This window comes from Sphingomonas sp., from assembly GCF_019635515.1.
Lineage (GTDB): Bacteria > Pseudomonadota > Alphaproteobacteria > Sphingomonadales > Sphingomonadaceae > Sphingomonas.
On sequence record NZ_JAHBZI010000001.1, the window covers coordinates 2,143,582 to 2,372,786 of the forward strand.

Sequence of the window (229,205 nt, forward strand, 5' to 3'; positions counted from 1 at the left end):
ATACCCTTACGGCCATCAAAAAAACTTGCAGGGGGTTCTCCAGTGCAGCCCGATGGGACGCTCGAAGTCGAAAATGCCGTCCGCGCGGTGCTCCGCGACGTGCTGGGCCTGAGCGCCGAGCGCGCCGCCGCGTTTCGCGAGGATACGCCGCTGTTCGGCGCCTTGCCCGAGCTCGATTCGCTCGCCGTCGCCGGCGTCCTCACCGAACTGGAAGACCGGCTCGGCATCCTGATCGAGGATGACGAGGTCGATGGCGAGATGCTCGAGACCTTCGGCGCGCTCAGCCGCTTCGCGGTGGCCAAGGCGCTCGGGTGATCGGTCACTACGACTGGGCAGGCGGCCGCGAAGCGATGCTCCGCTTCGGCACTGCCACCGACCCGGTCGTCGTCGCCGCGCTGCCGCTGTTCGAGGAAGCCAACCGGACGCGGACCTTTGTGGTGACGCTGCTCCGCGCGCTGGCGGAGCGCGGCATTGCCAGCGCTCTCCCCGATCTGCCAGGCCAAGGCGAAAGCCTGGTGCCAACCGAAGCGGCGACGATCGCCGACATGCGAGCCGCCTTCGCCGCGGTCCCCGGGGACTACACCCTAGCGATCCGCAGCGGCGCATTGCTCGACGCCGGAGACCGCAAGAGCCGCTGGCACTTGGCCCCCCAGCAAGGCGCCGAACTGCTTCGCGAACTCAACCGCCTGCGCCAGACGAGCGGTTCGGAGGATTTCGGCGGCAATCGCCTGAGTGACATCTTGCTCGCCGAACTCGAAGCCGCGGCAACCTCCCACGCGCGAACCGTCCGCCACGAAACTGACGTCAAGGCGGCGGATCTCAAGGTTCCGGGCGCTCCGCTATGGCGCCGCGCCGAGCCGGACAACGATACCGCCCTCGCCGAACTGCTCGCCGACGATATCGCCGCCTGGGTCCGCGCATGCGAAGGCTGATCGCATTCCCCTGCGCCGGCGAAACGCTGGTCGGCTCGCTCGACGAAGCGCCGGGCACCACCGGCCTCCTGATCGTCTCCGGCGGCAACGAGATCCGCTGCGGCGCGCATCGCGGCATGGCGCTGCTCGCCGCTCGCGTCGCCGAAGCCGGCCACCCGGTGCTCCGCTTCGACCGCCGCGGCATCGGCGATTCCACGGGTGAAAATGGCGGATTCAAGACCAGCGTCGAGGACATCGCCGCAGCGGTCGCAAGCTTTCGCGCTGCCGGCGTGAGCCGCATCATCGGCTATGGCAATTGTGACGCAGCCACTTCCCTGGCCTTTTTCTGGAAAAGGGCCGGCGTCGATGCCCTGCTCCTCGCCAACCCCTGGACGATAGAGGCGACCGACGAGTTGCCGCCTGCCGCGGCGATTCGCTCGCATTATGCGCAGAAGTTGCGCGACCCCAAAGAGTGGCTGAGATTGCTGCGCGGTGGTGTCGACATATCCAAGATTCTCAAGGGGTTGAGGAAGTCAGCACAGAAGCCATCTCAGGAATCCGGCAGCATCGCCTCCGATCTCGCCCTCGCGCTGGCTTACGCCCCCCCTGCCACCACGATCCTGCTCGCCAGGGGCGACAATACCGCGATCGCCTTTGCCGACGTTTTCAAAGGCCCAGCCTTTAATGCCGCCCGCGCACGTGTGCGCATCGAGACGCTCGACAGCGACAGCCACAGCTTCGCATCCGCCGCCGACAAGGACTGGCTGTTCGACAGGGTGATGGCAGCCTTAGCCTAACCGCCCGCGAAACTCGACGCGCTCGATGCTGATCACCGATCCGCCCGGCGCGGTTCCGGCATCGACGCGAACGAAGGTCACCCCCAGTTCCTCGGGATCGCGGTCGCCGGCGAGCTTGCGCACGATATCGGCGGCGGGCAGCTCGATCCGGGCGCGTCCGTCCTCGGCATGGGTGAGCGCCGCCGCGATCTGGAACGGCCCCACCGTGCCCAGCAGCCGGTCCTCGCCCGGAATCTGATCGTAATCGAGATCGTCGAGATCGAGATACAGCTTGTAGAAATAGCCCCCGCCCTCGCCGGCCTGCGTCAACGTCACCGCATCGAGCACGACCTGCAGTTCGTCGCTCGCGTCGTGGTGATGGCTCGGCATGCCCCGCATGTCGGCGGTGCGACGCAGCGGCATCCGGATCGAGCGCGTCTCGCGGCCCAGCCAGATCCCGCGAAACGGGATCGGTGCCGCCGCGGCGGGCGCCGGAGCGGCGGCGGGCGGCGGTGCCGCCGCTGCGGCGGGTGGCGGCGCCCCCACCATCGGCCGTGGTGGAGCGGCCTTGGCATCGCGGTCCTCGCGCTCGCCTGCGGTCACGGTCGGCAGTTTCACCGCCGCGCCGCCATTGGCGGTCACCTCCACCGTGCGAACCGCGTTGACATCGGGCATCCTGAGATCGGCATAGCGATAGCCGAGCGTCTCGGTAGAGATCGCGTCGGCGCGCCTGACGCTCATGCCCGTTTCGTACTCGAGCTGCCCGCCCCAATAGGGCATGTCCGCCGCCGGCATCTGCCGTCCCTGCCCGGCCAGCGTCCACGCCGCCCAGAGCCGGTCGATATTGGCGTGGTGCATCCAGAAGACGATGTCCTGCGGCGATTGCATCGTCGCCATCCGTCCGCCGATCAGATTATGGACATTATTGTGGAACGCCTCGACCCCGGCCTCGAAGCAGTTTTTGACCACCCCACGCTCGAACGCCGTGATATCCTTGCCGAACGCGGCATAGACCAGCGCCTTGTCCACCTGCGTGCCCTTGCGGGTTTCGAACAGGGGATTGGTCGCGGCATTGCCCCTCGTCAGCTCCTCCGGAACGTTCGCGTCGGCGAAATAGTCCCAATAGGGCAGCCGCAGCGTCTCCGACTTGCCCGCCTTGCGCAGCTGCCGCTCGAACAGCGACAGATAGCCGCGGTGCCAGGCGAGGAAATAATCCTTGCCGTGCGGGCAATGGCTCTGGTGGATATTGGCCCAGAACAGCCAGCTATCGGGGCTGGCGGCGTTGCCGTTCGCCTTCATCGCGCGCACCGCGTTGACCAGCTTGGGGAAGTCGCCCGTCTTGCGGAACTTGCTCCACGGCAGCCGCTCCTGCACGGGCCCGGCCGCGCGCCATGCCAAAGCCGGCCCGCCCGCGCCGATAGCCGCGAGCATCGCCAGTATCTCGCGCCGTTTGAGTGCCGCCATGAAATCGCCCTCGATTCGTTTCGGGGGCATCATGACGGCTGGCGCTGCGGATGGAAGTGGACTTCGAAGCTGGTAGCGGAGGAGGGACTTGAACCCCCGACCCCAGGATTATGATTCCCGTGCTCTAACCAACTGAGCTACTCCGCCATGCGGTGCTTCAGCTTCGAAGAGCGGGCGACATAGGTTGGGCTTTACGCCCGGTCAAGCGAACATGTGCCGCGAAAGCGGCTCCCATGGCCCGCCGCGATAAAGCCAGGTCGCCAGCCCGGCGATCTCCGTCTCGCGCGGTACGAAATCCTTCGAGAGCTGGGTCAGCACGAACTTGGCGGGAACCGGCGTCACCTTGTTCTGGATCGTCACATGCGGGCGCCAGCGCGTTGCATCCTGCGGGGTCAGCAGTGTCGAAAACGCCGCGCACAATCCGCCGCGTATCGCCTCAAGCTCCGGTGCCTCGATCCGGTAGGCGACCCCACGCCCGAGATGCATCAGCCCGGTCACCTTGGCCTTGGGCGCGCGCACCCCGCGCGTCTCCCGCGTCAGCCGGTGCTTGAGCTCGTCGGTCGCCGAAGGCGGCAAATGGTGGAACAGCGTCAGATGCGCGTCGATGACGTTCCGCTCGGGCGGGTAATGCGCGCGCCGCAGCGCGTTGAACCACGCCTGATCCTGCCGCCCGAACAATGCCGTGACGATGATCGGCGCGGGCCTGTCCCGGACTTGATCCGGGATCAAATCTCGACCTGGCTACCCAGCTCGACCACGCGATTGGTCGGCAGGCGGAAGAATTCCATCGCGCTTTCCGCGTTCCTGAGCATCCACGCGAACAGCTTTTCGCGCCAGATCATCATCCCAGGCTTGGCCGAGGGCAACAGCGTCTGCCGCGCGAGGAAGAAGCTGGTGTCCATCATCTTGAACTGCGCGCCACAGGCCGAAACCTGCTTGAGCGCGGACGGCACATCGGCGTCCTGCATGAAGCCGTATTTGATCACCATCCGATGGAACCCCTTGCCGAGATCCTCGACCTTCATCCGGTTATCGTCTTCGATATAGGGCTCGTCGGCGATCTTGACGGTGAGCAGGATCACCCGCTCGTGCAGCACCTTGTTGTGCTTGAGGTTGTGGAGCAGCGCGTGCGGCACGCCATCGGGCGTCGAGGTCATGAACACCGCGGTGCCGGGCACGCGGCTCGCCGAGCTGGCGGCCGATTCGATGAAGATCCTGATCGGCATCGCGCTCTCGCGCAGCCGCGCGATCATCAGCTGGCGGCCCTTGGCCCAGGTCGTCAGCAGCGTGAAGGCGACCAGCCCGACGAGCAGCGGGAACCAGCCGCCATCGGGAATCTTGGTGACGTTCGACGCGAAATAGGCGCCGTCGAATAGCGCGAAGACCAGCACCACGCCCACCGAAACGATCCGCGGCCAATGCCATACGCGGCGCACGAGCACGAGCAGCATGCAGGTGGTGATGAACATCGTGCCGGTCACCGCGATGCCATAGGCCGCGGCGAGGTTCGATGATTCACCAAAGGTGAAGACGAGCAGCAGCACCATCACCATCAGCGCCCAATTGACCGAGGGAAGATAGATCTGCCCCAGCGCCGAGGCCGAAGTATGGTTGATGCGCAGGCGCGGCATCAGCCCGAGCTGCACCGCCTGCTGGCAGACCGAGAACGCCCCGGTGATCACCGCCTGGCTGGCGATGATCGTCGCCAGCGTCGCGAGGATCACCAGCGGCAGCCGCCAGCCTTCGCTCGCAAGCATGAAGAACGGATTGTTCGCCGCGGTTGGGTCGCGCAGCATCAGCGCGCCCTGCCCCAGATAGTTGAGCATCAATGCCGGCAGGATCAGCGCCACCCAGGCGAGTTGGATCGGCTTGCGCCCGAAATGCCCCATGTCGGCATAGAGCGCCTCCGCGCCGGTCAACGCCAGCACCACCGAGCCGAGCGCCAGGAACGCGAGCCGCGGATCGAGTTCGAAGAATCGCACGCCCCACAATGGGTTGAACGCCTGGAGCACATCGGGCCGCTGGAGGATCGAATTGAGCCCCAGCACCGCCAGCGTCAGGAAATAAACCAGCATCACCGGGCCGAAGAACTTGCCGAGGATATCGGTGCCCCGCGCCTGGATGAGGAACAGCCCGATCAGGATAGCCGCCGCGATCGGCAGCACATAGGGCGCGAATCCCGCCTGCACCACGACAAGCCCTTCCACCGCCGACAGCACCGAGATCGCCGGGGTGATCATGCAATCGCCGAAGAACAATGCCGTCGCCAGCACCCCCAGCATCACCAGTCCATGGCTCCACCGGCCTGGCCCAGCGCCGGTCTTGCGCTGGATCAGCGCCAGCAGCGCCAGGCTGCCGCCCTCGCCCTTGTTGTCGGCGCGCATCGTCAGGAAGATATATTTGCCGGTGACGATGATCAGCAGCGACCAGAACATCAGGCTGACCACGCCATAGATATGGACGAGATCGACCGCGAGCTTGTGATGCCCGACAAAGGTTTCCTTCATCGCGTAGAGCGGCGAGGTGCCGATATCGCCGTAAACGACCCCGATCGCGCCGAGCGCGAGTGCATGAATCGACCCCTTCGGATGATGGCCAGGGCCAGCATCGTCGTGGTGAACCGCGGCATCCTGGCCTGGTTCGGTGGTGGCGGCTGTCACTGGGGCTGTCGCGCTGCGGAGATATATGTGGTCATAGCGACCTGGAGTTCTCGACTGGCTCTGGAACGCGCGCAGCTAGCATGTGCAGCAAACCCTCGCAACGCGGATCGTTGCGGAGGTAGAATGGCGAGCGCGGCAGGAAGGTTCCCTGCCGGCAGGATGGTGGCCCACCTTGTCATCCCAGCCTTGTGCGGGGTCCAACGAGCGGCGAAAGCTGTCGATTGAGGCGCAAAGACATTGTCCGGGGCACCTTGGACCTCGGCAAGGTCGGGGTGACAGATAAGGCAGCAAGGCGTTTCGCCTCACCGCGCCGCGAACAGCGCATCGGCTTCGCTGCGGGTCGGCACGGCGCGTAGCACGAAGCTGGAGTTGATCGTCACCACGCCCGGCAGTCTCCCGAGATGCTCGCGATGGAGCCGCTCATAATCATCTAGATCGCGCGCCAGAATCTTGAGCCGGTAATCCTGCCGGCCCGAGACCAGCGCGCATTCCACCACCCCCTCGATCGCCGACACCGCCGCTTCGAAGCGGGCGAGATCCTCCTCCACCTGCGTACCGAGGGTGATGTCAACCAGGGCGGTGATATGAAACCCCAGCCGCCGGTGCTCCAGCCGCGCGCTGTAGCTGCGGATATGCCCCGATGCCTCGAGCGCCTGGATGCGCCGCGTGCACGCCGATTGCGACAGCCCGATCTCGCTGGCGATGGCGCTCACCGGGGCGCGGGCATCGGCGGCGAGCTGCTTGAGGATTGCCGCGTCAATTCTGTCCATGTTGCATGTTTAGCCCGAATATTTCCAATATCACACATAATTATGCAAACTCGTCGCCCAAGCCGCACCGACTTTGCAGGGATTCGCGTTCTGCCTTCTGGTAATTGTGCGCCACAATTTTTCAGGAGAGATCCCATGCGCGTCGGCGTTCCCAAGGAAATCAAGAATCACGAATATCGCGTCGGCCTGACCCCGGCGTCGGTGGCGGAGCTGGTCCATGCCGGCCATGAAGTGCTGGTCGAGACCAAGGCCGGCACCGGCATCGATTTCGACGACGAGGCTTATACCAAGGTCGGCGCGAAGATCGCTCCGAACGCCGCGGCCGTTTTCGCGGGCAGCGACATGATCGTGAAGGTCAAGGAGCCGCAGGCGAGCGAGATCGCGATGCTCGAGCCGCGCCACCTGCTGTTCACCTATCTGCACCTCGCCGCTGACAAGCCGCAGGCCGAGGGCCTGATGAAGTCGGGCGCGACTTGCATCGCCTATGAGACGGTCACCTCGAACTCGGGCGCGCTGCCGCTGCTCAAGCCGATGAGCGAAGTCGCCGGCCGCATGTCGATCCAGGTCGCGTCGCACTATCTCGAAAAGGAGCAGGGCGGCCGCGGCGAGCTGCTCGGCGGCGTTCCCGGCGTCGCCCCCTGCAAGGTCGCGATCCTCGGCGGCGGCGTCTCCGGCATCAACGCCGCGCAGATGGCGACCGGCCAGCGCGCCGACGTGACCATCTACGACATCAGCAACGAGCGCCTTGCCGAGCTCGACATGCATTTCGGCAGCCAGATCAAGACCGCCTATGCCAGCAAGGCCGCGATCGCCGAGGCGGTGAAGACCTCGCAGGTCGTGATCGGCGCGGTCCTCGTCCCCGGCGCGGCGGCTCCCAAGCTGGTCACCAAAGACATGCTCAAGACGATGATGCGCGGCTCGGTGCTGGTCGATATCGCCATCGATCAGGGCGGCTGCTTCGAGACCAGCCACGCGACCACGCACGACGATCCCGTCTACGAGGTCGATGGCGTGATCCATTACTGCGTCGCCAACATGCCCGGCGCGGTTGCCCGCACCTCGGCCTTCGCGCTCAACAACGCGACGCTGCCGTTCGTGCTCAAGCTGGCGAACCTGGGCGCGGAAGCGGCGATGAAGGCCGACAAGCACCTCGCCAACGGCCTCAACGTCTATAAGGGCAAGATCGCGTTCAAGGCGGTCGCCGACGATCTCGACCTGCCGTACCAGGCTTGGGCCTGACGCGGGCTGCGGGGCGGTGCATCGGCATCGCCCCGCAGCCCGCGCACCGCATCAGCAGCTCGCGACCGCCTCGCGCAACGCCTTGGCCGCCTGCGCGCACGAGACCGGAAACGGCAATTTGAGGACCTCGATCTCGAGCCACTCGCGCTGCGGATCGTAATTCCAGCGCGCCCTGCCCCCATGCGATGCCACTTCGCCGGAATTGCCCTCGATGGCCACGCCATATTCCCGCGCCCTAGCGACGAGACACATCCACACGAGCGTATCGATCTTGTCGAAGGTCTGAATCGGGCAACCGGGCAATGCGCGCTCCTATGGTTGGGTTGCCTGGCCTTGCCCCTGCGCCGCCAGATAGCGATCGAGCAGGAACAGCCGCACGCGCAGGTCGTCGCGATAGCTGATCTTCTCTGGCGCCAGTTCCACGGCTTTCGCCCACCATGGCCGCGCCTCGGCGAACCGCCCGGCACGCACCAGCGCCAGCCCCAGGAAGAAGGGCGGACCGGGATGGTTCGGATGCAACGCCAACGCCTTGTTGAACGCCAGTTGCGCCGCCGGCGAAAGCTGGTTGCCGTCCTGCTCGGCCAGCGCCAGCCCCAGCCCGGTCCACAGGCTGTAATCCTCGGGATATTTGTTGACCGCGCCCAGCCACACCCGCGCCGCCAGATCGGGGCGGCCGATACGGACCATCGATTCCGCCGCGGTCGCGTAGGAATAGACCGCCGTTCCATACTTGCCGAAGATCGCCTCGCGCAGCGCGACCAGCGCGGGATCGACCTCGCCCTTTCGTTCCTCGATCGAAACCGGATGCCCCTCCAGCGCCGGACTGCCCTGCCAGGCATAGCCGGCAGCCCCCAGCATCACGCCGGTCGCCGCGATCGTCCACAAGCGCCTGGGAAAGCGTGTGACCGCCAGCACGATCATCGCCGCCAGCGCCACCACGCCGAACATCGCCCAACCCATCATCGCCTGCTCCTCCGGAACACGCGGGCGCTGAGCAGCGCTCCCAATCCGAGCAGCACCAGCGGCGCGATCCACAGCGGCGCGGTCACCCAGCTCAGCGGCGGATCGTAGCTGACATAGTCGCCATAGCGCTGGATCAGCCATTTCTGGACCTGATCGGGCTTCTCCCCCGCCTGGATCCGCTGGCGCACCATCGCCCGCATATCGCCCGCCATCTCGGCATCGCTATCCGCGATCGACTGGCCCTGACAGACCAGGCAGCGCAATTTCTCCATCAGCGCCTTGGCCTGCGCTTCCTTGGCGGGGTCTGCCAGTTGCGTGTAGGCCAGCGTCGGCGGCGGCAGGTTCGAATCCGCAAACGCCGGCGCCACGACGAGCGACAAGAGGATGAGCGACCGCCTCACTTCGCCGCCTCCAGCGCCGCGAGAATCTCGGGCACATCGTCCTCGCGAACATCGCCGATATGCTGTTTGACGATCCGGCCCCGCGCATCGACGACGAAGGTCTCGGGCACGCCCGCCGAACCCAGCGAGAACTGCACCTTGCGGTTCCGGTCGTCGCCGATCCGCGCATAGGGATCGCCATTTTGCGCCAGGAACGCCTGCATCGCCTCGGTGGTGTCGGCGGTCGCCACCCCGTCGATCTGCACGCCCATCGCCTTGAGCCGCATCAATTGCCTCGCTTCGGCGATGCACGGCAGGCACCAGCTGGCGAAAACGTTGATCAGCCGCGGCTTGCCGCCGAACCCGCCCTTGATCCCGTCCTTGCTCGCCAGCAGCGGCGGCAGGTCGATCGCCGGCAGCGGCTTGTCGATCATCGCCGAATGCACCGTCCGGTCGGCGGGCTTGATCAGCCCGCTCGCGACCAGCGCCAGCACCGCGGCGAACAGCGCGAAGGGCAACCAGATCAGCACCCGCCTCATGCGTATTCTTCCGCCTCCGCGGCGCGGCGCTCACGCCGCACCCGGCCGATCAGCGCCAGCAGCCCGCCCAACGCGATCAGCGCCCCGCCGAGCCAGATCAAGGTCACGAACGGCTTCCACCACAGCCGCAGCTGCCACCGCCCCTCCGCGTCTCCCGCGCCAAGCACGGTATAGAGCTGCCCGTCGAGCATCGTCGTGATCGCCGCCTCGCTGGTATTGGTCGGCGGCGTGCTGAAGAAGCGCTGCTGCGGACGAAGCTCGAACGCGGTCCCGCCCTCGCGCGTCACCGTCAGCCGCGCCTCGACCGCGGACCAGTTCGGCCCCAGCGCCGGCCGCACGTCGCTGAGCACGATGCGGAACGGCCCGACCGTGGCGCTCTGTCCCACTTCGATCGCGGTCAGCCGCTCGGCCTTGAACGCGGCGTCCGCGCCCATCCCGCCGATGCTGACCGCCACGCCCAGATGCGCGATCACCATCCCCCAGATATGCAGCGGCGTGCGGCGCAGCTTGCGGCGCACCAGCGGCAGCACGCTCGCCACGCCCAGGAAGATCGCGAAGCCGATCCCGAGCAGCGGCAGCATCGGCGCGGTCGGGTTCATCATGAACAGCAGCGCGAAGCCCATGCCCCCCAGCGCCACCGGCACCAGCAGCTTGCCGAGCAGAGTGTTGAGCACATCCCGCCGCCAGTTGAGCAGCGGCCCCGCCGCGGTCGCCAGCACCAGCACCAGCGCGATCGGCGCGATCGTCTTGTCGAAGAACGGCGCGCCGATCGACAATTGCACGCCCATGGCCTGCGCCACCAGCGGATAGAGCGTGCCGATGAAGACGAGGCCGAGGATCACGGTCAGCAGCAGATTGTTGAGCACCAGCGCGCCCTCGCGGCTGACGATGCGGAAGGTCGCTCCCTGCGTCACCGTCCCGACTCGTGCGCCGAACAAGGCCAGCGCGCCGCCGATATAGATGCCGAGCAAGGCGAGGATGAACGTCCCGCGCGTCGGATCGACCGCGAAAGCATGCACGCTGACGAGGATGCCCGAACGCACCAGAAACGTCCCGATCATCGACATGGCGAACGCCACCAGCGCCAGCATCAGCGTCCAGGCGCGCAGCCCGTCGCGCGTCGCCAGCACCGTCACCGAATGCAGCAAGGCGGTCGCCGCCAGCCACGGCATCAGCGAGGCGTTCTCGACCGGATCCCAGAACCACCAGCCGCCCCAGCCCAGCTCGTAATAGGCCCAATAGGAGCCCGCGGTGATGCCGATGGTCAGGAAAATCCATGCCGCCAGCACCCAAGGGCGCATCGCCCGCGCGAAAGCCGGCCCGACGTCACGCATCAGCAGCGCGCCCACGGCAAAACTGAACGCGACCGAAAGCCCGACATAGCCGAAATAGAGCGTCGGCGGGTGGAAGGCCAGGCCGGGATCCTGAAGCAGCGGGTTGAGCCCCTGCCCGTCGCGCGCCGGCGGATTGAGCCGCGTGAACGGGTTCGATGCGAAGGCGAGGAAGGCGTAGAAGCCGAGGCCGATGAACGCCTGCGCGCCCAAGGTCGCGGCCAGCGTCTTGCCCGCCAGCCGCCGCTCGAACAGCGCCACCCCCGCCCCGGCCACCGCCAGCACGGTCACCCATAGCAGCATCGAGCCTTCATGGTTTCCCCATGCGCCCGCGATCTTGTACAGCAGCGGCTTGGCCGAATGGCTGTTGGTCGCGACCAGCAGCACCGACATGTCGGAATTCACGAACAGCGCGATCAGCAGCCCGAACGCCGCCATCGCCAGCAGTCCCTGCACCAGCGTGATCCGGCGGAGCGCCAGCATCAGCTCCTCCGAGCCGCCGCGCGCCACGCCAATGCCCAGCGCCAGCTGGATCAGCGCGAACGCCGCCGCGAGCCACAGCGCGGCCAGTCCCGCTTCGGCGATCACGGCTCCAGCGACTTCGAGACGTGCTGATTGCCGCTCAGCTGCGGCGGCATGTAGCGCTCGTCATGCTTGGCGAGCAGATTGTCGGCGACGAAGCTGCCGTCGGGCTGGAACCGACCCTCGGCGACTACCCCCGAATTCTCCTTGAACAGGTCCGGCGTCACGCCGCGGAACGAGACCGGCACGGTTGCGATGCCATCGCCCACCACGAAACGGATCGAGACCCCATCGGCCTCGCGCTGGATCGATCCGCCCTGCACCATTCCGCCAAGGCGCACATGCTTGCCCGCCGGCACCGGCTTGCCGACCAGATCCCCCGGCGCATAGAAGAACGCCGCCTGATCCTTGAGCGCGGACAGCGCCAGCCCCGCCGCGCCCAGCACCGCGACAAGCGCCAGAGCCGCCAGAATCAGCCGTTGATGCTTGGGCTTCATCGCCATCAAAATCCTCCCCCAGAGGGGGAGGTGGCAGTCCCGGACTTGTTCCGGGGCTGACGGAGGGCGCTCGCCGCGAGCGGGCCGCCTGTGGCGAACCTCCTCCACCGCTTCGCGGTCCCCCTCCCCCTCTGGGGGAGGATTGCTTCAACCGCGATCTTCACTTCCTAGCCTTCATCGCGTCCGCAGCCGCCTCGGCCTTGCGCATCGCCAGATAGCTGGCAACCGCCAGCCCGCCCGCGCCAAGCAGCGTCACGCCATATGCGGCGATCACGAACGCCCAGTGATTCATGCCGCCATCCGCCGCATCCGCGCTTCCACCTTCTGCGCCGCGAGCATCGCCCGCATCCGCATCAGCACGATCCCGCCGAACATCAGGGTGAAGCCGCCCAGCGTGAAGAAAAGCGGCCAGATCATGCTCTTGTCGATCGACGACGAAGTCAGCCCGATGCTCTGCCCCTGATGCAGCGTGTTCCACCACACCACCGAATAGCGAATGATCGGCAGCAGCACGCTGCCCGCCACCCCGAACAGCGCCGGCACCCGCCCGTCGCCGCCGCGTTCGGCATCGGCCCGCGCCAGCGCGATATAGGCGATATAGACGAAGAACAGCAGCAGCATGCTGGTCAGCCGCCCGTCCCATTCCCACCAGGTTCCCCAGGTCGGCCGCCCCCAGATCGAGCCGGTGATCAGGCACAAAGCCGTGAACACCGCGCCCGCCGGCGCGATCGCCCGCGCCGCGAGGTTCGCCAGCGGGTGCTTCCAGACCAGATACATCAGGCTCGCCGCCGCGAGGCCGGTCCAGCCCCCCATCCCCAGCCACGCGCTCGGGGCATGGATATAAAGGATCCGCACCGTCTCCTTCTGGAGGTAATCGGGCGGTGTCAGCCTCAGCCCGGCAAACGCCCCGAACAGCGCCAGCGCCGCGCCCAGCCAGAACAGCACCGGCGTCAGCGGCTTGGCGATCTTCAGGAAACGCGCGGGATTGGCGAAGGCGTGAAGGGCGGGCACGGGCCGGGGTTAGCGGGGTTTGCTGGCGGAATCTACGTCGCTTTGCATCCTATGGCGCGGTGAAATCCAAGCCCGTCGGCCGCGCCGGCCGCTCTCGCCGAGCTTGCGGGCGGCGGCGGTGCGCCCAGGCAATTGGCGCAGCCATTGACCTGCGAAGCGCGGATCTTGACCAGTTCCTGCAGGCTCTTCTCCAGCGTCGGCGCGGTCTGCTCGCTCATCGCCAGCCATACCTTCATAGCGGCGGGGCAGTCTTGAGCGGATCGGTACGGCTATTCATTTCTGCTTCCCTCTCAGTTGACGGAAGCATGACGAGATGGCGCGCGCGATTGTGACATTGCTCACGAAATTATTTTTCGGAAGAGCCATCCGTCAGCGCCGCACGGTGCTGCCGCCATGCGATCGCGGTCAGCACCAGCAGCACCCCGCCCGAGACCATCGTCACCGGTGCGGGGACCAGCGAGATCGCGAACACCCAGATTCCGAAGGCAAGGAGTGCCAAGCCGGTGACAGCGGCACCGGTAAAAGCGATCCGATCGATCAGGCGCACTTCAAGAATACTCCATGATGTAAAGTTGGTCGCCGGTCAGCAAGATAAGGCTCCCCCGCTGCTCGCCCGACTCCTCGAACAGCACGCAACCCTCATGACCGAGCGACACGGCGCGTCTTCCGCAACGCGCCTGAAGCGCGCGCACCTGCTCGGGGCGCAATTGATAGGTGTATTCGAAGGTCACGTCCTGAAACCCGGAAGCGGCATAGCGGCGCAGGGTCACGGGCGTGCCATATTGTCCGCCCAGATGCTCCGCTTGGAATTGCGCTGGCCAGAGGATAATCTCGGCCAGCGCCGACTGCGCGAACGCCGCGCCGATCATCGTCATCCAGATGATCCCGTAGACGATCGCCGAATGGACGCCCGCCGGATAGAGTTTGAACCGCCGCAGCAACCACAGGATCGGCAGGGCAATCAGCGCCAGCAACGGTCCGATTATGATCAGCGCGAGCAATTCCACCGATCACCCCTCTCCGCGCTGTCCTACAGCCGCAAAGGCATGATAAAGCTCGCGAACGCTCTTTGAAAACGTGGAAAGCTCAAAACCTGCGCACGAAAGTTCATTACGCCGGCGCGCAACGAAATTGCACAACCACCGTGAAAAGCGTGAAGCTAAGCCGCGATTCTCCAACAGCGGCCCGGCGAATCAGCGCCCGATCAGGCGCTGCGCGATGCGGTCGGCGACTTCGCTCTGCGGGTCGCCGCTGCGCTCAGCCTCATCCCACACCTCGATCAGCCGCAACGGGATCTTGTCGACGCGGCTCTGCACCTCGGCCATGTTGCCCTGGCCCAGATATTCGAGGCCGACATTGATGATGCCGCCGGCGTTGATCACGTAATCGGGGGCGTAGAGGATACCCGCATCCTGGAGGCGCTTGCCATCGGCGCGCGTCGCCAGCTGGTTGTTCGCCCCGCCGGCGACGACCTTGGCTTTCAGCGTCGGGATCGATTGCTCGGTCAGGATCGCGCCCAGCGCGTTGGGGCTGAACAGGTCGGCGTCGTGGCTGAGGATCGCGTCGGCGTCGATCGCATCGGCGCCCAGTTCGGCCGCCAGCGCCTTGGCGCGCCCGGCATTGACGTCGGCCAGCGTCAGCGTGGCGCCGTCCGCCGCCAGCAGCCGGGCGACTCCGCCGCCAACCGAGCCGACACCCTGGATCGCGACGCGCACGCCGCGCATATCGTCCGCACCCAGCCCGCGCCTGGCCGCCGCCTTGACGCCCAGATAGACGCCGCGTGCCGTCACCGGCCCCGGATCGCCGCCCGCGCCGCCTTCCGCCACCGGCAGGCCCGAGACATGCCGGGTCTGGGTCGCGACGGTCTTCATCCGCTCTTCGGACATGCCGACATCCTCGGCGGTCACATAGCGGCCGCCCAGCGATTCGACCGCGCGGCCAAATGCTTCGAGCTGGGCGGTGGTGACAGTCGCGCCCGGCTTGTCGGCCAGGATCACGCCCTTGCCTCCGCCCAGCGGCAGGCTGGCCATCGCGTTCTTGTAGCTCATCCCGCGCGACAGGCGCAGCGCGTCGGTGATCGCGGCGCGGTGGTCGGCATAATGCCAGAAGCGCACACCGCCTGCGGCCGGTCCCAATTTCGTCGAGTGCACCGCGATGATCGCGCTCAGTCCGGAGTCGCGGTCGCTGAACAGGTGGACGCCTTCATGGTCGTCGAAATCGGGGAAGCCCCAGTCAGTGATCATGGGAAAATCCGGCCTGTGAAAAACTGGGGCGACCGACGGGACTTGAACCCGCAACTTCCGGCATCACAAGCCGGCGCTCTAACCAATTGAACTACGGTCGCCGTGGAGGTTGGGCGCTTAGCGGCCACAACCGGACAGCGCAAGATAGTTGCGCCGTTCTTCCGACACTATGGCATCGGCGGCGCGCATTTGGCAATGAATGGCGCATGCAAAACGTCACTGTCAGCTTTGGCGCCGCCACGGTCACCGGCCCCAGCCCCGTCGCCGCACACATCATGCGCCAGCCCGGCGTGCAGCGCGTGCCGAGCCCCAAGGTCGAGATGTTCATCGTCAAGAACTTCTTCGAGCCCGAGCTCTGCCAGCTGCTGATGATGAAGATCGACGCCGAACGCCGTCCCTCGACCATCGCCGATGCCAATGGCGACTATGCCTTCCGCACCAGCGAGACCTGCGACCTGTCATCCTATGATTCGCTGGTGGTCGAATTGAAGCGCCGTATCCTCGTTCTCACCGGCCTGCCCGCGATCAATGGCGAGCCGATGCAGGGCCAGCGCTACGATGTCGGCCAGGAGTTCAAGGCGCATACCGATTATTTCGAACCCTCGGGCGAGGATTTCGCCAAATATTGCAGCGTCGCCGGCCAGCGCACCTGGACCGCGATGCTCTATCTCAACGAAGTCGAAGCCGGCGGCGCGACCCGGTTCAAGGCGATCGACAAGATCGTCCAGCCCGAGACCGGTAAGCTGCTCGTATGGAACAATATGCGCGTCAACGGCACGCCCAACCCATCGACGCTGCACCACGCGATGAAGGTCCGCGCGGGGCTGAAATACGTCATCACCCAGTGGTTCCGCGAACGGCCCTGGGGCTAGAAAATTCATGCCCGATCACGGCGAGGGGCCGTGATCGGGCATGAACCTTTGAACGGGCGCCGAGACCGGCGCCCTATCCTTAGAACTTCACCGTCGCTTCGGCGCCGAAGGTGCGCGGCGCGTTGAAGTTGCCGTAATCGCCCAGCACGTTGGCGATGCTGCCCGACAGCACGTTGGTGGTCGGCGCACCCGGCAGACTGTTCGACGGATCGCGGCGGTACACATATTGCTCGTCGAACAGGTTGCGGCCCCAGATGCCGATCGTGAACTTCTGCCCGCCGTCGCCGAGCGAGATATCAGTCAGCGAGATGCGGCCGTTGAAGATCAGCGACGAGTCGGCCTTCGTGGCGAACTGGTCGAACGCTTGGGTGGCCTGCGAGTAATTGCCGTCGAAGTGGAACTGCAGCTTGGTGTCGCTGTGGCCGATCGGCAGCGCGTAATCGATCGCGCCGCTGGCGGCGTTGCGCGGCGTGAACACGATGTAGAAATTCTGCAGCGTGCTCGTGCTGGTCGCGCCCACCGTGTTGGTGATCAGCACCGGCGGGATGCGGGTGTAGGTATAGGCGTACGACGCGTTGAGCGTCAGCCCGTCGACCGGACGCAGCGTCAGATCGGCCTCGATCCCGCGGATCTTGGTGTTACCCGGCGCATTGATCGTGACGAGGTTGTTGAAGCTCCCCGTCGCGGTCAGCTGAATCGAGCTGATATCGACCTGGCTGTCCTTGCGGTCCATGATGTAGGCGGCAAGGTTGAAGCGCGCGCGGTGATCCCAGAAGTCCGCTTTCAGACCGGCTTCGTAAGACTTCACGTCTTCCGGATTGAACGCCTGATAGTTGGACGTGCGCGAGCTGGCGCCGCCGGCACGGTAGCCGGTCGCGTACTTGGCATAGACGTGGACGCTGTCGGTCACGTCATAGGCGATCGTCGCCATCGGGTTGAAGCGGTTCCAGGTCTTGACCAGAGGGCGATAGCCGTTGGTCGTGACGATCGCGGCATTGGCCGGCAGGTCGTAGTTGATGTTGCGCGAGAAGTGCAGCACGCCGCGCTTCTTGTCCTGCGTGTAGCGGCCACCGACGGTGATATGCAGCGCGTCGGTGGCGTTCCAGGTCAGCTGGCCGTACGCGGCATAGCTCTTCGACCAGACTTCCGAAGCGCGGTCGGTCTGGCGGCAACCGCGCTGCCAGCCCGCCGGATTGGCGGCGGTGCCGCCGCCGATGCAGGGATCGAGCGTAGTGATCACGCCGGTGGCCTGGTTGTACTGCTGCGAGCTCGGCGTCGCCGCGTCGTCGCTGACATGCTCGTTGAAATAATAGAGGCCGGCCACGTAATCGACTGGGCCGAGCGAGCCTACCGCCTGGATTTCCTGGCTGAACTGACGCTGGCGCAGGCCGGCGAGGCTGTAGCGGCTGAAGTTGCAGGTCGTGCCCGTGCAGTTGAGCAGCGGCACGCGGTGCGCGCCACCGGCATTGTCCCACTGCTCGACATCGACGCCGCGCCATGCGGTGATCGAGCGCAACTCCAGCTCGGGGCCGAAGTTCCACTTGAAGCTGTTGGTGAAGCCATGCGTCTTGTCGATGCTGGGCTGCTGGACCACGCCGATATCGGCGACCTTCATGCGCGTCGTGCCGTTGATCACCGTGTTCGGCAGCACCGGCCGGACCACGCCGGTCAGCGCGGTATAGGCGGTGCCGGGAAGGACGCAGCGCGGCGATGCCGATTGCGCGCCGGCGACGCAGGCATTCGGGTTGAAGTTCAGCAACTGGCTGTAGAACGGCGTGTTGGCATCATAGCCATTGTCGTAAGAGAAATCGTTGGTGATGCCCTCGACACCCTGCCAGCGCACCGCGGCGCGCATGCCGCGGCGATCGAACTGGCCCCAGCCGGCTTGACCAGCCAGCGGATTCTTGGTCACCGCATCCTGATATTGGACGACGCCATCGAGCTTCACCGCGAAGCCGGCGAATTCGGGCAGGTCGAGGTGCAGCGCACCGTTATAGCCACCGAGATTGGCGATACCGGCGGTGACACGGCCTTCGAACTGGCCGCTCGGCGCGCGCGAGACGAGGCTCAGCGCGCCGCCTTCGGTGTTACGGCCAAACAAGGTACCTTGCGGGCCCTTGAGCACTTCGACACGCTCAAGGTCAAACAGCGCGGCGTTAAGGCCGTGCTGGCGGCCAAGATAAACACCATCGACATAGATACCGACGCCCTGCTCGCGTGCCGGCTGGTTGGCATCGAGCGGCACGATACCGCGCACACCGATCGTCAGCGCGCTCTGGCGCGCCTCGAAGGTCGCGACGCGCAGGCTGGGCACGCCGCCATCGGCGAGATCGTAAAGGCTCTGGACGTGGCGATCCTTGAGCGCCTCGGCGCTGACCACCGCGATCGCGATCGGCGTGCTCTGCAGGCTGGTCTCGCGCTTCAGCGCGGTCACGACGATCTCGTCGAGACCGTTGGGGTTGGTTTCGGTCGCCGACTGTTCGGAAGCCGCCGCCAGCGTCTCCTGCGCAAAGGCCGGGGTGGCCGTCACCAATGCCGCCCCCGCGCAGCTTGTCAGAAGGATCAGGCGGTTGAAGCTAAGCATTTTGGATCTCCGTTCCGGCTGGCGCCGGCTAGCGAGTGAATTCGTTGCGGGATCGACTCGACTTGTCCCCCGTCGACCGCAGCGCCCGGCTAGGGGGGTTGCGTGACTCGTCCGTGGAAGTTCGGAGAAACTTCGAAGACTCATTCGTGACTAGATTGTTACGGCTGTGGACAAGTCGGCCATCCGTCGCAGGTCCGCCGCCCCCCGCCGCAAGCGCTTTGCACGGTCGCGGGCATTCAATAAGGTTTTCACGCTGGCGGGAATGGAGACATGCGATGACGTCATTGGCCCTATCTGCTCCCAACCCCTTCGCCATTGTCACGACCGGCTCGGGCACCCGCCCACCATGGAAAGCGCTGCTCAACTGGCCGCGCTATGGAGACACCCATGTCGATTTCACCACCGGTACGACGCAGCGGCGCAATCTGTGGGCGGCGCGGCTCGACGAGGTGGTGCGCCGCGCCAGCAAGCCGGTGCTGCTGATCGCGAGCGGTGAAAGCTGCTCAGCTGCCGCCTGGTGGGCGCGGCTGTCACCCGCCGATTATGTGGCGAAGGTCGCGGGCGCCCTGCTGTTCGTGCCCCGCGGCGCCGAAGCCGAGCTGTTCGCCTCGCCGCGCACGCCGTTGCCCTTCCCTTCGGCGGTGGTTGAACGCCATGCCACCCGCCGCACGCTGGCACTGGCGGAAAGCTGGGGTAGCGGGTTGCTCGAAGACGGCTGGCGCACGGAGGGCGACAGCGCATGGCAACAGGCTCAGGCGGCGGTGATGCGCCTCACCGCCCGCGTCGTGGAGCGCGAGATGCGCGTGGCGCCAGCGTTCGATATCGTCGTTTAAGGATAGCCATCGCCAACCGCTTCGCGGCGAAGGCCTGAGAGCCCTGGTTCAAAAACCAAAAAAGCCCGCCGGTCTCTCGACCAACGGGCTTGAAATGGTGGGCGCGACAGGGATTGAACCTGTGACCCCACCCGTGTGAAGGGTGTGCTCTACCGCTGAGCTACGCGCCCGAACGCCTGTCGGCGAATTCGGAAGCGGGCCTCTAGCCTCAGCGGGTTGCGCTGTCCAGAGGCACGCCGGAACTTAAGATCATTTGAGATTGAACGAATTTGCAGATCAAAGACCCTCCCTCCTGATCGGGGAGGGTTTGTGGCGAGCCCCGCCCTCTCCCCTCAGGGGAGAGGGAACCATAGAATCAGTTGACCGAGTCCTTGAGGCCCTTGCCGGCCTTGAACTTGGGCTGGTTCGAAGCCTTGATCGTCATTTCCTCGCCGGTGCGCGGATTGCGGCCGGTCGAGGCCTTGCGCTTGCTGACCGAGAAGGTGCCGAAGCCCACCAGGCGCACTTCGTCGCCCTTCTTCAGGCTGGCCGAAATCGCGTCGAACACGGCTTCCACGGCCTTGCTCGCATCGCCCTTCGCCAGGCCCGACGTATCGGCAACCTGGCTGATCAGTTCCTGCTTGTTCATGGTTCGGAGCTTCCCCTTTGACTGCATGTCTCAGCAATTGAATTGAGTCGCGACACGCGCGGAACCTCAGTCAGCACGCGACCGCCACCGCTGTCAAAGGCTTTCCGGCTTAAACCCGAGTAAAATCAAGGTTCCCGAAGGATGAAGGACTGCAGCTGCGCCGATCAAATCCCTTGTCACCCCGGGGGGCCTGTGCCGGGGTGACAGTGCGTGGTCGTGTTCCTACGCGAGGGAGCAGGCGAGCATCAGTGGTGCACCGCATCGCCCGCCGGCGGGATCCCCGCAGGCGGCAGCACCGCGAGTTCGTCGGCATCGGTCCAGTCGATCGCGGTCAGCCCCTTGGTCAGCGCCCGCTTGAGCACTTCGTCGACATGTTTGACGGGGATGATCTCCAGCCCTTCGCGAATGTTCGCGGGGATTTCCGCCAGGTCCTTCTCATTCTCGTCGGGGATCAGCACCGTCTTGATGCCGCCGCGTAGCGCCGCGAGCAGCTTTTCCTTCAGGCCGCCGATCGGCAGCACCCGGCCGCGCAGCGTCACCTCGCCGGTCATGGCGATGTCGCGGCGCACCGGGATGCCGGTCATCGTCGAGACGATCGCGGTCACCAGTCCGATACCCGCCGACGGCCCGTCCTTGGGCACCGCGCCTTCGGGCAGATGGACGTGCACATCCTTGCGCTGGAACAGGCTCGGCTTGATGCCATAGCTCGGCGCGCGGGCCCGGACGAAGCTGAACGCGGTTTCCACGCTCTCCTTCATCACGTCGCCCAATTTGCCGGTGGTCTTGATCACGCCCTTGCCCTGCACGGTCACGCTCTCGATCGTCAGCAATTCGCCGCCGACCTCGGTCCAGGCCAGCCCGGTGACCGCACCAATCTGATCCTCTTCCTCCGAAAGCCCGTGACGATATTTCTGCACGCCGGCGAACTCGTGGAGGTTCTCGGGCGTGATGACGACCCTCTCGGCCTTCTTCTCGAGGATCTGGCGTAGCGCCTTGCGGGCGAGCTTGGCGATCTCGCGCTCGAGCGTGCGGACCCCGGCCTCGCGGGTATATTGCTGGATCAGCTTGCGCAGGCCCTCGGTGGTGAGCGTAAACTCGCCCGCCTTCAGCCCATGCGCCTCGATCTGCTTGTCGATCAGGTGCCGTTCGGCGATCTCGACCTTCTCGTCCTCGGTATAGCCCTCGAGCCGGATGATCTCCATGCGGTCGAGCAACGGCTGCGGCAGGTTGAGCGAGTTGGCCGTGGTCACGAACATCACGTCCGAGAGATCAATGTCGATCTCCAGATAATGATCGTTGAACTTGTTGTTCTGCTCGGGGTCTAGCACTTCCAGCAGCGCAGATGCCGGATCGCCACGGAAATCCTGACCGAGCTTGTCGATCTCGTCGAGCAGGAACAGTGGATTGCTCGCGCCCGCCTTTTTCAGGTTCGAGACGATCTTGCCCGGCAGCGAGCCGATATAGGTGCGGCGATGGCCGCGGATCTCGGCCTCGTCGCGGACGCCGCCCAGTGACTGGCGGATGAATTCGCGCCCCGTCGCCTTGGCGATGCTCTTGCCAAGCGAGGTCTTGCCGACGCCCGGCGGGCCCACGAGGCACAGGATCGGACCCTTCAATTTATTGGTCCGCGCCTGCACCGCGAGATACTCGACGATGCGGTCCTTGACCTTCTCCAGCGCGTAATGATCCTCGTCGAGGATCGCCTGCGCTGCGGCGATGTCCTTCTTGATCTTGCTCTTCTTGCCCCAGGGCAGGCCGAGCAGTACGTCGAGATAGTTGCGCACGACGGTGGCCTCGGCGCTCATCGGCGCCATGGTCTTGAGCTTCTTTAGCTCAGCCGTAGCCTTGGTCCGCGCTTCCTTCGACAGCTTGAGCGTGGCGATCTTCTGCGTCAGCTCGGCGATCTCGTCGCCATCGCCTTCCTCGCCCTCATTGCCCAGCTCGCGCTGGATCGCCTTGAGCTGCTCGTTGAGGTAATATTCGCGCTGGGTCTTCTCCATCTGGCGCTTGACGCGCGAGCGAATCTTCTTCTCGACCTGCAGCACGCCCAGCTCGCCCTCCATGAAGGCGAACACCATCTCCAGACGCTTCTGAGGATCCTTCTCGATCAGCAACGCCTGCTTGTCCGCCACCTTGACGGCGATATTCGCGGCGACCGCATCGGCAAGGCGCGACGGATCGTCGAGCTCGGCCAACTGCACCGCGGTCTCGGCGGGCAGCTTGCGGTTGAGCTTGGCGTAATTCTCGAACTGCTCGACCACCGAGCGCATCAGCGCCTTCAGATCGGGGCTGAAATCGTCGGGCGTGAGCTTTTCCACGCGCTCGCCAAGCTCGGTGCCGGCCTCTTCGAGCCGCATATCCCCTTCCTCAACCGGGCTGATCGAGGCGGTCAGAAACGCGCCGCTCTCATCGAGCGACTCCAATTGCCCGCGCTCCTTGCCGCCGACCAGCACGCGCACGGTGCCGTCGGGCAGCTTGAGCAGCTGCAGCACTTCGGCGGTGACGCCGGTGTCGTACAGGTCCTCGCGGCCGGGGTCGTCCTCGGCGGGATCGAGCTGCGAGACAAGGAAAATCTCCTTGTCGTCAGCCATCGCCGCTTCGAGCGCGGCGACGGACTTGTCGCGGCCGACGAACAGCGGCACGATCATGTGCGGAAAGACGACGATGTCGCGAAGCGGCAGTACGGGATAGGATTGCTTCATGAAAACTCCGGCAAGCCTCAAACGGGCCTATTTGCCCACTATATGGGGAGCAAAGCGTTTCCATCAATCGCCCGTGCGCGGAGTAACCATCAAAGCTGTGGGCGCGCTGCTTCTGGGCAGCGCCGTCGCCTCCCCCGCCTTCGCGCAGGGCATGAAGCCGGGCGAGCCACCGATCACCGCGACCACGCAGGAATCGGGCGGGCCGGTCGCGCCCGAACGGGCCGCGCTCCACCTCGAACATGCCGATCTCGCTTTCGAGCTGCTGCCGGCCAGCTATCAGCTCAAGGGCACCGCTACGCTGACGCTGCGTACCGCCGCGCCGCTTTCCCAACTGCTGATCGATCTCGACAAAAACTATCTCGTCAGCGCCATCACGCTCGACGGCCGTCCGCTCCGCCCCTCCGAGTGGAGCAATCCCCAGGGTCGCCTTACCATCAAGCTTCCGCGTCCGCTGCGCGCTGGCCAACGCGCCATCGTCCAGATCACCTATGGCGGCACGCCGCATGTCGCGGTCCGCGCGCCGTGGGACGACGGCATCGTCTGGGCCAAGACCCCGGACGGCAAGCCGTGGATCGCCACCACTTCCGAAGGCTATGGCTGCGATCTCGTCTGGCCCTGCCTCGATTTCCCGCGCGGCGAGCCCGATACCGTCGATCTTCACATCACCGTCCCCGCTGGGCTCAAGGCGCCGGGCCCCGGCACATTGGTCGGCATGGACACGCTCGCCGATGGCCGCACCACCTGGCACTGGAAGGCGCGCAGTCCCAATCCCTATTCGATCGCGCTGCAGGTGGCACCTTATGAGACGCTGACAGGCATCTATCAGAGCCGCTTCGGCAACAAGATTCCGATGGGCTATTGGTACATCCCCGGCCGCGCCAAAAAGGCCGCCGGGCTGTTCGCCGAATTCGCCCCGACGATGGATTTCTACGAGGAAGTGATCGGCCCCTATCCCTGGTATGACGAGAAGGTCGCCGTCGCCGAGACGCCCCATCTCGGCATGGAGCACCAGACGATCAACGCCTATGGCAACAATTACAAAAAGACCCCCTCGGGCTTCGACGAGATCTTCCAGCACGAGCTCGGCCATGAATGGTTCGGCAACCAGATGTCGGCCGGCAATTGGGACGATTACTGGCTGCACGAAGGCTATGCCCAATACATGCAGCCCCTCTACGGCCGCTGGCGCGAGGGCGAGGCCCGCTACGCGACGATGATGGACGAGTTCCGGATGCAGATCCAGAATCTCGCGCCGATCGTCTCGGGCCGGATCATGACCGAGGAAGAGGTCTATGAGGAGAGCAAGGGCGGCCCGGGCCAGGACATTTACGTCAAGGGCGCATGGGTGCTGCACACGCTGCGCAACCTGATCGGCGACGCCAAATTCTTCGATGCCACCCGCCTGCTCGTCTATGGCCGCACCGATCCCAAGCCGGGCAATTTCCAGCCGCGCTTCGCCTCGACCGGCGACTATATCGGCTACGTCAATCAGGTGACCGGCAAGGACATGAACTGGTTCTTCGACGTCTATCTGAAGCAGGCGGCGCTACCGGCGCTGACGCTCTCGGCAAAGGGCAATAGCCTGACGCTGCGCTGGGTGGTGCCGGGCGACAAGCCGTTCCCGATGCCGCTCGAAGTGTCGATCGACGGCAAGGTCCAACTGGTCCAGATGCCCGGCGGCACCGCGACGATCCAGGTGCCCGATGGCGCCCATGTCATCGCCGATCCCGCTTCACGCATCCTCAAGCGCTCCAAGCAGGTCGAGGACTATCAGAACTATCAATTCCGGAGGAACTGATGCTCGCGCTCGTCCACCCCGAACCCACCAGCCTGCTCGCGCTCGGCGCGATGGCCGCGGCCTTCATCATCTCCCTGATGGCCCTCGCGATCACCCGCAGCCGCAGCGGAAAGGCGCCGTCGGTCGCTGAGAAGAAGTCGCGCGGCTCGATGCTGGGCGTGTTCGTTCAGATGATCGGCTTCGCCGCAGTCGGCTTCGGCCCCATCGTCGCTTCGCTCGATCCGCACAGTACCCTCGCGATAAGCGAAGCCGGCGTGGTGGCTGTGCTGATGGCGTTCACCATCCTGCTGTTCTTCTCGGCCAGCCGCGCGATGGGCAAGAACTGGAGCATCGTCGCGCGCACCCGCGAAGACCACCAGCTCGTCACCTGGGGCCCGTTCGCGGCGATCCGCCATCCGATCTATACTGGCCTGTTCGCCTTCATGCTGGCGATGGCGGTGGCGTTCGGCCATTGGCGCGGACTGATCCTGGGCGTGCCGCTCTATTGGATCGGCACCTGGATGCGCGTCAGCATCGAGGAACGTATGCTGCGCGGTCAGTTCGGCGCGGCCTATGACGCTTATGCGGCCCGGGTGAAGCGCTTCGTGCCGGGCGTGATCTGACAAGGAAACGGCGGCTCATGGCGCGACGCGTGGAGTGGTGCCGAGGGTAGTGCCCTGTCGTCATGTGCAGGCGGCATCCACGTGGATGCCGCCCGGCATTCGCGCACTTCCCCGTCGCGCATTCCCGGCATAGTCTCCCACCAAACCGGCAAAGGGGGGCCTTGCCATGCATGACGATACGCTGTGGAATCCCGATCTCGCGCCCACCGGGCCCGATCAGCGAAGCTGGGCCTGGTATCATTATGCGGCGCTGTGGATCGGGATGATCGTCGCGGTGCCGGCATGGATGCTGGCGGCGGGGCTGATCGAACAGGGCATGTCGGCAGACCAGGCGGCGATGACCGTGCTGCTTGGCAACGCCATCGTCCTCGTGCCGATGCTGCTGATCGGCCATGCCGGCGCCAAGCACGGCATTCCCTATGCGGTGCTCGCCCGCGCCTCGTTCGGCACCACCGGCGCGCGCATTCCCGCCCTCGCCCGCGCGCTGGTCGCCTGCGGCTGGTACGGCATCCAGACCTGGATCGGCGGCGAGGCCCTGCTTACCCTGCTCGGTATCCTTGCGGGCGCGGACCTGCGCGGGCAGCCGCTTCCGGTCCTGGATATCGGCCTCGGCCAGCTCGCCGCTTTCCTCGCGTTCTGGGCGATCCAACTCTTCTTCGTCCGCAAGGGGCTGATGACGATCCGCCGGCTCGAGACCTGGACAGCACCGGTCAAGATCCTCGTCTGCGTGGCGCTGGTCTGGTGGGCGGTGGACGCCGCGGGCGGTCTCGGTCCGATCTTCGCCGCGCCCTCGGCCTTCGTGCCGGGCGGCGCGAAGGAAGGTCAGTTCTGGCTGGTCTTCTGGCCCGCGCTCACCGCGATGATCGGCTATTGGGCGACGCTGGCGCTCAACATCCCCGATTTCACCCGCTTCGCCCGCAGCCAGCGTGATCAGGCGATCGGCCAGACCATCGGCCTGCCGCCGATGATGGGGCTGATCGCGCTCGCCAGCGTCATCACCACCAGCGCGACGGTGGTCATCTATGGCGAGGCGATCTGGGATCCGGTCGCCCTCTCCGGCCGCTTCGCCGGGCCCCTGGTGCTGCTCGGACTGGTGGTGATCAGCATCGACACCGTCTCGTGCAACATCGCCGCCAACCTCGTCTCCTCGGCTTATGACTTCTCGTCGCTGAAGCCGGGCAGGATCAGCTACCGCACCGGCGGCATGATCACCGCGGTGATCGCGATCCTGATCATGCCGTGGAAGCTCCTTGCCTCCACCGGCGGCTATATCTTCGTCTGGCTCGCGGGCTATTCGGCGTTGCTCGGCCCGATCGCCGGCATATTGATCGCAGATTACTGGCTGATCCGCCGCACCGAGCTCGACACCACCGATCTCTACCGCGCTGATGGCCGTTTCGGCGCATGGAACGCTGCCGCGCTGATCGCCTTCGCCGCGGGCGTGCTTCCCAACCTCCCCGGCTTCCTCGCCACCGCCGCGCCATCGCTGGTCAGCGTGGGGGGCTTCTGGATGGGCATTTACACCTGGGCGTGGTTCGTCGGGCTCGGCATCGCCCTGATCGTCTATACCGCTTTGATGAAGCTCAAGCCCGCTGCCTGAGCCGCATCAGCCATGCCGCGAAGAACGCGAACGCGGCCTGCCACGGCAGATGCACGCTGAGGAACCAGAAGACGAAGCGCGAGGGCTTGAGCGGCAACGTCATCGCGTCGGTCATTATCAACCCATAGGCCATGCCCAGCGCGCCGAGAACGGTCAGCACCGCGACGCCGAGCATTGCGATCGCCCGCGTCGCCGGTGTCAGCGGGGCGAGCCGGGTCCAGATCAGCAGCACGAAGGCCAATACGCTGCCGGCAAATCCGCCGACCGCTCCGGTAGCGAGGAAGCCGAGATAGTCGCTGCTACTGGGCTCGAGCGGGAAATTGGCGACGCCATACCCCCAGGCGAGATCGTTGGCGACGATGTGCGAGAAGCTCAGCAGCAGCGTGAAATATCCCACCCGCCTGAACCAGCCGCGCTGCCGCGCGCTGACCAGCAGATAGGGCAGCCCGAACAAAGGCGTCAGATACAGGCTGGGGCCGACCACCGGCGCCAGCGCGTCCTTGGCATCGGGATAGAGCAGCAGGGCAAGCGCCAGCGCGACCGCGTAGACGACCGCGCCGATCAGCAACCAGATGAAGGCATGCCAGAAGCGGACATTGCGCCGCCTTGCGTGCGCCTCGCCAAGGGGGTCGAGCGTGGTCACTTCCCACCCTCGTCATTCCCGCGAAAGCGGGAACCCAGGATCACAAGCGATGCGGCAGAACCATTCTGAATCCCCGCTTTCGCGGGGATGACGGAATTAGGATTCGAACCGGGCTGCCTCAGCCCGCCTTTTCCTTCTTGGCATAGACGCGCACCGGCTCCTTGCGCCCGTCGACCACATCCTTGTCGACCACGACCTCATCGACCCCGTCCATGCTGGGCAGGTCGAACATCGTGTCGAGCAGGATGCCCTCAAGGATCGAGCGGAGCCCGCGCGCGCCGGTCTTGCGTTCGATCGCCCGCTTGGAGATCGCGACTAGCGCGTCGTCGTTGAAGCCGAGCTTTACCGTCTCCATGTCGAACAGCTTCTGATATTGCTTGACCAGCGCGTTCTTCGGCTCGGTCAGAATCTTGATCAGCGCCTCGACGTCGAGATCTTCCAGCGTCGCGATGACCGGCAGACGGCCGACGAATTCGGGGATCAGGCCGAATTTGAGCAGATCCTCCGGCTCGGTCTGACGAAGCAGTTCGCCGGTGCGGCGCTCGTCCGGCCCGGCGACATGCGCGCCGAAGCCGATCGACTTGCCCTGTAGGCGGTCGCCGATAATCTTCTCGAGGCCCGAGAAAGCACCGCCGCAGATGAACAGGATATTGGTGGTATCGACCTGCAGGAACTCCTGCTGCGGATGCTTGCGCCCGCCCTGCGGCGGAACGCTGGCCGTGGTGCCTTCCATCAGCTTGAGCAGCGCCTGCTGGACGCCCTCACCTGATACGTCGCGGGTGATCGAGGGATTCTCGGCCTTGCGCGAAATCTTGTCGATCTCGTCGATATAGACGATCCCGCGCTGCGCCCGCTCGACATTGTAGTCGGATGCCTGGAGCAGCTTGAGGATGATGTTCTCGACATCCTCGCCGACATAACCGGCCTCGGTCAGCGTCGTCGCATCGGCCATCGTGAACGGCACGTCGAGGATGCGCGCCAGAGTCTGGGCGAGCAAGGTCTTGCCGCAGCCGGTCGGGCCGACGAGCAGGATGTTCGACTTGGCGAGTTCGACGTCCGCACCCTTGGCGCCGTGGTTGAGCCGCTTGTAGTGGTTATGGACCGCGACCGAGAGCACGCGCTTGGCCTGCTTCTGGCCGATCACATAATCGTCGAGAACGTCGCAGATCTCCTGCGGCGTCGGCACGCCGCCGTCCTTCTTCGAGACAAGCGCCGACTTGGTCTCCTCGCGAATGATGTCGTTGCACAGTTCGACGCACTCGTCGCAGATGAACACGGTCGGGCCGGCGATGAGCTTGCGCACCTCGTGCTGCGACTTGCCGCAGAACGAGCAATAAAGCGTGCTCTTGGAATCGCCGCCGCTGAGCTTCGTCATTCAATTCTCTCCCGTGCGCTGCGTGCGCACGTTACGCCACCCGCCAAGATACACGCGGGCAAATCTCGGGCAATCCGGAATCGGATATAGCCCAGCTTGGTTAAGCAGTGGCTGACGAACCGTCTTCCGACGGCGTCGGCCGCTTTTCGAACACCTCGTCGACCAGCCCGAACGCCTTGGCCTCTTCCGCTTCGAGGAACGTGTCGCGGTCCATCGCCCGTTCGATTTCCTCGAGCGGCTTGCCGGTATACTTCACATATAGCGCGTTCATCCGGTCCTTGATGCGCTGGATTTCCTTGGCCTGGATCTGGATGTCCGAGGCCATACCCTGCGCACCGCCCGAGGGCTGGTGGATCATGATCCGCGAATTGGTCAGCGCCACGCGCATCCCCGGCTCGCCGGCCGCGAGCAGAAAACTGCCCATCGACGCCGCCTGGCCGATACAGACCGTGCCTACCTTTGGGCGGATATACTGCATGGTGTCGTGGATCGCCATGCCCGCGGTGACCACGCCACCCGGCGAATTGATGTACATCCAGATATCCTTCTTCGGGTTCTCGGACTCGAGGAAGAGCAGCTGCGCGGTGATCAGCGATGCCATGCCATCCTCGACCCCGCCGGTGACGAAGATGATGCGCTCACGGAGCAGCCGCGAGAAGATGTCGAAGCTGCGCTCGCCGCGGCTCGATTGTTCGATGACGATCGGAACGAGACCGCCGGTGATGGGGTCAATGGTCATCTTGCCTTCAAGCGGATGCATAAGGGGAAATCTCTTTGGTTGTGTTTTGCCCGGCAACTACATCGGCGCTTGGTTAGCGCCGCGCAAGGGGTGAACGCGGTGAAAGGGCAGGCTTAACGGGCACTCTTGTCGAAGTCTGCACGAAAGCGCACATCGTTACGCATGAGCAAGGTTCTCGTCACCGGCGGTTCGGGCTTCGTCGGAAGCCATGTCATCCTCCAACTCCTCGCCGCAGGCCACCTCGTCCGCACCACCGTTCGCAGCCTGTCGCGTGAGAATGAAGTCCGCGCGATGCTCGAACGCGCCGGCGCCGACACCTACCGGCTGGGCTTCGCCGCCGCCGATCTGGAGCGGGACGCCGGCTGGGCCGAGGCGGCGGCCGACTGCGACTATGTCCAGCACGTCGCCTCGCCCTTCCCGATCAGCCAGCCCAAGGATGAGCAGGAACTGATCCGTCCGGCGGTGGACGGCACGCTCAGGGTGTTGCGCGCCGCGCGCGATGCCGGCGTCAAACGCGTGGTGTTGACCTCATCCTTCGCCGCGATCGGCTATGGTCATGGCCAGCGCTCCACCGCCTACACCGAGGAGGACTGGACGGACGTCAACGGCCCCTCGGTCCAGCCTTATATGAAGTCCAAGACATTGGCGGAACGCGCCGCATGGAATTTCATCGCCACCGAAGGTGGCGGCATGGAACTGGCGGTGGTCAATCCGGTCGGCATCTTCGGGCCCGCGCTGGGCAAGTATCTATCGACCTCAGTCGAGCTGGTGCGGCGGATGATGACGGGCAAGTTGCCCGGCACCCCCGATCTGTGGCTGGGCGTGATCGACGTCCGCGACGTCGCCAGCCTGCAGGTCCAGGCGATGACCGATCCGGCCGCAGCGGGTGAGCGCTTCCTCGCGGTGGCGGGCGAACCGGTCTCGTTCCACCAGATGGCGCTGATCCTCCACGATCATTTCGGCAGCAAGGTGCCGCGCCAGATGCCCGACTGGGCGATCCGCGCGCTGGCGCTGATCAACCCGATGGCGCGCGAGGCCGTCCCCCGCCTGGGCATTCGTGGCCGCGCGAGCAATGACAAGGCGCGCGCTTTGGGCTGGACGCCACGGAGCAACGAGGAAGCGATCGCCGCGACCGCCAGGTCGCTGCGGGAATTGAAGCTGGTCTAGCCGCGCAGCGGCCCCGGCACACCCAGATAGGCCAGCCGGCGCACTTCGCGCCGACCGCGCACAACCGTATCCAGGATCAGCCCGGTAAACAGGTTGAGGAAGGCGAGGATCATCAGCCCGGTCGAAAGGATCGCGGTCGGGAAGCGTGGCACGGTGTGGGTGTCAAGAAACGTCAGCACAAGCGGCACACTGAGCCCGATCGCCGCCAACGCGAACGCCGCCGCGATCAGCCCGAAAAACAGCATCGGCCGCTCGATCCGGTAGAGCGTCAGGATCGTCCGGGCGATGCGGAAGCCGTCCGAATAGGTGCTGAGCTTGGAGACCGAACCATCGGGCCGGGCGAAATAGCGCGTTTCCACCTCGCCGACCGGCATCTTGAGCTCCAGTGCATGGACGCTGATCTCGGTCTCGATCTCGAAGCCCGACGACAGCACCGGAAAGCTCTTCACGAAGCGGCGCGAAAACACCCGGTAGCCCGAGAAGATATCGGTGAAGCTGCGCCCGAACAGCCGCGCCAGCAGCCCGGTCATCATCCGATTGCCGAGGACGTGCCCGCGCCGATAGGCCTCCGCTGCTTCGTGGACGCGGGTGCCGACGATCATGTCGAGGCCTTCCTCCTGCGCCCGAGCGACCATCGCCGCCGCGGAATCAGGATCGTAGGTCGCATCGCCATCGGCCATCACATAGATATCGGCGTCGATATCGGCGAACATCCGCCGGACGACATTGCCCTTGCCCTGCATCCGCTCGCTGCGGACCACGGCGCCGGCGGCCCGCGCCACCTCGATGGTGCGATCGCGGCTGTTATTGTCGTAGACGTAGATTGTCGCGGTTGGCAGCGCCGCGCGGAAACCGGCGACCGTCTGCGCGATCGCCGCTTCCTCGTTATAGCAGGGCAGCAGCACTGCGATGCGCGGTTCGGTCACCCCATACCCCCAAATCGTCACCCCGGCCTTGTGCCGGGGTCCACCGGGAGGCCAGGTGAGACGCTAGAGCCTCTTGCCGCATAGCTAGCGGCACCGTGGACCCCGGCACAAGGCCGAGGCGACGGGTTGGCTTACTTCTTCTTCGCCGGCGCCTTCTTCGCGGCCGGCTTTTCGTCGGCAGCCTTTTCCACCTTCGGCTCGGCGGCCTTCTTGGTCGCGGCCTTCTTCACCGGCTCGGCGACGACGGCCTCTTCCTTCGGCGCCTTGGCCGGCTTGTCAGCCTTGGACGGCGCGGCCTTGGTCGCGTCCTTTTTGGCCGGCTCTTCCGCCTTGGCCTTCTCGGCCTTGGGCTTGGCGGCCGCCTTCTTGCCCTTGGGCTTGTGGTTGTCGTGATCGTGGTGATGCGTGCCGGTGTCGAAACCGTCTTCGCTCTCGATCGCGGCTTCCAGCGCCTCGCGGGTCACTTCGCGGTCGGTGATCTCGGCCTTGTCGAACAGGAAGTCGACGACCTTGTCCTCGAACAAGGGCGCGCGCAGCTGGGCGGCCGCCATCGGCTCGTTGCGGACATATTCGAAGAAGCGCTGGCGCTGGTCGGCCGGATATTGCTGCGCGGCCTGCGCGATCAGCTGGTTCATCTCGTTGGCGTTGACCTCGACGCCATTGGCGTTGCCGATCTCGGACAGCAGCAGACCCAGACGGACGCGGCGCTCGGCGATGGCGACATATTCGTCGCGCTCGGTCTCGAGCTCGGCCTTGGCGGCGGCGACATCTTCCTCATGCTCCGCTTCGTGCTGGAGCTGGTGCCAGATCTGCTGGAACTCGGCATCGACCATCGACGGCGGCACCGGGAAATCATGGCCCGCGGCGAGCTGATCGAGCAGCTTGCGCTTCATATGCGTGCGGGTCAGGCCATTGAGCTGCTGCTCGATCTGGCCCTTGAGGAGACCGGTGAGCTGCTCGAGGCTCTGCAGGCCAAGCTGCTTGGCGAAGTCATCGTCGATCTTGGCTTCGCCGGCGGTCTTCACCGCGGTGATCTTGAGATCGAAGGTCGCGGGCTTGCCGGCGAGATCCTTCGAGCCATAATCCTCGGGGAAGGTCACCGAAATCTGCTTCTCGTCGCCGGCCTTCACGCCGACGAGCTGATCCTCGAAACCGGGGATCAGGCGGCCCGAGCCGATCTCGACGGCCATGTCGGTGCCGGTGCCGCCGTCGAACGCGACGCCGTCAGCGGTCTTGCCGACGAAATCCATCGTAACCTGGTCGCCGGTCGCGGCCTTGTGCTTGGGGCCGGCATCGCTCCACGACTTCTGCTGGCCGGCGAGCTGCTCGAGCTGCGCGGTCACCGCGGCGTCATCGGCCGGCACCGTCAGGCGCTCGAGCTTGAGCCCCTCGATCGACGGCGTCGGCACATCGGGAAGCACTTCGAGCTCGACCTTGACTTCGGCGTCGCCACCGGCGGCATATTCGCCTTCCAGGCTCACCGACGGCTGCATCGCCGGACGCAGCTTCTTGTCGGCGATCAGCTGCTGCACGCCTTCCTGGATCGAGCTGTTGAGCGCTTCCTGCGCCAGCGATTCGCCGTGCATCTTGCGGATCAGGTTGGCCGGCACCTTGCCGGGACGGAAACCGGGCATGCGGATCGTCGGAGCGACGCGCTTCACTTCGGCATCGACCTTCGAATCGATATCCTTGGCAGTGATCTTCAGCGTGAAGGCGCGCTTGAGGCCCTCGTTCAACGTCTCGACAGTCTGCATCAGTTCGAACTTCCAAAAAGAATGAGATCGCGGCGCCGAAACGCTGATCAGAGAGCGGCGGTGCTGGTGCGGGCGAAGGGACTCGAACCCCCACACCTTTCGATACCAGAACCTAAATCTGGCGCGTCTACCAGTTCCGCCACGCCCGCAGGGGCACCGCCGGTCGGGCGGCTCTATAGCAATCAGGCGAGCGGGGGCAAGGGCACAAGCAACTTGCGCGTCGGCGCGGCGTTGAGAGGAGCAAAAGGAGTGCCTTCGATGCCAGTAGAACCGCCGATCAAGCCGACTACCCCTCCCGACGAAACCCCCGCCGCGCCGCAGCCGGGACAGCCGGAGACGCCACCGCCCGAATATGCCCCACCGGCCCCAGACATCGACGTACCGGCGCCCAACCCCGGCGGCGATCCCCCGGCAACCCCGATGCAGCCCACTGCCTGAGGAGGAAATCATGTCCGATACCGATCACACCGATACCCGCTCCGATCTCGAACGGGCCGTGCAGTCGCGCGCCGACGAAGCCAATGGCGGTGGCGACACCTCGGCGCTGAAACCCACCGGCGTGAAGGACGGCATCGGCGGCACCGCCGGCGAGGACAAGAATCAGGGCCGGGACCAGCAATAGCACCGTGAGCCCCGAGATGATCGACGTCTATTTGCGCAAGCTGCGCGCCCGCCACCGCATCAGCGCGCTGGAGGAGGCGGCGATCGTCGATTCGGTTTCCGAAATCACCCAATATCCCGCCGATCGGGTCCTGATCCGCGCCGGGCAAATGCTCACCTGTTCGACGCTGCTCACCGACGGGCTGATGTGCCGCTACAAGGATCTGAGCGATGGCCAGCGCCAGATCACCGCACTCCACGTACCCGGCGATTTCGCCGATCTGCACAGCTTCACGCTCAAATATCTCGATCATAACGTCATGACGCTGACACCATGCACCATCGCGATATCGCCGCACGAGCGCATTCAACAGGTCTGCGAGCAATTTCCCCGCCTCGCCCGCATCTTCTGGTTCTCGACCAACCTCGACGCCTGCATCCACCGCGAATGGGAGGTCTCGCTCGGCCGCCGCAACGCGCTGGAGCGGACCGCGCATCTGCTGTGCGAGCTATATGTCCGGCTCGGGCTGGTCGGGCGCGCTGGTCCCTTCGATTACGCGCTGCCGATCACCCAGACCGAGCTGGCTGAGTGCCTGGGCCTGACCTCGGTCCATGTGAACCGGGTGCTTCGCGACTTGCGCGAGGCCGGGCTGGTCGAATTCCGCAGCGGCCGCGTTACGATCAACAATTTCGATGACCTCAAGCGCGCCGCCGAATTCGATTCGGACTATCTGTATCTCAACCCGTCGGAGCTGTAGCTCCGGTCAGTCCGACACGAAGAAATCATAGACGCGATAAATGTCCTTTTCGGCGCGGAGCACGAAGCCATATTGGCCCGGCGGCAGCGGCGCGAGTGGCGTGACCGCAAAGATGCCGTCCCCGATCTCCTTGATCGAAAACTGGAGCGCGTCCTTGGGATCGATCCCGACAGTGGCACCAAACACCTTCCGCTTGCCCACGACCATCTCGCGCTGACCACCCCTCTCCTCAAAGCGGACGAGGTTGAATTCTGAGGGAGATTGCGCCGTCACGGTCGAAGCCGTTCCGAAATCGCCAACTTTTGGATCGTCGGTCTCGAAGTAGAAATAGAAGCTGGGGAGGTGCGACGCCGCCGCGGTCTGCGCCGAGGCGCGCGGAATCGCCAGTTTGAGGCGATATGGAAACAGGAGACTGCCATTCCCGGTCGCGCGCCCGCCACTGGCATTGATCGGGCGCAGTAAAGCCAGGCGATGCGCCGCATCGTTGCCCAGATCGAGATACAGACCGGGCGTCCGCCGGATCGCCGGGCTGGACGTCGCCGCCACGGCCCCCTGCGCGCTCGCTGCGCCGGTGCATCGCGATACCATGGCCGCGATGACGCGGTCGGAAATGCCGGCTTCCTTGAGCGCGACAATCGCAGCCGTCGAAACGTCATACGCGCATGGCAGGCTGTCGATCTTGGCGAGCATTACCTCATTGCCAACGCCCGCCCGCGCCAGGGCGATGATGCTATGGTTGCCGAAGGCCTCCTGGGCGACAGCCGCGCCGACGAAAAGCAGCGGCGTCGCCGCCAGCGAATATCCGATGCCCGTCACCATTCGCCCCCGCATGCTGCAGAAGCCTAGCTAGTCGCTGCTCCGCGACAAGGCGGGATTAGGTCCGATTTATGCGGTAATCCGTCGCACCGTCAGCACCTTGACCGGCTTGGCAGGCACCTCGCCCTTGAAGCTCCCGCCGCGCAGCGTCGCGGTCGGCGAATTGGGCGCGTCGAAGACCTTGAGGACCACATCCAGCCCGTCGACCACGCGCGCGAAGGCGGCGAAGCCGAGATTGTCGCCGGGGTTCTCGGGGTTTGCATCGAATGAAGGCTGGTCCCCAAGGCTGATTGTAAACTCGCCCTGCGCGCTGCCGGGCTTGAGGCGCGGCATCGAAAGCGTTCCGTCGAGGTGCTTGATCCCGGTCTGCGTCGTCGGCTCGTGCCTGATCGGCGGAAACACGCGCTTGGGATCGTTCTGCAGCCCCAGTTGCACGAAGCCGAAATGGTCCTGCACCTTAACGACGCGGTAGAAGGTGATGCCGTCGAGCCGCTTCGCATCGACATAGCGCAGGAAATTGGCGGCGGTGACAGGCGCCTTGTCGGCATAGACCTCGACCACGAAGCGCCCGGCCTCGGTCTCGAACGCGACGCGCGGATTGGCGGCTGGCGGCGCGGTGGTCTGCGCGGCAACGGGTGCCGCGAACAGAGCGAGCAACGCGATCAACAACGCACGGATCATTCCTTGTCCTCCGCTTCCTTCCCCGCCGCCAGCTTCGCGCTCTCCGCCTTGAGCGGACGCGACACCGGACAGACTTCCTGCAAATAACCGTTGAGCGAGTTCGCCAGATGCTCGGTCACCAGCTTGTAGTGCACATATTGCCCGCGCTTCTCGCTCGTCACCAGCCCGGCATTCTCCAGCACCGAAAGATGCTGCGATACGGCCGGCTTGGAGATCGAGAAACGCGCCGCGATCTCCCCTGCCGTCAGCTCCGCATGGCTGAGATAGGCAAGGATCTTGCGACGGGTGGTGGAGGATAGGGCTTCGAAAACGCGCTGCATGGGAAAGCATTTAAGCGATTACTTCATTGCCTTCCAGCCCAAAGACAGTATTTAGGTAATTGCTTAATTACCTGCGAGTCGCGGCCATGCACGATCCGAATGCGGTAAACAGCCTGATCGAAACGCCGGGAGCCAGCCCCGTGGCGGGCCGGGTGCGCTGGAGTCCCATGGTGTCGCTGTGGAACGGCGGGATGCTGGGGAGCGCACTGATCCTCGGTCCCCTCACCTTTTCGCCCGGCGCGTTCGCGATCTTCATCGCCACCACCGGCGCGACCTTGCTGCTCGGACATTCGGTCGGCTTTCACCGCCGCCTGATCCACCGGAGCTTCGCCTGCCCGCTCTGGCTGGAGCGCGTGCTGGTCTGGTTCGGCACGATCGTCGGCATGAGCGGTCCGCACGGCATCATCCGCACGCACGACCTGCGCGACTGGGCGCAGCGCCAACCACACTGTCACCCCTATCTCAGCCACCGCAGTCCGATGCTGAAGGATGCGTGGTGGCAACTCCATTGCCGCCTCGAACTCACCCACCCGCCCCGCTTCGACCTCGGCCGCGCTGGGCGGGACCGCTTTTACCGCTTCCTCGAAGCCAGCTGGATGGCGCAGCAACTCCCCATCGCTGCGTTGCTCTGGTGGGCCGGCGGCTGGGGCTTCGTCATCTGGGGCGTCTGCGCCCGCGTCGCCATCTCGGCGCACGGCCATTGGTTCGTCGGGCATCTCGCGCACACGCGAGGCCCGCAGAGCCTGTTGGTCGAAGGCGCGGGTGTGCAGGCGCATAACGTGCCCTGGGCCGGTTTCGTCACGATGGGCGAGGCCTGGCACAACAACCACCACGCCTTCCCCGGCTCTGCACGGATCGGGCTGCATCCGGGGCAAAGCGACCTGGGCTATGCTTTCATCCGCCTGCTGGAGCGCGTGGGCATGGCTTGGGACATCCAGACGCCCGATGCGATGTCCGGACGTCTGGCTCGCCTACACCCGGCGGAGGCGCAGCCATGAGCGAAGCGTTTCCGCCAAGCGACGGCTGCCTGGCCATGCTGGTATCTGTTACGATATCTGCGCTCGTCTTGAGCGCAGCGATGTTTACGCCCGCAGATGTGCCGAGCTTTTACTTTGCCGTGTTACTCGTGGTCGCCGTGGTGGTTGGGGCCATTGCGATACCCCAATATTTGCTCGTCCTGCACTCTGGCCGGCAGAGCATCTGGACCGCAATCGCCGTCGGCGCGATCACAGGTGCGATCCTCCCGCTAACGGTCGCGCTCTCGGGAATGGCGCGAGCATGGGCGACGACATTCGCTTTCGCGCTGGTCGGCGCAATCGGCGGCGTCATCTTTTATCTCACCGCTACCGTGGCAAGGAATCCCGCGCGGAAGATAGCGATCGTGCTGACGCTTACTGGGGTGTCCGTCACGCTGGCGCCCATTGTCGGGGCCTGGCTTAGCCCAGCGCCTTCTTAAGCAGTTCGTTGACCACCGCCGGATTGGCCTTGCCCTGCATCGCCTTCATCGTCTGGCCGACGAAGAAGCCGAACAGCGCTTCCTTGCCGCCGCGATACTGCTCCAGCTGGTTGGGATTGGCCGCCAGCACGCCGGCGATCACCGCCTCGATCGCGCCGGTGTCGCTGGTCTGCTTGAGGCCGCGCTCCTCGACGATCTTGGGTGCACTGTCGCCGGTCTCCAGCATGATTTCGAACACCTGCTTGGCGAGCGGACCCGAGAGCGTGCCGTCGGCGGCGAGCGCCAGCAGTTCGGCGCCCTGCACCGGGCTGACCGGCGATTCATCCAGATCCTTGCCCAGCTTGTTGAGCGCGCCGAACAGATCGGAGATCAGCCAGTTCGCTGCCGGACGCGCCAGCTCAGTCTCGCTCTTGCCCGCCACCCGCGCGCTTTCCGCGAGCAACGCCTCGAACCAGCGCGCCGTATCGGCATCGGCGGTAAGCACCGCGGCGTTGTACGCGCTCAGCCCCAGCTCGCTTTCATAGCGGCCGCGCTTGGCGTCAGGCAGCTCGGGCAGGCTCGCCTTGCATTCGTCAAGAAACGCATCGTCGAGTTCGAGCGGCAGCAGATCGGGATCGGGGAAGTAGCGATAGTCATGCGCGTCTTCCTTTGAGCGCATCGAGCGCGTCTCGCCACGATCGGGATCGAACAAGCGCGTTTCCTGGACGATGCGCCCGCCCGCCTCGATCACCTCGACCTGGCGCTTGGCCTCGATCTCCACCACCTGCATGACGAAGCGAACCGAATTGACGTTCTTGGTTTCGGTGCGCGTGCCGAATTCCTCGCCCGGACGGCGCACCGAGACATTGACATCGGCGCGCATCGAACCCTGGTCCATATTGCCGTCGCACGAGCCGACATAGCGGACGATCGAGCGCAGCTTGGCGAGATAGGCGCCCGCTTCCTGCGGCGAGCGCATGTCCGGCCGCGAGACGATCTCCATCAGCGCCACGCCCGCGCGGTTGAGATCGACGTAAGAGCGCGTCGGATGCTGATCATGCATCAGCTTGCCAGCGTCCTGCTCGACATGGATACGCTCGATGCCGATCGTCTTGGTGACGGCGTTCGGGTCTTTCTCGTCGAGGCTGACCTCGATCGCGCCCTCGCCCACCAGCGGATGGTAGAGCTGGCTGATCTGATAGCCCTGCGGCAGATCGGCGTAGAAGTAATTCTTGCGATCGAAGCGCGACCATTTGTTGATCACCGCACCCAGCGCCATGCCGGTGCGCACCGCCTGGCGGATGCACTCGCCGTTCACCGTCGGCAGCATGCCGGGCATCGCCGCGTCGATCAGGCTGACCTGGCTATTCGGTTCGGCGCCGAACGCAGTCGCGGCGCCCGACATCAGCTTGGCGTTGGACGTGACCTGGGCATGGACCTCCAGGCCGATCACGACCTCCCATTCGCCGGTTTCGCCGTGGATGCGGTAAGAAGATTCAGTCATTTCAACTTTCCTAGCGCTCCTGCGGAAGCAGGAGCCCAGCGCCAAGCAATCCTAGGCTCCTGCTTTCGCAGGAGCGCTAATACCATCACCACCACGCATCCGGCCGCGCGACGAACCCCGCGCGCTGCTCGATCGCGAGGCCCGCGTTCAGCACACCCTGCTCATCGAGCGGCTTGCCGATGATCTGAAGGCCCAGCGGCAGCCCGTCCTTGTCGAGCCCGCCCGGCACGCTCATCGCCGGCAGGCCCGCCAGCGACGAGGGCACCGTGAACACGTCGTTCAAATACATCGCCAGCGGATCGGCGGACTTGTCGCCCAGCGCGAACGCCGCGCTCGGCGCGGTCGGGGTCAGCAGATAGTCGCAGACCGCCCATGCATTCTCGAAATCGCGCGCGATCAGCGTGCGGACCTTCGATGCCTGGGTGAAATAGGCGTCGTAGAAGCCTGCCGACAGCACATAGGTGCCGATCAGGATGCGGCGCTTCACTTCCTCGCCAAAGCCCGCCGCGCGGGTCGCCGCGTACATTTCCTGCAGGTTCGCGCCCTCGGCCAGTTCGCGCAGGCCATAGCGGACGCCGTCATAGCGAGCGAGGTTCGACGAAGCCTCGGCCGGCGCGATGATGTAATAGGCCGGCAGCGCATATTTGGTGTGCGGCAGCGAGACTTCGACGATCTCGGCGCCAGCGTCCTTGAGCCACTCGATCCCGGTTTCCCATAGCTGGACGATCTCGGGCGGCGAACCGTCGATCAGATATTCCGCCGGAATGCCGATCTTCTTGCCGCGCAGATCGCTGTTCAGCCCTTCTTCCCATTTGGGCACCGGCAGGTTCAGCGAGGTCGAATCCTTGGCGTCGAAGCCCGACATCGCCTCCAGCAGGATCGCGCAATCCTTGACGTCGCGCGCCATCGGCCCGGCCTGATCGAGCGAAGAGGCGAAGGCGATCGTGCCCCAGCGCGAGCAGCGGCCGTAAGTCGGCTTGATGCCGCTGATGCCGACGAACGCCGCGGGCTGGCGGATCGATCCGCCGGTATCGGTGCCGGTCGCACCCGGGCACAGCCGCGCCGCGACCGCCGCCGAGCTGCCGCCCGAAGAGCCGCCCGGCGCGAGTGGGGCCTTGTCCCCGCCGCCGCGCCGCCAAGGCGAGATGACGTTGCCGAAATACGACGTCTCGTTGGACGAGCCCATCGCGAACTGATCCATGTTGAGCTTACCGAGCATGCCCGCGCCCGCATCCCACAGATTCTGCGAGACGGTCGATTCATAGACCGGCTTGAAGCCTTCGAGGATGTGGCTGGCTGCGGTGGTCTGCACGCCCTTGGTGCAGAACAGATCCTTCATGCCGATCGGCACGCCGGCGAGCGGCTTGAGCGCCTCACCCTTCGCCACAGCTTCGTCCGCAGCGCGCGCCGCCGCCATCGCATGGTCAGGCGTCTCGACGATGAACGCGTTCAGCGCCTTGGCCTTGCTCACCTTGACGATGAACTGGTCCGCCACTTCGCGCGCCGAGAATTTGCTCGTGCGGATGCCGTCGCGCAACGCGGCTACGCCGAGTTCGGTAAGATCGGTCATTCGACCACCTTCGGCACGGTGAAGAAGCCATGCTCGCCCTGCGGCGCGTTCGCGAGAATCGCATCGCGCTGGCCGCCCTCGGTCACCACATCGGCACGCAGGCGCAGCGTGTTGGGGATGACGGCGGTCATCGGCTCGACGCCGGAGGTATCGACCTCACCCAGCTGCTCGATCCAGCCAAGGATATTGTTGAGCTCGGGCGCGAGACGCTCGGCATCGCTATCGCTGATCGCGATGCGCGCGAGGCTCGCCACCTTCTTCACGGTTGCGGTATCTACAGACATGCAAGAGCGCCTAACAGAGCGCCTTGCCGCAGTGCAACCTATTCGAAGACGCTCCCCACCGGCTTTCCGCCAATGAAGAGCTGACGTCGCTCGACTTTGCGTACTTGGACCTGCCCGGCGTCATAGGCTCTCTTCTGCGCCTGCGCCTCGGCCTTGGCGGTGTCTTTGGAGGCCGGCATCATGGGCGCCCGATTGTCTTCGGTCCACTTGCCGGCAGCCAGCAGGAACGTTTCACCACCGTTGCAGGGCCAGTTGCGGTCAGCCCTGAAGCAGTTGTCGCGCAGCAATACGAAGGTCGCCGGATCGACGACCAGCACCGTGCAACCGCCCTCCTCTTCCATACCGCAGCGCTGGCTAACCAGTGCATCGAGTGCTCCTGCCGGAAGCGTCGCACCCGCCGGCAGCACGCGTAAATGCTTCGCGACGTCGACCTGGCTCTGCTGGGTCTCAGGCACATCCCAGCGATTCTCGGCCTTGCCCGCCGCCAGCGCCCGCTCGCGGATCGCGGCATTGGCGGACATCTTCAACTTGGCGAGCGCTTTCCTGCCCGGCTCGCCAAACTCGAACGCCAGCGCCCGCCAGTCGAACTTCTCCGGGCTGAGCTTGCCCGATTCGAGCCGCGCGACCTGATCGTGTGTGGCTATCGCATTGAAACTCACCAGCGGCGTCGCCAGCAGCAGCGCGATCGCGCAGGTGCCGAAGGCGAGGTTGAGGTTGGCTGGCCGCACTTTCGCCGCCCAATCAAGCCGCCCGCGCAGCAGCGAAACCAGATAGGCCACGCCATAAGCGCAAGCGAGGATCACGAAGGTCAGCGCCCAGAGCCGCTCGGGCGTGAAGCCATATTGGCCGATGCGCAGCCCGATCGCGATCGCCGCGATCACGGCCAGCGGCAACATCACCAGCCCGAGCCCCATCGCGCCGTAGCGCAGCGCCGGAAAGCGCCGCTCTTCCTCGGGCGCGTTGCCGATCACCGAATTGGCGAGGATCAGCGATCCGACGATGCAGGCGAGCAGGATGCCCGTCGCGCTTCCCGCCTCCCACAGCGGCGCGAGGCCCGTGAACGGCAGCGCCAGCACGAACACGATCAGCCCCGCCGCCAGCACCGGCGCCAGCACCGAAAGCACGGTCAGCACGACGCGCTGGAGTGTCCGCACCACCACATCATGCTCGCGCAGGATGCCCAGCCCGCCGCCAAAAGCGGTGCCGATCAGCACCCGCCAGAACCAGTCCTTCTCCAGCAGGTCCTTGAGGAAATCGAGCTTGATCAGGTGGAAGAGCTGCGAAAGCAGGAAGGCCAGCGCGATGGTGACCCCGACAAACGCCCAGCTCGCGCCCCACAGTACGATGTTGGTCCAGGCATGGTCGTGCACCGAGATATAGGGAAAGCGCACCCGACCCTCGTCGCGCGCAGCCTGAAACAGGGGCGCTGCGATCGCGATCGCCAGCAATAGCGACACCCCGCGCCAGCCATCACCGCCGCTCCACTGATCGGGGGCACCGTTCCACCACACCACTGCCGCGGCGATCGCGCCCGCCACGACGCTGAAGATCACCGCAACCGGCCACGAGCGCCGCTCGACGGTGAAGCCGATCAGCCCGGCGCTGACCGTGATGAAGGTCAGCTCGGCCATCAGCAGCGGGGTGAATTTGAAATCGGGAAGATCGCCGACAAGCAGATGCACCGCCAGCCCGGTGGCGAACCCCAGCACCGCCAGCAGCAATGGCCGCAGCGGCCAGACCGGCGAGCGATCCTCGGCCTCGGATGCGCCCACCGTCTCATGCGAATCGCTCATGATCATCCCCTTCCCGCGCGAACGCGGTTTCTCATGACTATCCCGCCAGCCTCTGCGATTGCCGCGCGCCGGTAAAGCAATATTGCCGTAAGGGCGGCGCCCGGCTCCGGTCCGCGCGCCCCGATCGCGGTTGCATCGTGCGCATCCATGCCTCAGGGAACCGCGATTGCCGCGCGCCGGTCTGTGCGGCACTGCCAATTGGAGTGGTCGGTTTGGCCCGCAAGTTCCTCTATGCGATTGTTGTCCTGCTCGTGCTCGTAGCCGCCGCCGCCTTTGCCTATCGTTTCTGGGGAGCGCAGTTGCTCCGCCAGGCACTCATCCCCAGTGCCGATATCGTCGCGCTGGCGCCTCCGGGCAGCTACGAACGCGCCGATATGTGGTTCGCCCGGCCAGACAAGCCCGGCAACCCGGCGCTGTGGGTGCCCGAAGGCTATAAGCCCGCCGACAAGCCCAGAGCCGCCGTCTTCTTCGTCCACCCGACCTCTTTCCTCGATCGCAGCGCGTGGAACGCTCCGCTCGACAATGCCGAGGCCAATGGCCGCGCCGAGCTGTTCCTGCGCGGACAGGCCAGCGCCTTCAATTCGGTCGGCGAGGTCTGGGCACCACGCTACCGTCAGGCGACCTTCGGCGCCTTCCTGACCTCGCAGGCCAAGGCGCAACAGGCGCTCGACTTCGCCTATCGCGATGTCGCCGCCGCGTTCGACCAATTCCTCAAACAGACCGGCGGCCGCCCGATCGTCCTCGCCGGGCACAGCCAGGGCTCGCTCCACCTCACCCGCCTGCTCGCCGAACGCATCGCCGGCACGCCGCTCGCGAAGCGCATCGTCGCGGCCTATGTCGTCGGCTGGCCGGTCTCGATCACCGCTGATCTGCCGAAACTGGGACTTCCGGCCTGCGCCGCCGCCGATCAGACGGGCTGCATCCTCAGTTGGCAAAGCTTCGGCGAGCCCGCCGATCCGTCGCTGATCCTCGACACGTTCGATGCCAGCAACGGCTTCACCGGCCTGCCCCGCGCCAAGACGCCGATGATCTGCACCAACCCGATCACCGGCAAGCCGAACGACAACGCACCGGCCGAAGCCAATCTCGGCGCGCTGATCCAGGACAAGGATTTACGAAACGCTAGAATCGTCAAGGGCGGCGTACCCGCGCGCTGCGACGGGCGCGGCGTGTTGCTGATCGGCGGCAACCCGCCCGATCTCGGCCCGTATGTGTTGCCGGGCAACAATTACCACGTATTCGATTACAGCCTGTTCTGGGCCAATGTCCGTGCCGATGCCGAACGGCGGTTGGCGGCGTTCAAGGGGTGATCACGCTCGAGGCTTCCGATTTCCGCGCGGTTTTGCCCGCCGGAGGCCGCCTGCTCGGGCTCGATGTCGGCACCAGGACGATCGGCACCGCCTTGTGCGACGCCGGCTGGAGCTTCGCCTCGCCCGCCCAGCTCATTCGGCGCTCCAAGTTCACCAGGGACAAGGCCGCCCTCGCCGAACTGATCTCCACGCAGGCGGTGAAGGGCCTGGTCATCGGCCTTCCGCTCAATCTCGACGGCACCGATAGCCCGCGCACCCAAAGCACCCGCGCCTTCGCCCGCAATCTCGACGATATCGGCCTGCCGATCCTGATGTGGGATGAGCGCTGGTCGACCGTCGCCGTCGAGCGCACGCTGATCGAGCAGGACTTCAGCCGCGCCCGCCGCGCCGAGATGATCGATAATATGGCGGCGGCGCATATCCTCCAGGCCGCAATCGACAGACTGGTCAACGCCTGACCGGAACACCTCAGGCAAAGGTGGGCCTGAAGACGATCCATAACGATGACGACAAGAGCAAGACGAAGAACGTGATCCTCTACGCGTTCAGCCCATCTTATGGGTGCCATTGCTTTTACCATCCGCCCAAACCGCGATTTAGGGTTTCCGACGCAGCCTCCAGATCGGCAAGGGGATTGCGGAGCGTGAACAAGGTCCAGCGGCGCGCCATTCTGAAGCGACGGGCTGAGGAGCAGGGCTGGCGGTGCTGCTATTGCAAGCGCCCCTTCACCATGGGCGGCAAGACGCGCGCGACCATCGAGCATGTCCAGGCGCGCATGGATGGCGGGCGAGACGATGTCGCCAATCTCAAGGCCGCGTGCCTGCATTGCAATCAGCATCGCGGTACCCAGATGAACCAGGCGCGCCAGAGAGCCCGCGCGCTGCTTGCCATGGCTGCCCGCCCCGTCTAACCCGCCCTTTTAATGCAAGCCTCAGATCATCGCCCCGCTGCCCAGCTTTCCGGCAGCGCCGCTTTCCCGCACCGGCATCTCACCGGCATCGCCGGTCTTCAGCCGCATGAGATCATGTTTCTGCTCGACGAGGCCGAGCAATGGGTCGAGGCCAATCGCAGCCGTGCCAAGAATGATCACCGGCTCGATGGCATCACCCAGATCAACGCCTTTTTCGAGAACAGCACCCGCACGCTCCTGTCGTTCGAGATCGCCGGCAAGCGGCTGGGCGCGGACGTGGTCAACATGCATGTCGGCCAGAGTTCGGTGAAGAAGGGTGAAACGCTGATCGACACCGCGGTGACCCTCAACGCGATGCGCGCCGACGTCATCGTCATCCGCCATGGCAGTTCGGGCGCGGTCGATCTGATCGCACAGAAGGTCGATTGCCCGGTGCTCAACGCTGGCGACGGCTGGCACGAGCACCCTACCCAGGCGCTGCTCGACGCCCTCACCATCCGCCGCCGCCGGGGCGGCGTTGCCGGGCAACGCGTGGTGATCTGTGGCGACATCCTCCACAGCCGCGTCGCCCGCTCGAATATGCTGGCGCTGACCGCATTGGCCGCCGAGGTCCGGGTCGTCGCGCCGTCGACGCTGATGCCCGCCGGCATCGAGCGCATGTACGTCACGCCCTTCACCGATTTCGATGCCGCGCTGGAGGGCGCCGATGTCGTGATGATGCTTCGTGTCCAGAATGAGCGAATGGCGGGCGGCTTCATCCCCTCAAGCCGCGAATTTCATATGCGCTACGGCCTCACCCCCGAGCGGCTGGCGCTGGCCAGGCCCGACGCGCTGGTGATGCATCCGGGGCCGATGAACCGCGGGGTCGAGATCGACAGCTCGGTCGCCGATGATCCGCGGCGCAGCGCGATCACCGAACAGGTTGAAATGGGCGTCGCCGTCCGTATGGCCTGCCTCGACGTGCTGACCAGGCGCGCACGCGGCGTGGAGGGCTGGGCATGACCCTCGCTTTCACCAACGCCACGCTCGTCTGCCCGGCCGGCGGTGTCAGCAAGGGCGGACTGCTCGTCGAAAACGGCGTGATCGCCGCTGCTGGCGAGATCGCCATCCCGCCGGACGCGGAAACCATTGATCTCGCGCGCAAGACTCTCGCGCCCGCCCTCATCGATCTCGGCGTGTTCGACGTCGATCGCGCCGCCTGCCGCTTCGGCGGGATCGCCCGCGTCGGGCTGATGCCTGATCAATCGCCGGTACTCGACGATCCCGGCATCGTCCGCCGCGCCGCGACCTCGGGGAAGCCCGATCTCTGGGTCCATCCCATCGCCGCCGCCACGCGCGCGCTGGCGGGCGAGGATATCGGTGAGATGGCGATCAACATGTCCGCAGGCGCCAGGGCCGTCGCCACCGGACGCGGCTGGATCGCCGATGCCGGAGTAATGCGCAAGGTGCTGGCCTATGCCCGCGACTGCGGCCTCGCCGTGGTCGCCCATGCCGAAGATGGCGGCCTGACGGACGGCGTTGCGGCGACCGAAGGCGAGACCGCGACCCGGCTTGGCCTTCCCGCCGCCCCCGCCATCGCCGAAGCGCTCGCCATCGCCCGCGACCTGATGCTCGCCGAGGAAACGCAAGCGCACATCCATTTCCGCCAGGTCACCACCGCCGCCGGCTTCGATCTGATCCGCACCGCCAAACGCCGCGGCGTTGCGGTGACATGTGGAATCACCCCCGCGCATCTGCTGCTCTCCGACATCGCGATGAGCGACTTCCGTACCTTCGCCCGCCTCTCGCCGCCGCTCCGCGACGAGGGCGACCGGCAGGCGGCGCTGGCGGCGATCAAGGATGGCACCATCGATGTCATCGCATCGGGCCACGATCCGCGCGGCCCCGAAGCCAAGCGCCTCCCCTTCGCCGATGCCGAGCCCGGCATGTCGGGCGCGGAAACGCTGCTGGCGCTGTCGCTGGGCCTGGTTCGCGACGGATTGCTGCCGATCGAGCGCCTGTTCGCCTTGCTCGCCAGCAATCCCGCCAGGGTGCTCGGCATCCACGCCGGCACGCTCGAATCCGGCATGCCCGCCGACCTGATTGTCCTCGATCCCGAAACGCCTTGGGTGATCGACGCCGATCGCATGACGGCGCGCGCCGGCAACACGCCGTTCGACAAGCTTCCCGTTCAGGGCAAGGCGCTGCGCCTGTTCAAGGGCGGCAGCGAGGTCTGACAACGAAAAAGGCCGGGCGTTGGCCCGGCCTTTTCCTGCCCCGATGAGAGGGAAAGTCTAACGCGACGCGAGCTGTGCGTCGCGGCCGGGCCGGGCCCAGCTTGCCAGCGCATCGCCGGCCTGCACCCGCACGAAGCAGGTTCCGCCGGTCGAGCGTACCTGACGGCACAGGGTGTCGGCATGGTTGCGGGCGAAGCCGCCAACCGAGAGGCGATAGAAATTGCCGGCGCGGGTCGAGATATTGGCGCCCTGCGGCATGCTCGATGCCAGGCCCGGCACGCGGCGCGTATGCTTGGTCCACGCGTCGCGGGCGACGGCGGCGTTGGTATAAGCACCGAGCTGGACATAATATTTGCCGCCGCTCGCGCCCGACGAAACCGGGGCCCGAACCTCGGCAAGCCGCACCGCCGCCGAAGCGCGCGCGGGTGGCGAGACATCACGGCGGGAGGCGGGAATCGCCTGCACGATTTCCGCGCGCGGCCCGAACACGACATTGGCGACTTGCTGTGAAACAGGTGCTTCGGCGTTGACCGAATCCACTTCGGCGACGCGAACATCGCTCTCGGCGTTCGCTGGCGCGCCCGGCATATATTGATCGACCGGATCGACCGTCGGCGCTGCCGGAGCCACCGCCGCGAGCATCACACCCGGCTGTTGCGCGAGCGCAAGGCGCACCGGCTGGCCGCCGTCCTGCACCGCATTGACGCCGAGCAGCGATGCCACTTGGTCATACGCATTGGTCGGGCGCGAGAATTTCGCCCATTCCATGATCCGCGCGTCGACCTGATCGGGAGCCACGTCGATTTCGACGAACTTCTTGGCTTCGGCCCAGCGGCCGGCGAGCGCCAGGCTCAGCGCCAGATTCTGGCGGGTCTTCGCCGTGGCATCGGCGGCGCGCGCCGCCGGCATCAGGATGTCGATGGCAGTCACCGGATCGCCCGCCAACGCCAGCGCCAGCCCGCGATCGCTTGCCGGGATATGATCGGCATGCGTCTCAAGCGTCGAGCGCGCGCCGGCCCAGTCGCCGCCAGCGATCTTTGCGAGCGCGAGGTTGAGCGCGACGCGGCCATCCTCGGGGTTGAGCGTCAGCGCGTCGTTCAGCGCCTGCATGGCCGAAGTGAAGCGGCCCGAAAGCAGATAGGCTTGCCCCAGCAGCGCGCGATACTCGGCGTTCTGCGGATCGTTGGCGACCGCCAGCTCGGCGTGCTGCACGGCCTGCGCAGCCTTGCGCTTGGCGATCGCCTTGCGCGCCGCCGCCGCTTCCGACGCCGCCTTTTTGGCGTTGGGCGCGTCGGTCGCGAAGGCCGGGAGCGCGAAACCCTGGGTCCACGCGCCGCCCGCGAGCGTCCCGCCGAGTGCGAGTGCCGAAAGGCCGAACAGAAGTTTGCTACGGGTATTCATGGTCCCTGATCCCTCACCCATGATCCTTGCCCGGGCCAATCTGGCGCGCGAGCGCTTCGACCTCGGGTTGCGAATTCAGAAAGGCGTCGAGCGCCTCGGTCACAATCTGTTGCGCCGAACGATTGGTCACCGCCGATGCGAGGCGCAGCCGCAAATGACGGTCGGTATCAAGCCGCAGCGTGAAGGCGGCCTTGTTGCCCTTGGCGGCGGCCTCGCGCGCCACGCGCACCGCGGCGGCGGGCGCCAGCGGCTTGGCTGCGGGCGCCGGGGTAGGCGCTGGCGGAACCGGCTGCGAAATCTGTTCCGCGATCGCTTCGATCTGGCGAAGCACTACGGGTTTCTCCGGCGCCTTCCCGGCCGGCTGATTGTGCACCGGCTGGGTCACCGCCACGGGTTCGTCGCCCATGTCGTTCCAGCCGAGGTCGTCATAGGAAGCGTTCGGCGACAGGCCGACAAAGCCCTGCGGGCGCATCGCCGGCTTGGCCTGTCCCTTGCGCGCCAACAGCCCCGACGAGAGCGACGCCATCGGTTTGGAGTTCCCCATCATCAGCTCACCACCCGGCGGCCGAACCCGCCTGCGGGGCGCGCCGCGCCAAAGTGACTATGGACCGCCGCCGGAGCCGCGAACACGGTGCGGCGGAAATTCTTCTCGAGCCGGTCGGCGATGTATGTCCACAGCGCGGTCACCTCACCCGACGAGCGGCTGTTGGGATCGATCTCCATCACGGTGCGCCCGTCGATCATCGACGAGGCGAAATCGGTGCGATGGTGAATGGTGACCGGGGCGACGGTGCCGTGCTGCGACAACGCGACCGCGGCGTCGGAAGTGATTCGCGCCTTGGGCGTCGCGGCGTTGACGACGAAGATCAGCGGCTTGCCGGCGCGGTCGCACAGATCGACGGTGGCGCCGACGGCGCGGAGATCGTGCGGTGACGGGCGCGTCGGGATGACGATCAGTTCGGCAACCTGGATCACGCTCTGGATCGCCATGGTGATGGCGGGCGGCGTATCGATCACGGCGAGCTTGAAGCCCTGCTGACGCAGAACTTCCAGATCGGCGGCGAGCCGCGCGACGGTGGTCTGGGCAAAGGCCGGCAACTCGGTCTCGCGCTCGTTCCACCAATCCGAGAGCGACCCCTGCGGGTCGATGTCGATGAGCACGACCGGGCCGCAGCCCGCCCGCTCCGCCTGCACGGCGAGGTGACCGGACAAGGTCGTCTTGCCGGACCCACCTTTCTGCGATGCCATCGCCAGAACGCGCATGTACCCCCTCGAACTTCACTCGAAACCAGTGCCGGGAATGCCACGCGGTCTCTCAAGAAGAAGTTAACGCGTACCGCTGCGGGACGAACGCGGTCCGAACGGGAAGTAAGGGTTTCTTTCCCTTTCGATGGTTAACTGGCACTTAGTGTTGTTTGAAGAACACGAACCCGGGGGCGGGAGTTTGGATCGGATGAAGTCTCTTTGGTTGGCTGCGGCGGCCCTTGCCGCGCTGCTCGCAACCCCCGCGCTGGCGCAGGACGCAAGCGTGAAAGCCGGCGTCGATGCCTGGGACAAGGGTGATTACAAGGGCGCCGTCGATCTGTGGCGCGCCTCGGCGAACAAGGGCAATGCCGACGCCCAGTTCAATCTCGGCCAGGCGTACAAGCTCGGTCGCGGCGTCCCCGCCGATCTCAAACAGGCTGAAGTCTGGTACGGCAAGGCCGCATGGCAGGGTCATGAGCAGGCCGAGGCGAGCTACGGCCTCGCCCTCTTCGCCAATGGCAAGCGCAGCGAGGCACTGACCTGGCTGCAGCGCGCCGTCCAGCGCGGCGATCCGCGGGCGCAATATGTGCTGGGCACGATGTATTTCAACGGCGATGTCGTCGCGAAGGATTGGGTACGCGCCTATGCGCTGGTCACCCGCTCGTCGCAGACCGGCCTCAACGAAGCCTCCAGCGCGCTCGCGCAGATGGACAAATATATGTCTCTGGCCGAGCGCCAGCAGGGCCTGACCTTAGCGCGCAAGTATGAGGAAGAGTTCAACCGCGCGCCCAATATCGATCTGCCGCCGCCACAAATGGCGTCTAACGATCCGCCAGTGACCGCCGCACCCCGGCCTGCGCCCCGCCCGACCCCGGTTGCGGTCACCAGGCCGCCGGTGGCCAAACCGCCGGTTACGACTGTGGCCGTCGCCACACCGGCGCGCGATGGCGGCTGGCGCCTCCAGCTCGGCGCGTTCGGCGATCCCAACAACGCCCGCAAGCTATGGGGGCAAGTCGGCAGCCGATTCCCGGGCCGCCAGGTCTATTACGTCAAGCAAGGCAACCTGACCCGCGTGCTGGTCGGCCCGTTCGCCAGCCGCGGCGAAGCAGCGGGCTCGTGCGGCGGCGTCAGCCCCTGCGTGCCGGTCTCTAAATAAGGAAACGCCACCGCAACGAAAGCGGTGGCGCTTCGTTCGCTCGCGATGATCCGGACATTTCTCACGGCGGTGCTGCTGTGCGCCTTCGCCATCCCCGCCGCGGCGCAGACCGAAACCTCCGAAAAGGAACCCCGCCGCGTTCGCGTCGGTCTCGGCCCGCAGCTGGCGCCAAGCTTCCCCGGCTCGCGCGATCATTCGGTGCGGCCCTATTGGGACCTGTCGATCGCGCGCGGCGACACTCCCTTCGACTATGAGGCGCCCGACGAGACCTTCGGGCTCCCGTTGCTCAAGACCGGCGACTTCGAGTTTGGCCCCGCGCTCAATCTCGAAAACGCCCGCCGTCGCAAGCGCGTTGGCGCGCCGGTCGATGAAGTCGGCACGACCCTCGAAGCCGGCGGCTTTACCCAAGTCTGGCTCACGCCGGCGCTGCGCATCCGCGCCGAAGCCCGCCAAGGGGTGAACGGCCATCGCAGCCTCGTCGGCGCGGTCGGCGCCGACTATGTCATACGCGAAGGCGATAAATGGCTGCTCTCCCTAGGCCCACGCGTCAGCCTGTCGGATCGCGGCTATCAGACCGCCTATTTCGGCGTGAACGTCCGCGAAGCCACCGCCAGCGGCTTACCGCTCTATCGGCCCAGAGCGGGCGTCCACGCAGCCGGCGCGATCGCCGGCATGCATTACGCGCTCGGCGATCGCTGGGGGATCATGGCCTTCGCCAAATATGACCGGCTGGTGGGCGATGCCGGCCGCTCGCCGCTGATCCGAACCTTCGGCAAGCGCGACCAGCTGTCGGGCGGATTGGGACTGACCTACACCTTCGGGCGCCGTTGATCACAGGCCTTAGGTGATCCAGCTTGGTCCGCATCGCGCTGTCCAACCAGCCTCCGCCCACCGTACAACGCACAGCGAGCCGTAGCCGAAGCCGCCCGTTTTGTGCTCGAAAGAAATCTCGACCAGCGCGAGGCGGTGATTGGACGAATATATCGGGCTTGTGAACGAGATAAATTCTTCGTGCCCATCGGCGTCCGCCTTCGAAGACGGCGTCGCTGTGAACGGACAGGCAGGTCGGTATTTCTCGAACTGATAGGCCGGTTCGTTGGCGATCAAGTCGCGAACCTCGCCCGCCGTTAACGCGTGCGTTGTTGGATACGGAGATTTGAACTTGCTCGGCAGCAGTGTGCGCCATGCGGGCCGGATGTCACGAGGAAAAGCCGGAACTGCGCTGCCGATCGCGGCGGTATAGGCGGCTTCAAGCACTTTGCAGGTCGGAAGCGCCTTATCGTCCACGGGATGTGCCGCCACGGCAAAGGGCATCATGCAAGTCAGTGCAAGGCTATACTTTGCGACCCGGGTCATCCCGTAATATCTTCGTCATTGCTCTACCTTTGGCAAGCTCATCGATCAGCTTGTCGAGATAGCGGATCTCGCGCATCAGCGGCTCCGCGATCTCCTCGATACGAACCCCGCAGATCGTGCCGGTGATCAGTTCCCGCGCCGGATTGAGCCGCGCCTGCGCAAAGAAATCCGCGAAACTGGTCCCGCCCGCCAGATGCGCGTCCAGCGCCGCCTGATCATACCCGGTCAGCCAGCGGATAATCTCGTCGACTTCCGCTCGTGTCCGCCCCTTCCTCTCGGCCTTGGCGACATAGTGAACGTATACGCTGGCGACGCTCATCGCGTAGATACGATGGGTCATGCGGCCACCCATTCGCTGCGGAGAATGCCCTGCGCATAGAGCAAGGTGGTTAGATCGGTATGGTCGATCCGGGCACCGGCAGCCGCCGCGACGATCGGCTTGGCGCGATAGGCGACGCCGAGCCCGGCCTGCCGGATCATCGCCAGATCGTTGGCGCCGTCGCCCACCGCCAGCGTCTGCGCGGGAGCAAGGCCGAGTTCCTCGCGGACCGCCAATAGGGTGGTCTCCTTAGTCGCGCTGTCGACGATCGGCTTGGTGACAGTACCCGTCAGTCGCGCCTCGGCGATCTCCAGCACATTGGCGATCACCCGCTGGAAGCCCAGCCGCTCCCCCACCGGCCCGGCAAAGCGCGTGAACCCGCCCGACACCAGCACCGTCGTGCTCCCACGCGCCGCCATCGTCTTGACCAGCGTCGCGGCACCGCTGGTGTCGCGCACCCGCTCGGCAAGGCAGCGGTCGATCGCGCTTTCCTCAAGATCCTTGAGCAATGCCACCCGCGCATCGAGCGCTTCGGCGAAATCGAGTTCGCCACGCATCGCCCGCTCGGTTACCTCGGCGATCTGCCCCTTGATCCCGGCATAGTCGGCCAGCTCGTCAATGCACTCGACGGTAATCATCGTCGAATCCATGTCGGCGACGAGCAGCTTCTTTTCGCGATGCGCGGCGGGCTGGACGATTACGTCAGTCGCGGCAAATGCGCCTTCCAGCGTCGCCCGCGCCTGATCGGGATTGCTGTCGAACGCGATATCCGCCGCTCGGCCCTCGTCCAGCCATTGCCGTGGCCCCGGCGCGCAACCTGAAGACGCCAGACGGTCGCTCGCGTCGGAAAGCTGCCCGCCGGCCAAACCGTCTGCTACAAGCGTGGCGATGAACATGGCTTCCCCTGACCTCCCGAAGGTCGCGCTAATCGCAGGGCCGACCGCGAGCGGCAAGTCCGCGCTCGCGCTGGCGCTGGCGGAAAAGCACAACGGCATGGTCATCAATGCGGATTCGATGCAGGTCTATGCCGATCTCCGCATCCTCAGCGCCCGCCCCAGCGCCGAGGACGAATCCCGTGTCCCACACCGGCTGTTCGGCCATATCGACGGCGCCGATACCTGTTCGGCCGCGCGCTGGGCGGCCGAGGCGCGTGCCGCGATCCACGCCGCGCATGCCGAAGGCCGCTTGCCGATTCTCGTCGGCGGCACCGGTCTCTACATGCGCACCTTGCTCGACGGGATCGCCCCCGTCCCCGAGATCGACCCGCTGATCCGCGCAGAGGTCCGCGCCACGCCCGTTGCCGACGCCCATGCCCAGCTCGCCCATCTCGATCCCCATGGCGCCGCGCGCCTGCGCCCGACCGACAGCGCTCGCGTCGCCCGCGCGTTGGAAGTCGTCCGCGCCACTGGCCGTGCGCTCCACGAGTGGCAGTCCGAGCGGATCGGCGGGATCGGCGGCGAGATCGATCTCACCGCGGTGATCCTCCTCCCCGAGCGCGCCTGGCTTGGCGAGCGCATCGATCGCCGCTTCGCGCAGATGGTCGATAGCGGCCGCGCCGAAGTCGCGGCATTGCTTGCCCGCACCGATATTCCCCATGATGCGCCGGTGCTCCGGGCGATAGGCGTCGCCGAGATTGGCCAGGTGCTGCGCGGCGAGATCGATACCGACCAGGCCACCGCCGCGGGCGCGCTCGCCACCCGCCAATACGCTAAACGCCAATATACATGGTTCCGCCGCCAGCCTCCGGCCACGTGGCACCGCAGCGAAGCGACAGAAACTGATACTATGCTCGAATATTTTGAAACTAAATATCATAGATAAGCCTTGACGCAACATAATCGTGCGACTAGCAGCGCCGTTCGGACAATGCTATTTCGCATGTGCGAGCAAGGAGGCGAACGTGGCGGAGAAAAGCGGAGCGGACATCCTGATCGAGGCGTTATGCGACCTCGGTGTGGAGGTCGTGTTCGGCTATCCCGGCGGCGCCGTACTTCCCATCTACGATGCGCTGTTCAAGCAGGACCGCATCAAGCACATCCTCGTCCGACACGAGCAGGCCGCGACCCACGCGGCCGAGGGTTATGCCCGCTCGACCGGCAAACCCGGCGTCGTCCTCGTCACTTCGGGGCCCGGCGCGACCAACGCCGTCACCGGGATCACCGACGCGCTGATGGATTCGATTCCGATGGTCGTCATCACCGGCCAGGTCCCCACCGGCCTGATCGGCACCGACGCCTTTCAGGAGGCCGATACCGTCGGCATCACGCGGCACTGCACCAAGCATAATTATCTGGTGAAGGACCCGGCGCGGCTCGGCGCGACGATCCACGAGGCGTTTCACATCGCAACCTCGGGCCGCCCCGGCCCCGTCGTGATCGATATCCCCAAGGACGTTCAGGTCGCCACCGCCGCCTATCAGGCCCCGGCGGGAATCGCTCACAAGACCTATCGCCCCCAGACCGAGCCGGACACGGCGCGGATCGAGCGCGCGGTGGATATGCTCGCCGCCGCCGAGCGCCCGATCTTCTATACCGGCGGCGGCATCATCAATTCCGGCCCCGAAGCATCACGCCTGCTGCGGCAACTGGCCGAGATCACCGGCGCTCCGGTCACCTCGACGCTGATGGGCCTCGGCGCCTTTCCGGCGTCGTCAGATCAGTGGCTTGGCATGCTTGGCATGCACGGCACCTATGAGGCCAATTGGGCGATGAACCAGGCCGATCTCATCGTCTGCCTCGGTGCCCGCTTCGACGACCGCGTCACCGGCCGCCTCGACGCCTTCTCGCCCAACAGCGCCAAGATCCATATCGATATCGATCGGTCGAGCGTGAACAAGAATGTCCGCGTCGATCTCCCGATCATCGCCGATGTCGGCAATGCGCTGGCGGCGATGATCGAAAGCTGGAAGACGCGGAAGCATCCGAAGCCCGATCTCACCGAATGGTTCAGCCGGATCAAGGGCTGGCGCCAGGTCGGCTGCCTCGATTTCGAGGACAAGGCCGATGTTATCATGCCGCAACAGGCGATCCGCTCGCTCTATGAGGCCACAAAGCACCGCGCCCCGATCATCACCACCGAAGTCGGCCAGCACCAGATGTGGGCGGCCCAGCATTTCGGCTTCGAAGCGCCCAACAAGTGGCTGACTTCGGGCGGTCTCGGCACCATGGGCTACGGGTTGCCCGCGGCGATCGGCGCCCAGCTCGGCAACCCCGATGCGCTGGTCATCGACGTCGCCGGCGAAGCCTCGATCCAGATGAACATCCAGGAGCTGGCGACCGCGACGCAATATCGCCTGCCGGTCAAGATCTTCATCCTCAACAATGAATATATGGGGATGGTCCGCCAGTGGCAGGAACTGACCTATCAGTCGCGCTATTCGGAGAGCTACAGCGACGCCCTGCCCGATTTCGTCAAGCTCGCAGAGGCGTATGGCTGGAAGGGCATCCGCATCGAGGCGCGCAGCGAGCTCGATGACGGGATCCAGGCGATGCTCGATCATGAAGGCCCGGTGATCGTCGATTGCCGCGTGGCGAAGCTCGCCAATTGCTTCCCGATGATCCCATCGGGCGCCGCCCACACCGAAATGCTCCTCCAGGCCGCCGAAGTCTCCGGCGAAATGGACGACGAAGCCAAGGCGCTGGTGTGATGGCGCGGGAGAAGCAGCTGCCCTTGGCGTTGGCACAACTGGCCGAGCGCAATACTTGGTTCTCGGGCGCAGACGCCATGCGCATTCTCGATTGGCTCGAAGCCGAAAAGCTTCCGTTGCAAGGCTTTGAGGTCGCTCGCAAACTTTCCGACGGAAACTGGATGCTTCTGCTCGATCCCATGATCGATTTCCCAGACGGTACGCCGGTACCCGAAATCATTGATGCCGGCAGAACCTTTCTGCACGAGTATGCGGCCACCGACCTGATGTTCGAGCCACGTTGGGCGGGATATTAACATGCATATAAAGGAAGAAGCCAAACAGCGGCATACGCTGGCGGTGATCGTCGACAACGAACCGGGCATCCTCGCCCGGATCGCCGGCCTGTTCACCGCGCGCGGCTATAATATCGAGAGCCTGACGGTGAGCGAGATCACCCAGGACAAGACGGTCAGCCGCATCACGATCGTCACCTCCGCGTCCGATCACGTGATGGAGCAGATCCATTCGCAGCTCGAGCGGCTGGTGCCGGTGCACAAGGTCACCGATCTCACCGTGCTCGGCCCGCATGTCGAGCGCGAGCTGGCGCTGGTGAAGGTCGCCGGCACCGGCGATCACCGGATCGAAGCGCTGCGGCTGGCCGAAGTCTACCGCGCCCGCGTGGTCGATGCGACCACCGCCAGCTTCGTGTTCGAAGTGACCGGTGGCTCTGAAAAGATCGACAAGTTCGTCGAGCTGATGCGCGAACTCGGCCTGGTCGAAGTCGCGCGCACCGGCGTGGTCGCGATTTCGCGGGGGGCTGAAGCGGCCTGAGTTTTTATCCGTCACCCCGGCGAACGCCGGGCCCCAGGGTTACGGGCGGCACGCTGCTTGGCTCTGGGTCCCGGCTTTCGCCGGGATGACGAAAAGGAAAAAGGGAAGAGAACTACCATGCGTGTCTATTACGATCGCGACGCCGATCTGAACCTGATCTCGAACAAGAAGATCGCGATTCTCGGCTATGGCTCGCAGGGCCACGCCCATGCCCAGAACCTCCGCGATTCGGGCGTCAAGGAAGTCGCCATCGCGCTACGCGAAGGCTCGGCCACCGCGAAGAAGGCCGAGGGCGCCGGCTTCAAGGTGCTGTCGAACCAGGAAGCGGCCAAATGGGCCGACATCCTGATGATCCTCGCCCCCGACGAGCATCAGGCGGCGATCTATGCCAACGATATCCACGCCAATCTCAAGCCCGGCGCCACCATCGCCTTCGCCCATGGCCTGAACGTCCATTTCGGACTGATTGAGCCACGCGCCGATATCGACGTGATCATGATCGCTCCCAAGGGCCCCGGCCACACCGTGCGCAGCGAATATGTGAAGGGCGGCGGCGTCCCCTGCCTCGTCGCCATCCATCAGGACGTGTCGGGCAACGCTCATGACGTCGCGCTCGCCTACGCATCTGGCGTCGGCGGCGGCCGTTCGGGCATCATCGAGACCAATTTCCGCGAGGAATGCGAGACCGATCTGTTCGGCGAGCAGGCCGTGCTGTGCGGCGGCATCACCCATTTGATCCAGGCCGGGTTCGAGACGCTGGTCGAGGCCGGCTACGCCCCGGAAATGGCCTATTTCGAGTGCCTCCACGAGACCAAGCTGATCGTCGATCTGCTCTACGAGGGCGGCATCGCCAATATGCGCTACTCGATCTCGAACACCGCCGAATATGGTGACATCAAGACCGGCCCGCGCATCATCACCGACGAGACCAAGGCCGAGATGAAGCGCGTCCTCGCCGACATCCAGTCGGGCCGCTTCGTCAAGGATTTCGTCCTCGACAACCGCGCCGGCCAGCCCGAGCTCAAGGCCTCGCGCAAGCAGGCCGCGGCGCATCCGATCGAGCAGGTCGGTACCGAGCTGCGCGCGATGATGCCGTGGATCGGCGCCAACAAGCTGGTCGACAAGGCGAAGAACTAGAACCGCAAAGGTTCGGGAGAGGAGAAGGCCGCGGGCGCGCGCTCGCGGCCTTTTTCGTGTCTTGGCGCCTCAGCGGCACTGATTGGCGAGCTGCGCCACCAGCGGATCATATTCGAGCTCGGGCGAGGCCTGCGACAGTGCATACAGCGTCGAAACGCGCGAGCGGCGGGTGTGGGCAAGCAAGTGACGAAGCAATCGCATGGGGAACCCTCCCTAATGATGCCGTCACCATAATCACCGCGTATTTACGGGAGATTACACTCGGCGATTTTTTTCGCCGCATCTGGCGCTTGCCCTAAAGCCCGCTCGACCGGCGGTTCGTGCTCTGAAACAAAAAGGGCGCCCCCTAAGGGACGCCCCGATTGCTCGCTGCCCGTCGCCGGGCGGCGGATCAGAAGTTGAAGCGGCCGGTCACGCCATAAGTGCGCGGCATGCTCGGATAGCCCGAGATGCTCCCCGCCTGTGCCACCGACGAGAAGATCGTCGAGAGGTAGCGGTCGTTGGTCACGTTGCGGCCCCAGACCGAAAGCTCGAGGCCGTTGGTCATGCGGATGCCCGCCGACAAATTGACCAGGTTGATCTCGCGCTCCAGCCCGACCGCGCCCTCTGCGATCCGCACCGAGCTGCTGTGGTCGTAGTCGGCGTGCATCAGCAGCGTGATGTCGTCGCTGAGCGGCTGGGTGAAGTTCACGCCCGCCGAGATCGCGAATTCCGGGATGCCCGCTGGGCGCGTGCCGGTCAGGTTGGTCGGGATCACAGTCAGACCGCCGCCTGCCGTTGCCGGGCCGATCGCACCGCCATTGGCGAACGAGTCATACTTCGGATCAAGGTACGTGAGAGCGAAGGTGAAGTTCAGTGCTTTCACCGGCGTGATGCTGGTGTCGAACTCGATACCGGTCACCGATTCCTTCGGAGCGTTGAGGAGCGAGAATCCGGTGCCGGTGAAAACGTTGCTCTGGAAGCCGAGGATGTACTGCTTGAACCCGGCGATGTTGAACGCGAAGCTATCGAACGAGCCCTTGACGCCGACTTCATAGACGCTGGCCTTTTCCGGGCCCGCGAAACGCGAGCCCGAACCGAGGTTGACGACTGCCAGGCCTGCAGTGCGAAGACGGGCGAGGTCCGCAGCGCTAGGGCGGCTATCGCGTGAAAGGTTGACCGAGCTTGCCTTGAAACCCGTCGCGTAGGTCACGTAGGCGTTCAGGTTCCTGTTGAACTTGTACGCAGCGCGCAGCGTGTACGACAGATTGTCGTCTTGCGTACGGCCGGGTTCGACGGAATTGGGCAGGTTCATGAAGGGCGGCAGGAACTGCAGCGCGCGCAGACCGGCGAGCGGATTGGCGGCCGGATTGTTCTGATTTGCCGTCGCGAATGCCTGCACGCCCGCTGCAACCGCGGCGTAGCCCGCAGGGTTGGCGCCGGCGAACGCACCGATCTCGGCAGCGGTGGCCGAGCGGCCGAGGCCGAGCAGCGTACCGACCTGCTGGGCGAGACCGCCCTGAAACAGCAGCGTGTTACGGAACGGCGCGTATTGCGGCGCATCGAGATTGATGCCCGAAAACACGTCGGTGCTGATCACGTTGGTGGAGAAGTTCTTGCGGTCGTCGGTGTAGTTGAGGCCGCCGGTTAACGTGAACTTGTCGGTGACTTCAAAGTCGATGGTGCCGAACAGCGAGAACGAGCGATCGTGCAGACGATAATTCTCGTTGAGCCCCTGGCCCCGGCCGAAGAACGTGTTCTGGTAGCGGGTCGGAGCACCTTCGAGCGCGCCGAAGGTGTTCTCAAGCGTCACGGCGTTGAGCGCGCCGCCGCTTGCAGCGCGGATCAGCTGGTCGGCATAAGGGCGGCCGGCCGTGCCATATTGGATGGCATTCGCCTGGCGGATGCGCTCGTCGAAGAAGAAGCCGCCGGCCAGGAAGTTGATCGGGCCGTCGAAATCGGACGCGACACGGAATTCCTGCGTGAACGTGCCGATGTTGAGGTTCTGCGAATTCCGCTGAAGGATATCGAGGCTGGTGAAGTCCGAGTCCTGATCGGTCAGCGCCTTCACCTTGCGGTAGGACGTGATCGAGGTGAGGCTCAGCCCGTCGCTGAGGTTGTAGTTGATCTCGCCCGACCCGCCGTAATTGTCGATCTTGTTGCTCGACAGCACGTTATTGTAAACGCGGTAAGAGAACGGATTGGCGCGATCGAGATTGCCGCCCAGCGCACCGATGATGGCGCCGGTCGGTCCGTTGATCACGTTGACCACGGCGCAGCAATTCTCGTCGATCCGGTCATAATCGCCGATCAGGCGGATGCTGAAGTCCGAGCTCGGTTCGAACAGCAATTGGCCGCGAACGCCGTAGCGGTTGCGGTTGTTGACGTCCTTGTTGAGCGCCACGTCGCGAACATAGCCGTCGCGGGTGTTGTAGTTGCCGCCGAGGCTGAAAGCGACCGTGTCGCTGAGCGGGCCGGTGACGTTACCCTTGACGACGATGGCGTTGTAATTGCCGTACGAGGCTTCGATGTTGCCGCCGAACTCGAACTTGGGACGGGCGGTGACGATGCTGATGATACCGGCCGACGCGTTCTTGCCGAACAGGGTCGATTGCGGGCCGCGCAGCACTTCGACGCGCTCCAGATTGGGAAGATCGGCGATCTGGGCCGCCGAGCGCGAGCGGTAGACGCCGTCGATGAACACGCCGACCGAAGGCTCGATACCGGCGTTGTTGGCGCCGTTGCCGAAGCCGCGGATGATGAAGTTGGTGTTGGCCGAAGACTGGAGCTGCGACACGCGGAGCGAAGGCACCACCGTCTGCAGGTCGATCAGGTCGCGGATCTGCGCGCGCTGAATCGTCTCGCTGTTGGTCACGCTCACCGCGATCGGCGTATCGAGCAGCGTCGTCTCGCGCTTGGTGGCGGTGACGACGATTTCGTCGCTGTCCTGCGCGATCTGGGTATCCTGAGCCGCCGGCGCGTCCTGCGCCATCACTGGCGTCGCCAGGAGCAATGTGAACGCGCTGGCCGCGAGCAATTCGAACTTCTTCATGGGATGAGTCCCCCTCCTCCGGTCCGTCCCCATCTATATCAGGGACGGAGTTGCTTTTGTTACCGGCGCAACTAACGCTGCATTTTTATACCCGTCAACGGGAATGAATGGCGGAACTCCGTGGTTTTCCGCCGTTTTTCCCGGGGCGGTACAGATTGGCAACACCTCGAAAATCGGAAAATCGCAGTTGCCGTAGCGTAAACCTGGATCAAGGCGGGAAGGACGGAAAGGAATGACGGAAATGCATGCGGAGCCCGAAGATGGCGATCTGGTTGCTCCCGCGGGCAAGATTCCGGTGCCGCCGCACGTATCGGCCGCCATCCGCACGCTGATCGAATGGACCGGCGACGATCCCACCCGCGAGGGTCTGCTTGACACGCCCGAGCGCGTCGCCCGTGCCTGGAAGGAATATTGTGCGGGCTATGGCGAGGATCCGGCCCATCACCTCAGCCGCGTGTTCGAAGAAGTCGGCGGCTATGACGAGATCGTCATGCTCAAGGAAATCCCCTTCCAGTCGCATTGCGAGCATCACATGGCGCCGATCATCGGCACCGCCTGCATCGCCTATCTGCCGCGCGACCATGTCGTCGGCATCTCGAAGCTGGCGCGCGTGCTCCACGCCTTTGCCCGCCGCCTTCAGGTACAGGAACGGCTGACCGCCGAGGTCGCCGATTGCATCTGGCAGAATTTGCGGCCGCTGGGTGTCGCGGTCGTGATCCGCGCGACCCATGCCTGCATGACCGCACGCGGCGTGCGCACCCCCGGCGTGACGATGGCCACAAGCCGGATGATGGGCGTATTCCGCGACGATGAGCGCAGCCGCAAGGAAGTGCTCGCGCTGATGGGCTTCTGATGCGGATATTGGTCACCGGCGGCGCGCGGCGGATCGGCGCGGGCATCTCCCGTCGCCTCGCGCTGCGCGGGCATAGGATCGCGATCCACCATCACCATTCGCCCGAGGATGCCGAAGCGCTGCGGGGCCAGATCATAGCGGCCGGTGGAACCGCCTGCATCGTGTCCGGTGAACTCGAAGAAGCCGCGACCGCCATCGCGCTGATCGACGCGGCGCGGACGGGACTTGACGGTCCGATCGACGGACTGGTCAACAACGCCTCGCTGTTCGCCTTTGACGCGCTTCCGCTCACCGATTTCGCGCTGCTCGACAAGCATATGCGGATCAATCTCGGCGCGCCGGTCGCCCTCGCCTCGGCGCTGGCCGCGCAGGACGACCTCGGCCATGGCGCGGTGGTCAATCTGCTTGATCAGAAGCTCGCCAATCTCAATCCCGATTTCCTCACCTACACCTGCAGCAAGGCCGCGCTGGCCGCCGCGACCGAGATGATGGCGCAGGCGCTCAGCCCCCGCATCCGCGTCAACGCGGTATCGCCCGGCCTGACGCTACCGAGCCTGGACCAGTCGCCCGAGGAGTTCGCCGAACACTCGCGCGAGAACCTCCTTCAGCAACCGGTCGCGCTCGACGACATTGCCGCGACGGTCGAGCATCTGCTCACCTGCCCGAGCATCACCGGGCAGAATATATTCATCGATTGCGGCCAGCGCTTCCTCAAGCGTGACGGCGATGTGATGTTCTCAGGCCGCGAGCGCCCGCATGGCTGAGTACAACATCCTGCTCGAAGACCTGACCGTCACCATGGGCCTCGGTATCCACGCCGCCGAGCGCGCCGCGCCGCAGCGGGTGGTGCTGAGCGTCGCGATGACCTGCCGCTACGATGCGGCACCGGAAGACCGCATCGACGCGGTGGTCGATTATGATTTCCTCCGCGAACAGATCCGCGGCCTCGCCGCCTCGCGCCATTTCGAGCTTCAGGAAGTGTTCTGCGATCAGGTCGCGGCGCTCGCGCTCGCCGACCGCCGTGTCGTCCGCGTCCGCGTCCGGTCGATGAAACCCGATATCTATCCCGATGCCCGCATCGGCTGCGAGATCGAACGAACGAGATAATGGAGGGGAATATGGCCGACACACTGACCAGTCTGGAGCTGCGCACGCGCATTTCAGCCGGCGAACTCACGCTGAGCCTCGAGCCGGTCGAGATTTCCCCGCCCGGTCCCGACGAGGTGATCGTCCGCGTCGAGGCCGCGCCGATCAACCCGTCCGATCTCGGCCTGCTGCTCGGCCCCGCCGACATGAGCACGCTCCGCGCCGGCGGCACCGCGGATCGCCCGACCCTTACCGCCAGTATCCCCGAAGCGCGGATGCCCGCGATGCGGCCCCGGCTCGATCAGTCGCTGGCCGTCGGCAATGAAGGCGCGGGCACCGTGATCCAGGCCGGCACGAACGTGCAGCACCTGATCGGCAGGAAGGTCGGAATGATCGGCGGCGCGATGTACGCGCAGTACCGGAAAATCCACGCCCAAAGCTGCATCCCGCTTCCCGAAGGCGCCAGCGCCGCAGATGGCGCCTCGATGTTCGTCAATCCGCTGACCTCGCTGGCGATGGTCGAAACGCTGCGGAGCGAGGGGCACAAGGCGCTGGTCCACACCGCCGCCGCCTCGAACCTCGGCCAGATGCTCAACCGCATCTGTATCGCCGACGGCGTGCCGCTGGTGAACATCGTCCGCAGCGACGCCCAGGCGCAAATCCTCCGCGAGATCGGCGCGAAATACATTATCGACAGCAGCACCCCCGATTTCCGCGAAAAGCTGACCGACGCCATCGCCGAAACCGGCGCCACCCTCGCCTTCGACGCGATCGGCGGCGGCCGGCTGGTCAACACCATCCTCCACGCGATGGAGGCGGCGATCAACCGCACCGCTACCGAATATAGCCGCTACGGCTCGGCGACCTGGAAGCAGGTCTATGTCTACGGCATGCTCGATACCGGCATCATGGAGCTCGATCGCGGCTATGGCCTCGCCTGGGGCGTCAGCGGCTTCCTGCTCACCCCGTTCCTGATGAAGGCCGGCATGGAAACCAACATGCGCCTGCGCGCCCGCGTCGCCGCCGAGCTCAAGACGACCTTCGCCAGCCACTATAGCCGCACGATCAGCCTTGCCGATGTTCTCGATCCAGCGATTGCGGCGGAATATAACAAGAAGGCCACCGGCGAGAAGTTCCTGATCGATCCGACGCTGTAGTGTCATGTATGAGGACAGGGAAAGCTGTTGCGGAGCCTATCTACTTGCGGGAATAAGATCGTCTCCAGGGCAACTCCTGAGGGCAGAATGCGATTCGCGATTGTTATCCTTCACTTGATTGCAACAATTTTGTTCGTGTCACCGGCCCGGGCGGAATGGATACAGGTCAAGACGGACCATTTCATCCTGACCATCAACGACAGCGAAGCATCCGCGCGCGACTTCGCCGTGCGGCTCGAGACGTTCGACTATGCGCTGCGAACGATCTATGGGGTTTCGGATACCGAGGACCGACTGTCACGGCCGATCAAAGTGTTCGCGTTGAACAACCAACTCTTCGCCGAAACCTGCCGCTGCCCCTTCACCTTGGCCTATTACAGTCCGCGCACCCAGGGCTCGTTCATCCTCACCCAGCACCTTCCCAAGACCGATGCCAAAGCCAAGACCGGAGGCTGGAGTTCGCAGACACTGCTGCTCCACGAATATAGCCATCACTTCATGTATTCGAATTTCCCGGTGGCTTATCCCTTCTGGTATTCGGAGGGTTTTGCCGAGTTCAACGCCAATGTCTCTTTCGAGACCGACGGCTCGCTGATTCTCGGCTATCCCGCGAACTACCGGGCCGATGGCATCATCAACGGTGACGTCAGCATCAAGCAGCTGATCGATCCCAACCAGTTTGGCTTCCCGGCCAACATGGATGCACTGTACGGCCGCGGGTGGCTGCTCACCCATTATCTGATGCTCGCGCCACAGCGCAAAGGGCAACTGGCAGCGTATCTTGCCGTCATGAACAAGGGGCTGCGCAGCTATGCCGCCGCGCAACAGACGTTTGGGGATCTTAATGCGCTCAACAACGAGCTGGTCGCCTATCGCCGCGGCAAGCTCGCCGCGCCGCTGCGCATCCCGCCACCGCCCAAGCCGCCTGCCATGATCCTTACCAAGCTGTCTGCCGGCGAAGCCGAAATACTGCCGCTGCACCTGCTGTTCGCCGATGGCATCGACCAGCGCTACCGCCAGGGCCCAGCGATCCGCGCCGCCAGGATCGCCGCCAAATATCCCGGCGATATCACCGTGCAGGAGCAATATGCCGCGATCGAGATTCTTGCCGGCCGGCTCGACAAGGCCGATGCCGCAGCGGATCTGGCGCTGCAGCGAAATCCGGCGTCGGTGGTCGCACTGACGCGCAAGGGACAGGTCGCGATGCAGCGCCTGCGCGACGCCAAGAATGTCGATCCCGCCGCCTGGACCCTGGCCCGTGCCTGGTTTCTCAAGGCAAATAAGGGCGATCCCAATGCGGTGATGCCGCTATATTATTTTTACACCAGCTTCGTCGCGGCCAAGGCCAAGCCGAGCACTGCGGCGATCACCGCGCTGATGCGCGCCGCTGTGCTGGCGCCGGAAAGCAAAGCAGTGCGGCTGGCGTTGGCGCGGCAGATGCTGCTCGACCGCGACGCCGCAACGGCGCGCACGCTGCTCGAGCCAATCGCCTTCGCTCCGCACCGCAGCAAGAACCGCAACATCCCGCGCGAGATCATCGAGGCGATCGACGCAGGCGATGTCGACAAGGCCATCGCCCTCGCCACCGAGAATGACGGCAAGGACGATAAGGACAATTAGCGTTGTATTCCAACTTGGCTGGATCGGCCCGGCATCGGTCCTCACCCATTACGTCGATCGAATCTAGCCCGCCCGGTTCGCCGCGCTGAGCACGGCACGAACGCTTGCCGTCGCGATGTCCGCGTCGATACCCACCCCGAACACCGTCCGCCCATCCCGCGTGCGGCATTCGAGATACGCCGCCGCCTGCGCGTCCGAACCATGGCCGATCGCGTGCTCGTTATAGTCCGCCACGTCGATCTCGATGCCACAGGCTTCGCGGAGTGCATCGATCACGGATGAAATAAGTCCGTTCCCACGGCCACTTACCGATCGCTCCTCGCCATCGATGGCAATAGTGCCGACGAAAGTCCGCGCACCTGCGGCACCGCTCTCGTGGTAATCGACCAGCGTGATTCGGCCATCCGGTTTCGGCAGGTACACCGCTTCGAACAGCCCGCCGATATCCGCCGCGTTGAGCTCGCGGCTGGTCTCGTCGGCGAGGGCCTGGACATGGCGGCTGAAATCCGCCTGCATCCGCTTGGGCAGCTTCAGCCCGCGATCCTGCTCGAGCACCCAGGCGACGCCACCCTTGCCGCTCTGCGAATTGACGCGGATAACCGCCTCGTAATCGCGGCCGAGATCGGCGGGATCGATCGGCAGATAGGGCACGTCCCAGATCTGATCGTTGCGCGCCGCCTGCGCCGCGAAGCCCTTCTTGATCGCATCCTGATGGCTGCCCGAAAAGGCGGTGAACACCAGCTCGCCGGCATAGGGATGGCGTGGGTGGACGGGCAGCTGGTTGCAATATTCAACCGTCTGGATCACCTCATCGATGTTCGAGAAATCCAGCTTCGGATCAACACCTTGGGTATACATGTTGAGCCCGACTGTCACGAGGTCGACGTTGCCGGTCCGCTCGCCATTGCCGAATAGGCAACCCTCGACCCTATCCGCCCCCGCCAGCAGCCCCAATTCCGTCGCCGCCACGCCGGTGCCGCGATCATTATGCGTGTGCAGGCTGATCACGACGCTGTCGCGGTTGCGAATGTTGCGCCCGAACCATTCGATCTGGTCGGCGTAGACATTAGGCGTCGCGCACTCGACCGTCGCCGGCAAGTTGAGGATCAGCGGCCGCTCCGGGGTCGGGCGCAGGATATCCATCACCGCCTCGCAGACCTCGACCGAGAAATCGAGCTCGGCGGTCGAGAAGGTCTCGGGCGAATATTCGAAATGCCATTCGGTATCGGGCTGCTTCGCCGCCTCGTCGCGCAGCACCTTGGCGCCGGCAACCGCGATCGCGCGCACTTCGTCGCGGCTCATCCCGAACACGATCCGCCGCCATGCCGGCGACACCGCGTTGTAGAGATGGACGATCGCCTTCTTCGCACCCTTCAGCGACTGGAAGCTGGTCTCGATCAGATCCTGCCGCGACTGGGTCAGCACCTGGACGGTCACATCGTCCGGTATCTTGCCCTCGCGCACCAGTCCCGAGATGAAGTCGAACTCGGTCGCGCCCGCGCTCGGGAAGCCGACCTCGATCTCCTTGATCCCGACCTTGCACAGCAATTCGAAGAAGCGCGTCTTCTTCTCCCCGTCCATCGGGTCGATCAGCGCCTGATTGCCGTCGCGCATGTCGGTCGAAAGCCAGCGCGGCGCCCGGGTGATGGTGCGGCCCGGCCATTGGCGGTCGGGCAAGTCGATCTGCGGAAACGGTCGGTATTTGACGCTGGGGTCGCGCAACATGGCTGTAAACTCTCGGAAAACGGTAAGGTCGAAAAGGCCCTTAAGAGACGCGCGCGCAGCGACACAGCCCCTTAAGGGCGGATAAGTCGCAGTCCGAGAAGCGCGGCGGCCATCATGATGCGGCCCCTCATGCCGCGCTCCGCGCCGCTTGTCCACAGCGCGCGCGAGCAGGAAATCTTAATATCTGCCCAATAGCGGCTTTAGTCGGGGGAAAGCGCAAGGAATTTGAATATGTTACAGCTGGTATATGTGAGCAGCGCCAATCGCCGCGAAGCCCCTGACCCGGTCCGCATTCTTGCCACGTCCCGGCGGAACAACCATCGCGACAGTATCACCGGCCTGCTCTATTCGGACGGAACGCGCTTTCTCCAGGTGCTCGAAGGTCCCGAAACCAAGGTGGCCGAGGCCTTTGCCCGCATCGAGGCGGACCCGCGTCACCGCGCGCTGGTGGTGCTGTCACGCCGCACGATCGAAGCACGCGAATTCGGCAATTGGGACATGGCGCACCACGCACCCGGCGCCGATGCCGACGCCATTATCGAACGCGTCGCGGCGTTGTCCGCCAATGCGTCCAGCGACGTGCGCGCGACGTTCGACGGGTTCGCGAAGGTCCGCCGCGCCGCCTAGAGCGCGTTTCCGGCGGCGCCGCTTTCCGAGGGGGGCGTATCGCTCTCGGGTGCCGGCGTCTCGCTCGGCCGCGGGCTGGGCGTGGCGACGATCGTCGCGACCGGCGGCGCGTCCGAATAGTTGGTGCCCGTGGTCCCGCCACCGCCGCATGCCGACAGCATCGCCAGTCCGCCCAATCCAGTCATCGTCCGGCCGATCAACGTCCGCATGCCCGCTCTCCCTGTCCGCAAGACCACGATAGCACGCCCCGCGCGCCGGTCCACCCGCGCAACCGCGGCCCTCTCTGGCGCGCTGGGAGGCCAAGGAGACGGACATGGCCAGAATATCGCAAAAAGGCGACGAGGTGCGCTGGAAATCGCATGGAGGCACCGCCCACGGCAAAGTGGTGTCTAGACAGACACGGGATACCAAGATCAAAGGGCATCAGGTGCGTGCATCGGAGCACGAACCGCAGTACATCGTCATGAGCGACAACGGTGGGAAAGCCTCCCACAAGCCGAGCGCTCTGACGAAGGAATAGCCCGGTCACGGGCACGAACAGGAGATGAGAATATGGCCGAGACCAAAGCACGCGGCGGCATTGCCAAGCCCGTCACCCCCTCGCCCGAGCTGGCGAAGATCACCGGTTCGGCAGCGCTCCCGCGCAGCGAAGTGGTGAGCAAAATGTGGGCATACATCAAGAAGAACAACCTCCAAAATCCTGCAAATAAACGGGAAATTATCGCTGACGCTACGCTGAAGCCGATCTTCGGCGTCGACAAGTGCACCATGTTCGAAATGAACAAGCTGCTCTCGAAGCACATGAAGTAAGCCGCTGGGCCGGCATCCGCCGGTCCGCGCTGAATCAGGACGGGGCGGCCCTCCCTGCGAGGGCCGCCCCGTTCTCGTTTGACCAGGGCTGACGCCGTAGCGGCACCCCGAATCAGCGATCGGCAGCGATCTCGATGCGCAGGATTCGTCCGACATGGGCGCGGTCAGCACCCGTCTCCACGAGCGAGAATCGCAAGCCCGAGCCGCTCACGACCGCCCTCGGCACGTCAGCGGGCGGCTTTTCCACAGCAATTTTGCTATCGGGCAGGCATGCGGCGATCCGGCTCGCCATCCCGTCGCGGGTGATTTCGGGCGGCAACATGCTCTGCTGGCAGAAATAGCTGACCCCGCCGGGGAAGCAGCCACGGCCCAGCAGCATCGGCCTGAAATCGGCATCGCGCAGCGTCTGGAACGGAATCGGCTCGCGCCCGCCCTCGACCAGCTTGGCGATATCGTCGCAAAACGGATTGGTGAGCGTGCTGAGCGCGAACAGGGCGGCGGCAAAATGCATATCGGTTCCTTATCTCTATCCAATCCCTAGCGCGGCTGGCATTGCCGGGCACTGAACGGAGACAACGCATGGCCGAGAAATTCGAGCGCCACCGCCAGCCCTGGCGCGCCGACGAGATCCAGAAGCTGCACACCCTCGCTAGGAAGGGCATGGCGCTGAAGGCGATCGCCAAGGCCCTGACCCGCAGCGAGGAATCGGTCAAGGAGCGCGCCAAGCTCGACGGGCTGAGCATCGCGAAATTGCATTGAGCCCAGCCCCGCACGTCTTCTTTGTCACCCCGGACTTGTTCGGTGCTTATCCCTTTGCGCCAAGTATTGGCTGTTCCCCTGCGAAGGCGGGGGTCCAGAGTTACAAGCGATGCCGCTCGGGGCTCTTGGACTCCTGCTTTCGCAGGAGAACGCGTTCACGCGCGCGCCCTCCTTGTCCAAGGGGGATAAGTACCGACTTGTTCCGGGGTCAAACCCTCCGCGCGCTAGGCGCAAGCGGCTCTATCGGCATCGATCGGGGCACGTTGGCCGCCGGATCAAGCCGGTATTTGTCCCTTTGGAGCCTGCATCGTTCTCCTGCGAAAGCAGGAGTCCAGGTGACTGGACGCGGCGCTTATAACCCTGGACCCCCGCCTTCGCAGGAGAACAGCCAAAACCGGACTACAGGTTCGAGCGGGATACGCACCGGACAAATCCGGGGTGACAGATAGAGTTTGATGCCCGCGCCCCAAACCTACGACGCCATCATCCTCGGCGCCGGCGCCGCCGGCCTGATGTGCGCCCTCACCGCCGGCCAGCGCGGCCGCCGCGTGCTGCTCGTCGATCACGCCGATCAGGTCGGCAAGAAGATCCTGATCTCCGGCGGCGGGCGCTGCAATTTCACCAATCTCGGCGTCGCGCCGGATCGCTACCTCTCGCAGAACCCGCATTTCGCCAAGTCCGCGCTGGGCCGCTACACCGCGCAGGATTTCATCGATCTCGTCGAGCGCCATGGCATCGCCTGGCACGAAAAGACGCTCGGCCAGCTGTTCTGCGATGGCTCGGCGCGGCAGATCGTCGACATGCTGCTCGCCGAATGCGCGACCGGCGGGGTCGAAATCTGGCTAGGCCAGCCCGCCGCCGTCGAGCATGGCGATGCCCGCTATCGCATCGCCTGCGGCACCCGCACCGCCGAAGCTCCGGCTTTGGTCATCGCCACCGGCGGGCCTTCCATCCCCAAAATGGGCGCGACCGGCTACGCCTATGATCTCGCCCGAAGGTTCGGTCTGAAAATTGTCGAGCCCCGCCCCGCCCTCGTGCCCTTCACGCTCAGCGGCGAACAAGCGCTGTTCAAGGAGCTATCGGGAGTGTCCGCCAACGTGGTCGCCAGCGCCGGCAAGGCGCGCTTCCGCGAGGCGGCGCTGTTCACCCATCGCGGCCTCTCCGGCCCCGCGATCCTGCAGATCTCCTCCTATTGGCGCCACAGCGAGAGCATCGGGATCGACTTCCTTCCCGACGCGAAACCCGGCTGGCTCGCCGAAGCCAAGCGCGCGCGCCCGCGCACCACGCTGCGCAAGCTTCTCGCCGACCACCTGCCCGATCGCCTCGCCGTGGAACTGGCCGAGCAACTCGCCCTCGCCGGCGAGCTCCAGAACCACAACGATCGCGCCCTCGCCGCCGCCGAACAGCGCCTCGCCGCCTGGCCTTTCACCCCCAACGGTACCGAGGGCTATGCGAAGGCCGAAGTCACCGTCGGCGGCATCTCCACCGCCGAACTCTCCTCGCAAACGATGGAAGCCCGCAAGGTTCCCGGCCTCTACGCGATCGGCGAGTCGGTCGACGTCACCGGCTGGCTGGGCGGCTATAATTTCCAATGGGCCTGGGCCAGCGGCTGGGCGGCGGGCCAGGCGGTTTGAGCCGGCGATCGCGCTAGCGCCCCGTTGCCAGGAGCGACGGATAGCCTTAATTATTCAGTGATCGAAACGAGAGGGGATGCGGAAATGATCGCATTTGCAGTGGCCGCATTGCTGGCGAACGCCGATGCCGGAATTCCATCGGCCTTTACGGGCGTGTTCGGCGTCTCCGCGCTCACATTCGATCACAAATGCCCGTCGGGAAACACGTTGTTCGTCACCCCGGATTCCATTCGCGACGCTCTCGATTCCTACGCGGTAAGGTCCGCCGTCGTGTCGGGGAATATGCTCACCGTCGATGCCGTGAGCGAGGATGAAGAGAATGTGGCGATCACGCTGACCAGGACCGGCGCCGACACCATCGATGTATCGATCAGGATCGAGGGTGAGGCCGCATCTGGATCGACCGCATATCAGGCCTGTACTAACTGAGTCTCGCCTGTATCCGGCAAGTTTCCCTTGCCCTTTGCCCCCCTCGCGCCCATCTGCACGGCTCCATGCCATTTTCGACCCTTCCCCCGCTTCTCGCCGAAGCGCTCGCCGCGCGTGGTTACGCCGCGCCCACGCCCGTCCAGGCGCAAGTCATCGAGCCGCAGGCCCATGGCCGCGATCTGATCGTTTCCGCGCAGACCGGCTCCGGCAAGACCGTCGCCTTCGGCCTCGCCATGGCGGGCGAGATGCTCGGCGAAGACGGCCGCATCCTCCCCAGCCGCGAGCCGCTGGCGCTGATCATCGCCCCCACCCGCGAACTCGCGCTGCAGGTCAGCCGCGAATTGATGTGGCTCTATGGCCAGGCCGGCGCGCGCATCGCCACCTGCGTCGGCGGCATGGATGCTTCCAAGGAGCGACGCCAGCTCAATTACGGCGCGCATATCGTCGTCGGCACCCCCGGGCGTCTCCGCGACCACCTCGAACGTGGCGCGCTCGATCTCTCGGCGCTCCGCGTCGCCGTGCTCGACGAAGCGGATGAGATGCTCGACATGGGCTTTCGCGACGATCTGGAGGCAATCCTCGACGCCGCCCCCGCCGAGCGCCGCACGCTCCTTTTCTCGGCGACGATGCCCAAGCCGATCGTCCAGCTCGCCAAGCGATACCAGCGCGACGCGCTACGCATCTCGACCGTGGGTGAGGATCGTGGCCATGGCGATATCCAGTATCAGTGCGTCACCGTCAGCCCCTCGGAAATCGAGCATGCGGTGATCAACCTGCTGCGCTTCCATGAAGCGGAGACGGCGATCCTGTTCTGCGCCACCCGCGACAATGTCCGCCATTTGCACGCCACCCTCGTCGAGCGCGGCTTCTCCGCCGTGGCGCTGTCGGGCGAGCATAGCCAGAACGAGCGCAACGCCGCGCTCCAGGCGCTGCGCGACCGCCGTGCCCGGGTCTGCGTCGCCACCGATGTCGCCGCGCGCGGCATCGATCTGCCCAGCGTCACCCTCGTCATCCATGTCGAGCTGCCGCGCGACGCCGAGGCGCTTCAGCACCGCTCGGGCCGCACCGGCCGCGCCGGCAAGAAGGGCACCGCCGTGCTCATCGTCCCCTTCCCGCGCCGCCGCCGCGTCGAATCGATGCTGCGCGGCGCCCGCATCAATGCCGAATGGATCGATCCGCCCAGCGCCGAGGCGATCCGCGCCAATGATCGCGAGCGCCTGCTCGCCGCCCTGCTCGAGCCGGTTGAGATCGAGGACGACGACCGCGATATCGCCGCGCGCCTGCTCGCCGAGAAGAGCCCCGAGGATATCGCCGCGCTGCTCGTCCGCGCCCATCGCGCGGCGATGCCGCAGCCCGAGGAACTGATCCAGCAGACGCCCGAGGCGCGCCGTCAGGCCCAGCAGGACAGGCATCGCCCGGGGTTCGAGGACATCGTCTGGTTCCGCATGGATATCGGCCGCCGCCAGAATGCCGATGCCCGCTGGATCCTGCCGCTGATCTGCCGGCGCGGCCATGTCACCAAGAATGAGATTGGCGCGATCCGCATCGGCCAGAGCGAGACCGCGTTCCAGATCCCCCGGGCCATCGCCGCCAAGTTCCAGTCGGCCATCGCCCGCACCGCCGAGGGTGACGACGATGTCCGCATCGAGCCGTCCGACGGCCCGCCCACCGGCGGTCCATCACAGCGCTCCGGCCCCGCCCCGCGTCCGACGCTTCGCGCCGCGCCGTCCGAAGGCGGCTTCAGCGTCGATGGCCCGCGCCCCGTCAAGACCAGGCCGCCGCGCACCGGCAATGCCCGTGGCAATGACGGCCGCCCGGCGCCGCGCCACCACGCCAAGCCCTTTGGCAAGGGTCCGAAAGGTCCGCGCCCCCGTTGAGCCGCCTTCTTCCCTGCTTGCTTGGTGCTCCTGCGAAAGCAGGAGCCCAGGGTGATCAAGGGCAGCGCTTGCGGCTCTGGGCTCCTGCTTTCGCAGGAGCACAAGGTAGCAGCCAATGACACCGCGCATCCTCGTCGATGCCGACGCCTGCCCGGTGAAGGACGAGATTTACAAGGTCGCGTGGCGGCATGAAGTGCCGGTGGTCATCGTCAGCAATTCGTGGCTGCGCGTTCCCCAGCACCCACTGATCACCCGCCAGGTGGTCAGCGACGGCTTCGACGCGGCGGACGACTGGATCGCGGAAGCCGCCGACGCGCGATCGGTGGTGATCACCGCCGATATCCTGCTCGCCGATCGTGCGCTAAAGGCTGGTGCGACGGTGCTGTCCCCCACCGGCAAGCCCTTCACCACCAGCTCGATCGGCGGCGCTATCGCCACCCGCGCGATCATGGCCGATCTGCGCGCCGGCGGTGAGCAGTTGGGCGGCCCCGCCCCCTTCGCCCCCAGCGACCGCTCGCGCTTCCTGCAGGCGCTCGACACCGCTCTCGTCGCACTCCGGAAACGATCCCTTACGCAATCTTAGGATTAACGCGGCACAGTCCTTCCTTCGGGAAGAGGGAAGAGATTGCCGGGGATGCACAACCTGCCGCTGATAGCGACACGGCCGCCGCGCCTGAGCGAGATGGCCGATGCCTTGCGCGCGGTGGAGACCGCGGGCACGTACAGCAATGGCGGGCCGGTCGTTCGCCGATTTGAGGACGATCTCGTCGATCGATGCTTCGGCGGCGAAGGCAAGGCGCTCGCCGTTACCAACGCCACGCTCGGGCTGATGCTCGCCATCCGCCAGGCCCGCACCGGCCGTAGCGGCCCATATGCGCTGATGCCCAGCTTCACTTTCGCCGCCGCCGCCCACGCCGCGATCTGGGCGGGGCTGACGCCGCTGATCTGCGATATCGATCCCGGCGACTGGGCCGCCTGCGCCGCCGCCGAGCAAGCTTTGCTCGAACGCTATGGCGAACAGATCGCGGTGATCGTCCCCTACGACACCTTCAACACCGGTCTGGATCTCGCCCGCTACGAAACTCTTGCCCGCAAATACGGCGCTGGTGTCGTGGTCGACGCCGCCGCCTCGCTCGGCGGGCTCGACGCGCAGGGCCGCGGCTATGGCAGCGGCTCGCCCTTCGCCTGCGTCTATTCGATGCACGCGACCAAGCCCTTCGCCGTCGCCGAGGGCGGCGTGATCTACAGCGCCGACGCGAATTTGATCGACCAGTTCCGCACCATGCACAATTTCGGCTTCGGCGCGCCCCGCGCCGCGACCGAACTGGGCATGAACGCCAAGCTCCCCGAAGTGCTCGGCCTCCTCGCCGAAGCCAAACTCGCCGAGATCGAACAGGTCGCGACACACCGCGCCGCACTCGCCGCCGCCTATCGCGACGAGCTGCCCGAATATACGTTCCAGACCGTCCATGGCACGCGCCAGGTCAGCCAGTTCATGCCGCTGCTGCTTCCCGCCGGTACTGACCGCGAGGCGGTGATCGCCGAGCTCGCCGCGCAAGGCATCGGCTCGGGCAAATATTTCAGCCCGCATCTCGCCCGGCAGCCCTGGTTCCAGCAGAGCTGCGTGATTGAGCCCACCCCCGTCGCCGACCGGGTCGGCGCGCACATCCTGTCGCTGCCGATCACCGATGTCATGACCGCCGCCGATGTCGCGACCATCGCCGGCGCGCTCCAGACCGCGGCGCGCACGCGCATCCACGCGATGCCCGCCGGCCCTGAAACTCACGAGACTTTGCTGGTCGGCGGCGGCCCCGCCGGCACGGCGATGCTGATCGCGGCAAGCAAGCAGAACCGTCTCGCCGAACTCGCCCGCGGGCTCATCATCGTCGAGGGCAGCGCCCGCCTCGGCGGCGGACAGTTGGCCGGCTACGCGATCACGTCGGACAGCACCGCCGAGACTTTCCTCAGCGCCGTGAAGGACAACCCGCACCCGGGCATCGCCGCGCTGATGGCGCATCCGAGCGGCGCCGAGATCGGCAAATATACCGGCGCGCTCGGCGTGCCGCTCGCCCGCACCGGTCCGTTCCTCGACGCGATGGGCGACCGGATCGGCCAGGTCGTCCGCGAGCACGGCGGCACGATCCTCACCAGCCACCGCGTCCTTGAATCGCGCCGCACCGCCTCCGGCCTCTGGCGGTCACGCGTCCGTGACGACATCAACGGCATCGAACGCGATATCCTCTCGCGCAACATCGTCCTCGCCACCGGCGGCTATCAATCGGCCAGCGAAGTCGCCGCCGCCGAAGTGGCCGGCATGGCGCTGGGCGAGCGCGTCGGTGATCGCCTTGTCCTCTCCGACGACGCACTCCGCCTCGGCGGCATCGATCAGCTTCGCGAGCGCTTGTCCGGCGTCCGCGCCCCGCGCATCGCCATCGTCGGCGCATCGACCAGTGCGCTGGCCACCGCGGCTTTGCTGCTCAAATCCGCCATCCCCTTCGGCGCCGGCGCGGTAACGTTGCTGCACCGCGAGGCGCTTCGTCCCTTCTATCACTCCGCCGAAGCCGCCCACGCCGATGGCTTCACCGATTTCGGCCCGGACGATATCTGTCCGGTCTCGGGCTTCGTCTATCGCCTTGCCGGCTTCCGGCTCGAGGCCCGCGAGCTGATCCTGCGCATCCTCGGCGTCGGCGGCCGTGTCCCGGATCCGCGCCTGCACACCCACCGCATTATCGGCGACGATCACGCCCGCGCCGCAGCGGCGCTCGACAATGCCGATCTCGTCATCGGCGCGCTCGGCTACCGCCCGCATGCCTTGCCCCTGCTCGACGCCGATGGCCGCCGCATCGCGCTTGCCGCGCATGCGCCCGGCCGGCCGCGCCTCGTCGATCAGCAATGCCGCGTCATCGATGCCGAGGGTCAGCCGATCGCCAACGCTTTCGGGATCGGGCTCGCCGCCGGCTTCGTGCCGATGGGCGCGCTCGGCGGCGAGAAGAGTTTCAGGGGCAAGGCCAATGGTCTTTGGCTCTGGCAGAATGATGTCGGCCAGCTGATCGTCGGCCAGTTGCTCGATTCCGCGACGAGGGCCGCGGCGTGACCCCGGCGATCTCGGTGATCATGGCCGCCTATAATGGCGCGGCGCTGATCGGCGAGACTATCGCCACGCTGCGCGAGCAGACCCGCGGCGATTGGGAACTGATCGTCGTCGATGACAAATCGACCGACGACACGCTCGAAGTTCTGGCCCGCATCCGCGATCCACGCATCCGCGTTATCGCCTCGGAGGTTAATGAAGGCCCGGTCTGCGCCCGCAACCGCGCCTTTGCCGAAGCGCGCGGCCGCTACATCGCCGCGCTCGATCAGGACGATCTGTGCATGCCGGATCGCTTCGCGCGCCAGGCCGCCTATCTCGACGCACATCCCGAAGCCGTCCTCGTCGCCTCCGCGGCATTGCTGATGGAAGACGGCGTCCCCGCACGCTGGCCCAATGAGCGTCACCTGAGCCCGGCAATGATCGACTGGTTGCTCCTGACGCAAAACCCGCTGGTCTGGTCCACTTCGATGTTCCGCGCCGATGCCGCGCGGGCGCTCACCCCATTCACCCGGCCCGAGCTGCGCTACGCCGAGGATTTCGATCTCTATCACCGCATCCGCCGCTTCGGCGCACTGGCTCGGATCGACACGCCGCTGCTCGCCTATCGCTGTCACCCCGGCGGCGCGTCGCAAAAATATGGTGCGATGATGCGGGCCAGTGCCGCCGCTGTCCTGACCGGGCGCTACGAGGCCGTTTTCGGTAGCGATGCCCACGCCAATGCCGCTCTCGTTGCCGAATATCTGATGGCGCGCGAGCCGGTGCCCGACCTCGAGACGCTTGGCCGCCTCTCGCGCATCCTCAGCCAGCTCCACACCTGGTTCGTCTCGCAGACCGCGCTCACACCGCAGCAGCGCATCGAGGTCGATGGTGAATATGCGCGGCTATGGTGGTTGCTCGCGCGCCCCGCGCTGCGCCAGGGCCATGTCGGGCTGATCGGTGCGCTGGCCACCCGCCCCGATGTCGTCCGCATCGATCCGATCGATCCCGATCTGATCGTCTCGCCGCTGATCGGCGGCGCCCGCGCCCTCGCCCGCAGCCTCGCCGGCCGCCGCTAACGCCAATCGCATAAGGAAAGGCCCGCCGCGCTGGTGCGCGACGGGCCTGAACCTTTTTGGCAACCGGACCGCCCGAAGGCGCCCGGCCAGCCGGTATTAGAACTTCACTTCGACGCCCACCGTGTACGAACGGCCGCGCGGATCGGCGACGCGGGGTTCCCACGAGCTACCGGCGCCGGTGTTGCCGTCATAGGTGATCGCGAAGGGCGGATCGGTGTTGAACAGGTTCCGCACGCCCATCGTGAGCTTGTAGTTCGGGCCAAGGCCCAGATAGCTCGCCGACAGGTTGTAGATCACATAGTCCTTCACAAAGGGGTTGTAATCCGGGCGAGTCACGGTGCCGGCGGCGATGCCGGGTAGCGCGTTGTTCTTATAGCCCTTACGGAAGATCTGCGAGAGGCCGATCTGGAAGTCGTCGTTCGAGTAGTTGATGAACGCGTTGTGCTTCCACTTGACGCCGAGGTCACCAGCATAGGTGAACACGCCGATCAGGCTCGGACCATATGCCGCGGTCGGAGTCAGCTTCTCACGCTTCTTGAGCAGCAGCGTGCCGTCAAAGCCTGCCGAGAAACGACCGCCCATCGCGTCAACGCCCGCGCGACCCGAGAGCTCAAGGCCCTGGGTGCGGCGCGAGCCGGCATTGATCCAGCGATCGTCGATCACCGAAACCGTGCCGCCGGTGCGGATGAAGCGATCCGTGAACAGCGAGGCATTGTCGATCAGCTGACGCAGCGTGAGGAGCTGGATGGTGTTGTCAACCGCGATCGACCAGAAGTCGGCCGACAGGCTGAACAGCGGAGCGGGCTGGAGGACCACGCCGACGCTGAACTGCTTCGCCGTCTCCGGCCCAAGCGTGCTGTTGCCGCCGGTCGCGATGTCCGGCCGGATCTGCGCACAGGGCAAGCCGCTCAGATATGCGCTGGTCGGCACGCCTCCGGGGCAAGCAACCGGATCGGCGATATCGCTGCCCGCATAAGGCGAGAGCGTGACGCCGTTGAAGATCTGGTTGAACGACGGGACGCGGAAGCCGGTGTTGTACGAGCCGCGGAACATCAGCTGCTCGATCGGGCGATACCGAACCGAGATCTTCGGGTTCGTGGTGGTGCCGAAGCCGGTGTAATCATCGACGCGAACCGCGCCGGTGATCTCGAAACCGCGGAACAGCGGCACCAGGACTTCGGCATAGGCCGCCTTGACGGTACGGTTCTTCGGGGTCAGCGCATTGACGTTGTCGAACGCCGCCAGGAAGATCACCGGCGCTGTCGCCGCGGCGGCGGCCGAACCGTTGAACGAATAGGTCTCACGGCGATAGTCGATACCGGCCGCGACCTGAACGTCACCGCCCCAGACCGGGAACAGCGGGCCCGAGATCGACGCATCGAGCTGCTTCACTTCGTAGCGGCCGCCATAGAGCGTCGCGCCGCGTGCCGAAACCGATTCAAGGGCGGCAAGGCCGGCTGCCGTCTGATCGATCGAGAAAGGATTGATCAGACCCGAGTTCATCACACCGACCAGGCCGCGATAGCCTGCGGGGGCGCCAGTGACCTGCGGTGCGAGCGGATCGTAGGCACCGTTGGCGAGCGTACCGCGATAATAATAACCGCTGCCAAGGAGCGACGAGCTTTCCGACTTCGCATAGGAAGCGCCGGCACGATAGTCCCAGCCTTCCCATAGCGGGCCTTCAAAGCCCAGCGCCGCGCGGATCGTCTTGGTGTTGGTCACATATTCGCGCGGACCGCAGGCGCCGCAACGCCAGCGATACGAGATCGGCAGGCCGTAGCGCGCCGCGAGCGCGGTGCGCTGCGCCGGGTTGGTGAAGGCGTTGTAGATCGCGTTGTAGATCGCGTCATACTGCGCCGCGGTCGTGCCGTTGCGCGGGTAGGCGATGTTCAGGTTGGTGGTGTTCGCGCTGAGCTGCGCGTTCGAGAAGCTCTTCGCCGAAGTCGCGTCCGAGCCGGTTACTTCGAGCGACATCTGGTGATCGCCGCCAAGGCTGCCGATCGCGCGCGCATAATAGGTCAGCGTCTCGATCGGCTGCTGGATCACCGCGGCGCGGCCGGTATCCCACGCGCAGGCATATTGCGCGCTGGCGGTGTTCCACAGCACTTCGTCATAGGCCATGCCGCCGTCGAAGGACTCGCAGCCTGCGCCGCCGGGCAGATCGAGCGTGTTGATGCCACCCGCCGCGGCGTTCGCGCCGTTGGGCGCGGTCAGCGTCAGGCCGGTGAGCAGCGTGCCGCCGGGATTTTGGAAGGCGTTCGCACCGATGTTGAACGCAGTCGCGATCGGCGTGCCGCGGGTATCGACCGAAAGGCCGCGATTGGGCTGGTTGCCGTTGACGAAGTCACGGTCCGAACCGCGCAGGATCTTGTTCCAGCTATAGGAAATCGACCCCATGATGTTGAAACCGTTCTCGTCGATGTCGCCATAGCCGGCGAGGCCCGAGACGCGGTAGATGTTGCCGCCGCCGCCTTCGGTCACATCGACGAAGCCGTTCAGCGCGAGGCCCTGGAAATCCTTCTTGGTGATGAAGTTGATCACGCCGCCAACCGCGTCGGTGCCGTAGATCGCCGATGCGCCATCCTTCAGGACTTCGACGCGCTCGATCGCCGAGAACGGGATCTGGTTGACGTCGACCGCGCCGCCCGAAAGGCCGTGCGCCGCAACGCGGCGGCCGTTGAGCAGCACCAGCGTGGCGGCCGAGCCCTGGCCGCGCAGGTTGGCCGAAGACAGGCCGTTGGTGCCGCGCTGGGCACCGCTGGTGACGTCGGCGTTCGACGAGAGGTTGTCCGCGCCCGAGCCGTTGGTGCTCAGGAACATGACGAGCTGTTCGGGGCTCGAAATGCCATTGCGCTGGATTTCGGCGGTGGTGATCACCTGCAGCGGCAGCGCCGAATTGTTCGGGTCCTGCTTGATGCGCGAGCCGGTGACGAGGATTTCATTGTCCTTGGTCGGCTCGTCCTGCGCAGCGGCAGTCGGATCGCCGGCCGTGACGGGCGCGGTGGTTTCCTGCGCCATGGCAGGCATCGCGGCGAGCGCGGCAAAGGCCGTTCCCGTGGCGAGAAGCAGTTTGAGCGACGAAGTAGCCATTGGTATCCCCCTGAAGCACGCAATTTTCGCAATGCGGACCTGTGCATTAAGTAACAAAAATGTGGCACCGCATCATAGTATCTTTTCTCAAATCCATAACCCCCGGGCATTAAGTGCCGCGCTCCGCCTCCTAAGCGTTGCCTTGCGGCAACACTTCCCCCCTTATTGACTTTGCGCCGTCCTTTCCGGACCACCATCGGCACCGGAGAGGGAGTGTTCGATGGCGCGTGATCTGCCCCAAATCAGGACTGAACGGCGTGGCTGAACCGCAACCCGATCCGCACGACGCGGTCCCGCCGCCCGCGATTCCGCCCGGCATCGGCCGTATGGCCTTGTACGTGCTGCTCGGCTTCTCCGCCGGCCTGCCGTTCTACATGTTCTCCACCGTGCTGTCGGTGCGCCTCACCGAGCACGGCGTGGTCCTCGCGGTCATCGGCTTTTTCGGCTGGGTGCAGTTGCTCCCCACCTTCAAGTTCCTGTGGGCCCCCCTGCTCGACAAGTACGACGTTCCCGGCTTCTCGCGCTTCTGGGGCAAGCGTCGCGGCTGGATCATGCTCTCGCAGCTCGGCATCTTCACCTCGATGCTGGCAATGGCGCTGACCTCGTCGGACGCCAGCCTGTGGATCACCGCGCTCTGGGCGGTGCTGCTCGCCTTCTGGACCACCACGCTCGAAGTCGCCGCCGACGCTTGGCGCATCGAACTCGCCCCGACGCCCGAGGAGCAGGGCCCGGTCGCCGCTTCTAACCTGTGGGGATACCGCACCGCGATGGTCGCGGCCGGCAGCGGCGCCTTGCTGTTCGCCGATGCCGCGGGAAGCATTTCCGGCACGCTGCGCAGTCTCGGCATCGAGCCGGGCTGGACCGCATCCTATCTCCTCATCGCCGCCGCCGCCTTCCTCCCGCTCCCGATCCTCGCGGCCCTACCCCGCCAGCCCGATTGCACAGGGGGCAATCGCTGGTCGGCGCTCGGCGCCGGTCTCGGCGCCAGCGCGGTGATCCTGCTCGCTACCGTCGCGGTCACCGCCGCCGCCGGCTGGGTCGTGCTCAGCGCCGCGTCGGGCATCGGCATCACCGCCGACACCAACGTACTGCCCTGGGTGCTCGGCATCGCCATGGCGCCGTTCGTGCTGCTCGCTTTCGCCTTGCCCTGGATCCGCGACGCCAGGCCCACCGATCCGATCCGCGCCTCCGCCGCGATCGGCCCCTATGCCGATTTCTTCTGGCGCTATGGCTTCCTCGCCATCGGCGTGCTGGCCTTCGTCTCGGTATACCGCATGGGCGACGTGCTCGCGCTCAACATGTCCAAGCCGATGATCCTTGGCCTCGGCTATACCAAGACCCAGATCGGCTGGGCAGACGGCGCGGTGGCGTTGATTTCGAGCATCGTCGGCGTCGGCATCGGCGGCTGGATGGTCACCAAATGGCGCTGGGGCGTCACCCTCAGCATCGGCGCCTTCTTCGCCGCGCTCGGCAATTTCGGCTTCGTCTGGCTGGCGCACATGCCGGTCGATCAGAACACGCTGTACGTCGCCACCGCCGCCGATCAGTTCGGCAACGGCATGGCCGGGGCGGTGTTCGTCGTTTACCTGTCGATGCTGTGCAACCCGCGTTTCCCGGGCGCGCAATATGCTTTCCTGTCGGGGTTCGCCTTCCTCCTTGCGCGGCTCCTCGCCGGCGCCGGCGGTACCGCGGTGACCTGGCTCGACAAGGCCGGGTATAACGGCTTCGACGTCTTCTTCTTCGCCTCGGGCGTGGTCAGCCTCGCGGCGCTCCTGTTCCTGCCGCTGCTGGCCAAGGCCAAGCCGCGTCCGGACGACCGGGGGCCGGTAACCGCGTGATCGAACAAGCCTTCGCCCCCGCCGCCGAGGCGATCGCGGCGGGCCGCATCCCCGGCGCCGCGCTGGGCGTGGTCCGTGCCGACGGCCAGCGCTGGAGCACCCATGCCGGGCTCGCCGCCCGGCTTCCCGAGCCCGAACCGCTCACCGCCGATCACTGGTTCGATCTCGCCTCGGTGTCGAAAGTGATCTTCACCACCACCGCCATCCTCCAGCTGGCCGACGAGGGCAGGCTCGATCTCGACCGCCCTGTCACCGACGCGATCCCGGATTGGCGGCAATATGATGTCGCGGGCGCCGCCGAGCGCAAGCTCACCTTCCGCGACCTGATCGCCCACCGCACCTTCTTCCCCGCCGTCGAGCCGATCTACACCTATGGCGACGATCCCGCCCGCCTGCGCGCTTTCGTCCTCCAGCGCGAATGGCGGCACGGCCCCCCGGTCTATTCGGACATCAATTTCATCGTCCTCGGCATCGCTATCGAGCGCATCACCGGCAAGTCCCTGCGCGCATGGCCGCTCGGCAAGGGCCTGACCTTCGGCCCGCCCCCCGGCCCCGCCGTCGCCACCGAATATTGCAGCTGGCGCGGACGCATCCTCAAGGGCGAGGTCCATGACGAGAATTGCTTCGCGCTGGGCGGCGACACCGGCCATGCCGGGCTGTTCGGCACGGTGGCCGGCGTCCTCGATTTCGCCCAGGGGCTACTGAACGGCACCGGCGCCAGCGCCGCGATGCTCGAAGCGATCCGCACCCCCCAATATGATCACCGCACCTGCGGCTGGGAGCGTAAATTCCCCGGCTGGTCGGGCGGCCAGGCGTGCTCCGCCGAGACCATCGGCCACACCGGCTTCACCGGCACCGGCCTGTGGATCGATTTCGAGCGTGGCCTCGCCTGGACTTTGCTCACCAACCGCGTCCACCCTACCCGTCATTTCGACAGCGGCATCTTCCAGCTGCGCCCGGCGACTGGCGACGCGGTGATTGCGGCCTTCGATGCGGCATAGAACCGTTCGTCACCCCGAGCTTGTTTCAGGGCCCAACCCTCCACAGGCCATGCCGTCCCTTGTTGCGCGTTGGATGCTGAAACAGGTTCAGCATGACCAGGTAGAATAGGAAGCCGTCCATGATCTCGTTGCTCGCCCTCAGCCTCGCCCTCGCCGCCCCCCAGGACGATCCCGTCACCCCCGCCGATCGCCTCGCCCATGATCAGATGCTGGTGCTCGACACCCATCTCGACACCCCCGAACTGTTCGAGCATCCCGGCTGGGACTTCGCCCGCTGGCACGACCGCGACTTCGACAAGAGCCAGGTCGATATCCCGCGCATGGAACAGGGCGGCCTGGATGGCGGCTTCTTCGTGATCTACACGGGGCAAGGCCCGTTGACGCCCGAAGGCTATGCCAGGGCCCGCAACGCCGCGCTGGTCCGCGCCAACTGGATCCAGAAGGTCGTCGCCGCCCATCCCGACAAGCTCGCCTTCGCCACCACCGCCGCCGATGCCGCGCGCATCGCCAAGACCGGCAAGCGCATCGTCTATCAAAGCATCGAGAACAGCTATCCGCTGGGCGAAGACCTGAGCCTGCTCGGCTATTTCTACGATCTCGGCGTGCGCATGGCGAGCCCGGCGCACTTCCGAAACAGCCAGTTCGCCGATAGCGCGACCGACAAGGTCAAGGCCTATGGCGGCTTCTCGCCGCTCGGCAGGCAATGGCTGGCCGAGATGAACCGGCTCGGCATGGTCGTCGATGTCAGCCATTCTTCTGACGATGTCTTCGATCAGGCGCTGGCATGGTCCAAGACCCCGATCATCGCCTCACATTCGGGACCGAAGGCGATCTACGACCATCCCCGCAACCTCGACGATGCCCGCATGAAGAAGCTCGCCGCAGCCGGCGGCGTGCTCCAGATCAACAGCGTCTATCTGGTCGCCGGCGACAGCAACAAGGCGCGCAGCGCGGTCCAGAACCGTCAGGACGACTGGTGGGCGCTGTCGGACGCCGATCAGCGCAAGCTCATCGCCGACAAGGCCGTCGCCGATGCCACCGATCCCTATCAGGGCGCCGATTTCGAGCTGTTCATGAAGAGCCTGCTCCATGCCATCGCCGTGATGGGGGTCGATCATGTCGGCATCGGCGCCGATTGGGATGGCGGCGGCGGCGTCCGCGGCTTCGAGGATGTCACTGCTCTCCCCAAGGTCACCGCGCGCCTGCGCAAGGAAGGCTTCAAGGACGCCGACATCGAGAAGATCTGGAGCGGCAACGTGCTGCGTTTGCTCAAGGCTGCGGAGGATTACGCGGCGAAGAACGCAGCCAGATAGCGCTCCTCGTCCCCCAACCCGATTTGTCACCCCGGCCTTGTGCCGGGATCACCAAGCTTCCGGACGACAGCCCGTCGCTTCCTGCCGCGGCGCTCTCGACACCATGGACCCCGGCACAAAGCCGGGGTGACGATGGCGCTTGCAATGTAGGATTTCGCCTGCTTGGCTCACGCGGTCGGCAATGCCGCCCGCTCTTTGAAATCGTCGCTCAGAATCCGGCCTGCCCGGCCCCCATGGTCAGTGCGACCATTGGGACCATTCGCGCCAGCGCTCAGTTCGCCGCCGCCACGATATTCAGCGCCGCGTCCATGATCCTGCTCGATGAAGCGTCCGATGGGATATCGTTGGCGTAGAAGGCGAAGGTCAGCGTCTTGCCGCTCGCCGCGATCATATAGCCGGCCACCGCGTTGGTGGCGTTGAGCGTGCCGGTCTTGGCGAAGATCTTGCCCTCCAGCGGCGTCCCCTTGAAACGGTTCCTGAGCGTGCCATCGACTCCGCCGATTGGCAGCGTATCGCGCCACTGCGCCCCCCAGGGCTGCATGGCGATCCAGCGCAGGAACTTGACTACTCCGCGCGGCGCAACACGATTGTAGGTCGACATGCCCGATCCGTCGGACAGGTCCCAGGCAGTGCGGGCAACACCGGCCTGCGCCAGCATCTTCTCGATCTCGGCCACACCATTGGCGATTGATCCGCTGCCCAGCCAGCCCGAGACCCGGCGGAGTGTCAGCTCGGCATGCAGATTCTGGCTGATCTTGTTGATTGTCTTCATGTCCTCGGCCAGCGGCGGCGGAATCAGTTGCGCGATCGGCACGAAATCGGCACGCACCATTCGCATCGGATCGGTGCGAGTGCTCGGCCCGTTATCCTCCGGCATCAGCGGACGATGGCGCACGCGCACCTCGCCCTTCACCCTGACGCCGCGCGCTTCGAGCAATGCCTTGAGCCGCCACGCCGCATAGTGCGCGGGATCGTCGATCCCCATCCGCGACAGATCGGGCCTGGCATCCTTGCCGATCGTGCCCGTCACCCGCACCAGCCGCTCAAACGGCAACCGGTCATAGCCGATCTTGCTTTCCGCGCCCGCAACGGTCTGGGTGCGATTGTCGATCGTGTAATAAGGGGATTCCACGGTCACCACCGCCGGCTTGCCAACCTCGCCCGGCGCTACGGTCAGCCCAACCTCATTCTCGTCGAGCGTCAGCGCCGAGACGCCGGTCCCCGATCGCGTCGGGATGTTATTCCAGCTCATGCCGGGGCTCCAGCGCTGGTCGGGGAACAGCGTGTCGTCGCCAATCACGTCACGCACCCGCTTGGTCTTCGCCGCCACAGCATCGGCCAGCGTCGCAAGACAGTCGATCTTGCAATCCGCCGCGCTCGACATCCGCGCATCGCCATTGCCAGCCAGCACGACATCGCGCCCCTCGATCCGCACCTCGTTGCCGCCGATCTCGTCGAGCTGGTTGAGATCGCCCAGCGTCGCAAAGGCGACCGCCGTCGAGAACATCTTGGTGTTCGACGCCGGAATATAACGCCCGTCGGGATCGATCGCGAGAATCTCGGTGCCGTCCTCGGTCGCCACCACCAGCCCGAAGCGCGTGCCTGTCGCCGCCTCACCAAGCTTGGCCTGGACCTGCGCGCGCAGATCCTGCGCGGTGGCGGGGGTAGCGGCGGCGAGCGCCAGCACGAGGAAGAGCGCGTGTTTCATGGGGTCAGAACCTAGCCGGAACCAACCCGGCGGCAAGCGCGCGATGCGTCACGCGCCCATAACCGCCGCTTATGGCGTCAGCGCGCGATCAGCCATGGCTTGGGACGACCGCTCGGCTTGGCGACCCCGTCGAGCCGCTCCGCGCGGAGGATCTTGACCGGCGCCAGGATCATCTGCCCCTTCATCGCGTCGCGCCCGCCGCCGGTCGGCAGCGCGAGGATGCGCTTGACCACGTCCATTCCCGCGATCACCCGCCCGAACGCGGCATAACCGCGATTGCCGGGCTTGGCGTCGAGCCCCGGATTGGGGCCGACCATGATCGAGAAATTGGCGTTGGCGGCATCGGCATTGATGCCGTGCGCCATCGAAATCGTGCCGTCCTGATGGGTGATCCCGGTCTGGCTCGTCGGCTCGAGCGGCAGCGGCGGCAGCATCCGCCGTGCGTCCTGCGCGATCCCGCCCTGGATGAAGCCGAAGCGCGGATCGGATTTGCGCCGTGTCGCCCGGTAGAATTCCGTGTCGTCGAGTCGCCCGTCATCGACATAGGCGAGGAAGTTGGCGACCGTCTTCGGCGCGCGCCTGGCGTCGAGCGCGAGCACGATCGATCCCGCCGAAGTGACGAGGCGGACACGGACGATGCCGGGCGCTTGCGGGGCGCTGTTGGCAATCAGGAACAGTGCGAGAATCAGGGCAAGGAAACGCATCCGCGCGCTTTAGTCGTCGTCGGCTGAACGGTATATGGCTTCGTCGAGCTCGCCTTCCCAGCGTGCGACGGTCGTCGCGACGGTCAGATTGGCGCAGGCGCTGGGCACGGTGCGGGTCATGTCGAGCAGCCGGTCGAACGGCAATACGAAGCCGACCACCAGCGCGGTCTGCTCGGGCGAGACGCCGACTGCGGACAGCACCGCGGCGAGCATGAACAGCGAGGCGGAAGGCACCGGCGCGGTGCCGAACGCGGCGAGCGCGCCGGTCAGCAGCACCATCCCATAGACTTGCGGCGTCAGCGGCACCCCGAACGCCTGCAGCGCGAACATGCTGAGCAGGCCGACATACATCGCCGTTCCGTCCTTGCCGATGCTCGCGCCGAGCGGCAGCACCGTCGAGAAGATCGAGCGGCCGACGCCGAGATTCTTTTCCGACACGCGCATCGCCACCGGCAGCGTCGCCGAGCTGGACGCGGTCGAGAACGCCACCACCAGCGCATCGACGATACCGCGAAAGAACGGCAGCAGCGGCAGCTTGGCGAGCAGCCGCAGGATCAGGCTGTGGACCACGACGATCTGGATCAGCGAACCCAGCACCACCGCCAGCGCCAGCCAGCCGACATTGACGAACACCGCCGCGCCGTTCGCCGCCACCGCATTGGCGATCAGCGCGAATACGCCAAACGGCGTCGCTTCCATGACGATGCCGACGACCTTGAGCAGCACTTCCGACAGCGATTGCAGCGTGTTCGCGAACGGCTTGCCCGCTTCGCCGGCGACAACGGTGCCGACGCCGATCAGGATCGCGACGAAGATCAGAGCGAGCATGTCGCCCTTGGCCAGCGCGTCGAAGATGTTGAGCGGGATGATCCCAATCAGCTGCTGGTACGGCGTAACCGCCTCGCCCAGCGCATGCGGCGCGGCGGTGCCGAGCGGCGCGCCGACGCCGGGCTGGACGAGCGTCGCCACCAGCATGCCTACCGACACCGCGATCGCGGTGGTGAAAGCGAACAGCCCGATCGTCCGCCCGCCCAGGCTGCCGAGGCGCTTGGGATCGGCCAATGCGGTAATCCCGGACGCGATCGTCACCAGCACGATCGGCGCGACCAGCATGCGGATCGCCCGGACGAACAGATCGCCCATGAACATCACGGACGGCGCGGCCGAGGGCCAGACCAGCGCGAACACCAGCCCCAGCGCCAGCGCCGCGAGCACCCGCTTCCACAGCGCGATCCCGAACCACATCCTCAGCACGTGCATCCTCCCCCTTTGTGCTCCTGCGAAAGCGGGAGCCTAGGATCACAAGCGAAACGCCAGCGACTCTGGGTTCCTGCGTTCGCAGGAGCCCGGAATATCAGCGGCAGCTCCCCGGCGTCGGCTTGTGCGGCAGCGCGCGCCCCGCGGCCTTGCCGGTCACCTTGCCCTTGTCGACCGCCAGCACGCCGTTGACGACCACGCTGCGAACGCCCGCGGCAAGCTCGGTCGGATGCTCGTAATCGGCGCGCGACGCGTAGGTCTTGGGATCGAACACAACGATATCGGCGAACGACCCCGCGCTCAGCCGCCCGCGCCCGGTCAGCCCGAAGGTATCCGCGGTCAGCGTCGAGCTTCGATAGATGAACTGGCCGAGCGTCAGCACATGCCGTTGCTTGACGTAATAATCATATTTGCGCGCGAACGTGCCGTAGACGCGCGGGTGCCCGCCCGAAGCGTCGGAGCCGGTCATCACCCAGGGCCGCGCCATGAACGCCTCGATATCCGGTTCGGCCTGATTGAACGACACCACGCCGGGATCGGCGATCTTGATCACTTCGATCGCGGCGGTAACGGCATCCTCGCCGCGCGCCTTGGCGACCGCGGCCAATGTCTGGTTCTTGTATCGCCCCTCGACGATCAGCAGCTTCTCCGCCCCGCCGCGCTTGCGCAGATTTTCGACGATCCCGTCGCGCAGCTTCAGCTCCACGCCCGGATCGGCAAAGCGCTTGAGCAGCGCCGGGCGCCCGCCGTCCTGCGCCCAGATCGGCATCAGCGACGCGACCAGGCTCGTGCCGCTCGCCGACCACGGATATTGGTTCGCGGTCACCTTCTGCCCGGAGCGTCGCGCCGCTTCGATCTTGGCGATGATCGCGCCAGCCTGTCCTTGCACATCGACGCCCAGCGCCTTGATGTGGCTGATATGCGCCGGCAAATGCCCTTCGCGCCCGATCCGGATCGCCTCGTCGATCGCCGCCGCCAGCCCGACGGTGTACGAACTCTCGTCGCGGATATGGCTGTCATAGGTGCCGCCGCGCTTGCCCGCCTCCCGGGCGAGCTCGATCACTTCCTCGGTCGTGGCGAAGCTCTGCGGCGCGTAGAACAATCCGGTCGAGAGTCCCAATGCGCCGTGGCACATCGCGTCGGCGACCATGTCCTTCATCCGCACCATCTCGGCCGCGCTCGGCGCGCGATTGTCCGCGCCAACCACCTTCTCGCGGATCGCCCCGAAACCGACATAGGCGGCATAGTTGATCCCGACCGGATTGACCTTCGCGCCGCCCAGCACCTTGCCGAGATCGGGACTTCCGCCCCCGTCATTGCCGATGAACGCGGTCGTCACGCCCTGCATCAGGAACGCCGGCACCAGCCGCCGCGCCGGGTCCTTGGAGGCAAGATCGCCTTCCATATGCGTGTGCGGATCGATGAAGCCCGGCGCGACGATCATGCCCTTGGCGTCGATCACCCGCGCGGCGATGACATTCGCGTGGCGGCTGACCGAGACGATCCTGTCGCCGCGGATCGCGACATCGCCGACGAAGGGCGCGCCGGTGCCGGTATAGATCGTGCCGCCGCGGATCAGCAGATCGATCTTCTGCGGCGGAGCGCTGGCGGCGCCCAGCGACAGTGCGACGGTCCCGAGCAGCAGCGCGATCTTCATGGCGTTCCCCAAAAGCCCCGCTCGGGTGGCAGGAGCATCCCGCCTTCGTCCCGCACGCCGCCGGCGCGATCCTCAGCGAGCCAGATCGGACCGTCAAGGTCCACAAAGTCCGACATCCGCGCGACATGCAGCGCCGCCGCGATCGACAGCGATGAACTGACCATGCAGCCGGTCATCAGCCCAAGGCCCCGCGCCCGCGTCGCATTGGCGAGTTCGAGCGCGGCGGTGAGCCCGCCCGACTTGTCGAGCTTGACGTTGACCACCTGATAGCGCCGCGCGACGACATCGAGATCGGCCGCGACATGCACCGCTTCGTCGGCGCAGATCGGGATGGCGGGCGTGAAACCTTCCAGCCATTCGTCGGCACCGGCGGACACGGGTTGCTCCAGCAGATCGGTACGCAATTCGACCAGCAGCGGCTCGATGCCGCGCAGCAAAGCCTCGTCCCAGCTCTCGTTGGGATCGACGATCAGCCGGCAATCGGGCGCCGCCGCGCGGACTTCGCGAAGCTGCGCCTCGGGATCGATCGCATCGACCTTGACCTTGAGCAAGGGCGCACTCGCCATCGCCTTGGCCGCCACAGCCATCGCTTGGGGGGTATCGATCACCACCGTCAATGCGCTCGCCAGCCGATGCGGCTCGGGCGCGCCGATCAGTTCGGCGACCGACCGCCCCGCCCGCCGCGCCTCCAGATCCCATAATGCGCAATCCACCGCGTTGCGCGCCGCGCCCGGCTGCAGCAGCGCCTGCAGCGCCGCGCGATCCGCCCCGCCCTCGATCGCGGCGCGGACGCCCTCGATCTCCGCCAGCGTCTTCTCGATGGTCTCGTCGTAGCGCGGATAGGGCACGCCCTCGCCCTGCCCCACCACATCGCCGTCCGCGATCGTCACCGTCACCACATCCGCCTGCGTCTTCACGCCCCGCGAGATGCGGAAGGGGTGCGTCAGCGCGAAGCGGTCGTGCTGAGCGCGGAGGGTGCGGTGCATAGCAACTCGTCGATAATGGCATCGACGCCGAAGGCGATCGGATCGGTGCAGGGCAGGCCCAGAGCGGCCTCGGTAATGCGGCACAGATCGCGCGCCTGCCCAGGCGCAAGACCGGAAGTGTTGAGACACACGCCGACCGCGCGGACATTCGGGCTGGTCAGCCGCGCGACCTGGAGATTGGCCTCGAGGCACTCCTTCAGGCTCGGCAGCTTCCGGCCGGGAATACCCCGCATATGCTCGCGGCTCGGATCGTGGCACATGACGATCGCCTCGGGCTGCGCACCGTGGAGCAATCCGGTCGAGACCCCGGCGAAGCTCGGATGGAACAGCGAACCCTGCCCCTCGATCAGATCCCAGCCGTTATCGTCGCGTGCCGGTGCGAGCTGCTCGATCCCGCCAGAGATGAAGTCCGCCACCACCGCGTCGATCGGCACGCCGGCGCCGGCGATCAGGATACCGGTCTGTCCAGTCGCGCGGAAATCGGCCTTGATCCCGCGCGCCTTGATCGCGTCGGCCAAGGCGATCGTCGCGTACATCTTGCCGACCGAGCAATCGGTGCCCACCGTCAGCAGCCGGTGCCCCGGCCGCGCATAGCCATTGCCGACCTTCAGGTCGGCCGGCGGATCGCGAACGTCGAACAGCTGCAGTCCCTTGCTTTCGGCCAGCTTCACCAGTCGCGGCTCGTCGCGCAACCGCTGGTGGAGGCCGGAAGCGATGTTCATCCCCGCCTCTAGGCCCGCAATCGCGTCCTGCACCAGGTCCTCACCCATGCTGCCGCCCGAGTTGGCGATGCCGAGCACGAGGGTCTTCGCCCCCGCAGCGGCGCCTTCGGTCATGGTCAGGCGTGGCAGGTCGAGCGTCAGCGCGCAGTCATCATGACGGAACTCGCCGACGCAATCGTGGCGGCGAAAGGTCGCCAGCCCGCGCGAGGTCTTGATGCCGATGAAATCGGTGCTGTGGCCGAGATAGAGGAGATAAGGTGCGGGTATCATCCCGGAGACCGTATCTCCGCCCCGCCCCGCCCCGGGCATATTGTATGCGCCCCCGCCCATAGCCTTCCGTTATGAGGCGGCGATCACCCGCTCAAGCGTCTTGAGGAAATCGGTGGCCAGCGCGGTCGGCGGCCGATTGGTCAGGAACATCGCATGCACGTCGAACCGCAACGGGTTCTGCAACGGCCGCATGGCCAGACCCGGCGCCAGCGACGCCTTTGCCGTGAAGTTGTCGACCACCGTCAGCCCCACGCCCTGCCGCACCAATGCCGAGGCGATATAGAAGGTCCGCGCGGAGACGACCTCGTCAAGCTCGACCTCGGCACGCTGCAATTCCTGGGTGAATATCTGGCCGATCGGCCCGCTCTGGCCGACGCTGATGAAGCGCTTGCCCGAGAGGATTTCGATCCCGACCCGCTCGGGCGCGTTCGGCATATCCTCTTCGCGATACAGCACCGCCAATTCGCCGCCGCCCAGCTTCTTGGCTCCGATGGGCGCCGCGTGCGGCACTTCATAGGCGACCGCGATCTCGGTCTCACGCTCGTACAGCTTGCGCAGCAGATCGTCGTGATGAACCGTCTGGAGATCGAACTTGACGCTGTCATGCGTGCGCAGGAATTGCGACACCGCCGTCGGCAGCGCGCTGAGCGCCAGGCTGGGCAGCGCCGAGATGCGCAGCATTCCGCCCGATCCGCGCCGCAAATTCCGTCCCGCTTCGCGCAGGGCATAAACGCGATCCTGAATCTCGGCGACTTCGCTGAACAGGGTATGCGCGTCCTCGGTCGGCACCAATCGTCCTGATGCGCGCTGGAAAAGCTGGAAGCCCAAAAGCGACTCGGCATGGCGCAGCATCTTGGAAACCGAGGGCTGCGAGACGTTGAGCGCCCGCGCCGCGCCGCTGACCGACCCGTTGACGTAAACGGCGTGGAAGATCTCGATATGCCTTAAGTTCATAGGTGCGCAGCCTATCGCGGTTTGCGGAAAGGGGAAGCCCGAGTCATGTTGCGGGGATGTTGCTCAGCACCCTCCTGCTCGCCGCGGCATCGCCGCAAGCCGCTTCCACCCAGCCCGTCGCCCAGGTCCGCGTCGCCTTCGATGCCAGGGGAGAAACCGGCATCAAGGCTTTCGGTCTCGCTGACATCGCCGCGAACCGGCCGATCGGCGTCGACGATCCGGTCCGCGTCGCCTCAATCTCGAAGATGGTGACCGCGATCGGCGTGCTGCGGCTGGTCGAGCAGGGCAAGCTCAACCTCGATGCGGACGTGTCGCGCTATCTCGGCTGGAAGCTGCGCAACCCCGCCTTCCCCGACAAGGTCATCACGCTGCGGCTATTGCTCTCGCACCAGTCGAGCCTCACCGACAATATCGATTACGTGCTGCCGCTCGACGCCGATATGCGCGCCATCCTCGAAAAGCCCGAGGCATGGGACGCCGCGCACGCGCCGGGCACCTGGTTTCACTACACCAATTTCAACACGCCGGTGGTCGCCGCGGTGATGGAGAAGGTTACGGGCGAGCGCTTCGACAAGCTTATGGCGCGGCTGGTGCTCAGGCCGCTCAAGATCGACGCCTGCTATCAGTTCGTCACCTGCTCGGATTCCGCGATCCGGCGCGCGGTGGTGATCTACCGCGACAACAAGCCGACCAAGGACGATCACCAGGGCGCGCTGCCCGCCTGCCCGGTTACCCCGGCAACCGACGGCAGCTGCGATCTCGCGATGTGGAAGCCGGGCCGCAACGGCGCCACTTTCGCACCACAAGGCGGCCTGCGCATCTCCGCGCGCGGGCTGGCGCGGATCGGGCGGATGCTGCTCGGCCGGGGCACCCTCGACGGCGTCCGCCTGCTCAGCCCGCGCTCGGTCACGATCCTCGAAACGCCGCTCTGGACCTATAACGGCAAGAACGCCGATATCGATAATGGCTTCCACTGCACCTACGGCCTCGCCACCGAGATTCTCGCCACGCCCTTCTCCGGCTGCCGCGACGATCCCTTCGGCGACGGCATCCGTCGTTTCGGCCATGCCGGAGAGGCATATGGCCTCAAATCTGGGCTGTGGATCGACCCCGCGAGCGGCACCGGCGTCGCCTATTTCTCCACCGACGTGCCCGCCACCCCGGGCAAGCGCTCGGCGTGGAGCCTCACCGAAGAGCAGCAGGCCCGCCCGGGCGAATGATCGCCGTCGTCTCCGCCCGCGCGGGGACGACGGCGATCGGCTCATTTCCCGCCCAGCACCGGCGCGTCGAGATCGAGCGACGCCGCCGGGATCACTTCCACTTCGGGATGCGCGGCGCGGAGCTTGTCGAGGAACAGCTTGCCGTCGCCGACGATGACGATGGTCGCGCGCGCTGGATCGACCGACGCGCGCGCCGCCGCGGCGGCGGCCTCCGGCGTCACCTTGCCGATGCGGTCGCGCATTTCCGCTGCCATGGTCGGCGGCAGTCCCTGCTGGGTCATCGAGGCCAGCGTCGCGGCGAAACCCTGGCTCGCCTCCGCCCCACGGCTGATCCCGCCCTGCAGGAAAGCGATGCGCTGCTGCGTGGTCTCCGCGTCGAACGGCTCGGTCGAAAGCCGCTTGAGCTCGGTCAGGAAGATATCAGCGACGTCAGGCGCGCTTTCATTCTTGGTCTGGGCATTGGCGATCATCATCCCCGCGTCCATCCGGCCCAGCAGCCCGCTATAGGCGCCGTAGGAAAGCGCCCGCTTGACGCGGACCTCCTGGAACAGCCGCCCGTTCGATCCGGCGCCAAGGATCGCGTTGGCGACCATCAGATCGGGATAATGGGGATCGCGGCGCTGCGGGATGCGCAGCCCCGCCGCCACCGCCGCCTGCCCCGCGCCGGGCATGTCGACAACGATCAGGCGCGGCTTTCCCGCCTCCCCGCCCGGGGCTGCCGGCGGCGTCGGCGCGGTGCCGGTCGCGCGCCAGGTGCCGAACAGGCGATCGCCAAGCTTCTGGGCTTCGGCCGAACCGATACCCCCGGTGATGATCAACGTCGCGGTATCAGGGCGCCACCACAGGTTCCGCTGCGCCAGCAGATCGTCGCGCGTCAGCGCCCCCAGCGAAGTGGGCGTGCCGACGCCGCCATAGGGCGCGGCCCCATAGACCGCACGCTGCAGCGTGTATCCTGCCAGCGCGCCGGGATCTTTGAGCGCGACCTGAAGCTTGTCGATCGTCCGCTTGCGCTCCTTGTCGAACTCTTCGGCCGGGAAGCTGGCATTGCGGGCGATGTCGGCGAGGATCGCCGCGGCGGCATCGAGCGACGCGACCGGTGCGGTGATGCTGAGCGTCGTGCCGTCCGCCCCGGCGGTCGCATTGAGATCAGCGCCCAATGCCTCGACCTGTGCCGCGATCTGCCTGGCCGAGCGCGAAGTCGTGCCCTTGGTGGCAAGCTGCGCGGCTATGAGAGCCAGTCCGGCACGTCCGGCGGGATCGGTCGCATTGCCACCCTTGAACACCAGGGCCACCGTCGCGATCGGAACATTGCCGGTCCGCGCCGAGACCAGCCGCATGCCATTGGCCAGCTGGCTCTCGGCGATCACCGGCGGGGTCACCGGCACCGCTGCCGAAGGTTCGGGCGGCGCCTGGCGCTCGTCTTCCGGCGCCAATGTCAGCGCCACACCGGTTGCGGGCGGCACCGAGGCCCAGACCGGCATCTTCACCGGGTTCGCCCAATTATCCTTCTCGCCCGCCGGCCGCTTGCTCTCGTCAAGGTAGCGGACATCGACGCGCGATTCGGGAGTCAGATATTTGCGGGCGACGCGCTGGACATCGGCGGCGGTAACCTTCCCGACCGCTGCGAGCCGCTTGTCGAGCAACTTGGGATCACCCGAACTCACCAAAGCCTCGCCAAGCGCGAACGCACGGCCCGATGCCGTCTCGCGCTCGCGCAGTGCCGCGGCGAGGATCTCGTTCTTGGCTTCCGCCAGTTCGGCCGCCGTCACCGGCTGGTCGCGCAGCCTGGCGATCTCGGCGGCGAGCGCCTTCTCGGCATCCTCGACGGTCGTGCCGCTCGCCAGCGTCACGATCGGCGCCAGGAAGCCGCCATCCTCGACATCGGAGAGGTTGGTCGAGGCCGAGGTGGCGATCGGCCGGTCGAAGATCAGCGCCTGCTTGAGCCGCGAGCTGTCGCCAGTCGCGAGGATGCCGTCGAGCACCAGCAATGCCGCCATGTCGGGGTGCGCCCAACCGGGGATGCGCCAGGTCGAGGCGATCTGCGGCAGCGGCACGTTGGGCGCATAGGCGGTGACGAGGCGCGGACTGGTGCGCGGCGCCTCGACAGTCTTGATCGTCAGCGGAATCGGATTCTTGCGACGCGGAATGCTTTCGAAATATTTGTTCACCAGCGCATCGAGCCTGGCGGGATCGAAATTGCCCGCGACGATCAGCGTCGCCGTATCCGGCCCGTAATAGGCTTCATGGAAGGCACGCGCATCCTCCAGCGTCGCCGCATCGAGCTGTTCGAGGCTGCCGATGCCCGAGCGGCGGTTGTTCAGCGTGTCATAGCTGTTCTCGTCGAGCACCAGCCGCATCCGGCCATAAGCGGGCGCGAGCACGCGCTGGCGAAACTCCTCCTTCACGACATTGCGCTCGGTGTTGAACACCTCGGCATCGATCACCGGCCGGGCCATGCGCTCGGCATGGCTCCACAGCATCGTCTCCAGATATTGCGCGGGAACGGTCTCGAAATAATTGGTCCGGTCGAACCAGGTCGAAGCGTTGCGCACGCCGCCGACATTCTCGGTAAGCCGGTTGATCATGTTGTACGGCATGTTGCGCGTCTTGCGCGACAAGATGTGCTCGAAGAGGTGCGCGAAGCCCGATTTGCCCTCGGGATCGTGCTTCGATCCGACATCGTACCAGATCTGCACCGACACCGTCGGGGTCGTCGTGTCGCGGATGGCGATGACCTTGAGCCCGTTCGGCAGCGTCCGCTCGGTGAAAGCGAGCGGCGGCACCTTGATCTGCGCCGGGGCGGCCTGGGCATGTGCCAGGCCGGGGAGCACGACGCCGGCCAGCAAGAGGGCCGCGCTGAAACGGCGGGCGAAACGCATGGTCATCCGAGAGAATCCTTCGTGAGGTCAGACTCTCAGATCATCACAACTGTACTATTCGCGCAATACGCGTTTAGCCCCTGCCGCCACGCGGCGGCGCCGTCGAGCTGCGCAATACCAGGCTGGCGGGCACGATTATCGGTCCATCGGGAGTCGGCCGCCCCGCCCGCTCGTCGATGATCAGTTCCACCGCACGCGCGGTCACCTCGGCGATCGGCTGGTTGACCGCCGCGAGCGGCGGATGTGTCTGGCGGACGATCGGCGCGTCGTCGAAGCTGATCAGCGACAGGTCGCCCGGCACGTCGAGCCCGCGCTCATGCGCCACTTCCAGCGTCGCCAGCGCCATGCGGTCGTTGCTGGCAATGATCGCGGTGGGTGGCGATGGACCGTCGAGCAATTGCGCGGCGGCGATCCGCCCCGATGCCGAGCTGAAATCGCCCTCGGCCAGCAGGCCCTGGGTATCGAGCCGCGCGGCGTCCATCGTCGCGCGCCAGCCGTTCACGCGCCATCCGCTCAGCACATAGTCGGAAGGGCCGGCGATGAAGCCGATCCGGCGATGGCGCAGCTTGATGAGATGCTCGGTGGCGAGCCGCGCCGCACGCTCGTCATCCATCGTCATCGCGAAGCCCGGCCCTTCCGCCAGCGAACCGATCCGCGCGAAGCTGATATGATGCTCGGTCAGCATCCGCGCGATCACCGGGTTGTCCGAATGCGGCGGCGTCAGGATCACGCCATCGGGGCGCAAGGCGGCGATCGCCGCCGAGAGTTCGCGCTCGATATGGTCGCTATGCGTGTCGACCAGCTCCACGATCAGCCGGTAGCCATACTCTGCGCATTTCAGCATCCCGCCCAGCATCATCTGATCGACCCAGTCGGTGCCCTGACGCTCGCGCCAGTCGGCGATGGTGCGGTCACGGTCGTTGAGGGTCAGGATCAGATAGGAGCGCGACCCTCCCATCCGCTGCGCGGCGATCGAGGGCACGTAACCGAGCTTGGCGATCGACGCCTGCACCCGCGCCTTCATCTCGGGCCGGACATTGGGCTCGTTGTTGATGACGCGGCTGACCGTCTGGAGCGACACGCCCGCATCCGCCGCGACATGCTTGATCGTAATGGACTGCTTCTTGCGCGCCATGCTCAGGCGGCCGCGGCCCGCGCGGCACCGCAATATTGCGCAACATAATCGCCATGCGCCGGCAGCGTCGCCACCGTGTGCTTCACCTGATCGCTGATCGTCGTCATCAGCTTGGCGAGTTCGTCGTCGCGCAATTTCTCGGCTATGGGATGCCAGGCGCGCGGGGTGATCCCCTGCCCCATCATCACCTGCACCCAGCTATTCTCGGCGAACAATTCGTCGTTCTTGCGGAACACGCGGCCGGTCTCGCGGAACAGCTCGATCTTCTGCGCCAGCGAATCCGGAATCTCCATCGACTGGCAATGCCGCCAGAACGGGCTGTCGCGGCGATCGGTCACCTTATAGTGGAGCACCAGGAAGTCGCGGATCTGCACCGCGTCGGTTTCCTGCTGCTCGTTGAACTCGGCAATATCGCGCTCGCTGATCTCGCGTAGCGGCATCATCCGGATCAGCCGCAGCACGGCGCGCTGGATCAGATGGATGCTGGTCGATTCGAGCGGCTCGGTGAACCCGCCCGAGAGCCCGATGGCGACGCAATTGCGGTGCCATTGCTTGCGGCGCACGCCAGTGACGAAGCGCAGGAAATTGGGCTCGGTAACCGTCTTGCCCTCGATCTCGCCCATCAGCCGCTGATGCGCCGCATCCTTGTCGAGATACCGGCTCGAATAAACGATGCCATTGCCGACGCGGTGCTGTAGCGGAATCCGCCAGCGCCATCCGGAATCGTGCGCGATCACCCGCGTATAGGGCACCGGCGGCGCCACGCTCTCGGTCTGGATCGCGATGGCGGAATCGCATGGCAGCCAGTGCGTCCAGTCCTCGAAACCGGCATGCAATGCGCCTTCGATCAGCACCGCCCGGAAACCGGTGCAGTCGATGAACAGGTCGCCTTCGATCCGCTCGCCCGATTCCAGCGCCAGCGCGGCGATGTCGCCGCTCTCTCCATTAAGTTCGACGCGCGCGATCTTGCCTTCGATCCGCCTGGTGCCGTCGCCCTCGGCCATCTTGCGGAGGAATTGCGCGTACAGCCCGGAATCGAGCTGATACGAATAGTTCATCCGGTCATCGGGCAGATGCGCGAACTTCTCCCGCAGCGCGGCGACCAGTTCGAGACAATAATCGCCGTACGGCCCTGCCAGCCCGCGCGCGCGCGCATGGAGCCAGAAGTGCTGGAATCCGGCCGACCAGTGATCCTTGCCGGTGATGCCGAACGAATGGAAATAGCGGTCACCCTGCTCCTTCCAGTTGTCGAACAGGATGCCGAGCTTGAAGGTCGCCTGCGTCGCGGCCATGAACTCGGCTTCGTTGATGCCGAGCAGCCGGTTATAATTGACGAGCGGCGGGATCGTCGACTCGCCCACACCGATCGTGCCGATCGCATCCGATTCAACCAGCGTCACGTCAACGGTGCGGCCCAGCGTCCGTGCGATGGCCGCCGCCGCCATCCAGCCGGCGGTGCCGCCGCCGGCGATCACCACCCGGCGCATGCGATGCTCGCTCATCGGCTGAGCGCCCGAAGCAGATAGGCGCGCAGACGTCCGGTACTTTCGGTGGTCATCGGGGCGAGTACGCCGCGCGCCTCGGCTGGGATATGCTTCACCACGTCCTCGCTATTCTCGAACACATAATAATCCAACAGATCGCGCCAGTGCGCCTTCTCGTCCGCCGGCAGATCGCGGATCGCCATCATCGCATGGTTCAGCGCGTCCTGCGGCTGACCCAGCCAGCGCGGCGTATCGCGCCACCAATAATTGACCAGCACGTTGAACGGCGCGAGGCCCTCGACATGGTGCCACCAGGTGGAGGGGATGTGCAGCGCGTCGCCCGGCGCCAATTCGGCGACCTGCGCGTGGCGCAGCGCTTCCCTGAAACGGGGATGCGCGGCAAAATCGGGCGCGTGAAAATCGACCATGCTGACCGCGCGGCCAGCCGGGGTATTGTCGATCGGTCCCAGATAGAGATTGCGGAACTGATCGGGCGGAAACAGCGTGAAGCGCCGCCGCCCGGCAGCGACACAGGCGAGGTTGTCCGGGAAGTCATTGTGCGCGGCAATTCTGGTCGGCGTGCCCATCCAGATGCTCGCGATGCACGAGCGCTCGCCGAGATCGGCATGGTTGGCCGCATGCAGCCCGTCGAAGAAATCATGCACGTCGATCGAGGCGAGATAGACCGGCGGCGCATCGGCCTTGCCCTCGTCGAGATCGATCTGGCCGAACACTTCGCCCAGTTGCGCCTGGACGGTCTGGAAGTTCATGCCCATCGCGGCATCGTAGAACAGCCGCCCGCCGCTGCCACGAGTGCCTACCGCAACGGTGAACGGCCGCGGCCTGGCCCGCGCCAGCAGGTAATCGCGCGCGGCCTTGCCCGATCGCAGCCCGGCCTGCACCAGCGGCCAATCCTCGACCAATCCACGTACAACGAAAGGCGTTTTCGCGGCGCGCAGCGCAGCGTCCAGCGCCGCCGCATCCGCCACCGTCACTTCGCGGATCGGCGCGATACTCGAAAAGATGCCCGGATCGGCCTCAGCCATGCGCGCGCCGGTTCTTGCGCGCGATCAGTGCGGAAAGGTTGGCCAGCGACGCCAGCGCCATGAAGATCGGCATCAAATGCCCCGCTTCATGTAGATCACCCAGCGCCGCCGCATCGAGAGAGCGCAGCTTCTCCTCGTCGATCACATGGAAGCCGACCAGCCGGTTGGTCGATCCATCGTCAAGCGTCACTTCCAGGATCAGTGGTTCGAGCAGCTCGTAGCGGCGCAGCGCCTCGAAGAAATCGCGCGACTCCCGATAGCCGGCATCGAGCGCGCCGAGCTTGTCGATGATTGTCTCCAGATAGGGCGTCGGCCGCCCCGTCTCGTCGAACACGCGCACGCCTTCGCCAGCGCCGATCCGCGGGCTCGCCATATCGATATGAACCTGCTTGGGCGCATCATCGTCGGGGTCGCCGCCGATCAGGAAGGGCTGGATCTCGATCGAGAGCGGACGGCCCTGCGCATCCCAGCGGCCGCCATCGAGATAGAGATTCTCCCCCGCCTCGAACCCGAAGATCGCCAGCGCGGTGAAGCCGTCTCGCTCGGGATTCATCCGGAACAGGATCGGATAGTCGTTCTGCACCTGGCGGAATTCGCTCGGCACCGTGATCGCGTACATCACCGCATCGCCAAGATCGGCTCCGTGCTCGGTGCGGATCCGCAGCTCCGCATGCGCTTCGGGGGTCAGGATTGCGTGGTCGGTCATTCAGCCATTCTTTTGCCCGAGGATGATCGTTCGGCGCGCAACGCGTCGAGATAGGCGCGGTTGTCCGGCAGGCTGGCGGCGAGCGCCCGCCCGCGCTGCTCGGCCTGCCGCATCTGCCGCACTATCGCGTCGCGCGCGCCTGTCCGGATAGCGCCCGGTGCCGGTGCGGGATAGCCCATGCCGTAAAGGACATATTGATAGCTCGCCGCCGGAAACACCTCGTCGGCCATCGGCAGATCGGCAAGCGACGGCGGCTGATCGCGCCATAGTTCGAGCAGGTCCGCCAGCCGCTCCGGGATCGAAGCGGGATCGCGGTGCGCCTGCCAATAGGGCTCGTCGCGCTCGCTCGGCACGTAATGCAGCTTGAGGAACTCGATGATCCGGCACCAGCGATAGCGAAACCGGTCGTTGAAGCGCCGCGCGTGCAGGTCCATGGTTGTGCGCGTCGCCGGGAAATTGTCGAGCAACGCCTCGACCGACAGCTCGATCAGCACGATCGCCGAGGATTCGAGCGGTTCGAGGAATCCCGCCGACAGACCTATCGCCAGGCAATTGCGCTCCCAGAAGCGTTCACGATGCCCGGAGCGGAAGGCGAGCCGGCGAAAGGTCAAATTGTCCGCCTCGCCCCCCGGTGTCGTCGCGCGAAGATAGTTGGCGAGCGTTTCCGCCGCCGCCTCGTCGCTGGTGAATTTGGAGGAATAGACGCAGCCCACGCCGCGGCGTGCGGGCAAGCCGATGTCCCAGATCCAGCCGGCGGCATGCGCGGTGGAAGTGGTATGGGACGAGATCGGGCTGTCGGGAGCGACCGGCACCTGCACGGCAAGCGCCCGATCGTTGAACAGCACGTCGCTGCGATCGATGAACGGCACACCGAGATGGTCGCCGATCAGCAGCGCCGAATGGCCGGTGCAATCGAGGAACAGATCGCCTGCGATGAGGCCCGAAGCGCGCGTCTGGATCGCGGCGATATCGCCATCCTCCGTCTTGCTCACACCCGTCACATGGTCGCGGACATGCTCTACACCCAGCCGTTGCGTCGCATGACGTGACAACAGCCCGGCGAGCTTCGCCGCGTCGAGATGGTAAGCGTAGTTCAACGCCCCGGCATAATCGGGCATCGCGCGCTGGCGCGGCGCCAGGTTGAGCGCGGCGATGCGCGGCTGCGGCCCCATCGCCTGCGCGAACGACATATTGTCCCCGGCGTCGCGCCACGCCGAAACCACTTCCTGCGGATCACCATCGAGCGGCGGCATGAAGGGATGGTAATAGAAATCGTCGGCAGCGCCCGTCCGCCAGCCATCGAAGCGAGAACCCTGCTTGAAAGAAGCATCGCAGGCGAGCAGGAAATCGGCCTCGGCGATCCCGATCCGCTCGAGCGTCCGCCGCATCGTCGGCCAGGTACCCTCGCCGACGCCGATCGTTGGAATATCGGGGGATTCGATCAGGGTGATATGGATGGGATCGGCTGCCGCGGGATCGGCCCGGGCCGCGATCAGGCTGGCCGCAAGCCACCCGGCGGTTCCCCCGCCGACAATGACTATTCTGCTGACCGATGCTTCCACTGACAGGATCTCGAGTTTCCGGCAACGAGCTTGCCGCCGGAAAGGGATGAAGGCCATCCCCTTTCGGGGGATGGCCTTTTCCCGGGGCGGCGCGCGCGCCGGATCAGAAGGTGAACCGGACGCCCGCCGAGTATCGCGGATCGCCCTTGGTCGCGAAAGCGACGTTGCGGTCCGACCGCAGATGTCCGCGGCGGCCTTCACCGGTCAGGTTGATGCCTTCGGCGAACACGGTCAGTCCGGGGATGAACTCGTAGCTCGCGCTCGCGTCGATCTGCCAATATTTCTCGACGTAGAAGGGATTGGCGCCCGCCCCCGCGAGGAACTGGTCACGCCAGTTCCAGGCGACGCGCGCCTGAAGTCCGTTCTTGTCGTAGAATGCGACGGCGTTGGCGCTGTCGCTCAATCCGGTCAGCGCGAACTGGGTCGCGCTGGACGGCTTGGTATTGTCATACTTCGCGCTGCCATCCACCTTGGTATAGTTGAGGATGACACCGAACCCGGTGTTCCAGAAGTTATGCTGGACCGCGAATTCCCAGCCATGGAGGTTTTCGGTCTGGCTGTTGTTGACCGGCGTGTTGATCTGGAAGGTCAGCAGCGGATCTTCCGGCAGCGCGAGGATGTTGCCCGTCGTGCAGCCCGAAGGATCGGTGCCGGTCTTCACGACCGAGCCGGGATAATTGTCGAAGATGTACTGACGAATGCCGCACGTCGTCGCGCCGGCACCCGCCGCCACCGCCGCATTGTACCGGGGACCGTTGGCGACCGTACGCAGCCCGAAGGCGTTTTCATCGGTCCGGCCCTGCGAGATGAAGTTCGACACATCCTTGTTGAAATAGCCGACCGAAATATAGCTGGCCGGCGCGTAGTACCACTCCGCCGAGAAATCGAGATTCTTCGACTTGAAGGGCTTGAGCCCCGGATTGCCCCGGCTGCCGGTGCCGAAGGCGATGCGGAACTGGTTGTCCAGCGTCAAACCGCCCTGCAGGCTACCATAGTCGGCGCGCGTGATCGTATGGCTGTACGAAGCGCGCAGCTTGACGTCGCGCATCGGCGAGACATCGAAGTCGACCGAAGGCAGCCAATTCTCATACTCGCCGCGGAACCGCGAGAAGTCCGATTTCCCCGAGAGCTGCACGTAGAATTCGTTGGCGGCGTTCCATGACGTGCCATTCGGGATCGGAACCAGAGCCTCCGAATCGATCAGCGTATGCTCATAGCGTCCGCCCGCGACCAGATGCGCCGGATTGCCGAACAGATCGAACACCGTCGATACCTGCAGATACGGCGCGAGCGTCTTCTCGCGGATACGGCGGTCGGTGGTGAATTCGGCAAGACACGTCCCGGGCGCGGCGACACCCTGCTGCGGACTGCGGCACGTGCCGTACTTGCTGTCGATCAGTCCCACCATCCGCTCGAAATCGAACCGGTAGAAGCTCTGGATCATCCCCGCGCCAGCACCCTGCACGCCCTTGAACTTGTCGGGCAGCGAGGTCAGCGTGAAGATGTCGTCGGGAATGTCCGAAGCCGGACCGGCGCCGCTCCAGGTCTCGTTCTGGATGAAGCCGAACGCCGAGCGTACCTTGCTGTCGATATACGACGCGCCGAAATCGATCGAGTCGAGGAAGCCGCCGTCATGGTCGTAGCGGCCGCGCAACTGCACCTGGTCGATCTCGTTCTTGAAATAGGCGTTGCGGAACGCATTGCCGGTCGGCGTGATCAGCGAACGGTCCAGCGGATCGATGCCCGGATGCATGGTGTACGAAATGACCGGCAGGTCGTTTTCGAAATTGATCGTCTGGCTAGCGACGCCGAATACGGCGTTGCCGACCGACACGCTGGAGCCGAACTTGTTCGACGGCTTCGATTCCGCGGTCGAGTGATGGGCGTCGAGCTCCATGGTTACCCCGCCCGGGGCATCCCAGCGCAGGTTTCCGCCAAGCGACTTGTTGATGCTGCGGTTGGCCGTCAGCGCGCCGCTGTACGACAGATCCTTGCGCTCGAGCGCGGCGAAGCGTTCGGTGTAGAATTTCGGGCCCGCGACCGGCCCGTCGGTCCAGCTGCTGGACGTGTCGGCGTGATTGAACCAGATGCCGACACTGCTGTTGCGCACTTCGACGGTGTTGCGCGAATAGGTATAATCGACCGTCGCGGTGAGGTCGTCGACCGGACGGAATTGCAGCACGAGCTGGCCGTTGATGCGCTCGCGATTGATGTCGTTCAGGTCGTAGGAGCCGTTTTGCGGCACCTGATAGACGTCGTTCGCCTTGGGCCGGTTGGTGATGTTCGCGGCGCGCGCATCGGGCGCCATCGCCAGCGATCCCCAGTTGTTCTCCGAGCCCAGATAGCCGTCGCGCCAGCCGACATTGGCCTGGTTCACGCTGCCCTTGCGCTTCTGCCACGAACCGTTGATCAGGATGCCGACCTTGTCGTCCATGAAGGTCGAGCTGATGATGCCCGAAATCTCCGGGGTGATCGGATTGCCGTCGTTGCGCGACAGATCCATCACACCCTTGATGCCGATGCTGCCGCGGATGCCCGGATTGTCGAGCGGGCGCGGGGTGCGGATGTTGATCGACGAGCCGATGCCGCCCGACGGAATCGAGGCGCGGCCGGTCTTGTAGACCTCCACGCCCGCGACGCCTTCCGAGGCGAGGTTGGCGAAGTCGAACGAGCGCGTCGAGGGCGCGCTGCCGCCGTCGCCCAGCGTCGAGGTCGGCATCTGGCGGCCGTTGAGCGTCACCAGATTATATTCCGGACCGAAGCCGCGGACGGTGACGGTCGAGCCCTCGCCGTTCGAGCGGTCGATCGAAACGCCGGTGATGCGCTGGAGCGATTCCGCGAGGTTGGTGTCGGGGAACTTGCCGATATCCTCGGCCGAGATCGCGTCGACCACGCCGTTGGCGTTGCGCTTGATGTCTACCGCCTGGCGCAGCGATGCGCGGATACCGGTGACGACGATCTCGCCATCTTGGTCATTGACAGCGTTGTCTGGTGTGGACGCGGTTTGGTCCTGCGCCAATGCGGTGCCCGGCACGGTCATAAGCGCCAGCATCGAGGCACCCAGTGCCAGCGATGACATCGAGCGACGGCTAATGCCCCTCATATCTATCTCTCCCTCCCATAATCGACGCGGTTTCGCCCGCCATCGTCGTTGAGAACGTTCACTTCAACCCATTGTCCTACGTTGTCAAGCCCCCTCATTTCGGCCGCATCGGTTGGATTTTCCCTGACAAGTTCCAATTGTGAACGTTATCAATTTATGCTTCCTAAGTGTCGATACCAGCGAGGATCGCGAGTCGACGCGGCATATGCGGCGGACGGCCAGCGAACGGCGACGAGAGGAAGAATCCCCATGAAAAACCTGTGCGCTCTGCTGCTTTCCGCGTCCGCGCTGAGCCTTGCCGCCCCTATCGCGGCGTTCGCGCAGGAATCCGCGCCGGCTGCCGATCAGGACGCCCGTGCCCGCGCCGATTCGATTGTTGCGCAGATGACACTCGATGAGAAAATCGCATTGGTCCACGGCCTGTTCCCGCCTTTCGCCAAGGGCAAGACCGCCGAGGATCTGATTCCCTCGGCCGGTCATATCGACGGCATCAAGCGACTCGGCGTGCCGGTCGTCCGCGAGACCGATGCCTCGTTGGGCGTCGCCAATCAGGTCGAGCAGCGCGCCGGCGATGTCGCCACCGCCCTGCCCTCCAGCCTCGCCACCGCCGCCAGCTTCGATCCCGAAATCGCCCGCGCCGGCGGTGTGATGATCGGTGCCGAGGCACGGGCCAAACGCTTCAACGTCATGCTCGCCGGCGGCGTCAACCTGACGCGCGATCCGTGGAACGGGCGAAACTTCGAATATCTGGGCGAGGATCCGCTGCTCGCCGGCACCCTCGCCGGCGCGCAGATCGCCGGCATCCAGTCGAACAAGATCGTCTCGACGATCAAACATTACGCGCTCAATGCCCAGGAGACCGGCCGCATGGTGCTCGATGCCCGGATCGGCGAGGCGGACCTGCGGATGAGCGACCTGCTCGCCTTCCAGATCGCGATCGAGAAGGGCAAGCCCGGCTCGGTCATGTGCGCCTATAACAAGGTCAATGGCGATTGGGCCTGTGAGAATGATTTCCTGCTCAATCAGGTGCTGAAGCGCGACTGGGGCTATCGCGGCTGGGTGATGAGTGATTGGGGTGGCGTCCATTCCACCGCCAAGGCCGCGAAGGCGGGGCTCGATCAGCAATCGGGCCAGGAGCTCGACAAGGCGATGTTCTTCTCCGCGCCGCTCAAGGCCGCGGTCCAGTCGGGCGACGTGCCGATGCAGCGCCTCGACGATATGGTCGCGCGCTATCTCACCGGCCTGATCGAAACCGGTGCCTATGACGCGCCAGTCCCCGGCAAGGCCGAGACACCGCCCTATGCCCAGCACGCCGAAGTCGCCCAGCGCGTCGCCGAAGCGGGAATCGTGCTGCTCAAGAACGAGCGCAATCTCCTCCCCCTCGCCCGCACCGCAAGGCGCATCGTTCTCATCGGCGGCGCTGCCGATCTCGGCGTGCTGTCTGGCGGAGGATCGAGCCAGGTCCGCGGTGTCGGTGGTGCCCCGATCGAGATCCCGCTCAGCCGGGGCGGTTCGGCTTCGTTCGCGCGGATCACCTACCATGCCTCCTCGCCACTCGCCGCGCTGCGCAAGGCGCTACCCGGCGTGCAGATCAGCTTCGTCGATGGCCGCAACATGACCGCCACCGCGGCGGCGGCGAGGAATGCCGATCTCGCTATCGTCTTCGCCACGCAATGGACCACCGAGGCCGATGACGTCGCCGATCTGCGCCTGCCCGATCATCAGGACGCTTTGATCGCCGCCGTCGCCGCCGCCCAGCCCAATACCGTCGCCGTGCTCGAAACCGGCGGCCCGGTGCTGATGCCATGGGTCGCCCAGGTGCCCGCGGTGATCCAGGCCTGGTATCCCGGCCAGCGCGGCGGCGAAGCGCTCGCCAATATCCTGACCGGCAAGGTCAATCCCTCGGGCCGCCTGCCGATCACCTTCCCCGCCACCGCCGCCCAGCCGCCGCGCCCGCATCCGGTCGGCAAGGACACGCTGTCGTCGCTGGAGGCGGAAGCCGCATCGAACCCCGCCGCCGCGCCCGGCCAATATGAGCTCAGGAGCTTCCCGGTCGAATATCAGGAAGGCGCCGATGTCGGTTATCGCTGGTATGAGAAGAAGGGCCAGAAGCCACTCTTCGCATTCGGCCACGGGCTCAGCTACACCAGCTTCGGCTATGCCAACCTCCAGGTGACGGGCGGCAAGACGCTCAGCGTCTCGTTCGATGTCACCAACACCGGCAGCCGCGCCGGCGCCGATGTGCCGCAGGTCTATGTCGCGCGCGACAATGGCACGCCGATGCGCCTCGCCGCCTTCCAGCGCGTCGAACTGAAGCCCGGCGAGACTCGCCGCCTGACCCTCAATGCCGAGCCGCGCATTCTAGCCGATTATGAAACCAGCCTGCCCGGCTGGCGGATCGTCGGTGGCACCTATCGCGTCGCGGTCGCGCACGACGCGGCCGATCGTGGACTTGTCACCACCACCACCCTCGATGAGGCGACGATGAAGCCCTGAACTCCCAGCCCCCTGGGATGGCGGCGCCGGGCACGCGCATTGCCCGGCGCCGCCGCAACTGGCAGGACTGAGGCCGATGTCCGCCCCCTCGCCTGCCCCCGCGGACGCGCCGCGCTCGACCGGCTTCCTGCTGCTGTTCGCGCTCGCCAATGCCGGGGCGGTTATCAGCTATCTGCCCCTGCTCACCCTGCTGCTCCCGGCGCGGATCGGCGCCATCGCCGGTGACACCCGCCTCGACCTGTTCACGATCACGGTGATCGCGGGCGCCGCCGCCGCCAGCCTCTCCAACATCGCCTTTGGCTGGCTCAGCGACCTTTATGGCCGGCGGCGGCGCTGGGTCGGATTGGGCGTGGTGCTGACCGCCGCCGCCTATGCCGCCATCGCGCTGGCGACGACGCCGGTGACGATCGTCCTCGCGATCATGGCATTCCAGATTGCCATCAACGCGTTGCTCGCCCCCTTTCTCGCGATCATGGCCGACGAGATTCCGGACAGCCAGAAGGGCGTCGCCGGCGGTCTGCTCGCTTTCGCCGCGCCGCTCGCCTCGGCAGTCGGCGCCTTGCTGGTCAGCCTGACGCCCTCCGACACCGTCCGCCTGCTGTTCATCCCCGCCGCCGTGGCATTGTGCGTCGTACCACTGCTGCGTACCCGTGCCCGTCCGCTCGTGGCGAAACCCGTGGCGCGGACCCTCGCCCCGCCCCGCGACCTCGCCATCGCCTGGGTCTCGCGGCTGCTGATCCAGATTTCCGGCGCGGTGCTGTCGCTCTATCTCTTCTATTATTTCCAGAGCCTGGGGCCCCGGCCCGGCCTCGCCGCCAGCGTCGCGCAGGTCTTGACCGCGGCCTATGTCCTTTCTCTCCCGATCGCAGTGGTCTCGGGCCGGCTTTCGGACCGGATCGGCCGTCGCAAACCCTTTCTGCTGGGTGCGGCATGCGCCGCGGCATTGGGCCTCATCGGTATGACCATGACCCGCGATTTCGCCGCCGCGTCGCTGTGCTTCGGACTGTTTCAGATCGGCTCGGCGGTATTCCTCGCATTGCACTCGGCCTTCGCGACCCAGCTGTTGCCCGACCCCGATCATCGCGGCCGCGATCTCGGCCTGATCAACCTCACCAACACCTTGCCGTCTCTGCTGGGGCCTTTGCTGGCCTGGGCGCTGGCGACGCCGCGGGATTTCGATGCGGTGATGCTGGCGCTGGCGGCGCTGGCGATCTGCGGCGGCCTGCTGATCCTGGCTATTCGCGAGCGGGATTGAGCGTCGTCCGCGTCACGACGCGCGCATCCACCGCCGCCTTGCTGAACAGCATCGGCAGCATCTGCCCTCTGGACCACGGCCCATAGTGATCGCGATAGTGCCGTGAGCGCGGATCGTTCGATTGTCCCGGCAGATTGAGCATCAACGAATTGTCCCATCCGCCAACATCGATCACCTGCAAATAGCTCGCCCCGCTGCCGACCTGCGCTCCGCGAATGCCCCGCGCCATGACGGTATAGCTGTCGCCACCCGATTCCTCGCCCTCAATCGCCGGGAAGGCCGCCGCGATCGCCGGAACGCTCGATAGCGGATGCATGAGGCGAACCCGATGCTGCGCACCCCAGCGCCACGCGGCGGGATCGGGGCCGAGCTTCGTCAGCGCGCTGTTCCATGCGGTGGCGAGCGCCCGCTCCAGCAGGGCCGGATTGCTTGCCAGCCGTTCCAGCAACACGGAGGGCGCGACGCTGTCGATCAGCCCGCGCGCACGGGCCGGCACGATCGCCTCGACCATCCTCCCGTTGAGCTCGCGCCATAATATCTCGAACAACGCCGCTGCGCCGCTCGCGGCATCGATGCGGCCATCCCAGCCGCGCAGCATCTCCGCCGCCGGACCCGCCTGCCCCGGCAACAGCGCGATCAATTGGCGCGCCGGCGCCGACATCGTATCGTGCTGGAGCGCGACGCTGTCGGCCAGGTTATGCTTGGGCTGGCCCGCCAGCACCTCGGCAATCCGCTCGTAGCGATAGGGCTCGCGGAACGAGAAGGCCGGAATGCGGTCGCGCGGCCAATCCGCCGGCAGATTGTTCTGGTTGGCCGAAGCGAACCAGCCCTTGGCCGGGTTGAATTCGCTCGGCAGTGCGCGGAAATCGCGCATTCCGGTCCAGTCGTAGCGCCCGTCGCCGGGCACCGGCAGCAGCCCGTCGCCCTTGCGGCGCACCGGCGTGAAGCCGATCACCTGCCAGCCATGATTGCCCTCGACATCGGCGTAATGGAAGTTGGTCGGCGAGGGATGGAAGGCGAACGCCGCGCGCAGGCTCTCCCAATCCCGCGCCAGGTTTATCGCGATCATCGCGAACGCGCCGCTCGCGCCCGGCTGCAGCTCGATCGACGCCAGAGCGGTCGCGCGCCGCCGCGCCGGATCGTGCGAGAGCACCGGCCCATGCACCGAATAGCGCAGCGTCACCGCTTTCGCCGCCGCGCCTTTGACCGGGATCAGCGTCTCGACCGTCTCGAACCGCTTCCATCCGCCATCATGCCAATATCGTTCGTGATCCTCCGCATTAAGAACGAGAACGAACAGATCCTCCTGATCGATATGAAAGTTGGTGCGCCCGAACGCGAAACGGTCGGTATGCCCCTGCATGATCCCCGGCAGGCCCGGCGCGCCCGCGCCGATCACGTCGAGCCCCGGCGCGGTAAGGTGCGCGACATGCCGGGGGCCGAACCCGCCAATTCCCAGATGCGGGTCGTTGGCGAGGATCGGGCGGCCGGTGGCGGTGCGATCCGGCCCCACCGTCCAGGCGTTGCTGCCGGCGTTCGCCCGCTCGACCGGATCGGGCGTCATCGAGGCATAGGGCAATCCGCCCAGCCGCAGCACGCCGAGATCGGCATCGGACACCGCCGCCGCATCGAGCCCTTCCGGCACGCTCAGCTTCCACGCCGGGTGCAGCGGCGCGGCGATCTCGTCCACTTCGAGCAATCCCATCGCCGCCAGTCGCGCCCGGCGGACCTCATCGCCACTATTCCCGCCCGAAGCCCCGCGCGCCACCACCAGATCGCGCAGCGCCCAGCGCATCGGACGAATGCCGAGAATGCGATATTCGAGCGGCAGCAGCGCCGGGTTCGCCACGACCTCGTCGATCCGGGCATTGACGCCGGCGACATAGGCCCGTGCACAATCGAGATATCGAGCCGGCACCCGCGCCAGCTCGGCATGCACATCGCCGTGATAGTGAAACAGCCGCGCCGCGGCATCGTGCGCCGCGAACTCCGCACCGAACACCTCGGCGAGCCGCCCCATCTCGCGCCGCTGCGCCAGATCGATCTGAAACAGCCGGTCGCGCGCGACGACATAGCCCTGCCCGAAATAGGCGTCGGGGATCGACCGCGCCCGGATGTGCGGCACACCATATGGATCGTCGAGAATCTCGATCGATGCCGACAAGCCCGCGCCACCGACCTGCCGCTGACGCGCCAGCAGTGGCGCGGCGGGCGACAGGAATGTCGCGGCGGACCCGAGCAGGAGCGAGCGGCGGCTGAGCTTCATACCCGCACGCTAACCGCGCCGCGCCCGGAACGCGCCATGGCGAGCGCTCGGGCGGTCATAGGCGCAAGCTATGGCCATGGCCCGCGCCCGTCCGGCGTAACTATTCAGTCGTGACCGCTCCGATCAATTCGCTGATCTTGGTCGCCAGCCCATCGAGCGAGAAAGGCTTGGTGATCATCGACATGCCCGCACCCAGAAACCCCGAACGAATGGTCGCGTGCTCGGCATAGCCGGTGATGAACAGGATCGGCAGGTCTGGCCGATGCTCGCGCGCCAGATCGGCAAGCTCGCGTCCGTTCATGCCGGGCATGCCGACATCGGAGATCATCAGATCGATGCGCTCCTCCGACGCGAGCAGCGGCACCGCCGCGGTCGGATCGGCAATTTCGATGGCTTCGTAGCGCAGCTCTTCGAGCACTTCGCGGACCAGCATCCGCACCGCCGGATCGTCTTCCACCACCAGCACCCGCTCGCCATCGCCGCGCGGTGCGGATCCCGGCGAGGCGCAGCGTTCGGCGAGCGCGGCATCGGTTATCGGCAGATAGAGCTTCACCGAAGTGCCGAGCCCTTGCTGGCTATGGATGCGCACCGCGCCGCCGCTCTGCCGCGCGAAGCCATAGACCATCGACAGGCCGAGGCCGGTGCCCTGGCCGAGCGGCTTAGTGGTGAAGAACGGGTCGAAGACCTTTTCCAGCAGATCGTCGGGAATGCCGGTGCCGGTGTCGGACACCGCGACGAGCACATATTTGCCGGCCGCCAGTCCGGCGTTCGACGCGACGGATGTATCGCCAAGATCGGCAAGGCTTGTCTCGATCGTCAGCTTGCCGCCCTCCGGCATCGCATCGCGGGCGTTGAGCGCCAGGTTGAGGATCGCGTTCTCGAGTTGATTGGCATCGGCGAGCGCGTTGGGAAGGCCCGGTTCCAGCGCCAGCGCGAAAGCGATGTTCTCGGGAATCGCGCGCTCGACAAGTTGCGACATCGACTGAATCAGCGCGTTCAGCTCGAGCGGCTGGGCATCGAGCGACTGGCGGCGCGAGAAAGCGAGCAGTCGTTGCGTCAGCGCCGCCGCGCGATCCGCGGATGTCGTCGCGGCATCCATATACCGGTCGAGATCGTCCAATCTGCCCGCGGCGATGCGGCGCCGCATCAGATCGAGCGAGCCGATGATACCGGTCAGCATATTGTTGAAATCGTGCGCGATCCCGCCGGTCAGCTGGCCGACCGCCTCCATCTTCTGGCTCTGGCGCAGCGACGCTTCGGCCCGTTCGCGCTCGGCGGTTTCGTCGCGCAGGCGATTGAGCGCGTCCTCGAGCGCGGCGGTCCGCTCGCGCACCTGCGCTTCGAGCTGATCGGCGGCGTTGGCGAGCGCGCGCCGCTGACTGTACAGGTCGAAAAAGACGTTAGCCTTGCCGCGCAGCATTTCGGGTTCGATCGGCTTCTGTATGAAATCGACCGCGCCGGCCTCATAGCCCCGGAAACGCCGCTGAGTATCCGCGCTGCCGGCGGTGAGGAAGATGATCGGAACGTGGCGGGTGCGCTCGTTGCCGCGCATGAACTCGGCCAGTTCGAAGCCATCCATCCCCGGCATCTGCACGTCGAGAAGAGCGAGCGCGATCTCGTGCTTGAGCAGGAGCTCCAGCGCTTCCTCGCCAGAGCGCGCGCGAAGAAAGCCCAGCCCCTCGCGCCGCAAAAGCGCCTCAAGCGCCACCAGATTCTCTTCGAGATCGTCGACGATCAGGAAATATATGGTCTCGATGGCGCTGCTCATGTCTCTCCCAGCCCCACCAGATAGTCCGCGATCGCATCGAGGGACAGCGATTCCGCTCCCGGGCATCGGGCCAGCGCCGCGGCAGGCATCGTCGCGGCAAAGGCCGAGGCTGGATTTTCGACCAGCACCCTGCCGCCGGCCCCGGCGACCGCCGCCGCCCCTTCCGCGCCATCCTCGTTCGCGCCGGTGAGGATCACGCCGATCAGCCCTGCGCCATAGCTGTCGGCCGCGCTCTCGAAGAGGATATCGATCGACGGCCGCGAGAACAGCACTGGCTCGTCCATCGACAGGGCGATGCTGCGGTCCGCCTCGATCAGCATGTGATAGCCCGGCGGCGCGAAATAGACGGTGCCGGGCGCTATCGGCTCCTTGTCCTCGGGCTCGCGCACCGAGGCCAGGCATTTAGCACTGAACAGGGTCGTCAGCCCCGATGGATCGGAAGGCACGTGCACGACAACAAACACCGGCAAGGGATAGGCTTCAGGCAAGCGCGGCAAGATCCGGGACAGCGCCTGCACCGCCCCCGCCGATGCGCCGATCACGACCGCCTCAACGCTCATGAATCGCGCCGCTGATAGATTTTTTCCTCGCGCACGAACTCGCTGAAGGCGTCGGCATGCGCGGAGAAGCGCAGCGTCTCCTTCGATCCGAGCCCAAGGAAACCGCGGCGGCTGAGCGAATCCCGGAACAGTCCGATCGCGCGGTCCTGCAGGGGGCGATCGAAATAGATCATCACGTTGCGGCACGAGACGAACTGGCACTCGGCGAATACCGCGTCGGTCACCAGGCTATGATCCGAGAACACAACCTGGGCACGCAGCCTCTTGTCGAACGAAGCGCGGCCATAAGCGGTGGTGTAGTAATCGGAGAGCGAGGATTTGCCACCGGCGCGCTGATGGTTCCTGGTGAACGCCGCGATCCGGTCTGCCGCGAAGATGCCGCTTTGCGCGGCCTCCAGCGCGGCGGGATTGATATCGGTCGCGTAGAGCAGCGTGCGGTCGAGCAAGCCCTCTTCATGAAGCAGGATCGCGAAGGAGTAGAGTTCCTCGCCGCCGCTGCATCCGGCGATCCAGAATTTGAGCGAAGGATAGGTCCGCAGATGCGGCACGACCTTCTCACGGATCGCCCGGAAATAGCCGGGGTCGCGAAACATCTCGCTGACCTGCACCGTCAGATAGTCGAGCAGCCGCGTCATCACCGCCTTGTCGTGCAGCAGCGCGTCCTGCAACGCCGAGAGACTCGCATAGCCAAGCTGCTCGCGTGCCTGGCGCAGCCGCCGCTTGATCGACGCCCGCGCATAGTGCCGGAAGTCGTAGTGATAGCGCCGGTAGAGCGCCTCGAGCAGCAAATGGATTTCGATATCCTCGACCGGCTCGCTCGCCGGCGGAGTCAGCGCGGCATCCATACGCGCACCAGAGAGAGCAGTTTGTCGACGTCGAGCGGCTTGGCCATATAGTCGTTAGCGCCCGCCGCGAGACATCGTTCCTGATCGTCCGGCATCGCCTTTGCCGTCAGCATGATCACCGGCAGCTTCGCCCAGCGCGGATCGAGCCGGATGCGGCGCGTCGCATCGAGGCCGTCCATCACCGGCATCATCACGTCCATCAGCACCAGATCGATTTCATCGCCGGTGCCCGTCGCCCCGCCCAGCGTATCGAGCGCCTCCTGACCGTTGCGGGCGATGGCGACCTTGGCGCCGCGCGGTTCGAGGATGTTGGTAAGCGAATAGACATTGCGGACATCATCCTCGACGATGAGGATCCGCCGCCCCTCCAGCACGGCGTCGCGATTGCGCGCCTGCTTGATCATCTTCTGCTGCTCGGGCGGCAGCTCGGATACGACCTGGTGAAGGAACAGCGTGACCTCGTCGAGCAGCCGCTCGGGCGACTTCGCGCCCTTGATGATGATCGAGCTCGAATAGCGCCGCAGTTTCTGCTCGGCCTCGGCCGATAGATCGTGACCGGTATAGACGATCACCGGCGGGAAGCTGTGCTCGCCCTCGCCCAGCGTTTCGAGCAGCGAGAAGCCCGATGCGTCGGGAAGCGACAGATCAAGCACCATGCAATCGAAAGTCTGTTCCTTGAGCAGCTTGAGGCATTCCGCGGCGGTGCCCGCGCCGACTGTCTCGATCTCGGGGCCCGCGAGCAATTTGGCGACGGCCTCACGCTGGACGGGATCGTCCTCGACGATCAGCACCCGCCGCATCGTCCGGGTCAGCTGCGCCTCCAGCGCATCGAGCGCGTGCGCCAGATCCTCGCGCTTCACCGGCTTCACCAGATAGCCCATCGCGCCGAGAGAGAAGGCGGTCTGCTGATGATCGCTAGCCGAGACGACATGGATCGGGATGTGCCGCGTCGCATCCTCGCGCTTGAGGCGATCAAGCACCGACAGGCCCGATTGATCGGGTAGGCCGAGATCGAGCACGATCGCATTGGGCTTGAACCGCTGCGCCAGATCGAGCGCCTCTTCGGCGGTGCCGGCGACGAGCGTCTGGAACCCGGCCTCGCGGGAAAGATCGCGAACGATCCCGGCAAAGGTCCGGTCGTCCTCGACCACGAGCAGGACGCGGCGCGCCCCTTCGAGCTTGTCGCGATCATCGTCGATCGGCGGCGCCAGCATCGATCTTTTGGCGGCCTTGCTGGCCTTGCCGCTCGGCAAGGCGGCCGGCTGGGGGGCCGCAGGCTCGGGCCGCGCTTCGACCTGAGCGGGATCATATTCGAGCGGGATGGTGACGGTGAAGCTGCTGCCCTTGCCGGGCTCGCTGGCCAGCGCGATCGATCCGCCGAGCAGCCGCGCCAGCTCGCGCGAGATCGACAGGCCGAGCCCGGTGCCGCCATATTTGCGGTTGATCGCGCCATCGGCCTGACGGAAGGCGTCAAAGATCGCCGCGTGCTGCTCGGGCGAGATGCCGATGCCGGTATCCGTCACCGTCAGCGCCAGCCGGCCGTCATCCACCGGCGCGATGCGCAGCGTGACCTTGCCCTTCTCGGTGAACTTGAAGGCGTTGGAGAGCAGATTCTTGAGGATCTGTTCGAGCCGCTGGCGATCGGTCGCGATCGATGCCGGCAACTTCCTGGCGATGTCGATCTCGAAATCGAGCCCGCGCTCCCTGGCGATCGGGTCGAAGGTCTGGCGCAGATCGGTCGTGATCCGCTTGAGCGAAACCGACTCGGCGCGGATATCGATATGCCCGGCCTCGATCTTCGACAGATCGAGAATATCGTTGATCAGGTTGAGCAGATCATTGCCCGATGCCTGGATCGTCCGGGCATATTGCGTCTGCTCTTCGGTGAGGTTGCCGCCGGGATTGTCGCCGAGCAGCTTGGACAGGATCAGCAGCGAGTTGAGCGGCGTGCGCAGCTCATGGCTCATATTGGCGAGGAAATCCGACTTGTACTGGCTCGCCTGCTCCAGCTCGCGCGCCTTCAGTTCGACCGCCGCGCCCGAGCGGGCAAGTTCGTCGCGCTGGGTTTCCAGCAATTGCGCCTGCTCTTCCAGCTGCGAGTTGGTCTGTTCGAGCTCGACCTGCTGCTGCTCCAGACGCACCGCCGATTCCTTGAGCGCGCGGCCCTGCTCTTCCAGTTCCTCGTTGGAGACCCGCAGCTCTTCGCTCTGGACCTGCAACTCTTCCGACTGGCGTTGCGTCGCTTCCAGCAGATTCTGCAATTCGGTGCGGTAGCGGGCAGAACGCAGGCCGACACCGACCGGGACGGCAATCTGCGCGAAGAAATCGCGCAACCGCTCATCGACCGGGTGCAGAAAACCGAATTCGGCGACCGCGTTGACCACGCCGTCGGCGCTGAACGGAACGATGATCAGATGACGCGGCGTATCGCGCCCCAGCGCCGAGCCAACCGTCAGATACCCTTCGGGAACATGATCGATCACGACCGGCTGCCCGTCCGCGGCGGCGCGCCCCAGCAGCCCTTCGCGCAGCGCGAAACGCTCGGGCACCGCGGCATCGCCCGGTACCCCGAGCGAAGCGGTCTTCTCGAAGACATCGCTCTCGCCCTTGAACAGCACGCTCGCCTGCGCGCCGACATAGGAAGTCAGGAAATCGAGGACGCTTTCGCTTAGCTCGCGGACATTCTTGTCGCCGAGCATTTGCTGGGCAAGACCGATCTCTCCGGCCTGCAGCCAGGCCGCGCGCTGGCGCGCCAGCGTGCTGCGGTGGACGAGCACGCCCACCGCGAGGGTGAGGCCGATTCCCAGCAGCGCCGCCAGAACGCCGCTCAGCATCGCGGTCTGATAAGCGTTCTCCATCTGCACGAGCCGCGCTTCGCGCAAGCGCCGCTCTTCGGAGCGCATCGCGGTAAGTTGCGTGCGCAACTTATCCATGGCGACCTTGCCGCGATCGGTATTGACCACCGCCAGCGCGGCGCTGGCGCCCTGGCTACGGCGCAGATCGATCGTTCCCCTGAGCTCGGCGAGCTTGGCGTCGACTTGCGGCCTGAGGCGGCGCAGATTGGCCTGCTGCATCGGATTGTCGCTGGTCAGCGTCTCGATCGCGTTCAGGCTCGCCTCGGCTCGGGCCCGCGCATCCTCATAGGGCTCCAGATAGCGGTTGTTGCCGGTCAGCAGAAAGCCGCGTTGCCCGGTCTCCGCGTCCTGCACCGCCGACAGCAATGTCCCGAGTTCGGTGATGACCTCATGGGTGTGCACCACCTTGGCCGTATCGCCACGCAGGCCCTGGATGTTCGAATAGGCCAGCGCGCCGCTGATCAGGAAGAACAGGAGCGCGGCGGCGACGCCGAGCGCCGTGCCCAGGCCCATGCGGGAGTCGCGGTTCGAAGTGTCGCGCACGGAGGTCTGCGGCATCTTTCTCGACAAGCCTTTTAAAAGAGAGCGAGTTTCCGTTCCCCGCTTCCACGCCAGCCGTCCGGGCGCAAGCCCGAACGGCAAGATTAGCGCACGCACCGGAGCGTTTTCCGGCCGGGGGGGCACGTCCTACCCTTCGGAATCCTCACCGCTATCGCGGCAGACCTCGGGCGCTCGTGCCACGTCGAATACAACAATCGCAGATCGCAAACTGACAGCGCAGGCGAATCTTCGCGAAAAGGCTCTCCTGACGAAGAACTTCGCCGCGATATCAGGCCATTGCCATCAGGCTGGCATTGCCGCCCGCAGCCGTGGTGTTGATCGAAGTCGACACCTCCTCGACCAGCCAATCGAGCCGATAGTCGTTGGCCTGTGGCAACAGGATCGGTCCGGGCAGCGCCGCCACCCGCGCCAGCACGGCGCGGACGGCCTCGCCCGCGCCTTCGACAAGCACACCGGCGAACGGCCCCGCCGCCGCCCAATCCTCCGCACGCTCGATTCGCGCGGCAATGCCAGGCGGCAAGCCGTCAAGCGCCGGCCCCGCCCCGATCACCGCATGGTTGCCGGCCGCCAGCGCCGATGCCAGCTGCCGGATCAGTCCGGCGCGCGTCTCCGCGACCAGCAGCACGCGCCCGCGCGGATGCAGCGCGTAGATGTTGCGCTCGCCGACCGGCCCCGCCAGTTCGACGGCAGCGCCCAGCGGCGAAGCGCCCGCCAGGTCACGCGCCGCCGCGGCCGCTTCGCGATCGCCCTGTTCCTCCAGCCACAAAGCGAGATCGCGCAGCGCCGCGTCGGCAACGTTCGAGCTCAGCTGCGGCGGCGGCGCTTGCCGAACCAGCCGGCCCAGATAGAGCGGCCCGCCCGCCTTCGGCCCGGTGCCCGAAAGCCCGCGCCCGCCGAACGGCTGCACGCCGACGATCGCGCCGATCACGTTGCGGTTGATGTAGAGATTGCCCGCCTTCACGCGCTCGGTGACATGCGCGACGGTCTCGTCGAGCCGGGTATGGAGCCCGAAAGTGAGGCCGTAACCCGTGGCATTGATCTGGTCGATCAGCCGGTCGAGCCCTTCGCGCCGGAAGCGAACGACATGCAGGACCGGGCCAAACACTTCGGCGGTAAGATCGGCGATGCTGTCCAGCTCGATGATCGTCGGCGGCACGAAGGTGCCATGCATGGTCTCACCGTCGAGCGCGATCTGCTCGACGCGCCGCCCCAGCCCGCGCATGCGCGCGATATGCTTGTCGATATTGGCTTGCGCCTCGGCCGTGATCACCGGGCCGATATCGACGCTGAGCCGGTCGGTGCGTCCGATCTTCAGCTCGTGCAGCGCGCCGCGCAGCATCTCGAGCGTGCGATCCGCGATGTCTTCCTGCAGGCACAGGATGCGGAGCGCCGAGCATCGCTGGCCCGCGCTGTCGAACGCCGAGGCGATGACGTCGCCCACCACCTGCTCCGCCAGCGCCGAGCTGTCGACGATCATCGCATTCTGCCCGCCGGTCTCGGCGACGAACGGGATCGGCTTGCCGTCGGCGGACAAACGCTTCGCCAGTTCGGCCTGGATGATCCGCGCGACCTCGGTCGAGCCGGTGAACATCACCGCCGCCGTCTCGGGTGCAGACACCAGCACCGCGCCGATCCGGCCGTCGCCCAGCACGAATTGCAGCGCCGCTTCCGGTACGCCGGCTTCATGGAGCAGGGCGACGCCCTGCGCGGCGATCAGCGGGGTTTCCTCGGCCGGCTTGGCCAGCACGGGGTTGCCCGCGACCAGCGCCGCGGCGACCTGGCCGATAAAGATCGCCAACGGGAAATTCCATGGACTGATGCACGTGACCGGCCCTAGCGGCTGGACCCCGCCCAGGGTGCGCCGCGCCTGATCGGCGTAATAGCGCAGGAAATCGATCGCCTCGCGAATCTCGCCAATGGCGTTGGGCAGCGACTTTCCCGCCTCCCGCATCACCAGTCCGAGCAGCGCAGGCATCCGGTCCTGCATCAGGTCCGCCGCGCGATCGAGGCAGGCCGCGCGCTCGGCGACAGGCACCGCCGCCCAGCCCTTCGCCGCCGCGGTTGCGGCGCGGACGGCATGCCATGCCTCTTCCTCCGAAAGCTCGGCAACCATGCCGACCAGATCGCGATGATCGGCGGGATTGCGCACCTCGCGCGAAGTTCCGCCTCCGGCATTGGCAGCCGCCCGCCAGTCCGAATGCGCGCCTGCCGTCAGCTGCGCGTCCAGCATCGACAGCACCGTCTCGTTGGCGAGATCGAGCCCGTCCGAATTGCGCCGCGTGCCATAAAGGTCGGCGGGCAACGCGATCTGCGGGTGTTTCTGACCGGTGCCGACCGCGTCGATCGGGTCGGCTATCAACTCCGCGATCGAGACGTCGGGATCGGCGATGCGGTTGACGAACGAGGAGTTGGCCCCATTCTCCAGCAACCTGCGGACCAGATAGGCAAGCAGCGTCTCATGCGTGCCGACCGGCGCATAGATGCGGCACGGCCGGTCGAGCTTGGCGGCGCCGACGACTTCTTCATACAGCGGCTCGCCCATGCCATGCAGGCACTGGAACTCATATCTGCCGAGATGGAAATCGGGGCCCGCCATCGCATGGATGGTCGCCAGCGTCTGGGCGTTGTGTGTCGCGAATTGCGGGAATACCGCGTCGCCCGCCGCCAGCAGCTTCCGTGCGCAAGCGATATAGGCGATGTCGGTGTGGATCTTGCGGGTGTAGACCGGGAAGTCCGCCAGCCCGTCGACCTGCGCACGCTTGATCTCGGCGTCCCAATAGGCGCCCTTGACCAGCCGCACCATGATTCGCCGCCCGGCGCGCTGTGCCAGATCGACGATCCAGTCGATGACATGGGGACAGCGCTTGCCATAGGCCTGGACGACGAAGCCCAGCCCCTTCCAGTCACCAAGCGCCGGATCGAGCGCGAGGCTTTCCAGCAGATCGAGCGACAGTTCCAGCCGGTCGGCTTCCTCGGCATCGATGTTGAAGCCGATGTCATAGCTCCTGGCGAGCGCGGCCAGCGTCTGCACGCGCGGCAGCAATTCACGGGTCACCCGCTCCGCCTGCGCGCGTGAATAGCGTGGATGCAGCGCCGACAATTTGATCGAGATACCCGGGCCGGCATAGACGCCACGCCCGGCCGAGGCCTTGCCGATGGCATGGATCGCGGTCTCATAGTCGCGGTAGTAGCGCGCGGCATCGGCCGCGGTCGTCGCCGCCTCACCGAGCATGTCGTAGCTATAGGCGAAGCCTTCCGCCTCGAGCGGCCGCGATCGCTTGAGTGCTTCGCCGATCGTCTCGCCCGTCACGAACTGCTCGCCCATCATCCGCATCGCCATATCGACGCCGCGGCGGATCACCGGCTCGCCGGCCCGCGCGATCAGCCGGGTCAGCGCCGCCGCCAGCCCGCGATCATTGACGCTGCTGGTAAGCTTGCCGGTGACCACCAGTCCCCAGGTGGCGGCGTTGACGAACAGCGAGCGGCCATCGCCGATATGCGACTTCCAGTCGCCATCGGCGATCTTGTCGCGGATCAGCGCGTCGCGGGTGTCATTGTCGGGAATGCGCAGCAGCGCCTCGGCAAGGCACATCAATGCCACGCCTTCCTGGCTCGACAGCGCATATTCCTGGACGAGCCCCTCGACGCCGCTGCCCTTATGCTTGGCGCGCAGCGCGGTGATCAGCGCGGTCGCGGTTGCCGCCGCCTCGGCGCGGACCGTATCGGGCAGTCGCGCCTGCTCGACCATCGCCGCCACGCATTCGGGCTCACTACGACGATAGGCGGCGGTGATCGCCTGACGCAGCGCGCTCTGGGTGCGGATCGGCGGAGCGAAGTCGGCGAACAGGGGGGGCATCGCGTCGTCGGTCATCTCATCCTCTCGGCTGCTATGGCGCCCATAGCACGACACGCGGTGGCGATCTCGCCAATCAGCGGCTATTATGAAGGCGTTTCACCTATCACCAGGCAATTGATCGGATCACTTTAATGGCAAATACTAATAATTCCGGGCAATTCGACCGATTCGATCAGCAGATCATCGACATCCTGCGCGAGGATGGCCGCATGTCGGTCACCGAGCTGGCCAGCCGGGTCGGCCTTTCCAAGACGCCGTGCCAGGTCCGGCTCAAGCGGCTGATCGATCACGGCGTCATCCGCGGCTTTCGCGCGGTGATCGACCCGGTCAAGCTCGGCCTCGATCATATCGCCTTTGCCGAGGTGAAGCTCTCGGACACGCGTGAGGCGGCGCTGGAGGAATTCGCACAGGCCGTGCTGCGCATTCCGGAGGTCGAGGAATGCCATATGATCGCCAGCAGCTTCGATTATCTGCTCAAGGTCCGCACCTCCGATATCCGCCGCTACCGGATCGTGCTCGGCGAGCGCATCTCCAGCCTCCCGCACGTCGCCAGCACCTCGACCTTCGTCGTGATGGAGACGATCCGCGACAGCAGCGACTAGGCCGGACTGCGGTGGTCTAGCAATTACCCGCTGCGTCGTCCGTTATCGTGTTGGGTGCTCCCCAATCGACGGTGATGGTGGCCCCGAGAGGATTCGAACCTCCGACCTCTCGATTAGGAATCGCTTGCTCTATCCTGCTGAGCTACGGGGCCACGCCGCTGCTGGTAGTGGGCGGCATCCGAGGGGTCAATCGCGCTTCAGTTGCTCGCTTCCGGCGGCACAACCGGCAATGGCAGCGGTGCGACGGGCACGCCTTCGTCGATCAGCGCCCTCGCCTCATCCGCCGTCGCCTGGCCGTGAATCTGCGCCACGGGCACCTCCCCCAGATGCATCGAGCGGGCCTTGTCGGCAAAGGCGGTGCCGACCCAGGTGGAATTCTCCAGCGCCTTGCCCTGCGCCGCGGCGAGCGCGGCCATCGCCGCCTTCATCGCCTCGGGCGGGATCGCCGCGCCCTGATTGCCCTTGGCGGCGACATTGGGCGCCATCACCGCCTTATCGACTTCGCCGCTGCCGCAGACCGGGCACGCCACCAGCCCGCTGGCCTTCTGCTCGGCGAATGCCGCGCTCGATCCGAACCACGCCTCGAAGACATGGCCCTGCCCACAGCGAAGGTCGAAAACGATCACAGTGCCTCGACTTCCGGGATCGCCCGGCGATGCTGGAGCACCGGTACCCGGGCCCGCGCATTCTCGACCCGCGTCATATCGATCTCGGCAAAGCCAAGGCCAGCCGCCTCGCCCATATCGAGCAGCAACTCGCCCCAGGGATCGCTGACCAGCGAATGGCCATAGGTGGCGCGGCCATCCTCATGGACGCCGGTCTGCGCCGCCGCGATGACGAACGCCGCCGCTTCGATCGCCCGCGCGCGCATCAGCACATGCCAGTGCGCCGCGCCGGTCGGGCGGGTGAAGGCGGCTGGAATCGCCAGCAGCGTCGCGCCGGCGTCGCTCAATGCGCGAAACAGATCGGGAAAGCGCAGATCGTAGCAGATCGCGAGACCCAGCACGCCCAGCGGGGTGCGCACCGTCACTGCCCGCTCGCCCGCCGCATAACTGTTCGACTCGCGCCAGCTTTCGCCGGTCGGCAGGTCGACGTCGAACAGATGCATCTTGTCGTAGCTTGCCCGGATCGCGCCGCTGGCATCGATCACATAGCCGCGATTGGCCAGCTTGCCGTCATCGCGCAGGATGGCGAGGCTGCCGATATGGACCCAGATGCCCGCCTTCGCCGCCGCCTCGCGCACCGCGGCGAGCACGCGGTCGTCACCCTCATGCGCCAGCGACGCCGCCGCGCGGTCGCGGTCACGATCGACCAGCCCGGACATTTCCGGGGTGAACAGCATCGCCGCCCCGCCCGCAGCCGCCTGCTCCACGCCCGCGACGATGGTGCGGGCGTTGGCGCGCGGATCGATCCCGCTCGTCATCTGAAGCAAAGCAGCGCGCGTCATGCCGCTAGCAAGGAGTCCAGTCCGCCCTGACGCTCCAGCGCGGCGAGATCGTCCGACCCGCCGATATGCTTGCCGTCGATAAAGATCTGCGGAACAGTGGTGCGCCCGTTCGAGCGCTCGAGCATCTCGGTGCGCTTGGGGCCGCCCATGGTGATGTCGAACTCTTCGAATTCCGCTCCCTTGCTCGCCAGCAGCGCGGTGGCGCGGTGGCAATAGGGGCAAAAGGCTTTGGTGTAGATTTCGATTTTCGCCATATCTTCCTCGGCAATTGTGGTCGGTCCGGCCGCTTGTCAATCCAGCGCCTCATCTCCCAGAACGCGCGCCCAGCAAAGAAGGCTCACTTTCGCCGCGCCGCCGCGTCGCAACGTCCTGGTGCAGGCATTCGCCGTCGCGCCGCTGGTATGGACATCGTCGATCAGCACCACGGTCTTGCCCGCAAGCCTTGCCGCAGCATCCGCGGCCAGCGCGAAGGCTCCCGCCACCGCCTTGGCCCGACCCTTGTAACCCAGCCCGCGCAGCACCGGCGTCGCCTTCATCCGGCGCAGCAACTCCATATCGGCGGGCACCTTGCTCGATTTCGATAGCGCTCCCGCGATCAACGCCGCCTGGTTGAACCCGCGGCCCCAGATCCGCCAGCGGTGCAGGGGCACCGGCACCAGCAGATCCGCATCTTCGGGCATCAGCCGCGCCATCGCTCGCGCCATGGTTTCGGCGCAGGCCAGCCGGCCCGAATATTTGAGCTTGAGCGCCACCGATCGCGCCACCTCGCCATAGGCGACTGCCGCGCGCACTCCCGAAAGGAGCGGCGGATCGGCCAGGCATTCGCCGCACGCCGCGCCCTCGCCGCGATCATAGTCGAACGGCGCATGGCACAGCGCGCACCAGGGCGGCCCGAGGAAGCGCAGGCTGCCCCAGCACCGCACGCAGAAGCGGTGATCCTCCCCCGTGATCTCGCCACAGCCCGGGCAGCGCGGGGGAAGCGCGAGATCGGCGAGCCGGGCGAGCGGGGTCATCAGCACGCTCCCTTGTCCCCCGCTCCGCGCCGCTGCACAAGCGCCCCGATATGCCAGCTGCCGAATCCCCCTCCGAAATCTTCGACCGCGCGCTCCGCCGCAAACGCCGCGACCGCGCCGCGCGGGCCTATGAGAGCTTCGTGCGCGATCACATGCTGGAGGGCATTTCCGAGCGGCTGGAAGGCGTGAACCGGAGGTTCCGCGACGTGCTCGATCTCGGCAGCTTCGGCGGCGGGTTCGAATTGCCCGGCGCCAGCATCACCCGGCTCGATGCGGGGAGCATATGGGCTGCGGGCGGCACGCAGGGCGAGGAAGACCAGCCCCATTTCCCCGACGCCAGCTTCGATCTGATCGTCTCGGCGGGGGTGCTCGATTCGATCAATGACGTTCCCGGCGCCCTCGCCCTCGCCCGCCGCGCGCTACGCCCCGACGGACTGTTCCTCGGCGCGTTCCTCGGCGCCGGCACCCTTGCCACCCTCCGCGCCTGTTTCATGGCCGCCGAAGCCGATCGCCCCGCCGCGCGCTTCCACCCGCAGATCGATGTGCGCGCCGGCGGCGATCTGCTCACCCGCGCCGGCTTCGCCCTACCGGTCTCGGACGTCGAGACGCTCAGCGTGCGCTACGCCAGCATCTTCGGCCTATTCCGCGATCTGCGCGGCATGGCGGCGACCAATCTCCTCCCCGGCGCGCCGCCGCTCACCCGCGGCACGCTAGCCCGCGCCGCGCGGGAATTCGCCGAGCGCGCCGGCGCGGACGGCCGCACCGCCGAGCGTTTCGAGATCGTTTATCTGACCGGCTGGGCGCCGGACGCTTCGCAGCCCAAGCCCGCCAAACGCGGCAGCGCGACCGCATCGCTGCTGGACGCGCTCAAACCGAAGCCTCCAGAACCGCGATGAACGGCAGGTCGGCGGGCGGCATCTCCAGCCCGCGCAGTTCCGCCGGCATCACCCAGCGCAGCGCCGTCGCGTGCCGGGGCTCGGGCGTTCCGCGCCATTCGCGCAGGGCGTAGAGCAACAGCATCAGATGCCGTCCGTCCAGCGGTTCGCTCGCGAAGGTCAGGGGCGCGAGCGTCGCGGCATCGAACTCGATCCCCAGTTCCTCCGCCAGTTCGCGCACCAATGCCGCCTCGGGCACCTCGCCCCGCTCGACCTTGCCCCCCGGAAACTCCCACAATCCCGCCATCGGCTTGCCGGGCGGCCGCTGCTGAACGAGCACGCGGCCATCGCCGTCGATAAGGGCGGCCGCGACCACCAGCAATAAATCAGACATGTGGTTCAGCACTTAGTTAACGCTCTTTCTTTATTCACGATCCAGTTCTGAAGGAGAAGTCTTGGCGATGCGAGCCTTGGCACAACGGATTGTCATGCTGCTCGGGGACCGCAAGGCGGCCACCGCGGTCGAATATGGCTTGATCCTCGCGCTCGTCGTGCTCGCGTTGATGACGGGCCTGCAGTCGCTCGGCGGCAGCACGTCTTCGCTCTGGGGCAATATCCATACCAAGGTTCAGAACGCGAGATAATTGCACGAAAGTGCAATCGTAACGGCTTCGTAATGGTCCGCCTTAGCCGTTTATTTACTTCCGGGGCCTAGCTTCGAATGTGCCGAACCGGATGTCCGGGGAGGTCGGGTGAATGAAGCAACACGACAAACGTTGGAGACCGGTAATGCAGAAGATTCGCAATTTCCTGAAGAATTCCAAGGGCGCCACCGCGATCGAGTACGGCCTGATCGCCGCTCTTATCGCCGTCGCCGCCATCGCTGCCATGCAGGGCCTGGGCAACCAGCTCAACAAGACCTTCGGCAACGTGTCGTCGAACATGAAGGCTTCGTAAGCTTCCATAATCGAGAGAATCGGGCGGCGAGGCTTACGGGTTTCGTCGCCTTTTCTTTGGGGGGATCCAAAACATGCTGATCAAGTTTTTAACGATGTTGCGCGAAACGCGCGCAGCCACCGCGATCGAATACGGGCTGATCGCCGCTCTCATCGCCGTCGCCGCGATCGCCGCGATGCAGGGCCTGGGCAACAATCTCAAGAAGACGTTCTCGAACGTCTCCTCGAACATGAAGGCCAGCTAAGGCCAAATGGCTTTGGGCCCTAGACCCGGCCCATCGCCAGGAATTTCGCGCGGCGCGCTTGGCGCAGGCTCTCGGGCGAGAGACCGGCCATCCCGTCGAGCGCGCGCGCGATGGCGTCTCCCAAAGCGCCGATCGCCGCACCGGGCTCGCGATGCGCGCCGCCCAGCGGCTCTCCGACGATCTCGTCGATCACACCCAGTTCCTTCAGGTGCTGGGCGGTCACCTTCATCGCCTCCGCCGCGTCCGCCGCCTTGTCGCCGGTCCGCCACAGGATCGACGCGCAACCCTCCGGCGAAATCACCGAATAGATCGCGTGCTCCATCATCAGCACGCTATTGCCAGCCGCCAGCGCCACCGCGCCGCCCGAACCGCCTTCGCCGAGGATCGCGGAAACCAGCGGCACGCCGAGATTGAGACATTGTTCGGTCGAGCGCGCGATCGCCTCGGCCTGGCCACGCTCCTCGGCCTGCACACCTGGGAACGCGCCCGAGGTGTCGACCAGCGTGATCACCGGCAGATTGAACTTGTCCGCGAGCTGCATCAGGCGGATCGCCTTGCGGTAGCCCTCGGGCTTGCCCATCCCGAAATTATGCTTGAGCCGGCTGGCGGTATCGTCACCCTTCTCGTGCCCGATCACCATCACCCGGCGGCCGCGGAAGCGCCCCAGCCCGCCGATGATCGCCGAATCGTCGGCAAAGGCGCGGTCGCCGCCAAGCGGCATGAAGTCCTCGATCAGCCCGGCGACATAATGCTTGAAGTGCGGGCGCTCGGGATGCCGCGCCACCTGGGTCTTCTGCCACGGCGTCAGCTTCGAATACGTGTCCTTGAGCAGCTTGTCGGACTTCGCCTGCAGCGGCCCGATCTCGGCATCGATATTGACGGCGCCGCCCTCGGCGGTCGCACGCAATTCGTCGATGCGCGTCTGAAGCTCGGCGATCGGCTTTTCGAAATCGAGAAAAATGGTCATTCGCGCTCGGCTACGCTTGGCGTTTCGTTACGTCAACGAGCGCTTCGCCCAAAGGATGCCGCTCATTGACGAGATCGACCAGCCTTTTGCTGTCGACATGGGTGTAGATTTCGGTGGTCGCGATGTCGGCATGCCCCAGCATCGCCTGCAATGCGCGCAGATCGGCCCCGCCTTCGAGCAGGTGGGTAGCGAAGGCGTGGCGGAGGACATGCGGGCTGACGCGGTCGGACGGGATACCCGCTTCCGCCGCCAGCGCGCGGATCAGCTGGTAGAGCCGGACGCGCGAGAGGTGGCCCTTGCCCGAGGGGAACAGCCAGGCTCGGTCGCTGGCGACATGCGCGCGCCATTCGGCCACCGCCGCGCGGGCGCGGTCCGAGATCGGCACCAGCCGTTCCCTGCCGCCCTTGCCGCGCAGGATCAGATAGGGCCGATCGGGCGAGACGGCGCTCCGCGGCAGCGACACCAGCTCGGTCGCGCGCAGTCCCGATCCGTAGAGCAGCTCGACCAAGGCCAGCAGCCGCAGGTCGTTGGGGTCCTTGGGCTCGCGGGCGATGCGCGCGGTGATCGCGGCGAACATCCGCTCGACATCCTCGGCGCTCAGCACCTTGGGAAGCGCCCGCGCCGATCCCGGCCGCGGCAGCGCGCCCGCCGGGTCGTCGCCGCGCAAGCCTTCGTCGGCCAGAAACGCGAAGAACCGGCGCAAGGCCGCCGATTTGCGCGCCACGGTCGCCCGCGCCAGTGCCTGCCAGTCGCTCCCGAGCTTTTCGAGTTCAGCGCGTCCGGCCCGGCCAAGCCCGCCGTCCAGCGCTTCGGACGCCAGCCGCAAATCGGTGCCGTACGCCGCGATGGTGTTGCCCGCCGCGCCCGCCTCGGCCCGCATCATCTCAAGGAAGCGCTCGATCAGTGCCGGGTCTTCAACCTCGCCGGTCTCAGGCGAAAAACCGGAAACCTTGCTCAAGCCCGGCTGATCGCCTCGACGGCGATCATCCGCGCATAATTGCCCATTCCCGCCGCCTTCATCGCCGCAAGGATGTGGAATAGCGCCTCCGGCGTGACATTGTCCCAGCTGCGCGACTGCATGCCGACTGCGGCGAGCAAGGCGACCAGCGCCGAATCGCCGCGCCGCCCGGCGGCGTCGATCGCCCGGGTCCAGCTATTGGCGGCACCGATCGCCACATCGAGCGCCGCCGCGCCGCGCCGCGCGTCCGCCGCCTCCAGCCGTCCCAGGCCCGCGAGCCCGGCCAGCATCAGCTGCGCCTTACGCCGCCCGGCGACATCGCCATAGACATCGAAATCGCCATAAGCGACGCGCGAATCGCCGGGATCGGCGAGCGTCAACAGCGCCCAGCCCTCGCTGCCGCGCTTGACGACGCCGCGCCATTCCATCGCCGACGCTTCCATCCCCGCGCTCAGCATCGACGCGATCAGTTTCTCGGGCGCATCGACGCCGCTCGACGCTGGAATCCATGAAGACGCCCGCGCGGTCAGGATCAGCCGGGCATAGGCGGTGCGGGGGGTCTTCGCCTGATCCCAGAGCTTGCGGATCGCCGCCATCCGATCGGCGACATCGCCATCGATATAGGCGGTGCGCAAATCGCGGGCGATACCCTCTTCGGGCGTGCCATTGGCGTCCGGATCCTGCGCGATCTCCGAATAGAGATCGATCAGCCCCGCGCTGGAGAACACCCCCGCGCTCGCCGCCAGCTCGGCGGCGGCAGCGCGCGATGCCGGCGGCAACGACGGAGACAGCGCCTGCCAGTAGCGGACCTGCGGGCCGGCGGTCGCATAGAGCGCGGCGGGTACCTGCTCGCCGGTCGCGGTGGCGAGGCCGAAACGCCACGCCGTCAGCACCGGCACGCCCTGCCATTCGAGCGTGACCGCGCGGCGACCCTGCGCTCCCGACCCCAGCACCTTTTCGGCAAGCAGATTGTCGATATCGCTCGGGCTGGTCCCGCGTCGCGCCTGATCGAGCAGCTGCCCCGCCTCGTTCGGCTTGCCCGCCAGCCCGGCACACATCGCGCGGGCCAGCGCCCAGCCACGCTGCGCGACAACCTTGGCGCCTTCATCGGCGATGCCGCACATTCCCGCGGGATCGCCGCTCGCCAGCGCCGATTGCATCGCGACCTGATAGAGCCAGCTCGTGTAATTCTCGGCATCGACATCGTTGATCACCGCCCGCGCGGCACTGGCCTCGCCCATCCGCAGCAACACCCAGGCGCGGCTGGCGGCATAATCGGCGCCATTGATGTTCTTCGGTGTGTCGAGCGGCGACATCAAGGCGCGACGCAGCGCGATCGATGCCCAGCGCGAGGCGATCGGCGCCTTCAGCCGCCTGAGCAGCGCGTCGAGATAGCGTCCGTCGGCGGCGCCCATGCCCTTGGCCGGGAACGGCGCGTTGCCCCACGCGATCACGCCGACCCGTGCCAGCGAATGGCGGGCATATTCGGGCAGCTCGTAGCGCGAGAGATCGACCGGACCGATCGTCTGCGCGCCGGCATCGGCAACGCTGGCATTGCCCAGCGGCTCGGTGGCAAGCGGCGCGGTGCTGACGGCAGGCGTCGGCGAGGCCGCCGGTCGCGTCGCGGCGGGTGCCGGAGCGGGCGCGGCCGGTTCGTCGAACCCGGGCGGAAGCAGCGATTCGGGCGCGCCCTGCTGCTGACCCAGCGCGGGCACCGCCACGCCGGCCAGCAGCATCGCCGCCAGCGCGATCCGCGAACGCTTACTTGGCGAGGTTATCAAGCGGAACCACCTTCTCCATCCGCGTCGGTTCCTTCACCGAGCTGCGCCCGGCGAGCAGGACCATGCCCCCCACCAGAACCACGAGAACGACGATCAACGCTATCAGCGAACGCGACATGAATGGGTCCGTCAAAAAATGGATGCCAAGAAATTCTAGTGCCCGGGCCTTTTGCCCGACTGCCCCCCAAGCTGTATAGCCCCCGCGACGATGCTGCAAACGGGGACCAACGGACACCGCTGGGGCGGAAAGCCGATCGTGCTGATCGGCCTGATGGGGGCAGGCAAGACCACGGTCGGCCGGCGCCTCGCGCAGCGCATGCGCCTGCCCTTCGTCGATGCCGATCATGAGATCGAGGCCGCGGCGGGAATGACCGTCTCGGATATCTTCGAACGGTTCGGCGAACCCTATTTCCGCGACGGCGAGCGCCGGGTGATCGCCCGGCTGGTCGATGGCACGCCCAAGGTGATCGCCACCGGCGGCGGCGCCTTCATTAACGAGGCCACCCGCGCGCTGATCCTCGAACAGGCGATCACGGTGTGGCTCGACGCCGAACCGCATGTCCTCGCCGACCGCGTCCGCCGCCGTGACACCCGTCCCCTGCTGCGCGATCGCGATCCGGTCGAGGTGCTCGGCGAGCTCGCCCGCGTCCGCAATCCCTTCTATGCGCTCGCGCCGATCCGCGTGGAGAGCGTGGCCGCGCCGCACGACGCCACCGTCGATGCGATTCTGAAAGCTCTGAAATCGTGACAATTGTTTCCGTCGCGCTCGGCGACCGCAGCTATGACGTGCGGATCGAGGCCGGGCTGCTCCCCCGCGCCGGGCCCGCGCTCCGGCATCTCGCCAATGGCCGGTCGATGCCGATCGTCACCGACGCGAACCTGCGCCCGCATCTGATCGTCCTCCAGGCGAGCCTCCGCGCCGTCGGCATCGCCAGCGAGGCCTTGGTCCTGCCCGCCGGCGAGGCGACCAAGAACTGGGCCAGTCTCGAACGCGTCACCGACTGGCTGCTCGAACAGGGCGTCGAGCGCAGCGATCACATCATCGCCTTTGGCGGCGGCGTGATCGGCGACCTGACCGGCTTCGCGGCATCGGTGCTCAAGCGCGGCTGCAATTTCATCCAGTTCCCCACCACCCTGCTCAGCCAGGTCGACAGTTCGGTCGGCGGCAAGACCGCGATCAACTCGGCCGCGGGCAAGAATCTCGTCGGTGCCTTCCACCAGCCGGCACTGGTGCTGATCGATCCCGATCTGCTCGATACCCTGCCCGGGCGCGAGCTCCGCGCCGGCTATGCCGAAGTCGTCAAATACGGCCTGATCGACGATTTCGCGTTCTTCGAATGGTGCGAGGCCAACGCCACCGCGCTGCTCGCGGGTGACGACGCGGCCCGCGAGTACGCCATCGCCCATTCGGTCGCCGCCAAGGCCCGCATCGTCGGCGAGGACGAGCGCGAGACCACCGGCAAGCGCGCGCTGCTCAATCTCGGCCACACTTTCGGCCATGCGCTTGAGGCCGAGACCGGCTTTTCCGACAAGCTCCTCCACGGCGAGGGCGTCGCGGCGGGCATGGCGCTGGCGTTCGCCTATTCGACCCGCCTCGGCCTCTGCCCCACCCAGGATAGCGAACGTGTCGCCGCCCACCTTCGCGCCGTCGGACTGCCCGATGGATTGCGGGCCGCGGGCATCACCGCCGGCGGCGCCACGCTCATCGAGCACATGCTCCACGACAAGAAGATGGCCGGCGGCACCCTGCCCTTCCTCCTCCCGCGGGGGATCGGCCAGACGTTTCTCGACAAGACAGTGGATTTGGCAGACGTCGCCGAGTTCCTGGACGGACAGCCGCGCTAACGGTTTCACCGAAAAATGTCGGCATCCCGGCCTTGAGCCGGGATGCCGAAGAAAGCTGTCCTACATCCGGCAGAACTGTCATCCTCCCCGCATGTCGCGCATGCTGCTCCGCACTACCTTCGCCGGATGCGCAACAATGTTACCTCGCGGCGCAACGAGATTTCACAATCACCGTGAAAAGTGTGAAGCCAAGCCGTCATTTCCCTACACAGGCGGCGAATCACCGGCCGCCCCGCGTCAGTTGCCGTTCATCGCCGATCGGCATAGGCAAGCGTCCATGCGCATGCTTTCCGTCCTGCTCGCCGCGATGATGATCGCCTCCCCCGCCTTGGCCCAAACCACGCCGGCTGTCGCACCGATCCTGACCACGCCCGAGGCGAAGGACGTGTGGACTCACGCCCGGCCCGAGATCGCCCGCGTCACCAATGTCGCGCTCGATCTGCGGGTCGATTTCGGCAGCCAGACGCTGAACGGCAGCGCGGTGCTCGATATCCTGACCGCGCCGGGCGCCACGGAGATCGTCCTCGATATCGACAATATCGATATCGAGACCGTCGCCGAGCTTAACGGGCCGAACCTGCCCTATGCGATCGGCCCGCGCGATGCCGAGCTGGGATCGGCGCTGACCATCCAGCTCAATCCTGGCACCAGGCAAATCCGCATCAAATACGCCACGCGCCCCTCGGCCAGCGCGCTGCAATGGCTCGCACCCGAACTTACCGCGGGCAAGCAGAAGCCGTATCTGTTCAGCCAGGGCCAGCCGATCAACAATCGCAGCTGGATCCCGACCCAGGATTCGCCCGGCATCCGCCAGACCTGGTCGGCGAGGCTGACCGTGCCCGACGGCTTCGTCGCGGTGATGAGCGGCGAGCGGCTGAGCGGCGAGAAGGGCATGCCCCGCGCCAATGGCGGCAAGGTCTACGAATTCGAGATGAAGCGGCCGGTGCCGCCCTATCTGATCGCGCTCGCGGTCGGCGATCTCGCCTTCAAGGCGACCGGCCCGCGCTCGGGCGTATGGACCGAACCGTCGATGCTCGATGCCGCCGCCTATGAGGTCAGCGATGTCGAGAAGATGATCACCGCCGCGCAGAACCTCTACGGCCCCTATCGCTGGGGCCGCTACGACATGCTCGTCCTGCCGCCGAGCTTCCCCTATGGCGGCATGGAGAACCCGACGCTCACCTTCCTGACGCCGACGATCATCACCGGCGACCGCTCGAACACCGATGTCGTCGCCCACGAGCTGGCGCATAGCTGGTCGGGCAATCTCGTCACCAACGCGACCTGGTCGGATTCGTGGCTCAATGAGGGTTTCACCACCTATTTCGAGAACCGCATCATGGAGGCGGTCTATGGCAAGGCGCGCGCCGCGCTCTATGCCGATCTCGATTGGGATGGGCTGGTTCGCGATCTCAAGGCCGAGAATAACGGCCCCACCACCCGCCTGCACGGCGATCCCGGGGCGACCGCCGGCCAGCTCGACTATTTCAAGGGCTCGACGATGCTGCGCACGATCGAGCAGGCGGTCGGCCGCAAGCGCTTCGACGCCTATATGCGCTCCTATTTCGATCGTCATGCCTTCCAGCCGCAGACCAGCGCCGGCTTCCTGGCCGATATCCGCAAGCGGCTGATCAAGGGCGACAAGGCGCTGGAGGCCAGGCTCCAGCTCGATCGCTGGGTGTATGAGCCCGGCCTGCCGGCGAACGCCGTGCACGTGAAATCGCCGATCCTGGCGCAGGTCGATGCCAAGCTGGCGGCGGTCAACAAGGGCGGGCCGGTCTCGGCGGTCAAGCCAGATGGCTGGAACACCCAGCAATGGATGCGCTTCCTTAACGGCCTGCCCCGCCAGCAGACCCCCGAGAGGCTCAAGGAGCTTGACGAGACGCTGGGCCTGTCAACCTCGACCAACGCCTATGTCCGCTCCGCATGGGCCGAGCTGGCGATCGCCAACCGCTACGATCCGGCGGTGCCCAGCATCGACGCGTTCGTGAACAGCGTCGGCCGCGGCCTGCTCGTCCGCCCGGTCTATTCGGGGCTGATGGCGCAAGGCGACTGGGGCAAGCCGATCGCGGCCCGGCTCTTCGAAAAGGCCAAGGGCAGCTACCACCCGTTCGTGCGCGGCCAGGTCGAGAAGATGGTGACGGCGAAATAGGGAGCAAGCGATGCGGGGGCTCAAGGCGGGACTGATTGCGGCTGCGGCGCTGATATCGCTGGCGCCGGCGCATGCCCAGACCGCCCCGCCGCCTGCACCCATCGACACCGTCGATCCGATGATCGGTACCGGCGGCGAGGGGCACACCTTCCCCGGCGCGGTCGCCCCGTTCGGCATGGTGCAATTGTCGCCCGATACCGACGCCACCTGCGAGATCCGCGCCTGCTACAGCCACGCCGCCGGCTATCGCTACGAAGACCCCGCGATCCAGGGCTTCAGCCACACCCATTTCTCGGGCGCGGGCCATTCGGACCTCGGCGACGTGCTGGTGATGCCGCAATCCGGCGACACCGTGCAGTTGGAGCCCGCCGCGTATCGCTCGCGTTTCGATCACGCCACCGAGACCGCCAGGCCCGGCTATTACGCCGTCACCCTCGCCGATAGCGGCATCCGCGCCGAGCTGACCGCCGGCACCCGCATCGGCGTCCATCGCTACGCCTTCCCGGCCGGCCAGCGCGCCAGTCTGCTGATCGACCTGCGCTCGTCGCTCTATAACTATCCCGGCAAGGTGCTGTGGTCCGGCCTCCACCTGCGCCCCGACGGCACCCTTACCGGCTTTCGCGAGACGCGCGGCTGGGCGCCGGGGCGCAAGCTCTATTTCGCGATGCGCTTCTCGGCACCGCTCATCGATCACGCCTTCATCGATACCGACAAGGATGTGAAATATAAGGGCTTCGGCGCACCGGGGCGTGGCAGCGACGCGGTGGCGGAGAAGCTCGGCCGCGCACTGGAAGCGACGCTCAGCTTCGGCGAGCTGACCGCGCCGCTTGAGGCCAAGGTCGCGCTGTCGGGCGTCGACGAGAATGCCGCCATCGCCAATCTCGAGGCCGAGCCCGGCGATTTCGACGCGGTGCGCGCGGCTACGGCCGTTGCCTGGAGCAAGGTGCTGGGCGCGCTCGACATCGATGCCGCCGCCCCCGTCCGCAAAGCGGTCTATACCGCGCTCTATCACAGCCTGCTCGCCCCCAGCGTGTGGAGCGACGCCGACGGGCGCTATCGCGGGCCCGACGATCAGGTCCATCAGGCCGATGGCTTCACCTTCCGCTCGACCTTTTCGCTATGGGACACATTCCGCGCCGAGCATCCATTGCTCACGCTGGTCCAGCCCGAGGCGACCAATGCCGACATCGTCCGCTCGCTGATCGCCAGCCGCGAGCACAGCCCCTATGGCATCCTCCCGATCTGGCAGTTCGCCGGGCGCGAGACCTGGACGATGATCGGCTACCATGCCGTCCCGGTAATCGCCGACGCCTATCTCAAGGGCATCCGTGGCTTCGATGCCGACAAGGCGCTGGAGGCGATGGTCGCGAGCGCCGAGTACGCGCCCTATGGCGGCCTCGGCGAATATATGCGGCGCGGCTATGTGCCGATCGACAAGGAGCCCGAGGCGGCATCGAAGACCGTCGAATATGCCTATGACGATTGGGCGATCGCGCGGATGGCGCGGGCGATGGGCAAGACCGATATCGCCGAGCGTTTCGAGAAGCGCGCGGGCAATTGGCGCAACAGCTTCGATGTGCAGACCGGCTGGCTGCGGGCGCGGCTGGCCGATGGCAGCTTCCGGGTGCCGTTCGATCCGACCGCGATCAACTATGGCTCCGATTATACCGAGGGCAACGCCTGGCAATATAGCTGGTTCGTGCCCCAGGATCAGGCCGGTCTGTTCCGCGTGCTGGGCGGCGATGCCAGGGCGATCGCGCGGCTAGACGCGATGTTCGACTATAACAATTCCAAGCTCGATTACAGCCATGCCGAGGATATCGCCGGGCTGATCGGGCAATATATCCATGGCAACGAACCGAGCCACCATGTCGCCTATCTCTACAATTACGCCGGCGCGCCATGGCGGACCCAGGCGCGGCTCAAGCAGATCGTGGACTCGCAGTACAAGCCCACGCCCGACGGACTCTCGGGCAATGACGATCTCGGCCAGATGTCGGCCTGGTACGTGTTCACCGCGATGGGCTTCTATCCGGTCGCGCCGGGATCGAACGAATATGTCATCGGCCGCCCCTTCGTCGATCGCGCCGCGATCAATTTGCCGGGCGGCAAACGCTTCGTTGTCGTGGCCGAAGGACTGTCCGACAAGGCGCCTTATGTCGCTCGCGTGACGCTGAACGGCCGCGCGCTGGAACGCAGCTACATCACCGACGCGGAAGTGCGCGCGGGCGGCGAGCTGCGCTTCACGATGAGCGCCAAGCCCAACAAGAGCTGGGGCGCGGACAGAGAGGCTCGGCCCTATTCGATGTCGATGGTGCGCTGATCTCGCTGCGCCGCCGTCCACGCCAGGCACAGCCATCCGGCGATCAGGGCCGCCCCACCCAGCGGCGTGATCGCCCCGAGCCAGCGCGGCCCACCCAGCGCCATCAGATAGAGCGCCCCCGCGAACAAGGCGCCGCCACCGACGAACAGCCAAGGCGAAACTCGCTCACCCATCTTCAGCGCGACCAAAGCCGCGACGGCGTGGATCAGCTGATAGTGCCCGCCAGTCTTGAGCCATTCGACCGCCTGCCCCTCGGCGCCATGCGCGCCGAACGCGCCTGCCGCGACCGCGAGCGCGCCAGACAGCGCGGCAAGTGTCGTGATCAGCCTCACAGTCCCACCTCCTTCAGAAACGCCGGTCCCGCATCGAGCACCATCGCCCCGCCCACCACCAGCGCCGCAAAGCTGATCACCAGCACCGCGCCCGCCAGCATATCCTTGGCAAGCTTGATCGCGGGGTGAATCTCCGGGTGCAGCCGGTCGATCACGGACTCCATCGCCGAATTGAGCAGCTCCAACGCGAGCACCAGTGCGCAAGTGACCGCGACCAATGCCCACCAGACAAGGGCGGGCCGCAGCACGATCAGCGCGAGCGCAGCGGCGACTGTGAGCCCGGCCTGGGTCCGGAAGCTGCTTTCGCGCTGCCAGCCGGTGCGGATGCCCGCCAACGCGAAGCCCAGCCGTTCACGGAACGGCCGGTTCTTCACTGACCTTCCGTCCGCGCTTCGGCACCGGCCTTGGCCGTCTCCCGCGCCAGATTCTCCTGGCTGAACATCCGGGTGACGCCAGCGCGCAGGTCGCCGCTTTCCTTCTGTTCCGTCAGCCGCGCCGAGTCCCGCTTGCGGTATTCGGCCTCGGTCTTGTCGATCTCCTGCATGTCGACGCCGACCGCCTCCATCGCCTCGCGCGCCATCCGGACCGCGCTCTCGAGCATCTCGCGAACGATCCCGGCAACCGGCGCGCCCTTCATTTTCATCACCGAGCGCCGGTCATACGCGCGCACGAAGATCGAGGCATTGGGGAAGGCGTGGTGGATGCCTTCGAGTATAGCGGTGTCGAGCCCGTCGCCATCCTGGCAGAACAGGATCAGCTCGGCATCCGCAGCCCCCGCCTGGCGCAGCAGGTCAACGCGCGTGCCGTCGCCATAATAGACCTTCATTCCGAAACTGCCGGCGGTCTCGATCATCGCGACATCGGAATCGATCAGGGTGACCGGGATGTTCTGACCGAGCAGCATCTGCGCGACGGTCTGCCCGAAGCGGCCATAGCCGACGACGATCGCGTCCGATCCGTCGTGCTGCGGCCCCTGCACGCCCTCCGCGCTCTTCTCGGGCTCGGCGCGCAGGTTTTGCGTCAGCATCATCAGGAACGGGGTGGTCGCCATCGACAGGGTGATGATCGCGCCGAACACGCTGGCCGCCTGTTGCTCGATCAGGAACGCCTGCTGTGCCTGTGCGAACAATACAAAGCCGAACTCGCCGCCCTGGCTGAGCAGCACGCCGAGCGCGAATGCGCGGCGGCGCTTCACGCCGAACAGCATCGCCAGCCCCATGATGATCGCCATCTTGGTGACGATCAGGGCGAGCGCCATGCCGGCGACGAAAAGCGGCCGGTCGGCAATTGCATGGAGGTCCAGGGTCATGCCGACCGCGAGGAAGAACAGACCGAGCAGGATCGTGCGGAACGGCTCGACATCGGCCTCCAGCTCGTGGCGATAGGGCGAGTCCGCGAGCATCACGCCGGCGATGAACGCGCCAAGTGCCGCCGACAGCCCGAGCGCCTCCATCAGCGCCGCCGCGGCGATGACGGTGAACAGTCCGGCGAACACGAACATCTCGCGCTCGCCGAGATTGCCGATCAGCTTGAACAAGGGCCTCAGCAGATAGCGCCCGACCAGGACCAGCCCAACGATCGCGGCCATCGTGTAGACCCCGAGCAGCCATCCGGGCGGGCCGTTCATATCGGCCGGGTTGCGGGACATCGCCGCGACGATGGTGATCAGCGGGACGATTGACAGATCCTGGAACAGCAGGATCGCGAAGGCACGCTCGCCGAACGGCGTGCGCAGGCGCCCGGCGGATTGCAGCATCGGCAGCACCTGCGCGGTCGACGACAGCGCCAGCGGAAGCCCCAGCGCGAGCGCCGCGGCGCCGCTCGATCTGGTCGCGAGATAGACGATCCCCGACACCGCCAGCCCGCACAATACAACCTGCAGCAGGCCCAGTCCGAAAATGTCGCGCCGCATCCGCCACAGGCGACTCGGGCTCAGTTCCAGCCCGACCAGGAACAGCAGCAAGGCGATGCCGAGCTCGGCGATCCCCATCTTACTCTCGGCGCCGCCGACCAGCCCCAGCACCTGCGGCCCGACCAATGCACCGGCAACGAGGAAACCGAGTGTCGCACCCAGCCCGAGCTTGCGGAAGATCAGCACGAAGATCAGCGCGAAACCGAGCAGCGGCACGGCATCGCGGACAATGGAGACTTCGCCGTGCATCAGCGCGCCGCCTGTTCCGCGGCTTCCGCCGCCGCTTCGAACGCCAGCCGGATCGCCGCGTGGCGCCCGCGGTGCGGCAGCGCCGGCACGAAGATGTCGAGACCGGGCCACTCTGGCGCGGGTCCCGTCTCCGCGAGCCATGCGGCGAGCGCATCGCGCGCAGTAGCGATCTCGCCCGCGGTCCGGCCGATAATATGCGCCGCGAGGATGCCCGCCGACGCCTGCCCCAGCGCGCACGCGCGGACGAGCAGCCCGAGCGCCTTGACGCGCCCTTCGTCATCGAGATCGATATCGACCGTCACCCGGCTGCCACACACGGGCGAGCGCTTCTCCGCCGTCCCCATCGGATCGGCCAGCCGCTCCTGAAACGGCACGGTCGCGGCGAGCCGCAGGATTTCCATATTGTAGAGCGGCGCGTTCATTCGGTTCCCGATCTAGGGAAGGCGAGCCGAAAGCGCGAGGGGCTAGTTAGCGTGAGCGGTCTTATTCCCCATCGCCGCGTTGCCGCTGACATTCCCCTCCTCCTCTCCGAACACCGGCAGCCCCTTGCGGCGACGATCGACGACGTCGGCGATGCTGGCGCTGGTGGCGTTGAGCAGCGGATAGGTCATCGAGGTCGTGATCCAGTCCGGCCGCTTGGCCGCGCCGCCGCGCATCGTGTCGAACACCAAGACCACCAGCAGGAAGGCGACACTGACGAGAATCAGGCCCTTGAGTGCGCCGAAACCTAGGCCGAGGGCGCGGTCGATCGGCCCCAGGAAGCTGTCGCGCGTCCGCGAGCCGACCGAATTGGCGATGACGCGCCCGCCGAAATAGGTCGCGCCGGAAAGGATCGCGAACGCCAGCACCGAAGCGCCCTGTACCGTGCCGACCACGCCAGCGAGCATCTCCGCCAGCGGCGCATGGAATAGCTTGATCGCCAGCACGACAAGCACCCAGGCGAGCAGCGCCAGCACCTCGGTGACGAATCCGCGCAGGAAGCCGAGCACCGCCGCCCCGCCGATCGCGAGCAGCACGATGATGTCCAGTCCGGTAAGCGTCATGGCGAAAGGCCCTCCCGCGGCCCTGATACGTTGGCATGCGCGCGAGCGGAAGCCGGGTCAGCCGTGCCGCGTGACCCGCAATGCCCAGCGGTCATAGCCGAGTTCCTCGACGCGCTTCATGATCGCCTCGGCATTGGCCGGATGCGCCTCGCGCGCCAGCACCCACAGATAGCGCCCGCCCGGCTCGCCGACGATCGACCAGTCATAGTCGTCGCCATGATCGAGCACCCAGTAATCGCCGGTGTAGAAGGGCCCGAAGAACGAGACCTTGAGCTTGGCGCCGGTAACCTCGTCGGCGACGATTGCCTTGCCTTCGACGAAGCTGCGTTCCCCCTTGGGTCCGCCCTGGCAACCGCTATTGGTGATCGCGATCTTGCCGCCGGGCGCAAGCGCATATTCGGCGGTGACCGCGTCGAGCCCCTTCTCGAACCGGTTCTCGTGCCGCGCCAGCTCGTACCATTTGCCCAGATAGAGATTCAGATCGACCGTCTTGGCCGGCTCGGGCACCTCCGGATTGATCACCGGCGGCCGCGTCGCCTGGCGATAGGCGAAGGCTCCGCCGATGGCGGCAACGGTGACGCCACCAAGTATCTTGAGAACGGTCGATTGCTTCATGCTGGCATGATGCGATGGCGGGCGGGGAATTGGTAGTCCCAAAACCCTCTCCCTCCAGGGGAGAGGGACTTAACGCCCCAGCAAATGATCGACGAACGCCGCGAGGTTCTTGAACCCCGACAGCACCAGCCCGCCCTTGTCGGCCTGCGCGGCCGGAGCCAGCGCCCTGGCGAAGCCGAGCTTGCCCGCCTCGCGGCAGCGCAGCGCGCCATGTGCGACCGGGCGAACCTCGCCCGAAAGCGCTATCTCGCCGAACGCCACCGCGTCCGCCGCCAGCGGGCGCTCGGCCAGCGCCGATACCAGCGCCGCCGCCACCGCCAGATCGGCGGCGGGATCCTGCACGCGATATCCGCCGGCGATGTTCAAATAGACTTCACAGGTCGAGAAGCTCAGCCCGCACCGCGCCTCCAGCACCGCGAGGATCATCGACAGCCGCGAGGAATCCCAGCCGACCACCGCCCGCCGCGGCGTCGCCCCGCTCGCCAGCCGCACCACCAGCGCCTGCACCTCGACCAGCACCGGCCGCGTCCCCTCCAGCGCCGGGAACACGATCGTGCCGGTGACGCTCTCGTCGCGCTGGGTCAGGAACAGCGACGAGGGATTGGCGACCTCGCTCAGCCCCTCGCTCTCCATCGCGAACACCCCGATCTCGTCAGTGCCGCCGAAGCGATTCTTGACCGCGCGGAGGATACGATACTGGTGGCTGCGCTCGCCTTCGAACGCCAGCACGGTATCGACCATATGCTCTAGCACGCGCGGGCCGGCGATACTGCCATCTTTGGTGACATGACCTACCAGCACCACCGCCGTGCCCTGTTCCTTGGCGAAGCGGATCAACTCGCCCGCGCTCGCCCGCACTTGGCTCACCGTCCCCGGCGCGCCCTCGATCAGGTCGCTGTGCATCGTCTGGATCGAATCGATCACCAGCAAGGCAGGGGCGGGGCCCTCCCCCATCGTCGTCAGGATATCGCGCACCGAAGTCGCGGCGGCGAGCATCACCGGCGCCTTGCCGAGCCCCAGTCGCCGCGCGCGCAGCCGCACCTGATCCGCCGCTTCCTCGCCCGAGACATAGGCGACGCGTAGTCCGCGCTCGGCGATCTTCGCCGCCGCCTGCAGCAGCAGGGTCGATTTGCCGATCCCCGGATCGCCTCCGATCAGTGTCGCGCTGCCCTCGACGAACCCGCCACCCAGCGCCCGATCGAGTTCCGCGATCCCCGTCGCCATCCGATCGGGCAGCGCGATGTCGGTATTGAGCCCGGTCAGCTGGATCGCACGCCCGCCCGACTGGAGATTATGCTTGGCCTGGAACGGCGTGACGTTGCCCCCGGCTTCCTCGACCAGCGTATTCCAGTCGCCGCAATCGCCGCACTGGCCCTGCCATTGCGCGGTGACCGAGCCGCATGCCTGACACACATATCGTTTGCGGAGCTTCGCCATGTCCCGCGTGTAGCGCGGGAACAATTCAAGAACAAGTCTCGTCCTCCCGATACCGGGGGGATCGAGTTGCCCGTATCCCTGCCCCCCGCTATGCCCGCTGCAATGAAACCGTCGGACATCCGCGTCGCCCTGTTCAGCGGCAATTATAATTACGTCCGCGACGGTGCGAACCAGTCGCTCAACAAGCTTGTCGGCCATCTGCTCAGCCGCGGCGTCAACGTCCGCGTCTATTCGCCGACGGTGGAGAAGCCGGCCTTCGAGCCGACCGGCGATCTCGTCAGCATCCCCAGCTGGCCGCTGCCCGGCGAGCGTGGCGAATTCCGCTTCGCCACCCACCTCCCCAAATCGGTGCACGATGATCTTGCCGCGTTCAGGCCGAACGTGATCCACGTCTCGGCGCCTGAATTCATCGGCCATGCCGCGATCCGCTATGCGCGCAAGCACGGCCTGCCGGTGGTCGCATCGATGCATACCCGCTTCGAGACCTATCCGCGCTATTACAAGCTCGGCTTCCTCGAGCCGTTGGTCATCCATCTGCTGACGCGCTTCTACAACAAGGTTGATGCCGTGGTAGTGCCGGCACAGTCCTCTATTGACCTTCTGCGCGAATGGGGCGTGACGACGCCGATTGGCATCTGGGCGCGCGGCGTCGATCACGATACATTCTCGCCCAAGCGTCGCGATCTCGCCTGGCGCCGCTCGCTCGGCATCGCCGACGATGAGTTCGCCGTCGGATTCCTCGGCCGGCTGGTCAAGGAAAAGGGGCTTGATATCTTCTCCGAAGTCTGCCGGCGGCTGACCGCGCAGGGCGTGCCGCACCGGGTGCTGGTGGTCGGTGAGGGCCCGGCGCGCGAATGGTTCGGCGAGCTCGTCCCCGAAGCCGCATTCGCCGGTTTCCAGCGCGGCAATGATCTCGGCCGCGCCGTTGCCAGCATGGACGTACTGTTCAACCCTTCGGTCACCGAAAGCTTCGGCAACGTTACGCTGGAAGCGATGGCCGCCGGCGTTCCCGTCGTCGCGGCCCGCGCCACCGGAGCGGTGGACCTGATCGACGAGGGCGAGACCGGCTTCCTCGTCCCGCCACGCGACGTCCAGGCCTATGCCGACAGGATCGCGATGCTGGCACGGGATTCGACGCTGTACCGTGCGCAATCGGATGCCGGCCACGCCAAGGCCGATGGCTATGTGTGGGACGCGATCAACGAGAAGGTGATCGACACCTATTTCGAGGTACTGGAACGTCACGCGAAATAGCCGATCGTCGGTGCGGGTGCCGGTTTTGCTGTCCTACATCGGCGCGGGGCGATATCTTGCTTCCATGCCTCTGCGCGCGACCTTGCTCGTTACCGCTCGCATAATATTGTTACATTTGCGAATAACGAAGTTTCACAATCCGCATGAAAAGTGTGAAGCTAAGCCGTCATTTCCCTAAACGTTGGACAAATTCAGGGGGAGCCAAGCCTGATGCATGCCGTCGAAGCATTTGAGCTCGTCCTTGTCCTGCTGGCGATGGTCACCGGGCTTTATTGGCTGGCGCTGAAGCTCCGCCTGCCGCCCGCCACCGCCCTGCTGGTCGGCGGCGGCGCGCTTGCCTTCATTCCCGGCCTGCCCGACATTTCGCTCGATCCCGAGCTGGCGCTGGTGCTGTTCCTGCCGCCGCTGCTCGTCGATGGCGCCTATTCCACCGCGCTCGGCCGCTTCCGCCGGCATTTGCCCGGCATCCTGTCGCTCGCCGTCGGAGCGGTGGTGTTCACGACGCTGGCGGTCGGTCTGGTGGTGCATTGGCTGGTTCCCGAACTGCCGCTGTCCGCCTGTTTCGCGCTGGGTGCCATCGTCTCCCCGCCCGATGCCGTCTCGGCGCGCGCGGTGCTCAAGGACGTGCCCCTGCCCCGTCGTCTCACCGCGCTGCTCGAAGGTGAAAGCCTGCTCAACGACGCTACCGGCCTGATCCTGTTCCGCTTCGCCGTCGCGGCCACGCTGAGCGGCGTGTTCCATGCCGGCGAGGCGGTCGGCATGTTCTTTGTCGTAGCGATCGGCGGGGTGATCGTCGGCCTCGCCGTCGGCGCGCTCTGGGTGTTCGTCGCGAAGAAACTCCACGACCGGATGCTGATCGTCATCGCGACCACCCTGCTCGGCTGGACCGCCTATCTGGCCGGTGAGGCGCTCCACGTTTCGGGTGTCATCGCCGCGGTTACCGCCGGGTTGGTCCTCGGCTGGTATCAGCACACCGTGATGTCGGCGGCGGTGCGGCTGCTCGGTGGATCGTTCTGGCAGATCCTGACTTTCGTGCTGGAAGCGATGGTGTTCATCCTGATCGGCTTCTCGCTGCGCGGCGCGCTCGAGCGCATCGGCGGGATCGAGGCCATCCCCGTTCCAATGGTTCAGGCGGTGATCGCGGTGGTGCTGACCGTGGCGGTGACTCGTTTCATCTGGGTGTTCGGGCAGGACGCGATCCTGACCGCGCTGCGCAAGACAGGCTTGAAGACCGCCCGCCCGCTCGGCGCGCGACAGGCGACCGTGCTCAGCTGGGCGGGGATGCGCGGCGTCGTCACGCTGGCGGTGCCGCTGACCCTGCCCATCGACATGCCAGGCCGTGATCTGATGCTGATCTCGGCCTTCGCGGTGATCTTCGTCACCGTCGTAGGTCAGGGATCGAGCCTGGGCTGGCTGATCGGCAAGATCGCCCCGCAGGATCTCGATCCACCCGCGCGGATGGATATGGCCGCCACCGAAGCGGCGATGGCCCGTGCCCGCACCGCCAGGGTCGAGGAGCTGGCCTATGATGCGGACGGCACGCTGATCCACCCGCAATTGCTTGAACAGCACCAGAAGCGGGTCAAGATGATCGAGCGCTATGCCGAAAACGCCCCTGAGGCGATGGAGAAGCTGCGCCCGCATTTCGACGTGGTGCTGGAGGCGATCGCCGCCAGCCGGATCGAGCTTATCCGCCTCCACCGCGAAGGCCATATCGAGGACGAAGTGCTCCATGAGCTGGAACGTGACATCGATGTCGAGGAAATGGGCATCGTCCTGCAGCGAGGCGAGGATTAGCCGATGATCACCCTGTTCGGCGAAGGCCGTGGCTTCCGGGTCGCCTGGCTGCTCGAGGAAATGGGCTTGCCCTATCGGCTGCGGCCGGTCGACATGCTTGCCGGTGTCGACAACGACCCCGGATTCCTGCGCGTCAACCCCGCCGGCTTCATACCCGCCATCCAGGACGGCGACGTCACCATGGTCGAATCGATCGCGATCATGGAATATCTGCTCGCCCGCTACGGCCCGAGCCCGCTCGTGCCATCGCCGCACGACCCGGCGTTTGCCGCCTATCAGCAATTTCTCCACCTCGGCGAAGCCGGGCTCGCCGCCTCGATGTTCTTCTTCGTTGTCGCCAAGATCCTCGCGCCCGAGGCCGAGCGCGACAATTGGGGATCGCGCAAGGCGCTGGAGACCTTCCACAGCCGCCTCGGGCTCGTTGTTCGCCAGCTCGACCGCGCGTCCTATATGGCCGGCGAGCACTTCACCGCCGCCGATATCTCGGTGACCTACGCGCTCGAATTCGCGCAACGCGCCGGCGGCGTCGCGCTCGGTGCGGCGGAGCGGGCCTATATCGCCCGTACCACCGAGCGCGACGCCTATTGGCGGGCGATGGACGTGTGCGAGGCGACCAAAGCCTGGGCTGCCTCACTGACCTTACCCGACTGATCTAGCCCCAGTCGAAGCGAAGCGGCGCCTCGCGAAACGCGAAGCGATCAAGGTGGCGCGCGACCGCGCCTTTCAACCCTTCCAGCTGCCCGTCGCTCGACGCGTCGATTCGCACCTCCAGCCCGGCATCGGCAACATTGAACTTCACCACCGCATCGCCCGGCCAATCCGCGCCACGCGCATCGCGCGGAAAGATCACCGTGCCATTCTCGGGCGTGAACTCGACCTGAAGATTGTGCGACCAATGCTTGCACAATTGCTGGAGGTATCTGCTGGCGCTGGCAGTGGGAACCACCGCCAGCGCGCTAACCGTCGTCGCCGTCATGCAAGCCGCTCGATCTTCTGTGCCGCCTCGTCAAGGATCGCGGCGACATCGTGCAGGGTGTTTGCATCAACACCCTCGGCGCTCACCCGGTTCTGCAACGCGACGCGGAGATTGCCCATCGCCCTGCGGATCGGTCCGCCATCGGTGCGCGCCTGATGCGAGGCGAGGTGCGCCAGCCGCTCGAACAGCGCCGCCACCTGATCGGCATGTTCGGCAAGGTGCGCGGTACCGGCCTCAGTGATCGCGAACGACTTCTTGGCGCCCTCGGCCTTGTGCTCGGCGATCAGGTCCATGTCGTCGAGCATCGTCAGCGTTGGATAGACGACGCCCGGGCTCGGGGCATAGGCGCCACCCGTCCGCTCCTCGATCTCGCGGATCAGGTCATAGCCGTGACGCGGGCTCTCTTCGATCAGCTTAAGCAGGATCAGACGAAGCTCGCCACCGTCGAACATCCGCCGTCCACGGCCACCTTCCCTGCCGGGATGACCCATCCCACCAAACGGCCCACCGAAGCCGCGCGGACCGCAGTTGCGGTCATGATTGTGGCCGCGCTCGTGACGGCCGTGATGAAATCCAAATCGCATGTAAAATCCTTATGTAGCGAGTCTTGATGGCTACAAGATATATCTTGAAAGAGTTTATGCAAGGCGGACGCATATTTTTTCGTCATCCCGGCGAACGCCGGGACCCAGGGTGATGAAACGCAAGGCTGAGTAACCCTGGGTCCCGGCGTTCGCCGGGATGACGGACAGGGCAAGAGCGCCTATCTTCCCTCTCAGATGACAGACCTTTTCGGCCCCCAGGAACAAGAACCGCTTGCCGAAGAGCCGCTGGGCGGCCCCCTCGCCGATCGCCTGCGCCCGCAGCAGCTGGGCGATGTCGTCGGTCAGGAACATCTCACCGGCCCCGAAGGCGCGATCGGGCGCATGGTCGCGGCGGGGAAGCTCAGCTCGATCATCCTGTGGGGGCCGCCCGGCACCGGCAAAACCACCATCGCCCGCCTGCTCGCCGACGCCGTCGGCCTGCGCTTCGTCGCGATCTCGGCGGTGTTCTCGGGCGTGGCGGAGCTCAAAAAGGTCTTTGCGGAGGCAAAGGAACACGCCCGGATCGGCCGCAAGACGCTCCTGTTCGTCGATGAGATCCACCGTTTCAATCGCGCCCAGCAGGATGGCTTCCTACCTTTTGTCGAGGACGGCACCGTCACCCTGGTCGGCGCGACCACCGAAAATCCCAGCTTTGAGCTCAACGCCGCGTTGCTCAGCCGCGCGCAGGTGCTGATCCTCCACCGCCTTGACCACAAGGCGCTGTGCAAGCTGCTCGACCGCGCCGAGGAGCTGGAGGACAAGCCTCTCCCCGTCACGCCGGAGGCGCGCGACGCGTTCGTCGCCAGCGCGGACGGCGACGGCCGCTTCCTGCTTAATCAGGCCGAGACGCTGTTCTCGGTAAGCTTCCCCGCCCCACTCGATCCGCAGGCGCTGGGTGAGTTCCTCCAGCGCCGCGTCGCGGTCTACGACAAGGATCGCGAAGGCCACTACAACATCATCTCCGCGCTCCATAAATCGGTGCGCGGCAGCGATCCCCAGGCGGCACTCTATTATCTCGCCCGCATGCTCACCGCCGGCGAGGAGCCGCTCTACGTGCTGCGCCGGCTGGTACGGATGGCGGTCGAGGATATCGGCCTCGCTGACCCGCAAGCATTGGTCCAGTGCATCGCCGCCAAGGATACCTATGAATTCCTCGGCTCGCCCGAGGGCGAACTGGCGATCGTCCAGGCTTGTCTCTACCTCGCCACCGCGCCCAAATCGGTGTCGAGCTACAAGGCGCAGAAGGCGGCGTGGAAATCGGCCAGGGAAACCGGCTCGCTGATGCCGCCCCAGAACATCCTCAACGCCCCCACCAAGCTGATGAAGGAGATCGGCTACGGCAAGGGCTACCAATACGACCCCGATACAGAGCATGGCTTTTCCGGCGACAATTACTGGCCGGAGGAAATGACGCCGCAGGTCTTCTACACGCCCACCGACCGCGGCGTGGAAAGGCGCATCGCCGAGCGCATGGCGTGGTGGAACGAGATGCGGGAGAAATTGCGCGATGCGTGATTGGGACGAAGCCTGCGCCTACGCTCTCTCCCTCCCGGGTGTCGAGATGGCGTCATGGTGGGGCAGCATGTGTCCCAAGATCAACGCCAAGGGCTTTATGGCCCCCGGCCGCGAGAAAGGCAGCTTCGCGCTGTCGGTGGCCAATGCCGAGAAGCAAATCCTGTTCGAGACCGATCCCGAGACCTTCTGGCAGACCGATCATTACCGCAACTATCCGATGCTCCTCGTCCGCTACGGCACCGACAGCCGCGAACGGGTCGAGCTCTATATCCAGCGTGCCTGGTGGGACCGGATGAAGAAACCACAACGTGTGGCGGCGGGGATCGAGGAGCGGCCGTGACTCCTTTCAATCCTCCCCGGACCGGGGAGGTGGCAGCGCGCAGCGCTGACGGAGGGGGCTCTCCACAAGCGCTACCCCCGCGGCAGGCCCTCTCCACCAGCCTGCGGCTGGTCCCCCTCCCCGTTCCGGGGAGGGTCTGATGGACTTCACCACCTTCATCGCCATCGACTGGTCCGGTCAGGCCGTCGAGCGCCCCAAGGGCCTCGCCGTCGCCCTTTGTCGCACCGGCACCGCTGCGCCGGAGTTGATCGAGCGCAATTGGTCGCGACAGGACATCCTCGAATATCTCGCTGAATTAGCCGATACCGGCACCCGCGCATTGATCGGCCTCGACCTCTCCCCCGCGTTCCCCTTCCACGACGAAGGCGCCTATTTCCCTGGCTGGGATCGCTCCCCGCGCGACGCCCGCACCCTCTGGGCGCTCGTCGATGAACTCACCTCCGACGATCCCCACCTCGCCGCCACCGGCTTCATCGCGCACCCCGACGCCCGCCGCCATTTCCGCCAGCGCGGCGACTGCGGCGACCTGTTTCCGCCCGGCCGCGGCCGCTTCCGGGTCTGCGAACATGGCCAGGAAGCGATGCGTCTCTCACCCTATAGCTGTTTCAACCTCGTCGGCGCATCGCAGGTTGGCAAATCGAGCCTGACCGGCATGCGCGTGCTCCACCGCCTGCGCGGCAAGATCGGGATATGGCCGTTCGATCCGCTGCCAGAGACCGGGCCGGTCCTGGTGGAGATTTACACCTCGCTGGCCGCGCGGCTGGCGGGGATGCGCAAGGGCATCTCAAAGGTCCGCGATGCCGAAACACTAGATACGATGCTCTCAGCGTTCGGCTCCCAGCCCCACGCCCCGCTCGCCCGCTATGACGACCATGCCACGGATGCGATCCTAAGCGCGGCATGGCTCCGCGTGGCCGCGAACCAGCCGGAATTGTGGTCGCCCGCAAAGCTAACCCCCGAACTCGCACAAACCGAGGGCTGGACCTTCGGCGTCCCCTGAGCCATTGGAGCCCGCGTGCCGGTTTAGCTCAGCTGGTAGAGCAGCGGTTTTGTAAACCGAAGGTCGCGGGTTCGATTCCTGCAACCGGCACCATTTTTGTTTGGAAGCGCCTCGCAACAAGCTCGAGCGGCCGTCGGCCTTGCGGACGCTACGGGGGCCGTTACCTATTCGCCCCTGGGCGGCGCCACGCTGGCGCGGTGGATCAGCGTCGAAGTGAACAGTGACGGCTCCTCGCTCGCGATATCGTCCCCGAAAAAGTCCGCGAGCAGCTTCAGCGCCGCCGAGCGCGCCATCGAGATGATCGGCCAGTGCACCGTCGTCATCGGCGGCCAGATATGGTTGGCGATGGCGGTATCGTCGAAGCCGATGATCGAGAGATCGTCGGGCACCGTCATCCCGCGCCGCCGCGCCGCGTGGAGCGTCGCCGCGCCCATCTCGTCGTTCGAAGAGAAGATCGCGGTCGGCCGCGGCGACAGATCGAGCAGCCGGTCGGCGGCCGCCAGCCCGGATTCGAAGGTGTAATTGCCGTCGGCGATCAGGCTGCGCGGCAGCTTGATATCCGCCGCCACAAGCGCTTCCTCAAAGCCCTTGCGCCGCTCGCGCGCCGAGCGGAAGCCGTGCGGCCCGGCGATCAGCCCGATCCGGCGATGTCCCAGCTTGATCAGGTGATTGACCGCCTCGATCACCACCTCGCGATCATTCGATGCGACCATATGTTCGGGATCGTCTAGTGTCGCCGAGCCCATGCGCACATAGCGGATGCCGAGATCGTTGCAGAGATCGGCGAGCATGTCGTTCTCGGAGATCGGCGGCAGGATCATCACCCCATAGGGCCGCTGCCGTTCGAGGAAATTGCGCACATCCTCGAGCATCGTCGACGAACCGCGGTCGATCGGGCGGACGATCAACTCGAACTCGGTCTCGCGCATCGCCTCGAGCATGCCGGCCTGCACGTTCATCACCATCTGCGCGTTAGGATTGTCGTGGATCAGCCCGATCAGGAAATTGCGGCGCAGCGCCAGCGCGCGCGCCTGGACATTGGGGACATAGCCAAGCTCGGCGATGACGGCCTCGACCTTGCCGCGCGTATCCGCGTTGAGCAACGGCGAGCGGTTGATGACCCGGCTGACGGTTTTCTTGGAAACGCCGGCGATCCGCGCGACATCGTTGATAGTGGGCTTGCCGGTTCTTTGCATCGCCTTAGCTATAATGGCTCGCAAGCCAAAGCGATACTGTCCCTAGAGACAATTATACGGCGCTTGCATCGCGGAAAAACTGGCGCAATACAGGTTAGGTAACCGGTATCATAAGCTGGATATGATCGAGAGGCACATAGCTATGAAGTTCCTGGCGCTACCGCTCGCCCTGCTGCTCGCCAGCGCCCCCGCTCATGCCCAGAGCGCCTTTCCCGGCGCGGTCGGCCCCGCGGCGCAGACGCCCGGCGGACGCGGCGGCCAGATCATCCGCGTGACCAATCTCGATCCCGACGGCCCCGGTTCGTTCAAGTCGGCGGTAGAGGCCAAGGGCCCGCGCATCGTCGTCTTCGAAGTCGGCGGGGTAATCGATCTCCACCGCACGACGCTGACGATCACGGAGCCCTATCTTACCATCGCCGGGCAGACCGCTCCCTCGCCCGGCATCACGCTGATCAAGACCGGGATCGACGTGAAGACGCACGACGTCATCATCCGCCATATCCGGGTGCGCACCGGCGCCGATGGCCAGCCCAAGCGCAGCGGTTGGGAGGCCGACGCCTTCTCGACCGTCGCCGCCAAGGACGTGGTGATCGATCACAACACCTTCACCTGGGCCATCGACGAGAACATGTCCGCCAGCGGCCCTCGTTTCGACGGCGCGAACCTCGCCGAGTGGCGCGAGCATACCAGCCGCAACGTCACCTTCTCGAACAACCTCGCCGCCGAGGGACTGGCGGACTCCTCGCATCCCAAGGGCGAGCATTCGAAGGGGTCGCTGATCCACGACAACACCACCGGCATCGTCTTCTATCGCAACATCTGGGCGCACAATGTTGAGCGCCACCCGCTGGTGAAGGGCGGCGCGCAGGTGCTGATGGTCAACAATCTCATCTACAATCCCGGCCACCGCGCGGTGCATTACAACCTCATGGCGCTCGAATGGGGAGACCATCCCTATGTCACCGGCGAGATCACCGCGGTCGGCAACGTCCTGCGCGGCGGCAACGACACCGACGAGAATCTGCCCTTCCTGATGATCGGCGGTGATGGCGACCTCGCCTATTACGGCAAGGACAATCGCGCGGTCGACCGCCACGGCAACAGGCTGCCGATGTTCGGCCGCTACGGCGAAACCCGGGCGAGGATCATCGAGGCGAAGAAGCCGCTGGCGAGCCTTGCCGGCATGACGGTGTTGCCCTCCGCCGATGTCGAGACCAGCGTTCTGAATACCGCCGGCGCCCGACCATGGGATCGCGACGCCGAGGATATCCGCGTCCTGTTCTTCGTCGCCGAGGGCCGCGGCGACATCATCAACGACGAGACCGATGTCAGCGCCTACCCGGCGTACAAGCCAACCAAGGCGCCGTTCGTCGAGGCTGATTGGGATCTCGTGACGATGGAACCAAAATCGGGTCGCTACCCCGGCCAGACCGGCGAGCTTCGCGAGAAGCTGAGCACGCGTGATCAGGCGATGCGGGGTGACGGGAAGCAGTAAGCTTCCCCAAGCGTTGCGCGGGGACGACCGGCCCGCCCTGCACACCGGATGGCCGCTACATCATCGTTGATGGCGTGCTGTGGCGCACCACTCGCCCCGATCTGCCTGGGGACGAGCGTGAGCGGCTTGTCCGTAAGCTGCTGGCAGCCCGCCGCGCGATCCGCGATGCGGAGAATGACGCCGCAATGCGCAAGAGGCGCGCCGCGGTTCAGGCCGCCAAGGTCGCGCTTGGCCAACGCGGCCCGGTGTGGTGAGACGATGGTGCGCCCGATCTCAACCGCAACACAATCGAAAACACGCCCCATGCCGATTGGTGGCGCGATCAGCTGCCTGGCTGAATATAGGGCACGCGCGCAAACAGCTCGCGCTCCCATTTGCGCGGATCGTTGACGACACGGCTCTCGGCATCGAACACCATCGTCGCGCGATCGGGCAGCGTATAAGGCGTCCAATCCACCTTGCCGGTACGTGCCAGTGACGCGAACGAGGCCATCATCTGCCGGCTGAGTTTCTGCGCGGCAGGACCGGTACCGCTGATCGATCCCGGCGCACCCAGCGTCCCGAACACCATCGCGATGTCGCTCGCATGCGGAGCGCCGCGCTCGGGCTTCACCGGTGATTGATAATCGAACTGATAGACCCAGGTCGCCTTGGCTCCTGCCGCCGCGCGGGCATCTGCTTCGATCACCTGTCCCGGCCAGCTACGCCCAGCCGTGGTCGCGCGATAGAATAGCTGCTCGGGCGTGTCGGACGGAAAGTGCGCACGATACTGTGCGACGATCCATTCGGGGGGCAGATCCATGCGCAATTCAGGCGCCATCCGCGCCGCGATATTATCCCAGTTGAGCTCCTTCACTGTGTCCGGTCCGATGAACGCCCGCGTCTCGTCATGCGTGTTGCCGAGGATCATCGGGATATGGTTCGATTGCGGATTGGGATCGGGCCAGAAGGGATGGCGCGTCAGCCATTTCATATCGAGCACCGGTCCGAAATAGACTCCGCCACCCATGATCGGATCGACCGCGTCGGTGGCCTCGATCAATTTCTCCATCGGCATGTCGAGCAAAGGCTGGAGGTTGTCCGGCTTCACGCCAAGCCGGTCGAGATAGGCCAAGGTGCGCTTGTGGGCGTTGAGCGGCCCCGACGCAGTGACCTGCTGCCCGCTCATCGTCGCGGCGGAACGGAACAGCCCCTTGGCCGCCGGCATCCCCATCAGTGTCGCGATCTTGGCGCCGCCGCCTGATTGGCCGAACACGAACACTCGATTCGGATCGCCGCCGAACGCCGCGATGTTGGCCTTGATCCACTGGAGCGCGAGGATCAGGTCGAGCTGCCCAAGATTGCCGCTGTCGGAAAAGCGCGGATCGAGCCGGGCAAGATAGAGGAAGCCGAACGCATTGAGCCGGTGATTGACGGTCACCACGATCACATCCTCGGTCGCGGCCAATGGATGACCGTCATTCTGGGGATCGGTAACGCTGCCATTGGAATAGGCGCCGCCGTGAAAATAGACCATCACCGGGCGCGGCTTCGCCACCTCGAAAGCGGGCTTCCAGATGTTGAGGAACAGGCAGTCCTCGGACTTCGAATCGGCAAGCCCACGCTGGGGCGCGACCGGCCCGAACTGCCCCGCATCCGCCAGTCCTGTCCGCCGCGGCACCGGCTGTGGCGCGCGAAAGCGTTCCGCGCGGCCATAGCGTATGCCCAGAAAATGCTCGGTACGCCGGTCGCCCAACCTGCCCGGCGACCGTTGCCCGACAAAGCGGCCCGCCGGCGCATCGACAATGGGCGAAGTTTCGGCACTGGCCCGCGACGGAAGAATCGCCAACGCGGCCCCCGACCCGATCAGCGCGCGGCGGGAGATCCCGTCATCGGCGGACATCCAACTCTCCCTCCAGGAAGGCGTCGATATCGGACTGTCCGAACAGGCTGGCGTCCCCCGGCAGCGAATGCTTAAGCGCGGTCAACGCGAGGCCCGTATTGGCCGCCATCGCGGAATCGCCGCCCCGCGACAGCCCATGCAACACCCCCGCCGCAAAGGCATCACCGGCACCGATCCGGTCGACGATGCCGGCGATGGTCACCTCATCGGTCTGGTGCCCACCACCGCGCGTATCGACGCGCGCCGAGACCCGGTGGCTATCGGCATCGACGACATGGCGGGCGGTGTTGGCGATGATCTGGAGCTTGGGGAAGGCAGCGAACGCCGCTTCCGAAGCCTCGCGACGGCGATCCGCGCCGTCACCCGAGAAGGTCTTGCCGAGCAGCAGCGAGATATCGCGGTGGTTGCCGAACAATATGTCGGCATGACCGATCAGCCTGGTCAGCACCGCCTTGGGGTCACTGTCCCACGCTTCCCACAATTTCGCGCGGTAGTTGCCGTCGAACGACACGGGCACGCCGCGCGCGGTGGCGGCTTCGGCGGCGGCGATGGCTGCAGCGGCCGAGTTCGGCCCCAGCGCCGGGGTGATCCCGGAAAGATGCAGCCGGGTCGCGCCGTCTAGCGCCGCATCCCAGTCCCAGCTCTCGGCACAGCGCGCCGCGAACACCGAATGCGCGCGGTCATAGACGACCTCGGAAGCGCGCAATCCCGCGCCGGGCGTCAGGAAATACAGTCCCAATCGTCCGATCTCGCTGGCCACGGTCGAGGTATCGACGCCGCGCCGCCGGAGCTCGCCGATCACCGCCGCACCCAGCGGATTGTCCGCAACCGCGCTGACCATCCGGACCTTGTGGCCCAGGCACGCCAGCCCAATCGCGACATTCGCCTCTGCCCCGCCAACATTGACCTCGAGCTTCGGCGTCTGGAGCAGCAACTCGCGCCCTGGGGGCGAAAGCCGCAGCAACAGCTCGCCGAAGAAGACCGCGGTCATCGCGCCAGCCACCCGCCATCGACGGCGAGGATATGTCCCTGCACATAATCCGAAGCCGAGGAGGCGAGGAACACCGCCGCGCCGCCCATGTCATCGGGAGAGCCCCAGCGGCCCGCCGGGATACGATCGAGGATCGACTTGTTGCGGTCCTGATCCGCCCGCAGCGCCGTGGTGTTGTTGGTTTCGATATAGCCCGGCGCGATGGCGTTGACGTTGATGCCCTTGCTCGCCCATTCATTGGCGAGCAGCTTGGTCAGCCCGCCAATCCCCGATTTGGACGCAGTATAGCTAGGCACGCGAATGCCGCCCTGAAAGGTCAGCATCGACGCGATATTGATGATCTTGCCGCCGCCTTGCGGGATCATCTTCTTCGCCGCCGCCTGGCACAGGAAGAATACGGACTTCAGATTGGTATCGACCACCGCGTCCCAATCCTCCTCGGTGAAATCGATCGAATCGTTGCGGCGGATGATCCCGGCATTGTTGACGAGGATGTCGATCTTCCCCAGCTTTTCCACTGCTTCGTCCACGACTCTGCCAACAGGTTCGATAGTCGAGAGATCGGCCGAAATGATCTCGGCACGGCGGCCCAGCGCACGGGCTTTCTCGACAGTCTCGGTTGCGGCGCTGCGGCCGACAGCGGCGATGTCTGCCCCCGCCGCCGCCAGCGCCAGGGCGATGCCCTGGCCGATGCCGGTATTGGCGCCGGTGACTACCGCGACGCGGCCGCTGAGATCGAAGAGCCCCGCCATTATGCCAACTGGCAGATGTCGAGGACGTTCATGTCGGTATAGTCCTGATTCTCGCCGGCCATCGCCCAGATGAAGGCATAGGCCTTGGTCCCCGCGCCCATATGGATCGACCAGGGCGGGCTGATCACCGCCTCCTCATTCTGCATCACGATGTGCCGGGTCGCCTCCCCTTCACCCATGTAATGAAACACCCGGTCCTTCGCGGTGTCGTCTAATTCGAAATAGAAATAGATCTCGCTGCGGCGCTCATGGATGTGCGGCGGCATCGTGTTCCAGACGCTGCCGGGCTTGAGCACGGTCAGACCCATCACCAGCTGCGCGCTGTCGCAGACGCCGGGGATGACGAGCTGGTAGATCGAGCGTTCGTTGGACTCTTCCAACGAGCCGCGGTCGAGCCTGTTGGCATCGGCGATCGAAAGCTTGCGCGTCTCGAAAGCCTTATGCGCCGGGCACGAGGCGAGATAGAAGCGCGCGCCATCACCCATGAACAGCACCTCCCTGGCGCCCATGGTGACATACAGGCAGTCCTTGTTGCCGAGCGTGTAACGGTCGCCATCGACTTCGACCGTACCCTCGACGCCACTGACATTGACGATTGCCAGCTCGCGCCGCTCCAGAAAAGGATGGCCCGCCGCCGATGCCGGCTCGGTCTGATCGGGGAGCCTGACGCTGTCGTTCTTGACCGCGACGCCGCCGATCACGAAGCGATCAGCGTGCGTGTAGTTGAGCACGCACTCACCGTCGCGGAACAGGCCGTCGATCAGATAACGGTCGCGCAATTCCTCGTTCGAGACGCACTCCATCATGTCGGGATGGGTGGCGTAATAGGTGCGGTCGAACATGGGTTACTCCGTTGATTGAATATCAGGCCGCGGCGGCGACGGGCGCCGGCGCGGGTTGATCGAGCTTGTACGCCTTGCGCACCAGCCCGTTGGTCAGCTCGTACGCCAGCTCCGCGGCTTCCCAGTCGAGCAACCGCCCCTCGCCGACCAGCCGCGCGAGGAACGCGCAATCGACGCGGCGCGCGACATCGTGGCGTGCGGGGATCGACAGGAAGGCGCGGGTATCGTCGTTGAAGCCGACAGTGTTGTAGAAGCCGGCCGTCTCCGTGACCTGCTCGCGGAAGCGGCGCATGCCCTCGGGACTGTCATGGAACCACCAGCTCGGACCCAGTTTGAGACAAGGATAATGCCCGGCCAGCGGCGCCAGCTCGCGGGCATAGACCGTCTCGTCGAGCGTGAAGAGGATGATCGACAGATCGGTCGAGGTGCCGAAGCGGTCGAGCAGCGGCTTCAGCGCATGGACATAATCGGTTCGCATCGGGATGTCCGCGCCCTTGTCGCGCCCATGGCTGGCGAACAGCCCGCCATTATGATTGCGGAAACTGCCCGGATGAATCTGCATCACCATGCCGTCCTCGGCGCTCATCGCCGCCATCTCGGTCAGCATCTGCGCGCGGAACAGCTCGGCATCGGCGGGCGTCCAGGCATCCGACAATATGGTGTTGAACAGCCGCTCGGCCTCGTCCTTCGAAAGGTCCGCCGTCATCGCCGTCGGATGACCGTGATCGGTCGCGGTCGCTCCCGCCGCACGGAAGTCCGCCCGGCGCTTGCGGTGCGCGGCGAGATAGCCTTCCCACGAATACACGTCCTCGCCGGTCTTCTCGGCGAACACCCGCATCGCCCCGGCGAACTGCTCATGCTCGACATCGATCACGGCGTCGGGGCGATAGGTGGTGACCACCCGCCCCTGCCATCCGCTGGCATGAATTGCGTGGTGCGGGGCGAGATCGTCCTGCGGCCCCTCTGTGGTGGCGAGAAACTCGATCCCAAACCGATCGAACAAGGCGCGCGGCTTGAACGCGTCGGTCGCCAGCTTGGCGTTGATCGTGTCATAGTAGAAATCGGCGGTGGAAGCATCGAACGCCACCTCGAACCCGAACACCTCGCCAAACACATGACCCAGCCACATGCTCGACGGCGTGCCGCGAAACAGATGCCAGTTCGCCGCCAGCGTCCGCCACGCCGCGCGTGGATCGGTTGCCGGTGCCCCCTGCTTGTCCGGCACGCATAAAGCCGCCAGGTCGATGCCCTGCGAATAGAGCATCCGGTAGAGATAATGATCCGGCGACAGCAGCAATTCGGTGGCGTTCGACCAATTGGCGTTGGTCGAAAACCAGGTCGGATCGGTATGGCCGTGCGGGCTGATGATCGGCAGCCCCGCCACTTCCTTGTAGAGCGCCCGGGCGATGCCCCGCGCGCGCTCCTCGGTCGGGAACAGCCGGTCGGGATCGAGCTTGAGGAGACGCGTCATCTCAGCCTCAGATCTTTGCCCGCTCGAGCCGCGGGCTCAGCAGATGAATCGCGAGTACCGCGACGAAATAGGTCACCGTGCAGACCGCGAAGATGATCGTGTAATTGCCGTGCGTCGCGTCGAGCACGAGGCCCGTCGACTTCGACATGATCATGCCGCCAACGCCGCCCGCGAAACCGCCGAGCCCGATCACCGAACCGACCGCGCGCTTCGGAAACATATCGGGCGGGATCGACAGGATGTTCGACGAGAAGGACTGGTGTCCGGCCAGCGCGATGCCGATCAGCAACACTGCCAACCACATATTCTGGACGCCGGTGACGAACAACAGGGGCAGCACGCAGCAGCCCGAGATCAGCATCGTCACCTTACGCGCGAAATTGACGCTGCGGCCGTTGTGGATCAGCTTCGAAGAAAGCCAGCCGCCAGCGATGCTGCCAATATCGGACAGGATATACATCGCGATCATCGGCAGCAGCACCACCTTGAGATCGACATTGTAGGTCGTGCTGAAATATTTGGGCAGCCAGAACAGCATCAGGAACCAAACCGGATCGGTGAGGAACTTGCCGATCGCGAACGCCCAGGCCTCGCGCTTGGTGACGATCCGGCCCCAGCCGATGCGCGCGACCTGCTCGGGCGGGTCATGTTCTATCCAGGCCAGCTCGACTTCGCTCACCTTCCCGCTCTCGCGCGGATTGCTGTAGATCTTGAGCCACAGCGCCAACAGCACCACGCCAAACAGCCCGGTGTAGATAAACGTCTCGCGCCAGCCAAAGCCCAGCCACGTCATAAACAGCCACAGCGTCGGCGCGGTCAGGATCACGCCCACCGTCGTCGCGCTGTTGACCCAGCCGATGGCATAGGCGCGTTCTTTCTGGGGGAACCACTCGCTGCTCGCACGCACGACCGACGGGAAATGCCCCGCCTCACCGATACCGAGGAACACGCGCGCGGCCATGAACGACGTCACCGATCCGGCAAAGCCGTGCGCGACATGGCCGATCGTCCACACCGTGATCGCCAGCGCATAGCCGATCTTCGGGCCGAAGCGGTCGATCAGCCATCCCATCACCAGAAAGCCCATCGCATAGGCGAACTGGAAGGCGACGACGATGTTGCCATAGTCGTTCTCGCTCCACCCCAGTTCCTTGCCAAGCCCGGGTGCGAGCAAGCCGAGCATGGTGCGGTCGATATAATTCACGGTGGTCGCCGCGAAGAGCAGCCCGACGATCATCCAGCGGAAGCGCCCCGCGCGCGGAACCGAAGCGGGTCCGCCCTCACTCACTATCGCCATCTCTCTCTCCCAGCCGCTTTTTATCGCGGATCAGCCGTGGTGATTTACACCAATTCTGCACCGAACACGCATGCCATCGCCGAAACTGGCCTCCACCTGTGCGCCGGGGCGCACCGGATGGACGCCCGTCACGGCGCCGGTCGAGATCCACTGGCCGGGCGCCAGCGGCAGCTGACGGTCCCGTGCGAGCTCGAACAGGAAACGCACTGCGCCAAACGGCCCGTCGAGCATCGTAGCGGCAGTACCGGTCCCCGCAACCTCGCCGTCAATTGTTAGCGCCACCCTCCACTCAAGAAAACGACTATTCGAGTCGAGCGCCCTGCCGATCACCAACCCGTTATTATTGCCGAAATCGGAGACGGTGACAGCGGGGCCATGCAGGTTGATGCCGGGAAATGGCGAGCTGGCCAATTCGATGCCGATGCGAACCGCATCGACATATTCGGCAACGGCCGCATTGGTCCATTCTCGGTCGAAGCTGGCCGGGAGGTTTCCGACGCGCAGAAGGAACTCCGCCTCGGCGGCGGCAAAGCCATTGGCGAACACCGGCATTTCCGGTGCCGCATCGCCATCTGCCTCGACTACGCTGTCGGCGAAGATCGGCCCGGTAATGCGATTGCTGCCATAGGTATCGACGAGTTGGTCGGCGATGCGTCCAACCTTCCAACCGGCGATCCGGCGCGCGAATAAACCAATCGCGGCCTTCTGGATGCCATAGGCCTCGTCCAACGATTCAGGCAGTGCACCCGGATACTCCGCCAGTGCGGTCCCGGTTCGGCGTGCATCGACGAACGCCTGCGCAATAGCTTCGGCCGTTTCCCGTCCTTCGATCAACGCGGTTTCCTTCGCCCCGGTCGCCCATCGCTCCTCCGCCTAAAAACGCCGGCGCGATTCGCGCGGCTCACATCTTCGGCGGAGATTGCTTGAGCGGCCTTCCATCTCCAAATGCCCCTGTGCCGCATGCATTTTCACAGGCGGGTGGACAGTGCCTATGCTACCGGTGTCAAACCGAGACGTCAACGTCGCGCAGCCGCAGTTGACACGCTTTTCAAGGCTCGATAGTTTTCTTGACACCGGTTACCCGTAACTGGATTAGAGTGAGGCCATCGCAAGAATGGCGCGCTCAGGTGAGGCTGGAAGAAAACCCTGCGGTGCAGGCCACCTCCCCGATATTCGATGCGGTTTCGCGACTGGCACAAGCCCAGCACGAATCGGCTTAAACCACGCGCCGCTCAGGGCGGCGCAAAGGAGGCGGATGATGAAGGTTCAGGTTTCTTGGGCGCTTGGCGGCGCCTCCATGGCGGCGCTCGCACTGGGTATGATCGCGCCCGCTTCGGCCCTCGCCGCCGCTTTACCTCATGACACCGCTACACCTGCGCGTGATGACAAGGTTCCGGCGGCAGCCGCTACAGCCCCGCAGGACGTGCCCACCACCCAAGCCGATCCCGATACCCAGGAAGATCCGGGCATCGTTGTTACCGGTTTCCGCCAGTCGCTGGGCGCCGCGATCAACGTCAAGCGCAACTCGGTTTCGGCCGTGGATGCGATCGTCGCGGAAGATATCGCCAAGTTCCCCGATCAGAACCTCGCCGAATCGCTGCAGCGTATCCCCGGCGTCTCGATCCAGCGTGACGCCGGCGAGGGCCGCGCGATCACCGTCCGCGGTCTCGGCGCCCAGTTCACCCGCGTCCGCCTGAACGGCCTTGAGACCGTCGCAACCTCGACCGACGGCGCCAGCGCCAATCGCGACCGCGCCTTCGATTTCAACGTCTTCGCGTCCGAGCTATTCAACAGCCTGGTGGTTCACAAGACCGCCGAACCCTCGCTCGACGAGGGCTCGCTCGGCGCCGTGGTCGATCTCAACACCGGCAATCCGCTCGGCGGCAAATACGGCTTCACCGCCGTCGCCAACGTGCAGGGAAGCTATAACGATCTCAGCAAGAAGGTCGGGCCGCGCATCGCCGGCCTGCTGTCGTGGAAGAACCCGGACGGCACCTTCGGCATCTCGGTCTCGGGCGCCTATCAGAAGACCAACAATCTCGAGCTCGGCAACAACACCGTCCGCTGGGCGCAAGCACGCTTCGACTCGGTCAACGGCACGCCCTGCTGGTACACCAGCGCCGCCAGCGCGACGCCGTCGCCCAATTCCGGCGGCGTCTATCGCTCCAGCGCCGCATGCGATCAGGCGGCATTGGCCTTCCACCCGCGCATCCCGCGCTACGGCGAGGTCCGCCACGATCGCGAGCGTCTGGGCCTGACCGGCAGCGTCCAATGGGCGCCGACCGACGCGACCAAGATCTCGCTCGACGCGCTTTACTCGCGCTTCAAGGAGACCCGCGAGGAGAAATGGGGCGAAGTGCTGCTCCGCTCGAACGAGCGCTCGATCGACCTGGTCAACTTCACCGTTGGTGCCAACAACACCATGACCACCGGCACGCTCAACGATGCCTGGGTCCGCACCGAGCACTATCTCCGCAAGTCGGAGACCGAATTCTATCAGGTCGGCGGCAGCTGGGATCAGGAGCTGGGCGACAGCTTCCGCTTCACCCTGCTCGGCGGCGTCTCCAAGTCGAACGCCGATATCCCGGTCGAGACCACCTTCGTGTTCGACGATCGCGACGCGCAGAACTTCCAGTTCGACTATACCAATATGTGGTCGCCGCGGATCACCTTCGGCACCAGCGTCACGCAGGAATCCAATTTCCAGCTCGCCGAAATCCGTGACCGTCCGTCGAACGTCACCAACCGCTTCCGCACCGCGCAGCTGCGCACCGAATGGGATGTGGCCGACGGCTTCACGGTCAAGGCCGGTGCGATGTATCGCCGCTTCCAGTTCAACTCGGTCGCCTTCACCCGCGACGCGGTGGTCTGCGGCAATGGTGGGCTCGATATCGTCCTGCGCACGATCACCTGCTCGGCTTCGTCAGCGTTCGGCCCCGCGGCGATCTACGGCTTCCCGGCAAGCGGGCTCAGCGAGAGCTTCACACTCGGCAATGCCGGCCAGCCTTCGGGCAATACTAACACTTGGCTGGTGCCGAACATCGAGCGCTCGGCGGCGTTCACCGGCCTCTACAACCGCACCCCGGCGCTCGATGCGGGCAACAACCGCAGCGTTACCGAGGAAGTGAAGGGCGGCTATCTGCAGTTCGATGCCAAGGGCCAGGCGTTCGGGCTCGACTATGCGTTCAACGGCGGCGTCCGCTATGCGCGCACGGATCAGACCTCGAGCGGCTTGAGCAGCGGCACCCTCGTCACGGTCAAGCGTGACTATGAGGATTGGCTGCCGTCGATGAATCTCGCGCTCTATCCGAGCCAGAACTTCATCATCCGCGGCGCGATCGGCAAGGTCATCACCCGGCCAACGCTCGGCAACCTTACGCCGGGTGGCTCGGTGGACGGCTTCAACTACCGCGTCACCTTCGGCAATCCGTTCCTCGATCCGTTCCGCGCCACGGCCTATGACCTCGCGCTCGAATGGTATTTCGCGCCGCAGTCGATTGCTTCGGTCGCGGTGTTCAAGAAGGATATCGAAAGCTTCCCGGTCTCGGCCGTCCGTAGCGGCACTTTCGCCTCGACCGGATTGCCGCTGTCGGTGCTGCCGCCCAGTTCGCCGGCCTTCATCAATCCTGAGGGCCAGCTCTGGTCGATCACCGGCAACGTCAATGGTGCAGGCGCCAAGCTGAAGGGCATCGAGCTTTCGCTCCAGGCGCCGTTCACCTTCCTGCCGGGGATCTTCAAGAACTTCGGCGGCATCGTGAATGCTACCTTCGTCGACTCCTCGGCGGTGTACAACGTTGCGGGACCGTCGGTGACGCCGGGCGGCGCCAACGTCGCCACGACGCGCAGATCGACGCTGTTCGGCCTGTCCAAGACCGCGTTCAACGGCACGCTCTATTACGAGGATTCGAAGTTCAGCGCGCGCGTCTCGGCCAGCTATCGCGGGCCGTATGTCGATGCCAACTCGGGCACCGGCAACGTGTTCGAAGGCTATAACCGGGCAATCAACGTCGATGCCTCGATCCGCTACAAGGTGCTGGAGAATCTCGAGCTCTCGGTGGAAGGCGTGAACCTCACCGACGATTACCGCTCGCGTTACACCGATCTCGATGCCAACCGGAACTACGAGTATAACCACTTCGGTCGTACCATCTTGTTCGGTGCCCGCTTCAAGATGTAAGGGTACGGAATTAAAGGGGGAAGCGGCCGTCGCGCTCAAAGAGCGCGACGGCCTTTTCTTTGGTGAGCTAGCGGTCAGGCGCTGCTGATCGCTCCCGTCATCCGCGAACCTCTCCTCGCCCGCCGCCCCGGCATCCCTGCCGGAAACTCCCCTGAAAGGGCCTGCTCCCATTTTGCGCAAACAGTGCGGCAGATCGAGCATGCGCCGTTCGCACCCCGCCGAGCTGGCTTCGATCTCGCGCTAGGGCTCGGGCCATGCCGCGCGCAAGCGGTCGATGGACCGGGCGCCACAACCGGCGAATCCGGTCCTGTAGACCGACATCATCACCATTGGCCTGCCCGACTAGACCGCTCGAACGCGGTTCCGAACGAATCACCCTTGCGGTGTCTTCTCCTGATCATGGTTCGTGGTCGGCGACCTGTCGAAAATCGAGGCGGATATACGGAAGCTGAACTTCGGTGAGGTGAGGGTCTACAACGCCGATGGCGAGCGCGTGCGATGACCATCGTGATGTGCGCTCAGTTGACGGCTCCACCAAGCACTCGCTCTATGCGCGATATCTCAATCCGCTCACAACGCATCTGGTATCCCGGGGTCTAAAGACACGCTGACCATCGAGAAAAATGGTATCTTTCGCGATATAAGCCCAACCGCCAGCCCCAGATTGGCATCGCATTACGAAAGGACGCATCCTGACCGTATCGGTTGATCATTCGTTTGCGCGGTTGACGAGCGACGGCGACGCTTCGCGCGTCGATCGAGTACTCGCGACCGAGGTACCGGTCGCGCTCGAATTCAACGGCATCGGCTATGCGGTGTTGATGGCTACGCCGGCCGACCTGCTCGACCTGACCTACGGCTTCGCACTTGGCGAGAGACTGATCGATGCAGCCACCGATATTCTCGATACGGCCATAGAGACGATATCGGCAGGATGGATCGTCCGTGTCGCGCTGGCACCGCGCGCCGCGCATCGCATTTACGACCGTGTGCGGCACCGAACCTCCGACAGCGCCTGCGGCTTATGCGGTGTCGAGAGCTTGGAGCAGGCCCTGAGGCCGCTACCGCGCGTTCCGCCCTGGACCGGTGATCCGGCGGCGATGTTCACCGCTGCGGCGGCCTTGGCCGCGCAACAGCCGCTTGGTCGGGCCACGCGCGCGGTCCATGGCGCTGCCCGCTGTGCACCGGACGGCACGATCCTGGCGGTGCGCGAAGACGTCGGCCGTCACAATGCCTTCGACAAGCTTATCGGTGCGATGCTTCGCACTGGTGAGGAATGGAACGGCGGTTTCGCGCTGCTGTCGTCACGCTGCTCGTATGAGCTGGTGGAGAAGGCGGCCCTGTCCGGCTGTCCGATGCTGGCCACCATTTCCGCGCCGACCGACCTTGCCGTGCGGCGTGCCCGCGAAGCTGGTCTGACGCTTCATGTCGTCGTACGTGCCGACGCATTGTTGTCGGCACAATGAAAGCCAGGACGCTTGGCGCCGTGATAGCTGGCGGCCGGTCGAGCCGGTTCGGGTCCGACAAGGCGCTCGCGCTGATCGAGGGCCGCGCGATGATCGAGCATGTGGTGGCGGCGCTGCGACCGTGGGTCGACGAACTGGTGATTTGCGGGCGCGCGCATGGCGAGAATCGCTTTCTGCCGGATTACCCGACAACAGGCCTCGGTCCGCTCGCCGGCTTCAACGCGGCACTGCATTATGCTGCGGCAAACGGTTTCGGGTCTGTGATCACCGTACCTTGCGATACACCGTGCATCGGCCCTGAGATATTCGCGGCGTTGCGCGATCAGGCCGGGCCGGCGTGCCTGGCCGATTGCCCCGTTATCGGGGTCTGGCCGGTCGCGTTGGCCGGGCGTCTGCACGAATTCGCTCTGACCGATCCTCGCCGATCTGTGCGCGGGTGGGCGATGCTGGCGGGCGCGGCCGAACTGGCGATCGCCGCGCCGGTCAATGTGAATCGTGCCGCGGACCTTGCCCTGCTTGGCGATCCATCCTGATCCGTAGCAGCGCTGGCCTGCGTGGCCGCGGAGTTGTCGAAACGTCGCGTCGGTGCAACAATCGGTTCGTCGCTAGGAGTTGTCGCATGCCGACCAAACCGCCCGAATATCGCCCCTATCCGCATCCCGCTGGCGGTTGGGGCGCGGCGGGTGCCACCGCGAAGGTCCTGCTGGAACAAAGCGTCGTCACCAAGGGCTCGCGGGCGCTGCTGTCGATGAATCAGCCCGGTGGCTTCAAATGCTCCAGCTGCGCCTTTCCCGACGCCGATTGCCGCAAGACGCTGGAGTTCTGCGAGAACGGCGCGAAGGCGCTGGCGCACGAGGCTACGAAGTTTCGCGTGACCCGCGACTTCTTCGCGCAGCACACCGTCACATGGCTCAACGAGCAATCGGACTATTGGCTGGAAATGCAGGGCCGGCTGACCGAGCCGATGCGTTACGACGCGACGACGGACAAATATGTGCCGGTCGACTGGGACGAGGCCTATGCGCTGATCGGCCAGCACCTGCGCGCGCTCGACAGTCCGCACCAGGCCGAATTCTACACCTCCGGCCGCACTCCGAACGAGGCGGCGTTCCTCTATTCGATCTTCGTGCGCGAATTCGGGACGAACAATTTCCCCGATTGTTCGAACATGTGCCACGAACCGACCAGCCGCGGGCTGCCGGCATCGATCGGTGTCGGCAAGGGCACGGTGGTGATGGCCGATTTCGAACACACCGAAGCCCTGTTCATCATCGGCCAGAACACCGGCACCAACTCGCCGCGGATGATGACCAATCTGGTCGAGGCGCGGAAGCGCGGGGTGCCGATCGTCGTCGTCAATCCGATGCCGGAACGCGCGCTGATCAAGTTCACCGAGCCGCAGGATGTGGTGCAGATGGCGACGTTCGGCTCCACGCCGATCGCCAGCGAGTTCGTCCATATCAAGATCGGCGGCGACATCGCCCTGTTCAAGGGCATGATGAAGGTGATCTTCGAACGCGAGGCCGCGGGCGAAGCGGTTATCGATGGTGCGTTCGTCGACGCGCATACCGCCGGCCTCGACGCGGTCCGTGAGGATGTTCTCAGCACGGAATGGTCCGAACTCGTGCGCGTGTCGGGGATTGCCGAGGACCAGATCCGGCGCTGCGCCGAGATCTACATCCGCTCGAACGCGACGATGATCTGCTACGGCATGGGGCTGACCCAGCATCAGCAGGCGTCGAAGCTGCTGCAGCAATTGTGCAACCTCCTCCTGCTCAAGGGCAATTTCGGCAAGCCCGGCGCCGGTATCGCACCGATCCGCGGCCATTCGAACGTGCAGGGCGATCGCACCGTCGGGATCGACGAGAAACCGAAACCCGAATATCTCGATCGCGTCCGCGCGGTGTTCGGTTTCGATCCGCCGCGCGAGCACGGGCACCACACGGTCGAATCGGTCGCGGCGATGCTGGACGGCTCGGCCAAGGTGTTCATCGGCCTGGGCGGTAATTTCGTGCGCGCGGTGCCCGATACCGAGCGCGCCTATTCGGCGATGCGCAAGCTGGACCTGACCGTCGGCATCGCGACCAAGCTCAATCGCGGGCATCTGGTTCATGGCAAGGATGCGCTGATCCTGCCGGTCGTCGCCCGTTCCGAACGGATCGAGACCGCGCTCGGCGAGCAATTTGTGACGATCGAGGATGCCATGTCCAACGTCACCGCGTCGCGCGGCGTGCTGGCGCCAGCAAGTCCGGACTGCCGCCCCGAGGTCGAGATCGTCTGCCGCATGGCGATGGCGACGCTGCCCGACAGCCGCGTCGATTGGGCGCGCTACATCGACGATTACGGTGCGATCCGCGACAGGATCGCCGCCGTCTACCCCGATATCTACAGCGACTTCTCAGAGCGCATACAGAGCCCTCGCGGCTTCCACCTCGATGTCGCGCCGCGTCGGCTGGTCTGGCAGACGCCGAACGGCAAGGCCAACTTCATCGTCTTCGAAGGGCTCGACATCAACGCGCCAGTGGCGGACCCGGCGATGCTGCGGCTGGCGACGGTGCGATCGCACGATCAGTTCAACACGACGATCTACAGCTATTCGGATCGCTATCGCGGGGTCTATAACGACCGCATGGTCCTGTTCATGAACGCCGAGGACCGGGCGGACCGCGGGATCGACGCGGGGGCGCAGATAACGCTGGAGACGATCAGCGACGACGGCGTGCCGCGCCGCGTGGCGGGGCTGACCGTGCTCGATTACGCGATGCCGCGCGGCGCGGTGGCGGGCTATTATCCCGAGCTCAATCCGCTGCTCCCGCTTGACTATTACGATCGTATCAGCGGGACGCCGGCGGCCAAATCTATCCCGGTCAGGGTGGTCGCCGCGTGATGCGCCTTGACGCCGTCGAATGACGGAGCACACGCTGACCGCCCAGACATGGGGCCGCGTGCCGATCGATGCGCAGAGTATCGAGGCACCGCTGTCACAGGCGGCGATCTTCCTCGTCGTGACGGTGAAGGATGGCGATCCGGTTGTGGGGGAGCCAGGCCTCAGCCACTGCGAACGCGCGCGGCGGTAAGCGCGGCACGCAATCCATGCACCTGATCGGTCAGGTGCAGCACCAGATCGACCCCCTCCTCGTTGACGCCGAAGTCGCCCAGCAGATCGCGGATGAAACGCGCGCGGGCGGCATCGATATCGGACAGCGCATCGTCGTCGAGCAGGAGCCAGCCCCGCGCCACCCAGCGCTCGACCGCGGCGCGTTCCACGCCCGCTTCGACGACAAACCGCTCGATGCTGATCCTCATGCCGCCGCCTCCTCGCCGGTGTCCGCCCACCCCGCCACCAACGCCTCCAGCGCCGGGTCGAGCGGCTTGGGCAGCGTGATGCGTAGCCGCACATGTTCATCGCCTCGCTGTCCGCCGCCGCGCGGCATACCCTGTCCCTTCAGCCGCAGCTTCGTGCTGCCGTCCGCCCCCTTCGGCACCGTCATCGCTACCGATCCCGTAGGTGTCGGCACCGTGATCTTCCCGCCCAGAACGGCATCGCGCAGAGTGATCGGCACCTCGATCGCCAGATCGTCGCCATCGCGCTCGAATCGGGGATCGTCCTCGACAGTCAACTCGATCAGCGCCGCTCCGCGCGCGCCGCTGCCGCGTCCGGGCTCGCCCCTGCCCTTCAGGCGCAGGATCTGTCCATCAACCACGCCCGCCGGAATCTTGACGTCCAGCGTATCGCCAGTCGGCAGCGTAAGCCGCCGTTCCGTCCCGCGCACCGCGTCCGCCAGCGCGATCGACAGCGTATAGTGCAGGTCGCGCCCGGGCCGGTTCGCCCGCGCTTGCGCATTGCGGCGGAGCAGGTCGGCCAGAAAATCATCCTCTTCCGCATAGTCGGAAAAGCCCGCGTCGCTGGCGTAACGAGCGCTGTCGGCGCCGTTACCCGCATAGTCGCGGTAATATGCGTGCTGAGGCCGTTCGTTGCCGTCCACACCGATCTCGCCCGCATCGAAGCGCCGCCGCTTCTCCGCGTCGCGCAGCAGGTCATAGGCAGCGGCGACCTCCTTGAACCGATCCTCGGCATCCTTGTTGCCGGGATTGAGATCGGGATGCAGCGTCTTCGCCAGCTTGCGATAGGCGCGCTGCAATTCCTGATCGGTCGCGGTTCTTGCCACACCAAGCGTCGCATAGGGATCGGTCATGTCGGCCACGCGCTCTTCCTGCTTTCCGACCATGATGAATGAGGCGGAGGCGTGCGGCAACACCGCAACCTTGCCTCCGCGCAACGCGACAGCAGCGTGGCGGCATAAGCGCCTGCATCGATCCTTCGCCGCCGCTCGGCGACCCATCATCGGCGGCGTCCCGCTCGTCGTCGGGCTGGTGTTGTCGTGGGCGGTACGCCGCATCCTCAAGCCAGCGCTGCGTCGCGGCGGCTGGGTCCAAGCGGCGACGCCAATGAAGGGCGGTTTCGATATCGGGAGGTCGAGGACATCTCGCTGGGCGTCACCATAATCGTGACCGACGACAATCGGCGGGTGATCGTCGCCAACGGCACGATGGCGCAGCGGACGGTGGTGAAGCTGCCGCCGACCTAGCTCAGAATAGCGCGCCGACGATCGTCAGCGAATTGTCGAGCAGGCGGCGAGCAGGCGAGCGCGCCGCGATGCCGCCCCGCTCGATCTCGATCGCGTCGGCCAGCCAGCGATCCTGATGCGCACCGACCTGCGCCGCCAGTTCGGCGGAGCGGAACAGGATGTTGTTCTCGAAATTGAGGTCGAGGCTGCGGCGGTCCATGTTCGACGAACCCACCAGCGCCAGTTCGCCGTCGATGACCAGCGTCTTGGCGTGGAGCAGGCCACCGCGATATTCGAAGATGCGCACGCCGGCCTTGGCCAGCACCGGATAATAAGCGCGGCTGATCGCGCCAACGATGCGGCTGTCATTGCGGCGCGGGAATATGATCGTGACCGCGACACCGCGTCGCGCAGCGGCGACGATAGCGGCCAGCAGCGGCGGATCGGGCGCGAAATAGGGCGTGGTGATCACAATGCGCTGGCGCGCGCTGGCGAGGCAGGCGGCGAAGATATCCGTCATCGCGCCGCGCGGCGACAGCGGTCCCGTTCCGACCGCTATGGCTGTCAGACCTCCATGCACCGGCGATACGCTGACGGTCGTCGCGGCGCGCAGGTCCTCGCCTGTCTCGGCCGTCCACAGCGCAGCGAAGATCAGGTCAGCCTGGTGCGCGACTGGCCCTTCGTAGCGGATCAATATGTCCACCCACGGCGCGAAGCGCCGCTTGGGCAGGAAGGCCGGATCTGCGCAGTTCTGGCTACCGCAATAGGTGATGCGCCCGTCGATCACCGTGATCTTGCGATGATTGCGCAGGTCCAGCCGATGGCCGGCCAGGAACGCCAGCCCGAACGGGACCGCCAGCGTCGCGCACAGATGCGCGCCGGCATCGCGCATCGCCGCCCAGTGCGCCGAGCGGATGAAGGCGTGCGAGCCGATCGCGTCGGCGGCGATGCGGCAGGTGACGCCGCGCCGCGCTGCCCGACACACAGCGTCCGCCACCTTCGTGCCGTTGTGATCGCCAAGCCAGATGTAGAACGAGATATGGACCGCGCGCGTCGCCCCCTCGATGTCGGCCACGATCATGTCGATCGCTGCGTCGGAATTATGTGCGACCGCCGCCTCATTGCCGCCAGCCGCAGACCATCCCGCGACGGCAGCGCAGGTCGAAAAGGGGTTTTCGAACGGCGCTATTGTGCCGTCCGCCAATCCGAATTTGGGAGCGAATGGCGCCAATTGCGTCGACGCCTGCGCCACTCGATTGCGAAACCGCTTCGACACCCAGGGCTCGCCGAACAGCACGTATAACGCTGTCCCTATCCCGGGCAACGCAAGCAGCAGAAGTAGCCAGGCCGCGCGCGCCTGCGGTTCGCGTCCTTCCACGAGCATCGCCCGCAGGAGTACGATCAGGTGGATCGTGATGCCCGCAACGACAGCCCCGGTCTTCCATCCAATCATGCGCGATGCCCGAATGTGCCAATGGCAAAGGCGGCCCGTCGTCCCATCATCGCCATCTTGTCCAGTAACATCCGGCCAGTGCCGGTTCGGTGACATGCATAACGAGAAAAGCGGCGAGCGACAGCTTGCGAGGAACGATATCGAATGGCCGAAAGGCCGTAAATGGGGCGCTTTGCCGTCGTCCCGGTCTGCATAACGAGTGATGGCCCCTGCAACTAAATGGCCGCCGCCCCCGCAGTCCGTTACGAGTGCGTGATGATGAGTCGCTACTTCTCCGTTTCGACCGTTCGTGTCGCTCTGGCCTTCTTGATTCTTTTCGCCCTGTATCAATCAGCGGAGGGTATCGGCGCTCGGCTACTGCACAATGATGTCGTCCAGGATATCCTGATGATCTCAGCGGTTGTCGTGGCGTGGCCGGTCGGCAGATGGCTATTAAGGTATCGGGGCTACGCGGCTTACGCGCTCGAATGGCAGTCGCGGGTGCCCATCCTGCTAGGAGGTGGCCTGGTCCTTTCGCTGCTCGGAAAGACGGCCGCGATCGCGGTGGGATTGAAGATCGGCGCATACGTGCACACCACAGGCCCCGCGCCCGGTCTCACTATCGGCGGCGTCGGGCTGGCTCTGGTCGCCACGTTCATCGCATCCATTGCCGAGGACATCATCACGCGTGGATTATGGTGGCGAGTGGCACCAGTTGCGGCAAAATCGGGCCGTTTCATCGCTGTGTCGGCGTTGATCTATTTGCTCAATCACGTGTTTCGATTGGCCAAGGGTCCAAGCGAATGGTTCATGCTGATTTGTTTGGGAATTGCCTACGCGGCCGCGTTGGCCCGCACCGGATCGCTGTGGGCAGCAGTCGGACTGCACTGGGGGTGGAATCTCGCCAATAGTTTGGTCGATGGATTGATCTCGATGGATGGAAACCCCGCGCTGACGCCATATTTATCAGGAGTCGCCAACCTCGCGATAGCAGCGACAGTGCTTGTCGTTACGCCGATCTGGCAGCCAGCAAACGGCGATAGCGAAACATAGCGAGGATCGCTCTCGGTCGATCAGCAGCCTTCGCCGCGAGAGTGAACGAACGGCTGCTTTTCCGACCAGCACCGTGTCGCGCCGCCTCGAACCCGCCGAAGTCCCCATCTACACCGCTATCGAATTGCCGAAGGCGCTCGATACCGCCGATGCGCTGGGCGAGGCGGGACTGGCCGGTCGCAAAGCGGCGCCCACCAATATTGCGCTCTCTGACCTAAAGATCGCGTTTGCCACCACGATCCTTCGTTGCGAGGGGAGACCTGACCGAGAATCTCGGCATATCGGGCGCGCGCGCGGGTGACGGCGACCTTGATCCGGCGACCAAGAGTTAGCACGGACCGCTGGTAACCCTCAGGGAGAAGTTGCGCGACCCCATGATCGCCGCCCGTGTGGCACGGCAGTCACGCCGGAGGCAGCCGGCCGGCTTGGCGAGATCATCCTCGATAAGCTGCGCTCCGACGATTCGGTCCCGCGACAGAGCTACGCCCGTCAGTTCATCGCCAAGTTCGTTATTGCGCCGACCGCGATCACCATCACTGGTCCGATCAAGTCGCTGGAGATCGCCGCCAATGAGGGCCCCGATCAACAGGCACCCTTGGTGCCCTCCCTCGATCGGGAATGGTGCCCCTGGCCGGACTCGAACCAGCACGCCTTGCGGCACTCGATTTTGAGTCGAGCGCGTCTACCAATTTCACCACAGGGGCAGCGGCGGTTTCGCTAGACCAAGGGCTCTTCCGCTGCAAGCGTCTCGGTGGTTGCGTCGCCGGATCGGGGGCACCGCGAGCGGCCGGCTCAGCGACCATTCGCAAAAAGCGAACGCTCCCGCGACAACGGCGGCGAGCATCGCTCCCTGCATGCTGAACAGGATGGAGAGACTATCACTGCGGCTCACCATCCACATCACCGCGGCATTGTTGATCAGATGCAGCGTGCAGGCGGCGGCAAACATCTGCCAGCGATGCACGCGTCCATGCGCCGAATACACCACGCCGGTGGCCGTGTGCATCAGCACCGCGCCGGTCAAGGTGATCATCAGGACCCAGAGCGTCGCGCTATCGCCAACGGTAAAAGCCATGAGCGCCTTGGAGGTGACCACCTCGACCGCGCCGAACAAAAATCCGATCGAGACCGCCGCGCGTCCCGCCAGGCCCAGCCGGACGATCAGGGCCAGCTTCAAGGCTTCCTCGAACGGGACTGCCCAATAGACCGGCTGAATCACCAGCAAGGTCCGAAACACCCCTATCACGATGCCTGCGGGGATCATCAGCAGCGGCGCGGCGAGGAAGACCAATGTCGCCAGGAGCACGCGACGCCGTGGCACCCCGCAGCGCCGCATCCACAAATAGGCGAGCACGACCAACAGCACCCCGTAACAAGCGACAATCGATACCCTGACCATGCTTAGCTCCGCGGCGCCTGCCTCCGATAGCTCAGCGCCTCGGCTACGTGAATGCGCCCCACCCCTTCCGCCCCGGCCAGATCGGCGATCGTGCGCGCGACCCGCAGCATGCGAGTATAGCCCCGCGCGGACAGGCGCATCGCCTCGGCCGCCTGGGCGAGCAGCTTGCGCCCGGCCTCGTCGGGCACCGGCAGTGCGTTGCCCTCGGCTTCGGCATTGGTGCGCACCGTCGTTCCCGTATAGCGTGCCTGCTGGATCGCTCGCGCTTCCGCGACGCGAGCGGCGACTTCGGCCGAGCCCTCGGCGGGCGGCGGCAACACCAGATCGGCGGCGGTTACCGGCTGAACCTCGACGTGCAGATCGATGCGATCGAGCAAGGGGCCGGAGACCTTGGCCTGATAATCCGCCGCGCAGCGCGGCGCCCGTGCGCACGCCAGCGCCGGATCGCCGAGATGCCCGCATCGGCATGGGTTCATCGCCGCGACCAGCTGCACGCGGGCAGGAAAGGTCACATGGGCGTTGGCCCGCGCGACGCTGACCACGCCCGCCTCGAGTGGCTGGCGCAGCGAATCGAGCACCGCGCGCTGGAATTCGGGCAGCTCGTCGAGAAACAACACGCCGAGATGGGCGAGGCTGACCTCACCCGGCTTGACCTTCAGCCCGCCCCCGGTGAGCGCCGCCATCGATGCCGAATGATGCGGGCTGCGGAACGGCCGGGTCCGGGTCAGCCGCCCGCCCTGCAGCGTTCCCGCCACCGAAGCGACCATCGACACTTCCAGCGCCTCGGCCGAGTCCAGCGGCGGCAATATCCCCGGCAGGCACGAAGCGAGCAGCGATTTGCCCGCGCCCGGCGGCCCGCTCATCAGCAGGTTATGCCCGCCCGCAGCCGCGATCTCCAGAGCGCGCTTGGCGGTTTCCTGCCCCTTCACCTGGCGGAGATCGGGGCCGTGATCGGGCGCATCGGCCTCGCCCGGCGGCGGCGCGGCGATCAGCTGGTTGCCCTTGAAGTGGTTGAGCAGCGCGATCAGGTCGGGCGCGGGGATCACTTCGATCTGCCCCGCCCACGCCGCCTCGGGCCCCTGCGCGACAGGACAGACAAGCCCCTTGCCGATTTCCGACGCGTGCAACGCCGCCAGCAGCACGCCCGCGGACGGCGCGATCCGGCCGTCGAGCGCCAGCTCACCGACCACGACATAGCCGGCCAGCGTCTCGGCATCGACCACGCCCATCGCGCCGAGCAGCGCCAGCGCGATCGGCAGGTCGAAATGCGATCCCTCCTTGGGCAGGTCGGCGGGCGAGAGGTTGAGCACTATATGCTTGGGCGGCAGCGCCAGGCCTATCGCGGCCATCGCCGCGCGCACCCGCTCGCGGCTCTCCGCCACCGCCTTGTCGGGGAGCCCGACGACGACGAACTTGGGCAGTCCGGCGACGAGGTTGCATTGCACCTCGACCGTACGGGCCTCCAGCCCCAGATACGCAACCGTCGATACGCTTGCGACCAAGCCCGCCTCCCCCTCAGCGCGGCGAGCATAAGCGCTTTCCTCCAATGCGGAACGGGATCGGACCGAAACGGAGGCAATGATCGCGACGGCACTCCACCCCCGCCCAAGCGTTGTCATGGAATGGAACATTCAACTGTCTTGCATAAGCAACACGCAGTTCCCACCTCGCCGTCCATGGAGAGGAAAGGACGCCGCAGCCCCGTGATCCGCATCACCCTGCTCGTCACCGGCGCGCTACTGATCCTCGTCACGCCGCTGGTCGGGATCCTCCCCGGCCCCGGCGGTATCTTCACCTTCGCGGCGGGGCTGGTGCTGGTCCTCCAGAACTCCACCTGGGCGCGCGGCCGGTTCGTCCGGCTCAAGCGCCGCTGGCCGCGATTCGGGCATTATGCCGATATGGCGCTGCGCCGCCGCAGCTTCCGCCAGCGCCAGAAACGCGACAGGGAAGCCGCCGAGGCCAGGGCCGAAGCCGCTTTGCTCGGTTTCCCGCAGGAGTCACGTTGACTTCCTGCGGCGCTCCCCTTATGGGCACCCGACCAGCGGCCGCCCCTGTGGTGGCCCTTTTACGTTCTAGATACTTGAGGATGAGCGATGAAGCGGACCTTTCAGCCGAGCAATCTGGTGCGTGCGCGCCGGCACGGCTTCCGCTCGCGGATGGCGACGCCGGGCGGCCGCAAGGTGATTCGCGCCCGCCGCGCCCGCGGCCGCAACAAGCTGTCGGCGTAATCCCGGCACCTGTTGCGCGGCTTACGCAGCGCAAGGACTATCTCGCGGCGAACAGCGGAAAGCGAGCCCCCATGCCGGGTTTCGTATTGCTGGTCCGTGCGCGCAGCGATGCCGATCCGGCCATGCGGGTCGGCATTACCGTATCCAAAAAGGTCGGCAATGCCGTGATCCGCAACCGGATGAAGCGGCGCTTCCGCGCGCTTGTCCGCGAAGTGCTGCCCACCGAGGGGCTGGCCGGTGCGGATCATGTCCTGATCGGCCGCAATGCGGGGATCGAGCGCGACTATGCCGCGCTGAAGGCGGAACTGATCAAGGCCTTGGGGAAACTCAAGCGATGATCGCCCGCCTCCTCATCCTCCTCGCCCGCGGCTGGCAGCTTGGCCCGTCGCTGATCCTGCCGCCCTCGTGCCGCTACACGCCGTCCTGTTCGGCCTATGCAATCACCGCCCTTCGCCGCTATGGGGCGCTCAAGGGCAGTTGGCTTGCCGGCAAGCGCATCCTTCGTTGCAATCCATGGGGCGGCTGCGGCCATGACCCAGTACCGTAAGAATTCCGGGGAACATCGGTGAAAGAAGACCAGAAGAACTTCCTGCTGTTCGCGGTGCTGGCCGCGCTGATCCTGTTCGGCTGGCCGACGATCGCGCATTGGGTGTTCCCGACGCAAAACCCCGCCCCCACCAAGATAGAGGGCGGCAAGACCACCCCCGTTGCCGATCCCAAGGCATCCCCGGCCGCGGTGAGCCCCACGGCGATCCGCGACCGCGCCATCGTCCTCAAGGAAAGCCCGCGCATCCTCATCGACACGCCGTCGCTAAAGGGTTCGATCAACCTCAAGGGCGCACGGATCGACGATCTTGTCCTCGCCAAATATCCCGAGACGATCGCCAAGGGGTCTCCTGCGATCCGCCTGCTCTCGCCCGGCGGTACCCAGGACGCCTATTTCGCCGGCTTCGGCTGGCGCGACGATGGTCTGAAGCCGCCGAGCCCCGACACGGTCTGGCAGGCAAGCGGGCCGGTTCTCGCGCCCGGCACCCCCGTCACCCTCTCGGCCGCCAACGGCCAGGGCCAGGTCTTCCGCATCGAACTGGCGGTCGACGAAAAATACATGTTCACGGTGAAGCAGACCGTCGCCAACACCGGCACGGGCGTGGTCCCGGTCGCGCCTTACGGCCTGGTCTACCGCAGCGGCATCTTCAAGGAGCCGGACAGCTGGACGGTCCATGTCGGCCCGATGTCCGCGCATAATGGCGCCGCCAAATATGATCTCAACTTCAAGGATCTCGATGGCGAGAAGGCCAGCGACTTCACCTCGAACGGCGCGTGGCTGGGCTTCACCGACAAATATTGGCTCACCGCGTTGATCCCCGATCAGGCGGCGGTGGTGGCCGGCAAGTTCCGTGGCGCCCCCAACGGCGCCTATCAGGCCGATTATGCCCGCAACGCCCAGCTGCTCCAGCCGGGGCAGAAGATTACACACACCAGCCGCTTCTTCGCCGGCGCCAAGGAAGCCGCGCTGCTCGATACCTATGAGGGTCAGGGCGTCACCCATTTCGGCAAGGCGATTGATTGGGGCTGGTTCGAGATCCTCGAAAAGCCGATCTTCTATTATCTCGACTGGCTGTTCCGGATGATCGGCAACTTCGGCGTCGCGATCATCTGCCTGACCTTCACGATCCGCGCGCTGATCTTCCCGATCGCCAACAAGCAGTTCCAGTCGATGGCCAATATGCGCGCCATCCAGCCCAAGATGAAGGCGCTGCAGGAACGCTACAAGGACGACAAGCAGCGCCAGCAGCAGGAGATCATGAAGCTGTACAAGGAGGAGAAGGTCAATCCGCTCGCGGGCTGCCTGCCGCTCATCCTCCAGATTCCGATCATGTATTCGCTGTACAAGGTGCTGCTGCTCACGATCGAGATGCGCCACCAGCCGTTCGTGCTGTGGATCAAGGATCTCTCGGCGCCCGATCCGCTGACCCCGCTCAACCTGTTCGGGCTGCTCGATTTCACCCCGCCGCACTTCATCGCGATCGGCGTGATCCCGATCCTGCTCGGCGTGTCGATGTACTATCAGATCAAGCTGAACCCGGCGCCGATGGACGAGATGCAGAAGCAGATCTTCGCGATCATGCCGTGGATGCTGATGTTCGTGATGGCCCCGTTCGCGGTCGGTCTCCAGGTCTACTGGATCACCTCGAACTGCATCACCATCGCCCAGCAGCGCTGGCTCTATTCGCGCCATCCCGCGCTCAAGGAGCCCCTGCCCAAGAAGGATGCCGGAGTTAAGTGACCGAGGCTTTCGAACCGGAAGCGATCGAAACCGCGCGCAAGGCGTTTGCGGGGCCGGTCGCCTTCCTCAAGTCCGCGCCCGCGCTCGAACACCTGCCCTCGCCGGTGGTGAACGAGGTCGCGTTCGCGGGCCGTTCGAACGTCGGCAAGTCGTCGCTGCTCAACGCGCTGACCAACCGCAACGGCTTGGCGCGCACGTCGAACACCCCAGGGCGGACGCAGGAGCTCAACTTCTTCGATGTCGGCGATCCGCTGCAATTCCGGCTGGTCGACATGCCGGGCTATGGCTTCGCCAAGGCGCCCAAGGACATGGTCCGAAAGTGGCGCTATCTGGTGAACGACTATCTGCGCGGGCGGCAGGCGCTGAAGCGCGCCCTGGTCCTCATCGACGCCCGCCACGGCATCAAGGATGTCGATCGCGAGATCCTCGAAATGCTCGACAGCGCCGCGGTCAGCTACCGGATCATCCTGACCAAGGCCGACAAGATCAAGGCGAGCGAGCTGGCGGAAGTCACCGCGCGCACCGCCGAGGAAGCCCGCAAGCGCGCCGCCGCGCACCCCGACATCATCCAGACCTCGAGCGAAAAGGGCCTGGGCATTCCCGAACTGCGCGCTGCGGTACTAGAAGCGATCGGCTGATGGACGAGACATTGCTGTTCGCCTGCGGGACGCTGACGCTCGAAAAGGTCCATGTGGCTCTGTTCGGACGTGTTCTACCCTATGACGAAGACGCGCTGCCAGGCTACACCAAGCGTACCGTCGTGCTCGACGATCCCGAGATTCTGTCGACCACCGGCACCGGCACCCATCTGTCGATGGTGCCGTGCGACACGCCGGGCGCTTCGGTGCCCGGTCGGGCGATGCGGCTGACCGAAGCCGAGCTGGCGCGGATGGACCCTCACCAGAACGCGCATCACCGCCGCACCCGCGTCACCCTCGCCTCGGGCCGCGAAGCCTGGGCCTATCTCGGCGGCTGACGGTTTGACCACCGCCGCGCGCCCGTTAGGATGCGCGCAAATAGGGGGAAACCAATGAAATCTCGTGCCGCTTCGATCGCGCTTGCCATGCTGCTGCCCGGCCAGGCCATCGCCGCGCCACTCTGCGCGACGCTCAAGGAAGTGCTGCCGATCGCGAAGCAGGACCGCCAGATGATGGTGCTGCGCTCCGGCCCTGAGCTTGAATTCGGCGAGCGGCTGGCGACCAGGCAGGTCGATGGCTTTCGCTGTGTGATCAGCCCCGACGAGCCGAACGGCCGCACCTATTTCAACTGCACCGCGAGCGATGACGCGATCGCCAAACCGACGATCGCCGCGATCGGCCAATGCTTCGGCATCGAGCCGCAGCTCGAAACAAAGTCCTACGCGACCACCAACACGTTTCATTTGCAGTCCACGCCGCATATCTGGATCGCGACCAACGAGTTCACTTCGGGCCGCTTTTCCTTCTCGCTCATCACCCGCGGCTAGCCGGGCCGCACCCGGTCAGCTCAGCAGCGTCTTGCGGTGGATGGCGCCGTCGGGCGCATGGCCCTCCAGCTTGATGAATTGCTGGGTGCGCTTGGCGTACCAGAAGCGGGTGGGCTTGCCGCCGCTGTTATAGTCGCACTCGACGATCCAGCAGTCGATCGCGCGGCCATCGGGACCCGGCAGCCTCTCGTCGCCCGCGACCGTCCACAGATAGCGCCCGGGCTTGGGTGCGCCGGGGTGATAGAAGGGAATCGACACCGCATAGCCGGCCGCCAGCGGCAGTGTCCCCAGCATCTCCATGTCGGTTTCGAAGTTGAACATCGGCTCGTCGAACGAAACCGTGAAGTCGGCGCGGCTGTTGTCCGCCACGCCCGGCATGGCGGTGATCCGCGCCGGCTCGAACAGGAACCCTTCCACCGTCCGCTTGTCGTCTACGGTCGAAATGCGGAGATGCGTCGAAGGACGCCACGTTCCCGGCTCGAACAACGAATCGCGCGTGACCAGGCTCGGCTTGGCCCCGGTCCCGTCCCAGCGCTGGAGGATGCGCATCTTCGCCACGCCGTCGACGGTCTCGAAGCGAACCTCGCGGCGCCAGATATCGGTGGCGATATGCGCCCCGTCCTTCTCGCGCGACCGCAGATAGCTATGCGCACCCGGCTTGAGCAGATCGAAGCGCGCCAGCCGGTCACCGACCTTTAACGTCGCAGGCGCGGCTTTGGCCCGCGCTGCGGCTGGCGCGGCCTTCGCCATCGCCGCCACCGGCGCCATCGCCGCCGCCCCGAGCACGCTTCGCCTGCTGACCTTCATACCATCCCTCCAAAGTGCTATATCGGCATAACACACATGCGGCCGCCCGCAAGCCGCTTTGACGCGGCGCGCCTTCGCCTTCATGCTTGTTGCATTGGAGGGGGCAATGAACGCTACCAACGGCACGCCGGCACCGCGCCTTGAGGGCCTCGACATTTTTCGCGGCATCACCGTCGCGATGATGATCCTGGTCAACACTCCCGGCTCGGACCGGATCTGGTGGCCGCTCGATCATGCCGAATGGCATGGCTTCACCCCCACCGACCTCATCTTCCCCGCCTTTCTCTGCGCGATGGGCGTGGCGCTCGGCCTCAGCTTCCCGCGCAAGGTCGATGCGGCGTTGTGGAAGCGCGTCGCCTGGCGCACCTTCGCGCTGATCGCGATCGGCTGGGCGTGGCAATTGCTGGTCCGCCCCGATCTCGCCAATCTCCGCTTCTTCGGCGTCTTCCCCCGCCTCGGCCTGTGCTACGGCCTGACCGCCACCATCGCGATCCTCACCGCGCGCCGCGATGCCGGGGGCCGGGCGCACCTGCGCTGGCAGGCGTTAGCGGGAGCGGCCGCCGCCACACTGCTTTTCTACTGGACGGCAATGGCGCTAGGCGGCGACTTCACCCCCGAAGGCAATCTTGCCGGCTGGGTCGATCGCACCCTGGTCGGCACCCAGCATATCTGGCGCCACGGCAAGGATGCCGCGGGCAATATCGTCTACGATCCCGAAGGGCTGTTCTCGACCATCCCCGCCCTCGCCAACGTGTTGCTCGGCATCCTCGCGGCGATGGCGTGGAAACGCGATCCCGAGCGGGCGCTGCGCTGGATCGCAGTCGCCGGTATTGCTCTGATCGCGATCGGCCTCGCGATGGCGCCCTGGTTCCCGATCAACAAGAAACTGTGGACCTCCAGCTTCGCGCTGCTCACCTCAGGCCTGTCGGGGCTGCTGCTGGTCATCTCGGTTCTCGCCGTCCGTGCCCCCGCGATCCGCACCGCACTCGCCCCGTTCCGCGTCTTCGGCATGAACGCGATCCTTGGCTACATCCTTTCGCTGCTGATCGGGCTGGCGGGAATGCGGCTCGGTTTCCAGGCATGGGGCTTCTCCCGCCTGCAGGGGTGGGTAGGCGATCCATGGCTCGCCTCTTTTCTCTATGCCCTCGCGATCACGATGATCGTCCTCGCGATCTTGCTCCCTTTGCATCGCCGGGGCATCCACCTCCGTCTCTGAACCGCCCGTCATCCTCTTGACGTCCGGACGAAAGATCGTTTCTTATCCGTGACGGGTCGCACCAAAACTGGAGAGAGTTATGCCCCGGCGCCTCGTGATCGCCGCCACCGCGCTTGCCGCTTTGCCATTTCCCGCGGCGGCCCAGAATTACGGCATGAAGGAACGCGTGATCCTGGGCACGATGAACATCTGCTGGGACGCGGAACGCGGCGGCAATCTGGGCAAGCTCACCTATGAGGCCGGCTTCGATCCCACGCCCCAGGCGCAGCGCCCGCTTTACTATCGCGACGTGGAGGGCACTGTGGTGTTCCTGAGCGCCGATTTCGGACCCGGGGACGATGGCCTGCCCGAACCCGCCTGCCGCATCACCGCGCTCAAGCCCCAGGTCGGCGCGCAATGGACCCCGCGCGGCGCCATCCTGCCCGATTTCAACGCGCTGCTCGATCGCCTGATCTCCGGCGCGGCGACGATGGAGAGCGGCTACCGGGTCGTCTATCGCGGCCAACCCAATCCCCGCCGTCCCGGCACGCGCCACACCTTGCTGCGGATGGATGAAGGCCCCCGTGCCCGTCTCATCTATGTCGAGGAGGCACCCACCCATTACGAATTCCTCTATGTGCGCGGCAGCCGCAAGGTCGTGTTCGATCCCAGCACGCTGGAGATCGGCACGCTTCCCGCCGGGCGCACCGGGATGCAGGCCTTCGTCACCGACCGTTACGAAATCGCGTTCTGCAACCTGAATCCCCATGCATGCGAAACGCCCGAGCAGCGCCGCAGCCGTGAGCAGATGGCGCGCAACGCGACCCAGGCGAGACCACCCATCGCCATCCCCTTTTCCGGCATCGGATCGACGGGCGGCGGCGACAATCGCAGCAATGAGCAGAAGCTGAGGGACAAGGCGTGGTGGGAGAATTACCATCGCTGCGGCCGGGGCAAATGCTGAGCCGCAACGGGCGCCCGCCGTTGCCCCTCCCGGCCCGCCTCGCTATCCCCTCCCCATGAAGCTCATCATCGGCAACAAGGCCTATTCCTCCTGGTCGCTGCGCGGCTGGCTCGCGTGCAAGCAGTCGGGCATCGCGTTCGAGGAAGTCGTGGTTCCCCTCTACGACGAGAATTGGGACAAGCGCCGCGAGGGCGACGAATTCGCGCCCTCCTCGGGCAAGGTGCCGATCCTGTGGGATGGCGAGGCCGTGGTGTGGGACAGCCTCGCCATCGTCGAATATCTCAACGACAAGACGGGCAACGGGAAATTCTGGCCGGCCGATCCCACCGCCCGCGCCATGGCCCGTTCGATGGCGGCCGAGATGCATTCGGGTTTCGCGTCGCTTCGCCGCAAGCACACTATGAACATCCGCCAGGTCTATCCGCCCAAGGCGCTGGACCCCGATGTCGCGCAGGAACTGGCGCGGATCATGGAGCTCTGGGCGCAGGCGCGGGCCCGGTTTGGCGGCGAAGGCCAGTTCCTGTTCGGTGACTTCGGCGCCGCCGACATCATGTTCGCGCCGGTAGTGACCCGCATCGTCACCTATTCGCTCCCCGTTCCCCGCTTCGCCCAGGCCTATATGCTCGGCGTGCTCCAGCACCCCTTCATGCAGGACTGGATCGCCGGTGCGCAGGAAGAGGATTGGGTGATCGAGCAGTTCGAGACGCCAACGACGGAGTAGGCGATGAACAAGGATCAACGGCTGGCAATGGGTCTGGGGCTCGGCGTTGCCATCGGGGCCGGAATCGGGGTGGCGGTGCACAATCTGGCGATGGGCATCGGCCTCGGCTTGTCGCTCGGCGTGATCTTTGCGGTGATGCCGCGCAAGAAAGATGGCGACAGCTAGAAGCTGCCGCCATCCTTGTGCCGGAAACCCTGGCCGGCGAACAAATGCATGTCGATATCGGGATAGTGGCAGTCGGTTTCGCTGGGCCGCCCGACCGCGATGAATACGCAATCGGCATCGCTACGGTTCTGCAATACGTGACCATTGCCGTCATTCTTTGCGAACGCGGCGACGTCGCCCGGGCGCATTGGCTGTTCGCCCGAATCATCGACAAGCACCGCTTCGCCGCTCAGCATGACGACGAACTCGTCCTCGCCCTCATGCCAATGGCGCTGCGCCGACCAGGCGCCGGGCTTGAGCGTGACGTGGCTGAAGCCGAAGTCAGTGATCCCGCTGGCAGGGGCCAGCCGACGATACCAGCGCTCCGCCACGACATCGGCATATTCGCTCGGATAGCCGGTCGCATTGGTTTGCGGGATTGTATCGAGATCGAGCTTGGGCAATGCCACCTCCACCGGAACGGGAGGCAAGTTTGCCAGACGCCATCGAACTGACCAAGGCCCTGATCGCCGCCGAGAGCGTGACACCCGCGCGTGGCGGCGTGTTCGATGTGCTGGAGGCGGCGCTGCTCCCGCTCGGCTTCAAGGTCGAGCGCTTCGTCGAGGGCGAGGCGCCCGACGGCCCGGTCGAAAATCTTCTCGCCGTCCGTACCGGCGCCGGTCCCCATTTCGCCTTTGCCGGCCACCTCGATGTCGTCCCGCCGGGCAGCGGCTGGACCAGCGGCGCCTTCGACCCCGAAGTGCGCGGCGGCCTGCTCTACGGGCGCGGCGCGGTCGATATGAAGGGGGCCATCGCCGCCTTCGTTTCCGCCGTGGCGCGCGTGCCGGAAGGCATGGTCAGCCTGATCATCACCGGTGACGAGGAAGGCCCCGCCACCTTCGGCACCCCGCGCCTGATCGAGCGCATGGCCGAACGCGGCCTCAAGCCCAACATGTGCCTGGTCGGCGAGCCCACGTCCGCAAAGCGCCTCGGCGACACCATCAAGATCGGCCGCCGCGGCTCGACGGTGATCGATGTCGCCGTGATCGGCCAGCAGGGTCATGTCGCCTACCCGCACCTCGCCGACAATCCCGTGCCCCGGCTGGTCCGCGCCCTCGCCGAGATCGACGCGATCGTCCTCGATGAGGGCAATGCCTGGTTCCAGCCCTCGAACATCGAGATCATCGACCTCGAAGTCGGCAACCGCGCCACCAATGTCATCCCGGCCCGCGCTTCGGCCCGGATCAGCATCCGCTTCAACGATATGCAGCGCGGCGACGATCTGGTCAGCCGCGTCGAGCAGATCGTGCTCCGCCATGCGCCGGATTCGGTGGTCGAGGGCCGCGTCTATGGCGAAGCCTTCCTCACCGAGCCCGGCGCCTTGTCTTCGCTGGTGGCGGGCGCGATCCAGTCCAGGCTCGGAATCGAGGCCGAATTCTCCACCACCGGCGGCACTTCCGACGCCCGTTTCCTCTCCAAGGTCTGCCCGGTGGTCGAGTTCGGCCTGATCAACGCGACGATGCACAAGCTCGACGAAGCCGTGGCGCTCGCCGACCTCGAAGCGCTGGCTGACGTCTACGAGGAAGTGCTGCGGAGAGTCCAAAAGCACTAAGCCGCAACTTTCCCCAGCGAAGGCTGGGGCCCAGGTGGGAAGGCTGAAGTTGGTTGGCTACGACCTCTCCAACTGGCCCCCAGCCTCCGCTGGGGAACCGCTCTCACGCAGCTTGCAATGTAGGATTTCGCCTGCTCGGCTGAGCCAGCCGGCAATGCCGTCCGCTCTTTGAAATCGTCGCTCCGGAAAATCTTATGGTCATCGCGACCATTGAGACCATTCGCGCCTTCAGACTGCGATCCGCCGTGGCTCCACGCCCCGCGCCCAGGCGAGGAATTCGTCCTCCGCCATCGGCTGGGCGACGGCATAGCCCTGCAACACATCGCACCCGATCACCCGCAGAACCGCCGCCTGATCCTCATTCTCGATGCCCTCGGCCACCGCTTCGCAGCCAAGCCCGTGGATCAGTCCGATCATCGCCTGCGCGATTGCCCGCGCTTCGGCATGGTTGGCGACCTGTTCGATGACGCTGCGGTCGAGCTTAATGCGATCGACCGGCAGTTCGCGCAGCCGCGACAGGTTCGAATAGCCGGTGCCGAAATCGTCGATGGCGACGGTGGCGCCATCGGCGCGCAGCGCGGCGATCGCGTCGATCACTTCGCTCGAACAGTGCATCGCCAGCGTCTCGGTCATCTCGAGCTCGAGCAAGGCCGCCGGCGCCCTGGCGGCATGCATGGCTTCGCGCAGGCGGCGGAAGAAATTGGCATGGTCGATCTGGCGCTGGCTGATGTTGACCGCGAGCCGCTGGCCGATGCCCAGCTCGCCCCAGCGGGCGATGGTCCGGGCAACGCTCTGCAATACCCACTCGCCGATCTCGACGATCAGCCCGGTTTCCTCGGCACGCTGCAGGAACGCCCCCGGCATCTTGAGGCCATCCGGGTGCCGCCAGCGCAGCAGCGCCTCGGCCGCGACGATGCGGCCGTCGGTGGCGGAAACCTGCGGCTGGAACACCAGCGCGAACTGATCCTTGTCGACCGCTTCGCGCAGATCGCTTTCGAGCTGGGCGCGCTCGGCGATCTCGGCGGCGAGCTGATCGGTGAAATGCTCGGCGCGGCCGCGGCCCATCGCCTTGGCGTGATACATCGCGGCGTCGGCGGCACGCATCAGGTCGTGCAGCGTCGTGCCGTGCTCGGGGCGGATGGCGATACCGATCGAGGCGCCGATCGACACTTCCTGATCGGCGAGATCGAAGCTTTCCGACAGCGCGAACAGGATGCCACGCCCGATCCGGTCCGCATCCTTGAGATCGGCGAGGCCGGGGAAGAACATCGTGAACTCGTCGCCGGCGAGGCGGCCGATCAGCGGCGCGCGCGCGCCTGCGCCGGCAAAGCGGTCGGCCACCGCCCGCAGGCGATTGGCGACCATCCCGAGCAAGGCGTCGCCGGTGGCATGGCCGAGCGTATCGTTGACCGCCTTGAAGCGGTCGAGATCGATGAAATAGAGCACCGCGTTCTCGCCCGGCGGCATATCGGCGAGCATCCGTTCGGCGGTGCGGCGGAAATTGGTGCGGTTGGCGAGACTGGTCACCGGATCGAACATCGCCAGGCGCTGGACGCTCTCAAGGTTCGAATGCAGCTGGCGGAACAACCCCTCCATCGCATTGGCGAGCTGGGGCACATTCTCGCCGACCTCATGTGGAATCGCGCTTTCGAGATCGCCGTTCGCGGCCTGCGCCAGCCGGGTGATCGCCGCGTCGATCGAGCCCGCGGTCGAGGCGATGGTGCGCTCGGCGGATGCCCAGCACATCACGCCGCAGACGATTGCGGCGATCAGCGCGCGGCCCGCCGATTCGACGGTGATCATTTCGGGAGTCGATGCGGCGGCGAGGGCGAGGATGAACGCCACCGCCCCGGCGCACATCGCAAAGGCGATGGCTCGGCTCTTTAGCGAGAATCCTTCCACCTTCGCTGCCCGATCCCCCTTCGCGCGCGGACCGAAAAGTGCGGTCCAGCAGCCGGAAAAATCGCAGACAGAGGTTAAGATTGTTTTCCGCCGCCGCTCAAATTGGGTCGTCTGAGCACAATATATAATGCGCCGCTGCCGCCATGGCGCGGATGAGCGTTGCGAACGGCCGCGATCCGGCCGGCATGGCGCGACGATGCCAGCCAGTCGCCGACCGCCGCGCGGATCGCGCCGCGGGCATGCGGTCGCTCGGATTCGGGGCGCGGCGGCTTGCCGGTAACCAGCAGCAGCACGCGGTCGCCCTGCGCGATCGCCTGCTCCAGCCCGCGATCGAGCCGGTCATAGGCGGAGGACAGGCTGTGCCCGTGCAGATCGATCGCGCTTTCGGGCGAAACGAGACCCCGCGAGAGCTGGCGATCCCAGCTACCGTCGAGCGTATTCGCCGAGCGCGCGCTGCGCGGCGCGGGCGCAACGGGCGCCACCGCCTTCATGATCCTCGGCGCCGGCTTGGTGGCGGGCGCTGGAGCCGCCGCCGCCGGCGACACCAGCGCCTTGGGCGCGATCTTGCGCCCCGCCATCGGCTTCACGCTGGCGATCACCCGGTCCCACAGCGCCGCTTCCTCCGGCGCCAAACGTCTCACGGCGTGGCCGTCAGCCGCGCGAGCGTCCCCCGCGGCACCAGCAGCCACGCGGTACCGCGCGAGTTCATCCCGCCGGCGATTGCCCGCGCTTCCTCGCCCGCACCCCAGAAAGTATCGACGCGATTGGTGCCCTTGATCGCCCCGCCGGTATCCTGCGCCACCCACAGGCCATTGGCCTCGGCGCGGTCCATCGACAGGAAGACGAGGCCACCCAGCGGCACGAAGCGCACGTCCACCGCCGCGCTGGCCTGGCCGGTCACCGGCAGCCCCATCGATCCCAGCGGCCCCGCGCCCTTCAATTCCTGGAAGAACACGAAGCTCTTATTCTCCCACATGATCTCGCGGCCCTCTTCGGGGTGCTCGCGCAGATAGGCCATGATGCCCTGCATCGATGCCCCGCCGGGCTTGAGCAGCCCGCGGTCGCGCATCAGCGCGCCGATGCCGGTATAATCGCGGCCATTCTGGCTGGCGAAGCCGATGCGGATGATGCTGCCATCGGGCTGGCGCAGGCGGCCCGAGCCCTGGATTTGCAGGAAGAAAATCTCCACCGGATCGGCGGCATAGGCGATGATCGGCGCGCGGTCATGGATCGCGCCGGTCTCGATCTCCTTGCGATCGAAATAGGGCACGAAGCTCTGTCCGGCGACGCGGCCGCGGATGCGCTTGCCCTTCAGGTCGGCCGAAAACTGGCCAAGATCGACATCGACCAGATCGTTCGGGCGGCCATAGATCGGCACCTCATACCCACGCCGCCGTTCGCGCGATCCGGCGATCTCGGGCTCATAATAGCCTGTCGCCTGTGCCTTGCCGTCGGCGATCTGCAGCGTCTCGAACCAGCGCGAGAAAAAGTCGCGCGCGTCGCGCGCGGCGACGTTCCTCGCGGCATCGCATGCCGGCGTCCAGTCGCTGCCCCGCGTCAGGCCGCTATTGTCGGTGCGCTTTTGCAGCGCGTTACAGCTGAGTTTGAACGCCTCAAGCGCGCGCGCGGCGTTGCTGTCGGAAATCGGCAGCGTATCGACCGGCGGCCCGGCGATCACACCCGCCTTCGCCGCGCTCGTCACGCTGGCGGCGGCGGCGGGGGCGGTGATCGGAGCGAGAGGGGTGGCGGGGATTGGCTGGCGGACGGTTACGTGCGCCTGTGGCTCGACAGGCGCGGAAGAAGCGGACGGATAGATCGGTGCTGGTCCCGCGCCGGGTTCCACGGAATGCGGCACGATGCCGCCAGAACAGGCGCTCAACAGCGCCGCCAGCGCGACACCCCCCCATAGCCGCATAGCGATCAGCCCCCTCTCGAACACGTAAAGCTCAGGCGTCGTCGGTTTCGACGAGCTTCCAGTTGGGATCGTCGCTGCGCAGGTTGCGCGCGAAGGTCCAGCTATCGTGGGTCTCGACAGCGTCGCTCATCGACCCGGCGATGAGGTTGCCATCGGCATCGCGGGTCACCGCGGCGATATCCGCATCGAAGCGCACGGTGATCCGTGCGGTCTTGCCCTCGACGCTGGCCTCGGTGATCAGGGCGCGCTCGATCACGACCAGGCGATTGTCCAACACATGGCCCGCTTCACGGCGCTCGGCGATCGCCTGGGTGAAGCCTTCGCGAACATCATCCTCGACCAGCCAGGCCAGCGTTTCCTCATCGCCCTTCCAGAAGGCTTCGAGAATCATCCGGTAGGCCGATTTCGAACCCTCGACGAACTGGGCGACGTCGAAGCCGGGATCGGCGGCGATCACCGCGCGCAATCCACTCTCGGCACCGGTCTCGATCGCGCGGGTGCCGCTCTCGCGGACTTCGGGCGTCACGTCGATCGTGCGCGGCACCGGCGGAATGCCAAGACGCTCTTCGGCGGGCTTGGGCAAAGGCTGCTCATGCCCAGTGCGCTTGCCGAGCACCGAGTAGAGGCGGAGCGCCAGAAACGCCGCGACCATCGCGAAAAGGATAACGTAGTACATGGTTCTCCAGTCTCTTCACCCGTTACATAAGCCCAAGCGCCGCGCTATTCAAATCGTCGGGCTGTTCGCCGACAATTGAAACGCCCGACGCCGCCTGCTAGGCGCGCACGCGACGAAACGCGCCGGATGCGCGAAACTTTCCGTATCAACGAGGAATCTTGAGAATGGCCGAGACCGACAACCTGCCCGAATTCGGCGAGCCCGCGCAGAACGGCGAAGACACTGCGCCCGCCGCAGGCATTCTTTCGCAATATGTGAAGGACTTCTCGTTCGAGAATCCGAACGCCCCGGCGATCTATCAGAACAATGTGCAGCCGGCGATCGACGTGCAGTTCAACATCGGTTCGGGCAAGGTCGCGGACGAAGTCTATGAGGTCGTCCTCAAGATCGAAGTGCGCGCGCAGGCCGAGAGCCAGACCGCCTTCATCGTCGATCTCTCCTATGCCGGCCTGTTCGGCCTTCGCAACATTCCCGAGGACCAGCTCGATCCGTTCCTGCTCGGCGAGGCGCCGCGCATCCTGTTCCCGTTCGCGCGCCGCGTTCTGGCCGATGCCGTCCGCGACGGCGGCTTCCCGCCGCTGCTGCTGGAGCCGATCGATTTCGGCGGCATCTATATGGCGCAGCGCGCGCAGGCCGACGAGCAGCTGGCCCAGCCGGCCGGCGAAGCCTGAGCTCGCTTAGCCCAGGATAGCGATGTGAAGCTCGCCCGCACGCTTGGCTCGGTGGGCGGGCTCACCCTCGCCAGCCGCGTGCTGGCGCTCGTCCGCGATTCGCTCCAGGCGCGCTATGTCGGCGCCAATTTCGCGTCGGACGCGTTCCTCGTCGCCTTCCGGCTGCCCAACATGTTCCGCGCCTTCTTTGCGGAGGGCGCGTTCTCATCGGCGTTCATTCCGATGTTCAACCGCAAGCTGGCCGAAGCGAATGGCGAGCGCGCGCCCGCGTTCGATTTCGCCGAGCGCACGCTGGCGGTGCTGTTCGCCTTCCTGGCGGCGATGACGGTGGCGATGCTGGTTGCCGCCTGGCCGATGACCGCATTGCTGTCCGGCGGCTTTCACAAGCAGAACCCCAGCCACGATCAGTTCGCCTTTGCCGTCGAATTGAGCAGGATCACCATCCCTTATCTGATGCTGATCTGTCTTGCCTCGCTGCTGGGCGGCATCCTCAATTCGATCGACAAATTCTGGGTCAACGCCGCCGCGCCGATCCTGCTCAACATCGCGATGGTGACGGCGCTGTTCGCGTTCCACGGCACGCCGGAGGAGACCGCGCGCGCCCAGGCACTCGCGGTGCCCGCTGGCGGCCTGCTCCAACTCGCATGGCTGTGGTTCGCCTGCCGCGCCGCCGGAGTCTCGCTGCGCCCGCGCCTGCCACGGCTCGATCCCGAAGTCAGACGGCTGATGAAGCTGATCCTTCCCGCCGCGGTCGGCGCCGGCGCGGTGCAGCTCAATCTCGTCATCTCGACCGCGCTATCGGGCTTCCTGCTCGATGAAGGTTCGATCTCGTTCATTTATTATGCCGATCGGCTGAACCAGTTGCCCCTCGGGATGATCGGCATCGGCCTTGGCACGATCCTGCTCCCCACCGTCTCGCGCCTGCTCGGCGCCGGCAAGGACGCCGAGGCGATGGAGACCCAGAATCGCGGCATGGAGCTGGCGCTGTTCCTGACCCTGCCGGCGATGGTCGCGCTGATCGTCGCGGCGGAACCGATCGTGCGGGGGCTGTTCCAATATGGCCATTTCACCGCCGACGACACCGTCAAATGCGCCTGGGCGCTCGCCGGCTTCTCGATCGGCCTGCCCTCTTATGTTCTCGCCAAGGTTCTCACCCCGGGCTTTTACGCCCGCCAGGACATGCGTACCCCGGTGCGTTTCGCGACCATCGCGGTGGCGGTGAACATCGCCGCCAATCTCGCGCTCATCCCGCTGATCGGCCATGTCGGCCCGCCGCTGGCAACGGCATTGTCGTCCACCGTCAATGTCTGGCTGCTCTATCGCACGCTGGCGAAACGCGGTCATTTCGTGCCCGACACACAGCTCAAGCGCCGCCTGCCGCGCCTCGTCATCGCGGCGGTGCTGATGGGCGTGGCGCTCTTCGCCTGCGACCGTCTGCTCGATCCGTGGCTTGGCGGATTGATCTGGCAGCGGTACCTCGCTTTGGCCGTGCTGGTCGGCACCGGCTGCGCGATCTACGGCGTCGCCTGTTTCGTCACCCGCGCTTTTCGCGTTGCGGACCTCAAAGCGCTGGTTCGCCGCCGCGCGGCGCGCTAGGGAGCGCGCATCCAGGGCAATCGCAGCGCGGTCGCGTCCCCGCCGTCCCGGATCCGCGGCCCGTCCAAAGGCCGAACGGTCAGCCCGGGCGCGCGAAGGAAAAGTCATGCGCGTCGTCTCCGGTATCCAGACCACCGGCAATCTCCACCTCGGCAACTATCTGGGCGCGATCCGGCAGTGGGTGAAGATGCAGGATCAGGGCGAGTGTCTGTTCTTTCTCGCCGATCTTCATGCGCTGACCGGCAATGTCAGCCCGCAGGAGCTCGCCAACTCAACCATCGAGATGGCCGCGACGCTGCTCGCCGCCGGAATCGACGACCGCGCCATCCTGTTCAACCAGGCGCGCGTGCCCGCGCATGCCGAATTGTGCTGGATCCTCAACGGCACCGCGCGGATGGGCTGGCTCAACCGCATGACCCAATGGAAGGACAAGGCCGGCAAGAACCGCGAAAGCGCCAGCGTCGGGCTGTTCGCCTATCCGGTGCTGCAGGCCGCCGACGTGCTCGTCTACAAGGCGACGCATGTGCCGGTGGGCGAGGACCAGAAGCAGCATCTCGAGCTGGCGCGCGATATCGCCACCAAGTTCAACCTCGATTTCGATGTCGAGCTGTTTCCGCTGCCCGAGCCACTGATCTCCAAGGCCGCGCCGCGGATCATGAGCCTGCGCGACGGCCAGGCGAAGATGTCGAAGTCCGATCCCTCGGACCTGAGCCGCATCAACCTGATCGACGATGACGACACCATCGCCCAGAAGATCCGCAAATCGAAGTCGGACGCCGATCTGCTGCCCGACAGTTTCGACGCACTGGCCGAACGCCCGGAAGCGAAGAACCTTGTGACGATCTATGCCGCGCTGGCCGAGCGCACCCCGCAATCGGTGGTCGAGGAATATGCGGGCAAGGGCTTCGGCGCGTTCAAGCCGGCGCTTGCCGATCTCGCGGTATCGGTGCTGTCGCCGATGCGGGGCCGATTGGTGAAGCTGCTCGACGACCGTACCGCGGTCGGCGCCGAGCTGGCCAAGGGCGCCGCGCGCGCCCAGGCGCTTGCCGCGCCGACGCTCAAGGCAGCGCAACAGGCGGTGGGGTTGCAGGTCTAGCCGGGTTAACCGCATTCCTGAGGAAACGGGAAGGTGATTGCCGCGTTGTTTCGGAAATGGGCGTGCGGTGCGCCCCTGGCTGAAAGTGGCGGTGATGCGTAAATCCTGGCTCCTTCTCGCTCCGTCGCTGCTGGCGATCGCTTCCTGCAGCGGCGGAGGATCGGGCGGCTCCGGTGGCGGAGGGACGGTGGTCACGCCGAGCCCGACCGCGACCCCGGCGCCCGATCCCGGTCCGAGCCCGGCACCGACCCCAACCCCCGCCGCCACGCCGACGCCGAGCAGCGAGCCCGCCACCGGCTCCGATTTCTTCACCTCGATCGCCCAACTCTACACCGTCCAGCCCGATATCGCCGCGTGCCAGGCGGGCCAGCTCAAGCCCGAAGTCGGCGCGCGGGTATTGGCCCTGGTCAACGATATCCGCGCCAGGCACGCCTTGCCGCCGGTCACCTATGCCGCGGCGGAAGAAGCCGCGGTGCAGCAATCCTCGCTGATGATGGCCGCCAACGGCGCGCTCAGCCACACCCCGCCGACCAACTGGAACTGCTATACCGGCGCGGGAGCCACCGCGGCAGGGCAGAGCAACATCTATCTCGGTTCGGGCGGCGGGCTGCGCTATTCGCAGGATGGCGACATCGTCATCGGCTGGCTGACCGACGTCAACAACCTGGTGATCGACAGCGTCGGCCATCGCCGCTGGCTGCTCTATCCGTTCCTCAGCACGATTTCCTACGGCCGCGTCGCCGGCCGCTACCAGACTAGCAACCGCGCCGATGGCGCATCGATCAAGGTGATCAACAGCGCGCAGAACACCGCCGGTCCGCTGCCCGATTTCGTCGCTTATCCCTATCAGGATTATCCGGCGCGCTACTTCAACACATCGGCCTTGCTGTCATTCGGGGTGATCGCCAACAAGACCAGCGCGTTCGGCGCCAATGCGAGCGTTAATTTCTCGGGCGCGACGATCGCGGTGCGTGCGCGCGGTGGCGCGGCGATGACCGTGTCGAAGATCGCCTATGACAATGACGGCTATGGCTTGCCCAACAATCTGCAATTCGCGGTCGCCGGGCTGGCCACCAATACGATCTACGACGTGACGATCAGCAATGTCGTCGTCGCGGGCACCGCGCGCAATTACAGCTATTTCTTCCGGGTCGTTCCATAGGCCAGCGAACACCGTTCCGCGTTCGACTTGCAATGTAGGATTTCGCCTGCTTGGCGTGGCCGGTCGGCGCTGCCTGCCGCTCTTTGAAATGGTAGGTTTGGAATACCCATGGTCACTGCGACCATTGGGACCATTCGCCCGTGAAACACCGGCGATAGCGTGAGTTTAGTGTCAACTTCCACACCAATGCGGTGAAGTTAGTCAGGGTGGAGGCGTGACAATTCGCGTTGCCCCGCTCTCATCTCCTCCACCCCGACCCCTCCGATGGGAGGGAACCCCTGGTCCGCGAGGCTCAGCCCTCCAGCGTGCGCATCAGCGTGCGGACGGCGCCGTCGATCTCGCTGTCCTTGCCGCGCAGATCCTCGATGCGCTTGACGGCGTGAATCACCGTCGAATGATCACGGTTACCGAACTTTCGACCAATTTCCGGCAGCGAGCGCGTCGTCAGCCGCTTGGCGAGATACATCGCGATCTGGCGCGGACGGGCGATGGCGACCGCGCGGCGCTCGGAGATCAGGTCGATCTGCTTGACTTCGAAATGCGCCGAGACCGCGCGCTGGATCTCGTCGATGGTGATGCGGCGCTGGGCGGTGCGCAGCACTTCGCCGAGCGTGACGGTCGCGAAATCGATCGTGATCGTCTCTTCGTTGAGCTGGGCATAGGCGACGAGGCGGTTGAGCGCGCCTTCGAGTTCGCGGACATTGGTGGTGATGCGCGCGGCGAGCAGGTCCATCACCTCGTGCGGCATGTCGACCGCGGGCATATCCTTGAGCTTCTGGGCGACGATGGCGCGGCGCAGTTCGAGCTCGGCGGGCTTGATATCGGCGACCAGGCCCGAGCCAAGGCGGCCGGCGAGGCGCGTCTCGAAGCCTTCCAGCGCTTGCGGGGCGCGATCGGCGGCGATCACCAGCCGCTTGCCCGAAGACATGAACTCGTTGACGGTGTGGAAGAATTCTTCCTGCGTCGCGTCCTTGCCGCCGATGAACTGGAGATCGTCGATCATCAGCAGATCGACCGAGCGCAGCCGGGTCTTGAAGGCGTGGGTGTCCTTGGCGCGCAGCGCCTGGACGAACTCGAACATGAATCGCTCGGCGGTCACGTATATCGCGGTCGCCTCGGGATTGGCCTCGAGGAACGCGTGGCCGATCGCGTGCATCAGGTGCGTCTTGCCCTGCCCGGTACCGGCATGGAGGTAGAGCGGGCTGAACTGCGGCGTGCCCGGCTGGGCGACGGCCTTGGCGGCGTTGAAGGCGACCCGGTTGGTCGCATCGGTGACGAAGCGCTGGAAGGTGAAGCGCGCATCGAATTGCGGGCGCTCGGCCGGCGCGGCGGCAGGCGCTTCGGCGACCGGCGTCAGGACGCGCTTGGGCTCTTCGGCGATCGTCTCGAGCGTGACGCTCGCGCAATCGGGCAGCACCGCGCGGAATTCGAGCAGCAGGCGTTCGGAATAGTGATTCCTGACCCACTGGGTCATGAAGCTCGAAGGCAGGCCCAGGCGCACGGCTTCGGCGCTGCTGCCGTCGATCAGGACGACGGGCTTCAGCCACTGGTCGAAAAGGCGCTGGCCGGCCGAACGCCGCAGGTTACCCCGCACATGCGCCCAGGCCTTGGCAACTGCTTCCATTCCGTCCCGCTCCAATGCCTGCACCTGAGTCAACGACGCACCTCTCCCCCGCGAAAGCCACATGCCTTCGCGTGATCACCCGATCCCTACCAATTACTCCCTGCAGCCGGACATTGCCCCCGGGCTGGCACGATGAGTTCGCTAAATCCCGGGCGACAGACTCGGCCCGGACGGCCTTTCTAGGAAGGTGCGTTCGATTCGAGCAAGGGGTGCGGATGTAAAGAATCTGAAATAGTTTTGTTGACTCCTCCTAAGTCGCTGAAAACCTAGGGGTGGCAACATCAACATGTTAATTTTCAAATACTTAGTTGGTTAACGCCACGTCACGTGCTGCGACTCGCGGATTTCCGCGGTTTGCGTTGTGTTAAGCCAGCCGACACCCATTTTCGCCGCCGGCGCACGCGAAAACCCCGCCGGACCCGGTCCGGCGGGGCGAAAATTTCGGAAACCCGTGGGTTTTAAGCGAGTGCTGCGACGCGCTTGTTGAGACGCGAGAACTTGCGGCTGGCGGTGTTCTTGTGGAGCACGCCCTTGGCGACGCCACGGGCCAGTTCCGGCTGCGCCGCTGCCAGCGCGGCGGTGGCCGCCGCCTTGTCGCCCGAATCGAGCGCCGATTCGACCTTCTTCACGAAAGTCCGGATGCGGCTGACGCGCGCACCATTGATTTCCGCGCGGCGGTCGTTCCGCCGGATACGCTTCTTCGCTTGCGGCGTATTCGCCATGCCGTATCGTTCCCGTTGTCAAAAAGTAGAAGGGCGCGGGACTAGCCGCCCACGCCCGGAAAGACGGGCCCCTTACCGCTTGAGGTGATTCGGGTCAACCGCCTGTGAGCGTGATCCGGCATTTCACCGATGTGCCGCCGGGATCGATCCCTTCGAGCACCAGCGCGCCACCGATCCATTTCGCCGTACCGGTGCGCTGTGCCCTGAAGGGTTCATTGGTGCCGCCCAGCTCAAGCTTGCCGCTATCGCCATCCCAGCGATAGGCGCCGCTGCCCGTCACCTTGGTCTCGAACATGTCCTCGGGAAGCGTGTAGTTATAATAGCCGTTGGCGCTGAAACCCATCTCGGCGATCTTGGGCGTAGTGCAGCCGCTCTGCTCCGCTACGCTGAACCGGCCCGACAGCACCTTCTCAGTTGCGCCGATGACCTTGAGGGAGCCATAGCCGCGTTCCCCGCGGATGCCGCCGATCTGCGCCGAGAAGCGGATTACGGTGCCGGGAACCGCCTTGTCGCTGATCTGGAGCTTGCCGCCGCGCAGCAGCTTAACGCCCTCGCCCTCAACCTTCCAGTCGCTCACGCACTGCGGCGACGCCGGCGTCGGCGGCATGCCATAACCGCGTACCACCATGCCGGTGAGCTCGATCGTATCGCCCTGGCGCGTCACGGCTGGCTGATAGCCGACGCCATAGCCGACGCCGGTGGATTCGGAGCAATCCGGCGGCTCCGGCACGCGATCCTGGACCGCAAGCAAGGCAAGAAGCGCGAACATCATCCCTCCCTATTTCTGGCAGGCCGGGCACCAGAAGGTTGACCGCCCGCCATCGACGCGGCGCTCGACCAGCCCGCCGCAGCCGCATTTCTCACCCCCGCGACCATAAACGAGGAATTGCTTGGCGAAATAGCCGAGCTCGCCATCGGGCCGGGCATAATCGCGCAGGCTCGATCCGCCGGCTTCGATCGAAGCCTCCAGCACTTCGCGAATCGCCATGACCAGCTTTTCGAGCTTGGCCCTACTCACCGTCCCCGCCGCGCGGGTCGGCGCGATTCGGGCGAGGTAAAGCGCCTCGCAGACATAGATATTGCCGAGCCCGGCAACGATGCGCTGATCGAGCAGCAACACCTTGATTGGCGCGCTACGGCCCTTGAACGCCTCCGCCAGATGTTTGGCGGTCAGATCGGGGCCGAGCGGCTCGGGGCCGAGCGCCTTGAACGCCGGCCAGTCCGCCAGCCCATCGGTGGGCACCAGATCGACCGAGCCGAAACGGCGCGGATCGTTGAGCGCCAGGCGATGCCTCGCGGTCTCGATCACGAGATGGTCGTGCTTGCCGATCTCCTCCGGATCGATCCGCCAGCGGCCAGACATGCCGAGATGGAAGATCAGCGTATCACCGCGATTCGTGTCGATCAGCCCATATTTGGCGCGGCGGCCGAGGCTGGTTACGGTCGCCCCGGTCAGCCGCTGGCCGAGTCCTTCGGGGAAGGGCCGGCGGAGATCGGCGCGGTGCAGCGCCACCCGCTCGATCGTCGCGCCCTGCAGCACCGGCTCCAGCCCGCGCACGGTCGTCTCGACTTCGGGAAGTTCTGGCATGGCTAAACCCCTAGCGGCGCTCCCTCGCCCCCGCTAGAGCCACCCCATGCCCGACACCGTCTCCTTCGGCTACGAAGACATCGCCCCGGAAGAAAAGACCGCCCGTGTGGGCCAGGTCTTCTCCAACGTCGCCTCGAAATACGACCTGATGAACGACGCGATGTCGGGCGGGCTGCACCGGCTGTGGAAGGACCTGTTCGTCCGCCGGGTGAAGCCGCGCGCCGGCGAGCATATCCTCGACATGGCGGGCGGCACCGGCGACATCGCCTTTCGCATGGCGCCATCGGGCGCGGCGATCACGGTTGCCGACATCAATCCCGAGATGCTCGCGGTCGGCGTCGAGCGCGCCGCCGAGAAGGGCTTCGACAGTCTGGTCTGGTCGGAAGCCAATGCCGAGAGCCTGCAATGGCCGGACCGGTTCTTCGACGCCTACACCATCGCCTTTGGCATCCGGAACGTCACCGACATTCCCAAGGCGCTTCGCGAAGCGCACCGCGTGCTGAAGCGCGGCGGGCGCTTCTATGTGCTCGAATTCTCGACCACCCAGTGGCCCGGCTTCGCGCAGGTCTATGACGCTTATTCGCATCACCTTGTCCCCAAGCTCGGCAAGCTGCTGGCGAATGACGAGGACAGCTATCGCTACCTCATCGAATCGATCCGCCGCTTTCCGCCGATGCCCGAGTTCGAGAAGATGATCCGCGAGGCGGGCTTCACCCAGACCAAGGTCGAGCCGCTGCTCGGCGGGCTGGTCGCGATCCATTCGGGCTGGAAGATCTGAGCCGCCAGTGACCTCTACCCCCGTCCATCTCTGGCGTCTCCTCAAATGGGGCCGCATCCTCGCGCGGCACGGTGCGCTGCGTGGAATCGAGCGCGACCCCAATACGCCCAGGCCGGTCCGTCGCGTGGCGCGCCTCGCCCGCTTCGGCGCGCGCGTGCCGGCGGCGCCGCGCTATGCCGACGCCTTCCAGGCGATCGGCCCTGCGGCGATCAAGCTCGGCCAGACGCTGGCGACCCGCCCCGATCTGGTCGGCGACGAAGCCGCGCAAGATCTGCTGCGGCTGCAGGACCAGCTTCCACCTTTGCCCTTCGCGGTGATCCGCCAGCGGATCGAGGCCAGCCATGGCCGCCCGCTCGAAACCTTGTTCGCGAGCATCGAGGAAGTGCCGGTCGGCGCCGCGTCGATCGCCCAGGTCCACCGCGCCGTCACCACCGACGGCCGCACCGTCGCGGTCAAGGTGCTGCGCCCGGGCATCGAAGCCGAATTCGCCCGTGCCATCGAGACCTATGAATGGGCCGCCGCCCAGGTCGAGGGCATGGGCAGCGAGGCAGCGCGGTTGCGTCCGCGCCTCGTCATCGAAACCTTCAAGCGCTGGACCGCGCGCGAGCTCGACCTGCGCCGCGAGGCCGCCTCGGCCTCCGAGCTTGCCGACGGCATGCAGGCCGAACCCAATTACTTCATCCCCGCGATCGACTGGCCGCGCACCACCGGCAAGGTGCTGACACTCGAATGGATCGACGGCATCAAGCTTTCCAAGCGCGACGCGATCATCGCAGCGGGGCATGACACCACCAAGCTCGCGAGCAACCTCGTCCATGCCTTCCTGCGCCAGGCGATCTCGGACGGCTTCTTCCATGCCGACATGCATCAGGGCAATTTGTTCGCGCTCCCCGACGGCCGCATCGCCGCGATCGATTTCGGGATCATGGGGCGGATCGACCGCCGCGCCCGGGTGTGGCTGGCCGAGATCCTCTACGGGCTGATCACCGGCAATTATAAGCGCGTCGCCGAAATCCATTTCGAAGCGGGCTATGTCCCGCCACATCACAATGTCGCCGAGTTCGCGACCGCCCTGCGCGCGGTCGGCGAGCCGATGCGCGGATTGCCGGTCAAGGAAATGTCGATCGGATCGATGCTCGACGGGCTGTTCTCGATCACCCGCGATTTCGACATGCAGACCCAGCCGCACCTTCTCCTTCTCCAGAAGACGATGGTGATGGTCGAGGGCGTGGCGCGCGGGCTCGATCCCGACATCAACCTCTGGGACGTCTCCGCCCCATTCGTGCGCGAATGGATCCGCACCGAGCTTGGACCCGAGGCCGCGATCGCCGATCGGCTGGTCGAGGATTTCCGCACCCTCGCCCGCCTGCCCCAGCTGATCCGCAACATCGAGGCGCGCTACCCGACCGCCGGCGGCGCTCCCCCCGCCCCGCCGCTACGCGAGATCGAGGTCGTTCGCGTGGGTGGCGGCTGGCGCTATTTCGCGGTGGCGATCGTCACTGCGGCGGTAAGTATCGGCGCTACCTTGCTGTTTTCCTGAGCCCTTGTCAGGTAGCCCAACGGCTGCAAAACTGCACCACACCGCATTTGGGAGGATGATGATGCGCGCGCTGTTGGCCGCTCTGGCGATGCTTATGACGCTGATCGCCGCGCCCGCCACGGCGCAGAAGAATTGCGCGACAGTCAACCCCAAGCAACCCGTCCCCGCCGGTGACGTCTATCAGGTCTGGACTCCGGGCGGCCCGGTCGGCCAGTTCCGCGATGCCTATAATACCGTCAACTGCCAGGCGTCCGTGCCATGGAAATGGGGTCTGGTGGACGGCAAGGGCAAGACGCTCGTGCCCGCGAACTATTTCAACGTCATCCCGCTCAACGCCACCACGGCGGCGGTGCTCACAAAATTCCAGTTCAAGAGCGACGGCAACACGCTCAACTATCGTCTCTATGTCTTCGGCAAGGGCGAGCAGAAGGACGTCGTGCCCTGGTCGCGCGTCTTCGCCTTTCGCTGGCAGGGCGTCCGCACCCCCTACGCCTTCTCTCAGGGCACCGGCGAGGTCGCGTTGCTTCAGGGCGGACTCGCCAATCCGGTGACAATCCGCAATCTGGGCGGCAAGGGCTGGCCCGGGGGCGTCGACACCTTCTATCAGGTCAACGACACGCTGATCGCCAATTTCACCGCCGACGACGGCACGCCCGTGAGCCGCATCCTCAATCTGCGCGGCGCGCCGATCTCGCCGGTGATCGGCGGGATCGAGCGCTGGGAGACGCTGGCGCCCGAGATCGCCGGCAAGCTCGGCCGCTGGCGCAATTACAGCCAATACGACTATCCGACGATCGGCGTCGATTATGTGTCGATCATCGCCTCCGGCGAACATGCGGCATTGCCCTATGGCAAGCTCTACCAGCCGATCGCCTCGAACGGCGATCCACTGCCGATGCCGCCGAACGCGATCGGCGTTTTCCCGATCCGCTTCGACACCCATCCCTGGGCGGGCTCGACCACGCTCGGCTGGGCGGTTGTCGAGGAAAGCCCGCAGGGGCTGCGCGCCCGGCTGGGACTCGGCACGCTCGCCTCGGTGATCGCGCGCACCGCCAGCCTGCCTGCCTATACCGGCCTCGCCCGCTTCAACGATCGCAGCAAGACCGCCGACGATCAGGTGTGGTGGGATATCTTCGCCGCACGCGTCGCCGGCGATACGGTGTGGCGGATGATAGACGCGCGCACGCTGACGAAACTGACGATCGACGGCGCCGGTTCGTTCGGATCCAATCCGCGCGACGCCCTGGCCAACTTCAATGCCGATCGCGCCGCCATCATGGCCAAGCGCACCGCCGAGCGCGAGCGCGAGCGGCTGGCGCTCGCCGCCAAGGTGAGCAGGGAACTCGAGGATCGCCATCAATGGCTGCTTTCTTCGGGCAAGATCTGCGAATGGGCGCCGGGCGGCGAGATGCGCGGTCCCAAGACGATCAACTACATGCTGACCAATTGTCCGATCAGCAACGACGCATTCTTCACCTATGCCCGCAGCATCGGCGGCGATCCCGGCCTGATCGACAAGGCAGAATATGCCTATTACGAAAAGCGCGGCAAATACGCCGTGCCGATCCCGCCCGCGCCGAATGATATCTACGCCACGCCGAACTGGAACGCCTGGGGCAACGCGATCATCAATTCAGCGCGCACTAGCACCGACAATTTCATCCGCGACAGCAAGCGCCAATATTATTCGAATATGGAGAAGTGGAACCGCGGCAAGCAGAACTGGTGCTGCTGAAGCGCGGGCACAAACCAACCTCGACACTCCCCACCGCCGCCGTGTAGGCCCGCCGCATGGCTCGTCCCGCGACTTTCTGGCTTACCGATTCCAGCCGGTTCGCGAGCATTCCCCGTTCGCGCGCGCGCATCGCCCTGGGCCTGCTCGCACTGCTGCTGGCGCTCTGCCTCACTGCGCTTGCCGCGCCCGATCCGCAGGCGCTGGGCGCGGCCGAACGAGGCGGCAGCGGCCAGACCGATCTGATGCTCTACGAGAAGATCGTCTCGGGCGTGCGCGGCGGCGAGAATTACTATGTCGTCGCCGCCGATGCGTTGCGTGCCGGCAGCTACCCGCTGCGGCCCTTCCTCACATTTCGCCTGCCCGGACTCGCTTCAGCGCTGGCCGCCGTGCCGCAATGGCTGCCAGTGCGATATTTCCTCTTCACTCTGGTGTTGTGCGTCGCGGGCGCATGGGCGAACCGCCTGCGCGACGATCTGAAGGGCCCACTGCCCGCGGTTGCCGCGCTGGTGCTGATGCTCGGATCGCTGCTGGTCTTCGCTCAGTTCGAACTGGCGCCGTTTCACGAGATCTGGGCCGCGCTCCTCGTCGCGCTATCGCTGGCGATCCGGCGGCCGGGGCGCTGGATCGAAGCTGTCGCCATCGGCCTCGCCGCAATGCTGATCCGCGAGACTGCCGCGATCTACGTGTTCATCATGCTGGGATTTGCCTGGCTTGAAGGCGAGCGGCGCGAGGCGATTGGCTGGGGCGCGGCGCTGGCATTGTTCGTCGTCGCGATGGGCGCGCATGCCTGGGCCGTCGCCGGCGTTACCGGGCCGACCGATCCCTTATCTCCCGGCTGGGCCGGGCTGCTCGGCTTCGGCTTCTTCGTGAAGGCGGTGACGCTCGCCACCGGCTTGCAGATGCTGCCGCTCTGGGCGGGGGCACTTCTTGTTGGGCTGAGCCTGTTCGGCTGGGCGGCATGGCGCGAACCCGCCGGGTTGCGCATGGTCGCGGTCCTTGCCGGATACGCCGCGTTGATCGGCATCTTCGCCCGGCTCGACACCTTCTACTGGGCGCTGATGGTCGCCCCGGTTTTCCTGCTTGGCCTGCTCTTCGCCCCGGCCGGCATCCGCGACCTTGTGCGCCAATCGCTCGACAAGCCACGCATCACCGTGACAAGGGTCACCAGATGAAGCGTATCCTCCTCATCGTTGGCGGCGGCATTGCCGCGTACAAGGCGTGCGAGTTGGTCCGCCTGTGCCGCAAGGCCGGGATCGCGGTGAAATGCGTGCTGACCGCGGGTGGGCAGCATTTCGTGACGCCGATGACGCTGGCTGCGCTCAGCGAGAACCAGGTCCACACCACGCTCTGGGATCTCAAGGACGAGGCCGAGATGGGGCACATCCAGCTCAGCCGCGAGGCCGATCTGGTGGTGGTCGCGCCGGCGACGGCGGACCTGATGGCGAAGATGGCGGCGGGGGTGGCTGACGATCTCGCCACCACGCTGCTGCTCGCGACCGACAAGCCTGTCCTCGCCGCGCCGGCGATGAATGTGCGGATGTGGCAGCACGCCGCGACCGTGCGCAACGTCGCCACGCTACGCGGTGATGGCGTGACGGTGATGGAGCCCGATGCCGGCCCGATGGCCTGCGGCGAATATGGCCCCGGCCGCCTGCCCGAGCCGGAAGCGATCCTGGCGGCGATTCAACGAGCCCTGACTTCGGACGCACCCGATTCAGGTTGTAGTGCGCGCCTCGCTGGCAAGCATATCCTCGTCACAGCGGGACCGACGCACGAGCCGATCGATCCGGTGCGCTATATCGCCAACCGCTCTTCGGGCCGACAGGGCTTTGCGATCGCGGAGGCGCTGGCCACGATGGGCGCGGAGGTGACTTTGGTCAGCGGGCCCGTCGCACTGTCGACGCCGCCGGGCGTCAAGCGCGTCGATGTGGAAACCGCGCAGGAAATGGCCAATGCCGTGGCGCAGGCACTCCCCGCCGACGCGGCGGTGATGGTCGCCGCCGTCGGCGACTGGCGCGCCGAGGTCGCTGACCAGAAGATCAAGAAAGGCGATGCCCCACCCCGCCTCGATCTTTCCGAAAACCCCGACATCCTCGCGATGCTCGCCAGAAGCCCGCACCGCCCGGCGCTGGTCATCGGCTTCGCCGCCGAGACCGAGCGGGTGATCGAGCACGCCACCGCGAAACGCGAACGCAAGGGCGCGGATTGGGTTGTCGCCAACGACGTTTCCGGGGATGTGATGGGGGGCGATGCCAACACCGTCCATCTCGTCACCGCCCAAGGCGTGGAAAGCTGGGAAAAGCTGCCCAAAAGCGAGGTCGCGCGGCGGCTCGCGGAACGGATCGCCGATGCGCTTTAGCGCCCTGCTGGCGGCATTGCTGCTCGCCGGCTGCGCAACCATGCCGCAGACCGCGACGAGCGTTCCGGAGTTGCACGCCGAGACGTTCGGGCCGGCGCGCGGCGCCAAGGTCCGCACGCTGATCGTCGTGCTGCACGGCGAGGGCCAGCCCGATCATTACCGCTTCGCTCAAGCAGCTGCAGGCGCGGTGGCCGACAGCGCCGCCATCGCCCTCCTCCGCCCGGGCTATGCCGACGCCACCGGCAAGGTCTCGCCCGGCGAGCGCGGCACGGAAACCGGCGACAATTACACCGCCGATCGCATCAACGCCGTCGGCGACGCCATCGCGGCGCTGCGCCAACGCTACCCCAATGCCCGCACCGTCATCGTCGGCGAGGCGGGCGGCGCGGCGATCGCCGCCAATCTCGCAGGCATAAAGCCTGGCCTGATCGACGGCATGGTACTGGTCGCATGCCCCTGTGCGCTGCCCGAATGGCGTAGCTTGATGCAATGGAAAGGCGACGTCGCCAGCCTCGATCCGCTCAAGACCGCGGGCGGCATCCTGCCGGGCCTGCGCGCGGCGGTGCTGGTCGGCGCGAACGACAAGATCACGCCGGTCAAATTCTCGCGAGCCTATGCCGAGGCGCTGACGTTGCGCGGCATCGCCACCGATTACCGTATCGTGCCGGCCAAGGGTCACGATCTGCTCGACGACCCCGAAGTGCTCGCCGCCACGCAAAGGCTGGCTGCTTCGCTGCCCCGGAAGAACTGACATGCTGCCGCCGATCCAGATCCGCATCCAGCGCCTCCCCCATGGCGAGAGCCTCCCCCTCCCCGCCTATGCCACCGATGGTGCGGCGGGCATGGACATCGTCGCCGCCGAAGCCTTGGTTATCGAGCCCGGCCAGCGCCATGCGGTCGGGACCGGCTTCGCGATGGCGATTCCGGAAGGGTATGAGGTGCAGGTCCGCCCGCGCTCCGGGCTGGCACTCAAGCACGGCATCACTTGCCTCAACACCCCCGGCACCATCGACAGCGATTATCGCGGCGAAGTGAAGGTGATCTTGGCCAATCTTGGTGACGCACCCTTTACGATTGCGCGCGGAGACCGGATCGCACAGCTCGTGCCCGCGCCTGTCCAGCGCGCGGGACTCGAGGAGGTGGGGTCGCTCGACGAAACGGCACGGGGAAGCGGCGGCTTCGGCTCAACGGGCGTATGATAGCGGCATTGGCACTCATTGCGGGGCTTCAGGTCGCCGCGATCGATTGGGAGGCACTGCCGCCCCTTCCCTATCGCGCGCCGCCACTTGTCACCGCCGAGATGCACGGCTTTGTCGCTCGCGAGGCCAAGGCTGGCAGATGCCCGCACCCGGCGGGGGAGCTGCGTGTCGATGTCGCGGTACTGATCGACGAGGCCGGCGGTATCCGCACCACCGTGCCCCGCGCGATCCAGTGCGCGCCGGTCGAGCAATATGCCGCGGCACTGGTGGCCGGCTTCGCGCGGGGCAATTTACTGCCGCGGATGGCGACGGGCGAGCAATGGTACCGGACCAGCCTCACCTTCACGCTGCCCAAGTGACCTTGCCCCGATGAGCCTGAGCGACGCCGAACTCGAACGCTATGCCCGGCATATCGTATTGCGCGAGATGGGCGGCGGCGGACAGGCGCGGCTGAAGGCGGCAAGCGTGCTGGTGATCGGCGCGGGCGGGATCGGCTCACCCGCGATCCAGTATCTCGCGGCGGCAGGCATCGGCCATTTGACGATCGTCGATGACGACAAGATCGACCTTTCCAACCTCCAGCGCCAGACGTTGTTCGGGACTGCGGATATCGGCCGTTCCAAGGCCTCGACAGCCGCCGAGCGCGTGGCGTCGCTCAATCCGCATTGCCATGCCATCGGCATCGAGGAACGGCTCGACCGCTACACCGTCCACAACCGCCTCGAATTGCATGACGTCGTCATCGACGGTTCGGACAATTTCGAAACACGGCTGGCGGTGGCCGATGCGGCGTTCGATCTTCGCATTCCGCTGGTCAGCGCCGCGGTTTCCGAGTTCGAGGGGCAGCTCGGCGTCTATCGCGGCTGGGAGGCGGACAAGCCCTGCTATCGCTGCTTCGTCGGCCAGGATCCCGAGCGCGAGGGTGCCACATGCGCCGAACAGGGCGTACTGGGCGCGCTGACCGGGGTAATGGGTAGCCTCGCGGCGCTGGAGGTGATCCGCGCCATCGCACCGTTTGGGGAGGACGCGGCGGGTAAGTTACTGCTGGTGGATGCGCTGGCGCTCCGCTTTCGCACGATCACGCTTCCGAAAGATACGGGCTGTATGCAATGCGGCCAGGCAAAGACGGTGAGGACATGAAGAGCAAACGCGTTCTGGTGACGGGGTCGGCCGGTTTTATCGGTTTCCACGCAAGCAGCCTGTTGCTGCAGCAGGGCGCAACCGTGCTCGGCGTCGACAATTTCTCCGATTATTACGACGTCGCGCTAAAGGAAGCGCGCAACGACATGCTTTCGAACCATGCCGAATTCTCGGTCGCGCGGGTGTCGATCGAGGATGCGGAGGCTTTCGGTGCCGCCTGGCGGGCGTTCAAGCCCGATGTCGTCATCCACCTCGCCGCGCAGGCGGGCGTACGCTATTCGATCGACGCGCCGGCCAGCTATATCTCGACCAACCTGATCGGTACCTTCAACGTGCTTGAACTGGCGCGGCATGCTCCCCCCGAACATTTGCTGATGGCTTCGACCAGCTCGGTCTACGGCGCGAACACGAACATGCCGTTCGACGAATTGCAGCGTACCGCATCGCCGATGAGCCTCTATGCCGCGACCAAGGGCGCGACCGAGCTGATGGCGCACAGCTATGCGCATCTGTTCAAGACGCCGATCACGATGTTCCGCTTCTTCACGGTCTACGGCCCCTATGGCCGGCCGGACATGGCGCTGTTCAAGTTCGTCAAGGCGATCCTCGCGGATCAGCCGATCGACGTGTATAATAATGGCGAGATGGCCCGCGACTTCACCTATGTGGAGGATCTGGTCGAGGCAATCACGCGACTGGCGAAGGCGGTGCCTGGCGATGTGCCCGTCGAGGGCGACAGCCTCTCCCCCGTCGCACCGTTCCGCATCGTCAATATCGGTGGCGGCAACCTCACGCCGCTGATGGACTATATCGGCGCGGCGGAACGGGCACTAGGCAAGACCGCGATCAAGAATTTCATGCCGATGCAGCAAGGCGACGTGCCCGCGACCGAGGCATCCCCTGCCCTGCTCAAGCAGCTGACCGGCTATGTGCCGTCAACGACTCCCGAAGAAGGCGTGGCGCGCTTCGTCGAATGGTATCGCGCGCACTACGCGAGCTGATTTACAGCTCGAGCGGCACCATTCCCCAGCCGTCGAACATATAAGCCTTAGGCTCCGCATCGGCTTCGCGCAGTGCCGCCGCTTCCGGCTTTTCGAGCACCGCCTCGCCCGCGGCCTCGTTCTCCACAGTCTCGTCCACTCGCTATCCCCTTCGAGTCGCACGAAGTTTAGCGCAAAAGAAAGGGCCGGGGAAACCGCTCCCTTTCGGAAAACGGCTTCCCCGGCCCAATCTGGCGTCGCCGATCAGAAGCGGAAGCTGACCGAACCGCGGACCGTGCGGCTCTCGACATCCTTGCGCCCGATGGTCGTCTCGGCCGCGATCGACACATTCACCGAGCGCGTCTTTACGGTCAGACCGCCCGACACTTCGGCCCAGTCGCGATCGGCGGGGCTGAGGCTGAACAGCACGGGCGATGCCGTCGATCCGGCGAAGTTCGCCGTGAACAGCGTCGGACGCTCGCTGAGATCATAGACATAGGTGCCGTTGAGGAACGGCTTTACCCCATCGCCATTGCCCGCGATCGTCAGCCCGCCACGCAACTCCGAGCTGTGCACCGGCTGACGGTTATACTGGAGTGCAACCGGACCACCGGTCTCCACCGTGCGCGAGAAATCGATAAAGGTCGTGCGCCATGCGACGCGCGGCTTGACCGAGACCGGGCCCGCATCAAGCTTGTAGCTCAAACCGGCTTCGCTGGAGAAAGCAAGCGCACTGTCATCCGCGCGCAGCACATAGTTGGTGCCGACGAAGTTCACGGTCCGCTGGGTCAGCGTGTCGAGCAGGCCAGCGGTGACCTGCGCGTCGAGCGTGAGACCGCTGGAGGCCTCATATTTGCCATACAGCGTTCCCTGGATCAGCTCGGCCTTGGCGAGATGCGCCGCGACCGCGCCCGAGCTGTCCATCTTGTTGTAGGACAAGGCGAAACCGATCGCGCTTTGGTCGTCGATCAGCGTCTCGATGCCGCCTGCGACGTACCAGCCATCGAACTTGTCGCGGCCGGTGGCGATCGCCGAGGGCATCGGGGCGCTATTGCCCTCGACATAGCCGCCGGCGATGAAGCCGCTCATATTCTCCGGCAGCGCGCCTTCCTGTACGGTCGTCCGCTCATCGCCGCCGAGAATGCTCGGAGCGACCAGGTTCGACATGCTCCCCATGCTGAGCGACGCCACGCGCAACGGCTGGCCGATATGCGCGACGGTGCCGCCCGCGTTTCGGATGTCGAGCGACTCGAGACGATCGCGGAACAGGCTCGAGGTCGTATCGACCATCGCCGTGCCGAGCCCGCGCACCGTGGTTTCGGTGGTCGGAGCCAGTCCTTCGAGCGCCGCACGGATCGTGCCGGCATTCTGGAGATCGAGCGTGCCATAGATGCCGTCATAAGCGGCGGCGTTCGAACGGTTGCGATCGAGCAACGTTGCGTACGCGACCTGGACCGCAGAGCCGGTGTTGACCACCGAAGCATAGGTACTGGCCTGCACGGCGACGCGGACGGCATTCGCGGTATAAGTGACGGTCGGGCGCAGGATCGCGCTGAGCGTGGCCGGCGTCGCGAAGGTGCCGGTGATGCCGCCTTCCGCGGTCAGGATCGTGAAGTTCTGACCAGCACGCAGCGCGTTGGTGAAGTTGAACGCCAGCACACCGCCCAGATTGGCGCTGCCGGCGCTGGTGACGCCATTGGCCGTATTTGCGCGCACGGCGATGAGATCCGACGCACCGGTGCCCGACAGATCGACGAAATAGGTCGACCCAGAGGCCAGGACGAGGTTGCCGCCAATCGTCAGCGTGCCCGTCGTGCCCACGGTGCCAGGCGCGAACTGGCCCGTGACGCTGGTCAGGAACGGCGCGTTGATCCGGCCATTGCCGCTGATCAGGCCGCCGAAGAACGAATAGTCGCCGACCGAATTGAGGACGCCATCGACGGCGAGGGTGCCGGCGAAGTGATTGACGTTGATTAGCGAATTGAGCGTGCCCGCGCTGGTGATGGCCAGCGTCGCGCCGTTGCCACCGAAGGTCAGCCGATCGATGGTGACGCTCGAGCCGAGGGTGGTGGTGCCATTGGCGATCAGCGACACGTCGAAGTAACGGCCAAGCACGCCGGTGGTACGGACCGGATCGGAGTTGTTGGGCACGAAGTTGGTTGCCCCGGGAAGGCCATTGGCGAGCGTAGCCGCCGGCAGCGCCAGCGTCGTGATGCCGCCAGTCTGCGCCTCAAGCGTCGCCTGCTCACCATCGACCCGGATAATCGCGGGCTGGCTTACCGCCGTCGCAACGTCGCCGTTCGCCGGCTGATCCTCGGCGGTGCCGATCGGACGGGCTTCGACCACCTCGGTGTTCGTCCGCGTGTCCAGACAGTCGCTGGTGCCGCCCGACTGGAAGCAGATCTGGCCGAAATCGCCGCTCGTGCCGTTCTTTTGCTCGCCCGGATTGTTCGGAATGCCGTTCACCGGCTGACCGTCCGCACCGAGGATATAATAAGCCGGGTCGAGCGTCGTCTGCCAGTGCGTCGCGTCGGTCCAGTTGGCGTTGCCGGCCAGCGACGAGACGTAGTGATACGGGTTGTTCTGCGCGATCCAGTCCCAGTAGAGATACAGCGGCTGATAGAAGCTGACGGTGCCGTAGCTGTTGGCGGGCTGGCCGTTAAAGAAGCGGGTATAACCGCCCGACAGCACGCCGATGACGAGCTGGCGCGTGAAGTTCTGCAGGATCAGCGGGCCGCCCGAATCGCCCTGTGAAGTGATACCTTCCAGCGACGGACCACCATTGGCGCCGGCACGAGCATTGTCACGGAAGGCGTTGAAATCGAACGCGCTCGGCGCGACACCGGTGCCGCGGCGCGGATCGTCGAAATCCATGAAATAGAGATTCTGTTTCAGACCGTTCGGCGCGCCGCCGAAGAGGAAACCTTCGAACTTCTCCAGATCGGTAAGCGCGCCGATGATGTTTTCGGCGGCGCGGCGACGGAAGTCGCTCGTGCCCGCGGTGCCACCTTCGCCGGTGCCGTTATTGCCATAACCGACAATGCCGACATTGAAGCCGGTGCCAGCCGCGCCGATTGTGCCGGTGTTGGTGAGCGGCGAGAAAAGCAGTGCCCAGGTCGGAATGTTCGCTGCGGGCGTGTCGAGCGTCGCCATGGCGACGTCACCGTAAAGAAAGCCCCGCGCCTCCGGCTCGAGCGAATATGGATTATAGACCACCTGATTGGCGTTGTAGAACGCCTGGGCGATGTTGGTCTGATACTTGCCGGCGCCGCCGGTTCCGCCGAGCAGCCAGCGCACCAGTTCGTCGGTCTGGCCGGCAGCGTTGGCGCGGGTATTGGTTTCGAAGCCAAAGCCGATCGCGGTGCCGCCCGAATTGGCGCCATATGAGGTTGCCGCGGCGGTGTTCACGCAGTGCGCCGCGAAGATCACGGTACGCGGATTGATCAGCGTGCTGGTGCACAGGCCAACAAAGCCACCGCCCTGATCCGTGATCATCTGGCCAATGCCGGTGATGTTTACCGGATCGCGCGCCGTGGTCGGCGTACCGGGATTGGCGATGAGGATTTCGGGATCCGCCTCGGTGACCTGGATCCGGCCGTCGCCTTGCGATTCGAGCAAGGCGCCGTCGATGTCGATGCGCGGGGTATCGCCCTGCGCGGCGAGTTCACCCGAGGTCGGGCGGTCGATGCCGGCGTCCTGCGCAAAGGCCGTGCCCGCCATCGTCAGGCTCATGCCCGCGACAGATGCCAACAGCGCGGCGCGCATGACGCGCGGTTTGCGAATGATCTTCATGATGTGCCCCTCATGTCTCGGGATGATTCCCGATCGTATATTCGTTGTGCATCCACGCTATGCCTCTGGATACGTGCGTCAAGTATCTTCCCGCCAAACGAACATAGTTTGAGTGACTTCAGGGGAATTGGTGTGGATGAATTGCAACATTACCGTAGAACACTTGCATTCGGCCAACGGTTTGAGCCGTTTCGCGGGTTGCGGCCCGCCCTACTGATAGACCGCGTGATGCCCGGCATATTCAGTTCGATCTTCGGAGCCGATGCCATCGAAGGGCCCAGCGAAAACATGGGCCATGCTTATGTTTCGCCGAACGATTCCTTCGACGACGATAATGACGGTACGCAGAGCGCGCTGAGCTTCGGCCGCATGCCCGACCACCATGAGGATGGTGGCGTACAGGGCAGGGGCGACACGCCCAGCGCGACTCCGGAGCCGCCGACCAATGCCTATATCGAGGATCAGTCCAGCGGCGCTGATGCGTCCGCCTTCTAGAAGATACTCAACCGCAATGTTGCGCGACGAACGCACGCACTGCGGGCGCGATATCCTCACGGCCTAGCGCGACGGCGATATTGGCCTGGATAAAGCCAGCTTTGTCACCGCAATCATAGCGGACACCGTCGAAGGTGAGCCCGTGGAACGGCTGCTCGCCGATCATTCGCGCCATCGCATCGGTAAGCTGGATCTCGCCACCGGCGCCAGCGCTCTGCCCCTCGAGTACGCGCATCACTTCCGGCTGAAGGATGTAGCGGCCGATCACCGCCAGGTTCGAAGGTGACGTTCCCCGCGCCGGCTTTTCGACCAGCCCCTTCACCTCCGTAAGCGCGCCGTCGCGCGCGCCGGGCGTGATGATCCCGTATTTGTCGGTGGCTTCCTCCGCGACTTCCATCGCGCAGATCATGTTGCCGCCCGTTTGGTTGTAGGCATCGACCATCTGCTTGAGGCAGCCGGGCGCCCCAAGCATGAAATCGTCGGCGAGCAGCACCGCGAAGGGCTCGTCGCCGACAATATCGCGCGCACACCACACGGCATGGCCCAAACCCATCGGCTCCTGCTGCCGGACATAGGCGACCGCGCCCGGCTTCAGGCGGGTGGCATCGAGCACTTCCAGCGACTTGCCGCGCGACGCCATTGTCGTTTCAAGCTCATAGGCGATATCGAAATGGTCCTCGATCGCCGACTTGCCGCGCCCGGTGACGAAGATCATCTGCTCGATCCCGGCCTCCAGCGCTTCATCAACCGCATATTGGATCAGCGGGCGATCCACGACCGGCAGCATTTCCTTGGGCAGCGCCTTGGTCGCGGGCAGGAAGCGCGTGCCGAGCCCCCCGACGGGAAACACGGCCTTGCGAAGCGGCTTGATCGGCATTTTCTTTTCTCTCGGAATCTTGCGCGGCGCTTAGACGCGACGGGCGTCCCGCGCAATTCGTTCGACCTAGAAGTCGAAATTGAGCCGCACCGCAGCGCCGCGATCGACAGGCAGCGTCGCGAAATTGCCCGGCTGGCGACGCAGGAACAGATTACCGCTGACATCGCCGCCGAGGAACGGCCAGCCATAGGCCAGCTCGAAATCCATTTCACGCCCGGCGGGAGCGAGATTGATGCGGCTAATGTTCCAGCTATCGACGCTCTCGCTATAATAATCCCAGCCGCCCGGCAGCCGCAGATCGATCCCGCCGCTGGCGATCCGCAACGGCTGGGCGATGCGGATGCCGAAGCGGTCTTCGGCGAACAGCAGACCGGCCTTGCCGAGATCGACGGCAAAGCCATTGGTGCGGATCAGGCCCGAGCCCTCGACCCCGCCGCGCAGCCGCGCATTGGTCCAGCCCTGACGCATCGATCCACCGAGGCTCCAGCCATCGCCGATGTCGTAGCGCGCGGCCACATCGAGGAAGAGGCTGTCGGCACGTGCCGCACCCAGCGCGCCCGAAAAGCGCGCGCCGAGCAGGGTGTCGGATTCGTCGAGGTGGGTGAGGCTAACGCCAGTGCGCAAACCGCCAAAGCTCCGGTCCACACCGAGCGTGGTGCGCGCATAGCCGAACCGTTCGGCCCTGCGCCGGAGCGCGGCGAACGGGGTGTCTCGCCGCGCAAGCACGTCACCGGCTTCCTCGCCCAATGTGAAGGCCCACGGCCCGAACTGGCGGCGAACCGCGAACGCGCCCTTCACATCGACATCGAAGCCGGAACTATGGATCGGATCGCGCGCGACGAGGAAGGCCGGTTCCGGACGACCGGCAAGCCGCGCCGACAAGGTTCCCGTGCTTTCGGATGCGCCGATCGCGAACTGCGCCCTGCTTCCCAGCCGCGCCACGACCGAGCCGGCAAGCAATTTCGCGCCCGAGGCATCCTCGCTGCCGATGCCCAATCGCTCGATCCGCACCGAGTCCCGCGTCGGCACCAGCGACACCGCCACCTTCATGTCGTTGACGCCCACCGAGAAGCTGCGCTGGCGCGACGCCATCAACTGCGGCAATTGCCGCGCCGGTCCCTGACGCTGGATGGTGCGGGCAAGATCGGTGGCGAACGCCCGGTTGAACCCGTCGAGGATCACAGCGCCCAGCGCACCTTGCCGCGCATCGCCCATCGGCGCCGACAGCGCCGCGCTGAAATTGTCCGAAGTCGGCGCGCGCGATCCGGCGAGCGACGTCGTGCCGACCGGCTGGAAGGCCCGTGTCAGATCGAGGATGCCGCGGCCATAAATCGGATCGGTGCCCGCCGCGCCCGCATCGCGCGCGGTGGTCAGCAGCAACTGCACGATCTGGGCGCCGGTAAGATTGGGGAACGCCTGGGCCAGCAAGGCGACCGCTCCAGCAATCTGCGGCGCGGAGAAAGAAGTGCCAGACCACAGAAACGGCACGTTGTTCTCATCGGGGGCGCGAACACGTTCGCCGACCGCGGCGAGATAGACCTGCGCGCTGGTGCCTGCCCGGTTCGAGAAATTGGAGATCACATCGTTGCTGTCGACCGATCCGGCGATGATGATCAACCCGCGCGACACCGCCGGATCGGTGGCCGGTGCGGTGAACGCATCGGGATTGGCCGCTCCCGGCCCATCATTGCCCGCGGACATGACGATCACGATTCCCGCCGTAGTGGCGCGGTCGATCGCCTGGATCAAATTGGCATTGGGCGCCGAGCCACCCAGCGAGATGTTGACGACACGCGCGCCGCCGGTGCGCGCGGCATCGAGCCCCGCCGCGATCGCTCCATCGCTGAACGAGCAGCCGCCATCGTCGGCCGTGGTGCTCGCGGTCTTGCAACTGCCCGGACTGTCAGCCCGCGCGATGATCAGTTGCGCGTCGAACGCGACGCCATGCGTGCCAGCATCGTTGCGCCGCCCGGCTATCGTGAACGCAACCGCGGTGCCGTGTCCGCCTTCATCGTCAATCGTCGTATTCCCTGCGGTGCTGCGCGAAGAACTGAGAATCCGGCAGGTGCCGGTGCCAATCCCGCCCGAACAATCGCCGAACTCCTCACTCTGCAGATCGATACCAGAATCGACGATGCCGACGCGAATGCCAGAGCCCGTACCGCCGCGATTATAGGCGACGAGCGCATTCATCGAGACCGCGCCGGCGGTGGCGCGATACTCATTGGTGTCGTAATTTGCCGTGGGCGTGGGTGTTGGCGACGGAACTGGTGTCGGTGTGGGAGCCGGGGCAGGCGTCGGCGCGGGCGCCGGTGAGGAATTGACGCCCCCGCCTCCCCCGCCCCCGCTACAGGCGACGGCAAGGAGAAGGGCGCCCAGCGCGGTGGACCGGCTCAGCGTAGCGCGAAATTGCCCGCCCATCTTGCCCCTCTCAGATATGCGAAATCCCGCAATTATATTTTTCAGTCGTTAGTGCGGCTTAACAGCAATGACGAGCTTCGAAATCACCATTCCGGTCGTGTCGGCACCGCCACAAGATGCCTCGGCGGCGGTTGTGTCAATCGGTCAATTCGCGGCCGCTAACCACTCGGTGAGAGGATCGCGCTATGAAGGTTGCCATGAAACGCATCCTTCTGGTCTTCGGCACTCGCCCCGAGGCGATCAAATTGTTCCCGGTCGCACGCGCCTTGGCCGAGGTGCCCGGACTTGAAGTCCGTACCTGCGTCACCGCACAGCACCGCGGACTGCTCGACCAAGTGCTCAATATCGCCGGCCTCAAGCCAGACATCGACCTCGACCTGATGGAGCCGGGCCAGACGCTCGACCAGCTCACCGCACGGTTGCTCACCGGTCTTGGCGGGGTGATGGATTCCGAAAAGCCCGATCGGGTGATCGTCCAGGGCGACACCGCCACCGCGATGGTCGGCGCGCTCGCGGCCTATTACCGCAAGGTGCCGGTCAGCCATGTCGAGGCGGGGCTGCGTTCGGGCGACATCTACCAGCCCTGGCCCGAGGAAGTGAACCGCCGGATGGTCGCGCCGATTGCCGACCAGCATTTCGCGCCGACCGAAACCGCCGCCGCGGCACTCAAGCGCGAGAACATCGATCCTGCGACGATCCACATCACCGGCAACACCGTGATCGACGCGTTGCTCGCCACCCAGGCGCGGATCGCCGACGATCCCTCGATGGCGGCCGGCCTCGATGAGCTAGCCGCGCGCTTCGCCGGCAAGCGTCTCGTCCTCGTCACTACCCATCGCCGCGAGAATTTCGGGGACGGCATGGAAAACATCGCCCGCGCATTGGGCCGCATCGCCGATCGCGACGACGTCGCGATTCTGTTCCCGATGCACCCCAATCCCAATGTCGTCGCCGCGATGAAGGCGGTGTTGGGCGACCGGCCAAACATCGCCCGCATCGACCCGCTCGATTACTCGCATTTCATCCGCGCGCTGGGCATGTGCGAGATCGTGCTCAGCGATTCGGGTGGAGTACAGGAGGAGGCCCCTGCCCTCGGCAAGCCCGTGCTCGTGATGCGCGAGACCACCGAACGCCCCGAAGGAGTGGAAGCCGGCACCGCGAAACTGGTGGGCACCGACGAAATGCGGATCGTCGCGGAGATGTCCAAGTTGCTGGACGACCCCGCCGCTTATTCTGCGATGGCACGCGCGCATAATCCTTTCGGCGATGGTCATGCCTCAGCCCGGATTGCAAAGATCGTCGCGAGCGGCTTCGGACTCTGACACCCCGCATTATCGAAACTGAAACCCCTGTGGGGCGAAGATGCGCGCCAACTGGCACCAACACGCTGACGCGGGGACTTTATGAGCATCGAATGGCCCGTCCATGGGCTGAAGCTTCAGGCGCGGATCGAGAGTGGCGACGCGCTGATCGGCGTTATCGGCATGGGATATGTCGGGCTGCCGCTCGCGATCTCTTTCGGCGAGGCGAAGTGCCCGGTGCTCGCCTTTGACGTCGATGCGGCGAAGATCGAGGCGCTCGAACAAGGCCGCAGCTATATCAAGCACGTGGACGGATCGCGCATCGCGGCACTGGTGGAATCGGGCAAGCTCGCGGCCACCGCCGATCTCTCGCGCCTGTCCGAACCCGATGTGATCGTGATCTGCGTTCCCACACCGCTATCGCGCCATCTCGAGCCCGATCTAAAATATGTCGAGACCACCACGCAGGCGATCGCGGAGACGCTGCGCAAGGGCCAGATCGTCATCCTCGAATCGACTACTTACCCCGGCACCACCCGCGAAGTGATGCAGCCGATCCTGGAAGCCAACGGGCTGGTCGCAGGCCGTGACTTCTATCTCGCCTACTCGCCGGAACGCGAGGATCCAGGAAATCCGACCTTCTCGACCACCAAGATCCCCAAGGTCGTCGGCGCCGACGATCCAATTTCCGCAACGCTGGCGCTGGCGCTCTACAAGCATATCGTGCCGCAGACGATCGCGGTCTCGTCCGCCGCGACAGCCGAGGCGGTGAAGATCACCGAGAATGTCTTCCGCGCGGTCAACATCGCTTTGGTCAACGAATTGAAGCTGATCTTCACGGCGATGGATATCGACGTGTGGGAAGTGATCGACGCGGCCAAATCCAAGCCGTTCGGGTTCATGCCCTTCTATCCGGGGCCAGGCCTGGGCGGGCACTGCATCCCGATTGACCCCTTCTACCTCACCTGGAAGGCGCGCGAGTTCGGCCAGCACACCAGGTTCATCGAACTGGCCGGCCAGATCAACGCGGACATGCCGCAACATGTCGTGCGGGTGCTGGCCGACACGCTCGACGCGGGCTTCGGCCGCGGCCTGCGCGGCGCGCGGGTGCTGGTGATGGGCGTCGCCTACAAGAAGAACGTCGAGGACATTCGCGAGAGCCCGTCGCTGCGCCTGATGGAGATGATCGAAGCGCGCGGCGCCACCGCCGATTTCCACGACCCGCACGTTGCCGCGATCGACAATACCCGCGAGCACCCGACTCTCAATTTCCGCAAGAGTATCGCGTTCGATCCTGCTGAAATCGCAGAATATGATGCGGTGCTGATCGCCACCGATCACGATGCCATCGACTATCCCGCCTTGGCCCGGTCCGCCCGGCTGATCGTCGACACCCGCAACGCCTGTGGCAAGGCGGGCGTCACCGCGCCGCACATCGTGCGCGCCTGATCGGTAATCTGGCGACGGCCACCGCTTCGCGGTTGCCTCGCAGGTGCCGCTCGGGCAATGCTGGCGCGTGCCTCAGCAAACCTCTCCAACCTATGGACGGCGGCTGATCCTCGGCGGGATCGCCGCAGGCGGGCTGGTCATTCTCCAACGCTCGGCCGGGCGCAGCCAGGCGGTGGCCGAGCATATTATCGCGGTCAGGGATTTCGGTGCGGTCAAGGATCCGGCGGTAGACAATACCGCCGCCATCCAGCGCGCGATCGAGCATCACAAGACGCTGCCCGCCGAGCAAAGGAGCCGCGCGGTGATCGTCCTCGACGGTACCTATGCGGTGACCCAGCTGATCGGCACCCAGGCGAATAGCGGGCTGACCATACGCAACGGCACGCTGGTCCGCCGGCCAGGCCGCGGTCCGGGCGCAAATGCCCTGCTGAGCTTCCGGCAGGAGCCGGGTTCGTCGGCGCCGCTGGAAAATATCACCGTCGCCGACCTGACCTTCGTCGCCAACGCCCAATATACGGCCGCGGATATCGAGGATGTGCGCGATACCGCCGCCAATCTGCAAAACGGCCAATATTGCAATGGCGTCGAGTTCTTCAGCCAGCATCGCGACCCCACCCTTCGCAAGGTGCGCAATTGCCAGGCGCTGCGGATCAGCGGCAAGCGGTTGGGCAAATCGGTGGTGATCTTCGACGAGCCGGAAAATTGTGTCGTGAAGCAGGTCCGGGCCGAACAATGCCTCGGCCATGCCGTTGCCGTCTCGGCGATTTCCGATCATCGCCGCTGGCCCGCGGCGCGCAGGCTCTCGATCGATATCGATGAGGTGACCGGCGCCGATACGATGACCCTGCTCGATCTGTCGGCGATCACCGATTACAACAACGCCGATCGCGGCCGCGCCGGCGCCCGCGTCCGCAATCTTTCCGGCAAGCGCATCCGCGGCTGCAGCAAGGTCAGCGGCGTATGGGATATCGATCTCGACGGCGTCGATGTCGACAATAGCGGCATGCAGTTCCGCAAATGGGGCGCGATCAATCTCGTCGCGCGCGATTACGGGGCGATGACGGTGGCGAATGTCACTGCGCGCAACATGCGCGCCGCGGTCCTTGGCAATGTCTACAGCCAGCCAACCACCCTTCGACTTGCCAACATCACCGCGATCGATTGCAACGAAGGCGTCAATGTGATGGCCGAAACGGTGATGATCACCAACTTGACCACCGATAACACCTATGCGCCGATCGCCGTTTCGAGTGCGAACCAGGTGGTCGTCGTCGATGGCTTCAGCTTCAAGCGGATTTCGCGGCAGACCTATATCGCCACCAACGGCATGCCCGAATATGGCATTCAGAGCGTACCGACCAAAAGCCTCGTCCTCCAGCGCGGCCGGATCGAAAATCTCGGCAACGCATCGCTCGCCTATCGCGATTTCTTCATCTACGTCCCGCCGGCGGCGGCGCGCAGCGAGATCGTGATCCGCGATGTCCAGCTATCGGGCCGCACCGCCGGCGCCTTTCAGCATTTCCTGCGCAATGACAGCCCCAACGTGACCGTGACGCTGGAGAATTTCACCTCCGCCAACGGCATGTTCAGCGATCGTGCGATCGCCAATCCGGGAAAAGGGCCGCTGGCGATCCGCACGCTTCCGGCCGTGCGCAAATGGTAGGGCAGCCGGAAACGCGCGTCCCGGCTGCCTCCCGCTCGCTCAGATGATCACCGTACCGGAAAAATTATTGCCCGTCGGCACGCTGACGTCCTTGGTCTGCAGCACATTGTTGAGACCAATCGCACCGGCATTGGCGGTCAGCAGGATAGTGTGCCCCCATGCCCCGCGCACTTCATTGCCCGCCGCCACCAGCGCCGGCGTCGATGCGCCGCTCAGATAGATGCCCACCCGTGCCGATGCCGCCAGCGCATTGGAAATCGTGTTGCGGTTGACCGACAGCAGATTGTTGGCGACGACGATGCCGAGAAAGTCGGTATCGGCGTCGGGGCCCACGATGATCGCATTGCTGTCGATTGTGAAGCCGTTGATGGTCGCCGCCGACGCCGCGAAATTGATGCCACGCTTGGTCTGGTTGTACAGCTTGTTGCCGCGGCACGAGATGCTTCGATAGGAGAGCGCGTCGGTGGAGAAGTTGATGCCGTAGCTACCGCCGGTGACCTTGTTGTTCTCGATCTCGATGTCTTCCTGATTGACGGAGCCGTACATATCGATGCCGAATGCCGGTGCGGTCGCGCGAATGATGTTTTCGTTGACCTTGGTGCGCACCGAACGCCACACGCTGAGCTTGCCCTCCACCGTGTTGCGCACAAATTCCGAATCGTAAAAGGCCGAGAGTACGGCATTTCCGCCAAAGCTGTTGTCGAACACTTTCAGATTTTTCGATCCGGGCTGCATCGAGATCGCAAAGGCGACCTGGCCGCTTGCGACATTGGTTACGGCATTGCCGCCGACCGAGTAATTGGCCGCGGACAGCGCGATGAAGACGATGCCGCCATAATAGGGTGCATCCGGTCTCTTGGTGATGTCGCCGGCCACGCCGTCGATCCGGTTTCGCGCGATGATCAGATTATAGGCGCTGCCGCCGCCTTCGATACCGAAACAATACATATTGCGGAAATCGTTATCGGTGACCGTAACATCGCTGTCGCTGTCGTTGATCGCGCCTACCCCGGCGATGAAGGTATCGGCCAGATTGCCGGTGACGACGATGCGTGAATTGCCGTTGCTGAACGATATGAAACCATCGCTATGGCCAACCGCGATATCGATATTGCCGTTGGTCGCCTTGTTGCCGCTGATCACTGCTTCCACCACGCTGGACAGGTGAATGCCGTTGCCGCCCAGCGTGTCGAACCGGTTGTTGAGGATCGACATGTTGTTGCCCTGGGCGATGATCCCCTCCCCCGGCGCATTCAGGAACGTACAAGCCGAAACCGATTGATTGGCACCGGTGCTGATCGACGCCACCTCGCCCAGCACCTCCCAGCGCGCAAAGGCGAAATTGTCGCGATTGCCGTCGAACGTAAGACCCTCGACCGAAGCGCCGTCAGACAGCGTGAGCTGCATGAAGGTCAGGAAACAGGTTCCGCCGATATCGATGTTGCAACCGACCGCGCGATCGAGCGTGATCGTATCACCGTCCTTGTCGGTGATGGTGTGGATGTCCGACAGCGTATCCAGAAACACCAGCGCGCTTCGCGCCACCCCCTGCTGCGCGAACGCGACCTGCATGCCGACCATGAACGCACTGGCGTCGGTGAGCGTCACCTGATTGGTGGTGCCTAATACGATCGCGGTGGTTGTTGTCGTGACGATCTGGTCGCAGCGTTTCAACGTCGCCCCATAGCCGACGATCTGCTGCCCCTCCAGCGTCCTGATGCTGTGATCCAGCGTGTAGGTGACGCCGGGCTGCAGAACCAGCACGCCGCCCACCCCCGCGGCGGTAATCGCCTCGTCAAGCGTGGCGAAAGCTCCCGCCGCCGTCGGCAACACCGACAATGCCAGATCGACCGCCGCAGCGGCGCTCGCGGCAGCATTGGCGCTGGCGTCGGCAGCCGTCTCGCTCGCCTCCGCTGCACTCGCGCTGGCATCGGCGGCCACCGCCCGAATGTTGGCCGCCGCCTCGCTATCCGCTGCGGTAATCGCACTGGTATCGGCTGCCGCTGCACTCACCTCGGCGGCTGTCTCGCTCGCCGCAGCTGCGGTCGCGCTTGCCGCCGCCGCGGTGGCGCTGCCATCTGCCGCAGATGCGCTGATATCGGCCTCGACTGCGCTGGCAGCGGCTGCCAGGGCACTCGCAGCGGCAGCGGCTGCCCAATCTTCCGCCGATTGCGCCAGCGGCTGGACCAGCGCCGCAGCGGCGCTGGCGAAAATGTCGAGCGGCCCCGTGCCCCAATTCCCCGTCGCGGTGGCGCCATGCTTGCGGTACAATCCGTTCTTCAACGGATCCGGGTCTTCGGTCACCAGCGCATGCAGCCCGTCCGCCGGCACCAGATCCGCGAACAGCGCGGCCTGTGTCGCATAGACGCGGGTGTCGATCAGCGCCGCGATCGTTCCTGTCGCGATCGCCAGGCTGTTATCATCGATTTCGTCGGCGCGTTCCTGCAGCCAGTCGCGAAGCGGGATAACCGGGATCGGCTGACCCTCTACGAGAATATCGTTCAGATCGGCCATAGAAGCTCCTGCGTTGCGGCGATTAGGAAAACATAAGTGATACGAAGTCGGCGCTCGGCGCAAGTGCAGCGATAGCCGGTGTCGATATTGCCGCCGCGCCGGCTCAGCGATGCCGGATGATTATCGCGTTCCAGTTGCCGTCGAGCGGCCGGTCGCGCTCGTCGACCAATGCCGGGATCACCGGGCGCACCGATAGCATCGCGATCTTGGCCAGCTCGGCCTCCAGCGTGGCGATCCGATCGCGCCATGCCGGGTGCGAACGGATACGAAATATCCCGCCCGCTTTGCTCGGCCCGAACTTTCGCCAGAAATCGATCGCCGCGCGTTGCGGGTAGTCGGCGTTGGTCAGGAGATACACGGACAAAAGGTCGGCTTGAAGCTCGGTCTGGCGGAAATATTTGACGTTGGCGCCGAAGCCGGAAAGAATCCCGAAGTTCGCCCCGCGCTCTTCCAGCCGAACGCGGTGGCGAAGGATGTTGTGCGACAATTCATGCGCGATGACCGCAGCGAGCTGGTCGTCGGCATATTCCTCGACGAAACGCGAGCCGATCTGGACCATCGTGCCATCGGCAGACGCGCTCCAGTCCGGGGCGATGCGAAGCTCGAAGCGCGACCGGCAGACCGGTATCGGCTGGAGCGTGAAGCGCTGCGCTGCGCCGGCGCGAATCACCTCGATCACCATCGGCTCATCCGCCGGCAGGGCGGCGATCGCAAGCTGCGCGGCAACCAGACGGTCGGTGGTCATCGGCTTGCCGGCCAGCGCCGCGATTTCAACCGAGCCGACCCTGACCAGCGAATCGTCGGCCTTGATGCCGGCGTGGTCCGCCGGGCTTCCCGCCACTACGCCTTCGACGGCGACCGGGGTGGCAAAGCCGAAATGCGCCCTGGCGGCACCGCGCGAGGCGGTATCGAACTGCTCCAGCGTATGGAGTTGCAGGCCGGTGCCCGGCTCCAGCCGGTCACACAGCGCGGCGTTGGCGGTGACGAGTCGCCAGCCGATCGTCGCCACCTTCATATCGGCCTGGCGAATGGCTTCGAATTCCCCCAAATCGGCTGCCGCTACATCCACCTTGCGGGGTGGAGCGATGGTACCTCGTCGCACACCATTTTCGCTTCCGACGGCCATGACACCCACCTTGCGGGGTACAGCAACGCGCTTCCCCGCTTCGAGTCCTCCAAAATCGGCGGCCTTGACACCCTCGGCAGCCCCCGCCGCGCCGAGCATCCACATCCCTATCCCCACAAACCAAAACAATTTTCGAGCGCTGAGATAGGTAAGCATTGCTCCTATTACGCCGCGCGCAGGCCGGACGACAATGCCACAGTCGCTCCGACTTCGTTGGATTTGCATTGCGCCGCACAAGAAATCCGAAAACTAGACAGAAATGTCACGCTCATTGCACGACCGTTCCGTTCAGCTCTGCTAAAATCGAGACAAACCTAATCGAAACAATCGCTTGTAGCGCAGCATCGGAAGTTGGGCACCCCCTTGGCGCTGATTCTGGAAGGCGCTGAACGACTGACCGGCTGAAGCCGGTAGGATCATTGGTCGTGGCTGAAGCCTTGTTTGTTGGGTATGTCGGTCGAGATATCGCATGATGATGTCATCGGTGATGTTGCCGGATGTGGTTGAGAAGTAGCCTCTGAAACGATATTTCGGTGCCCAGACCAATATGGTAGCGATGGTGGAATGTCGTGTGACAACCGGTCGAATAGCCCATAGCTACCAAGCCCAAGGCTGAAGCCAACATCCGGCTGAAGTCGGAGGGGTTTCTCCTCACCGAGGACTCTAAATCGGGGATACATCGGGCAAGTGTTGCGTTCCGGCAACGGCAGGAAATCTTGTCGAACTCGTGAATTTATGAGGTGTTGCAGTCGGCTGGTTCCTATGTCATAGGCCCATCCAACGAGGTTATCGTACTCGAAGAGGGAGTAATAATAATGTTGGCTAAGCTTCTCACGGCCGCTGCTGTCGCCTCGCTGGCGGCAACCCCGGTTCTCGCGAGCCCGGCTTCGTCGCTTTCGCTTTCGCGCGTGGCGACCAAGGCTAAGAAGTCGAACGAAGCCGCCCCAGCGGTTCTGATCGGCGTTCTCGCGACTGTCGCCCTGATTGGCGGCGCGGTTGTTCTCGCGAACAGCGACGACACCCCCGACAGCCCGTAGTCCTTACTAAGGGTTATGAGTTCAAGTGGCGGTCGGAAACGGCCGCCACTTTTCTTTGTGGACTGCGCAGGCGTCTGGCAGCGAGCGCATGATGCCAGGCGATTGCGGAATGGCGGTTCCAGCGGAAGTTGGGCCGACCAATCGTGGCGGGCGCATAGTGCCGGGTTGATTGATGCTACGTAGGATTTTCTTGAAGCGCAGCGAAACAACGGCAAGTGCCGCAGCCGGCACCGTGCCGCCTGGGCAGCGTATCTATGCGATCGGCGACATCCACGGACGCCTTGACCTGCTTGAGTTGCTAATCGATCAGATCGAAGCCGACGACATGGCTCGTGGTCAGGCCGAAACCCATATCATCTTTCTCGGCGATCTGGTCGATCGCGGCCCGGCTTCTGCCGATGTCGTCGAGCTTGCGCTGCAGATCAGCCGCAAGACCGATCGTGCCCGCTTCCTGCTCGGCAATCATGAAGAGGTATTTCTAAAGGCGGTTCACGGCGATCTAAAGGCGCTGGCATTCTTCACCCGGATCGGTGGCCGCGAAACGATCCTGAGCTATGGCGTCAGCGAAGAAGCCTATCTCGGCGCCGAATATCCCGAGCTTTTGGCGATGTTCCAGGAACGGGTGCCGACCGCGCATATCGCCTTTCTCGAAAGCTTCGAGGATCTGATCGTGTTTGGCGACTATGCGTTCGTCCATGCCGGCCTGCATCCCGATGCACCACTGGCCCGCCAAAAGCCCAAGGATCTGCGGTGGATCCGTAACGAATTTCTCAACCACCGCGGCCCGTTCGAGAAAATCGTCGTTCATGGCCATACAATCAGCGAAGAGGTCGAAATCCGCTCGCACCGCATCGGTCTGGATACCGGCGCATTCGCATCGGGCAAGCTAACGGCGATGGGCTTTGAAGGCGGAGACTATTGGGCCCTACAAGCGACGATCCAGGCGTTAGCGTGACCCAAATCCGGTAACCATCGTCTGCACGGTCTTGGCGACAATCAGCGCATCGAGCCAGGGCGAGAAATTCTTGATGTAATAGAAATCATAATGGAGCTTGCTCATCACCTGATCGAGCTCGGCGACATGCCCCTGCGTCACCTGTGCCCAGCCGGTGATCCCGGGCGGGACAATGTGACGATAACGGTAAAACGGCAGCTCGGACTCGTACCAGCGCGACAATACTTCGGCCTCGGGGCGCGGACCGATCCAGCTCATCTCGCCGCGCAGAATATTGAGAATCTGCGGCAGCTCATCGATACGCGTGCGGCGCAAGATGCGGCCAAGTTTGGTGATGCGGACATCATTGTCCAGCGTCATCGCCCCGGCACGCGCATCCTCCTCGTTACGATCGGCGATCATCGTCCGGAACTTGGCAACCTGAAACGGCGCGCCGCGGTAGCCGATCCGGGCCTGCCGAAACAGCACCGGTCCGCGCGAATCTAGCTTGATTGCCACCGAGACCATGACGAACACCGGCATCAGCAAAACCGCGGCAAGGGCCGCTGCGATAAAGTCGAAGCCGCGGCGCAGGCGGAGATAGCCGATATACGGCACGAGCGAACCGAAGCTGTTTTCCGATAGATGCTCGATCTCGACGCGGCCGGTGAGCGATTCATGCAACTGCTTGACGTGCAGCACCGGTATGCCCGCCAGCGCGCAATCGGCAAGAAAGGTTTCCCAGTCATCGGGCAGATCGGCGCGAAAGTCGGCGATCAGCATGTCGTAATCGGTTTCCGCCTTCGGCTCGGAAAGCCAGTGCAGTTCGAGCTTGGACACACCCGCCAGCATGCTGACCTCGCCGAACGGCACGATGCCGACAGAAAGCGCCGGCCCGCGCTCGACCATGATCTCGACGATGTACAGCCAGACCAGCGTCACCACCCCGCTGGTGAGGAACAGTGCGCGGCCATATTCGATGCGAAACAGCAGAAAGAGCGAGAAGGTCAGCGCGAAACAGATCAGCACCGAGGGGAAAGCAAAAAAGGCGCTCTTGATGCCGGGGTGCAGCGAAATGTTGCGAACCAACAGCACGCTTAGGCTGGCGGCAAGCGTCACGCCGAGCAAGGTCTGCTGGCTGGCCGCAGCTTGCAGAAAATCGTCATAGAAGAACCCTAGCACCACCGTTGGTAGCAGCACTGCGAACAGGATCACGCCGCCGAGCTGGGTCCGCGCGCGATTCCACAGATTGGTCCCGGTATAGCTGCCCGAACGTCGAGCTTTAGCAATCGGTGGCACGCATCCCCCCAGGATCCCAAGCGAACGCCTGTTGGCAGGTCCAAGATCCAACACCCATAGCGGATTCCTCCCAACTTCCGCAGAGGCGTTCGCTCTTGCGCAAATCTTAGCTTCGATTCCGGTATGTTGGCCGGTATCTACAGAGAGGCGCGGCGCTCGACAAGCCGCTACCGCAGCGCCGCATACCGATGTTGGACAGGTGCCGGTCGCGTTGCGGTCAAACGTGGCGGCGCAGCGAGATCTTCTTGAGCTTGAGCGACGGCTTCTCAATGCAGAACCACGAAAATATCGCAATCGCCGCC

217 protein-coding genes and 7 tRNA genes (1 of these 224 running past the window's edge) are annotated in these 229,205 nt (G+C 65.5%); 107 read left to right on the forward strand and 117 right to left on the reverse strand.

Annotated elements, in window-relative coordinates; translation table 11 throughout:
- The first annotated feature begins 42 nt into the window (after positions 1–42).
- The 3 genes from KF730_RS10830 to KF730_RS10840 are packed head-to-tail and all read left to right on the forward strand — an operon-like array spanning position 43 to position 1,708.
- Entirely contained in the window at positions 43–315 is a 273-nt protein-coding gene (locus KF730_RS10830; RefSeq protein WP_294094863.1) for an acyl carrier protein, read from the forward strand.
- Positions 312–932 (forward strand): hypothetical protein, encoded by a 621-nt coding sequence (locus KF730_RS10835; RefSeq protein WP_294094865.1) that lies wholly within the window; start codon positions 312–314, stop codon positions 930–932. The genes KF730_RS10830 and KF730_RS10835 overlap by 4 nt, the downstream gene beginning before the upstream one ends.
- A complete protein-coding gene (locus KF730_RS10840) occupies positions 920–1,708 on the forward strand; it encodes a hydrolase 1, exosortase A system-associated (RefSeq protein ID WP_294094867.1) in 789 nt (262 codons plus the stop codon). Before KF730_RS10835 ends, KF730_RS10840 begins: the two co-directional genes overlap by 13 nt.
- On the opposite strand, the gene KF730_RS10845 is transcribed toward KF730_RS10840, so the two are convergent.
- The 5 genes from KF730_RS10845 to KF730_RS10865 all read right to left on the reverse strand — a co-directional run bounded on the left by KF730_RS10845 (position 1,700) and on the right by KF730_RS10865 (position 6,581).
- Positions 1,700–3,151 carry a tyrosinase family protein gene (locus tag KF730_RS10845; RefSeq protein WP_294094870.1) on the reverse strand — a complete coding sequence of 484 codons (1,452 nt, stop codon included), beginning with the start codon at positions 3,149–3,151 and terminating at the stop codon, positions 1,700–1,702. The genes KF730_RS10840 and KF730_RS10845 overlap by 9 nt on opposite strands.
- A gap of 70 nt (positions 3,152–3,221) precedes the next feature.
- Positions 3,222–3,298: transfer RNA gene (locus KF730_RS10850), tRNA-Met, on the reverse strand.
- Between the two features lie 54 nt (positions 3,299–3,352).
- Positions 3,353–3,880, reverse strand: coding sequence for a 2'-5' RNA ligase family protein (locus KF730_RS10855; RefSeq protein ID WP_294094875.1), 528 nt, complete (start codon positions 3,878–3,880; stop codon positions 3,353–3,355).
- Positions 3,877–5,811, reverse strand: a complete 1,935-nt coding sequence (locus tag KF730_RS10860; RefSeq protein WP_294094877.1) for a potassium transporter Kup — start codon at positions 5,809–5,811, stop codon at positions 3,877–3,879. Before KF730_RS10860 ends, KF730_RS10855 begins: the two co-directional genes overlap by 4 nt.
- 302 nt (positions 5,812–6,113) lie before the next feature.
- Positions 6,114–6,581: an Lrp/AsnC family transcriptional regulator gene (locus KF730_RS10865; RefSeq protein WP_294094880.1), complete on the reverse strand. Its 468-nt coding sequence runs from the start codon at positions 6,579–6,581 to the stop codon at positions 6,114–6,116.
- A 135-nt stretch (positions 6,582–6,716) separates the two neighbouring features.
- Here KF730_RS10865 and ald point away from each other — a divergent pair, with 135 nt between their 5' ends.
- Entirely contained in the window at positions 6,717–7,820 is a 1,104-nt protein-coding gene (ald, locus tag KF730_RS10870) for an alanine dehydrogenase (RefSeq protein ID WP_294094882.1), read from the forward strand.
- Positions 7,821–7,871: 51 nt separating this feature from the next.
- Here the strand turns inward: ald and KF730_RS10875 are convergent, their stop codons facing one another.
- From KF730_RS10875 to KF730_RS10935, 13 genes are all read right to left on the reverse strand, one after another.
- Entirely contained in the window at positions 7,872–8,123 is a 252-nt protein-coding gene (locus KF730_RS10875) for a hypothetical protein (RefSeq protein WP_294094888.1), read from the reverse strand.
- A gap of 9 nt (positions 8,124–8,132) precedes the next feature.
- Positions 8,133–8,783: a tetratricopeptide repeat protein gene (locus KF730_RS10880; protein ID WP_294094891.1), complete on the reverse strand. Its 651-nt coding sequence runs from the start codon at positions 8,781–8,783 to the stop codon at positions 8,133–8,135.
- The gene (locus KF730_RS10885) at positions 8,780–9,184 is read right to left on the reverse strand and encodes a cytochrome c-type biogenesis protein (protein ID WP_294094894.1); all 405 of its coding nucleotides are present in this window, start codon (positions 9,182–9,184) and stop codon (positions 8,780–8,782) included. Before KF730_RS10885 ends, KF730_RS10880 begins: the two co-directional genes overlap by 4 nt.
- Positions 9,181–9,702 (reverse strand): redoxin family protein, encoded by a 522-nt coding sequence (locus KF730_RS10890; protein ID WP_294094897.1) that lies wholly within the window; start codon positions 9,700–9,702, stop codon positions 9,181–9,183. Before KF730_RS10890 ends, KF730_RS10885 begins: the two co-directional genes overlap by 4 nt.
- On the reverse strand, positions 9,699–11,621 hold the full coding sequence (locus KF730_RS10895) for a heme lyase CcmF/NrfE family subunit (protein ID WP_294094900.1): 1,923 nt from the start codon (positions 11,619–11,621) through the stop codon (positions 9,699–9,701). Before KF730_RS10895 ends, KF730_RS10890 begins: the two co-directional genes overlap by 4 nt.
- Positions 11,618–12,052: a cytochrome c maturation protein CcmE gene (gene ccmE / locus KF730_RS10900; RefSeq protein ID WP_294095904.1), complete on the reverse strand. Its 435-nt coding sequence runs from the start codon at positions 12,050–12,052 to the stop codon at positions 11,618–11,620. Before ccmE ends, KF730_RS10895 begins: the two co-directional genes overlap by 4 nt.
- Positions 12,053–12,212: 160 nt before the next feature.
- Positions 12,213–12,344: a heme exporter protein CcmD gene (gene ccmD / locus KF730_RS10905; protein ID WP_294094903.1), complete on the reverse strand. Its 132-nt coding sequence runs from the start codon at positions 12,342–12,344 to the stop codon at positions 12,213–12,215.
- A complete protein-coding gene (gene ccmC, locus KF730_RS10910; RefSeq protein ID WP_294094906.1) occupies positions 12,341–13,063 on the reverse strand; it encodes a heme ABC transporter permease CcmC in 723 nt (240 codons plus the stop codon). Before ccmC ends, ccmD begins: the two co-directional genes overlap by 4 nt.
- A gap of 32 nt (positions 13,064–13,095) precedes the next feature.
- On the reverse strand, positions 13,096–13,299 hold the full coding sequence (locus KF730_RS10915) for a carboxymuconolactone decarboxylase family protein (RefSeq protein WP_294094909.1): 204 nt from the start codon (positions 13,297–13,299) through the stop codon (positions 13,096–13,098).
- Between the two features lie 110 nt (positions 13,300–13,409).
- Entirely contained in the window at positions 13,410–13,610 is a 201-nt protein-coding gene (locus tag KF730_RS10920) for a hypothetical protein (RefSeq protein WP_294094911.1), read from the reverse strand.
- Position 13,611: 1 nt separating this feature from the next.
- On the reverse strand, positions 13,612–14,070 hold the full coding sequence (locus KF730_RS10925; protein WP_294094913.1) for a hypothetical protein: 459 nt from the start codon (positions 14,068–14,070) through the stop codon (positions 13,612–13,614).
- A 186-nt stretch (positions 14,071–14,256) separates the two neighbouring features.
- Positions 14,257–15,306 (reverse strand): Glu/Leu/Phe/Val dehydrogenase dimerization domain-containing protein, encoded by a 1,050-nt coding sequence (locus tag KF730_RS10930; protein ID WP_294094915.1) that lies wholly within the window; start codon positions 15,304–15,306, stop codon positions 14,257–14,259.
- 24 nt (positions 15,307–15,330) lie between these two features.
- A tRNA-His gene (locus KF730_RS10935) sits at positions 15,331–15,407 on the reverse strand.
- A gap of 105 nt (positions 15,408–15,512) precedes the next feature.
- Between KF730_RS10935 and KF730_RS10940 the strand changes: the two genes are divergently transcribed.
- Positions 15,513–16,178 (forward strand): 2OG-Fe(II) oxygenase, encoded by a 666-nt coding sequence (locus KF730_RS10940; protein WP_294094917.1) that lies wholly within the window; start codon positions 15,513–15,515, stop codon positions 16,176–16,178.
- Between the two features lie 79 nt (positions 16,179–16,257).
- Here the strand turns inward: KF730_RS10940 and KF730_RS10945 are convergent, their stop codons facing one another.
- Positions 16,258–18,762 (reverse strand): TonB-dependent receptor, encoded by a 2,505-nt coding sequence (locus KF730_RS10945; protein WP_294094920.1) that lies wholly within the window; start codon positions 18,760–18,762, stop codon positions 16,258–16,260.
- A gap of 275 nt (positions 18,763–19,037) precedes the next feature.
- On the opposite strand from KF730_RS10945, the gene KF730_RS10950 reads away from it, so the two are divergent.
- The gene (locus tag KF730_RS10950; RefSeq protein WP_294094922.1) at positions 19,038–19,595 is read left to right on the forward strand and encodes an alpha/beta hydrolase; all 558 of its coding nucleotides are present in this window, start codon (positions 19,038–19,040) and stop codon (positions 19,593–19,595) included.
- Positions 19,596–19,690: 95 nt separating this feature from the next.
- On the opposite strand, the gene KF730_RS10955 is transcribed toward KF730_RS10950, so the two are convergent.
- The 3 genes from KF730_RS10955 to lon all read right to left on the reverse strand — a co-directional run bounded on the left by KF730_RS10955 (position 19,691) and on the right by lon (position 22,925).
- Positions 19,691–19,765, reverse strand: a tRNA-Val gene (locus tag KF730_RS10955).
- A 185-nt stretch (positions 19,766–19,950) separates the two neighbouring features.
- Complete coding sequence (locus KF730_RS10960; RefSeq protein ID WP_294094924.1) at positions 19,951–20,223, reverse strand: HU family DNA-binding protein; 273 nt, start codon at positions 20,221–20,223, stop codon at positions 19,951–19,953.
- A 245-nt stretch (positions 20,224–20,468) separates the two neighbouring features.
- Positions 20,469–22,925, reverse strand: coding sequence for an endopeptidase La (lon, locus tag KF730_RS10965; RefSeq protein WP_294094926.1), 2,457 nt, complete (start codon positions 22,923–22,925; stop codon positions 20,469–20,471).
- Between the two features lie 151 nt (positions 22,926–23,076).
- Between lon and KF730_RS10970 the strand changes: the two genes are divergently transcribed.
- From KF730_RS10970 to KF730_RS10980, 3 genes are all read left to right on the forward strand, one after another.
- A complete protein-coding gene (locus tag KF730_RS10970) occupies positions 23,077–24,723 on the forward strand; it encodes a M1 family metallopeptidase (protein ID WP_294095908.1) in 1,647 nt (548 codons plus the stop codon).
- On the forward strand, positions 24,723–25,325 hold the full coding sequence (locus KF730_RS10975; protein ID WP_294094929.1) for an isoprenylcysteine carboxylmethyltransferase family protein: 603 nt from the start codon (positions 24,723–24,725) through the stop codon (positions 25,323–25,325). The genes KF730_RS10970 and KF730_RS10975 overlap by 1 nt, the downstream gene beginning before the upstream one ends.
- Positions 25,326–25,491: 166 nt before the next feature.
- Positions 25,492–26,925: an NCS1 family nucleobase:cation symporter-1 gene (locus KF730_RS10980; RefSeq protein ID WP_294094933.1), complete on the forward strand. Its 1,434-nt coding sequence runs from the start codon at positions 25,492–25,494 to the stop codon at positions 26,923–26,925.
- Here KF730_RS10980 and KF730_RS10985 read toward each other — a convergent pair.
- The 3 genes from KF730_RS10985 to KF730_RS10995 form a co-directional block, all read right to left on the reverse strand.
- On the reverse strand, positions 26,909–27,568 hold the full coding sequence (locus KF730_RS10985) for a hypothetical protein (protein ID WP_294094936.1): 660 nt from the start codon (positions 27,566–27,568) through the stop codon (positions 26,909–26,911). The two genes, KF730_RS10980 and KF730_RS10985, sit on opposite strands and share 17 nt — an antisense overlap.
- 118 nt (positions 27,569–27,686) lie before the next feature.
- The gene (gene clpX, locus KF730_RS10990) at positions 27,687–28,943 is read right to left on the reverse strand and encodes an ATP-dependent Clp protease ATP-binding subunit ClpX (RefSeq protein ID WP_294094939.1); all 1,257 of its coding nucleotides are present in this window, start codon (positions 28,941–28,943) and stop codon (positions 27,687–27,689) included.
- A 100-nt stretch (positions 28,944–29,043) separates the two neighbouring features.
- Positions 29,044–29,682, reverse strand: coding sequence for an ATP-dependent Clp protease proteolytic subunit (locus KF730_RS10995; protein WP_294094942.1), 639 nt, complete (start codon positions 29,680–29,682; stop codon positions 29,044–29,046).
- A gap of 162 nt (positions 29,683–29,844) precedes the next feature.
- On the opposite strand from KF730_RS10995, the gene KF730_RS11000 reads away from it, so the two are divergent.
- Entirely contained in the window at positions 29,845–30,849 is a 1,005-nt protein-coding gene (locus KF730_RS11000) for an aldehyde reductase (protein ID WP_294094947.1), read from the forward strand.
- Here KF730_RS11000 and KF730_RS11005 read toward each other — a convergent pair.
- The 3 genes from KF730_RS11005 to KF730_RS11015 form a co-directional block, all read right to left on the reverse strand.
- Positions 30,846–31,775, reverse strand: coding sequence for a glycosyltransferase family 2 protein (locus tag KF730_RS11005; RefSeq protein ID WP_294094951.1), 930 nt, complete (start codon positions 31,773–31,775; stop codon positions 30,846–30,848). The two genes, KF730_RS11000 and KF730_RS11005, sit on opposite strands and share 4 nt — an antisense overlap.
- A gap of 131 nt (positions 31,776–31,906) precedes the next feature.
- Positions 31,907–33,529, reverse strand: coding sequence for a trigger factor (gene tig / locus KF730_RS11010; RefSeq protein ID WP_294094954.1), 1,623 nt, complete (start codon positions 33,527–33,529; stop codon positions 31,907–31,909).
- A 64-nt stretch (positions 33,530–33,593) separates the two neighbouring features.
- Positions 33,594–33,678: transfer RNA gene (locus tag KF730_RS11015), tRNA-Leu, on the reverse strand.
- Positions 33,679–33,787: 109 nt separating this feature from the next.
- Here KF730_RS11015 and KF730_RS11020 point away from each other — a divergent pair.
- From KF730_RS11020 to KF730_RS11030, 3 genes are read left to right on the forward strand one after another with little or no spacing between them, the layout of a single operon-like run.
- Positions 33,788–33,967, forward strand: coding sequence for a hypothetical protein (locus tag KF730_RS11020; RefSeq protein WP_294094957.1), 180 nt, complete (start codon positions 33,788–33,790; stop codon positions 33,965–33,967).
- Between the two features lie 10 nt (positions 33,968–33,977).
- Complete coding sequence (locus tag KF730_RS11025) at positions 33,978–34,151, forward strand: hypothetical protein (protein WP_294094960.1); 174 nt, start codon at positions 33,978–33,980, stop codon at positions 34,149–34,151.
- A 16-nt stretch (positions 34,152–34,167) separates the two neighbouring features.
- Positions 34,168–34,887, forward strand: a complete 720-nt coding sequence (locus KF730_RS11030; RefSeq protein ID WP_294094964.1) for a Crp/Fnr family transcriptional regulator — start codon at positions 34,168–34,170, stop codon at positions 34,885–34,887.
- A gap of 6 nt (positions 34,888–34,893) precedes the next feature.
- On the opposite strand, the gene KF730_RS11035 is transcribed toward KF730_RS11030, so the two are convergent.
- From KF730_RS11035 to KF730_RS11045, 3 genes are read right to left on the reverse strand one after another with little or no spacing between them, the layout of a single operon-like run.
- Positions 34,894–35,718 carry a hypothetical protein gene (locus KF730_RS11035; protein WP_294094966.1) on the reverse strand — a complete coding sequence of 275 codons (825 nt, stop codon included), beginning with the start codon at positions 35,716–35,718 and terminating at the stop codon, positions 34,894–34,896.
- 54 nt (positions 35,719–35,772) lie between these two features.
- Complete coding sequence (locus KF730_RS11040; protein ID WP_294094969.1) at positions 35,773–36,384, reverse strand: peptidylprolyl isomerase; 612 nt, start codon at positions 36,382–36,384, stop codon at positions 35,773–35,775.
- A complete protein-coding gene (locus KF730_RS11045) occupies positions 36,381–36,704 on the reverse strand; it encodes a metalloregulator ArsR/SmtB family transcription factor (RefSeq protein WP_294094973.1) in 324 nt (107 codons plus the stop codon). Before KF730_RS11045 ends, KF730_RS11040 begins: the two co-directional genes overlap by 4 nt.
- An 86-nt stretch (positions 36,705–36,790) precedes the next feature.
- Here KF730_RS11045 and KF730_RS11050 point away from each other — a divergent pair, with 86 nt between their 5' ends.
- The gene (locus KF730_RS11050; protein ID WP_294094976.1) at positions 36,791–37,702 is read left to right on the forward strand and encodes an acyl-CoA desaturase; all 912 of its coding nucleotides are present in this window, start codon (positions 36,791–36,793) and stop codon (positions 37,700–37,702) included.
- Positions 37,699–38,160, forward strand: coding sequence for a hypothetical protein (locus KF730_RS11055; RefSeq protein WP_294094979.1), 462 nt, complete (start codon positions 37,699–37,701; stop codon positions 38,158–38,160). Before KF730_RS11050 ends, KF730_RS11055 begins: the two co-directional genes overlap by 4 nt.
- Here the strand turns inward: KF730_RS11055 and gatB are convergent.
- The 4 genes from gatB to KF730_RS11075 form a co-directional block, all read right to left on the reverse strand.
- Positions 38,141–39,643, reverse strand: coding sequence for an Asp-tRNA(Asn)/Glu-tRNA(Gln) amidotransferase subunit GatB (gatB, locus tag KF730_RS11060; protein ID WP_294094981.1), 1,503 nt, complete (start codon positions 39,641–39,643; stop codon positions 38,141–38,143). The genes KF730_RS11055 and gatB overlap by 20 nt on opposite strands.
- 85 nt (positions 39,644–39,728) lie before the next feature.
- Complete coding sequence (gene gatA, locus KF730_RS11065) at positions 39,729–41,213, reverse strand: Asp-tRNA(Asn)/Glu-tRNA(Gln) amidotransferase subunit GatA (protein ID WP_294094984.1); 1,485 nt, start codon at positions 41,211–41,213, stop codon at positions 39,729–39,731.
- A complete protein-coding gene (gene gatC / locus KF730_RS11070; protein ID WP_294094988.1) occupies positions 41,210–41,497 on the reverse strand; it encodes an Asp-tRNA(Asn)/Glu-tRNA(Gln) amidotransferase subunit GatC in 288 nt (95 codons plus the stop codon). Before gatC ends, gatA begins: the two co-directional genes overlap by 4 nt.
- A gap of 38 nt (positions 41,498–41,535) precedes the next feature.
- Positions 41,536–43,290 (reverse strand): DUF4153 domain-containing protein, encoded by a 1,755-nt coding sequence (locus tag KF730_RS11075; protein WP_294094993.1) that lies wholly within the window; start codon positions 43,288–43,290, stop codon positions 41,536–41,538.
- A gap of 212 nt (positions 43,291–43,502) precedes the next feature.
- Between KF730_RS11075 and KF730_RS11080 the strand changes: the two genes are divergently transcribed.
- The 5 genes from KF730_RS11080 to KF730_RS11100 all read left to right on the forward strand — a co-directional run bounded on the left by KF730_RS11080 (position 43,503) and on the right by KF730_RS11100 (position 47,726).
- Positions 43,503–44,600 carry a DUF3089 domain-containing protein gene (locus KF730_RS11080; RefSeq protein WP_294095910.1) on the forward strand — a complete coding sequence of 366 codons (1,098 nt, stop codon included), beginning with the start codon at positions 43,503–43,505 and terminating at the stop codon, positions 44,598–44,600.
- Positions 44,597–45,058: a Holliday junction resolvase RuvX gene (gene ruvX, locus KF730_RS11085; protein ID WP_294094998.1), complete on the forward strand. Its 462-nt coding sequence runs from the start codon at positions 44,597–44,599 to the stop codon at positions 45,056–45,058. Before KF730_RS11080 ends, ruvX begins: the two co-directional genes overlap by 4 nt.
- A 185-nt stretch (positions 45,059–45,243) precedes the next feature.
- Positions 45,244–45,510 carry an HNH endonuclease signature motif containing protein gene (locus KF730_RS11090; protein ID WP_294095001.1) on the forward strand — a complete coding sequence of 89 codons (267 nt, stop codon included), beginning with the start codon at positions 45,244–45,246 and terminating at the stop codon, positions 45,508–45,510.
- A 12-nt stretch (positions 45,511–45,522) separates the two neighbouring features.
- Complete coding sequence (locus KF730_RS11095; RefSeq protein WP_294095003.1) at positions 45,523–46,512, forward strand: aspartate carbamoyltransferase catalytic subunit; 990 nt, start codon at positions 45,523–45,525, stop codon at positions 46,510–46,512.
- Positions 46,509–47,726, forward strand: a complete 1,218-nt coding sequence (locus KF730_RS11100) for an amidohydrolase family protein (protein WP_294095010.1) — start codon at positions 46,509–46,511, stop codon at positions 47,724–47,726. The genes KF730_RS11095 and KF730_RS11100 overlap by 4 nt, the downstream gene beginning before the upstream one ends.
- Positions 47,727–47,783: 57 nt before the next feature.
- Here KF730_RS11100 and KF730_RS11105 read toward each other — a convergent pair whose 3' ends face one another.
- From KF730_RS11105 to KF730_RS11115, 3 genes are read right to left on the reverse strand one after another with little or no spacing between them, the layout of a single operon-like run.
- Positions 47,784–49,127 carry a tetratricopeptide repeat protein gene (locus KF730_RS11105; protein ID WP_294095014.1) on the reverse strand — a complete coding sequence of 448 codons (1,344 nt, stop codon included), beginning with the start codon at positions 49,125–49,127 and terminating at the stop codon, positions 47,784–47,786.
- 13 nt (positions 49,128–49,140) lie between these two features.
- Positions 49,141–49,671, reverse strand: a complete 531-nt coding sequence (locus tag KF730_RS11110; protein WP_294095017.1) for a hypothetical protein — start codon at positions 49,669–49,671, stop codon at positions 49,141–49,143.
- Between the two features lie 2 nt (positions 49,672–49,673).
- On the reverse strand, positions 49,674–50,390 hold the full coding sequence (locus KF730_RS11115) for a ParA family protein (protein WP_294095021.1): 717 nt from the start codon (positions 50,388–50,390) through the stop codon (positions 49,674–49,676).
- Positions 50,391–50,580: 190 nt separating this feature from the next.
- Here KF730_RS11115 and KF730_RS11120 point away from each other — a divergent pair, with 190 nt between their 5' ends.
- Both KF730_RS11120 and KF730_RS11125 read left to right on the forward strand, forming a co-directional pair.
- Positions 50,581–51,528, forward strand: coding sequence for an SPOR domain-containing protein (locus KF730_RS11120; RefSeq protein WP_294095023.1), 948 nt, complete (start codon positions 50,581–50,583; stop codon positions 51,526–51,528).
- 45 nt (positions 51,529–51,573) lie between these two features.
- Positions 51,574–52,359 (forward strand): MipA/OmpV family protein, encoded by a 786-nt coding sequence (locus KF730_RS11125; RefSeq protein ID WP_294095025.1) that lies wholly within the window; start codon positions 51,574–51,576, stop codon positions 52,357–52,359.
- Positions 52,360–52,368: 9 nt separating this feature from the next.
- On the opposite strand, the gene KF730_RS11130 is transcribed toward KF730_RS11125, so the two are convergent.
- Genes KF730_RS11130 through serB form a run of 3 tightly spaced genes read right to left on the reverse strand, consistent with a single transcriptional unit; the run spans position 52,369 to position 54,099 of the window.
- Entirely contained in the window at positions 52,369–52,884 is a 516-nt protein-coding gene (locus tag KF730_RS11130; RefSeq protein WP_294095028.1) for a hypothetical protein, read from the reverse strand.
- On the reverse strand, positions 52,862–53,224 hold the full coding sequence (locus KF730_RS11135; RefSeq protein WP_294095033.1) for a DUF2200 domain-containing protein: 363 nt from the start codon (positions 53,222–53,224) through the stop codon (positions 52,862–52,864). The genes KF730_RS11130 and KF730_RS11135 overlap by 23 nt, the downstream gene beginning before the upstream one ends.
- The gene (gene serB / locus KF730_RS11140) at positions 53,221–54,099 is read right to left on the reverse strand and encodes a phosphoserine phosphatase SerB (RefSeq protein WP_294095036.1); all 879 of its coding nucleotides are present in this window, start codon (positions 54,097–54,099) and stop codon (positions 53,221–53,223) included. The genes KF730_RS11135 and serB overlap by 4 nt, the downstream gene beginning before the upstream one ends.
- On the opposite strand from serB, the gene miaA reads away from it, so the two are divergent.
- The 5 genes from miaA to ilvC all read left to right on the forward strand — a co-directional run bounded on the left by miaA (position 54,098) and on the right by ilvC (position 58,799).
- The gene (gene miaA, locus KF730_RS11145; RefSeq protein WP_294095040.1) at positions 54,098–55,024 is read left to right on the forward strand and encodes a tRNA (adenosine(37)-N6)-dimethylallyltransferase MiaA; all 927 of its coding nucleotides are present in this window, start codon (positions 54,098–54,100) and stop codon (positions 55,022–55,024) included. The two genes, serB and miaA, sit on opposite strands and share 2 nt — an antisense overlap.
- Before the next feature lie 79 nt (positions 55,025–55,103).
- Complete coding sequence (locus tag KF730_RS11150; RefSeq protein WP_294095043.1) at positions 55,104–56,849, forward strand: acetolactate synthase 3 large subunit; 1,746 nt, start codon at positions 55,104–55,106, stop codon at positions 56,847–56,849.
- Positions 56,849–57,145, forward strand: coding sequence for a hypothetical protein (locus tag KF730_RS11155; protein ID WP_294095046.1), 297 nt, complete (start codon positions 56,849–56,851; stop codon positions 57,143–57,145). Before KF730_RS11150 ends, KF730_RS11155 begins: the two co-directional genes overlap by 1 nt.
- Position 57,146: 1 nt before the next feature.
- Positions 57,147–57,662, forward strand: coding sequence for an acetolactate synthase small subunit (gene ilvN, locus KF730_RS11160; protein ID WP_294095049.1), 516 nt, complete (start codon positions 57,147–57,149; stop codon positions 57,660–57,662).
- Positions 57,663–57,779: 117 nt separating this feature from the next.
- Complete coding sequence (gene ilvC / locus KF730_RS11165) at positions 57,780–58,799, forward strand: ketol-acid reductoisomerase (RefSeq protein WP_294095052.1); 1,020 nt, start codon at positions 57,780–57,782, stop codon at positions 58,797–58,799.
- A gap of 69 nt (positions 58,800–58,868) precedes the next feature.
- On the opposite strand, the gene KF730_RS11170 is transcribed toward ilvC, so the two are convergent.
- Together KF730_RS11170 and KF730_RS11175 are read right to left on the reverse strand one after the other, a co-directional pair.
- Positions 58,869–59,000 carry a hypothetical protein gene (locus tag KF730_RS11170; RefSeq protein ID WP_294095054.1) on the reverse strand — a complete coding sequence of 44 codons (132 nt, stop codon included), beginning with the start codon at positions 58,998–59,000 and terminating at the stop codon, positions 58,869–58,871.
- Between the two features lie 190 nt (positions 59,001–59,190).
- Positions 59,191–61,830 (reverse strand): TonB-dependent receptor, encoded by a 2,640-nt coding sequence (locus tag KF730_RS11175; protein ID WP_294095056.1) that lies wholly within the window; start codon positions 61,828–61,830, stop codon positions 59,191–59,193.
- Positions 61,831–62,062: 232 nt separating this feature from the next.
- Here KF730_RS11175 and folE point away from each other — a divergent pair, with 232 nt between their 5' ends.
- From folE to KF730_RS11200, 5 genes are all read left to right on the forward strand, one after another.
- A complete protein-coding gene (folE, locus tag KF730_RS11180; protein WP_294095059.1) occupies positions 62,063–62,683 on the forward strand; it encodes a GTP cyclohydrolase I FolE in 621 nt (206 codons plus the stop codon).
- Positions 62,683–63,447: an SDR family NAD(P)-dependent oxidoreductase gene (locus tag KF730_RS11185; RefSeq protein WP_294095062.1), complete on the forward strand. Its 765-nt coding sequence runs from the start codon at positions 62,683–62,685 to the stop codon at positions 63,445–63,447. Before folE ends, KF730_RS11185 begins: the two co-directional genes overlap by 1 nt.
- Positions 63,440–63,790, forward strand: coding sequence for a dihydroneopterin aldolase (locus KF730_RS11190; RefSeq protein ID WP_294095065.1), 351 nt, complete (start codon positions 63,440–63,442; stop codon positions 63,788–63,790). The genes KF730_RS11185 and KF730_RS11190 overlap by 8 nt, the downstream gene beginning before the upstream one ends.
- An 11-nt stretch (positions 63,791–63,801) precedes the next feature.
- The gene (locus tag KF730_RS11195) at positions 63,802–64,926 is read left to right on the forward strand and encodes a zinc-binding dehydrogenase (RefSeq protein WP_294095070.1); all 1,125 of its coding nucleotides are present in this window, start codon (positions 63,802–63,804) and stop codon (positions 64,924–64,926) included.
- A 135-nt stretch (positions 64,927–65,061) separates the two neighbouring features.
- Positions 65,062–66,546, forward strand: coding sequence for a hypothetical protein (locus KF730_RS11200; protein WP_294095073.1), 1,485 nt, complete (start codon positions 65,062–65,064; stop codon positions 66,544–66,546).
- Between the two features lie 63 nt (positions 66,547–66,609).
- Here KF730_RS11200 and leuA read toward each other — a convergent pair whose 3' ends face one another.
- Entirely contained in the window at positions 66,610–68,271 is a 1,662-nt protein-coding gene (gene leuA / locus KF730_RS11205; RefSeq protein WP_294095076.1) for a 2-isopropylmalate synthase, read from the reverse strand.
- 231 nt (positions 68,272–68,502) lie between these two features.
- Between leuA and KF730_RS11210 the strand changes: the two genes are divergently transcribed.
- Entirely contained in the window at positions 68,503–68,898 is a 396-nt protein-coding gene (locus KF730_RS11210) for a BLUF domain-containing protein (RefSeq protein WP_294095079.1), read from the forward strand.
- Here the strand turns inward: KF730_RS11210 and KF730_RS11215 are convergent.
- The gene (locus KF730_RS11215; protein WP_294095081.1) at positions 68,895–69,107 is read right to left on the reverse strand and encodes a hypothetical protein; all 213 of its coding nucleotides are present in this window, start codon (positions 69,105–69,107) and stop codon (positions 68,895–68,897) included. The two genes, KF730_RS11210 and KF730_RS11215, sit on opposite strands and share 4 nt — an antisense overlap.
- A gap of 104 nt (positions 69,108–69,211) precedes the next feature.
- Here KF730_RS11215 and KF730_RS11220 point away from each other — a divergent pair, with 104 nt between their 5' ends.
- Positions 69,212–69,418 carry a DUF2945 domain-containing protein gene (locus KF730_RS11220; protein WP_294095082.1) on the forward strand — a complete coding sequence of 69 codons (207 nt, stop codon included), beginning with the start codon at positions 69,212–69,214 and terminating at the stop codon, positions 69,416–69,418.
- 32 nt (positions 69,419–69,450) lie between these two features.
- A complete protein-coding gene (locus KF730_RS11225; protein WP_294095084.1) occupies positions 69,451–69,708 on the forward strand; it encodes an SWIB/MDM2 domain-containing protein in 258 nt (85 codons plus the stop codon).
- A 112-nt stretch (positions 69,709–69,820) separates the two neighbouring features.
- On the opposite strand, the gene KF730_RS11230 is transcribed toward KF730_RS11225, so the two are convergent.
- Positions 69,821–70,219 carry a hypothetical protein gene (locus KF730_RS11230; RefSeq protein ID WP_294095086.1) on the reverse strand — a complete coding sequence of 133 codons (399 nt, stop codon included), beginning with the start codon at positions 70,217–70,219 and terminating at the stop codon, positions 69,821–69,823.
- Positions 70,220–70,287: 68 nt separating this feature from the next.
- On the opposite strand from KF730_RS11230, the gene KF730_RS11235 reads away from it, so the two are divergent.
- The 7 genes from KF730_RS11235 (at position 70,288) to KF730_RS11265 (ending at position 78,553) form a co-directional block, all read left to right on the forward strand.
- Positions 70,288–70,467 carry a hypothetical protein gene (locus KF730_RS11235; RefSeq protein WP_294095089.1) on the forward strand — a complete coding sequence of 60 codons (180 nt, stop codon included), beginning with the start codon at positions 70,288–70,290 and terminating at the stop codon, positions 70,465–70,467.
- A gap of 455 nt (positions 70,468–70,922) precedes the next feature.
- Complete coding sequence (locus tag KF730_RS11240; protein ID WP_294095092.1) at positions 70,923–72,101, forward strand: NAD(P)/FAD-dependent oxidoreductase; 1,179 nt, start codon at positions 70,923–70,925, stop codon at positions 72,099–72,101.
- A gap of 84 nt (positions 72,102–72,185) precedes the next feature.
- The gene (locus KF730_RS11245) at positions 72,186–72,530 is read left to right on the forward strand and encodes a hypothetical protein (protein WP_294095096.1); all 345 of its coding nucleotides are present in this window, start codon (positions 72,186–72,188) and stop codon (positions 72,528–72,530) included.
- Between the two features lie 65 nt (positions 72,531–72,595).
- The gene (locus tag KF730_RS11250) at positions 72,596–74,407 is read left to right on the forward strand and encodes a DEAD/DEAH box helicase (protein WP_294095098.1); all 1,812 of its coding nucleotides are present in this window, start codon (positions 72,596–72,598) and stop codon (positions 74,405–74,407) included.
- 115 nt (positions 74,408–74,522) lie between these two features.
- Complete coding sequence (locus KF730_RS11255; protein ID WP_294095100.1) at positions 74,523–74,990, forward strand: YaiI/YqxD family protein; 468 nt, start codon at positions 74,523–74,525, stop codon at positions 74,988–74,990.
- Positions 74,991–75,041: 51 nt separating this feature from the next.
- On the forward strand, positions 75,042–77,501 hold the full coding sequence (locus tag KF730_RS11260; RefSeq protein WP_294095103.1) for a DegT/DnrJ/EryC1/StrS family aminotransferase: 2,460 nt from the start codon (positions 75,042–75,044) through the stop codon (positions 77,499–77,501).
- Positions 77,498–78,553, forward strand: coding sequence for a glycosyltransferase (locus tag KF730_RS11265; protein ID WP_294095105.1), 1,056 nt, complete (start codon positions 77,498–77,500; stop codon positions 78,551–78,553). The genes KF730_RS11260 and KF730_RS11265 overlap by 4 nt, the downstream gene beginning before the upstream one ends.
- A 96-nt stretch (positions 78,554–78,649) precedes the next feature.
- Here the strand turns inward: KF730_RS11265 and KF730_RS11270 are convergent, their stop codons facing one another.
- Positions 78,650–81,643 carry a TonB-dependent receptor gene (locus tag KF730_RS11270; protein ID WP_294095107.1) on the reverse strand — a complete coding sequence of 998 codons (2,994 nt, stop codon included), beginning with the start codon at positions 81,641–81,643 and terminating at the stop codon, positions 78,650–78,652.
- Positions 81,644–81,900: 257 nt separating this feature from the next.
- On the opposite strand from KF730_RS11270, the gene KF730_RS11275 reads away from it, so the two are divergent.
- From KF730_RS11275 to KF730_RS11285, 3 genes are all read left to right on the forward strand, one after another.
- On the forward strand, positions 81,901–83,481 hold the full coding sequence (locus KF730_RS11275; protein WP_294095109.1) for a permease: 1,581 nt from the start codon (positions 81,901–81,903) through the stop codon (positions 83,479–83,481).
- A complete protein-coding gene (locus KF730_RS11280; protein WP_294095115.1) occupies positions 83,478–84,482 on the forward strand; it encodes a serine hydrolase domain-containing protein in 1,005 nt (334 codons plus the stop codon). The genes KF730_RS11275 and KF730_RS11280 overlap by 4 nt, the downstream gene beginning before the upstream one ends.
- A 119-nt stretch (positions 84,483–84,601) precedes the next feature.
- Positions 84,602–85,795: a dipeptidase gene (locus KF730_RS11285; protein WP_294095118.1), complete on the forward strand. Its 1,194-nt coding sequence runs from the start codon at positions 84,602–84,604 to the stop codon at positions 85,793–85,795.
- Between the two features lie 271 nt (positions 85,796–86,066).
- Here the strand turns inward: KF730_RS11285 and dacB are convergent, their stop codons facing one another.
- The 7 genes from dacB to KF730_RS11320 form a co-directional block, all read right to left on the reverse strand.
- Positions 86,067–87,503 carry a D-alanyl-D-alanine carboxypeptidase/D-alanyl-D-alanine-endopeptidase gene (gene dacB / locus KF730_RS11290; RefSeq protein ID WP_294095121.1) on the reverse strand — a complete coding sequence of 479 codons (1,437 nt, stop codon included), beginning with the start codon at positions 87,501–87,503 and terminating at the stop codon, positions 86,067–86,069.
- Positions 87,504–87,580: 77 nt separating this feature from the next.
- Entirely contained in the window at positions 87,581–88,207 is a 627-nt protein-coding gene (locus KF730_RS11295) for a peptidylprolyl isomerase (protein ID WP_294095124.1), read from the reverse strand.
- 9 nt (positions 88,208–88,216) lie between these two features.
- The gene (locus KF730_RS11300; protein ID WP_294095127.1) at positions 88,217–89,467 is read right to left on the reverse strand and encodes a dicarboxylate/amino acid:cation symporter; all 1,251 of its coding nucleotides are present in this window, start codon (positions 89,465–89,467) and stop codon (positions 88,217–88,219) included.
- Positions 89,468–89,561: 94 nt separating this feature from the next.
- On the reverse strand, positions 89,562–91,121 hold the full coding sequence (locus KF730_RS11305; RefSeq protein WP_294095130.1) for an amidohydrolase family protein: 1,560 nt from the start codon (positions 91,119–91,121) through the stop codon (positions 89,562–89,564).
- Positions 91,118–92,107 (reverse strand): N-acetyl-D-Glu racemase DgcA, encoded by a 990-nt coding sequence (dgcA, locus tag KF730_RS11310; protein WP_294095136.1) that lies wholly within the window; start codon positions 92,105–92,107, stop codon positions 91,118–91,120. The genes KF730_RS11305 and dgcA overlap by 4 nt, the downstream gene beginning before the upstream one ends.
- Positions 92,065–93,099, reverse strand: a complete 1,035-nt coding sequence (gene dgcN, locus KF730_RS11315; protein WP_294095138.1) for an N-acetyltransferase DgcN — start codon at positions 93,097–93,099, stop codon at positions 92,065–92,067. Before dgcN ends, dgcA begins: the two co-directional genes overlap by 43 nt.
- A gap of 69 nt (positions 93,100–93,168) precedes the next feature.
- The gene (locus KF730_RS11320; RefSeq protein WP_294095142.1) at positions 93,169–94,053 is read right to left on the reverse strand and encodes a LysR family transcriptional regulator; all 885 of its coding nucleotides are present in this window, start codon (positions 94,051–94,053) and stop codon (positions 93,169–93,171) included.
- A 56-nt stretch (positions 94,054–94,109) separates the two neighbouring features.
- On the opposite strand from KF730_RS11320, the gene KF730_RS11325 reads away from it, so the two are divergent.
- Positions 94,110–95,273, forward strand: coding sequence for a serine hydrolase domain-containing protein (locus tag KF730_RS11325; protein ID WP_294095145.1), 1,164 nt, complete (start codon positions 94,110–94,112; stop codon positions 95,271–95,273).
- 41 nt (positions 95,274–95,314) lie between these two features.
- On the opposite strand, the gene KF730_RS11330 is transcribed toward KF730_RS11325, so the two are convergent.
- The 7 genes from KF730_RS11330 to KF730_RS11360 form a co-directional block, all read right to left on the reverse strand.
- Positions 95,315–98,158, reverse strand: a complete 2,844-nt coding sequence (locus tag KF730_RS11330; RefSeq protein WP_294095148.1) for a pitrilysin family protein — start codon at positions 98,156–98,158, stop codon at positions 95,315–95,317.
- A 67-nt stretch (positions 98,159–98,225) separates the two neighbouring features.
- Complete coding sequence (locus KF730_RS11335) at positions 98,226–99,287, reverse strand: LacI family DNA-binding transcriptional regulator (RefSeq protein ID WP_294095150.1); 1,062 nt, start codon at positions 99,285–99,287, stop codon at positions 98,226–98,228.
- 2 nt (positions 99,288–99,289) lie between these two features.
- The gene (locus KF730_RS11340) at positions 99,290–100,789 is read right to left on the reverse strand and encodes a tryptophan halogenase family protein (RefSeq protein ID WP_294095153.1); all 1,500 of its coding nucleotides are present in this window, start codon (positions 100,787–100,789) and stop codon (positions 99,290–99,292) included.
- Complete coding sequence (locus tag KF730_RS11345) at positions 100,786–101,817, reverse strand: cupin-like domain-containing protein (RefSeq protein ID WP_294095155.1); 1,032 nt, start codon at positions 101,815–101,817, stop codon at positions 100,786–100,788. Before KF730_RS11345 ends, KF730_RS11340 begins: the two co-directional genes overlap by 4 nt.
- Positions 101,810–102,523 carry a SapC family protein gene (locus KF730_RS11350; protein WP_294095157.1) on the reverse strand — a complete coding sequence of 238 codons (714 nt, stop codon included), beginning with the start codon at positions 102,521–102,523 and terminating at the stop codon, positions 101,810–101,812. Before KF730_RS11350 ends, KF730_RS11345 begins: the two co-directional genes overlap by 8 nt.
- Positions 102,520–104,085 carry a tryptophan halogenase family protein gene (locus KF730_RS11355; RefSeq protein WP_294095160.1) on the reverse strand — a complete coding sequence of 522 codons (1,566 nt, stop codon included), beginning with the start codon at positions 104,083–104,085 and terminating at the stop codon, positions 102,520–102,522. Before KF730_RS11355 ends, KF730_RS11350 begins: the two co-directional genes overlap by 4 nt.
- A gap of 103 nt (positions 104,086–104,188) precedes the next feature.
- Positions 104,189–107,188 carry a TonB-dependent receptor gene (locus KF730_RS11360; RefSeq protein ID WP_294095163.1) on the reverse strand — a complete coding sequence of 1,000 codons (3,000 nt, stop codon included), beginning with the start codon at positions 107,186–107,188 and terminating at the stop codon, positions 104,189–104,191.
- Between the two features lie 249 nt (positions 107,189–107,437).
- Here KF730_RS11360 and KF730_RS11365 point away from each other — a divergent pair, with 249 nt between their 5' ends.
- Positions 107,438–109,684, forward strand: coding sequence for a beta-glucosidase (locus KF730_RS11365; protein WP_294095165.1), 2,247 nt, complete (start codon positions 107,438–107,440; stop codon positions 109,682–109,684).
- A 76-nt stretch (positions 109,685–109,760) separates the two neighbouring features.
- Positions 109,761–110,939 (forward strand): MFS transporter, encoded by a 1,179-nt coding sequence (locus KF730_RS11370; protein ID WP_294095168.1) that lies wholly within the window; start codon positions 109,761–109,763, stop codon positions 110,937–110,939.
- Here KF730_RS11370 and KF730_RS11375 read toward each other — a convergent pair.
- The 6 genes from KF730_RS11375 to putA all read right to left on the reverse strand — a co-directional run bounded on the left by KF730_RS11375 (position 110,920) and on the right by putA (position 123,704).
- On the reverse strand, positions 110,920–113,205 hold the full coding sequence (locus KF730_RS11375; RefSeq protein ID WP_294095170.1) for a penicillin acylase family protein: 2,286 nt from the start codon (positions 113,203–113,205) through the stop codon (positions 110,920–110,922). The two genes, KF730_RS11370 and KF730_RS11375, sit on opposite strands and share 20 nt — an antisense overlap.
- Positions 113,206–113,305: 100 nt before the next feature.
- On the reverse strand, positions 113,306–114,973 hold the full coding sequence (locus KF730_RS11380) for a response regulator (RefSeq protein ID WP_294095172.1): 1,668 nt from the start codon (positions 114,971–114,973) through the stop codon (positions 113,306–113,308).
- The gene (locus tag KF730_RS11385; protein WP_294095174.1) at positions 114,970–115,533 is read right to left on the reverse strand and encodes a chemotaxis protein CheB; all 564 of its coding nucleotides are present in this window, start codon (positions 115,531–115,533) and stop codon (positions 114,970–114,972) included. The genes KF730_RS11380 and KF730_RS11385 overlap by 4 nt, the downstream gene beginning before the upstream one ends.
- Entirely contained in the window at positions 115,530–116,378 is an 849-nt protein-coding gene (locus tag KF730_RS11390) for a CheR family methyltransferase (protein ID WP_294095176.1), read from the reverse strand. Before KF730_RS11390 ends, KF730_RS11385 begins: the two co-directional genes overlap by 4 nt.
- Positions 116,363–119,746: a response regulator gene (locus KF730_RS11395; protein WP_294095914.1), complete on the reverse strand. Its 3,384-nt coding sequence runs from the start codon at positions 119,744–119,746 to the stop codon at positions 116,363–116,365. Before KF730_RS11395 ends, KF730_RS11390 begins: the two co-directional genes overlap by 16 nt.
- Before the next feature lie 316 nt (positions 119,747–120,062).
- Complete coding sequence (gene putA, locus KF730_RS11400) at positions 120,063–123,704, reverse strand: trifunctional transcriptional regulator/proline dehydrogenase/L-glutamate gamma-semialdehyde dehydrogenase (protein ID WP_294095179.1); 3,642 nt, start codon at positions 123,702–123,704, stop codon at positions 120,063–120,065.
- A gap of 77 nt (positions 123,705–123,781) precedes the next feature.
- On the opposite strand from putA, the gene KF730_RS11405 reads away from it, so the two are divergent.
- The gene (locus KF730_RS11405; protein WP_294095180.1) at positions 123,782–124,252 is read left to right on the forward strand and encodes an Lrp/AsnC family transcriptional regulator; all 471 of its coding nucleotides are present in this window, start codon (positions 123,782–123,784) and stop codon (positions 124,250–124,252) included.
- Positions 124,253–124,327: 75 nt separating this feature from the next.
- Here KF730_RS11405 and KF730_RS11410 read toward each other — a convergent pair.
- The 5 genes from KF730_RS11410 to KF730_RS11430 form a co-directional block, all read right to left on the reverse strand.
- A tRNA-Arg gene (locus tag KF730_RS11410) sits at positions 124,328–124,404 on the reverse strand.
- A 45-nt stretch (positions 124,405–124,449) separates the two neighbouring features.
- Complete coding sequence (locus KF730_RS11415) at positions 124,450–124,878, reverse strand: DUF1178 family protein (protein WP_294095182.1); 429 nt, start codon at positions 124,876–124,878, stop codon at positions 124,450–124,452.
- The gene (locus tag KF730_RS11420) at positions 124,875–125,699 is read right to left on the reverse strand and encodes a carbon-nitrogen hydrolase family protein (RefSeq protein ID WP_294095184.1); all 825 of its coding nucleotides are present in this window, start codon (positions 125,697–125,699) and stop codon (positions 124,875–124,877) included. Before KF730_RS11420 ends, KF730_RS11415 begins: the two co-directional genes overlap by 4 nt.
- The gene (gene grxC, locus KF730_RS11425; protein ID WP_294095187.1) at positions 125,696–125,953 is read right to left on the reverse strand and encodes a glutaredoxin 3; all 258 of its coding nucleotides are present in this window, start codon (positions 125,951–125,953) and stop codon (positions 125,696–125,698) included. The genes KF730_RS11420 and grxC overlap by 4 nt, the downstream gene beginning before the upstream one ends.
- Positions 125,954–125,989: 36 nt before the next feature.
- On the reverse strand, positions 125,990–126,712 hold the full coding sequence (locus KF730_RS11430) for a ComF family protein (RefSeq protein ID WP_294095189.1): 723 nt from the start codon (positions 126,710–126,712) through the stop codon (positions 125,990–125,992).
- Positions 126,713–126,762: 50 nt separating this feature from the next.
- Here KF730_RS11430 and KF730_RS11435 point away from each other — a divergent pair, with 50 nt between their 5' ends.
- Positions 126,763–127,608, forward strand: a complete 846-nt coding sequence (locus KF730_RS11435) for a methyltransferase domain-containing protein (RefSeq protein ID WP_294095192.1) — start codon at positions 126,763–126,765, stop codon at positions 127,606–127,608.
- Here KF730_RS11435 and KF730_RS11440 read toward each other — a convergent pair.
- Positions 127,580–127,981 carry a (deoxy)nucleoside triphosphate pyrophosphohydrolase gene (locus KF730_RS11440; protein WP_294095194.1) on the reverse strand — a complete coding sequence of 134 codons (402 nt, stop codon included), beginning with the start codon at positions 127,979–127,981 and terminating at the stop codon, positions 127,580–127,582. The genes KF730_RS11435 and KF730_RS11440 overlap by 29 nt on opposite strands.
- Before the next feature lie 67 nt (positions 127,982–128,048).
- Here KF730_RS11440 and KF730_RS11445 point away from each other — a divergent pair, with 67 nt between their 5' ends.
- From KF730_RS11445 to KF730_RS11455, 3 genes are all read left to right on the forward strand, one after another.
- Positions 128,049–128,231, forward strand: coding sequence for a Flp family type IVb pilin (locus KF730_RS11445; RefSeq protein ID WP_294095916.1), 183 nt, complete (start codon positions 128,049–128,051; stop codon positions 128,229–128,231).
- 145 nt (positions 128,232–128,376) lie between these two features.
- Entirely contained in the window at positions 128,377–128,544 is a 168-nt protein-coding gene (locus KF730_RS11450; protein WP_066793728.1) for a Flp family type IVb pilin, read from the forward strand.
- Between the two features lie 73 nt (positions 128,545–128,617).
- On the forward strand, positions 128,618–128,788 hold the full coding sequence (locus tag KF730_RS11455) for a Flp family type IVb pilin (RefSeq protein WP_294095213.1): 171 nt from the start codon (positions 128,618–128,620) through the stop codon (positions 128,786–128,788).
- A 19-nt stretch (positions 128,789–128,807) separates the two neighbouring features.
- Here KF730_RS11455 and KF730_RS11460 read toward each other — a convergent pair whose 3' ends face one another.
- From KF730_RS11460 to KF730_RS11470, 3 genes are read right to left on the reverse strand one after another with little or no spacing between them, the layout of a single operon-like run.
- On the reverse strand, positions 128,808–129,755 hold the full coding sequence (locus KF730_RS11460; RefSeq protein WP_294095216.1) for an acetyl-CoA carboxylase carboxyltransferase subunit alpha: 948 nt from the start codon (positions 129,753–129,755) through the stop codon (positions 128,808–128,810).
- Positions 129,756–129,765: 10 nt separating this feature from the next.
- Positions 129,766–130,713 (reverse strand): tyrosine-type recombinase/integrase, encoded by a 948-nt coding sequence (locus tag KF730_RS11465; protein WP_294095221.1) that lies wholly within the window; start codon positions 130,711–130,713, stop codon positions 129,766–129,768.
- Positions 130,710–132,494, reverse strand: a complete 1,785-nt coding sequence (locus KF730_RS11470; protein ID WP_294095226.1) for a hypothetical protein — start codon at positions 132,492–132,494, stop codon at positions 130,710–130,712. Before KF730_RS11470 ends, KF730_RS11465 begins: the two co-directional genes overlap by 4 nt.
- A 208-nt stretch (positions 132,495–132,702) precedes the next feature.
- Here KF730_RS11470 and KF730_RS11475 point away from each other — a divergent pair, with 208 nt between their 5' ends.
- From KF730_RS11475 to KF730_RS11490, 4 genes are all read left to right on the forward strand, one after another.
- The gene (locus KF730_RS11475) at positions 132,703–133,242 is read left to right on the forward strand and encodes a shikimate kinase (RefSeq protein WP_294095229.1); all 540 of its coding nucleotides are present in this window, start codon (positions 132,703–132,705) and stop codon (positions 133,240–133,242) included.
- Positions 133,239–134,339 (forward strand): 3-dehydroquinate synthase, encoded by a 1,101-nt coding sequence (gene aroB / locus KF730_RS11480; RefSeq protein WP_294095231.1) that lies wholly within the window; start codon positions 133,239–133,241, stop codon positions 134,337–134,339. Before KF730_RS11475 ends, aroB begins: the two co-directional genes overlap by 4 nt.
- A gap of 277 nt (positions 134,340–134,616) precedes the next feature.
- Positions 134,617–136,491: a M1 family metallopeptidase gene (locus KF730_RS11485; RefSeq protein ID WP_294095233.1), complete on the forward strand. Its 1,875-nt coding sequence runs from the start codon at positions 134,617–134,619 to the stop codon at positions 136,489–136,491.
- Between the two features lie 10 nt (positions 136,492–136,501).
- Entirely contained in the window at positions 136,502–138,814 is a 2,313-nt protein-coding gene (locus tag KF730_RS11490) for a GH92 family glycosyl hydrolase (protein WP_294095237.1), read from the forward strand.
- Here KF730_RS11490 and KF730_RS11495 read toward each other — a convergent pair.
- The 7 genes from KF730_RS11495 to radA all read right to left on the reverse strand — a co-directional run bounded on the left by KF730_RS11495 (position 138,790) and on the right by radA (position 144,402).
- The gene (locus KF730_RS11495) at positions 138,790–139,146 is read right to left on the reverse strand and encodes a DUF423 domain-containing protein (protein ID WP_294095240.1); all 357 of its coding nucleotides are present in this window, start codon (positions 139,144–139,146) and stop codon (positions 138,790–138,792) included. The genes KF730_RS11490 and KF730_RS11495 overlap by 25 nt on opposite strands.
- Entirely contained in the window at positions 139,143–139,520 is a 378-nt protein-coding gene (locus KF730_RS11500; RefSeq protein ID WP_294095245.1) for a diacylglycerol kinase, read from the reverse strand. The genes KF730_RS11495 and KF730_RS11500 overlap by 4 nt, the downstream gene beginning before the upstream one ends.
- On the reverse strand, positions 139,517–141,307 hold the full coding sequence (locus KF730_RS11505; protein WP_294095252.1) for a cation:proton antiporter: 1,791 nt from the start codon (positions 141,305–141,307) through the stop codon (positions 139,517–139,519). The genes KF730_RS11500 and KF730_RS11505 overlap by 4 nt, the downstream gene beginning before the upstream one ends.
- Entirely contained in the window at positions 141,307–141,729 is a 423-nt protein-coding gene (locus tag KF730_RS11510) for an iron-sulfur cluster assembly scaffold protein (RefSeq protein WP_294095254.1), read from the reverse strand. Before KF730_RS11510 ends, KF730_RS11505 begins: the two co-directional genes overlap by 1 nt.
- Positions 141,730–141,771: 42 nt before the next feature.
- A complete protein-coding gene (locus tag KF730_RS11515; RefSeq protein ID WP_294095256.1) occupies positions 141,772–142,350 on the reverse strand; it encodes a CvpA family protein in 579 nt (192 codons plus the stop codon).
- Positions 142,351–142,407: 57 nt separating this feature from the next.
- Complete coding sequence (locus tag KF730_RS11520; protein WP_294095258.1) at positions 142,408–142,965, reverse strand: lipocalin family protein; 558 nt, start codon at positions 142,963–142,965, stop codon at positions 142,408–142,410.
- A gap of 69 nt (positions 142,966–143,034) precedes the next feature.
- Entirely contained in the window at positions 143,035–144,402 is a 1,368-nt protein-coding gene (gene radA, locus KF730_RS11525; RefSeq protein ID WP_294095260.1) for a DNA repair protein RadA, read from the reverse strand.
- Positions 144,403–144,504: 102 nt separating this feature from the next.
- On the opposite strand from radA, the gene KF730_RS11530 reads away from it, so the two are divergent.
- The 3 genes from KF730_RS11530 (at position 144,505) to KF730_RS11540 (ending at position 148,104) form a co-directional block, all read left to right on the forward strand.
- The gene (locus KF730_RS11530; RefSeq protein ID WP_294095262.1) at positions 144,505–145,656 is read left to right on the forward strand and encodes a glycosyltransferase family 1 protein; all 1,152 of its coding nucleotides are present in this window, start codon (positions 144,505–144,507) and stop codon (positions 145,654–145,656) included.
- 210 nt (positions 145,657–145,866) lie between these two features.
- Positions 145,867–147,453, forward strand: coding sequence for a Na+/H+ antiporter (locus KF730_RS11535; protein WP_294095264.1), 1,587 nt, complete (start codon positions 145,867–145,869; stop codon positions 147,451–147,453).
- A 3-nt stretch (positions 147,454–147,456) separates the two neighbouring features.
- Complete coding sequence (locus tag KF730_RS11540; protein WP_294095266.1) at positions 147,457–148,104, forward strand: glutathione S-transferase family protein; 648 nt, start codon at positions 147,457–147,459, stop codon at positions 148,102–148,104.
- A gap of 1 nt (position 148,105) precedes the next feature.
- On the opposite strand, the gene KF730_RS11545 is transcribed toward KF730_RS11540, so the two are convergent.
- A complete protein-coding gene (locus KF730_RS11545; protein ID WP_294095268.1) occupies positions 148,106–148,429 on the reverse strand; it encodes a DUF2218 domain-containing protein in 324 nt (107 codons plus the stop codon).
- On the reverse strand, positions 148,426–149,013 hold the full coding sequence (locus tag KF730_RS11550; RefSeq protein ID WP_294095269.1) for a PadR family transcriptional regulator: 588 nt from the start codon (positions 149,011–149,013) through the stop codon (positions 148,426–148,428). Before KF730_RS11550 ends, KF730_RS11545 begins: the two co-directional genes overlap by 4 nt.
- 195 nt (positions 149,014–149,208) lie before the next feature.
- On the opposite strand from KF730_RS11550, the gene KF730_RS11555 reads away from it, so the two are divergent.
- From KF730_RS11555 to KF730_RS11570, 4 genes are all read left to right on the forward strand, one after another.
- Positions 149,209–150,528, forward strand: a complete 1,320-nt coding sequence (locus KF730_RS11555) for a replication-associated recombination protein A (RefSeq protein ID WP_294095272.1) — start codon at positions 149,209–149,211, stop codon at positions 150,526–150,528.
- Entirely contained in the window at positions 150,521–150,868 is a 348-nt protein-coding gene (locus KF730_RS11560; RefSeq protein WP_294095274.1) for a hypothetical protein, read from the forward strand. The genes KF730_RS11555 and KF730_RS11560 overlap by 8 nt, the downstream gene beginning before the upstream one ends.
- Positions 150,869–151,007: 139 nt before the next feature.
- Entirely contained in the window at positions 151,008–151,868 is an 861-nt protein-coding gene (locus KF730_RS11565; RefSeq protein WP_294095276.1) for a hypothetical protein, read from the forward strand.
- Between the two features lie 17 nt (positions 151,869–151,885).
- Positions 151,886–151,961, forward strand: a tRNA-Thr gene (locus KF730_RS11570).
- Positions 151,962–152,032: 71 nt separating this feature from the next.
- Here KF730_RS11570 and KF730_RS11575 read toward each other — a convergent pair.
- Positions 152,033–153,064, reverse strand: coding sequence for a LacI family DNA-binding transcriptional regulator (locus KF730_RS11575; RefSeq protein WP_294095278.1), 1,032 nt, complete (start codon positions 153,062–153,064; stop codon positions 152,033–152,035).
- 142 nt (positions 153,065–153,206) lie between these two features.
- Here KF730_RS11575 and KF730_RS11580 point away from each other — a divergent pair, with 142 nt between their 5' ends.
- Both KF730_RS11580 and KF730_RS11585 read left to right on the forward strand, forming a co-directional pair.
- Positions 153,207–154,559 carry a pectate lyase gene (locus tag KF730_RS11580; RefSeq protein ID WP_294095280.1) on the forward strand — a complete coding sequence of 451 codons (1,353 nt, stop codon included), beginning with the start codon at positions 153,207–153,209 and terminating at the stop codon, positions 154,557–154,559.
- Between the two features lie 74 nt (positions 154,560–154,633).
- The gene (locus tag KF730_RS11585) at positions 154,634–154,813 is read left to right on the forward strand and encodes a hypothetical protein (RefSeq protein ID WP_365973463.1); all 180 of its coding nucleotides are present in this window, start codon (positions 154,634–154,636) and stop codon (positions 154,811–154,813) included.
- A gap of 68 nt (positions 154,814–154,881) precedes the next feature.
- Here KF730_RS11585 and KF730_RS11590 read toward each other — a convergent pair whose 3' ends face one another.
- The 7 genes from KF730_RS11590 to KF730_RS11620 are packed head-to-tail and all read right to left on the reverse strand — an operon-like array spanning position 154,882 to position 162,628.
- A complete protein-coding gene (locus KF730_RS11590; protein ID WP_294095282.1) occupies positions 154,882–156,441 on the reverse strand; it encodes a carboxylesterase family protein in 1,560 nt (519 codons plus the stop codon).
- Positions 156,428–157,432, reverse strand: coding sequence for a sugar kinase (locus KF730_RS11595; RefSeq protein ID WP_294095284.1), 1,005 nt, complete (start codon positions 157,430–157,432; stop codon positions 156,428–156,430). The genes KF730_RS11590 and KF730_RS11595 overlap by 14 nt, the downstream gene beginning before the upstream one ends.
- Complete coding sequence (kduD, locus tag KF730_RS11600; protein WP_294095286.1) at positions 157,429–158,184, reverse strand: 2-dehydro-3-deoxy-D-gluconate 5-dehydrogenase KduD; 756 nt, start codon at positions 158,182–158,184, stop codon at positions 157,429–157,431. Before kduD ends, KF730_RS11595 begins: the two co-directional genes overlap by 4 nt.
- Complete coding sequence (gene kduI / locus KF730_RS11605; RefSeq protein WP_294095287.1) at positions 158,184–159,026, reverse strand: 5-dehydro-4-deoxy-D-glucuronate isomerase; 843 nt, start codon at positions 159,024–159,026, stop codon at positions 158,184–158,186. Before kduI ends, kduD begins: the two co-directional genes overlap by 1 nt.
- A gap of 22 nt (positions 159,027–159,048) precedes the next feature.
- Entirely contained in the window at positions 159,049–160,497 is a 1,449-nt protein-coding gene (uxaC, locus tag KF730_RS11610) for a glucuronate isomerase (protein WP_294095289.1), read from the reverse strand.
- Between the two features lie 7 nt (positions 160,498–160,504).
- Complete coding sequence (locus KF730_RS11615; protein WP_294095290.1) at positions 160,505–161,794, reverse strand: MFS transporter; 1,290 nt, start codon at positions 161,792–161,794, stop codon at positions 160,505–160,507.
- A 30-nt stretch (positions 161,795–161,824) separates the two neighbouring features.
- Positions 161,825–162,628 (reverse strand): 2-keto-4-pentenoate hydratase, encoded by an 804-nt coding sequence (locus KF730_RS11620; RefSeq protein ID WP_365973468.1) that lies wholly within the window; start codon positions 162,626–162,628, stop codon positions 161,825–161,827.
- Positions 162,629–163,052: 424 nt separating this feature from the next.
- On the opposite strand from KF730_RS11620, the gene KF730_RS11625 reads away from it, so the two are divergent.
- The 5 genes from KF730_RS11625 (at position 163,053) to KF730_RS11645 (ending at position 170,514) form a co-directional block, all read left to right on the forward strand.
- The gene (locus tag KF730_RS11625; RefSeq protein ID WP_294095292.1) at positions 163,053–165,971 is read left to right on the forward strand and encodes a TonB-dependent receptor; all 2,919 of its coding nucleotides are present in this window, start codon (positions 163,053–163,055) and stop codon (positions 165,969–165,971) included.
- A gap of 725 nt (positions 165,972–166,696) precedes the next feature.
- Complete coding sequence (gene fdhD, locus KF730_RS11630; RefSeq protein ID WP_294095294.1) at positions 166,697–167,437, forward strand: formate dehydrogenase accessory sulfurtransferase FdhD; 741 nt, start codon at positions 166,697–166,699, stop codon at positions 167,435–167,437.
- Positions 167,434–167,970, forward strand: a complete 537-nt coding sequence (locus KF730_RS11635) for a molybdenum cofactor guanylyltransferase (RefSeq protein WP_294095298.1) — start codon at positions 167,434–167,436, stop codon at positions 167,968–167,970. The genes fdhD and KF730_RS11635 overlap by 4 nt, the downstream gene beginning before the upstream one ends.
- 86 nt (positions 167,971–168,056) lie before the next feature.
- Positions 168,057–170,324 carry an FdhF/YdeP family oxidoreductase gene (locus KF730_RS11640; RefSeq protein WP_294095302.1) on the forward strand — a complete coding sequence of 756 codons (2,268 nt, stop codon included), beginning with the start codon at positions 168,057–168,059 and terminating at the stop codon, positions 170,322–170,324.
- Between the two features lie 19 nt (positions 170,325–170,343).
- Positions 170,344–170,514, forward strand: coding sequence for a hypothetical protein (locus KF730_RS11645; protein WP_294095305.1), 171 nt, complete (start codon positions 170,344–170,346; stop codon positions 170,512–170,514).
- Here KF730_RS11645 and KF730_RS11650 read toward each other — a convergent pair.
- The gene (locus tag KF730_RS11650) at positions 170,486–170,743 is read right to left on the reverse strand and encodes a chaperone modulator CbpM (protein WP_294095307.1); all 258 of its coding nucleotides are present in this window, start codon (positions 170,741–170,743) and stop codon (positions 170,486–170,488) included. The genes KF730_RS11645 and KF730_RS11650 overlap by 29 nt on opposite strands.
- Complete coding sequence (locus KF730_RS11655) at positions 170,740–171,666, reverse strand: DnaJ C-terminal domain-containing protein (RefSeq protein ID WP_294095309.1); 927 nt, start codon at positions 171,664–171,666, stop codon at positions 170,740–170,742. Before KF730_RS11655 ends, KF730_RS11650 begins: the two co-directional genes overlap by 4 nt.
- A 153-nt stretch (positions 171,667–171,819) precedes the next feature.
- Here KF730_RS11655 and KF730_RS11660 point away from each other — a divergent pair, with 153 nt between their 5' ends.
- Positions 171,820–172,026, forward strand: a complete 207-nt coding sequence (locus tag KF730_RS11660; RefSeq protein WP_294095313.1) for a hypothetical protein — start codon at positions 171,820–171,822, stop codon at positions 172,024–172,026.
- A gap of 1 nt (position 172,027) precedes the next feature.
- Here KF730_RS11660 and cls read toward each other — a convergent pair whose 3' ends face one another.
- Complete coding sequence (gene cls, locus KF730_RS11665; RefSeq protein ID WP_294095315.1) at positions 172,028–173,458, reverse strand: cardiolipin synthase; 1,431 nt, start codon at positions 173,456–173,458, stop codon at positions 172,028–172,030.
- A gap of 255 nt (positions 173,459–173,713) precedes the next feature.
- On the opposite strand from cls, the gene KF730_RS11670 reads away from it, so the two are divergent.
- Both KF730_RS11670 and KF730_RS11675 read left to right on the forward strand, forming a co-directional pair.
- On the forward strand, positions 173,714–174,490 hold the full coding sequence (locus KF730_RS11670; protein ID WP_294095318.1) for a CPBP family intramembrane glutamic endopeptidase: 777 nt from the start codon (positions 173,714–173,716) through the stop codon (positions 174,488–174,490).
- Positions 174,491–174,563: 73 nt separating this feature from the next.
- Positions 174,564–174,791 (forward strand): hypothetical protein, encoded by a 228-nt coding sequence (locus KF730_RS11675; RefSeq protein ID WP_294095321.1) that lies wholly within the window; start codon positions 174,564–174,566, stop codon positions 174,789–174,791.
- Positions 174,792–175,109: 318 nt separating this feature from the next.
- Here KF730_RS11675 and KF730_RS11680 read toward each other — a convergent pair.
- The 3 genes from KF730_RS11680 to KF730_RS11690 form a co-directional block, all read right to left on the reverse strand.
- Positions 175,110–175,194, reverse strand: a tRNA-Leu gene (locus KF730_RS11680).
- Complete coding sequence (locus KF730_RS11685; protein ID WP_294095322.1) at positions 175,182–175,889, reverse strand: hypothetical protein; 708 nt, start codon at positions 175,887–175,889, stop codon at positions 175,182–175,184. The genes KF730_RS11680 and KF730_RS11685 overlap by 13 nt, the downstream gene beginning before the upstream one ends.
- A gap of 2 nt (positions 175,890–175,891) precedes the next feature.
- Positions 175,892–177,391 (reverse strand): YifB family Mg chelatase-like AAA ATPase, encoded by a 1,500-nt coding sequence (locus KF730_RS11690; protein WP_294095325.1) that lies wholly within the window; start codon positions 177,389–177,391, stop codon positions 175,892–175,894.
- Between the two features lie 201 nt (positions 177,392–177,592).
- Between KF730_RS11690 and KF730_RS11695 the strand changes: the two genes are divergently transcribed.
- From KF730_RS11695 to KF730_RS11730, 8 genes are all read left to right on the forward strand, one after another.
- Positions 177,593–177,895 (forward strand): hypothetical protein, encoded by a 303-nt coding sequence (locus KF730_RS11695; protein WP_294095329.1) that lies wholly within the window; start codon positions 177,593–177,595, stop codon positions 177,893–177,895.
- A gap of 87 nt (positions 177,896–177,982) precedes the next feature.
- Positions 177,983–178,117: a 50S ribosomal protein L34 gene (gene rpmH, locus KF730_RS11700; RefSeq protein ID WP_224922788.1), complete on the forward strand. Its 135-nt coding sequence runs from the start codon at positions 177,983–177,985 to the stop codon at positions 178,115–178,117.
- Positions 178,117–178,455: a ribonuclease P protein component gene (gene rnpA, locus KF730_RS11705; RefSeq protein WP_294095930.1), complete on the forward strand. Its 339-nt coding sequence runs from the start codon at positions 178,117–178,119 to the stop codon at positions 178,453–178,455. The genes rpmH and rnpA overlap by 1 nt, the downstream gene beginning before the upstream one ends.
- Positions 178,452–178,664: a membrane protein insertion efficiency factor YidD gene (gene yidD, locus KF730_RS11710; protein ID WP_294095332.1), complete on the forward strand. Its 213-nt coding sequence runs from the start codon at positions 178,452–178,454 to the stop codon at positions 178,662–178,664. Before rnpA ends, yidD begins: the two co-directional genes overlap by 4 nt.
- 18 nt (positions 178,665–178,682) lie before the next feature.
- Complete coding sequence (yidC, locus tag KF730_RS11715; RefSeq protein WP_294095335.1) at positions 178,683–180,404, forward strand: membrane protein insertase YidC; 1,722 nt, start codon at positions 178,683–178,685, stop codon at positions 180,402–180,404.
- The gene (gene yihA, locus KF730_RS11720) at positions 180,401–181,042 is read left to right on the forward strand and encodes a ribosome biogenesis GTP-binding protein YihA/YsxC (RefSeq protein ID WP_294095339.1); all 642 of its coding nucleotides are present in this window, start codon (positions 180,401–180,403) and stop codon (positions 181,040–181,042) included. The genes yidC and yihA overlap by 4 nt, the downstream gene beginning before the upstream one ends.
- Entirely contained in the window at positions 181,042–181,380 is a 339-nt protein-coding gene (locus tag KF730_RS11725; protein ID WP_294095341.1) for a gamma-glutamylcyclotransferase family protein, read from the forward strand. The genes yihA and KF730_RS11725 overlap by 1 nt, the downstream gene beginning before the upstream one ends.
- 54 nt (positions 181,381–181,434) lie before the next feature.
- Positions 181,435–181,869, forward strand: coding sequence for a hypothetical protein (locus tag KF730_RS11730; RefSeq protein WP_294095343.1), 435 nt, complete (start codon positions 181,435–181,437; stop codon positions 181,867–181,869).
- A 15-nt stretch (positions 181,870–181,884) separates the two neighbouring features.
- Here KF730_RS11730 and KF730_RS11735 read toward each other — a convergent pair whose 3' ends face one another.
- Positions 181,885–182,676: a hypothetical protein gene (locus KF730_RS11735; RefSeq protein WP_294095345.1), complete on the reverse strand. Its 792-nt coding sequence runs from the start codon at positions 182,674–182,676 to the stop codon at positions 181,885–181,887.
- Between the two features lie 106 nt (positions 182,677–182,782).
- Between KF730_RS11735 and KF730_RS11740 the strand changes: the two genes are divergently transcribed.
- The 4 genes from KF730_RS11740 to KF730_RS11755 all read left to right on the forward strand — a co-directional run bounded on the left by KF730_RS11740 (position 182,783) and on the right by KF730_RS11755 (position 185,721).
- A complete protein-coding gene (locus tag KF730_RS11740; RefSeq protein WP_294095348.1) occupies positions 182,783–183,892 on the forward strand; it encodes a heparan-alpha-glucosaminide N-acetyltransferase domain-containing protein in 1,110 nt (369 codons plus the stop codon).
- Between the two features lie 79 nt (positions 183,893–183,971).
- Positions 183,972–184,835 (forward strand): hypothetical protein, encoded by an 864-nt coding sequence (locus KF730_RS11745; RefSeq protein WP_294095350.1) that lies wholly within the window; start codon positions 183,972–183,974, stop codon positions 184,833–184,835.
- Positions 184,836–184,890: 55 nt separating this feature from the next.
- Positions 184,891–185,556: a glutathione S-transferase family protein gene (locus tag KF730_RS11750; protein ID WP_294095351.1), complete on the forward strand. Its 666-nt coding sequence runs from the start codon at positions 184,891–184,893 to the stop codon at positions 185,554–185,556.
- Positions 185,557–185,559: 3 nt separating this feature from the next.
- Positions 185,560–185,721: a hypothetical protein gene (locus KF730_RS11755; RefSeq protein ID WP_294095352.1), complete on the forward strand. Its 162-nt coding sequence runs from the start codon at positions 185,560–185,562 to the stop codon at positions 185,719–185,721.
- On the opposite strand, the gene KF730_RS11760 is transcribed toward KF730_RS11755, so the two are convergent.
- Complete coding sequence (locus KF730_RS11760; RefSeq protein ID WP_294095933.1) at positions 185,718–186,164, reverse strand: cupin domain-containing protein; 447 nt, start codon at positions 186,162–186,164, stop codon at positions 185,718–185,720. The two genes, KF730_RS11755 and KF730_RS11760, sit on opposite strands and share 4 nt — an antisense overlap.
- On the opposite strand from KF730_RS11760, the gene dapE reads away from it, so the two are divergent.
- Positions 186,164–187,312 (forward strand): succinyl-diaminopimelate desuccinylase, encoded by a 1,149-nt coding sequence (gene dapE, locus KF730_RS11765; RefSeq protein ID WP_294095354.1) that lies wholly within the window; start codon positions 186,164–186,166, stop codon positions 187,310–187,312. The genes KF730_RS11760 and dapE overlap by 1 nt on opposite strands.
- Before the next feature lie 228 nt (positions 187,313–187,540).
- Here dapE and KF730_RS11770 read toward each other — a convergent pair whose 3' ends face one another.
- The 4 genes from KF730_RS11770 to KF730_RS11785 all read right to left on the reverse strand — a co-directional run bounded on the left by KF730_RS11770 (position 187,541) and on the right by KF730_RS11785 (position 191,805).
- Positions 187,541–189,214, reverse strand: coding sequence for an EAL domain-containing protein (locus KF730_RS11770; protein WP_294095357.1), 1,674 nt, complete (start codon positions 189,212–189,214; stop codon positions 187,541–187,543).
- Positions 189,215–189,288: 74 nt separating this feature from the next.
- Complete coding sequence (locus KF730_RS11775; protein ID WP_294095937.1) at positions 189,289–189,810, reverse strand: Smr/MutS family protein; 522 nt, start codon at positions 189,808–189,810, stop codon at positions 189,289–189,291.
- A 41-nt stretch (positions 189,811–189,851) separates the two neighbouring features.
- Positions 189,852–191,069, reverse strand: coding sequence for a murein transglycosylase A (locus KF730_RS11780; protein WP_294095360.1), 1,218 nt, complete (start codon positions 191,067–191,069; stop codon positions 189,852–189,854).
- A 91-nt stretch (positions 191,070–191,160) separates the two neighbouring features.
- A complete protein-coding gene (locus tag KF730_RS11785) occupies positions 191,161–191,805 on the reverse strand; it encodes a Tim44/TimA family putative adaptor protein (protein WP_294095365.1) in 645 nt (214 codons plus the stop codon).
- A gap of 164 nt (positions 191,806–191,969) precedes the next feature.
- On the opposite strand from KF730_RS11785, the gene secB reads away from it, so the two are divergent.
- The 4 genes from secB to KF730_RS11805 all read left to right on the forward strand — a co-directional run bounded on the left by secB (position 191,970) and on the right by KF730_RS11805 (position 196,330).
- The gene (gene secB / locus KF730_RS11790) at positions 191,970–192,476 is read left to right on the forward strand and encodes a protein-export chaperone SecB (RefSeq protein WP_294095368.1); all 507 of its coding nucleotides are present in this window, start codon (positions 191,970–191,972) and stop codon (positions 192,474–192,476) included.
- A gap of 24 nt (positions 192,477–192,500) precedes the next feature.
- On the forward strand, positions 192,501–194,072 hold the full coding sequence (murJ, locus tag KF730_RS11795) for a murein biosynthesis integral membrane protein MurJ (RefSeq protein WP_294095370.1): 1,572 nt from the start codon (positions 192,501–192,503) through the stop codon (positions 194,070–194,072).
- Between the two features lie 106 nt (positions 194,073–194,178).
- Positions 194,179–195,168, forward strand: a complete 990-nt coding sequence (trpS, locus tag KF730_RS11800) for a tryptophan--tRNA ligase (protein WP_294095373.1) — start codon at positions 194,179–194,181, stop codon at positions 195,166–195,168.
- Positions 195,169–195,262: 94 nt separating this feature from the next.
- Complete coding sequence (locus tag KF730_RS11805) at positions 195,263–196,330, forward strand: CAP domain-containing protein (protein ID WP_294095375.1); 1,068 nt, start codon at positions 195,263–195,265, stop codon at positions 196,328–196,330.
- A 292-nt stretch (positions 196,331–196,622) separates the two neighbouring features.
- Here the strand turns inward: KF730_RS11805 and dnaA are convergent, their stop codons facing one another.
- The 4 genes from dnaA to mutM all read right to left on the reverse strand — a co-directional run bounded on the left by dnaA (position 196,623) and on the right by mutM (position 200,264).
- The gene (gene dnaA / locus KF730_RS11810) at positions 196,623–197,954 is read right to left on the reverse strand and encodes a chromosomal replication initiator protein DnaA (protein WP_294095377.1); all 1,332 of its coding nucleotides are present in this window, start codon (positions 197,952–197,954) and stop codon (positions 196,623–196,625) included.
- A 458-nt stretch (positions 197,955–198,412) separates the two neighbouring features.
- On the reverse strand, positions 198,413–198,676 hold the full coding sequence (rpsT, locus tag KF730_RS11815; RefSeq protein ID WP_294095380.1) for a 30S ribosomal protein S20: 264 nt from the start codon (positions 198,674–198,676) through the stop codon (positions 198,413–198,415).
- Positions 198,677–198,770: 94 nt separating this feature from the next.
- Positions 198,771–199,445 (reverse strand): hypothetical protein, encoded by a 675-nt coding sequence (locus KF730_RS11820; RefSeq protein WP_294095383.1) that lies wholly within the window; start codon positions 199,443–199,445, stop codon positions 198,771–198,773.
- A 9-nt stretch (positions 199,446–199,454) separates the two neighbouring features.
- Positions 199,455–200,264 carry a bifunctional DNA-formamidopyrimidine glycosylase/DNA-(apurinic or apyrimidinic site) lyase gene (mutM, locus tag KF730_RS11825; protein WP_294095386.1) on the reverse strand — a complete coding sequence of 270 codons (810 nt, stop codon included), beginning with the start codon at positions 200,262–200,264 and terminating at the stop codon, positions 199,455–199,457.
- A 46-nt stretch (positions 200,265–200,310) separates the two neighbouring features.
- Here mutM and KF730_RS11830 point away from each other — a divergent pair, with 46 nt between their 5' ends.
- From KF730_RS11830 to KF730_RS11875, 10 genes are all read left to right on the forward strand, one after another.
- Entirely contained in the window at positions 200,311–201,042 is a 732-nt protein-coding gene (locus KF730_RS11830) for a class I SAM-dependent methyltransferase (protein ID WP_294095390.1), read from the forward strand.
- A gap of 7 nt (positions 201,043–201,049) precedes the next feature.
- Entirely contained in the window at positions 201,050–202,582 is a 1,533-nt protein-coding gene (gene ubiB / locus KF730_RS11835; protein WP_294095395.1) for a 2-polyprenylphenol 6-hydroxylase, read from the forward strand.
- A 61-nt stretch (positions 202,583–202,643) separates the two neighbouring features.
- The gene (locus KF730_RS11840; RefSeq protein WP_294095398.1) at positions 202,644–204,317 is read left to right on the forward strand and encodes a hypothetical protein; all 1,674 of its coding nucleotides are present in this window, start codon (positions 202,644–202,646) and stop codon (positions 204,315–204,317) included.
- A 56-nt stretch (positions 204,318–204,373) separates the two neighbouring features.
- Complete coding sequence (locus KF730_RS11845) at positions 204,374–205,489, forward strand: hypothetical protein (RefSeq protein WP_294095400.1); 1,116 nt, start codon at positions 204,374–204,376, stop codon at positions 205,487–205,489.
- Positions 205,486–206,676 carry a bifunctional phosphopantothenoylcysteine decarboxylase/phosphopantothenate--cysteine ligase CoaBC gene (coaBC, locus tag KF730_RS11850; protein ID WP_294095402.1) on the forward strand — a complete coding sequence of 397 codons (1,191 nt, stop codon included), beginning with the start codon at positions 205,486–205,488 and terminating at the stop codon, positions 206,674–206,676. The genes KF730_RS11845 and coaBC overlap by 4 nt, the downstream gene beginning before the upstream one ends.
- Entirely contained in the window at positions 206,666–207,427 is a 762-nt protein-coding gene (locus KF730_RS11855) for a hypothetical protein (RefSeq protein ID WP_294095403.1), read from the forward strand. Before coaBC ends, KF730_RS11855 begins: the two co-directional genes overlap by 11 nt.
- Before the next feature lies 1 nt (position 207,428).
- Positions 207,429–207,875 (forward strand): dUTP diphosphatase, encoded by a 447-nt coding sequence (dut, locus tag KF730_RS11860; protein WP_294095406.1) that lies wholly within the window; start codon positions 207,429–207,431, stop codon positions 207,873–207,875.
- Positions 207,876–207,883: 8 nt separating this feature from the next.
- Entirely contained in the window at positions 207,884–208,234 is a 351-nt protein-coding gene (locus KF730_RS11865) for a hypothetical protein (protein ID WP_294095409.1), read from the forward strand.
- A gap of 10 nt (positions 208,235–208,244) precedes the next feature.
- Positions 208,245–209,015: a molybdopterin-synthase adenylyltransferase MoeB gene (moeB, locus tag KF730_RS11870; RefSeq protein ID WP_294095411.1), complete on the forward strand. Its 771-nt coding sequence runs from the start codon at positions 208,245–208,247 to the stop codon at positions 209,013–209,015.
- Positions 209,012–210,016, forward strand: coding sequence for an NAD-dependent epimerase/dehydratase family protein (locus tag KF730_RS11875; RefSeq protein WP_294095414.1), 1,005 nt, complete (start codon positions 209,012–209,014; stop codon positions 210,014–210,016). Before moeB ends, KF730_RS11875 begins: the two co-directional genes overlap by 4 nt.
- 1 nt (position 210,017) lies before the next feature.
- Here the strand turns inward: KF730_RS11875 and KF730_RS11880 are convergent, their stop codons facing one another.
- Both KF730_RS11880 and KF730_RS11885 read right to left on the reverse strand, forming a co-directional pair.
- Positions 210,018–210,155, reverse strand: coding sequence for a hypothetical protein (locus KF730_RS11880; protein WP_294095416.1), 138 nt, complete (start codon positions 210,153–210,155; stop codon positions 210,018–210,020).
- Positions 210,156–210,259: 104 nt separating this feature from the next.
- On the reverse strand, positions 210,260–213,787 hold the full coding sequence (locus KF730_RS11885; protein WP_294095419.1) for an autotransporter domain-containing protein: 3,528 nt from the start codon (positions 213,785–213,787) through the stop codon (positions 210,260–210,262).
- Positions 213,788–214,015: 228 nt separating this feature from the next.
- On the opposite strand from KF730_RS11885, the gene KF730_RS11890 reads away from it, so the two are divergent.
- The gene (locus KF730_RS11890; RefSeq protein ID WP_294095422.1) at positions 214,016–214,282 is read left to right on the forward strand and encodes a hypothetical protein; all 267 of its coding nucleotides are present in this window, start codon (positions 214,016–214,018) and stop codon (positions 214,280–214,282) included.
- A 7-nt stretch (positions 214,283–214,289) separates the two neighbouring features.
- On the opposite strand, the gene galU is transcribed toward KF730_RS11890, so the two are convergent.
- Positions 214,290–215,159: a UTP--glucose-1-phosphate uridylyltransferase GalU gene (gene galU / locus KF730_RS11895; RefSeq protein WP_294095425.1), complete on the reverse strand. Its 870-nt coding sequence runs from the start codon at positions 215,157–215,159 to the stop codon at positions 214,290–214,292.
- A 66-nt stretch (positions 215,160–215,225) separates the two neighbouring features.
- Positions 215,226–217,352 (reverse strand): S8 family peptidase, encoded by a 2,127-nt coding sequence (locus tag KF730_RS11900; protein WP_294095428.1) that lies wholly within the window; start codon positions 217,350–217,352, stop codon positions 215,226–215,228.
- Between the two features lie 425 nt (positions 217,353–217,777).
- Between KF730_RS11900 and wecB the strand changes: the two genes are divergently transcribed.
- The 3 genes from wecB (at position 217,778) to KF730_RS11915 (ending at position 221,993) form a co-directional block, all read left to right on the forward strand.
- Complete coding sequence (wecB, locus tag KF730_RS11905) at positions 217,778–218,902, forward strand: UDP-N-acetylglucosamine 2-epimerase (non-hydrolyzing) (RefSeq protein ID WP_294095431.1); 1,125 nt, start codon at positions 217,778–217,780, stop codon at positions 218,900–218,902.
- A gap of 81 nt (positions 218,903–218,983) precedes the next feature.
- Positions 218,984–220,330, forward strand: coding sequence for a nucleotide sugar dehydrogenase (locus tag KF730_RS11910; protein WP_294095433.1), 1,347 nt, complete (start codon positions 218,984–218,986; stop codon positions 220,328–220,330).
- A 67-nt stretch (positions 220,331–220,397) separates the two neighbouring features.
- Positions 220,398–221,993, forward strand: a complete 1,596-nt coding sequence (locus KF730_RS11915; RefSeq protein WP_294095436.1) for a hypothetical protein — start codon at positions 220,398–220,400, stop codon at positions 221,991–221,993.
- Between the two features lie 39 nt (positions 221,994–222,032).
- Here the strand turns inward: KF730_RS11915 and KF730_RS11920 are convergent, their stop codons facing one another.
- Together KF730_RS11920 and KF730_RS11925 are read right to left on the reverse strand one after the other, a co-directional pair.
- Positions 222,033–224,507 carry a right-handed parallel beta-helix repeat-containing protein gene (locus tag KF730_RS11920; RefSeq protein WP_294095440.1) on the reverse strand — a complete coding sequence of 825 codons (2,475 nt, stop codon included), beginning with the start codon at positions 224,505–224,507 and terminating at the stop codon, positions 222,033–222,035.
- A 103-nt stretch (positions 224,508–224,610) separates the two neighbouring features.
- Complete coding sequence (locus tag KF730_RS11925) at positions 224,611–225,555, reverse strand: M48 family metallopeptidase (RefSeq protein ID WP_294095444.1); 945 nt, start codon at positions 225,553–225,555, stop codon at positions 224,611–224,613.
- 893 nt (positions 225,556–226,448) lie between these two features.
- Between KF730_RS11925 and KF730_RS11930 the strand changes: the two genes are divergently transcribed.
- Together KF730_RS11930 and KF730_RS11935 are read left to right on the forward strand one after the other, a co-directional pair.
- On the forward strand, positions 226,449–226,670 hold the full coding sequence (locus KF730_RS11930) for a hypothetical protein (protein WP_294095447.1): 222 nt from the start codon (positions 226,449–226,451) through the stop codon (positions 226,668–226,670).
- A gap of 190 nt (positions 226,671–226,860) precedes the next feature.
- Positions 226,861–227,625 carry a metallophosphoesterase family protein gene (locus KF730_RS11935; protein ID WP_294095450.1) on the forward strand — a complete coding sequence of 255 codons (765 nt, stop codon included), beginning with the start codon at positions 226,861–226,863 and terminating at the stop codon, positions 227,623–227,625.
- Here KF730_RS11935 and KF730_RS11940 read toward each other — a convergent pair.
- Both KF730_RS11940 and KF730_RS11945 read right to left on the reverse strand, forming a co-directional pair.
- Positions 227,617–228,903, reverse strand: a complete 1,287-nt coding sequence (locus KF730_RS11940; RefSeq protein WP_294095453.1) for a sugar transferase — start codon at positions 228,901–228,903, stop codon at positions 227,617–227,619. The genes KF730_RS11935 and KF730_RS11940 overlap by 9 nt on opposite strands.
- A 217-nt stretch (positions 228,904–229,120) precedes the next feature.
- Positions 229,121–229,205: the end of an acyltransferase gene (locus KF730_RS11945; protein WP_294095456.1), read on the reverse strand. Its footprint extends 788 nt past the window's final position; the window shows 85 of its 873 coding nt (coding positions 789–873); its start codon lies beyond the right edge, outside the window; the stop codon is at positions 229,121–229,123.

Coding starts and splice junctions, on each gene's coding strand:
- KF730_RS10840 (WP_294094867.1), top strand. CDS start 920: ATGCGAAGGCTGATCGCATTCCCCTGCGCCGGCGAAACGCTGGTCGGC.
- KF730_RS10845 (WP_294094870.1), bottom strand. CDS start 3,151: ATGGCGGCACTCAAACGGCGCGAGATACTGGCGATGCTCGCGGCTATC.
- KF730_RS10865 (WP_294094880.1), bottom strand. CDS start 6,581: ATGGACAGAATTGACGCGGCAATCCTCAAGCAGCTCGCCGCCGATGCC.
- ald (WP_294094882.1), top strand. CDS start 6,717: ATGCGCGTCGGCGTTCCCAAGGAAATCAAGAATCACGAATATCGCGTC.
- KF730_RS10880 (WP_294094891.1), bottom strand. CDS start 8,783: ATGATGGGTTGGGCGATGTTCGGCGTGGTGGCGCTGGCGGCGATGATC.
- KF730_RS10890 (WP_294094897.1), bottom strand. CDS start 9,702: ATGAGGCGGGTGCTGATCTGGTTGCCCTTCGCGCTGTTCGCCGCGGTG.
- ccmE (WP_294095904.1), bottom strand. CDS start 12,052: ATGAAGCCCAAGCATCAACGGCTGATTCTGGCGGCTCTGGCGCTTGTC.
- ccmD (WP_294094903.1), bottom strand. CDS start 12,344: ATGAATCACTGGGCGTTCGTGATCGCCGCATATGGCGTGACGCTGCTT.
- KF730_RS10915 (WP_294094909.1), bottom strand. CDS start 13,299: ATGAAGGTATGGCTGGCGATGAGCGAGCAGACCGCGCCGACGCTGGAG.
- KF730_RS10930 (WP_294094915.1), bottom strand. CDS start 15,306: ATGATCACTGACTGGGGCTTCCCCGATTTCGACGACCATGAAGGCGTC.
- KF730_RS10940 (WP_294094917.1), top strand. CDS start 15,513: ATGCAAAACGTCACTGTCAGCTTTGGCGCCGCCACGGTCACCGGCCCC.
- KF730_RS10945 (WP_294094920.1), bottom strand. CDS start 18,762: ATGCTTAGCTTCAACCGCCTGATCCTTCTGACAAGCTGCGCGGGGGCG.
- KF730_RS10950 (WP_294094922.1), top strand. CDS start 19,038: ATGACGTCATTGGCCCTATCTGCTCCCAACCCCTTCGCCATTGTCACG.
- KF730_RS10960 (WP_294094924.1), bottom strand. CDS start 20,223: ATGAACAAGCAGGAACTGATCAGCCAGGTTGCCGATACGTCGGGCCTG.
- lon (WP_294094926.1), bottom strand. CDS start 22,925: ATGAAGCAATCCTATCCCGTACTGCCGCTTCGCGACATCGTCGTCTTT.
- KF730_RS10970 (WP_294095908.1), top strand. CDS start 23,077: ATGAAGCCGGGCGAGCCACCGATCACCGCGACCACGCAGGAATCGGGC.
- KF730_RS10975 (WP_294094929.1), top strand. CDS start 24,723: ATGCTCGCGCTCGTCCACCCCGAACCCACCAGCCTGCTCGCGCTCGGC.
- KF730_RS10980 (WP_294094933.1), top strand. CDS start 25,492: ATGCATGACGATACGCTGTGGAATCCCGATCTCGCGCCCACCGGGCCC.
- clpX (WP_294094939.1), bottom strand. CDS start 28,943: ATGACGAAGCTCAGCGGCGGCGATTCCAAGAGCACGCTTTATTGCTCG.
- KF730_RS10995 (WP_294094942.1), bottom strand. CDS start 29,682: ATGACCATTGACCCCATCACCGGCGGTCTCGTTCCGATCGTCATCGAA.
- KF730_RS11000 (WP_294094947.1), top strand. CDS start 29,845: ATGAGCAAGGTTCTCGTCACCGGCGGTTCGGGCTTCGTCGGAAGCCAT.
- tig (WP_294094954.1), bottom strand. CDS start 33,529: ATGCAGACTGTCGAGACGTTGAACGAGGGCCTCAAGCGCGCCTTCACG.
- KF730_RS11020 (WP_294094957.1), top strand. CDS start 33,788: ATGCCAGTAGAACCGCCGATCAAGCCGACTACCCCTCCCGACGAAACC.
- KF730_RS11025 (WP_294094960.1), top strand. CDS start 33,978: ATGTCCGATACCGATCACACCGATACCCGCTCCGATCTCGAACGGGCC.
- KF730_RS11030 (WP_294094964.1), top strand. CDS start 34,168: ATGATCGACGTCTATTTGCGCAAGCTGCGCGCCCGCCACCGCATCAGC.
- KF730_RS11035 (WP_294094966.1), bottom strand. CDS start 35,718: ATGCGGGGGCGAATGGTGACGGGCATCGGATATTCGCTGGCGGCGACG.
- KF730_RS11040 (WP_294094969.1), bottom strand. CDS start 36,384: ATGATCCGTGCGTTGTTGATCGCGTTGCTCGCTCTGTTCGCGGCACCC.
- KF730_RS11045 (WP_294094973.1), bottom strand. CDS start 36,704: ATGCAGCGCGTTTTCGAAGCCCTATCCTCCACCACCCGTCGCAAGATC.
- KF730_RS11050 (WP_294094976.1), top strand. CDS start 36,791: ATGCACGATCCGAATGCGGTAAACAGCCTGATCGAAACGCCGGGAGCC.
- KF730_RS11055 (WP_294094979.1), top strand. CDS start 37,699: ATGAGCGAAGCGTTTCCGCCAAGCGACGGCTGCCTGGCCATGCTGGTA.
- gatB (WP_294094981.1), bottom strand. CDS start 39,643: ATGACTGAATCTTCTTACCGCATCCACGGCGAAACCGGCGAATGGGAG.
- gatA (WP_294094984.1), bottom strand. CDS start 41,213: ATGACCGATCTTACCGAACTCGGCGTAGCCGCGTTGCGCGACGGCATC.
- gatC (WP_294094988.1), bottom strand. CDS start 41,497: ATGTCTGTAGATACCGCAACCGTGAAGAAGGTGGCGAGCCTCGCGCGC.
- KF730_RS11075 (WP_294094993.1), bottom strand. CDS start 43,290: ATGAGCGATTCGCATGAGACGGTGGGCGCATCCGAGGCCGAGGATCGC.
- KF730_RS11095 (WP_294095003.1), top strand. CDS start 45,523: ATGCAAGCCTCAGATCATCGCCCCGCTGCCCAGCTTTCCGGCAGCGCC.
- KF730_RS11100 (WP_294095010.1), top strand. CDS start 46,509: ATGACCCTCGCTTTCACCAACGCCACGCTCGTCTGCCCGGCCGGCGGT.
- KF730_RS11105 (WP_294095014.1), bottom strand. CDS start 49,127: ATGAATACCCGTAGCAAACTTCTGTTCGGCCTTTCGGCACTCGCACTC.
- KF730_RS11110 (WP_294095017.1), bottom strand. CDS start 49,671: ATGGGGAACTCCAAACCGATGGCGTCGCTCTCGTCGGGGCTGTTGGCG.
- KF730_RS11115 (WP_294095021.1), bottom strand. CDS start 50,390: ATGCGCGTTCTGGCGATGGCATCGCAGAAAGGTGGGTCCGGCAAGACG.
- KF730_RS11120 (WP_294095023.1), top strand. CDS start 50,581: ATGAAGTCTCTTTGGTTGGCTGCGGCGGCCCTTGCCGCGCTGCTCGCA.
- KF730_RS11125 (WP_294095025.1), top strand. CDS start 51,574: ATGATCCGGACATTTCTCACGGCGGTGCTGCTGTGCGCCTTCGCCATC.
- KF730_RS11130 (WP_294095028.1), bottom strand. CDS start 52,884: ATGACCCGGGTCGCAAAGTATAGCCTTGCACTGACTTGCATGATGCCC.
- KF730_RS11135 (WP_294095033.1), bottom strand. CDS start 53,224: ATGACCCATCGTATCTACGCGATGAGCGTCGCCAGCGTATACGTTCAC.
- miaA (WP_294095040.1), top strand. CDS start 54,098: ATGGCTTCCCCTGACCTCCCGAAGGTCGCGCTAATCGCAGGGCCGACC.
- serB (WP_294095036.1), bottom strand. CDS start 54,099: ATGTTCATCGCCACGCTTGTAGCAGACGGTTTGGCCGGCGGGCAGCTT.
- KF730_RS11155 (WP_294095046.1), top strand. CDS start 56,849: ATGGCGCGGGAGAAGCAGCTGCCCTTGGCGTTGGCACAACTGGCCGAG.
- ilvN (WP_294095049.1), top strand. CDS start 57,147: ATGCATATAAAGGAAGAAGCCAAACAGCGGCATACGCTGGCGGTGATC.
- ilvC (WP_294095052.1), top strand. CDS start 57,780: ATGCGTGTCTATTACGATCGCGACGCCGATCTGAACCTGATCTCGAAC.
- KF730_RS11170 (WP_294095054.1), bottom strand. CDS start 59,000: ATGCGATTGCTTCGTCACTTGCTTGCCCACACCCGCCGCTCGCGCGTT.
- KF730_RS11175 (WP_294095056.1), bottom strand. CDS start 61,830: ATGAAGAAGTTCGAATTGCTCGCGGCCAGCGCGTTCACATTGCTCCTG.
- folE (WP_294095059.1), top strand. CDS start 62,063: ATGACGGAAATGCATGCGGAGCCCGAAGATGGCGATCTGGTTGCTCCC.
- KF730_RS11185 (WP_294095062.1), top strand. CDS start 62,683: ATGCGGATATTGGTCACCGGCGGCGCGCGGCGGATCGGCGCGGGCATC.
- KF730_RS11190 (WP_294095065.1), top strand. CDS start 63,440: ATGGCTGAGTACAACATCCTGCTCGAAGACCTGACCGTCACCATGGGC.
- KF730_RS11195 (WP_294095070.1), top strand. CDS start 63,802: ATGGCCGACACACTGACCAGTCTGGAGCTGCGCACGCGCATTTCAGCC.
- leuA (WP_294095076.1), bottom strand. CDS start 68,271: ATGTTGCGCGACCCCAGCGTCAAATACCGACCGTTTCCGCAGATCGAC.
- KF730_RS11210 (WP_294095079.1), top strand. CDS start 68,503: ATGTTACAGCTGGTATATGTGAGCAGCGCCAATCGCCGCGAAGCCCCT.
- KF730_RS11215 (WP_294095081.1), bottom strand. CDS start 69,107: ATGCGGACGTTGATCGGCCGGACGATGACTGGATTGGGCGGACTGGCG.
- KF730_RS11220 (WP_294095082.1), top strand. CDS start 69,212: ATGGCCAGAATATCGCAAAAAGGCGACGAGGTGCGCTGGAAATCGCAT.
- KF730_RS11225 (WP_294095084.1), top strand. CDS start 69,451: ATGGCCGAGACCAAAGCACGCGGCGGCATTGCCAAGCCCGTCACCCCC.
- KF730_RS11230 (WP_294095086.1), bottom strand. CDS start 70,219: ATGCATTTTGCCGCCGCCCTGTTCGCGCTCAGCACGCTCACCAATCCG.
- KF730_RS11235 (WP_294095089.1), top strand. CDS start 70,288: ATGGCCGAGAAATTCGAGCGCCACCGCCAGCCCTGGCGCGCCGACGAG.
- KF730_RS11240 (WP_294095092.1), top strand. CDS start 70,923: ATGCCCGCGCCCCAAACCTACGACGCCATCATCCTCGGCGCCGGCGCC.
- KF730_RS11245 (WP_294095096.1), top strand. CDS start 72,186: ATGATCGCATTTGCAGTGGCCGCATTGCTGGCGAACGCCGATGCCGGA.
- KF730_RS11250 (WP_294095098.1), top strand. CDS start 72,596: ATGCCATTTTCGACCCTTCCCCCGCTTCTCGCCGAAGCGCTCGCCGCG.
- KF730_RS11255 (WP_294095100.1), top strand. CDS start 74,523: ATGACACCGCGCATCCTCGTCGATGCCGACGCCTGCCCGGTGAAGGAC.
- KF730_RS11260 (WP_294095103.1), top strand. CDS start 75,042: ATGCACAACCTGCCGCTGATAGCGACACGGCCGCCGCGCCTGAGCGAG.
- KF730_RS11270 (WP_294095107.1), bottom strand. CDS start 81,643: ATGGCTACTTCGTCGCTCAAACTGCTTCTCGCCACGGGAACGGCCTTT.
- KF730_RS11285 (WP_294095118.1), top strand. CDS start 84,602: ATGATCTCGTTGCTCGCCCTCAGCCTCGCCCTCGCCGCCCCCCAGGAC.
- dacB (WP_294095121.1), bottom strand. CDS start 87,503: ATGAAACACGCGCTCTTCCTCGTGCTGGCGCTCGCCGCCGCTACCCCC.
- KF730_RS11295 (WP_294095124.1), bottom strand. CDS start 88,207: ATGCGTTTCCTTGCCCTGATTCTCGCACTGTTCCTGATTGCCAACAGC.
- KF730_RS11300 (WP_294095127.1), bottom strand. CDS start 89,467: ATGCACGTGCTGAGGATGTGGTTCGGGATCGCGCTGTGGAAGCGGGTG.
- KF730_RS11305 (WP_294095130.1), bottom strand. CDS start 91,121: ATGAAGATCGCGCTGCTGCTCGGGACCGTCGCACTGTCGCTGGGCGCC.
- dgcA (WP_294095136.1), bottom strand. CDS start 92,107: ATGCACCGCACCCTCCGCGCTCAGCACGACCGCTTCGCGCTGACGCAC.
- dgcN (WP_294095138.1), bottom strand. CDS start 93,099: ATGATACCCGCACCTTATCTCCTCTATCTCGGCCACAGCACCGATTTC.
- KF730_RS11320 (WP_294095142.1), bottom strand. CDS start 94,053: ATGAACTTAAGGCATATCGAGATCTTCCACGCCGTTTACGTCAACGGG.
- KF730_RS11325 (WP_294095145.1), top strand. CDS start 94,110: ATGTTGCTCAGCACCCTCCTGCTCGCCGCGGCATCGCCGCAAGCCGCT.
- KF730_RS11330 (WP_294095148.1), bottom strand. CDS start 98,158: ATGACCATGCGTTTCGCCCGCCGTTTCAGCGCGGCCCTCTTGCTGGCC.
- KF730_RS11335 (WP_294095150.1), bottom strand. CDS start 99,287: ATGGCGCGCAAGAAGCAGTCCATTACGATCAAGCATGTCGCGGCGGAT.
- KF730_RS11340 (WP_294095153.1), bottom strand. CDS start 100,789: ATGAGCGAGCATCGCATGCGCCGGGTGGTGATCGCCGGCGGCGGCACC.
- KF730_RS11345 (WP_294095155.1), bottom strand. CDS start 101,817: ATGGCTGAGGCCGATCCGGGCATCTTTTCGAGTATCGCGCCGATCCGC.
- KF730_RS11350 (WP_294095157.1), bottom strand. CDS start 102,523: ATGACCGACCACGCAATCCTGACCCCCGAAGCGCATGCGGAGCTGCGG.
- KF730_RS11360 (WP_294095163.1), bottom strand. CDS start 107,188: ATGAGGGGCATTAGCCGTCGCTCGATGTCATCGCTGGCACTGGGTGCC.
- KF730_RS11365 (WP_294095165.1), top strand. CDS start 107,438: ATGAAAAACCTGTGCGCTCTGCTGCTTTCCGCGTCCGCGCTGAGCCTT.
- KF730_RS11370 (WP_294095168.1), top strand. CDS start 109,761: ATGTCCGCCCCCTCGCCTGCCCCCGCGGACGCGCCGCGCTCGACCGGC.
- KF730_RS11375 (WP_294095170.1), bottom strand. CDS start 113,205: ATGAAGCTCAGCCGCCGCTCGCTCCTGCTCGGGTCCGCCGCGACATTC.
- KF730_RS11380 (WP_294095172.1), bottom strand. CDS start 114,973: ATGAGCAGCGCCATCGAGACCATATATTTCCTGATCGTCGACGATCTC.
- KF730_RS11385 (WP_294095174.1), bottom strand. CDS start 115,533: ATGAGCGTTGAGGCGGTCGTGATCGGCGCATCGGCGGGGGCGGTGCAG.
- KF730_RS11390 (WP_294095176.1), bottom strand. CDS start 116,378: ATGGATGCCGCGCTGACTCCGCCGGCGAGCGAGCCGGTCGAGGATATC.
- KF730_RS11395 (WP_294095914.1), bottom strand. CDS start 119,746: ATGGGCCTGGGCACGGCGCTCGGCGTCGCCGCCGCGCTCCTGTTCTTC.
- KF730_RS11405 (WP_294095180.1), top strand. CDS start 123,782: ATGGCAAATACTAATAATTCCGGGCAATTCGACCGATTCGATCAGCAG.
- KF730_RS11420 (WP_294095184.1), bottom strand. CDS start 125,699: ATGACGCGCGCTGCTTTGCTTCAGATGACGAGCGGGATCGATCCGCGC.
- grxC (WP_294095187.1), bottom strand. CDS start 125,953: ATGGCGAAAATCGAAATCTACACCAAAGCCTTTTGCCCCTATTGCCAC.
- KF730_RS11430 (WP_294095189.1), bottom strand. CDS start 126,712: ATGACCCCGCTCGCCCGGCTCGCCGATCTCGCGCTTCCCCCGCGCTGC.
- KF730_RS11435 (WP_294095192.1), top strand. CDS start 126,763: ATGCCAGCTGCCGAATCCCCCTCCGAAATCTTCGACCGCGCGCTCCGC.
- KF730_RS11440 (WP_294095194.1), bottom strand. CDS start 127,981: ATGTCTGATTTATTGCTGGTGGTCGCGGCCGCCCTTATCGACGGCGAT.
- KF730_RS11445 (WP_294095916.1), top strand. CDS start 128,049: ATGCGAGCCTTGGCACAACGGATTGTCATGCTGCTCGGGGACCGCAAG.
- KF730_RS11450 (WP_066793728.1), top strand. CDS start 128,377: ATGCAGAAGATTCGCAATTTCCTGAAGAATTCCAAGGGCGCCACCGCG.
- KF730_RS11455 (WP_294095213.1), top strand. CDS start 128,618: ATGCTGATCAAGTTTTTAACGATGTTGCGCGAAACGCGCGCAGCCACC.
- KF730_RS11460 (WP_294095216.1), bottom strand. CDS start 129,755: ATGACCATTTTTCTCGATTTCGAAAAGCCGATCGCCGAGCTTCAGACG.
- KF730_RS11475 (WP_294095229.1), top strand. CDS start 132,703: ATGCTGCAAACGGGGACCAACGGACACCGCTGGGGCGGAAAGCCGATC.
- KF730_RS11485 (WP_294095233.1), top strand. CDS start 134,617: ATGCGCATGCTTTCCGTCCTGCTCGCCGCGATGATGATCGCCTCCCCC.
- KF730_RS11490 (WP_294095237.1), top strand. CDS start 136,502: ATGCGGGGGCTCAAGGCGGGACTGATTGCGGCTGCGGCGCTGATATCG.
- KF730_RS11505 (WP_294095252.1), bottom strand. CDS start 141,307: ATGCACGGCGAAGTCTCCATTGTCCGCGATGCCGTGCCGCTGCTCGGT.
- KF730_RS11510 (WP_294095254.1), bottom strand. CDS start 141,729: ATGAACGCGCCGCTCTACAATATGGAAATCCTGCGGCTCGCCGCGACC.
- KF730_RS11515 (WP_294095256.1), bottom strand. CDS start 142,350: ATGACGCTTACCGGACTGGACATCATCGTGCTGCTCGCGATCGGCGGG.
- KF730_RS11520 (WP_294095258.1), bottom strand. CDS start 142,965: ATGAAGCAATCGACCGTTCTCAAGATACTTGGTGGCGTCACCGTTGCC.
- radA (WP_294095260.1), bottom strand. CDS start 144,402: ATGGCGAAGCTCCGCAAACGATATGTGTGTCAGGCATGCGGCTCGGTC.
- KF730_RS11530 (WP_294095262.1), top strand. CDS start 144,505: ATGAAACCGTCGGACATCCGCGTCGCCCTGTTCAGCGGCAATTATAAT.
- KF730_RS11535 (WP_294095264.1), top strand. CDS start 145,867: ATGCATGCCGTCGAAGCATTTGAGCTCGTCCTTGTCCTGCTGGCGATG.
- KF730_RS11540 (WP_294095266.1), top strand. CDS start 147,457: ATGATCACCCTGTTCGGCGAAGGCCGTGGCTTCCGGGTCGCCTGGCTG.
- KF730_RS11545 (WP_294095268.1), bottom strand. CDS start 148,429: ATGACGGCGACGACGGTTAGCGCGCTGGCGGTGGTTCCCACTGCCAGC.
- KF730_RS11550 (WP_294095269.1), bottom strand. CDS start 149,013: ATGCGATTTGGATTTCATCACGGCCGTCACGAGCGCGGCCACAATCAT.
- KF730_RS11555 (WP_294095272.1), top strand. CDS start 149,209: ATGACAGACCTTTTCGGCCCCCAGGAACAAGAACCGCTTGCCGAAGAG.
- KF730_RS11560 (WP_294095274.1), top strand. CDS start 150,521: ATGCGTGATTGGGACGAAGCCTGCGCCTACGCTCTCTCCCTCCCGGGT.
- KF730_RS11565 (WP_294095276.1), top strand. CDS start 151,008: ATGGACTTCACCACCTTCATCGCCATCGACTGGTCCGGTCAGGCCGTC.
- KF730_RS11575 (WP_294095278.1), bottom strand. CDS start 153,064: ATGCAAAGAACCGGCAAGCCCACTATCAACGATGTCGCGCGGATCGCC.
- KF730_RS11580 (WP_294095280.1), top strand. CDS start 153,207: ATGAAGTTCCTGGCGCTACCGCTCGCCCTGCTGCTCGCCAGCGCCCCC.
- KF730_RS11590 (WP_294095282.1), bottom strand. CDS start 156,441: ATGTCCGCCGATGACGGGATCTCCCGCCGCGCGCTGATCGGGTCGGGG.
- KF730_RS11595 (WP_294095284.1), bottom strand. CDS start 157,432: ATGACCGCGGTCTTCTTCGGCGAGCTGTTGCTGCGGCTTTCGCCCCCA.
- kduD (WP_294095286.1), bottom strand. CDS start 158,184: ATGGCGGGGCTCTTCGATCTCAGCGGCCGCGTCGCGGTAGTCACCGGC.
- kduI (WP_294095287.1), bottom strand. CDS start 159,026: ATGTTCGACCGCACCTATTACGCCACCCATCCCGACATGATGGAGTGC.
- uxaC (WP_294095289.1), bottom strand. CDS start 160,497: ATGACGCGTCTCCTCAAGCTCGATCCCGACCGGCTGTTCCCGACCGAG.
- KF730_RS11615 (WP_294095290.1), bottom strand. CDS start 161,794: ATGGCGATAGTGAGTGAGGGCGGACCCGCTTCGGTTCCGCGCGCGGGG.
- KF730_RS11625 (WP_294095292.1), top strand. CDS start 163,053: ATGAAGGTTCAGGTTTCTTGGGCGCTTGGCGGCGCCTCCATGGCGGCG.
- KF730_RS11635 (WP_294095298.1), top strand. CDS start 167,434: ATGAAAGCCAGGACGCTTGGCGCCGTGATAGCTGGCGGCCGGTCGAGC.
- KF730_RS11640 (WP_294095302.1), top strand. CDS start 168,057: ATGCCGACCAAACCGCCCGAATATCGCCCCTATCCGCATCCCGCTGGC.
- KF730_RS11645 (WP_294095305.1), top strand. CDS start 170,344: ATGACGGAGCACACGCTGACCGCCCAGACATGGGGCCGCGTGCCGATC.
- KF730_RS11650 (WP_294095307.1), bottom strand. CDS start 170,743: ATGAGGATCAGCATCGAGCGGTTTGTCGTCGAAGCGGGCGTGGAACGC.
- KF730_RS11655 (WP_294095309.1), bottom strand. CDS start 171,666: ATGGTCGGAAAGCAGGAAGAGCGCGTGGCCGACATGACCGATCCCTAT.
- cls (WP_294095315.1), bottom strand. CDS start 173,458: ATGATTGGATGGAAGACCGGGGCTGTCGTTGCGGGCATCACGATCCAC.
- KF730_RS11670 (WP_294095318.1), top strand. CDS start 173,714: ATGATGAGTCGCTACTTCTCCGTTTCGACCGTTCGTGTCGCTCTGGCC.
- KF730_RS11685 (WP_294095322.1), bottom strand. CDS start 175,889: ATGGTCAGGGTATCGATTGTCGCTTGTTACGGGGTGCTGTTGGTCGTG.
- rpmH (WP_224922788.1), top strand. CDS start 177,983: ATGAAGCGGACCTTTCAGCCGAGCAATCTGGTGCGTGCGCGCCGGCAC.
- yidD (WP_294095332.1), top strand. CDS start 178,452: ATGATCGCCCGCCTCCTCATCCTCCTCGCCCGCGGCTGGCAGCTTGGC.
- KF730_RS11725 (WP_294095341.1), top strand. CDS start 181,042: ATGGACGAGACATTGCTGTTCGCCTGCGGGACGCTGACGCTCGAAAAG.
- KF730_RS11730 (WP_294095343.1), top strand. CDS start 181,435: ATGAAATCTCGTGCCGCTTCGATCGCGCTTGCCATGCTGCTGCCCGGC.
- KF730_RS11735 (WP_294095345.1), bottom strand. CDS start 182,676: ATGAAGGTCAGCAGGCGAAGCGTGCTCGGGGCGGCGGCGATGGCGCCG.
- KF730_RS11740 (WP_294095348.1), top strand. CDS start 182,783: ATGAACGCTACCAACGGCACGCCGGCACCGCGCCTTGAGGGCCTCGAC.
- KF730_RS11745 (WP_294095350.1), top strand. CDS start 183,972: ATGCCCCGGCGCCTCGTGATCGCCGCCACCGCGCTTGCCGCTTTGCCA.
- KF730_RS11750 (WP_294095351.1), top strand. CDS start 184,891: ATGAAGCTCATCATCGGCAACAAGGCCTATTCCTCCTGGTCGCTGCGC.
- KF730_RS11755 (WP_294095352.1), top strand. CDS start 185,560: ATGAACAAGGATCAACGGCTGGCAATGGGTCTGGGGCTCGGCGTTGCC.
- dapE (WP_294095354.1), top strand. CDS start 186,164: ATGCCACCTCCACCGGAACGGGAGGCAAGTTTGCCAGACGCCATCGAA.
- KF730_RS11785 (WP_294095365.1), bottom strand. CDS start 191,805: ATGTACTACGTTATCCTTTTCGCGATGGTCGCGGCGTTTCTGGCGCTC.
- secB (WP_294095368.1), top strand. CDS start 191,970: ATGGCCGAGACCGACAACCTGCCCGAATTCGGCGAGCCCGCGCAGAAC.
- trpS (WP_294095373.1), top strand. CDS start 194,179: ATGCGCGTCGTCTCCGGTATCCAGACCACCGGCAATCTCCACCTCGGC.
- KF730_RS11805 (WP_294095375.1), top strand. CDS start 195,263: ATGCGTAAATCCTGGCTCCTTCTCGCTCCGTCGCTGCTGGCGATCGCT.
- dnaA (WP_294095377.1), bottom strand. CDS start 197,954: ATGGAAGCAGTTGCCAAGGCCTGGGCGCATGTGCGGGGTAACCTGCGG.
- rpsT (WP_294095380.1), bottom strand. CDS start 198,676: ATGGCGAATACGCCGCAAGCGAAGAAGCGTATCCGGCGGAACGACCGC.
- KF730_RS11820 (WP_294095383.1), bottom strand. CDS start 199,445: ATGTTCGCGCTTCTTGCCTTGCTTGCGGTCCAGGATCGCGTGCCGGAG.
- mutM (WP_294095386.1), bottom strand. CDS start 200,264: ATGCCAGAACTTCCCGAAGTCGAGACGACCGTGCGCGGGCTGGAGCCG.
- KF730_RS11830 (WP_294095390.1), top strand. CDS start 200,311: ATGCCCGACACCGTCTCCTTCGGCTACGAAGACATCGCCCCGGAAGAA.
- KF730_RS11840 (WP_294095398.1), top strand. CDS start 202,644: ATGCGCGCGCTGTTGGCCGCTCTGGCGATGCTTATGACGCTGATCGCC.
- KF730_RS11845 (WP_294095400.1), top strand. CDS start 204,374: ATGGCTCGTCCCGCGACTTTCTGGCTTACCGATTCCAGCCGGTTCGCG.
- coaBC (WP_294095402.1), top strand. CDS start 205,486: ATGAAGCGTATCCTCCTCATCGTTGGCGGCGGCATTGCCGCGTACAAG.
- KF730_RS11855 (WP_294095403.1), top strand. CDS start 206,666: ATGCGCTTTAGCGCCCTGCTGGCGGCATTGCTGCTCGCCGGCTGCGCA.
- dut (WP_294095406.1), top strand. CDS start 207,429: ATGCTGCCGCCGATCCAGATCCGCATCCAGCGCCTCCCCCATGGCGAG.
- moeB (WP_294095411.1), top strand. CDS start 208,245: ATGAGCCTGAGCGACGCCGAACTCGAACGCTATGCCCGGCATATCGTA.
- KF730_RS11875 (WP_294095414.1), top strand. CDS start 209,012: ATGAAGAGCAAACGCGTTCTGGTGACGGGGTCGGCCGGTTTTATCGGT.
- KF730_RS11885 (WP_294095419.1), bottom strand. CDS start 213,787: ATGAAGATCATTCGCAAACCGCGCGTCATGCGCGCCGCGCTGTTGGCA.
- KF730_RS11890 (WP_294095422.1), top strand. CDS start 214,016: ATGCCCGGCATATTCAGTTCGATCTTCGGAGCCGATGCCATCGAAGGG.
- galU (WP_294095425.1), bottom strand. CDS start 215,159: ATGCCGATCAAGCCGCTTCGCAAGGCCGTGTTTCCCGTCGGGGGGCTC.
- KF730_RS11900 (WP_294095428.1), bottom strand. CDS start 217,352: ATGAATGCGCTCGTCGCCTATAATCGCGGCGGTACGGGCTCTGGCATT.
- wecB (WP_294095431.1), top strand. CDS start 217,778: ATGAAACGCATCCTTCTGGTCTTCGGCACTCGCCCCGAGGCGATCAAA.
- KF730_RS11910 (WP_294095433.1), top strand. CDS start 218,984: ATGAGCATCGAATGGCCCGTCCATGGGCTGAAGCTTCAGGCGCGGATC.
- KF730_RS11920 (WP_294095440.1), bottom strand. CDS start 224,507: ATGGCCGATCTGAACGATATTCTCGTAGAGGGTCAGCCGATCCCGGTT.
- KF730_RS11930 (WP_294095447.1), top strand. CDS start 226,449: ATGTTGGCTAAGCTTCTCACGGCCGCTGCTGTCGCCTCGCTGGCGGCA.